The sequence below is a fragment of the Lentzea californiensis genome, assembly GCF_024648825.1.
Lineage (GTDB): Bacteria > Actinomycetota > Actinomycetes > Mycobacteriales > Pseudonocardiaceae > Lentzea > Lentzea californiensis.
This window is the reverse complement of sequence record NZ_JANBBE010000001.1, coordinates 619,570-844,724: the sequence shown is the minus strand read 5'-3', so window position 1 is coordinate 844,724 and position 225,155 is coordinate 619,570. Positions and strand designations below refer to the sequence as shown.

The following is a 225,155-nucleotide window of genomic DNA, read 5'->3' as shown; positions in this document are numbered from 1 at the left end:
GGCCGTGAAGTCCGACCCGCGCGAGAGCGTCGCGCCGCTCAGGGACAGCGTCGAGCTGATCCGCGCGTTGGCCAGGAACACCACGCCGTGCGAGGTGAACGCGCCGAGGAAGTTGCCGCCGACCTGCATGCCGTTGCCGTTCAACGTGTAGCCGTCGGCGTTCTCCAGCACAGCGCTGCCGAGGTTGACGTTGCCGCCGATGCGCGCGCCCGCGAGCCGCACCTCGCCCTCGGTGACGATGCCGAACCCGAGCAACGCGCCCGCGACCGTCAGCCGGTCACCGTGCAGGCACAGCCCGCCCGGCACGCTGAACCTGGTGTCCCGCAACAGGACTGAGCCCGCGATCTCGGCATCGGTGAAGTCGGTGAGCCCCGAGACGCGGCAGTCGAGCAGCGACACGTCGTTGCCACTGCTCAGGTTGCGCGCTTCGAGACCGGGCAGGTCGCAGTCGGTGAACGAGATGCCCGCCAGGTTCGCCTGCCGCAGGTCCGGCGCCGCCTCGAACTGGCAGCGCTCGAACTCCAGCACGTACGGCACCTCGACCGCGCGCAGGTCGAGGACGTCGGTGACCACCCGGTCCACCACGCGGATGACGGGTGGGGTGCTCGGCTTCCGCCGAGGCAACCTCCACCCGCCGCCACCAGAGTTGTCGTTCTCCCCCAACAGCCCCCGCAGCACTTCCGCCGCGGCGACTTTCCCCCTCGCCACCAGACCAGGCTAGCCCGTACGGGACACGCCCCTAGGCCGGATCGCTCGGGCCGTGGTGCGTCGGGTCGAGCACGCGTGCCAGGAACTCCTGGGTGCGCGCCTCCTGCGGGTTGCCGATCACCTCGGCCGCCGGGCCCTCCTCGACGATGTAGCCGCCGTCCATGAAGATCACCTTGTCGGCGACCTCGCGGGCGAACTGCATCTCGTGCGTCACGACCAGCATCGTCATGCCCTCGTCGGCGAGCTGGCGCATCACGCCCAGCACGTCACCGACGAGCTCGGGGTCGAGCGCCGAGGTGGGCTCGTCGAACAGCATCACGTCGGGGTCCATCGACAGCGCGCGGGCGATCGCCACGCGCTGCTGCTGGCCGCCGGAGAGCTGCGCGGGCATCGCGTTGGCCTTTTCCTTGAGGCCGACCCGGTCGAGGTTGCGCAGGGCGATCTCCTGCGCCTCCTTCTCGCCGCGCTTGAGCACCTTGCGCTGCGCGACGGTGAGGTTCGCGAGGACGTTCAGGTGCGAGAACAGGTTGAACGACTGGAAGACCATGCCGATCTTCGTGCGTTCCCGGTCGATGTCGACGTCGTGGTCGGTCAGCTCGACACCGTTGACGACGATCTTGCCGCCGTTCGGCTCCTCCAGCAGGTTCACGCAGCGCAGCAGCGTCGACTTGCCGGAACCCGACGGGCCGATGATGCAGACCACGTCACCGCGGTTGACCGTGACGTCGATGCCCTTGAGGACGTCCAACGAGCCGAACGACTTCTTCAGCCCGGTGATCTCAACGGAAATCTCGCTCACAGGACGGACACCTTCTTCCCGCCGGAGCGGCGCTCCAGGTACCTCGACAGGTACCCGAGAGGCAACGTGATGATCAGGTAGCACAGACCGACGACGAGGATCGGGGTGAGCGACGGGCTGCGGCTCAGCGTCTCCCGCCCGAACTTCGTCAGCTCGTACTGGTCGCGGGCCAGTCCGATGATGTAGATCAGCGAGGAGTCCTTGGTCAGCAGGATCAGCTCGTTGGTCAGCGGCGGCAGGATGATCCGGAAGGCCTGGGGGATCACGATGGTGATCATCGCGCGGCCCTGCGACATGCCCAGCGAGCGCGCGGCCTCGACCTGGCCCTTCGGCACGGCCTGGATGCCGGCGCGGATGGTCTCGGCCATGTAGGCGGCACCGACGATGCCGAGCGCCAGCATGACCGTGGAATAGATGTCGAACTGGATCTGGAACGCCAGCGGCACACCGAACGCGAGGCCGATGAACACCAGCAGAGCAGGGATGCCGCGGAAGAACTCGATGTAGATCGTCGCGATCCAGCGGTACGGCGCGATCGACGAGAGTTTCATCAACGCGAGGACGAGCCCGAGCGCGAGGCCGAACGCGAAGCCGAGTGCGGTGTAGATGAGGGTGTTCTTCAACGCGATGGTGATGACGTTGGGGAACATGTCCCCCATCGTCTTGAAGTTGAAGAACGCCGTGCGGATCTGCTCCCAGTCGGCGAGGAACGCGATCACCAGGGCGACGACGACGAGCAGCGTGTACTGCGAGTACCGGAAGTACTCGGCCCGCTTGCGCTTGGACAGCGCCATGTAACGACTCCTAGCGGATGTGGTTCGGACGCGAACGGGGCGGCGTCGTCCGCCGCCCCGTCAGCTCAGATCGCTACTTCTTCTCCGGCTTCTTGCCGAACCACTTCTGGTAGATCTCGTCGTACTTGCCGCTGTCCTTGGCCTTCTTCAGGACCTCGTTGACCTTGGCGGCCAGCGCGGTGTTGCCCTTCTTGATGCCGATGCCGTACTGCTCGTTCGTGTCGAACTCGGCGGAGACGGCGGTGTCCGGGAACTCCTTGACGTAGTCGAGGAGCACGCCGTTGTCGTTGATCGCGGCGTCGACGGCACCGGTGCGCACGGCGGTCTCCATCAGCGGGAGGTCCTCGAACTGGATGACCTCGTAGCCGTTGGCGGCCTTGTTGTCGTTCGCGTAGATCTCACCGGTGGTGTCCTGCTGGACGCCGATCTTCTTGCCCTTGAGGTCCGCCAGCGCCTTGATCGGCGAGTCCTTCTTGACCAGCAGCGCCTGCGAGGCCTCGAAGTACGGGTCGGAGAAGTCGATCGCCTGCTTGCGTTCTTCCTTGATCGTCATACCGGCGGCGGCGAGGTCGCACTGGTTCGCGTTGAAGCTCGCGCCGGACGTGATCGTCTCGAACTGGGTGTCGAAGATCTCCTGCTTAACCTTCAGTTCTTCGGCGATCAGGTCGACCAGGTCGACGTCGAAGCCGACGGTCTTGTCACCTTCGGTGTACTGGAACGGCTTGTAGGACAGGTGGGTGCAGGTGACGAGCTTGCCTTCCTTGACAAGCTTGATCCCACCGTCGGTGGTGCCACCGCCGCTGTTCGTGCTCGTCGCGCATCCGGCGAGCGCGGTCAGCGCAAGGGCCGCTGCGGGCAGTAGGGCGAGCACGTGCCTGGATCGACGAGCCACTGCGTCACTCCTCGTAACTGTCGCGGACGAGTGAACGGGATCCTGCCACTCGGTTGACGCGGTGGACAGCACGTGGGTGTTACAGGCCACTGCCTTGCAATGATTTTGCGTCAAATCGCTCTTCTGGGCACAGAATCTTGCGTGATTTGGGCCAGATCACACAACGTCTTCACGTATTGCGCACGAATGATAACCATCTGCGAGCGTGTCCTTGATCAGGATTTGATCACGACGGCGCTGGTCAGCGTGTTCTTTCGGTCAGCAGACCCGCCACCAGAGCGGTCCAGCCGGTCTGGTGGGTGGCCCCGAGACCTTCACCCGTGTCCCCGTCGAAGTACTCGCTGAAGGTGACGTGGCTGCGCCAAAGAGGTGACTCGGACGCCTCGACCCGCTTGCCGTCCGACGGCCGGCGCCCGTCGTGGTCGGGCAGGAAGAGCCCGACGAGCCGGTCGCTCAGCTCGTCCGCGACCTGGCCCGCGGTGACCCAGCGTCCGGAGTGCGTCGGCATCTCGACCTGGAACATGCCGTCGTGGAACGCGCAGACCGTGCGCAACGCCTCCACCAGTAGCGCGTTGGTGGGCAGCCAGACCGGGCCGCGCCAGTTCGAGTTGCCGCCGAACATCGGCGTGTGCGACTCGCCAGGCTCGTAGCCCATGCGGTGGTCCTGGCCCGCGACCTTGACCTCCAGGCCCTCGCGGTGGGCGGCGGAGAGGCTGCGGATGCCGTGCGGCGACAGGAACTCCTGCTCGTCGAGCATCCGGTGCAGCACACGCTTGAGCTTGTGCTCGTCGAGCAACGACACGAACGCCCCGCGCTCGTAGTGGAAGTCGATGAACTGCCGCAGCTCGGGCCGTCTCTTGAGCAGGTGCTCCAGCCGGCTCGTGAACCCGTGCAGGTCGCTGAGCACCCACGGTTCGAGGACAGCGCTGGCCAGCAACGGGATCAGGCCGACCATCGACCGCACGCGCACCGGCTCGGACTCGACCTCACCGTCCGGGCGGCGCCGCGAGACGCGGTCGTAGCAAAATCCGTCCTCGTCGTGCCAGATGCCGCCGCCGTGCGACCCGAAGTGCGTGAACGCCTCCGCGATCGACAGGAAGTGCTCGACGAACTTCGTCGCGACGTCCTCGTAGGACTCGTCGTCGCGCGCCAGCTCCAGCGCGATCTGCATGAGGTGCAGGCTGTACGCGGCCATCCACGACGTGGCGTCGGACTGCTCCAGCCGCCACTCGCCCAGCATCGGCTCGGACCGGTTGACCGGCCCGATGTTGTCCATGCCGAGGAACCCGCCCTCGAACAGGTAGCTGCCGCCGGCGTCCTTGCGGTTGACCCACCAGGAGAAGTTGAGCAGCAGCTTGTGGAAGATCTTGGCGAGGAACCCGCGGTCCCTGCTGCCGTCCGCGCGGTAGACCTGCAACGCCGCCCACGCGTGGACCGGCGGGTTGACGTCGCCGAACTCCCACTCGTAGGCGGGGATCTGGCCGTTCGGGTGCATCATCCACTCACGGCAGAACAGCAGCAGCTGCTCCTTCGCGAACGCTGGGTCGACCAGCGTGAACGGGATGGTGTGGAACGCGAGGTCCCACGCCGCGAACCACGGGTACTCCCACTCGTCCGGCATCGAGATGACGTCGGCGACGTCGAGGTGTCGCCAGTGCACGTTGCGCGCCTCGGGCGTACGTCTGGAACTGGGCGCCTCGGGCTTCGTCGGGTCGCCGTCGAGCCAGTCGCGGGTGCGGAACCGGTAGTGCTGCTTCGTCCACATGAGACCCGCGAGCGCGCGCCGCAGCACGTGCTTCTCCTCGGGCCTGGCCTGCGGCGCGATGGCGTCGTGGAACTCGTCGGCCTCGATCTTCCGCCGCTGCACGGTCTCTTCGAAGCTCGGCCCGAACGGGTCCAGGTGCCCGTCGCCGCCGATGAGCCGCAGCCGGACCGTCACCGTCTCGCCGGGCTCCACGGGGTCGAACGAGTACCAGGCCGCGAACTTGGTGCCCGCGACCCCGGCGTCGTCCGGCCCCACGACCTGACAGCTGCTCGTGCTGCCGCGCACCACGTAGTCGCAGATGCCGTCCTTGGTCCACGGCGACGGGTTGTGCTCGGCCCCGAAGAGCGACACCTCGTTGGTCTCGTTGTCCGTCATGAGCATCGACGGCGAGTCGTCCAGGTGCAGCGTGTACCGGCCCAGGTTGCCGTGGTCAGCCGTGACCTTGCGTCCGGCCGTGGTGCTCGCAACGAGCTGGCACGGCCGTTGGTCCCGGCCCCACGCCCACGTGTTGCGGAACCACAGCTGCGGCAGGAGGTGCAACGGCGCGTCCTCGGGCCCGTGGTTCGTCGCGCTGATCTCGATGCAGATGTCGTCCGTCTCGGCCTTCGCGTAGGTGACCTGGACGTCGAAGAACCGGTTCTCCTCGAGCACCCCGGTGTCGCTGAGCTCGGGCTCGCGGTTCTCCCGGCCGGCGTGGCGCGCCATCTCGCGCAGCTGGTCGTACGGGAACTCGCGCTGCGGATACCGGTAGACGACCTGCATCCAGGAGTGGGTGGGCGTCCCGTCGGTCACCCACCAGTGCTCCTTGGCGTCCTCACCGTGGTTGCCCTCTTCGTTGGTGAGGCCGAAGTACCGCTCCTTGAGGATCGGGTCCTTGCCGTTCCACAGGGCGACGGCGAAGTTCATGAACCCGTGCACGTCGCAGATGCCGGCGATGCCGTCCTCGCCCCACCGGTAGGCGCGCGCACGGGCGTGGTCGAACGGGAACGACGCCCACGCATCACCCTCGGGCGAGTAGTCCTCGCGGACCGTGCCCCACTGGCGACCGGAGAGGTACGGCCCCCACAGCCGCCACGGCGAAGTCGGTGTCTCCGACTCCGCGAGACGCGCCCGTTCCGCTTGTTCGCCCATCGCCCCAGTGTGGGACACCAGGGAGGACAGGCGGTCGGACCCGGGTGTGGTCTGAGTCCTACCTCACTAAACATCGGCTGGAACGGAGACCGGGTGTGACCTGATCGGCGCATTTCGATCGCGTCCGAACGAGCGCACCATGCGTGGGTGACCGAGGACGAGGTCTTCGAGCAGGCCGTCGAGGCGGCGCTGCGTCCGGGCGGGCACGGGGAACCGCCTGGTGATCCCGAGGCGCTGCGGGCCGTGCTGCGGGATGCCAAGGCGTGGATCGCCGCTTCGGCGCGTGCTCACCACGACCGCTACGCGGAGCTCAGGGTCGGAACCACGCGCGCTCTGGCCCGTGCCGCGGTGAAGCACCCGTTCCTGTGGCGGTGTCTGCTGCTCGTCGTGATTCCGGTGACCGAGTGCCTGCTTGCGGCGCTGTTGTTCAAGTACGGGGTCAACGGCAACCCCGCGCTGCCCGTCGTCCGCAACACGGTGATCGCCGCCGAAATCGCCGTGTTGGTGCTCGGGGTGTCGTACCTGACCGTGATCGGAAGGACGGTCGCGTGGTTCTGGGGAGTCCTGGGGCTGGGCTGCATCACCCTCGCCGTGGTCAGCGCGAACCTCGTCGCGCTGATCGTGGGCCCCTGGTTCGCGCTGTTCGCCACCGTGCCGCTCGGCATCCTGACCGTCTGGGGCGTGGGCCACCTGACCGAAGCCCTCAACGCACTCCTGCCACCGGCGATGCTCGCCGCCAGGTCCGCAGCGGCGGAGCAGGCGCTCGAAGAATGGCGGTCGGCGATGCTGAACGACGGCGTGCTGCCCGCACTGCGCGCCGAGCTGGGCGGCACTCGGATCGTGCCCGGCACCGAGCTCATGTTCGGCGACGCGCGGAACCTGCACCGGGGTGGGTCGCTGATCAGCCACCAACCGGTGCCGGCGGGCAGGGAGCTGGCCGAGCTGGTCGACACCCTCGACGGCGGCAGCTTCGCGCTCGCCGGCCCGCGCGGTTCCGGCAAGACCAACCTGCTGAGGGCGTTCTGCCGGGGCGCCTACCGCCGGCAGGGCCAGGCCGCCGACCTGAGCGTGCTGGTCGCGGCACCGGTCGACTACGTCCCGCGCGAGTTCGTGCTGCACCTCTACGCGCAGGCCTGCCACGCGGTGCTCGCCCATCTCCGCGAGGCCGCTCCCAAGGTCGTCCCGCGTCACCGGCGGGTCCGGCACGACGAACGGCGCCGGCTGGCCAGGTCGGCGCAGCGGGGTCTCCGCGACATCGCGTACGTCCAGACCCTCACCGGTGAGACCAGCGGGAAGTTCGGCTTCCGCGGTGCGGAGCTCGCCTACAAGCGCGGGACCAGCCTGACCGGCCGTCCGCCGACGTATCCCGAGGTGGTGGACGACTTCCGCGGGTTCGTCGGCGCCGTGGCCCGCACGCTGGACCCGGTGCGCGTGGTGATCGCCATCGACGAGATCGACCGCATCGGTGCGGGCGAGCCCGCCCGCAGGTTCCTCAACGAGATCAAGGCCGTGTTCGACGTGCCCGGCTGCTACTACCTGATGTCGGTGTCCACCGAGGCCCAGCACGACTTCGAGCTCGCGGGCATGGGGCTGCGCAGCGTCTTCGACAGCTCGTTCGACGAGGTCGTCAGGGTCGACTACCTGGACTTCCAGCTCGCCCGCGGCCTGATCAGCAGGTCGGTCGACGGGCTGCCCGAGGTGTTCGTGGCGCTCGCCTTCGCGTTCTCCGGGGGACTCGCCCGCCAGCTCACCCGCTCGGCCCGCGCGATCGTCCGGCAGGTGCGGGGCACGTCGCTGGCGGCCGTGGCCGAGAAGCTGGTCGCCGACGAACTGGACCGGGTGTGCAAGACGACGAGTGACGCGCTGACGGCGCTGGACGACCGCGACGGCGTGACGAAACTGCTGCGAGTGCTCGCCGATCCGGACGCGGACCTGCACGTCCTGCGCGAACGGGTGCAGGCCTCCTACACCTCGGAGCACACCGCGATCGGTGATCTCGCGGACAGGGCGGCGGCACGGATCGCGTTCCTCGCCGTCGTCCGCGACTACTTCGCCGACGACCTGACCGAGGTCGTCCCCGCGCAGGTCGACGCACTCGCGAGAGCGCGCCGCTACGCGGGGAGCAACCCGGCCACAGGCCTGGCCCTGCTCGAGGAGTTCAGCTCTGCTTCGACTGCGCGTCGAGGACCAGGGCCACGGCCTCGGTGACCCGAGCCGCGTGCGCCAGGTGCAGCCACTCGTCGGGCACGTGGCAGTTGGAGTCCGGCCCGATCGCCCCGGTCACCACGAACTGCGCGTCCGGGTAGGCCTCGTGCAGCAGCCCCATGAACGGGATCGAGCCGCCCAGCGACACGGTCCGCCAAGGCGCGCCGAACACGTCCTTGCCGGCGTCGTCCAGCACGGCGGACAACCAAGGTGCCAGCTCAGGGGCGTTCCAGCCGTCGGCGAACTCGACCCGTGAGAGCTCCACGGTCGCGCCGTAGGGCACGTCGGTGGTGAGCTTCTGCTTGACCGCTTCCAGCGCGACGGCGGCGTCGGCCGTCGGCGGCAGGCGGAACGACAGCACCAGCGTCGTGAACGGCCGCAGCACGTTGCCCGCGTCGTCCGGCAGGGGCAGGCCCTCGGCACCGGTCACGGACAAGGTCGGCCGCCACCCGGAGTTGAGCGCCAGCTCCACCTCGTCGTCGGACATCGGCCGCAGGTCACCGACGCGCGGAACCGCACCCCACAGGGCGCCCGGCGCGGCCTCGACGGCCTCGCGGACCTCGGCCAGCCGGGCCGCCGGGATCTCGACGTGCATCTCCGGCACGAGGACCTCGCCGGTCTCCGAGTCCTCCAGCCGGTCCAGCAGCACCCGCGCGATCCGGAACGACGACGGCACGATGCCGGACGCCATGCCGGAGTGCAGGCCGCCGTCGAGCACCCGCACGGTGGCCGTGACCTGCACCAGGCCGCGCAGCGACGTCGTCAGCCACATGCGGTCGTAGTCGGAGCCGCCCGAGTCCAGGCAGACCACCAGGGACACCCGGCCCAGCCGTGAGGACAGGTGCTCCAGGTAGGCGGGCAGGTCGGGCGAACCCGACTCCTCGCCGGTCTCCAGCAGCACGACGCAACGGGCGTGCGAACCGCCGGCGGCGCGCACGGCCTCGATAGCGGCGATTGCGGCATATCCGGAGTAACCGTCATCGGCCGCGCCACGGCCGTAGAGACGTCCGTCACGCAGAACCGGGGTCCACGGACCGAGGCCCTCACTCCAACCGCCCACCGGTGGCTGCTTGTCGAGATGGCCGTAGAGCAACACCGTGTCGTCGGACGAGTTACCGGACGCGGGCACGTCGACCATCAGGAGCGGCGTACGTCCCGCCAGTTGGACGACTTCCAGCACCGCTCCCGGAATCGCACGTGACTCGATCCAGAGGCGTACGTGCTCGATCGCGGCGGCCAGTTCGCCGTGCTCTTCCCAGGCGGGGTCGAACGCGGGCGAGATCGCCGGCACGGCGACGAGCTGAGACAGGCTCGGGACGATGTCGTCGTCCCAGAGCGTCCTGACGGTGCTGGTCACAAGTGAGCGGTCCACCTCTCGATCCTGTCACGACTCCGCCTCCGCTCGCGTCCGTAGCCTCTACTCAGAGACCCGCAGCTAAGTTAACGATCGGTAACCGGGACATCGGCGTCCGGTAGTCGGACGGCCTAGTCGGAGGACAAAAGGTCGAACCTCCGACTGTTGTCGCTGATCAGAACGTTGACTCATGTGTTACGAAGTGGGACGGGTCTCACCAACTCGGGTGAGGCCGTGTCAGGATGTGGTCGTAAGCCACCGTCACCGTCGACGGCTGCCTCCGGCCCCACAGGGTTGGCGGCGACCGCCGACGTCGCCGCACGAGGTCGTCACGAGCGATCAGGCGGTCGGAGAAGACAGAGGAGAAGGCGCATGTCGTCCCCTGAGCAATGGACGCACCCTGAGCCGGATGCAGCGCCGGCCGCCACTGCCGCAAAACCGACAGCGGAACAGGTGATCGCAGGCTTGCGAGCGACAGACGAGGGCGGTGCCGACCTGGTGCAGCTGCTCACCCCGGAGGGTGAGCGGGTCCAGCACCCGGACTTCGACATCGACATCACGCCGGAGGAGCTGCGCGGTCTGTACCGCGACATGGTCCTGATCCGCCGGGTCGACCGCGAGGCGAACGCCCTGCAGCGCAAGGGCCAGCTCGGCATCTGGGTGCCGCTGCTCGGCCAGGAGGCCGCGCAGATCGGCGCCGGCCGTGCGATGCGCCAGACCGACATGGCGTTCCCGAGCTACCGCGAGCACGGCATCGCGTGGACGCGCGGGATCAACCCGACGGAGCTGCTCGGCATCTTCCGCGGCACCGACCAGGGCACCTGGGACCCGGTCGAGAAGCGCTTCCACCCGTACACGATCGTCATCGGCAACCAGGTCCTCAACGCGGCCGGCTACGCGATGGGCCAGAAGTTCGACGGCAAGGTCGGCGACGACGAGGGAGAAGCCACCATGTGCTTCTTCGGCGACGGCGCGACCAGCCAGGGTGACGTGCACGAGGGCTTCGTGTGGGCCGCGGTCTACGACGCGCCTCTCGTCTTCTTCTGCCAGAACAACCAGTGGGCCATCTCCGAGCCCACCGAGCGCCAGTCGCGCCTGCCGCTGTACCAGCGCGCCCGCGGCTACGGCTTCCCCGGCATCCGCGTCGACGGCAACGACGTCCTCGCGACGCTCGCCGTCACGAAGTGGGCGCTGGACGAGTGCCGCCACGGCAACGGCCCGATCCTGATCGAGGCGTTCACCTACCGGATGGACGCGCACACCACCTCCGACGACCCGACGCGCTACCGGCTGTCGGACGAGCTCGAGATGTGGAAGCTCAAGGACCCGATCGAGCGCGTGAAGGTCTACCTGGTCCGCCAGCAGTGGGCCGACCACGAGTTCTTCGAGGGTGTCGAGGCCGACGCCGACAAGCTGGGCGAGGAGCTGCGGGAGTTCTGCACGAACATGCCCGACCCGCCCGCTGAACGGATCTTCAGCAACGTCTACGCCGAGGGCAACCACAACCTCGAAGCGCAGCGCGACGAATTCCTCGACTACGTCTCGGGTTTTGCTGGAGGTGAGCACTGATGGCTGCTCCGACCATGGACCGTTCCTCGGCTGCTGCTCCGGCGTCCCCGGTGCAGACGCTCACGATCTCCAAGGCGCTCAACATGGGCTTGCGGGCGGCCATGGAGGCCAACCCCAAGGTCATCATGATGGGCGAGGACATCGGCAAGCTCGGTGGCGTCTTCCGCATCACCGACGGCCTGCAGAAGGACTTCGGTGAGCAGCGCGTGCTCGACACGCCGCTCGCGGAGTCCGGCATCATCGGCACCGCCGTGGGCCTCGCGATCCGCGGTTACCGCCCGGTGTGCGAGATCCAGTTCGACGGCTTCATCTTCCCGGGCTTCGACCAGATCGTGTCGCAGGTCGCGAAGCTGCACTACCGCACCCAGGGCAAGATCAAGCTGCCCATCGTGATCCGCGTGCCGTTCGGTGGCGGCATCGGTGCGGTCGAGCACCACTCGGAGTCCCCGGAGTCGTACTTCGCGCACACCGCCGGCCTCAAGGTCGTCTCGTGCTCGAACCCGGCCGACGCGTACTGGATGATCCAGCAGGCGATCGACAGCGACGACCCGGTGCTGTTCTTCGAGCCCAAGCGCCGTTACTACGAGAAGGGCGAGGTCGACACCACGGCCCAGCCCGGCAAGCTGTTCGAGTCGCGCGTGCTGCGGTCCGGCACGGACGCGACGCTGGTCGCGTACGGCCCGATGGTCAGGACGTCGCTCGACGCGGCCAACGCGGCAGCGGAGGACGGCACCTCCCTGGAGGTCATCGACCTGCGCACGCTGTCGCCGCTGGACCTCGCGCCGGTCTACGACTCGGTGCGCCGCACCGGCCGCCTGATCGTCGTGTCCGAGGCGCCGTCCGAGTCCTCGATCAGCAGCGAGATTGCAGCGAAGGTCCAGCAGGAGTGCTTCTACTCCCTGCAGGCACCGGTGCTGCGGGTGACCGGTTTCGACACCCCGTACCCGCCCTCGAAGCTCGAGGAGGAGTTCCTCCCCGACCTCGACCGGGTGCTGCACGCCGTCGACCGCTCTCTCGCCTGGTAAGGGGACAACCGGAAATGCCGCAGTACAAGCAATTCCCCTTGCCCGACACGGCAGAGGGGCTGACCGAGGCCGAGATCCTCACCTGGCACGTGAAGCCGGGTGACACCGTCAAGGTCAACCAGATCATCGTCGAGATCGAGACGGCCAAGGCCGCCGTCGAGCTGCCGTGCCCGTGGGCCGGCGTCGTGACCGAGCTCCTCGCGGAGCCCGGTCAGACCGTCGAGGTCGGCGTCCCGATCATCACGATCGACACCGACCCCGGTGGCGCGGCCGCACCTGCCCCGGCTCCCGTCGCGGCGGAGGCGAACGGCACCTCGTCCGGCAAGATCGGCGAGGAGATGCCGGGCGGGCGCATCGCGACGCTCGTCGGCTACGGCCCGAAGTCCGGCACGGCCAAGCGTCGCGCCCGCAAGGACGCGCCCGCCGCCGCACCGGCCGCAGCCGTCGTCGCCCCGCCCGCTCCTGCTCCGGCTCCGGCTCCGGTCGCGGCACCCCCGGCTCCGGTCGTGGTCGCCGCTCCGGTGCAGACCCCGGGCGGGTACGTGCCGCTGGCCAAGCCGCCGGTGCGCAAGCTGGCCAAGGACCTCGGCGTCGACCTGCACGCGCTCACGGGCTCCGGCCCCGGCGGCGTGATCACGCGTGAGGACGTCGAAACCGCCGTCTCCGCACCGGCTGCCGCTCCCGCGCAGTCCGTTGTGGACAACGGCTCGCGCGAACGCCGGGTGCCCATCAAGGGCGTCCGCAAGGCGACCGCGCAGGCGATGGTCGACAGCGCGTTCACCGCACCGCACGTCACCGAGTTCCTGACGGTCGACGTGACGCCGATGATGGAACTGCGCGCACGCCTGAAGAACGCGCCGGAGTTCCGCGGCGTGAAGCTGACGCCCCTCGCGTTCTGCGCGAAGGCGATCATCCTCGCGGCCCGCCGCACGCCGGACGTCAACGCGACGTGGGACGCGGCGGCGAACGAGATCGTCTACAAGGACTACGTCCACCTGGGCATCGCGGCGGCAACGCCACGCGGCCTGGTGGTGCCGAAGGTCCGCGACGCCGACCGGATGTCGTTGAAGGAACTGGCGATCGCGCTCGACGAGCTCGCCACGGTCGCCCGCGAGGGCAAGACGTCGCCGGCCGACATGATGAACGGCACCATCACGATCACCAACGTCGGCGTCTTCGGCGTCGACACCGGCACGCCGATCCTCAACCCCGGCGAGTCCGCGATCCTCGCGCTGGGCGCGATCCGCGACATGCCGTGGGTGGTCGACGGCGAGATCAAGATCCGCAAGATCTGCCAGCTCGCGCTCTCCTTCGACCACCGCGTGGTCGACGGGCAGCAGGGCTCGCAGTTCCTGGCCGACGTCGGCGCGCTGCTGGCCGAGCCGGGCATCGCGATGACCTACTGAGGTTCGTTCGAAACGGCGGCGGGGAGTCCTTCGGGCTCCCCGCCGCTGTTCTCCGTCGTGTTGTCCGTGAACCGCAGGGCCTCAGAGCCGGACTCGAACGTCCGGACGTCGATGGTGCTGTCGACGAGCGTGCAGCGTTGGACCCGAACCGCCAGCGACAGGGTCATGTCGTGACCGACGACGCTGCTGCCGGTGAAGGTGCTGCGGTAGAAGTCGATTCCGCGGCCGAGCGCGGTCATCCTGCGCATGTTCAAGATCGCGTGGTCGAACGTGCAGCCGACGAACTCGACTGCCCCGAAGTCGAGGTGCACGTCCTGGAAGTTCACCTCGGTGTTCGTGAACGTCGTGCCGTGGCAGCTCAACGTGGTGTACCTGAACGCGGTGCGTTCGAACGAGGTGTTGGCGCCGGTGAACTCGGCGCCGTCGAAGACGACCGCACGGGCGAACGTGCGTTCGCTGAAATCCGCGTCCACGAACCGAATACCGGTGAAGTCGAAGTTCAGCGCCGACCACGGCCCGGCTTCGCGGTGTGACCCGAGCCGGTCGCGAAGAGCGCGGAAGATCTTGTTCGCCATCTGGCCGTCGTCCTCGTGCAGCCGCAGTTGGTCGATCAGCGCGTCCACACACATCTGCCGCTGGGCCTCCCAGTCGTCGGCGAGACCGGCCATGGCGGAGACCCCGGCGACCCGCAGACCCGGCTGCTCGCCGGAGAGCAGCTCGGCGGCGACCTTGAAGCGTTCGTTGAACAGCTTGGTGCGCTCGCGTTCCTCCTGGTGGAGGGCGTGCGTGTGTGCGGCCTCGGTGACCCGCTGCTTGCGGTAGTTCACCGCCAGCGCGACCACACCGCCGAACCCCGCGACCACCGCGAGACCGATCTTCAGCAGGTCCAGCACCTCGGTGGTGGTGAACGCGGCCTGCTTCGGCACCGTCGGCCAGCCCAGCATCCACAGCAGCCCGCCACCCGCCGTCGCGGCCACGAGCAGCGCGATCAGCAGCCACCCGGCGATCGAGACCCAGACCGGGGACTGCGTCCGCCGCCGCCGGCGGAACCGCAGGCCAAGGCGCCGGTTGAGCAGCAACAGCCACACCACGGCGAGCGCCCCCAACGCCGCGTACTGCCAGGTGATCGACCCCACACAGGTGATCGTGCCTTATTCAGGTTGACCCTCCAGCAACTGGAGGGTTCACAGTAGGTCCCGTGACGCGCTACCAGATCGGCGAGCTCGCCAGGATGACCGGACTCACCGTCCGCACCATCAGGTTCTACTCCGACTCGGGCCTCATCCCGCCCACGGACAGGACCACCGGCGGCTACCGCACCTACGACACCGACGCGCTGGCGAGGCTGAAGCTCGTCCGCACGCTCAGGGACCTGGGCGTCGACCTGCCGACCGCGGGCCGCGTGCTGGCCCGCGAGGTGTCGGTGACCGACGTGGCGCGTGCACACGCAGACGCGATCGACGCGCAGATGAAGACGTTGCGGTTGCGCCGCGCCGTCCTGCGCGCCGTCGCCAAGGGAGGGGAGATGGAACTGATGAACGAGTTGGCACGCATGTCGGACGAGGAGCGGCAGCGCATCCTCGACGATTTCTTCGAGGAGGTGTTCGGGCCCTACGAGCTGGATCCGCAGTTCGAGCAGCACATGCGATCCGTGCGGATCGAGCTGCCGGACGACCCGTCGACCGAGCAGCTGGAGGCGTGGGTCGAGCTCGCGAAGCTCGTGCAGGACCCGGACTTCCGCGCGACGGTCAAGCGGATGTCCCAGCAGCACGAGGAACAGCGCCGGGCAGGGGCGGACATGAGCCCGCCGGGGGACGGTCAGATGGAGGCGTTCAACTTCGCGATCGCCCAGGCGCGCGAGGCCCTCGACGCGGACATCGCGCCGCAGTCCACCGAGGCCCGTGCAGTAGTGGAGCGCGTGAACGCCAACTGGGCGGAGGCGCTGGGCCTGCCGAACGACGACAGTCTCGTCGAACGGCTGCGCGAGCTCTCCGACTTCGCGGACCCGCGTGCCGAGCGGTACTGGGTCCTGATCGCGAGGATCAACGGCTGGCCCGCCATGCCGGACCACTCGCGCGAGCGCGCCTGGCTGCGCGAAGCCGGCCAGCCGTTCGGCTAGACCTCTGAGATCCTGCGGGAACCAGCTGGGCGCCCAGCTCGTTTCCGTGGCAACGAAGGGGGAACGCCATGTCTGCTTTGTTCGAAATTCTCGGGGGCGTGCTCGGCGAGGCGTTCGGCCCGTCCGGCGACGACAACACGCGCGGCGACGGCGACGTCTTCCTGGACGGTGAATGGCAGGAGGGCGAACTGTTCTTCGGCCCCACCAAGATCATCTGGGACGAGCGGATCGTCTTCAGCAACGACGAGGGCCGCGTCGAGCAGATCGTCGACAAGGACCCGCCGCACCCGAACTTCGTGGTGCTGCACTTCCGCCGCCCGCAGGACACGGTGCTGCTGGCCGTCCACAGCCGCGAACTCAAGCGCGTGGGCGCGGTCCTGACGCTCCCGCTCTAGTCGTTCTGCGGCAAGAGCTTCACGAGCCGGAACGACGCGTCGAACCGGTCGCGCGCTCGCCGTCAGTCGTCCGTCCAGCTGATCAACGCTTCGAGCACGGGTGCCACACCTTGCCGCCCGGCTCGTAGCAACGAGGGCCGTTGTAACCCGGATACGGGTTCGAAGGCTGTTGCGTCGCGGTCTGCTGCGGAGGGCTTGGAGTCCGTTGCTGCTGTTGTTGTTGCTGTCGCTGTTGTTGTTGTACGGCAGCGGCGTCCCGACGGCGTTGCTCCTCGGCTGCGGCCGCGGCGGCGGCTTCCGCCTTGCGGCGTTCCTCGGCGACGGCCTCAGCGGCGCGTTTCTCGGCAGCCGCGGCTTCGCTGCGGAACGCCTTCTCGCGCTGTTCCAGCTTGGGCAGCGCGGCGGTGACGAGGCTTCGGAGCAGCGACTGGTCAGCAGCGGAGAGGACCGTCCACACGAGCCCGCTCGGGTTCGCCAGCGCCTCCGCCTGCGAGAACGCGGTCCTGGCGGCATCGGCCGCCTGCGTCCATTCGGCAGGGGCGGCTGTGGCCACCGGCGCCGGGACCTCCGCGGCAGTCGTGACGACCTTGACCTGTGCGGGCAGCGTGCAGGCGATCTCGCGGGAGTGCAATCCCCGTCCGGCCGCGACCGCTTCCGACAGCGCCGAACTCACCTGCGGGTAGAACCGGGCGTTCTGCCCGATGGTGATCGCGGCGGCGAGGCCCGACCTGGCGACCTCGGCGTTCACCAGGGTGCCGTCGAGCTTGACCACCCCGGCGAGCAGCCGGCCGTACCGGTCGGTCCGCTCGACGTCGTACTCCAGGGTGACCTGGGAGCCGTTGGGGAGCAAAGACTTCAGGCGGTCGGTCGCCTCGGCGTGGAGACAATCGGTCGTCTCGGGGGCGTCGATGTTGAGCAGCCGAACCTTCTCGAGCCGCCCGCCCGTGAGCACCTCGACGGTGTCGCCGTCGATCACGCGCTCGACGCTGGTCGTCGGTGCGGGCGATGGGTCAGGTTCGTCCGTCACCGCGACCAGGACGACACCGCCGACGGCCGCGGTCACCAGCGCGGCACCGATCAGGTTGGCCACCAAGAAGAACTCCTTTGCTCCGACGACAGCCCAATCGGAGCAAAGGAGGTGTCTGTTACTACCTGATCTGCATCCCGGAGATCGCGCGAGAGACCACCAAGCGCTGAATCTCCGAGGTTCCCTCGAAGATGGTGAAGATCTTCGAGTCCCGGTGCATCCGCTCCACCGGGTGCTCCCGCGTGTACCCGGCCCCACCGAGGATGTGGATCGCCCGCTCGGTAGCCCACACCGACACCTCGGAGGCCTTGAGCTTCGACATCGACCCCTCACCGGCGGTGAACGGCACGTTGTTGCGGCCCATCCAGGCCGCGCGCCACACGAGCAGCCGGGCGGCGTCGATCTCCATCCGCATGTTCGCGAGGTCGAACGCGATCGACTGGTTCTCGATGATCTTGCGCCCGAACGCCTCGCGGTCCTTCGCGTAGTCGAGGGAGTACTCGTAGGCGGCACGGGCGACGCCCACGGCCATCGCGCCGACGGTCGGGCGCGTGGTCTCGAACGTTGCCATTGCGGCCTGGCCGCCGGACTTCTGGCCTTCGCGGGCACGGGCGAGGCGTGCTTCGACTCGTTCGCGGCCGCCGAGGACGCAGCGGCCGGGGACGCGGACGTCGTCGAAGAACACGTCGGCCGTGTGGGAGGCGCGCATGCCGTGCTTCTTGATCTTGCCGGGGGACGACAGGCCCGGGGTGCCCGGCGGGATGATGAAACCGGCCTGGCCGCGGGAGCCCAGGGACGGGTCCAGCACGGCTGTGACGACGTGGACGTTCGCGATGCCGCCGTTGGTGGCCCAGGCCTTCTGGCCGTTGATCACCCACTCGTCGGTGGCCTCGTCGTAACGCGCGCGGGTGCGGTAGCCGGCCACGTCGGAGCCCGCCTGGGGTTCGGAGGCGCAGAACGCGGCGAGTTTCGGGTCGCTCTCGTCGCCGAAGCACTCCGGCACCCACTCGGCCAGCTGTTCCGGCTCACCGGACGCGAAGATGCCCGCCACGGCCAGGCCGGTGCCCATCAGGGCCAGTGCGATTCCGGCGTCGCCCCAGAAGAGTTCCTCGGTCGCGATCGGCAGCGACAGGCCGATCGGGTCGGCGAACCAGGTCGCGAGGGACTCGAAGCCGTAGAGGCCGATCTTCGCCGCCTCCTGGATCACCGGCCACGGCGTCTCCTCGCGCTCGTCCCACTCGGAGGCCGCCGGCCTGATCACGTCGCGGGCGAAGCCGTGCACCCAGTCGCGCAGGTCGGTCTGGTCTTCGTTCAGCTCGAGCGAGAAGCCACCCACAAGAAGTCTCCTAAGCCTTCGGAATGTTGAACAGGCTCATGAACCCGGCCGCGAACCCCAGGTCGCCCTTGACCTTCAGCTTGCCCGTCATGAACAGCACGGGAGCCGAGGCGTTGCCGGTCGCCAGCTTCAGGAAGTCGGCGGGCGTCAGCGTCACGATGGCGCGGGCCTCGCGCGTCACGCCCTTGTTGATGGTGCACTCGGCGTTCTCGATGATGGCCTCGTAGACGTCTTCCAGCACGTGGAAGTGCACGACGGCCTTGGTCGCACCGGCCCGGTCCGAGCGGAAGTGGACCTCCATGCGGCGGAACACCTCGTCCAGCACGCGCACGCGCAGCGCCGGGTCGGCGACTACGGCCTCGATCTGGTCCTTCGAGGCGCGCGAGATGATGCGGGCGAAGTTGGACGGGTCCATCTTCGCCAGGTCGAGGTCGGCGCCGCCGTCGGCGAGCGCGCCCAGGGCGTTCAGCAACGCCGCGAAGTCGTCCTTGCCGAGCTTCTTGGGGTCGATGCCGCGGGCGATGACGTCGATGTCCACCTCGGCCAGCGCCGGGTCGTCCGGCGAGATCTGCTGCAACGTGCTGATCAGCTCGGCCGGGCTGAGCTTCGCGATCGCCTCGGTGCTGAGGTCGAGCGTCATGGACAAACACCTCCTGGTACCTACTCACGAGTAAGACTACTGGTGAGTAGATAGAGCGGCAAGCCGATCCGATAATCTTGCCGCTTCGAACCGAGGGGTGAAGATGCGCACAGAAGGTCGAGCCAAGCGCTTGCCACGCGCCGTGCGTGAGCGGCAGATCATGGATGCCGCCGTCGACGTGTTCTCGCGGCTCGGCTTCCACTCGGCTTCCATGGACGAGATCTCCGAGGTCGCGGGCATTTCCAAGCCGATGCTCTACGCCTACCTCGGCTCGAAGGAGGAGCTGTTCGCGACGTGCATCCGGCGCGAGGCCACCCGCATGATGGAGGCCATCGCGACGGGCGTCGAGCCCGACCAGGAACCGGACGTGCAGCTGTGGAGCGGCCTGCGGGCGTTCTTCGGGTTCGTCGGCGAGAACCGGGCGAGCTGGATGGTGCTGCACCGGCAGGCGTCCAGCCAGGGCGGGCCGTTCGCGGTCGAGCTCATGGACATGCGCGCCCGCGCGGTGTCACTGGTCGCGGCGCTGCTCACCCAGTCCACGAAGGCGCCCGCGACGAAGCTGGAGGCCGAGTCGCTGGCCGCCGCGCTGGTCGGGGCCGGCGAGTCGCTCGCGGACTGGTGGCTCGACCACCCGGAGGAACCCGCCGGCGTCGTCGCGGCCCGCCTCATGAACCTCGTGTGGATGGGCTTCGGCGACCTGGTCGACGGCAACGTGTGGCATCCGCCGTCACGTCGTTGAGCCGACCAGGTGGGGCCCCTTGCCCCACACGGCGAACTCCCAGCCACTGGCACCCTCGCTGGCCGAGAACTCGACGCGGCCGGGGATGAGCAGCGGCTTCTTGAACCGGACGTCCACCGTCACGGCCTCGGGAAGCCGCCCCTCCAGCGCGGCCACACAACGAGCCTTCGTCCACATCCCGTGGGCGATCGCGCGCGGGAACCCGAACAGCTTGGCGCTCAACGGGTGCAGGTGGATCGGGTTGCGGTCGCCCGACGCCGCGCCGTAGCGCCGTCCGACGTCCGCGGGCACCCGCCACACGGCCGACCCGACCGGCCGCTGCAGTTCGTCGCCCTGTCCCGACGAGCCGCCGGTGCGCCGCAGGTAGGTCGACACCCCTTGCCAGACACCGGAAACCGACGTCACCACGTCGACCTGGGTGCCCTGCGGGTGAGGACGCAGATCGCGCGCGGACACCGTGATCTCCAACGGCTCGTCCAGCGTCAGCGGACGCGACTGCGTGATCCGGTTCGCGACGTGCACGAGGCCCGGCAACGGGAAGGGGAACCCGGCACCGGACATCAGCCTCATCTGCAACGGAAAGCCCAGCACGTGCGGGTAGGTCAGCGGCAGCGCGTCGCGCAACCCGAACCCGCACACCGCGTTGTACGCCGCCAGGTGCTTCAGCGACACGTCGACCGTGGCAGAGACCGGTTGGGCGGCAAGCGTTTCCCCGCGCCGGAACGACGTCAGGGCGGCACGCAACAACATCAGGCCCCCAGGAGCATCTGGCCGCACACCCGCACGACGTTCCCGTTCACGCCACCGGATCCCGGCGACGCGAACCACGCCACGGTCTCCGCGACGTCGGCGGGCAGCCCGCCCTGCGACAGGCTGTTCATCCGCCGTCCGACCTCGCGCGTCGCGAACGGCACCGCCGCGGTCATCTTCGTCTCGATGAAACCAGGCGCGACGGCGTTGATCGTGGCCCCGCGAGCGGCCAGCACGGGCGCGAGCGTCCGCACCATCCCGATCACGCCGGCCTTCGAGGTGGCGTAGTTGGTCTGGCCGACGTTGCCCGCGATGCCGGCGATCGACGACACCCCGACGATCCGCCCGCCGGTGCGCAGCACGTCGCCGTCCAGCAGCGCGTCGTTGATCCGCTCCTGGCAGGCGAGGTTGACCTCCAGCACCGAGTCCCACAACGAGGAGTCCATGCGCGCCAGCGTCTTGTCGCGCGTGATGCCCGCGTTGTGCACGACGACGTCTACGCCGCCATGCCGTTCCAGCAGGTACGAGGTCAACCGAGCGGGATCGCCGGTGATGTCGAGCTGCAACGCCGACCCGCCGACGGCGTTCGCGACCTTCGACAGCTCGTCCCCGGCAGTGGGCACGTCGAGGCAGACCACGTGCGCGCCATCGCGTCCCAGAGTCGTGGCGATCGCCGCGCCGATGCCCCGCGACGCGCCCGTGACCAGCGCGACCTTGCCGTTCAGGGTGCCGATCGGCGAGTTCCCGGACACGTGGACGACCTGCCCGGACACGTACGCGGACCGGCCGGACAGCAGGAACCGCAGCGTCGACTCGACACCGTCCTCCGCGCCGTCGGCCACGTAGACCAGATTCGCCGTACCGCCGCGGCGCAGCTCCTTGCCGACCGATCGCACGAACCCCTCGAGGGCCCGTTGCGCCACGGAGTCCGGCGACCGCCCGATGACGACCACCCGCCCGCACGGCCCGAGCTGAGTGATCGCCGGGTGGAAGAAGTCGTGCAGCTGCCGCAGGTCCGTGACGGACGCGATCTCCGATGCGTCGAACACCAGCGCGCCGTACGGGGTCAGGCCTGTTTCCAGCTGCTTCAGAAAGGGCAGCCGGAACGCGCCACCGACCAGCACCGGTGTGGCGACCGCGGCGTCGCGGCGAAGTGGATACGGGTTCGGCAGGCCGAGCCTGCGCACGAGCTGGCGCCCCAGCCCCGACGATGCGAACTTCTGGTACCTGTCCACGTCACACAACCTACTCGCTAGTAAGTCTACCCGCTAGTAGGTAGTATGGCGGTATGCGAGTAGCGATCATCGGCGGCAACCGCATCCCGTTCGCCCGCTCGAACGGCCCGTACGCCACCGCGTCGAACCAGGACATGTTCACGGCGGTGCTGGACGGCCTGGTCAGCCGCTTCGGCCTGCAGGGCGAGCGGCTCGGCGAGGTGGTCGCGGGAGCGGTGCTCAAGCACTCGCGCGACTTCAACCTCGTCCGCGAGTCGGTGCTGGGCAGCAGGCTCAGCCCGGAAACCCCCGCGTACGACCTGCAGCAGGCGTGCGGCACCGGTCTGCAGGCGATCATCGCCGTGGCCAACAAGATCGCGCTCGGCCAGATCGACGCGGGCATCGCGGGCGGCGTCGACACCACCAGCGACGCCCCGATCGGCGTGAACGAGAACTTCCGCAAGCTCCTGCTGGAGTTCAACCGCACCCGCAAGGTCAGCCTGTTGACGAAGCTGCGTCCCGGCCACGTCGTGCCGCACCTGCCGCGCAACGGCGAACCGCGCACCGGCATGTCGATGGGCGAACACGCGGCCATCACCGCCGCGCAGTACGAGATCACGCGCGAGGACCAGGACGAACTGACCGCGCTCAGCCACCGCAACCTCGCCCGCGCCTACGACGAGGGCTTCTTCGACGACCTCGTCACCCCGTACCTCGGCCTGACCCGCGACCAGAACCTCCGCCCGGACAGCAGCGCCGAGAAGCTCGCGAAGCTCAAGCCCGTCTTCGGCGACACGATGACCGCCGGCAACTCGACTCCGCTCTCCGACGGCGCCTCCGCGGTCCTGCTCGCCACCGAGGAGTGGGCCGCCGAACGCAAGCTTCCCGTCCTCGCCTACCTGACGTTCGCCGAGACCGCCGCCGTCGACTACGTCCACGGCGACGAGGGCCTGCTCATGGCACCCGTGCACGCCGCACCGCGCATGCTCGACAAGGCCGGCCTCACGCTGCAGGACTTCGACTTCTACGAGGTGCACGAGGCGTTCGCGTCACAGGTGCTCGCCACGCTCAAGGCCTGGGAGAAGGAGCTCGGCGAGGTCGACAGGTCCAAGCTGAACGTCAACGGCTCGTCGCTCGCGGCAGGCCACCCGTTCGCCGCGACCGGCGCCCGCATCGTGGCGACGCTGGCGAAGCTGTTGCACCAGCGGGGAAGTGGACGCGGTTTCGTGTCCATCTGCGCCGCCGGAGGTCAAGGGATCACGGCGATTCTGGAACGGTGACGCACTTAGGCTTGCCGAAGTCGACAGTCCCTCATGCACACTCACGGTGTCGCAGCGTTGCGACACTGGGGGTGGGGGAATGTGTGATTTGCAGGTCGATCCCGAGAAAGATCCGGTGCTGGCGCGCGCACTCGTCGGCACTCTTCGCGACGAGTGGCGGCCGGCCGCCGACGCGATGCGGTCGGCGCACGAGTGGGAGCGCCGCGCCTACATCACGCTGACGCTGGCAACGGCGGCCAGGCGCCGCGTCGAGTGGCTCACGAACTGGCTCAAGGCGCATCCGGACGACCGCGATGCCGTTGCGGTGCACCACGCGATGGAGTCGCTCGACGAGAACTAGTCCAGTAGCGACCAGGCCGCCGTGCACGACGCCGACACGGTGATCTGCTGCGCCTTCAGGTTGAGCTGGTCGACCATTCCCGCGGGTCCGGCCATCTCGAACGACGCGGCGCCGCTCATCATGCGCGGCTGGTAGTGCGCGCCTCCCTCGGTGTCGCCGATCCGCAGCAACGGCCCGAGCCGCCGCCCCAGCGCCGTCGCGTAGCCCTCGGCGCGTCGCAGCGCGTCCGCGACGGCTTCCCGTTGCGCCTCACGGATCGCCTCGGTGTCGTCGACGAGCGTCCACGACGGGCCGTTGATCCAGGACGGCTCGGCCTGCACGAGTTCGGCCAGCAGCGCGTCGAGGCGGTCCAGGTTCTTCACCCAGATCATGTACTGCTGGGACGCGCGGCTGCCGACGCGCTGGTTGTTGTCCCAGTTGTCGTGCACGGACAGCTGCCGCGACCGCACCTCGAACTCCTCGAGCAGCGGCTCGACGGCGGAGATGCGCTGGTTGAGCGTGCTCACCGCCTCGGAGCGCTCGGCGCCGAGAGCCTCGAACGTCACGTCCACCTGTGCGCGGTCGGCAGTGCGCTCGACCTCGCCCGTCCCCTTCGTCACGACTTCAGCCACGTGGACCAGCCAACCGGCACGGTGGTTCATCCGCAACTATTGGGCTCTATTGCTCAATCACTAGATAAACGAATACAACGGCATCCGGCCTCACTTCGAGGTTCGTCTGCGCGTCTCTAGAGGCGTCGCTAGAAACGCGGATACGGTGCGAGCCATGGACCCGGTGCGCAACCCGTTCGCTCCCGGTGCAGGCCAGCGGCCTCCTGAGCTCGCTGGCCGGGAGAAAGAGGTCGGCGCGTTCGAGGTGGTGCTCGAACGCGTGGCGCGCGGCCGTCCCGAACGCAGCCTCGTGCTGACGGGGTTGCGCGGTGTCGGCAAGACCGTCCTGCTCGGCGAGTTGCGGTCGATGGCCGTCAAACGCGGTTGGGGTGCGGGCAAGGTAGAGGCCAGGCCCGACGCCGATCTCAGGAGGCCCCTGTCGGCCGCGCTGCACCGGGCGATCCGGGATCTCGCCCTCCGCCACCGCGCGCCGGACCGGGTCGAGGCGATCCTGGGCGTCCTGAAGGCCTTCGCGCTCAGGGCCGCTCCCGACGGCGCCAAGCTGCGCGACCGCTGGCAGCCCGGCATCGACGTGCCCGCGGCGTCCGGAAGGGCCGACTCCGGTGACATCGAGATCGACCTGGTCGAGCTGTTCACCGACGTCGCCGAGCTGGCGCAGGACGTCGGCACGGGCGTCGCGCTGCTCATCGACGAGATGCAGGACCTCAAGCCGGACGACATCAGCGCGTTGTGCGCGGCTTGCCACGAGCTGTCGCAGATCGGCGCGCCACTGGTGGTCGTCGGCGCCGGCCTGCCGCACCTGCCCGCGGTGCTGAGCGCGAGCAAGTCGTACTCGGAGCGCCTCTTCCGCTACGTCCGCATCGACCGGCTCAGCCGCGAGGACGCCGACCGCGCCGTGCTCGCCCCCGTCGAACGCGAAGACGCGGGGATCACCGACGAGGCGCTCGACGCGTTGTTCGACGCGTCCGGCGGCTACCCGTACTTCATCCAGGCGTACGGCAAGGCCGCCTGGGACGCCGCGCCGGCCGATCCGATCACTGCCGTGGACGTCTCCGTGGCCGCTCCGGAGGCCGACGCGGAGCTCGCGGTGGGCTTCTTCGGCTCCCGATACGAGCGTGCGACGCCCGCCGAACGCGAGTATCTCCGGTCGATGGCCGAGTTGACCGACGGAAAGGATGCGGGGGTCAACACCGCCCAGGTGGCCGACCACCTGGGGCGCAAGCCCTCGTCGCTGTCACCCGCGCGGGACTCGCTCATCAAGAAAGGCCTGGTCTACAGCGCGGAACGGGGTCAGATCGCCTTCACCGTGCCGCACTTCGGACGGTTCCTGCTCGGTCGCGAGGAGTGACCTGGGGCACCCCGCCGTTGTCCGGTCGTTCACGTTGCCAGCCGATGATTCATCGGCATGTGCCCCAACTCACCGGACAATCGCGTGCTTTCGCGCCTGCGTAGGTGCATACTTGGGTTACCAACCGAACAGACCTCACAGAGGGAAGTGCAGACCCAGATGAACTTCGCAGCGAAGCTCCGCGCCCGCCGTGCCGAGGCGCGTAACCGGAAGGCCGTGGCTCGCGCGATCGACATGGCGACCACCCCGTCCATGCGTCACGAGCTGATGGCCATCGCCCAGGCTCAGGTCACCACCCTCCGCTGAACAAGACCCGGCACTCGCGCGGCGCCCCGTCGCGAGTGCCTCCCCAAACGGGAACCCCTGGAGCACCTCCCGCGCTCCAGGGGTTTCATTCATCCTGTTAAACGTGATCCACGCCACAGTATGATGGCGTTGTAACAGCGCACGTCGGTCCGCCGATGTCACTGTTGACCTCGCGGTGCTGTCGGACCCCCGACCTGGCAGCACCGCGAGGTTTCTTGTTTGCTGGGTCCATGGAGATCGCCGTGCTCGGCACCGGCCTCATGGGTGCCCCCATCGCAACCAACCTCGCCGCGGCCGGACACACCGTCCGGGTCTGGAACCGCACGCGCGCCAAGGCCGAACCACTCGCCGCGAAGGGCGCCACCGTCACCGGCAGCCCCGCTGAGGCCGTCGAGGGTGCCGAGGTCGTGCTGACGGTCCTGAACGACGGCGCCACGGTCACCGCGGCCATGCAGGACGCCGCGTCCTCCTTGTCGCACAACGCCGTGTGGATCCAGGCGTCCACGGTCGGCGTCGCGTACACCGAGGACCACATCGCCTTGGCGCGGTCGCTCGGCCTGGAGTTCGTCGACGCGCCCGTGCTCGGCAGCACCAAGCCCGCCGCCGAGGGCAAGCTCGTCGTGCTCGCGTCCGGTGCCGATGAACTGCGCGAGCGCGTGCAGCCCGTGTTCGACGTGATCGGCGCACGCACGATGTGGGTCGGCGAGGCCGGGGCGTCGTCGAAGCTGAAGCTCGTCGCGAACAGCTGGGTGCTCGCGCTGACCGCCGCCGTCGGCGAGGCCGTGTCGCTCGCGGAGGCGTCCGGGATCGACCCGAAGCTGTTCCTCGACGCCGTGTCCGGTGGCGCGATGGACTGCGCGTACCTGCAGACCAAGGGCAACGCGATCATCGAGCGGTCCTTCCCGCCCGCCTTCACCGTGCAGAACGCGCTGAAGGACGCCTTGCTGGTGAACGAGGCCTCGGTGCGCGCCAACGTGCACCTCGACGTCGCGCAGGCGGCGAGCGCGCGGCTCAACCGCGCTGTCACCAAGGGGCACGGCGACGAGGACATGGCCGCGTCTTACTACGCGAGCTACGAATAAGCCCGACGATCGGCCGGTCCGGCGGGCGTGCGGGCTCAATAGCTTGGTTCGGTGAACAGACTCGCACGCTCCCTGCTGGCGTTCGGCCTGGCATCGGCGCAGGTCGTGGCCACCGCCGCAGTCGTGTCCGCCGCTCCCGACATCAAGGACCGCATCGCCGGCATCCCCGGCGTGCGGATCATCAGCGAAGGGACGTCCGGCACCGCGCGGACGTTCGTCCTCGGCATCCAGCAGCCCGCGGACCACCGCAGACCGCGCGGCCTGAAGTTCGAGCAACGCTTCTCGTTGCTGCACAAGGCGGAATCGAAGCCGATGGTGCTGCACACCAGCGGCTACAACCTGTCCGGCACGATCAGCCCGTCCGAGCCCGCCCGGCTCGTCGACGGCAACCAGATCAGCGTCGAGCAGCGGTTCTTCACGCCGTCGCGGCCCGCCCCGGCCGACTGGGACGACCTGAACATCTGGCAGGCGGCCAGTGACCACCACCGGATCGTCGGCGCCTTCAAGAAGATCTACGGCGCGAAGTGGCTGTCGACGGGTGCCAGCAAGGGCGGCATGACGTCGATCTACCACCGCAGGTTCTTCCCGCGCGACGTCGACGCGACCATCGCGTACGTGGCGCCGAACGACGTGGTCAACGACCGCGACGTCTACGGCGAGTTCATCCGCGAGGTCGGCGACGACCCGGCGTGCAACCGCAGCCTGGAAGGCGTGCAGCGGCAGGTCCTGCAGCACCGCGACGAGTTCGTCTCGCGGCTGGAGGCCAGGGGCTACACGTACAAGCAGTTCGGCGGCGCGCACAAGGCGCTGGAGATCCTCGTGCTCGACACGCCGTTCACGTTCTGGCAGTACGGCACGCAGGCGCAGTGCGCACTGGTCCCCGGTGCGGGCGCCTCGGTCGACGACCTCTGGAAGTTCATCGACACGACCGTGGGCTGGGACTTCTACACCGACGCCGGCGTCGCGCCCTACACGGCGTACTACTACCAGGCGGGCACGCAGCTCGGCTGGCCCGAAGCGGACGAGTCGGCCGTGCGCGACCTGCTGCGCCACCCCGGTTCCTCGATGCCGCGCTCGATGGTCTCGCCGGACATCAGGTTCCCGCGGTTCGACCGGTCGGCGATGCGGGACGTGGACTCGTGGGTGCGCCACCAGGGTTCGCGGCTGCTGTTCGTGAACGGCCAGAACGACCCGTGGAGCGCGGAACCGTTCCGCCTCGGCCGGGGCACGCGCGACTCGTTGTCGTTCACGGTGCCCGGTGGCAACCACGGCGCGAACATCGCGAAGCTGCCCGAACAGGAACGCGCCGCCGCGACGGCCGCCGTCCTGCGCTGGGCCGGCGTTTCGTCCGCTCCTGTTGCGGCACTTGCCGTGGACGAGGGCCCGGACTCGCTGGACGCGCTGCGGGCTCGCCGGGGCTGAGGCACGCTGGAGGCGTGAAGCCGTTGCTCGTGGTTGACGCAGCCAACGTCGTGGGATCGGTCCCCGACGGGTGGTGGCGCGACCGGGCGGGCGCGGCCGAACGCCTCCGCGACGCCCTGCGCGGCCGTGACGAGGAGGTCGTCCTGGTCGTGGAAGGCAAGGCGCGCAACGTTTCCTCCGTCGACGACGTCCGCGTGGTCTCGGCCCCCGGCGACGGTGACGACACGATCGTCGAGGTCGTGCGCGCCGAGGGCACCGGTCGTGCGGTGACGGTGGTGACCGCCGACCGCGAGTTGCGGCAGCGGGTGGTGGCGCTGGGGGCCGAGGTGGCAGGTCCCACCTCGGTGCCGCGCAGCTAGTGCCTGTATCGAAGTCTGATCCGCGATAGCCGGGCCCGAGGCGGCCCCTGGCGGCACGGCCGGAGGGCCCACATACAACACCGGTATGCGGGCCCTCCGGCCGCACCACCAGGAACCACCTCAAGCGCAGCTCTCATCGAACCAGACTTCGATACAGGCACTAAAGCCTGAAGAGGCTTTCGAGGACCTGCGCCACGCCGTCCTCGGTGTTCGGCGGCGCGTGGTTGGTGCAGGCCTGCTTCACGAGCGGGTGCGCGTTGCCCATCGCGTACGCCGTGCCGGCCCACCCGAGCACCGACAGGTCGTTCGGCATGTCACCGAACGCGACGACCTCGTGCTTGCCGATTCCCCTGGTGTTGCACAGGGATTCGAGCGTGGCGGCCTTCGAGACGCCCGGCGGGCTGATCTCCAGCAGGCCGAGCCCGCCGGAGTGCGTGACCGAGACGTGCTGCCCGACGGCCTCCCTGGCGATCTCCATCATGTGGTCGACCTCGGCGTCCGGTGCCCACGCGAGCATCTGCACGACCTGGTGCGCCTCCTCGAAGACATGGTCGAGCAGCTCGAGCGTCCTGTGTGGATTCTTCGGTCCAAAGCCCTGGAAACCTGGCTCCGACAACACTTCCAGGCCGGTCTCGACCGCGATGCCGACGTTCGGGATCACCTCGGCCAACGCCTCGGACACCTTCCGCACGACGTCGAGCGGCACCGTCTGCGCGTGCGTGACCTCGCGGTTCGTCAGGTCGTAGATCATCGCGCCGTTGGAGCAGATCGCCGTGCCGGTCAGCTTTAGGTCCTGCACGAACCGCGGCGGCCGCGCCGTGACGACCACGACGTCCGCGTCGACGGCGTGAAGAGTGGCGCGGGTGCGATCGCTCAGCACGCCGCCCGGTTGCAGCAGCGTGCCGTCGAGGTCGGTCGCGATCAACCTGATCATCGGCTGATTATCGGGCAGGGACTACCGGCCGCGGGCGAGAAGCCCGGAAGCCGTCACCTCGACGGCGCGGCGCACGACGTCGGTGAAGTCGACGCACATCACGGCCAGGGCCGGATCGGCGGCGTAGGCGTCGAGGACCGCCCGCGGGGGGCGGCTGGCCGGCCAGGCGGCGACCGCGACCAGCATGACCGTCCGCATCAGGGCGGCGGCGTCCTCGTCGCCCAGTTCGGGGAGGTGCGTTCCGGCGAACCGGACGAGCGCCTCGAGGTACCCGTGGACGGCGCGCTTGTGCTGGAGCGCGGTCTCGGCGGAGATGTTGTGCTCCAGCACGGTGGACTGGGCGCTGATCAGGTCGCACAGCGCGGGGCGGCGCACCAGCGAGGTGGCCAGGAGGTCTGCCAGCCGGTCTCCGCGTTCCCGTGCGGTGCCATCGCCGGCGAACGCCGCGGACTCCAGTTCCGCGATCCAGTCCGCGATCTCCGCCTCCAGCAACGCCAGCAGCACCGCCTCCCGCGACTCGAAGTAGCGCAGGACGTTGGCCTTGGCCAGGCAGACCCGGCGGCTGAGCGCGGTGAGGGTCAGTTCGGCGACCGGCATCTCGGTGAGCATCGCGGCGGCGGCGGCGAGGATCTGCCGCCGCCGTTCGCTGCGCTGCTCGTCCGTGCGCGCCCGCTGGAAGCTCATGTCACGCATGTTACAGACCAGCGGTACTTTACTAAGATACCGACGGTCCGTTATGTTGGAGGAATAAGAGACCGTCAGTCCTCAAGGAGGGGTTGCGATGTACCAGGTTCCTGACCAGCACGGAAAGCGCATCGTCGTCACCGGCGCGAACAGCGGCACCGGCAAGGAAGCGGCCAAACGGCTGGCGGGAGCCGGGGCCCATGTCGTCCTCGCGGTGCGCACCGAGGCCAAAGGCCGGCAAGCCGAGACGGAGATCCTCGCCGCGCATCCCGGAGCCAGGCTGGAGGTACGGCGGCTCGACCTGGCCGACCAGGCATCGGTGCGGACGTTCGCCGAGGAGCTGATCGCCGGGGGCGAGCCGTTGGACGTCCTGGTCAACAACGCCGGCGTGATGAACGTGCCCGCGCGGACCGAGACCGTCGACGGCTTCGAGCTCCAGCTCGCCAGCAACTTCCTCGGCCCGTTCGCCCTGACCGTCCGCCTGCTGCCGTTGTTGCTGGCGGCGCCCGCGCCGAGGGTCGTGACGATGAGCAGCGGTGCCGCGTACCGCGGGCGGATCGACTTCGACGACCTGCAGTCACGCCGCCGGTACAGCCCCACGCTGGCCTACGCGCACTCCAAGCTGGCCGACCTGCTGATGATGGTGCGCCTGGCGGACCTCGCGGCCGAGAACGACTGGCCGCTGCTCTCGGTCGGCGCGCACCCCGGCTACACCCGCACCAACCTGATGACCTCGGGCCCTCGCCTCAACGGCGGCAAGCCCGGTCTCCTCGAGTCGGTGGGGTACCGGGTCGTGCCCTCGCAGGGCGTCGAGCAGGGCACCGAACCGCTCCTGCACGCGGCGGCCGACCCCTCGGTGGTCGCCGGTGGCTACTTCGGACCGCGCTGGGCGCTCGTCGGCCCGACCAGGCCCGCCTCGATGCCGCGGGCTGCGAGGGACAAGGCAGTGGCCGCCCGGCTGTGGGCCGAGGCCGAACGCCTCACCGGCACGTCGGTGGAGGTCGTGGGCCGGTGACCGGGGGAACTCGGGCAAGATCGGGTGCATGACCCATCGAGTTGACGACATGCCGTTGCCGGTTTGGCTCCCGGAGTCCGGTTCCGGCCCCGGCATCGTGCTGATCCAGGAGATCTTCGGCCTGGACGGGTACCTGCGCGGCATCGCGGAGAAGCTCGCCGCGCTCGGCTACGTCGTGGCCGTGCCCGAGCTCTTCCACCGCTTCCAGCCGGGCTGGGTCGGCGAGCACGACGAGGCGGGCATCGCGAAGTCGATGGAGGTCGTCGGCAACCTCGACTTCCCGCTCGCCGTGCAGGACGTCGTCAAGTCCGTGCAGTACCTGCGCGGCCTGCCCGAGGTGACCGGCGGCGTCGGCGTGCTCGGCTTCTGCCTCGGCGGCACCCTGGCCTACGCCGCGGCCACCGCCTCCGACCCGGACACCGCCGTCTCGTTCTACGGCTCTGGCGTGCCGGACCAGATCGGCACGCTCGACCAGGTGTCGTGCCCGATCCAGTTCGTCTTCGGCACCGAGGACGCGTTCATCACCGGCTACCAGAAGGTCGTGGACGCGGTGCCGTCGCACGAGGGCGCCGAGATCCACCTGGAGGCCGCGGGCCACGCGTTCCTCAACCACCTGGGCCCCTGGTACGACAAGGACGCCGCGGACCGCGCGTGGGACGTCTCCACGAAGTTCCTCGCGCGCACGCTTCCCGTCTAGGAAATGCACGGCACCGCGAGCTGCTGCGAGAAGAACCTCTCCAGCGGCTTGCGGTGCAACCGGCGCTCGACCGCGATCAGCTCGTTGCGCCGGTAGTGCCTCACCTGCGTGCTCGTGACGACGAACCCGTTCCGTTCGGTGGTGGGCATCTCGTCGTAGAGCAGCGCGTGCTGCCCTTGCGTCACAACGACGTCCGCCAGGCCGTCCGGGATCTCGCTCGCCCGCGTGGCGATCGTGGCCGCCAGCGCGTCCGGCCGGCTGCGCAACCGGCGGTGCGGCCACGGCACCCCGTGGTGCTCGGCCTCCAGCGACCGGTGCAACGCCCTGGCGGCGTGCCGGATCGCTTTGATCGAGTCGCCGCCGAGCACGTGCACGCCGGGACCGTCCAGCGCGGTGTCCCTGCGGAACCCGGCGCACACGACGACCTTGTCGTACCGCAGCTCCCCGGTGCCGTCGATCGTCGCGACGAACTCGTTGCCCTCCTTGCTGATCCGCTGCACGGACCGCCCGACCGTGTGCGTGAGCCGTGCTGTGGACGCGATGTTGTCGGCCGTCTCGAACGCGCTGGGCCCCCGCCCGACGATCAGCACGCGCCTGCCCGCGTACTCGGTCGGGTCGGTGCTCGCGCTCGCGTACGTCTCGGCGTGCTCGAAGCCGGGAACCCCTGGCACGTGGGGCTTCTTGCCGGTCGCGACGATGACGTGCCGCGCCTCGTACCGCCCCAGATCGCTGACCGGCGTGCCGTAGCGGACGTTCAACGGCCGCGCGAAGTCCTCCAGGTACCGCACCAGGTCGTCCGCGTCGGGAAAGGACCGCTTGCTGTAGCGCGCGAACGGCACACCCTCGAACAGCCAGTTGTCGTCCGTCGAGAGCACGCGGTGCCGCGGAAACGTCCGGAAGAAGCTCGCCGGCTCCGGTTCCTGCTCGACGATCAGGTAGTCGCGGCCTGCACGGTGTAGAAATCGCCCCATCTGCAAGCCCGCCGGACCTGCACCGACCACCAGGTACTCCACCATCACGCACCTCCCGGCGTCCTCTACGCCGACCACGGCGAAAAGGTTCAGGCGGGCGGTCCGCGTCCCATGATGAGGGCTACCGGCGGGTTCGCGTCAACCAACGTCCACCCCGTGGATTCCGGCCTGCTCTGGTCGATCAAGAGGCACATCGGCCTGGTCGTGCTGATCGGCCTAGCGGTCTTTGCGTCGTGGCGCTCGTCGTCGCCTACCGGAAACAACGCATCAGCGAGTCCGCCGAGACCCGCGAACTGACGAAGCTGCGCAACGAACGCTTCGGCGCCGCCTGCAACCAGATCGGCAACGAGTCGCCGACTGTCCGCCTCGCCGGCGTCTACGCCCTCGCCGCCCTGGCCGACGAGTGGACCGCGCAACGCCAGGTCTGCATCGACGTGCTCTGCGCCTACCTGCGCATCCCCTACGAGCCGGCGCTGGAGTCGGAGTGGTACCTCGACGCCGAGTCCGAGGTGCGCCTGGCGATCACCAGCGTGATCTCCCGCCACCTGTGCGAAGACGCGCCGTTCAGCTGGCAGGGCCACGACTTCGACCTGGTCCGCGCAGTCCTGCGCTCAGCCGACTTCGACGGCGCACGGGTGACGTTCGACGGCGCCGAGTTCCGCGCCGGCCGCGTGCGCTTCGAGGGAGCGGGAGTTCAACGGCGGCGAGGTGGACCTGTCCGAGGCGGTCATCTCCGTGGCGCCGGTGTTCGACGAGGGGGAGAAGCCGGGCCTGAAGCTGCCGTGAGCGTTTTTGTCGGTGCTCGCTGCCATGATCACCGGCATGGGAACCTGGGACATCGGACACTTCGACAACGACACGGCCGCGGACTTCTCCGGCAAGCTGGACAAAGCGCTCGAGAGCGAGCGCGAGAACATCGTCCGCACCGCGCTGATCAGCACGATCGAGAGCGAGGGCTACCTCGACAGCGACGAAGCGTGCGCGGCCGTGGCCTCGGCGGCCTTGATCGCCGCGCAGTGCCCAGGCGGTAAGCCGGTCACGGCCTACGGCCCGCACGAGCCGCTGCCGGTGTTCTCGACTGATCTGCGGCCTCTCGCCGTTCAGGCGCTGGACCGCGTGCTGGCACCGGAGTCGGAGCTCACCGAGCTGTGGGACGACGCCGGCCACGGCCCGCTGTTCCGGAAGGGCGTCACCGACCTCAAGGCCGTCCTTCTCACGTGATGGACGCCGGAACAGCGCGACCGTCCACAGTGTTGGATACGGCCGTGACGACTGTGAAGCGCCGTGCCCGTGTCCGAGCCCCTGAGCTGGTCGGACGCGGCTGGCTGAACACCGGGGGCACCGCGGTCAGCCTCAAGGACCTGCGCGGCAAGATCGTGCTGCTCGACTTCTGGACGTTCTGCTGCATCAACTGCCTGCACGTCCTCGACGAGCTGCGCCCGCTGGAGGAGGAGTTCGAGGACGTCCTGGTCACGATCGGCGTGCACTCGCCGAAGTTCGTGCACGAGGCCGACCCCGAGGCGCTCAAGGCCGCCGTCGAGCGGTACGGGGTGCACCACCCGGTCCTGGACGACCCGGAGCTCACGACGTGGCAGAACTACGCCGTGAAGGCGTGGCCGACGCTGACCCTGGTCGACCCCGAGGGCTACGTCGTGCACGTCGCCGCCGGTGAGGGCCATGTCGAGGCGCTGAGGACCATCATCGGGGAACTGGTCGAGGAGCACGACGAGAAGGGCACGCTGCACCGCGGCCGAGGTCCGTACCAGGCGCCGGAGCCGGAGGACACCACGCTCCGCTTCCCCGCCAAGGCCCTCGTGACGCCGAGCGGCACGATCCTCGTCAGCGACTCGGCGCACCACAGCATCGTGGAGCTCGAAGCGGACGGTGAGACCGTCCTCCGCCGCATCGGCACCGGCGAGCGCGGCCGGCGGGACGGCCTGAACCCCACCTTCTCCGAGCCCGCGGGTCTCGCCCTCGTTCCTGGCACCGACCAGGTCGTCGTCGCCGACACGGTCAACCACCTCCTGCGCGGCCTCGACCTCGAAACCGGTGAGGTCACGACGCTCGCGGGCACCGGTGAGCAGTGGCGCGACGGCGAGACCGACGGGCCGGCCGACAAGATCGATCTGACGAGCCCGTGGGACGTGGCGTGGTGGAACGGCGGTGTCGCGATCGCGATGGCCGGCAACCACACGCTGAGCTTCTTCGACCCCGAGACCAACTCCGTCAGGCGGCTGGCCGGCACCACCGTCGAGGGCATCAACGACGGTCCGGCCGAAGGGGCCTTCTTCGCGCAGACGTCCGGGCTGGCGGCGGACGGCGACCGGCTGTGGATGGTCGACTCCGAGACGAGCGCGTTGCGCTACCTCGAGAACGGCGAGGTCCACACCGTCGTCGGCAAGGGGTTGTTCGCGTTCGGGCACAAGGACGGCGACGCGGACGAGGCGCTGCTGCAGCACCCGCTGGGCGTCACGGTTCTCGCCGACCACTCGGTCGTCATCAGCGACACCTACAACAACGCGATCAGGCGTTTCGACCCCGCGACGAACACCCTGACCACCATCGCCACGGACATCGCCGAGCCGTCGGACGCGCTCCTCGTCGACGGAGAGCTCGTCGTCGTCGCGAGCGCCGCCCACCGGCTCGAACGGTTCGCGGCGTCCGCCACGAAGATCGACGGCGCGGCCCACGAGGTGAAGCGGCCCTCCACGGACATCGGGCCGGGCGAGTTCGAGCTCGCGGTCGTCTTCACGCCGTCGACCGGGACGAAACTGGACGAAAGGTACGGACCGTCCACCCGTTTGGAGATCACCAGTTCACCCCCTGAGCTGATCCTGGAGGGCGCCGGCGCCGGCACCGAACTGGTACGGGCGTTGCGGATCAACGATCAGGTCACGAACGGCGTTCTGCACGTCGTAGCGCAGGCGGCCAGTTGCAGTGACGATCCTGCCGACGAACACCCGGTGTGCCGTCTGACCAGGCAGGACTGGGGGGTCCCAGTTCGAGTTGTTGCCGATGCACCTACCCGGCTGCCGCTGCTGATGGGCGGCATGGACGAGGACGGTCCACAAGGCACGTAGACTCTGCTGGTGCCTGATGTCAAGCTCGAGATCCAGATGCTGTACGACCGTGTGATGGTCCGCATCTCGCCCGAGGACGGCGAGCGGCGTTCCAGCGGAGGCATCGTGATCCCCGCTACGGCCCAGATGGCGAAGCGGTTGGCGTGGGGTGATGTGTTCGGAGTCGGTACCAGCGTGCGCCACGTGAAGGTCGGGGACCGGGTGATGTTCAACCCGGAAGATCAGCTTGAGGTCGAGGTGCACGGCACCACGTATCTCGTGATGAGGGAACGCGATCTGCACGCGGTTGCGACGGAGCTCACCGAGCACGGTACTGGTCTGTACCTATGAGCCGCCGGTTCGTGATCGACGCCTGATAGCTGCACACATATGCCACCTCAGGAGAGACAGGGCAACGGGGAGAGCTGTGCCGTACGACGCTGACAAGACGAGAGCGATGCCTCCGGTGGGTCCCGGCGGCACGTCCTCGGAGCAGACGACCAAGATCGCACCGGTCCAGGTGGACGCCTCGACCGAGGCTTGGCCGTCTGAGGAGCCGGACTCGAACGAGCCGACCGTCACCGCGGCTGTGCCCGGTGTCGGGTTCCCGGCCGGCGAGGACGCCACGGAGTACATGAAGCCGGTGGCGCCGCCCGAGCCGCAGCCGGAGGACTCCGGCGTCTACGGGCCCGTGATGATCGAGCCCGGCGAGGACGAGGTCCCGCCCAAGAACACGAAGAAGAAGGCGTTGATCGTGGCCGCGGCCGTGGTCGGCGCCTTCGGTCTGCTCTACGGCCTCGACATGCTCGTCTCCAGCGGCAACGTGCCACGCGGCGTGACGGTCGCGGGCGTCGATGTCGGTGGCATGAGCCACGACGAGGCCGAGAAGAAGCTGCGCGACGAGATCGGCCCGCGCCTGGACAAGCCCGTCGCGCTCAAGGCCGGCGACGTCACGTCCGAGCTCGACCCGAAGGCCGCGGGCCTGGAACTCGACTGGAACAGCACGATCGAGCGTGCCGGCAGCCAGCCGCTCAGCCCGTTCACGCGCGTCACCTCGTTCTTCACCAGCCGCGAGGTCGGTGTCGCGACGAAGGCCGACGACGCGAAGGTGTCCGGCGCGCTGGAGGCCCTGCGCCCCAAGCTCGACCACGAGCCGATCGAGGGCACCATCAAGTTCGAGGGCGCGAATCCCGTCGCCGTCGAGCCGCACGACGGCCAGAAGCTCAAGGCCGAGGACGCCGTGGGCGCGGTCGTCGCGAACTGGGCGTCCGGCGGCCCGGTCGAGGTCCCGATGGACTTCACCCCGGTCAAGACGACCAAGGAGGGCGTCGAGAAGGCGCTCAACGAGGTCGTGAAGACCGCGGTGTCCGGTCCGGTCGTCATCAAGGGCGAGGGCAAGGACGCGACGCTCACGCCGGAGCAGATCGGCACCACGCTGGCCTTCGCCCCCGGTGAGGGTGGCGCGCTGAACGTCACGCCGAACAAGGACAAGCTCGCCGAGGTCACCACGCCTCAGCTCAAGGACACGGTCAAGCAGGGCAAGGACGCCGAGATCGTCTTCGAGGGCGGCAGGCCGACGGTCAAGCCGTCGGTGGACGGCCTCGACCTCGACTGGGACAAGAACCTCCAGCCCTACTTCGACACGCTGAAGAAGACGGACGCGCGCGAGGTCAAGTTCGAGTACAAGCACACGCCCGCGAAGGTCACCACCGAGCAGGCGAACAAGATGGGCATCAAGGAGGTCATCGGCGAGTTCTCGACCGGTGGCTTCGCCCCGGCGTCGGGCGTCAACATCCGGGTCGTGGCCGAGAAGGTCAACGGCGCGATCGTGAAGCCCAAGGAGACGTTCAGCCTCAACAAGTACACCGGTCCGCGCGGCACCGCGCAGGGCTACGTCGAGGCGGGCATCATCGAGAACGGCATCCCCGGGATGGCGGTCGGTGGCGGTATCTCGCAGTTCGCGACCACGCTCTACAACGCGTACTACTACGCGGGCATGAAGGACGCGGGCCACAAGGAGCACAGCTACTGGATCACGCGGTACCCGAAGGGCCGCGAGGCCACCGTGTTCATGGACGGCGCGGGCAACAGCCTGATCGACATCGCCTTCACGAACCCGGACGACACGGGCGTCGCCATCCAGACGATCTGGACGGGCTCCTCGATCACGATCAAGCTCTGGGGCACCAAGAACTACGACGTCACCGGCTCGACCAGCGGCGACTTCAACCCCACCCAGCCGCAGGAGAAGAAGGTCAACAAGACCCCGTGCTCCGCGAGCAACGGCTCCCCCGGCTTCTCGGTGACGGACACCCGCACGATCACGGACCGCCGCACGGGCCAGTCGCGCAACGAGTCGCGCACGGTCCGCTACGACCCGCAGTTCAAGATCATCTGCGAGCCGCCACCCGGCGGCTGAGCGAACTTTCAGGTTGACAGTGGCCACGCGCGGGTAGTCACCCGTTCGTGGCCACTGTTGCGCAAGAGGCGCGAAGACACCCCGTCGTCCAGACGCTCGGACGGGCGGGAATGGTGCTGTACGGGGTCGTGCACGTCCTTGTGGCGTGGCTCGCGATCCAGGTCGCGTTCGGTGACTCCGAACAGGCCGACTCGAAAGGCGCGGTGAGTGACATCGCGCAGGGTGGCGAGTGGTTGCTGTGGACACTCGGCATCGGGCTTGTCTTCTTCGCCTTGTGGCAGCTGCTTCTCGCGTTCGTGGGTTACACGTACATCGGGAAGAAGCGGAAGCGGATCTCCAAGCGCATCGGGTCCGCGGCCCGCGCCGTCACGGCGACCGGTATCGCGCTGGGTGCGTTCAAGTACGCGACTGGCGGTGGCTCCGGCGACCAGAACCAGCAGCAGCAAGAGCTCACCGCTCAGGTGCTCGCGTTGCCCGCCGGCCAGTTCCTCGTCGGCGCCGTGGCGATCGGCATCCTCTGCATCGCCGGCGTGATCATCTACAAGGGCATCAAGAAGTCCTTCGAGAAGGACCTCGACATGAGCCGTGCGCCGTCGTGGATCGAACCCGTCGGCCGGATCGGCTGGATCGGCAAGGGCACCGCGTACGGCGTGATCGGCGTCCTCGTCGGACTCGCCGCGATCAACGCCGACCCCCAGCAGTCCGGCGGCATGGACAAGGCCCTGAAAACGTTGGCGGCACAGCCTTACGGCATGTTCCTGCTGTCCGCGGTGGCGATCGGCATCGCCGCGTTCGGCGTCTACTGCTTCGCCGCCGCGCGAGCGCTCAAGGAGTGACGCCGGTGGCCGCGCGCCTGTGCCGATGCCGGGCCGCGGCCGCCTGCGCCTCCACCGTCATCGACGACAGCACCTGTCCCGGCGCCACGTAGAAGACGTTGGGACTCGCGGAGTCCGGCCCCCAGCCGGCGCTGCCGCGCAGCAGCAGGAGGTCACCGGGACTCGGGTTCGCCCCCTCGAACCACGAGTCCTGCTCGACCCCCGTGCGCTCCCACGCGATCACGGCCTTGGTGCCGCTCTTCGCCCGTTGGTACACCTGCGCGACCCGCGCCATCTCCGCTTCCGGCGACGCCTCGCGCAGCTCGTTCATGTGCTGCTCGTACCCGAACCACAGCGCGTCCTGGCGCACCTGCCGGTTCTTGAGGCGTCGCAGGACGATCGTCGCGAGCGCCACGACGCCGACGATCGCGAGCGACAGCAGCAGGTTCAGGAACACCGGCCAATCTTTGATTCCGAACGAGGGCGTGTCAACTGACAACGAAGTCAAGCTGCATCACGTGAGGTGATCGCGCTGGCGTGCGGGCCATGCCGAGTCCTGACGCATCCAGGGTCGGGTCTGCGGTCGGCGCGGTGGCCGGTCCGCTCCTCCTGGCGTAGCAATGAAAAACGGGTCCTCGCACCCCGGGCAGGAGGTGTGAGGACCCGTAGTCCCTTGAAAGCGCTTAGAAAACGCTCTCGTCGATGTCCATCAGCGCGTTGTCCGTGGACTCCGCGATCTTGCGACGGGCGGTGAGCTCCGGCAGCACGGTCTTCGCGAAGAACGACGCCACCGCGATCTTGCCCTCGTAGAACGCCTTGTCCTTGGCGGACGGCGTGCCACCGAGCTTCTCCAGCGCGACCTCGGCCTGGCGCAGCAGCAGCCAGCCGACGAGGACGTCACCCGCGGTCATCAGCAGGCGGACCGAGTTCTGGCCGACCTTGTAGAGGTTGCGGACGTCCTCCTGCGAGGTGGTCAGGAAGCCGACCAGCGCGCCGAGCATGCCCTGCAGGTCTTCGAGACCCTGCTTGAGCAGCGCCCGCTCCTCCTTCAGGCGGCCGTTGCCGCCCTCGTTGTCGAGGAACTTCTGGATCTCGCCGTTGATGAACGTGAGCGCCTGGCCCTTGTCGCGGATGATCTTCCGGAAGAAGAAGTCCAGCGACTGGATGGCCGTGGTGCCCTCGTACAGCGAGTCGATCTTCGCGTCGCGGATGTACTGCTCGATCGGGTACTCCTGCAGGAAGCCCGAGCCGCCCAGCGTCTGCAGCGACTGCGCCAGCTGCTCGTACGCGCGCTCCGAGCCGACGCCCTTGACGATCGGCAGCAGCAGGTCGTTGACCTGGGCCGCCAGCTTGGCGTCGTCGCCGCCGAGCATCACCTTGTCCTGCTGCGTCGCGGTGTACAGGTACACGGCGCGCAGGCCCTCGGCGTACGCCTTCTGCAGCATCAGGCTGCGGCGGACGTCGGGGTGGTTGGTGATGGTGACGCGGGGCGCGGTCTTGTCCGTCATGCGCGTCAGGTCGGCGCTCTGCACGCGCTCCTTGGCGTAGGACAGCGCGTTCAGGTAACCGGTCGACAGCGTCGCGATGGCCTTCGTGCCGACCATCATGCGGGCGTACTCGATGACGTCGAACATCTGCGCGATGCCGTCGTGCACCTCGCCCAGCAGCCAGCCCTTGGCGGGCACGCCGTGCTGGCCGAACGTCAGCTCGCACGTGGTGGACGCCTTGAGGCCCATCTTGTGCTCGACGTTGGTGACGAAGGCGCCGTTGCGCTCGCCAAGCTCACCGGTCTCCGGGTCGAAGTGGAACTTCGGCACCAGGAAGAGCGACAGGCCCTTGGTACCGGGCCGCGCCTCGACGCCTTCGCCCTCGGGACGCGCGAGCACCATGTGCATGATGTTCTCGGTCAGGTCCTGGTCGGCGGACGTGATGAAGCGCTTCACGCCGTCGATGTGCCAGGAACCGTCAGCCTGCTTGAAGGCCTTGGTGCGGCCGGCGCCGACGTCGGAACCGGCGTCCGGCTCGGTCAGCACCATCGTGGCGCCCCAGCCGCGGTCGATCATCAGCTGAGCCCAATGCTTGTCGCGCTCAGTGCCGTTGTTGTAGACGACCGTCGCGAAGCTCGGACCCGCCAGGTACATGTAGACGGCCGGGTTCGCACCGAGCAGCAGCTCGGACGCGGCCCACGTGACCGACGGCGGGGTGCCGAAGCCGCCCAGCTCGTTCGGCAGGAACAGGCGGTACCACTCGCCGTCCCACACCGCCTGGTACGACTTCTTCAGCGACTCCGGCAGGGTGGCCGAGTGCGTCGCCGGGTCGAACACCGGCGGGTTGCGGTCGGCGTCGACGAAGGAGTCCCCGAGGACACCCTCCGCGAGGTTCTTCACCTCGGCCAGCACGCTGCGCGCAGTGTCCTCGTCGGACTGCTCGAACGGCCCCGTGCCGAGGTGGTCCTGCACGTTGAAGACCTCGAACAGGTTGAACTCGAGATCCCGGACGTTGCTCTTGTAGTGGCCCATCTCGTCAGCTCACTCCTCAGGGTCGCGGCGGGGTCGCCTACTGACCGGTAACAACAGAGTATTACTCGACAGTAACCCCGGCAAGGCCGACCACCCACTGGTGGCGAACCAGACAGTCCTCCGAGTGACCTGAATCGGGCATGAGGGCCGGTCAGACGCGTGCCGGACGCAGAGGGGCCATTTCGGGAAGTGCGGCGCCGGCTACTCGAGCACGGCCGGACGGCCGATCAGCAGCCCCGACCGGTAGGCGAGCGACACGGCGTGCGTCCGATCGCGTGCGCTGAGCTTGCGCAGGATGCCCTTGACGTGGGTCCGCACGGTCTCGACGGACACGATCAGCTCGTTCGCGACCTGCTGGTTCTCCAGGCCGTCCGCGATGAGCGTGAGCACCTCGTACTCGCGCTTGGACAGCGTCGGCCGGTCCTTCGGCCGCAGGTCGGGGTGCACGTAACCGCGCGAGCGGATCGTCTCCGCGATCACGCGCACTATCTGCTCGGGCTGGGCGCTGCGCGGCACGACGCCGCGGACTCCCGCCTCCAACGCGGTCGTCACGTAGTTCGCGTGCGAGTGCGCGTCCCGAACCAGTCCGATGACCAGCAGTGCCGGGTCGCGCTCGGCCAGCAGCCGGGCCAGGTGGCCGACCGGGTCGAGCACGGAGTCGATGAGCAGCACGTCGGGACGCAGTCGTTCACGCAGGCGAACGGCGGCGTGCAGGTCGCCGGTCGAACCGAGCCAGCGCAGGCCGGGAGTCCGTCGGATCAGGGCGGACAGGCCTTCGCGGTAGAGCGGCACGGGATCGATCAGCGCGACGCCGGGGGCAGGCCGGCCGGGCGGGAGCATCAGCACCTCCGTTCGTGCATTCGGAGGAGAGACGTCGTTCCCTCGGACGTGTGACGCGGAATAATAGGTTCACGTGGATGAACAAGGATCACGAATGTGATTCAAGACGGCCGAAGGTCTTCCGTCCCCCCGCAACAATCTCGTAAGACCTACGTCACATATCCCGTGCGGATGTGCCAGGTTCCGCCGCCATGAGGCCTGGTGCTCTCGCGGGCACACGTGTGTGCACGCAAGGAGGTCACATGGGCACCCTCGATTGGATCGTGGTTGTCGGCTATTTCTTCGTGATGGTCGGGATCGGACTCTGGTCGCGCGGGCGAGTCCACAACATCGCCGACTTCTTCACGGCAGGCGGCAAGATGCCGTGGTGGTTGTCCGGCATCTCGCACCACATGTCGGGCTACAGCGCGGTCATGTTCGTCGCGTTCGCCTCTGAGGCGTACCGGCTCGGACTCACCGTCTACGTGTGGTGGTCGCTGACGATCGGCATCGGCGTCGGCATCGGTGCCTTCCTGTTCGCGCCGCGCTGGAACCGGCTGCGCTCGAAGCACGACGTCAAGTCGCCGCTCGAGTACCTGGCGAAGCGCTACAACGTGCCCACCCAGCAGGTCATGGCCTACGCGGGTGCTCTGCTCAAGGTCGTCGACATCGCCGCCAAGTGGGCGGCCGTCTCGATCCTGCTGCGCGGCTTCGCGGGTGTCCCGATCACCTGGGGCATCATCATCATCGGCCTGGTCACGATGATCTACTCCGTGCTCGGCGGCCTCTGGGCCGACGCGCTCACCGACTTCGGCCAGTTCATCATCCAGGCCGCCGCGGGCTTCGCGATGCTGTTCGCCGTCGCCAGCACCCTCGGCTGGGACTTCCCCGTGACGATCTGGGACAAGCTCCCGGAGAGCCACAGCGACCCGCTGGCGGGCCCGTACACGTCGACGTTCCTCATGGCGCTCTTCCTGATCAAGACGCTCGAGTACAACGGCGGCATGTGGAACCTGGCGCAGCGCTACATGGCCGCGCCGTCCGGCTTCGCGGCCAAGCGGTCCGCGCTGCTCTCGTCCGCGCTGTGGCTCGTGTGGCCGCTCGTGCTGTTCCTCCCGATGTGGGCGGCGCCGCTGATCGTGCCGGGCCTCGAGGGAGCGCAGGCGGAGAACGCGTACATCGAGATGGGCAAGCAGATGCTGCCCGCGGGCATGATCGGCCTGGTCCTGGCCGGCTTCTTCTCGCACACCATGGCCATGGTGTCGTCGGACGCGAACGTCATCGCCGCGGTCATCAACCGAGACATGCTGCCCCACCTCTGGAAGAAGGTGAAGACGTTCTCCGCGGACAACCAGCTGAAGCTGGCCCGGATAACGACCTTCTCCTTCATCGGCGTCAGCATGATCATCGCGATCGCGTCCGGAGGCCAGGGCTTCGTGCTCAAGGTGGTCGTCGACCTGGTCGCCGCCACGATGGGCCCGATCGCGATCCCGTTGATGCTCGGTCTGCTGCCGTGGTTCCGCAAGGTCGGCTCGACGGCGGCGATCGCCTCCGTCGTCGGCGGCCTGAGCATGTGGGCGTTCCTCTACATCGAGCAGCTGAGCAAGGCCGCCTGGGTCACCAAGGGCGTGCTCGTGTCCTGGCCGCTGCTGCTCTCGCTGGTGCTCTACCTGTCCATCGGCTTCCTGAAGAAGGAGCCCTCCACCGAGCGCGACGTCCTGCTCGACTCGCTCAACTCCGACGAGCCGGAACCGGAGCGGGTGAAGGCGTAAGCCGTTCGTTCCTCATGATCCTCGCGGCGGCGCACCCGAACAGGGTCGCCGCCGCGAGCCACACGTAGGGCATCGGCGTACCGGTGTAGGTCTGCGCCGTGCCCGCCAGCACCACCGTCGCACCGGCGACCAGCCCGGTCGTGTGCGTGACCGGGTACTCGCTCCGCAGCACCGTCACGACCGCGAAGGGCACGAGCAGGAAGCCGTAGGCCAGCACGCGCGTCAGCAGGTTGGCGTGGTCGGCGATCTCGTACCTGAGCGCGGGGAGGGCGAGCATCGTGAGGACCACGCCCAGAGCGAGCCCTCGTGCGAGGCTCTTCACGCTTTGCCCTTGCCAGGAACGCGTCATGCGCTACAAGACGTACGTGTGGCGCATCGGTTGCCGTGGCGTGCGTCATCGTCACGAGACTCTTTCCGCTCGCGCATGCACAGTGGATGCATGGGTAAGTGGTCTCCCGCAGACGACGCGGAACTCGCCACGGGCTGGCGGCTCTGGCTGGAGCTGAGCGACCGCGTGTGGCCGGACCCGTCGTGGGACGGCACACCGGCTGACGCCATCCGCCAGGTGCGGTCGCTGCTGGCGGTGTGCGAGGAGATCCGCCTCTCCTACCTCTCAGAGACCGCACGGCCTTCCATCGCCCTGCTGCAGCTCTTGCAGTCGATGTCGTTCGTCGCCTCGTTCGCGGTCGACCTGTGGCACGACGACACACACCCGTTGGACGTCGAGCGCGCCGAACTGCTGCACGGGGACCTGGCGTCGTTCGCTGACCACGTGGCCGGTGTGCGCGCTGCGCTCGCGCGCGGTGGCGGCTGGGCGGAGCTCGACCGCCGGCCGTGGGGCCTGCCGGTCGACTGACTTTCCCAGACGATTGACCCGGAAATGCCGAAAGCCCTCTCCTGTGGAGGGCTTTCGGCATTTCCGCGGCGTTGGCCGAACCTAGACGATCAGGTCGGTTTCGATGCGCTTGAGTTGGTGCCGGGCCAGCGCGAGGTTCGCGTTGTCCCTTTCCAGCACCAGGTACAGGAAGAGCGAACCCCTGTTCTTCACGCCGCCCATCAACCGGATCAGGTGGTACTGCCGGTGCAGCGTGATCAGGATGTCCTCGATGCTGTCGCTGAGCCCGAGCGACTGCATCACCCGGAGTTTCGAGCGAATGACCTCGGTGTTCCCGGCCGCCGCGATCTCCAGGTTCAGCCAGTCACCTCCGCCGCTCGTGCCGAGTGACATCCCGCTGTCGTAGTCGACCAGTGCGACACCGACAGCGCCGGAGATGGACATGGCTTCCTTCAGCGCGGTATCGATGTTCATCAAACTCCACTTCCCTATGTCTACTGGTGATCGAGACGGCGCATCCGAATTGCCGAGACTCGGTCGTGTGCGGAAATGTCTCCAGAAAGAAGACATCATTGACGAGAGCCGTGAACCGAGCGTGGACATGGGCTGCGACCCTTTTTCGCGCTGGTGCTGCTACGAGGAAAGGATCACGCCGACTCGCTCGATCACGGGCCGGGTCTCGTGCAGAAGACGGCCGAGGTTCAACCCTTTGTCCCCGAGCACGACCATCAGGGACAGCCGGCCGATGGCGTACACGGCCATGTAGCCCTCGCTGCCGAACACGACGGTCTGGCTGAGCGTGCCCAGTCCGATCACCTCCGCCGCCTGACGTGCGATCCCGAGGTCGGCGGCGGCCAGCGCGGAGATGTGGGCGGGGTCGATGTTCTTCGCCACGTCGGCGACGATGGGGATCCCGTCGGACGCGGCGATGACCGTGTCGGTCACTCCGGCGACGTTTTCTCGAAGCTTTCGCAGTTCGGCGCTCAAAGCGTCGTAGTCCAATTCACTCCCTTTCAGGATCGGAAATGTCGAACCGCTCAGGACAAACATCACACCTCCGACGACCTCAGGGAGATTTCGAAATCAGGTCCGGCCTGCGTCCGTGGACGCAGTGCAGCCAGCCCCCAGTGCGAACATCGGAACGACGTCGCCGGCGGGGCGATTTCCAGCAGTCCGTCCGCGATCATCCGGGCGATCTCGACGGTGACCGGGTGCAGACCCCGGCCGAGCGCGAACGCCATGTCCCGCGCGGTGCGCCGCCCGGTGGCGTGCGCGACGATCTCCCGTCGTTCCGCCGTCAGACCGGCCGGCTCCGCCTCGTGGGCGGGCACCACGCAGTCCCGGTACGGCGACAGGGAGAACGCGGCGATCGCGTCCAACCGGCGAGCGGTCCAGTCCAGCAGCAGATCCGGCGCGACGCCTCGCGCCGCAGGTAGCAGCGGCGGATCGATGCACTCGTCGACGACGTATCGCTCGATCTCACCAACGGCCGTGGCGAACGCCCCGTCCCGCATGGCGGCCATCACCAGGCCCTGGAGCTCGGTGACGCCGATCCCGCGAGCGACGAGAGCCGCCTGCAGGGACCGCGTCTCGACACTCTCCACCAGAGCCGCGGTCCAGTCCCCTTCCTCGATCCGGCCCGAACTCAGCAGCAACATCTCCGCTCCGGGTGAGCCGGGACTTTCCACCGAGATCACCACGCCGTCGCGGAAATGGAACAGTCCGCCCGCATTGCCCACAATGCGCAACGTGCCGGTGACTCGATCCGCGTGACACCGCGCCAGCGCCTGCGCGAGGACGTCGAATGCGGCTCGATTGTCGCGTCTCAGGGGTTACTCCGGGTTAATTCGGACTTACAGAGCGGGACTGTCTGGCGAACTGATCATCCGATCGAGTGCGGTACTCGAATCGAAAGAGCGACCGCCAGGGCTACTTCTTACCTTCCGACACCGCAAACCCCTGCCAAGCGTCACCTGATCGAGTGAAGCATTCCAATTGAGACGGCAAGCGTTTCATTCCCGATAGATGAATCGGCGGGAAAATGCGTGTCGCTGCGGCGTCGCCGGACGTACCTGGGGGATCAAAAGCGAAGGCCCCGGCGAGTCGGAGTGACTCGCCGGGGCCTTCGGCGTGGAGCGGGTGACGGGAATCGAACCCGCCTCTACAGCTTGGGAACCCGTTGCGGCAGAACAGTTACGGCCTCTGACCAGGGCGCCCGGTGGGTCATGAGTGACCGTGGTTGTCCTCTGTTGACCAGGGCTTACAGCACGCGGACAGCACGAGGGCGTTCATGTCTCGGCTAGCGTCCAACTTCGTTGATGTCGTTGAGCCGATACCGGCCGTGGCTATCCCGAACAAGATCGGGATAGCGCACAGCGTGGTTTGAAGGCGCGTTGGCGCACATCCGCGAGATCATGTGAGTGCGGATGGTGCTGTCCTTGTACGAGCTGCCCATACGCCGGAGGAGCTGGATCACTTCCTCTGGCGAGAAGGTGCCGTCGATGCTCGCTGTGGCGAGTCGACGCGCAGCCTCCAGCACCTCGTCCCGGCAAGTTCTCTCAGCCACCGATGCAGAGTACGTAGGACGTCTAGGCCTGCCTAGCCATCGACGCCAGACCTGCAAGACCTGAGCCGCACAACCAAGATCTCACCGATTGTGGATCTTGCAGTCATGTCCTTTGTGGATGCTTCGCCGGAGATGCCCTGATCAGCATCGGCGCAAGTGTCACCTAGCCGCGGACCTCTTAGTTCCGGCGGGTCGGGCGGATCACAGCCTGTCCAAGCGCTGACCCTCCACTAGGATCGGGGAACTACATGCATGTAATTTGTCAGACGCGGGTGATAGAACAAGCAGGTAGCGACAACCAGTCAGACTCTAGGAAGGCAAGGTCAGTGAAGCGGATCGGCCGGGCCCACCCTACCGTTGTCTCCCTGTTCTCTGGTGCCGGTGGCACAGACATCGGGCTCGAGCGCGCTGGTTGGCGCACCGTGTTCGCTACTGACATCGACTCTGACTGTGTGAAGACGATGACTGCAAGTCAGGCTGCCGGCATACCGGTACCTGGCCGAGAACCGACGACCTACTTTGAGGGCACTCGGATTGTCCAAGCGGACGTACACGACTTGACAGCCGCTGACGTACGACCTCCAGGTGCTTCGCGTAGCTGGCGACCGTCGCTGCTCGCTGGCGGGCCACCATGTCAGCCGTGGTCCTCGGCAGGACTTCAACTTGGTCGAAATGACCCCCGAGGGCTGCTGCTGGACCAGATGGTTCGGATGACCGACGAGCTTCGGCCTCGTTACGTTCTATTCGAGAACGTTCAAGGGATTGTTACGGCCATCGGCCCTAGTGGCCGGCCTGGCGAGGTCCTTGATTTTCTTAAGTCCGAGTTTGAGAACCTTGGATATGCAACAAGCTTTGCGATTCTTAATTCTGCTGATTACGGCGCGGCAGAGCGTCGTGTGCGCCTGTACATGATTGCAACTGAGAAGTGCAGCTTGCCCGATTACCCTGAAGCGACTCATACCCGTAGCGCAGAAAACAGCCTTTTCGACCAGAAAAAGCCATGGGTAAGCTTGGGTGAGTTCCTTGAGGGTATGCCCGAGCCTGAGGCGATTGATGTTGTCCGCCCTTCTGGAGCTCGGGCGGAAGAACTAGCAAAGCTGACGCCAGGTACAGGCCTGCGCACTGGTGGCGTGGTTGAGGCGAATCGCCCGAGTGGTCACTGGGGATACCGGCAAGACAGTTTCCTTGCTGATCCGAGCCTGCCTTCTAGGACTATCAGGGCTGCGTCAACGCCTGACTGGATTCGCCTTGAGGACGGCTCGATGCGCCGTCTGACGTGGCGAGAATGTGCTGCCATCCAGGGATTTCCACGTGAGTGGCAGTTCACGGGCACCGTCGCTTCTCGCTTCCGGCAGATCGGTAACGCCGTTCAAGCCGACATAGCTTGCGCGCTCGGCGAGCAAATCATGTCCTATCTTGCACGCGGTACAGTCAGGACTCCGTCAGAATCTGCCCCATTTCCTCCTGAGTTTAGGCGGCGCGTGCGGTACACCACCGCAGAGCATCGGACCAATGCGGCGCACAGGAAACGCGTAATAGCGAAAAGCGTAGGATAAAATGCCTCATAGCTTCCCAGACGTCCCTCGTCGATCTCCGCAGGAACTGCAGCGTCAGCGCGACATAGCGCTAGAGCTATTTCGTGAGCGAAGGCGTGAAGAGGGTCCGCGCGCCTTCGCTGCTGCTTGTGCGGAAATCGAACCCAAAGTCCTTAACGTCTTGGAAGTAACGAATAACCTGCTCGACCTCAACGGCGATGTGTTCGTGCAGGACCCCACGTTATGGCAGACGATGCGGTACTTCTGTGCGCCTCCCGTATCTGAGGAAGATTTGTGGACACTCGTTGGCGATTCAAAGTTCAAACGAGTTCCACCTGAGCTAGCTGAAGAAACGGCTCGCGCGATATCAGACGTCTTGGATCCCGTTCGCTTTCCGTGGGTCGGCGTAGGTGCGCAACCAACCGTTGTGCAAAAAAGCTCTGCTGTCCTTGCTACTACAACGCTGTTGGCTCAGCGCTTCGTCGGTACCAGTCGACGAGGTGAGGCTTCATTCAGGCAAGAGGGTGCTGTCGCCAACGCGCTAGAGCGTGCGGGATTCGGTTTCGACGCTAGCCGTACCGCCATCGACTTTATCGACGTGATGGTCCGGGGGACGTATAGCCGGGAAAGGAAGGTGGGAGACTCCAAGTGTGACGTTCCCACTCGACTTCTTGACGGTCGATTGCTCGCTATCGAATGTAAGGTGTCGAACGGGCCAAAGAATGGCTGGAAAAGGGTGAATCGGGAGGTTGGAGGGAAATCCAGCAGTTGGAAAGGCAATTTCGGCAGTCAAATAGTTACTGCTGTCGTTCTTGCTGGTGTCTTCGACGTTTCCTGCCTGGTGTCGGTACAGAATGAGCATGTTGCCCTCTTCTGGGAGCATGATCTAGATGAGCTTTCATCCTTTGTGGAATCAACCTCGTAAATGTAATGTCGAAATCCTTCGCGTCCAGCCCGTCTGTCCGTGCGCGCATGCAGCGCCAGCAACAGAAGAACACGTCGCTGGAGTTGAACTTACGTCGTGCCTTACATCGGCATGGACTGCGCTATAGGGTTCAGGTCCCTGTGCTGCATCGAAGAACGGCTGACATTGCTTTTACAAAGGCGTGTGGTTGTAGACGTTCGTTCGTGTTTCTGGCATTGGTGTCCAGAGCATGGAAGCAATAGTTCTTGGTGGACAGAGAAGTTTGAGCGCACTGTTGCGAGAGATATGCGCACGGCTCAGGAATTAACTAAAGCGGGATGGGAAGTCGTTGTTGTGTGGGAGCATGACGACATCGAGCAATCTGCAGAGTTTATCGAACATCTTGTGCGTAGTCGGTAACTTATGGGCGGCGTACCTCTTTGCGTATGGATCCTCTTTAGTTTAGGGCGAGTCGAGCAGCTGATAGCCAAAGTTGAGCCGTGCACTCTTGTTCGACCAAGTCATAGTCGTTTCTTATCCCATCTACGCATAGCATCAGAAGGCCGACGTCAAGAGCGGCCGTAGGCCATCGTGCAGCGGCGCGAAGTGCTTTGATGTCAGCGCCCTGGCGTTAAACGATGTTTAGATTGGCCACAGTCGTTGACGGCAGCCTTCGAAGCGGGTCCGCATGAGTGACCTGCGACTGAGATCCCGCCGACTGTTCCGCGGGGCGCACTCTGTTCCGTGCATGTTCCGTGGGCAAGCCTGTGGGCTGGTCGACGCCGTCAAGGCGGCGAGCTGTCCACAGGCGCGGCAGCCGAGCGCCGTGCCCAGCTCGATCACGCCGACTACTCGGCGCTCGTCCCAACGTACCCACACGGTTTCCTGCCAGCGTGCGCCATCTCAATAGTGCTTGCCTGCCAGGAAGTTCGGCCGCTGATGAGCGGGTTGCCCACACTCGCCTGAACCGGTGTGACTACTGTCTCCTCCGTGCAGATCCGCAGCGAAGAGCAGCTGAGTCCTGTCGCCGATGAGGTTTCAGCCATTACCGCCGTTGTCAGGCCGATCCTGACCGGCATCCTTTACTCGCTCAAGGCTGATGTCGCGGCTGAGGTCGGCGGCAGGGAGGGCGTGAAGCTCAAGATGCTTCCTCGCCTTCGGCGGCCAGGTGATGGTGACACCGGTATCTGCTTCGAGTACGCGGTACACGACGCGGTCAGTCGGGGTGACGCGGCTGTAGCTGAACGAGTAGGGGAAGCCCTAGATCTTTGCAAGGTCCCCGGTGATGATGTTGGTTCGATCTTGTTTGGCGCCGAGAAGCTCGGCTCACAACAGCTCATCGACACAGCAGCCGATCTCTTGACCAACGACTCGTCCTTGTTGTCCGGCTCCCGTGGCCGCCCAGTCAAGTTGAAGCGGCACCTGACGTCAGCCGCAGCGGCATTCAGGAAAAAGGGGGCTGGCGGCGGACTACCGCAGAGCATTAGCGGCCTGTGGCGAGCCGATCTGTTTCTTGGCTCGACCCAGACAGACTACTGGGTCGGCACGACTGTGAAGATCAATCCGACCGCTCTACAAGGGGACCGTGGGCTACGTGTGGGCATCGTGCCTGCTACGCAAGGCAAGTCTGACTTGATCACCAAAGATGACCGGCGGAACCTGGTGGTCTGCCCACTTCCCTATGACGGCAGCTTCGTCGAAACCTTCTACATGGCGTGGGAGGTTGTGACTGCGTTCCTTGCCGCTGACGCACTGGTACCCAAGGAGGTGTCGTTGCCTCGGCCAGCCGCCCGCACGGTGGCTCGATACCTTGCTGACCGGCGCGAGTTCCCTGTCGTCGATGTGATCGAAGCGTTGGCTTCGCTTTCACAACCCGAGTTGCTGCGAACGCAGACGGAGGCGGCCGGCATCGTGCTCGCTGGTGGCACGTCCCAAGTAGTCGAGACAAACGCAGTGCTAGCACCTGTCGCTCGCTTGCTCTGACCGCTGCCATGTGACCATGTCTGTCTAGTTCTCGTAGCCTGCCATGAATGAGTAGAACGCATTGGACCGCCTCGTTGCTCTCGCGGTCCCTGCGGGGCCGCTCGGCCGCTGTCCCGTCCGGTCGGGGTAGGCCCGCCTTCCGTCGCCGGGCGCGGGTGGGTGGCCGAAGGCCGGGCCCCGCCCGCTTGCCCGAGCGACACAGACACGGGGCCGTTAAGCGCCTGCCGGACGGGATAGGCACAGTGCGGCCGAGCGGCCCCGCAGGGGCCGCCTTGATGAAGAAAAGAAACTCTGAACGCGGCTGCTCTAAGCCTTGATCAACTGCAACAAGTGGGTGGTGTTCGTCAGATCTGCCAGCACCTTTCGAGCCCCGGCGGCCTGTAGTTCCTCCACGCTGCTCTTTCCGCTTGCCACGGCGATGACGTGTACGCCTGCGGTCAGGGCCGCGGCCACGTCCCGGGGAGTGTCGCCGATGAGTACCGTGTCGTCCGGCCCGAACTGCGTATCGAGTTGCTGAGCCGCGCGCTCCCTGGCGATTGCCACCAGTTCCGCGCGGTCGGCGTGGTCGTCGCCGTACGAACTCGTCTCCAGATCGAGGAACTGTTCCAGACCGAGCGCGACCAGCTTGATACGCGCTACTACCCGAAGGTTTCCGGTCAACACCCCTTGGTGGACAGTCGGTTCAGACTCCAACGCCGCCAGTGCTTCTCGCGCTCCCGGCAGCACTCGGGCTCGTGACGCGAACTCATCGCGGCCGGCCTCGTAGCTGTCGATCAATGCGTTCACCAGCTTGTCCATCGCCGCATCGGTCGGCTCGACCCCGTGCAGCTTCAGGGTCTCGGCGATGATGTCCAGCTCAGTCCTACCGCTCACGTCGGCAAGCTGCTGAAAGGGTTGGCCGAACGCCCTCGGGATCGCTCGCTCGTACATCTCCCGTCCCATGCCGCGAGACTGAAGCAACGTGTGGTCGATGTCCCAGAGCACGAGCCGTCGCAGCTCGTTCGGCGCGATCATGCTTCGAGTCTGTCACTCGGTCGGGGCCTCGCGCTGGGGCGTAGCATCAGTGCAGGTCAACGCTTCGCAGGGGTGAGGATGGACGAACAGCTCGCAGCCACGATCGGCGAACGAGTGCGCGTGCGTTGCCTCGCGTCGCGCTTGCCCAAGACAGTGATTGCAGGACTGGCGGGTATCACACCTGACTACCTCTATCAGATCGAACGCGGGCTCAAGCTGCCCACAGTCACGGTGCTGAAGCAACTGGCCCAGGTGCTGAACGTGTCGGCTGACGAGTTGTTGAGCTCCACTTCAACGCGGGAGACATCGACTAGACCGGAGCCAGCGGGCGATGCGTTGTATCGCGCGTTTACCAGGCCAGTGAAGCCCGATGCGGTAGCCGTCGATGTGAAGGCCTTGCGCCGCAACGTTTTGGACGCCTGGCAAACCTGGCAGACGTCGGCCGCGCGATACAGCCAACTCGCCCCAAAGCTTCCAGCACTCGTGATCAAGGCCGAGCAAGCCTTGCGTGATCGCGCGAGCGGATCAACGGCTGATCAGCGAGAGGCTCAATGCTGTGCGGCCGATCTGTACGCGTTGCTGCGCAGCGTTGCGAAGAGGCTGGGCAGGGCAGACGTCTCGCTGCTTGCGGCGGATCGTGCGATCCGTGCCGGCAAGAACACAGACGACCCGCTGCGGTTGGCGGTGGCCCAATGGAACCTGGCTCAGGTCTTGCTTGCTGATGGCGAAGCTGAGGGCGCCGAAGACGTCGCGGTGCAGGCGGCTGAGGTCCTGTCCGCCTGCACGGACAACGACCTCGATGCCGTCGCGCTCCGCGGTGCACTCCTGCTCGTCGGCTCCATTGCGGCCGCACGCCGAGGAGACGTCTGGCGGGCACGGGAGCGCGTGCAGGCGGTTGAGCCGCTAGCGAAGCAGACCGGCGAACGCAACACGTTGTGGACGGTCTTCGGTCCAACGAACGTCGCGATGCACGCGGTCAGCGTTGAGGTCGAAGCGGGCTCGGCTGCGGACGGGCTGCGGCTGGCCGAACGGATCGACCACGACCGCTCCCCCTCGATCGAACGTCGTGTGGCGTTCCTCCTCGATCAGGCAAAGGGTCAGGTGCAGCGCCGCGACTACGGCAGTGCGTTGGTCATGCTGTCCGCCACTGAACGCGAAGCACCCGAGGACCTGAGGCATCGGCCGGCCGCGCACAAGCTGCTGGGAACGCTCGTGCAGCGGGCTCGGCGTTCGGTCGCGACGGAAGCCGCGCGGCTGGCCACGCGTGTTGGCGCACCTCTCTGAGCAGCAGCGCTCTCGGCCAGGCCTAGCCGACGGCTCGGGTTACTGATCGGTAGTCGACCTAGCGTCGCTGCTGTCAGGCCGTCCTACAGCTGTCGCGTCGAGGAGTACTCACCGTGTTGTCGCCCGAGGATGTCGATTTGGTCGCGGGACTCCGCAAGGTCTCGGAGCTGATGCCCGGCATCGCGTTCGACATCGTCATGGAGACTCTGCCGCGCGAAAACGAGCGTGAGTTCGGCCGAATCCTCATCGAGCTCGGCGAGACCCTGTTCAACCGCGCCGAAAGACGAGGTCCACCTGAGCAGGCGATAAGCGATCACGGGACCACTGACTGCTTGGGGCCGCAGTGACGACGAACTTCCATCCGTCGATGGCCGAGAGGGCGATCGGCCGCGAGCTGCGACGGTGGCGGAACGACGCTGGTTTGAGTCTCACTGTCGCCTGCAAGCGGGCGGGGTTCTCGGCTGCGACGCTCAGCCTGACCGAGAACGCCCTTAAGCCGTTCGACCCGCTGGACATCATGCTTCTCGGACGCGTCTACGAGCTTCCGAACCATGTCTGGAAGCAGACGGTCAAGCACGCCGAGACTGCCGCGAGCGAACGTACCCAGAACGCGAACGTGCCGCACAATTCGGTTGAGCTAAACGCAGCCAGAGATGTGGATGACGCTTATCTAGAGGCTGTGACGATCTGCGCTTTCGGTGTGGACCTGATCCCGCGCTTCCTCCAGACCCCTGAATACAGGATCTCTGCCACTGCTCTGGGATGCCCTACCTATCCGGCTGACTGCCCGGAACGCACGGCAGCGCAGCAGGCTCGCTGGACAGACAGCCTGACTGCAACGGCAGGCCGCGGCCCTACCGTGAAGGCCTTGATCAGCAGGGATGCGATTCGCCGAGTAGTCGGCAACCCGGCAATCACGAACGCCGCTCTCCTCCAGCTGATACGGCTCTCTGAAATCGAGACCTTCACAGTCCAGGTGACCGAAGGCAAGCCTCTGCCGGAAAGCTCGTACCTCCATCTCTCCTTCCCGCACCGACAACACAGTGACGCGGTGTACGTGGAGGGCGGCGGCAACGCGAGGTACATCGAGGACCCGACCGTGTGCCAACTGGTCGGCCAGAGCTTCAGAGCGCTGCAACATGCCGCCCTCAGTCCGGCGCAGTCCATAGAGGTGATCGCCGAGACGGCCAGCACCATGACAGACGGAGGCGACTGAGCGCATGGATCGGGCATCACTTACGCCGCGGAGCCGCGAGCTCGGCGACGAACTTCGAACCCTGCGGGAGCGGTTCGCCAGAGGGTCCGAGTTCGCCAAGTCACTCGACTGGGACCCGAGCAAGGTGTCCAATATCGAACGCGGGAAGGTACACCCGACCGACATCGACCTCGCTCAGTTCCTGACCGCGTGCGGCAAAGATCGGCGCTGGATCACCGAGTTCATCGGCCACTACCGGCAGGCCTTCGAACCGTACTTCGCCCAGCAGCCAACGAACTCCACGACGATCCTGTTCGCGGAACGCACGGCAACCACCATCACCGGCTATGGCGGGACGATGATCCCGGACCTGGTTCGGACTGACGCCTACACGGAGCACACGCTCCAGCAGTGCGGGGCGACCCCGGAGCAGATCCGGTCTGCCGTCCAGTCCCAACAGGAGCGCTGTTGCATTCTGCGAGCGTCCAGGCGGCCGGCGTGCTTGTTCTACGTGAACGAAACGGCAGTCAGAGCGCAGCTCGATGACGACCGCACGCGGATGGATCAACTGGAGCTGCTCAAGCGCATGTCGTGGGCACTTCGCGTCGTTCCTGCGGGCAAGGAGCTGCCTTCCTCATCCGGCTTCACGCTCTACGAATACGAGAAGATGCCTGCCACGGCCGTCGTCGATTGCGATGTTGCGAGAGTTTTCGCACAGGACGATGCGGCCACGTCTCGATGCCGGAGGGTCCTGGCGAGCCTGGACCACATGGCCTTGAGTCACTCCGAGTCGAGAGACCTCTTCAGTCAGTTGCTCACGGAGGAGTACGTGGCTGCTATCGCGGCTGCGTCGGGTGAGCGCCCAGACGTGTCGTGACGCTGAGCTGGGCTTTGGGGGTGCCCGAGATTCAACCTCGATCTCTTCGGGCACCTAGGAGAGCTGGCAGGCCAAATACCGAACCTCTAGCGTGGGCAAGGTGCACAACGTGCTTGAAGCGGACATCCCGGATGGGCCTTTCAGCTCTGATCTTGTGTCTGCTGTGCTTAAGGCGGCTTCCGCCCACACGGGGATCGACTCGACTGATGCGCGCTTGATGCGACTCGGCGAGAACGCGCTGTTTCATCTCCCGGATTCGTCCGCCGTTGTGCGCATCGCCCGGAGTCGCGATCACTGGGACGACGCAGTCAAGGAAGTGGCGGTTGCAAGCTGGCTCCACGAGAGCGGCTTGCCCGCCGCGCGGCTATACGACCTCGATCAGCCGATCTCGGTCTCCGGGTACCCGGTGACGTTCTGGCGCTACATCGACGGTCGCAACGGCGGTCGCGGTGATGTCGGCGCCTTGGGCCGCCTGCTGCTGAAGCTGCACCAAACACCTCGCCCGGCGACGTTCGAGCTGCCGGAGCAAGACATCCTCGCGCGCGTGCAGCCTCGGATCGAATCCGCCGACGTGCCAAATTCTGACAAGCGCTTCCTGCTGAACAGGGTCGCTGAACTTCGGGACGAGATCAACGCGCTCGAGTTCCCGCTTGAACCGACGGCGACTCATGGGGACGCACATGTCCAGAACCTGATGATCAGCGACGGCGCAGCAATCCTGATCGACTTCGAGCGCTTCTCATGGGGTCAGCCTGAGTGGGACTTGGCCATGACGGCGACCGAGTACCTGTCTGCCGGCTGGTGGACGGCCGAGGAGTACCGCGAGTTCTGCGAGGCCTACGGCAACGATGTGACGCAGTGGGACGGCTTCAAGATCCTGCAAGCCACGCACGAGATCAAGATGACTACGTGGATCATGCAGAACATCGACGAGTCCGAAGAGATCGCTGCCGAGTACGCCACGCGGATCGAGACCATGCGGACCGGGCGTGCCACCGAGCCGTGGCGGCCCTTCTAAGCGATCCGAGTCAGCAGTGCGGCGGTTCCCAGGTCGAGGCCTGGATAGTGCCGAATGACCCGCTCGACGAACAGGCGCGTGCGGTGATCGTTCGTGTGGAGCGCCGCAAGCTGCGCATGGAAGTCGGTCAGGTAGCGCACATACCTGCTGGATTGCAGCGGACCAGCGAGGTCTACCGCGTCGATCGCCAGGTCCACGGCTTCCTCCAAGTCGCCGTTCGTGAGTGCTCCGGCGGCCGAGACCATGCCGATGAAGGCTCGCGTGCGTGGCGGAGTGTCGTCCGGGGCGATAGCTCGCGCGGCGTAGAGCCGGGCCTTCTCCGACTGCTTGAGGTCGCGGAAGCCGTGGGCGGCTTCCCCCGCGAGTTCCTCGGCGTTGAAGTAGCTGATCCACGGCGGCTCGTCGTCAGGGACGTGCTGGCTGAAGAATCGCTCCGCCTCGTGCATCACGCGGGCGAACTCGCGAGCCTGGCCGCTGCTCGCCAACGCCCTGGCCTCCATCGCGAGGAACATCGCCGTAACCGCTGGCGTGGCCTTGGCGATGGTCGAACCCTGCGCCGCACGTGCGAACTGGACGGCGTCGTTGAAGCGCCCGAGGTAGTTCGCCTGGTGGCTGAGGTTCGCCAACAACCGTCCGCCTAGGACAGGATCTTGAGCCTCACGGGCAAGACGAAGTCCCTGCACGAAGTACCGCTGCGCTGCTCCGTGGCGGCCCGCGTCGTAGGCGCTCCACCCGAGCAACTGCGCCACCTCCGCGGCTGCGCTGAACAGGTCGCGACGCTCCGGTTCGCTGTGAGTGCCCTGCAGAAGCGGGGTGATCTCGGTCTTGAAGTAGAAGAGCAGCATCTTCCGGACGTGCCCGCCCCCGTACCGGAAGTCCAGGTCCATCAGGTTGGCCGCCGTCGCGCGGATCGCCGATGCCGCCGCTCCCCCGCCTCGGCGCAGTTCGTCGGCATCCGCCACGTGCAGCGAGTCGCCGAACATGTAGCCGGTGATGATGCTCGGCGTCGCCTCCTGCGCCCACTGGGAACGCACAAGGGCGGGCTGATCTTCGAGGTCAGCCGCGGTGAGCTGGCTCATCAGGTCAACGGCGGCGTCTGCGCTCGGCGGGTACTCCGCACCGTGCTCAGTCGCGTCGGGGCCAACAGGCTGAAGACCGCCGTTGAAGCCGATCTCCGCGAGGTCGACGCGCCGGCCGAGCTTCGATCCGAGCGCAAGAGCGATGTAGTTCTGAGTCGCTGCTTTTGGCCTCGTCCCGTCAAGCCAACGACGAACAGAAACGTGATCGGCCGAGATCGTCTGACCGTCTCGTTGGGCGAGTTCACGTACTCGTGCGGCAAGCCCCTTGTTGCTCATGTCGGCTTCCGACATCACCGCAGCTAGGAGCTTGTTCGGTTCGTTGTTTCCGGTCAATTGATCACCGCGTGGGCACGCCGTGCACCTCCCGTGCACCCCTTCCGTGCATCAATGCACCCCCTTGAGCACACTGCAATGCACCCCCTCACCTGCCGTTCTATGTGTACATGAACGAAACACCGGATGAGTTGGAATTCATCAGCCTCAAGCTGCGTCAGTTGCAGTTCGCCATAACGAGGGTCACTGAGAAGGTGGAACAGATCGAGCGTCGTCGGCGGCTTCGAGCTGCTCGACACGCTCAGTCAGATGCAAGACCGCCGCCTGCAACTGATCGAGCTGGCGAATGACCGTCTCGATCGTGACCGGGTTTCGATCCTCGGCCGGCGGCTCCTGAACGAAGACGCCTACGGCGGGTTGGGAGACCACCCAGCCCTCGGTCTCGAGGATCTGCACAGCCTTCTGCGCAGTCCCGAGTGCGACGCCGTGTTGCTCGGCGAGTTTGCGGTGACCGGGTAGACGGGCGCCCACTTCCAGGGCTCCGGACCGGATGTCCTTCTTCACCGCTTCGACAACCCGCTGGTACGCGGCAAGTCCTGGCTGGTCGCTCACGGCATCAGCCTAACTTCACTGACCCACACTGCTACAGATCACCCGATTGGACTATGCCATCCGATCCATACTGCTCTATATTGGTATGTATCAGTTGCTCATCACCGGAGGTACGACATGGCTCTGAACGACATCCCCGTGATCCTGTCCCACTACAAGCTCCTGATCACCGAAGCGCCTTGCGTGAAGATGCGCGAACTCGACGGCGGACAGCTGGTCCCGGTGGTCGACCGCAACACGAACGAAGAGCAGTTCGTCGTGGTGCTGTTCGCCAAGGCTCGCCCCACGGAGGGACGGCGCAAGTCCAAGGGCGAAGAGATCAAGGTCAACCTGCCCCGTGACCCCGGTGAGGGTTTCGAGGAAGGCGACTACGTCGAGCTGATCAACCCCGTGATCAACACCTACGAGATGCGCGGGGAGGACGGGAAGATCACCGCCTCCGGCCTGTGGTTCAAGGCGGACGGCCTCACCCCTGCGGCGCGCATCGTGTCCGCTCCCGCGGCTTAGTCCCGGAAGCCCTGCCCGGTAGGCCGGTAGCCCGCTTCGAGTCGGGCCAGGGCACTCAATTTGTTCTTTGAGAATTACACAGTGAGTCGAACCATGCCTAGATCCGGAGCATTTCACATGCGCCGGGAGATTCGGTGAATCCAGGTGCGACCTTCGTTCCTGGGTTTGCCGTGCCTCCCGAAAGCAGTTTCAGCATGGATGAGCGCTCGTACCCGATCGAACTTGCTGATCCGGACGGCGATGACCCGCGCTTCACGTTCGGCCTTGTTCATGAGGTCGGCGAAGTCCTTACGAAGCACGGCTTTCCGTGCGTCGGCGAGAGCTGGCGTGACCACCTGGAGTTGCAGCAAGCGTTGTACCGATTCATCTACGTGGGCGACTTGAGGACTGAGAGGTTGGCCAGTTGATCCAAGAAATGTTGAACGAGCGAGCACAGCAGCGGTACGGCTCGTTCGTCGGCGCGATGGACTTCGTTGAGGAGTTGTTGGTGCCGCTGGAAAAGCTCATCAACAGGATGAGCGAGAAGCCCGGCAAGGCCGGTGGCTGGCGGGTCGCGACACCCGACGAACTCAAGGGCTACTTGCGGACCGCGCGGAACGACCTCAGTGCACTCCGGGAACAAGCCAAGCGGCACGAGATCAATTTGAAGGCCAAAGAGTGGGGAGCCTGATCGATGTCTCGCCAGCTCGACAACGCCGTGTCCAACCTGGACCAGGCGATGAAGCAGCTCCGCAGCGCAATGGACGGCATCCCCGTTCGCCGTGAGGGCTTCACGGATCTGCGACGCCGGTTCGTCCGCTCGGTCAGCGTCCTGACCACGGAGGCGTCCTACGCCCGCGGGCAACTGCCCAACAACTGAATCCGCACTGATCAACGCGGCGGCCGATCTTCGACACGTTCGAGGGTCGGCCGCTGCGCTTCCCTGAGGAGAACTGCAATGGGTTGGAAGTGGAACGCAAGCAAGCGCGTTGTGGCCGCCGAGTTCCGCGCGGCGCGGTGGCTGGCCAGGAACCCGGAATGGATGCTCGCCCCATCTGCCGTCGCGGCCGGTGCCTGCACGCTCGGACCGACCGTCACGGGCTACGTCCTCGGCGGCGCAGCTGGTGCGACGGGTCTTTGGTACCGGGGTCACCCGGACTCCTTCGACACCTTGGCCGCTCCGACGCTGCGAGCCTGGCAACGGCGGTGGTTCGGGGCCTACGTCGGTGGGCGCTGGCGGGACCTGATGGACGTGCACAAGCTGACAACCGAACACCGCCGGAAGAAGATCACCAACTACCCGCGCGTGGTCCGCGTCCGGTCGTACTCCCCCTCGATCGACACCGTGTTGGTGAAGCTCGCCAAGGGCCAGTCACCGATGCACTTCGCCCGCCAGGCCGAAGAGCTGGCGCACGCGATGGAGGCTGAGCGCGTTGCGATCGAGCTGGTGAAGCCCGGTTACGTGGCGCTCGTGGTCCAGCGTGACGAACCGTTCACGGAGATCATTCCGGCTCCGGACATGCCTGAGCACTCCGAGGACGTGGACCTGCGTGCGGTGCTGCTGGGTGAGGACGAGTACGGCGGCGACTGGACCGAGCCCGTCCAGGGCACGCACACCCTGACGGCTGGCGGGACCGGGTCGGGCAAGAACTCGCTGGCGTTCGCCAAGCTGCGCTCGATGGCCCCGCTGATCAGGGACGGCATCGTCCGCCTGTGGGTCTGCGACCCGAAGTACCTGGAGTTCGCCGCTATCAAGCCGATCACGGAGAACCGCTACGCCGATGACGCGAGCGAGTGTCTGGAGCTGATCGAGATGTGGGTGGACGACATGGAGCGCACCCAGAAGCGGATGCAGCGGGCGGGTCTGCGGTCGGTCCAGCCGTCGCGTGAGTACCCGCTCAACCTGCTGATCGTGGACGAGATCGGCTCGTTGGTCGCCTACCGGCCCGAGTACGCCCGGCAGATCACGGCCCTGCTGGCTCGCGGTACCTCGATGGGCCGCGCAACGCTGCACGTCGCGGATGCCTACATCCAGGAACCGGACAAGGACACGCTGTCGATCCGGGACCTGTTCCCCAACCGCGTGTGCCTGCGCACCACGTCACCGACGCACCCGGACATGGTGCTGGGTGAGGGCGCACGCGAACGAGGTGCGATCGCCGACCAGATTCCCGCGATTCCCGAAACGGCCGGCATCGGCTACCGCACTGACGAACGCTCACGCGTCCCCCGCCGAGTCCGCGCGGCGTACACGACGGACGAGAACATCCGCGAACTCGTGGAGTTCGTCCGCGACGGACAGACCGGCTCTCTTCGCTCGATCGCCTGACTTCCTCTCACCCCAACACTTTTCGCCACTAATCGTGGAGGCCTTGCCATGCCCGAAAACAACGCTCCCCGCCGCCTGGACGGCCTGCTCCGCTCGGTCCGTGGCCACATCCGCACGCTTGGTCTGCCCCGGCCGGACCGCCTGGTCATCTCCACGCCGTCCGGCTCGGTGCACGCCGAGTTCACCTCCGGCACCGCACCCGATCGGTTGGCCTGCCTGCTGGTCTGGGCAGCCTCGCTACACGGGGTCGAGCTGACCTGGACCCTGCAAGCCGCAGGAACCCTCTCGGTCGCGGCGACCGGCCGCACTGCCTCTGGGATCACGCTCGGTCTCGCTGCCTCGGCCTCGGTGGTCGAACTGGGTGGCAAGGTCAAGTCCGGCTCCGGGGCGGTGCTCGCCAAGGCCTTCCGGTTGTCGGTGTGCACGCCGGAACAGGTCACCTTCGATGAGGTGGCCCAAGTCGTTCAGGCCGCGCGGGTGTCCACTGCCCGGCTGGCGGTGGCGGCATGAGCACCAACGATGCTGAGACCTTCGGCTACCGGGTGTTGATGCGGGTCCTGTTCGGCCCGACTGACGGCCCTCCCGCCTGGCGTGAACGGGCCGCGTGCGCGGGCTCCGATCCGAGCCTGTTCGACACCGCCGGCCGAATCGCCGCCGCGAAGAAGGTGTGCGCGTCCTGCCCGGTCCTCGCCGAGTGCCGCCAGGACCAACTGGACTGGGAAGCCACCAGTCCACGGTTCCGTGCCAACGCCTCCGGCGTCGTCGGCGGCCTTACCGGTGCTGATCGTCGCCGCATCCACTACCCCGCCAGGAACGCAAAGGACGTGGCCTGATGAAGCTCGTGCTCGCTGTCCCGATCAACCTCCGCGGCTTCGTTCGCATCGCGCACATGGCAACCGCCGTGGTGACCTCCCTGATCTGCATGTACCTGCTGTTCGGCTTCGTCGGGTGCCTGGTGCTCGCCGTCGAGCTGCTGTGGCTGGGGTGCCTGCTCCTCAAGGCAGCACACGGGGAGTAGGTGGCCTGGTGTCCGAGAAGTCCGATCACAGCAACGAAATCGGGCCTGAAGAACCGCGCGAGACTCGCACCGTTCGACGGCTGCGGGCACAGCTCGATGAGGCGCAGGACATCCACAAGCTCACCGCTAACCCGTTGCTGGCGGCCGTGCAGGCGGACCGGTTCAGGGTCTCGGTGACGCGCTCCATGTGGTGCTTCCTGACCTGCGGCCTCGGCTTCACCGCAACCGGCGTGCAAGCGTTCCTCGCCGGACACCTCGGGCCTTCTGATCCGATGTGGTGGGGTGCGTGGCTCGTGGAACCGGCCTTCGCCGGAATCCTGATCACGCTCCTACGGTGGGAAGCGCAGATGCTCGCTCACGGCCTGGCGGTCGATGACCGGCCGGTCAAGTGGCTCAAGCGGGTGCTGCTCGGTGCAACGCTCATTACCAACGTGTGGTCGTCACTGCGGCCACCGGACGGACAGATCAACGCCGGGATGGTGTTCCTGCACCTCGTGATCCCGCTCGTGGTCTTCCTGCTCGCCGAAGTCATGCCGGTGATCCAGGCACGCTGCAACACCGCGCGTGACAAGGCCGCCGAGATCGTTCCTGCGCCAACGTCCACACCTTCGAACGCTGTGACCCAACCAGCACCCGCTCGAACCGCTCTGAGGCTTCCCGGACACCTGCAAGGTGCGCTGGACGCCAAGGCGAACGAGGTGCACGCGGAGGGGCGAGCGCTCACCGCGCAAGACATCCAAGACGCGCTCAACGTGCCTGAGGAGTACGCCGCGCGGCTCGCTGCGCAACTCGCTGCCTGACCCATCTCAACCACGCGGGGCATGACCAGAACACCGGTCGTGCCCCGCTTTTTCGTTTTCCCGCAACGAAAGGAGGGCATCCGTGCTCACCCTGGAAGACCGCATCACCGCGCGAGTAAAGGCGGTCGACTTCCGGGCATGGCGAGATCGGGTGACCGCGATCGGCGGATGCGCCGCACCCATCCGGTTGTCCGGCGCCTTCCAACTCCAGGACCTCAACGGCGGGCTGATCGAGCACATCGGCGGGGACGTCATGGTCCCGTGTGGCAACCGCCGCGAGTCGGTCTGCCCGGCATGCTCCGACCGGTACTCGGCCGACGCCTACCACCTGATGCACGCCGGTCTGGCCGGTGGCTCCAAGGGCGTTCCCGAGACGGTGTCTGAGAAGCCTCGCGTGTTCGCGACGCTCACCGCCCCGTCGTTCGGACCGGTCCACAACCGCCCGATCGCCACGACTGGCAAGGTCCGGCCCTGCACGGGCTGCGGCGAATGGCACCACGGCGACGATCCCCGCATCGGCGGTGCCGTCGACCCCGGTACCTACGACTACACCGGCGCGGTGCTCTGGCAGGCACACGCGGGCAAGCTGTGGCACCGGTTCACGATCGCCCTGCGCCGCAAGCTCGCTGGCGCGGCCGGCCTGAAGGTCTCCGAGTTCAAGGACCACGCGCGGCTCTCCTACGCCAAGGTCGCCGAATACCAGCGGCGGGGGCTGGTCCACTTCCACGCCGTCGTTCGCATCGACGGTCCCGACGGGCCTCACGACCCCGCTCCGGCCTGGGCCACGGCCGAACTGCTCGGCGACTGCATCAAGGCGGCGGCTCGGGCGGTGCGGATCGACACCACGCGGCCGGATGGCTCGGCGCTGCGCCTGCTGTGGGGCGAACAGGTCGACACCAAGGGAATCCGAGGCTCCCAGGTCGAGGACGAGTCCGGCGAGATCAGTGAGGCCCGGCTGGCGGGCTACGTCGCCAAGTACGCCACCAAGGGCACCGGAGCGAAGGACACGGCGGACCGGCCGATCCGCTCCCAGCTAGACATCGACATCCTCCAGATCTCAGAGCACCACCGGCGGATGGTGCAGACCGCGTGGGACCTCGGCGGTCTGGCCGACTTCGAGGAACTGAACCTCCGTAAGTGGGCGCACATGCTCGGGTTCCGCGGCCACTTCCTCACCAAGTCCAAGCACTACTCCACGACGTTCCGCGCCATCCGCGAAGAACGCCGCACGTTCCGGACGCTCGAAATGTTCGAGCGCCTCGAACTCGATCCGGCGGCCGTGGTCATTGTCAACGACTGGCAGTACGTCGGGTCCGGCTATGACAACGACGCGGAACGCGAACTCGCCGCCGGCATCGCCGAACGGGTCCGAGCTCAACGCCAACGCAAGTACGAACAGGAGGAAGCGGCATGACATCCGCACGAATGGACGAGCACTACTCAGTGGAGGAGTCAGCCGACTACCTCGGCACCTCAGTGCGCTTCATTCGGCGCCTGATCGCTGATCGGCGCATCACCTTCTACAAGCTCGGCCGGCATGTCCGGCTCAAGCGTGTGGACCTAGAGGCGTTCGTCCAGGCGGGCAAGGTCGAGCCGATCACCGCCGAGTCCGTTCGTCGCGACCTGAGGAGGGCGGGCTGATGGCGCGCAGGAAGGGACGTCGCCGTTTCGGCTGGGTGCGGAAGTTGCCATCAGGGCGCTTTCAGGCGAGCTATCTCGGGCCGGACGAGAAGCGGCACAACGCACCGGAGACGTTCGCGACGGAGAAGGATGCGGACCGCTGGCTCGTGCACGTCGAGGGCGCGATTCTGCGGAGCGAGTGGATGGACCCGGAACAAGCCAAGATCAGGCTGCGGGACTACGCAGAGAGCTGGGTCAACGAACGTCCTGGTCTGCGTCCGCGCACGGTGCATCTCTACAACTGGCTGCTCACCAAGTACGTGACTCCACACCTCGGTGACACGCCGTTGGGGAAGCTCGACACCCCGATGATCCGAACGTGGAGAGCCAAGCTTCTTCGTGAGGGCGTGTCGGCGTCAATGACAGCCAAGGCCTACCGCTTGCTGCGAGCCGTGCTCATGACGGCAGCGAACGAAGACCGGATCATCCCGCGCAACCCTTGCCAGGTGCGCGGCGCTGGATCCGAGAATCCGGATGAGCGGCCGGTGCTGACCGTGGCCCAGGTGTTCGATCTGGCCTCTCGGATGGCAGAGAAGCGGTACCGGGCGTTCGTGCTCCTCGCCGCGTTCGCAACGCTGCGATGGGGCGAGATCACCGCTCTTCGACGGCAGGACATCGCGCCGGACGCAAGCTTGGTGCGGGTTCGTGGTGCCTTCGTCGAACTGCCCGGTCGTGGGCTGATCTACGGGCCGCCGAAGTCTCGTGCAGGCCTGCGTACGGTCGCCGTTCCTGAGGCGATTCGTGCAGACCTGCTCGCCCACCTGGACGAGTTCACCGGCTCCAAGCCGGATGCCTGGGTGTTCACAGGGAAGCGCGGCAACCCGCTTCGGCGGGGCGACTTCAACCCGCGTACCGGCTGGAAAGCGGCAGTGAAAGCGGTGGGTGTTCCTCACCTGCACTTTCACGACCTGCGGCACACCGGGAACACGCTCGCCGCTCGCACCAAGGCCAGCACCAAGGACCTGATGGCGCGAATGGGCCATGACAGTCCACGCGCGGCGATGATCTACCAGCACGCGACCAGCGAGGCCGATCAGGAGATCGCTCGTGGACTGAGCGGCCTGGTCGATCGGGAGCGTGGGATGAAGGCCACCGATGAGGACGACGACGGACAGGCCGGCGTGCTCGCTCAGATCGGCTGAAGTGGATGTGGGCAGCACAAGATGCTTGTGCTGCCCACATCCACTTAGGACGCTCGTGCGCTGCTGGTCAGATGCCCGTGCTAGGTAACCACGCTGCAATTTCACAGAATTATGGCTAGAATTCTGTCTATGATCAGGATTCCGCTCGCTAGTGCCCGTAATCAACTGTCTGACCTTGTAGCTCAGGTTGAGAGCAACCATGAACGCATCACCTTGACCAAGCATGGTGTGGATGCGGCCGTCCTCATCGCTCCTGCGGAACTGGAGGGGCTGGAGGAGACCATTGAGATCCTCTCCAGGGGTGACAACCAGAGTGAGGTTCTAAACGCAATCCGCCAAGCGGAGGAAGATCTGGCCCAGGGCAAGATCGCCAACATCGATGAGCTGATTGAGTCGCTGAAGCGGCGAGCGTGAGGTTCTGCACGGATGTATGTACACAAGTAACGTGTGCGTCCTGGTGCTAGACAAGGCTTGTTCTTTGGCGCTATGGTGGTTGCATCATGACGAAGCTCACCAACGATGGGTCTCGCTCTCCTTACGAAGTGCGCATGAGCCTGCAGGCCGAAAAGAGTCTTCAAGAGTTGCGTCCACGGCATCTCGCTGAGACTGCTATGAGTTTCATCTACAACGAGTTGAGGTTCGACCCGACAGAGTTTGGCGAATATGGCCGCAAACTCTCCGGCAAGCTGAAGGGAAATCACTCGGCGAGGCGAAGGAAGTTTCGGGTAATTTACCGAATCGGCAAGGATGTTATTGAGATCCTTGAGTTTCAGCCAACGCCTTATCCGGGTGTAAATTGACCATCAAGGAGCGCGCGCGGTGAATTACCAGGTGCGGATTGCTCCAGAGGCCATGGCGAGGCTTAGTCGGTTGCCTGCGCGAGTTGCTACTCCTGTGGTGAACTTCATCAGGGAAAAGCTTGCCAAGCAGCCGGAAACTCTTGGTGTACCGTTGAGTGGAAAGCTTCAAGGTCGCCTGGTAGTTAAGCGGGAGCAGTACAGAATCATCTATAGTGTTGATCCTTATGGTGGCACGGTTGATATTCTGGAAATCGTCTAATGCTACGACTCTTCTTGATAGGTGCTCAAGAAGAGTCGTAGCATGCCGCCTTCTCTGCAAGAGGTCTCGCGGTGTCCTGGAGAGTGTCCCCACTGTGTTCCGGTACTCCGCGAGCCTTGGCGGGACTTGTGAGCGACCGGTGCGGCTGATCAGGAGATCGCTCGTGGCTTGAGTGTCCTGGTCGATTGGGAGCGTGGGAGGACCACCGAAGAGGACGACGGACACGCTGGCGTGCTCGCTACAGTTGGCTAACCGCACGTAAACAGCACGGTGACGTACCCACGAGATCAAACAGCGAAGGCCCTGGCGAGTCGGATGTGACTCTGACCAGGGCCTTCGCTGTTGGAGCGGGTGACGGGAATCGAACCCGCCTCTACAGCTTGGGAAGCTGTCGTTCTACCAATGAACTACACCCGCGTGAGCAAGCTCGCCGCCGATCATACACAGCGCGGGAGCCGGCGGTGCGCCCGCTTCGGTTAGCCTGTCCGGGTGCTGCTGAGTGACCAGGATCTGCGCAAAGAGGTCGAGTCAGGCCGTCTCGTCCTCGACCCCTTCGACGCCGAGATGCTCCAGCCGTCGAGCTTCGACGTGCGGCTGGACCGGTTCTTCCGGGTCTTCAACAACACCAAGTACACCCACATCGACCCCGCGCAGCAGCAGGACGAGCTGACGAGCCTGGTCGAGACGCCGGAGGGTGAGCGGTTCGTGCTGCACCCCGGCGAGTTCGTGCTCGGGTCGACCTACGAGATGGTGACGCTGCCGGACGACCTCGCCGGCCGGCTCGAGGGCAAGTCCAGCCTGGGCAGGCTCGGTCTGCTCACGCACTCCACCGCGGGCTTCATCGACCCCGGCTTCTCCGGCCACATCACGCTGGAGTTGTCGAACGTCGCGAACCTGCCCATCACGCTGCACCCCGGGATGAAGATCGGGCAGCTGTGCCTGTTCAAGCTGTCGAGCCCGGCGGAGCACCCGTACGGCTCGAAGCAGGCCGGCAGCCGGTACCAGGGCCAGCGCGGGCCGACGCCGAGCCGCGCCTACCTGAACTTCCACCAGACCGACACGCGCCGCTAACTCAGGTCGCCGTACCGCTCCAGCACCCGCCGGCGCAGTTCGGGATCGGTGCGCGGGACGGGTTCGAGGAAGATCTCGTCCAGGTCGGTGAACTGCGTGCGCAGCTCCGCGGAGATGCGCACGCACGCGTCTTCCAGCTGGTGCGCCGTCAGCGCGTCGTCGAAGTCGAGTCGCGCGCACAGCAGCACGCGGTCGGTGCCGATCGACATGGTCAGGACGTCCACGACGGCGTCGACCTCGGGCAGTTCGCTCAGCCGGCGCCAGATCGCCTTGACCACCACCGGGTCGGCCTGTTGCCCGATCAGCAGGCCGCGGTTGGTGCGCGCCAGCACATAGGCCACCGTCGCGAGCAGCAGGCCGATCGCCAGCGACGCGAGGCCGTCCCACAGCGACGAGCCGGTCAGCTGGTGCAGGCCGAGGCCCGCGAACGCCAGCACCAGTCCGATCAGTGCGGCCGAGTCCTCCAGGAAGACGGTCTTCACGGTCGGGTCGTCGGAGACGCGCAGGAAGTCCCAGAACCCGCGGCCGTGCGCGGCGGACTCGGAACGGACCTGCCGGAACGCCTGCGTCCACGAGATGGACTCCAGGACGAACGCCAGGCCCAGCACGACGTAGCCGACCAGTGGCCGGGTCTGTTCTTCCGGCTCACCGAAAACCGTGCGAAAACCCTCGTAGAACGCGAACATCGCGCCCGAGGCGAAGATCGAGACCGCGGCGAGCAACGACCAGAAGTAGCGCTCCTTGCCGTAGCCGAACGGGTGGCGGCGGTCAGCCGGCCGGTCCGAACGGCGCAGGGCCGTCAGCAGGAGCGCCTCGGTGAACGTGTCGGCCACCGAGTGAGCGGCTTCGGAGAGGATCGCGGCCGATCCGGTCAAAACGCCCGCGACGGCCTTCATGACCGCGATGGCCAGGTTGACCAGCAGTGCGAGGACGACGGTCAGCGTGCTTTCGCCCGAGCCCTGTGGCTTCTCGCTCATGTCGATCAGCCTAAGCCGCACGGCACGGGGCAACCGTTCACTACTGCATTCGAGTGACATTCGGCGGCGGGGGCAACATCGAGCGCGTCTGAGGTGTCTTACAGGCGGGATCCGCACCGGGGGGACGCTGATCACCAGGGGGTAAGACGGAACGGCCCGCGTCCGGGAGAGACGCGGGCCGTTCTGCGTTCGGGCGCAACTACCATCGCGGAATGGGCGAGCGTGGTGCGGACGACACCGATGCCGAGGTCGAGTCGTGGAGGGCCATGGTTCCGGCGATCGATCCGGTGGTCGAAGGCGTGGTCGACCGGGTGCACCAGATCAGCAAGTACCTCGACTTCCTCGCCACGGAGATCGCCGCGCCGCACGGGCTGAACCGCGCGGACTACGAGATCCTCGCCCGGCTCTTCTGGATCGGGCCGCCGCACCGGCTCACGCCCAAGCAGCTCGCGAACGGCACCCTGAGCCCGGCCACCACGATCACGAGCCGCCTCGACCGGCTGGAGAAGGCCGGTCTGGTGGTCCGCGCGCTCGACCCGAGCGACCGCCGCTCGTTGCCCGCGACGCTGACCGACGCGGGTCGCGAGATCTTCCTGCGGATCGTCGCTGGCCAGGCGGAACGGGAGCGCGACCTCTTCACCGTGCTGCCCGGTGCCGACCTGGAGCACCTGCGCGACCTGTTGCGCCAGGTGATGGAGGTGCTGTCCGGCGAACTCGGCCCGGCTCACCGCCGCACGAGGCTCGCGCTCGACGGCAAGGAATAATTGCTACGAACTCGTACTATCCGATATCGTGCTAACTAGCGCGAGAGGGAGGGTGCGAGATGGGTGGCTATCCGCTGTCGGAGTGACGCAGAACACGCAACGCTGACCTCCGGTGCTCCGATGTCCTAAATGGATCAATTCGGACACTGGGGGAATCAGTGCGCAAGACCTTCGCAGTCGCGACGACGGCTGCCCTCGTGCTGACCGCGACGGGCGCTCCCGCCCTCGCGCAGGACGAGACGATCAGCATCACCGGCCGGGTCTTCCTCGACCACAACGGCAACGGCACCTTCGACGCGGGCGACGGCGTGCAGATCGGTGGGCCCGGCGTCCGGATCACCGACGCGGACGGGCGCACGACCGACCTCCCGGTCGGCCCCAGCGGCCGGTACAGGGTCCAGAAGCTGCTCAAGGCCGCGTACGAGGTCGAGACGCTCAACGTCGTCAACTACACGACCACCAAGAGCTCGTTCACGACCTCGGAGACGGTGACCGACGGCGACTTCGCGCTCGTCGGTCAGGTCGCGAAGGGCGTCGCGTACGTCGATGCCAACGGCGACGGGACCAAGCAGGCGGACGAGAAGCCCGTCACCGAGGGGCTCAGGGTCACGGGCAACGCGAAGGACGGTTCCCCGGTCGACGTGACCAGGACCGCGGGTGCGGACGGCGCATACCGATTCGACCTGCCGCTCGGCGGCTACACGCTCACGGCGCCGCTGCTCAACAGCGAAGGGCTCGTCCTCGGCAAGCCCAATGCCGTCACCGACATCGACTGGGCGACTGGCGCCCGCGAGCTCACCGGGCAGACCGAGCAGGTCGACCTGCGCTACATCACCGCGGCGGCGAACCTCACCGTCAAGGGCGCGCTCTCGCCGGCCAAGGCCACCTACGTGGTCGGTGAGGAGATCACCGCGAAGGTGCAGCTGATCAACACCGGCAACGCGCCGGTCCTGCCGATGATCGGGCTGGGCGGGTTCCACGCGAAGCTGATCCGGTACAGCGACAGCCTCGCAGCTGAGACCGACACCCAGTTCGAGCTCAAGCGCAAGATCGTTCCCGGTGAGACGCTGGAGATCGAGCTGACGTTCACGCCCACCGGGACCGACTTCGCCGGCCTGCACTTGGTCGTGTTCGACACGATGCGCGGCCTGAAGGACGTCGACAGCAGCGACAACATGCTGCAGATCGCCACGAAGGTCGTCGAAAAGGGTGCGGAGACCACCACCCCGGTCACCTCGACCACCACCGCCGCGCCGGCCACGACCACGACCACTCCGGCCGTGGCCCAGGCGGGCAACAAGGCAGGCCTCGCCTCGACCGGTGCGTCGCCGCTGGGCTTCCTGGCCATCGGCGCCCTGCTGCTCGCGGCAGGCACGAGCGCGTTCTTCCTCGCGCGCCGCCGCCGGTCCTGACCACTTAGGACCCGCCACGGCTAGTCTGCGCGGCATGGGCATCTTGGTGCATGTGCTGCTGACTGCCGTGGCGGTGTGGGTGTCGACCGCCCTGCCCGGCATCGACCTGGGCGAGGGTTCCACCGGGGCGAGGATCCTCACGCTGATCGGCGTCGCGGTGATCTTCGGCCTGGTGAACGCGATCGTGAAGCCGCTCGTGAAGTTCTTCGGCTGCCTGTTCTACCTGCTGACGCTCGGTCTCATCGGGCTCGTGGTGAACGCGCTGCTGTTCATGCTCACCGGGTGGCTTGCCGAGCAGTTCGACCTGCCGTTCCGCGTCGACGGCTTCTGGCCCGCCTTCTGGGGCGCGATCATCGTCGCCCTGACCGGGTGGGTGCTGAACGTGGTCTACGACAAGATCACCGACAAGGACTGACACCGCGGCGAAGAAGGCCCTCGGTCCACAACGGACCGAGGGCCTTTCGCTTGCCTGGAACAGCCTTGACTAGGCCTTCGCCTTGTCCTCGTCCGGCAACGGCGTGCCGGTCGGGACCTCGTCGGTCGGCGTGTCCGGCTTCTCCGTACCGCGCTTCACGGACTCGAGCAGCATCTGCGCCACGTCCACGACCTCGACGTGCGCCCCCGCCAGGCCGTCGGACTGACGCGCGGTCACGCCGTCGGTCAGCATCACGCGGCAGAACGGGCAGCCCGTCGCGATCTTCGACGGCGCGGTGGACAGGGCCTCGTCCACGCGGTCGACGTTGATGCGCTTGCCGATCCGCTCCTCCATCCACATGCGGGCGCCACCGGCACCGCAGCACATGGACCGTTCCTCGTGCCGCGGCATCTCGCGCAGCTTCGCGCCCGACGCCCCGATGAGCTCACGCGGTGCTTCGTAGACCTTGTTGTGGCGGCCCAGGTAGCACGGGTCGTGGTACGTGACGTCCTCGGTGACCGGCGCGACCGGCACCAGGCGGCGTTCGCGCACCAGCTTGTTCAGCAGCTGCGTGTGGTGCACGACCTCGTACGTGCCACCGACCTGCGGGTACTCGTTCGCGAGCGTGTTGAAGCAGTGCGCGCACGTCACGACGATCTTGCGCTGGCCCACCGGCCGGTCCTCGAACACCGCGTTGAGGACCTCGACGTTCTGCTGCGCGAGCATCTGGAACAGGAACTCGTTGCCGGCGCGGCGGGCCGGGTCACCGGTGCAGGTCTCCTCCGGGCCGAGCACCGTGTACTTCACGCCCGCCGTGTGCAGCAGCTCGGCGACGGCACGCGTGGTCTTCTTCGCGCGGTCCTCGAACGCACCGGCGCAGCCGACCCAGAACAGGTACTCCGCGTCGCCCAGCTCGCCCTCGAACACCGGGACCTCGAACTCGAGGCCCTCGGTCCACGACAGGCGGTCCTTGGCGTTCTGGCCCCACGGGTTGCCCTTGTTCTCCAGGTTCTTGAACATGCCGCCGAGCTCGGACGGGAAGTTCGACTCGATCAGCACCTGGTAGCGGCGCATGTCGACGATGTGGTCGACGTGCTCGATGTCCACGGGGCACTGCTCGACGCACGCGCCGCAGGTCGTGCAGGACCACAGCACCTCGGGGTCGATGACACCCAGCTCGTCCGGGCCGCCGATCAGCGGTCGGTCGGCCTCGGCCATCGCCAACACGTCGATGGACTCGAGGCGCTTCTTGTAGTCCTCGTACTTGTCCTCGGTCAGGCCGACCTCGTCGCCCGCCATGTCCCGCGAGCCACCGGCGAGCAGGTACGGCGCCTTGGCGTACATGTGGTCGCGCAGCTGCGTGATGACCAGCTTGGGGGACAACGGCTTGCCGGTGTTCCAGGCGGGGCACTGCGACTGGCAGCGGCCGCACTCGGTGCAGGTGGAGAAGTCGAGGACGCCCTTCCAGGTGAAGTCCTCGACCTTGCCGACGCCGAACACGTCCTTGTCCGGGTCGGCCTCCTCGAGGTCGAGGACCTTGCCGCCGGACATCATCGGCTTCAGCGCGCCCAGGGCGACGCCACCGTCGTCCTCGCGCTTGAAGTAGATGTTGAAGAACGCCGAGAACCGGTGCCAGGCGACGCCCATCGTGAGGTTCCGGCCGACCACGACCAGCCAGATCATGCCGCTCAGCAGCTTGACCAGCGCCATCACCGACACCCAGATGGGCGCGGCGGGCAGGATCTGCGCGAGCGGCTGCGTCACGAACGACGTCCACAGCGGGGCGACCTCCAGGCCGCTCGACTGCTTGAACGCCTTGACCATCAGGATGCCGACACCCTCGATGACCACGACGGCCTCGACGAAGTACGCGGACTTGAAGTCGGAGCCCAGGAACCGCGAGACCCGGTCGGCGCGGCGCGGGTGGTTGAGCTGGCGGATGATCGCCAGGGCCACACCGCCGACGACCGTGCCGAGGCCGAGCAGTTCGACCAGCAGCAGCCAGATCGACCACGTGCCGATGATCGGCCAGTGGAAGTGCGGGTCGAACACCTCGCCGTACGCCTCGAACAGCACGGCGGAGCCGATGAGGAAGCCCCACATCACCATCCAGTGCCACGGGGCGACCGAGCGGAACTTCGCCATTCTGGTGTGCGCGACGAACTCGACGATCATCGTCTTCATGCGCGGGACGAACGGGCCCATGCGGGTGCCGTCCGGCTGGCCGAGCCGAATGATCTTGATCTGCTTCAGCACACCGGCGACGAACACGCCCCAGGCGACGACGCTCACCGCCACGGCGACGAGTCCGAGAACCAGCTGGAGGGTCATGGCGGGATTCTAGGACACGTTACCGGTGAGTAACCACTTGGACGTGGCCGGGGTCTCCTCACGTACCGGTCAAGAATCCGGAAATCGATCAGAAACTTGTGGAACACTTGTTCAGATAGTTGTCCTGAGCAGCCGGAGGCCGCCGTGTTGTACCTGTACCTCGCCGCGGCGATCGTGGCGGAAGTCGCCGCCACCGTCTCGTTGAAACTGTCCGAGGGCTTCACCCGGCTGTGGCCGTCCGTGGTCGTCGTCGTCGGATACGCCATCGCCTTCACCGTGCTTTCGCGCGCGTTGAAGTTGGGTATGCCCGTGGGCGTCGCCTACGCCGTATGGTCCGCTATCGGCGTTGCCTCGGTCGCGATCATCGGCTGGAAGTTCCTCGGCGAAACCCTCAACCCCACGATGGTCATCGGGCTGGTCCTGATCATCGGAGGCGTGGTGACGCTCGAACTCGGGAGGACGCACTGACCGCGACGGTGGAGTTGCAGAAGGTCGACGGCCGCAAGGCGCGCGGCGAGAAGAAACGGCGCGCCATCGTCGAGGCCACCCTGCGCGTGATCGAACGTGAAGGAGTCGCAGGCGTGACGCATCGCAGCGTCGCCCGCGAGGCGGGTGTGCCGACGACGGCGCCCACCTACTACTTCGCGACGCTCGACGACCTGCTGATCGCGACGCTGCTGTGGTCGGCGGAAGAGCTGTGCGACGACATGCTGAAGATCGTCGCGAGCGGCGGCAGCGCCCGCGAGATCGCGCGGAGCCTGGCGCAGGCGGTCAACGAGAACCGCGGCCGCACGCTCGCCGAGTACGAGCTGTACCTGCTGGCCGGCCGGCGTCCTGAGCTCAAGCCCGCCGCGCGCCGGTGGCTGGACCGGGCGGTGGAGGTGGTGCGGCCGGCGGACCCCCTCGCGTTCCGGGCGTTCCTCGCGGCCATCGACGGACTGCTGCTGCAGGGCCTGATCGCCGACGTTGCTCCGAACGAGGACGAGCTGGAGCCAATCGTGTCCTTCTTGATCCGCGGCCGCGACGATTTCACGGCCGCCCCGAAGGAAGAATGAAGCCATGAGGTTCGCGCGAGAGGTGTCCGGCATCAGCCACGGGGTGAGCCTGGGGCTGCTCGCCGCGCTGTACGTGCGCGACTCGCTGGCGTTGTCGGTCGACGTCGAGCCGCACGTTCCGGGCCTGGACCCGTCGTTGCCGGTGCAGGTGCCGCTGGGCACCGACCGCGCCGCGGTGACCGCCGAATGGCCGGGCTGGTGGAACGACGCGCTGGACGCGTGCCGCCGCGGAGCCGAACCCACGACCCCCGAGGACGCCGAGGCGCTGCTGACCCGTCCGGCCAGCCGTGCGGTGGTGCTCGCGCTGAAGCCGGGCATCGAGCGGCTGCACCAGGTGCAGAGCCCTGCCGCGTTGCCGATGGGCGACGTGCTGCGCGGCATCGAGTCGCGCATCGGCCGGTGGGCGCAGAGCGTCGAGCTGCACATCGCGGAGGTGCCGGTCGACGGCCTGCTGTGGGAGCGGATCGCGCCCGCGCACGTGCTGGCGTCGACGCGGTTCCTCAACGACCCGGCGCGCACCGCTCCGGCGTTGCGCGCGGTGCTCGAAGACCTGGTCTGAGAGCGGTAGGGCCAGCCCCACCCCTGCTTCGGGGGCTTGCTGCCGTGTAGCCGCGTGTCGCCACCTCTAGTTTTGTGCTCATGATGAGGACGGCGCTGGTGGCGTTGGTGGTGGGGGCGGTGCTCACGGTGTCGGGCGGCTGTGGCATTCGCATCAAGATGTACGAGTTCTCCGACGACCACGCCGTCGCGGAGAAGATCACGTCGGTGAAGGTCCGCAGCGACCAGGACTCCGGGGACGTGACGATCCGGTACCAGCAGGGCCTGAGCGAGGTCAAGGTCCACCGCAGGGTCGAGCACGAGCGGGACAACAAGCCGTCGGGCGTCGCGCACCGCGTCGAGGGCAGCACGCTGGTGCTGGACGGCTGCGGCAGGGACTGCGAGATCAACTACGAGGTCCTGGTGCCGTCCGCGGACACGACGGTGGTCGGTGACATCGGCTCGGGGGACGTGATCGTCGAAGGGCTGGCCTCCGTCGAGTTCATGACCGGCTCCGGCAGGATCACCACCCGCGACATCGCGGGAGACGTCAAGGTGAAGACAGGGTCCGGTGGCTTCGAAGGCACCAGGATCGGCGGCGCCGTCACCGCCGACATGGGGTCCGGCCGGATTGTGCTGACCGCGGTCAAGGGCAAGGCGCTGCTCGACACCGGCTCCGGGGACATCGAGGGCACCTCGCTGGAGAACGAGGTGATCGCCAAAGCCGACTCCGGGGACATCGCCCTGACGTTGTCGGCGGCGAAGTCGGTGCGGGCCAACAGCGGGTCCGGCGGCGTCACCGTCCGGGTGCCGGGGGGCCCGTTCAAGATCACAGGATCGTCGGGCAGCGGTGAGCGTGCGATCCACGTCCCGACCGATCCCGGCGCATCGCTCGAGCTCAGCCTCACCGCGGACTCCGGGGACGTCCAGGTGTTCGCCGCTTGAGCTGGACCGGGGGATGTGTCGAGGGCCACTCCACATGGAGTGGCCCTCGGTGCGTTGTGAGGGAACAAGCAGACCTTGTCAGCCGTTGGGACAGTCAGAAAGTTTGAGTCGGGTAGGCTCAAGGTTGGGCGAGATGGCAAACTTGAGCCAGCAACGCTCAACAAGTACTAGCGGAAGGAACTCCAATGGCGCGTGCAGTCGGCATCGACCTCGGGACGACCAACTCGGTCGTCGCAGTCCTCGAAGGCGGTGAGCCGACGGTCATCGCCAACTCGGAGGGCTCCAGGACGACCCCGTCCATCGTCGCTTTCGCCAAGAACGGCGAGGTCCTCGTGGGCCAGCCCGCGAAGAACCAGGCCGTCACCAACGTCGACCGCACCATCCGGTCGGTCAAGCGCCACGTCGGCACGAACTGGCAGACCGACGAGATCGACGGCAAGAAGTACACCTCGCAGGAGATCAGCGCGCGCGTGCTGATGAAGCTCAAGCGCGACGCAGAGGCGTACCTGGGCGAAGAGATCACCGACGCGGTCATCACCGTCCCCGCCTACTTCGAGGACGCGCAGCGCCAGGCCACCAAGGAGGCCGGCCAGATCGCGGGCCTCAACGTGCTCCGCATCGTCAACGAGCCGACGTCGGCCGCTCTGGCCTACGGCCTCGACAAGGGCGAGAAGGAGCAGACCATCCTGGTCTTCGACCTCGGTGGCGGCACGTTCGACGTCTCGTTGCTCGAGCTCGGCGACGGCGTGGTCGAGGTCCGGGCGACCTCCGGTGACAACCACCTCGGTGGCGACGACTGGGACCAGCGCGTCGTCGACTGGCTGGTCGAGCGCTTCAAGCAGGCCAACGGCATCGACCTGACCAAGGACAAGATGGCCCTCCAGCGCATCCGCGAGGCTGCGGAGAAGGCCAAGATCGAGCTGTCCAGCTCCAACAACGCCTCGATCAACCTGCCGTACATCACGGTCGACGGCGACAAGAACCCGCTGTTCCTCGACGAGACGCTGTCCCGCGCCGAGTTCCAGCGGATCACGAACGACCTGCTCGAGCGCACCCGCGCGCCGTTCAACAACGTGATCAAGGACGCCGGCGTCTCCGTCGGCGACATCGACCACGTCGTGCTCGTCGGTGGCTCGACCCGCATGCCCGCCGTCGCGGAGCTCGTCAAGGAGCTGACCGGCGGCCGCGAGCCCAACAAGGGCGTGAACCCGGACGAGGTCGTCGCCGTCGGCGCCGCCCTGCAGGCCGGTGTCCTCAAGGGTGAGGTCAAGGACGTCCTGCTGCTCGACGTCACCCCGCTGTCCCTCGGCATCGAGACCAAGGGCGGCATCATGACCAAGCTGATCGAGCGCAACACCACGATCCCGACGAAGCGCTCCGAGACCTTCACGACGGCCGACGACAGCCAGCCGTCCGTGCAGATCCAGGTCTTCCAGGGCGAGCGCGAGATCGCGGCGCACAACAAGAAGCTCGGCATGTTCGAGCTGACCGGCCTGCCGCCCGCCCCGCGTGGCGTGCCGCAGATCGAGGTCACCTTCGACATCGACGCGAACGGCATCGTCCACGTGTCGGCGAAGGACCTGGGCACCGGCAAGGAGCAGTCGATGACGATCACCGGTGGCTCCGCGCTGCCGAAGGACGACATCGAGCGCATGGTGAAGGACGCCGAGGCCCACGCGGAGGAGGACAAGCGCCGCCGCGAGGAGGCCGAGGTCCGCAACCAGGCCGAGACGCTCGTCTACCAGACGGAGAAGGTCGTCAAGGAGAACGACGACAAGCTCCCGGCCGAGATCAAGGACAAGGTCAACGCGGCGATCGCCGAGGCGACCGAGGCGCTCAAGGGCACCGACATCAACGCCATCAAGACGGCGGTCGAGAAGCTCGCGACCGAGTCCCAGGCCATCGGCCAGGCGATCTACGCCAACGCTCCGGGTGCCCCCGGTGCCGAGGCCCCCGGTGCCGACGCGCCGGGTGCCGCTGGTGCGGGCGCCGGTGCCAAGGCCGGCCAGGACGACGTCGTCGACGCCGAGATCGTGGACGAGGACGAGAAGAAGTGACCGAACCGAGGCACGCCGCCCCTGACGAGGAGCAGCCTCAGGTAGTCGTGAACGACCGGCGCCGGATCGACCCCGAAACGGGTGAGGTCCGGCCGCCGGCCCACGTCGCCGAGGACGGTGCTCCGGTAGAAGAGCCCCTGGTCGCCGAGGTCGTGGACGAGGTGGCCGCCGAGCTGAAGACCCAGCTCGACGAGCGCACCGCCGACCTGCAGCGGCTCACCGCCGAGTACGCGAACTACCGCAAGCGGGTGGAACGCGACCGGGAAGCGGTGATCAACAACGCGAAGGCGTCCGTCGCCTCCGAACTGCTCTCGGTGCTGGACGACATCGAGCGGGCCGCCGCGCACGGCGACCTGACCGGTGCCTTCAAGGCGGTGGCGGACAAGCTCGTGTCCACGCTGGCCAAGACGGGCCTGGAGCCGTTCGCGCACGACGGCGAGGCGTTCGACCCGTCGGTGCACGAGGCCGTGCAGCACAGCACGTCCCCGGACGTCGACGGCCCGACCGTCACGGCCGTTCTGCGTCGTGGCTACACGTTCGGCGACAAGCTCGTCCGGCCCGCGCTCGTCGCGGTGACCGACCACGAGCCCGCCGCACCGTCCGAAGAAGCCTAGGGAGGAGGAGCCGTCCGGTGAGTCAGAGGGACTGGATCGAGAAGGACTTCTACCGCGAGCTGGGCGTCTCCTCCGAGGCGACCGCGGACGAGATCAAGAAGTCGTACCGCAAGCTCGCGCGCGAGCTGCACCCCGACGCGAACCCCGGTGACGCCAAGGCCGAGGCCCGCTTCAAGGCGGTCTCCGAGGCCTACGGCGTGCTGTCGGACGCGGCCAAGCGCAAGCAGTACGACGAGGCCCGCCGCCTATTCGCGGGCGGCGGCGGTTTCCCGGGCTCCGGTGGCTTCGGCTCCGGCGGGTTCGACGTCAACGACCTGTTCGGCCGTGCCGCGCAGGGCACCGGTGGCGGTGGCCTCGGCGACCTGTTCGGCGGGCTGTTCAACCGGCGCGGCGGCGCGGCGGGTTCGCCCACGCGGCCGCGTCGTGGTGAGGACGTCGAGACCGACGTCCGCATCGACTTCACCGAGGCGGTGAAGGGCGCGACGGTGCCGCTGCGCCTGTCGTCCCCCGCCGCCTGCACGACGTGCAACGGCTCCGGTGCCAAGCCCGGCACCACGCCGCACACCTGCGCGACGTGTTCGGGTTCCGGCCTCGTCACGCGGTCGCAGGGCGCGTTCGCGTTCAGCGAGCCGTGCCGCGACTGCCGCGGCACCGGCCGGATCATCGACGACCCGTGCCTCGAGTGCGGCGGCGACGGAATCAGCACCCGCACCCGCACGCTGACCGTCCGGATTCCCTCGGGAGTCGCCGACGGCCAGCGGATCCGCCTTGCGGGACAGGGCGAACCGGGGCGCAACGGTGGCCCGAACGGTGATCTGTTCGTGCGCGTGCACGTCAACCCGCACGGCATCTTCGGCCGTCAGGGCAACGACCTGACGCTGACGGCGCCGATGACGTTCTCCGAGCTCGCGCTCGGAACCACGTTGACCGTGCCCACGCTGGACGGCAAGGTTTCCTTGAAGGTGCCTGCCGGTACCGCCTCCGGGCGGGTGCTGCGGGCACGGGGCAAGGGGATCACGAAGCGGGACGGCACCGCGGGCGATCTCCTGATCACCCTGGAGGTCGCGGTGCCGAACAACCTGTCGTCCGAGGCCCGCAAGGCACTCGAGGCGTACGCCGATGTGACCCAGGACCACGACCCGCGCGGCGATCTGAACGCACTCCTCGAAGGGCGGTGAGTTCGGTGGGTTTTCCGTTCCCGCCGGGAACTGATGAGGACACGCCGTTCTTCGTGATCTCGGTGGCGGCCCAGCTGTCGGGCCTGCACGCCCAGACCCTCCGGTCCTACGACCGGATGGGCCTGGTCTCGCCGGGCCGCACGTCCGGTGGTGGCCGCCGCTACTCGATGCGGGACATCGTGCTGCTGCGGGAGGTCCAGCGCCTCTCGCAGGACGAGGGCGTGAACCTCGCCGGCATCAAGCGGATCATCGACCTGGAGAACCAGGTCGACGCGCTGCGGTCGCGGGTCGCCGAGCTCCAGCAGGAGCTCGCACAGGCCATGGCGGCAGCCGACTCCACGGCCGCCGCCGTGCACGCCTCCTACCGCCGGGACCTGGTCCCGATCCGGCAGGAGACCGCGCTCGTCGTGTGGAAACCCAAGCCGCGCAAGTGATCGAGCGTCTTTACGACGTCTTCGCGGCGCCGCGTCCGCGCGTGGTCGACTACTGCGACCACTGCGTCAAGCCGGAGGACGTGGCGCCGTTCACGACCGTCCCGCTGCGCGACCTGACGGCTGACCAGGTCGAGACGTACTGGCTGCGTTCCGGGACGATCGGCGACGAGGACTTCGCGCGCTACCTGCTCCCGCGCGTGCTGGACCTGATCGCGGCCGGCGAGCTCGACGCGGACTTCTACTGGCTGCGCATCGCGAACACGGCCCACGAAAAGGGCGATGCGCGCGAGCGGCAGGCGATCGAGGAGTACTACGACGCCACGCCGCACGCTTTCACAGCCCTCGTCGAGGAGTGCACGGGCCAGAACGCTCCCGGCGAACGCCTCGCGAAGTGGGTGGCCGGGCGAGAAGCCCGCTGACTCACCGCTGCTCGAAGTAGAACCCGGCCTCCAGGTCCTCCAGGATGCCGGGTTCTTTCGTTTCCCAGCCCAGCAACGACTTCGTGCGCGCACCGGACGTGGGTGCGTCCCGCGAGACCATGAACGCGAGCGGGCCGAAGTGCTCCTGGCCGCGTTCCGCCGGGATGCTATCGACGGGCACGCCCAGTTTCCGGCCGATGACCTCGGCGATCTCCCGCATCGTCACGGCCTCCTCCGCGACCGCGTGCAGCACCGAGCCCGCGGGGGCCTTCTCCGCGGCCAGCCGGTAGAGCCTCGCCGCGTCCAGCGTGTGCGTGGCGGACCAGCGGTTCGTGCCGTCGCCGGGGTAGCCGGAAACCCCGGTGGCACGGGCGGTCCTGATCAGGACCGGGATGAAACCCGCCGTGTCCAGTGCACTGTGGACGGTCGGCGGCAGCACGACGACCGAGCCCCGGACGTCTGCGGCGTCGATGATCGCGTTGCGCGCGGCGCCGCGCGGGCCCTCGCTGGAGACCCGCTCCTCCTCGGTGGCGGTACGACCGAGGCCCGAGTACGACAGCGTGCCGGCGGTGCCGATCAGCGCCTTGCCCGTGCCGGCGAGCTCGTCGAGGAACGCCTGGACGACGGCGAGGTCGGCGTCGGAGGCGCCCTGGTAGTCGCCCGCGTACATCTCGTCGTGCTTGAACGCCAGGTGGATCACGGCGTCCGCCTCGGCCGCGCCCTTGCGCAACCCGTCGAGGTCGTCCAGGTCGCCGAGCCGGACCGTGGCGCCCTGGGCGTCGAGCTTGGCTGCGGAGGCGTCGGACCGGGCCAGGCCGACGACCTGGTGGCCCGCGTTCAGCAGTTCTGGGACCAGTGCCGAGCCGACGTGGCCGCTGGCGCCCGTGACGAAGACCTTCATGGCACTTCCTTCAAAGTGATGGGACTTGGTCTCATCACCGTAGCAGAGTGATGGGACTGAGTCGCATCACTTAGGATGTGAGCCATGGGTCGATGGGAGCCGGACGCGCGGGAGCGGTTGGTGCGCGCCGCACTCGACCTGTTCAGCGAGCAGGGGTACGAGAACACCGCGGTCGCGCAGATCGCCGAGCGCGCGGGCCTCACGAAGAGCACGTTCTTCCGGCACTTCCGGGACAAGCGCGAAGTGCTCTTCGGCGGCCAGGACGTGCTGGCCGGCCTGATGACCGGCGCGATCTCCGGTGCGCCCGCGGAGGCGGGGCCGCTGGAGGCGGTCGAGGCGGCGCTGGTGGCGACGGTCGGGACGTTCACCGACGAGCGGCGGGCGCACGGACCGCAGCGGCTCGCGGTGATCGCGGGCAACGACGAGCTGCGCGAGCGGTCCGCGTTGAAGATGGTCGGGTTCGCGGTCTCGATGACGGACGCGCTGAAGCGGCGCGGGGTGCCGGAGCTGGAGGCCGCCGTGGCCGCGGAACTGGGCGTGCTGGCGTTCAACCACGGCTACGAGCGCTGGCTGGAGACCGGCGGGGACTTCGCGGAAGTCGCCCGCCGGACGTTCAGCGACGTGCGTGCGGCCGTCGGCTCACTAGAGCGAGCTGAGTAGTTCCTCGACCTCGGCGGCGATGCGGTCCAGCGCCTGGTCGTTGTCGTGCGCGGCGATCGCGCGGTCCATCCAGTCCGCGATCAACGGCATCTGCTCGGGCCGGAGGCCGCGCGTCGTGATGCCGGGCGTGCCGAGCCGGATGCCGGACGGGTCGAACGGCTTGCGGCTGTCGAACGGGACGGCGTTGTAGTTCAGCTCGATGCCCGCGCGGTCGAGCGCCTGCGCGGCCGGCTTGCCGCCGATCAGCTTGGACGTCAGGTCGATCAGCACCAGGTGGTTGTCCGTGCCACCGGACACCAGGTCGAACCCGCGTTCCAGCAACGCCTCCGCGAGCGCCTGCGCGTTCTTCACGATCATGTGCGCGTAGTCGCGGAACTCCGGCTTCGCGGCCTCGTGCAGCGCCACGGCGATGGCGGCCGTCGTGTGGTTGTGCGGGCCGCCCTGCAGGCCGGGGAAGACCGCGCGGTCGATCGCCTTCGCGTGCGCGGCGTCGGTGAGGATCATGGCGCCACGAGGGCCCCTGAGCGTCTTGTGCGTGGTCGTGGTGATCACCGGCGCGTGTCCCACCGGCGACGGGTGCGCGCCGCCGGCGACGAGTCCCGCGATGTGCGCGATGTCGGCGACGAGCAGTGCGCCGACCTCCCTGGCGATGTCGGCGAACGCCGGGAAGTCGATGGTGCGCGGGATCGCCGTGCCACCGCAGAAGATCACCTTGGGGCGTTCGGCGAGCGCGAGCGAGCGGACCTCGTCCATGTCGACGCGGCCGGTGTCCTTGCGGACCTCGTACTGGACGCTGCGGAACCACTTGCCGGTGGCCGAGACGCTCCAGCCGTGCGTGAGGTGGCCGCCCATCGGCAGGGACATGCCCATCACGGTGTCGCCCGGCTGCAGGAACGCCAGGTACACGGCGAGGTTCGCCGGGGAACCCGAGTACGGCTGGACGTTCGCGTGGTCGACGCCGAAGAGCGCCTTCGCGCGGTCCTGAGCCAGCAGCTCGACCTGGTCGATGACCTGCTGGCCCTCGTAGTAGCGCTTGCCGGGGTAGCCCTCGGAGTACTTGTTCGTCAGCACCGAGCCTGTTGCCTCAAGCACGGCCGCCGACACGTCGTTCTCGGACGCGATCATGCGCAGTTTGCGGGCCTGGCGGTGTTCCTCGGCCTGGATCAGGGTGGCGATCTCGGGATCGACTTCGCGCAGCACGGCATCACTCCGTGCCGGGCACCCAGGCGTTCGGTGCGCTCGGCCGTCGCTTCCCGGTGGTCACTTCCACCCTCGGCACGCCAGTCGCTTTCGACGTGCCGAGTTTAGTCCAGGGTGAACGGGTCGTACTTGATCCGGTCGAGCGGAGTTCCGGCGACCAGCATGCGGGACACCGTCGATCTGATCATGGCGGGGCTGCCGCAGACCAGGACGTCACGGTCCTCCCACGCGCCGTAACGGGTGACCACGTCGGCGAGGCTGCCCTGCTCGACACCCCGGACGCCGGGGTCGGACTCCAGCACCGGCACGACCGTGAGCCACGGGTTCGTGGTCGCGATGCGCTGCAGGTTGTCCAGGTCGTAGAGGTCCTCGCGGGTGCGGCCGCCGTAGAACAGGTGCACGCGCGGGTTCTCGCCGTACTGCGCCATCTCGTCGATGATCGCGTGCATCGGCGCGACACCCGTGCCACCGGCCACCATCAGGATGTCCGTGCCGGTCGTGCGGTCGACCGAGAGACGTCCCATTGGCGGTCCGATGCGCCACGTGTCACCGGCCTGCGTGTGGCCGACCACCGAGCGGGACACCCAGCCGCCGTCGACGGACCGGATGTGGAACTCGATGACGCCGTCCTCGCGCGGTGCGTTCGCCGGCGAGTAGTACCGCCACAGGCGCTTGCGCTGCGGCGTCTCCACGCTGACGTACTGACCGGCCTTGTAGCTGACGGGGTGGTCCGGTTGCAGCCGGACGACGGCCAGGTCCCACGAGACGCGCTGGTGCTCCAGCACCGTCGCGTGCCAGTAGGCGGGCCCGTTGTCGGCGTCGGCCGCCTCCTGCATCGCCCTGGCCATGAGGGTGTAGGCCTCGGCCCACGCCATTTCGACCTTGGGCGTCCAGGCGGCGCCGGCGAACTTCTTCACCGCGGACAGCAGTGCCGTCCCGACCGCCTCGTAGTGGACGTTGATGACACCGAACTTCCGGTGGTCACGACCCAGCTGACGCAGGAAGGGGATGAGGTCGTCCGGGCGGTCGACCATCTGCACCACGTGCACGAGGGCGCGCAGCAGACGGCTGCGTTGCACCTCCATGTTCGCGGGGAACATCTCGCGTGTGGCAGGCGAGAGCGAGAAGAGCATCCCGTAGAAGAACTTCGCCACTTCTTCGGAATGCGGCTCCACCACCGCGAAGCTCTCCCGGATCATGCGCACCATCGCGGTGACACCGGGAGGGGGTTCTCGGTGGGGCGGGGTAGGGATGGGGCTCAGCACAGCGTTCGCAGTCATGGTCCGCGCGCAGTCTCCACGTTCTTCATCGTCGTTCTCAGTGGTACCCGGCAAGGCACCGTTCGTCCTCGTCAAGCATCCGTCCCCCGACAGGGGTGGACAGTAACCCCTGATCGGGCTGTTTGACTCCTTGATGCCACCTTCGAGCGAAGCATGGTCACTCTAGGTGAGTAGTTGTTACCGCAACAGTGTGAATGTGAGGGTCCGTCTGTACCGGGTTGCGCGCTTGCGTGCTTGGGTTGGGCGCGTGTCCCTGCCTGAGCTGACTGAAACCACCTCACCCGACCGTGTCGAGCTCCCCGGCTCACGCGGAGAGCACTTCCTCCAATGTGCCCTGGAGACGTCCGACCGCGCCACACGCTTCTACTCGGACCAGGTCCTCGATCATCTCAACCCCGCGATGGCCGAGTTCGTGGGCCGGATGGAGATGGCCTTCATCTCGACCGCTGATGCGGACGGGGAGTGCGACTCCTCGCTGCGTGCGGGGCCTGCCGGGTTCTTGCGTGTTGTCGACTCCCGGACCCTTGTGTATCCCGAGTACCGGGGGAACGGGGTCATGGCTTCCCTGGGGAACATCATGGAGAACCCCCATGTGGGGATGTTGATGGTCGACTTCGCCGAGGACCTGATCGGGCTGCATGTGAACGGGCGGGCCCGGATCGCTCCGTTTGAGGACTTCGCCGAGTTCGCCGGGGAGGACCGCCGGATCGAGCAGTGGGTGGTGGTCGAGGTTCAGGAGGCCTACGTCCACTGTCGCAAGCACATCCCTCGGATGGTGCCTGTGGATCGGGTTCGGCATTGGGGGACTGATGATGTCAAGCGGAAGGGTGGGGACTTCTTCGGGGTCAAGGCCGACAAGATGAGTGATGCCGGCGGGTGACGCCTGGTCCGTGGGTGGTTGTGTTGCGGGCGGCGACCTTGCGGTTGCGTGCGTTTTCCTGGGGGCGCTGCCCCCAAGCCCCCGGCAATCTGATCGGGGGTGGCGCCGCGGGCGGGTTGATGGCACGCCTGTTGAGTTGGGCGGCCGCCGGTTGCGTTGAGGGTGCGTTGTGACCGCCCTGACCCGCCCTGACCGCGCGGTAAGGACAGCTCGCCTTCGGCATCGCGTTCGAGGGGCGGCTCGCCTTCGGCTTCGCTTGCGACCTGGGCTCCAGTGGACTGGGTGACCCTGGGTGTGATGCATCAGCCACTGAATTAGTTGGCCTAGCTAACTATCTCCAGATATAGTTGTATGACATCAACTAATTACTGGAGGTGTGCCGGTTTGACTCGGCCCTCGTCGCATCGGGAGATCCTCGAAGCACTGTCCGGCATCTGGGTGGCGTTGCTGGTCGCGATCCTCAGCTCCACCATCGTTTCGAACGCTCTCCCGACGATCCTCGCCGAGCTCAAGGGCACGCAGACCCAGTACACGTGGGTCATCACCGCGATGTTGCTGGCATCTACTGCCAGTACGCCGTTGTGGGGGAAGCTCGCGGATCTTTTTGACAAGAAGACGTTGTTGCAGGCGGCGATCGTGTTGTTCGTCGTCGGTTCTGTGCTGGCCGGGTTCAGTCAGAACATGGAGCAGCTCATCTCGTTCCGGGTCGTGCAGGGGCTCGGGATGGGTGGTGTGCAGGCGTTGGGGCAGGTTGTCGTCGGTGCGCTGCTCAGTCCGCGCGAGCGTGGGCGGTACAGCGGGTACACCGGGATGGTGATCTCCGCCGGGACCGTTGGCGGGCCGTTGGTCGGTGGGTTCCTCGTCGACTGGCCCGGGTGGCGGTGGTGTTTCTTCGTCTGCGTGCCGTTGGCGCTGGTGGCGTTGGGCGTGTTGCACAAGACGCTGCACCTGCCGGTCAAGAAGCAGCGGGTGAAGATCGATTATCTCGGGGCCACGCTGATCACCGGTGGGGTGAGCCTGGTGCTGATGTGGGTGTCGTTCGCCGGTAAGGACTTCGCCTGGGTCAGTCGGGAGAGTGCGCTGTTCGTCGGTGGGGCGTTGCTGGCGCTGGGTGGGGCCTATTTCGTGGAGCGGCGGGCTTCGGCTCCGGTCATTCCGTTGCACCTGTTCAAGAACCGGACCGTGGTGCTGGCGATGCTCGGGGGCGTGGCCGTGGGTACGGCGATGTTCGGGGCCTCGGTGTTCATGGGGCAGTACTTCCAGATCGCGCGTGGGTTCTCGCCCACCAAGGCCGGGCTGTTGACGGTGCCGCTGGTGCTCGGGCTGAGCATCTCGTCCACGGTCAGCGGGCAGTTGATCGCCAAGAGCGGGAAGTGGAAGAGCTACCTGGTGTGGGGGTCGTTCTCGCTGGTCGCCGGGCTGGCGTTGCTCGGGACGATCGACCACCGGACCAACCTGGTGCTGATGGGCGCCTATCTCGCGCTGGTCGGTGTCGGGGTGGGGCTGACCATGCAGAACCTCGTGCTGGCCGTGCAGAACGGAGTCGGGATGGCCGATCTCGGGGCGGCCAGTTCCACGGCCACGTTCCTGCGGTCGCTGGGCGGGACGGCCGGCGTCTCGGTGCTCGGGGCCGTGCTGGCTGCCTCCGTGAGCACCAAGACGCTCGACCCCGGGTCCCTCTCCCCCGTGGTGCGGGACTCCTACGGTGACGCGATGGGTGAGCTGTTCCTGATCGCCGCCGGGCTCGCCGTGTTCACGGTCATCGCGGTGTTGATGATCAAAGAGCAGCCGCTGCGGGACTCGATGGACGACGAGGTTGTCACCCCAACGGGTTCTGGTGCACTGGGGGTCGCCACTGAAACCGGTTCACCTGTGGATACTGACCTGCGGATTGTGGACAAGTTGGCACCCGGTGTGGACAAGCGGCTAGTGCTTTCGAGTGACAGCGATCAGGAGGTCGCGGCGCGGTCTGCCGGTCCGCGTTCCACGCAGAACTCGTTGCCCTCCGGGTCGCGCATGGTGACCCAGCCGGTGCCGTCCGGCCTGCGCTGATCGTCGAAGATCGTCGCGCCGATGCCGACGAGGCGCTCCACCTCCTCGTCGCGGGTGTGGGCGACGGGCTGCAGGTCCAGGTGCAGGCGGTTCTTGAGCTCCTTGTTCTCCGGGACGTTGATGAACAGGTAGTGGATGCCGCTCGGCAGTTCGATCATGCATTCGGGGTCGCCGGGATTGTCGTCGGGGTGGATCGGCAGGTCCAGGACCTTGCTCCACCACGAGGCGATCTCGTAGGAGTCGCGGGCATCGATCGTGATGCTGTGGATGATGGACGTCATGGGCTGATCATCGCTCTGTCGGCGTGTGATCTGTACCGAATTCAAGGTTGAGCGGAACACACTCAACTTTTCTGACGTTGTGCGGGATGATGGTCCATGCTTGAGGCTGACCACGAGGTGGAGGAATGGACGCTTTCAACCCGACGACCAAGACGCAGCAGGCCGTTTCCGCGGCGGTGCAGGCCGCGACGCTGAACGGGAACCCGGACGTGGGTTCCGTGCACCTGCTCAGCGCACTGCTGGCGCAGACGGACGGGTTGACCGCGCCGTTGCTGTCGGCGGTGGGTGCCGACCCGGCGCAGGTGCGCAAGGAGCTGGAGCAGCTCTCCCGCTCGTTGCCCAGCGCGTCCGGTTCCACCGTGTCCGCTCCGCAGTTCTCGCGCGACGCCGTGCGGGTGATCGGCAAGGCGCAGGAGCTCGCCACCGAGATGGGTGACGAGTACGTGTCCACCGAGCACCTGCTCGTCGGGCTGGCGCAGCACGGTGGCCAGGTGGCCGACCTGCTGCGGCGGCACGGTGCGACGCCCGACGCGCTGACCGAGGCCTTCGCGAAGGTGCGCGGGTCCGCGCGGGTGACGTCGGCCGATCCCGAGGGCACCTACAAGGCGCTGGAGAAGTACGGCGTCGACCTGACCGAACGTGCGCGCAAGGGCGAGCTCGACCCCGTGATCGGCCGTGACGCCGAGATCCGCCGGGTCGTGCAGGTGCTGTCGCGGCGCACCAAGAACAACCCCGTGCTGATCGGCGAGCCCGGTGTCGGCAAGACGGCGATCGTCGAGGGCCTGGCGCAGCGCGTCGTGGCCGGCGACGTGCCGGAGTCGTTGCGCGGCAAGAAGGTGGTCGCCCTGGACCTCGGCTCGATGGTCGCGGGTGCCAAGTACCGCGGTGAGTTCGAGGAGCGGCTCAAGGCCGTGCTGAAGGAGATCACCGACTCGGCCGGGCAGGTCATCACGTTCATCGACGAGCTGCACACGATCGTCGGTGCCGGCGCGACCGGTGAGTCGGCGATGGACGCCGGCAACATGATCAAGCCGATGCTCGCCCGCGGTGAGCTGCGCATGGTCGGTGCCACGACCCTGGACGAGTACCGCCAGCACATCGAGAAGGACGCCGCCCTGGAACGCCGCTTCCAGCAGGTGCTGGTCGGCGAACCCTCGGTCGAGGACACGGTCGGCATCCTGCGCGGCCTCAAGGAGCGCTACGAGGTGCACCACGGCGTGCGCATCACGGACGCCGCCCTCGTCGCCGCCTCGACGCTGTCCGACCGCTACATCACCGCGCGCTTCCTGCCGGACAAGGCCATCGACCTCGTCGACGAGGCCGCGTCCCGGCTGCGCATGGAGATCGACTCGCGGCCCGTCGAGATCGACACCGTCGAACGTGCCGTGCGGCGCCTCGAGATCGAGGAGATGGCGCTCGCCAAGGAGTCCGATCCGGCGTCGATCGAACGGCTGCACGCCCTGCGCGCCGAGCTCGCGGAGAAGCGGGAGGCACTGTCGGCGCTGACGGCCAGGTGGCAGAACGAGAAGGGCTCCATCGACCGCGTGCGCGGCCTGAAGGAGCAGCTCGAGTCGTTGCGCGGCGAGTCCGAGCGGGCCGAGCGCGACGGCGACCTCGGTCGCGCCGCCGAGCTCCGCTACGGCCGCATCCCCCAGCTGGAGAAGGAACTCTCCGTCGCCGCGGAGTCCACACAGGACGCCGCGATGCTGAAGGAGGAGGTCGGCCCCGACGACGTCGCTGACGTGGTGGCGGCGTGGACCGGCATCCCGGCGGGACGGCTCCTGGAGGGCGAGACCGCCAAGCTGCTGCGCATGGAGGACGAGCTCGGCCGCAGGGTCGTCGGCCAGGCCGAGGCCGTGCGCGTCGTGTCGGACGCGGTGCGCAGGACGCGCGCCGGAGTGGCCGACCCGGACCGCCCGACCGGCTCGTTCCTGTTCCTCGGCCCCACCGGCGTCGGCAAGACCGAGCTGGCGAAGGCGCTGGCGGCGTTCCTGTTCGACGACGAACGGGCGATGATCCGCATCGACATGAGCGAGTACTCCGAGAAGCACTCGGTGGCCCGCCTGGTCGGCGCGCCTCCCGGCTACGTCGGCTACGACCAGGGCGGCCAGCTCACCGAGTCGGTCCGCCGCCGCCCGTACTCGGTCGTGCTGCTCGACGAGGTCGAGAAGGCGCACCCGGACGTGTTCGACGTGCTGCTGCAGGTCCTGGACGACGGCCGCCTGACCGACGGCCAGGGCCGCACGGTCGACTTCCGCAACACGATCCTCGTGCTCACCTCGAACCTGGGCTCGCAGACCATCGTGAACCCGTCGCTGACGGAGCTGGAACGCAAGGACGCCGTGATGGCCGTGGTGCAACGGCACTTCAAGCCGGAGTTCCTGAACCGGCTGGACGACGTGGTGGTGTTCCACGCCCTCGCCACCGAGGAACTGACGTCCATCGTGGACATCCAGATCGCTCGCCTGGCGGACCGCCTCGCGGCCCGTCGCCTGACGCTGGACGTCACGGCGTCGGCGCGCGACTGGCTGGCGCTGAACGGCTTCGACGCCATCTACGGCGCCCGGCCGCTGCGGCGGCTGGTGCAGTCGGCGATCGGTGACCAGCTCGCGAAGGAACTGCTGGCCGGCGAGGTGCGGGACGGCGACACGGTGCGGGTCGACGTGCTGGACGACAACTCGGGGCTGATCGTGGGCCGCACCGCGTGATGTTCGTGAGGTACCAGGCGGCGCAGGCCAACGCCAACGGGAACTTCCCCGGGGTCTTCGGATTGGTGAACGGCCTGCGCCGGCGCGGAGAGCTCACCGAGGAGCAGGAAGAGTTCGTGCGCGTCAACAACACCTGGTACGACGCCGCCTACACCGATCCGTCGACGGTCGACCCGACGGTCTACGACCGGGAGGTCAACCCCGGCGCCCGCGCGTGGTTCAAGGCGGAGGCGACACACCTGATGGCACGTCTGCCGGGTTATCTCGTCCTCCTCGACGCGCACGGGGTGCCGTGGGAGCGACTGACCAGCGACGACCCCGGCCGGATCCTGTACGAGGACGCCGACCAGGTCGTCGTGGTCCCGCACCCGTCAGCGGCTTTCGATCGTCAACCCACCTGACATCACCGCGCGGATGTGGTCACCCGTGAGCAGGTCGTGCGGGTAGCCCAGGTCGATCGCACTCACGTCGTCGAGCCTCGCTGTCTGCTCGCCGGTCAGCTCGACCTCCAGGGCGGCGAGGTTGCCCAGCAGCTGTTCCGGCGTGCGGGCGCCGACGACGGGTGCCGTCACACCGGGCCTGCGCAGGTTCCACGCCAGCGCGACCTGGGCCGGCGTGCGATCCAGTTCGGAGGCCACCTCCCGCACGACGTCCGCGATGCCGAGCGTGCGGGAGGTGACCATGCCCAGGCCCTCGTTGAAGCTCCTGCGGTTGCTGCCGGGCTCGGAGTCGGGGGCGGAGTACTTGCCGGACAGCACGCCGCCGCCCAGCGGTGAGTAGGGCGACACGCCCAGCCCCAGGTTCCGTGCCATCGGGATCAGGTCGCGTTCGGCGCCGCGGTTGATGAGGCTGTACTCGATCTGCAGTGCGACCAGCGGTGACCAGCCGCGCAGGTCGGCGACCGCCTGCATGCGGGAGATCTCCCAGGCCGGGGTGTTGGACATCCCCACGTACAGGACCTTGCCCTGCCGGACCAGGTCGTCCAGGCCGCGCAGGACTTCCTCGAACGGTGTCAGCACGTCCCAGACGTGCACGTACAGCAGGTCCACGTGGTCCGTGCCCAACCGGCGCAGGCTGTTCTCCACGGACGCGAACAGGTTCTTGCGGTGGGAGCCCCCGGAGTTCGGGTCGCCCGGCGTGCGCAGGGTCGAGTACTTCGTCGCCAGCACGAGGCTCTCGCGGCGGTCGCGGACGAGCTCGCCCAGCAGCTCTTCGGAGCCGCCGTAGGAGGCGGCGGTGTCGATGAAGTTGCCGCCGCGCTCGACGTAGATCTCGAACAACCTGCGGGCGTCGTCCTGTGCGGAGCCCCAGCCCCACTCGTTGCCGAAGGTCGCCGTGCCCAGGGCCAGCGGTGAGATCCGCAGCCCGGAGCGGCCCAGCAGCCGGTAGGTGTCGAGCGACATGGTGTTTCTCCCGTGATCGTGGTGTGGCACCAGCCTGTGCGCACCGGGAGCGGGGATTAAGGGACGAGATTTCCTGGGAACACGAGTCCTACCCGGACTGTTGAACGGGCCATGCTCACCAGCGCCGTGGACGTGACGCAGGAGTTGGCCGCGTTCCTGAGGAGCAGGAGGGAACGGCTGGATCCGCAGGACTTCGGCCTGCCGTCGCGCAGGCGGCGGACTCCGGGGCTGCGCCGTGAAGAGGTCGCCGAACTGGCCGGGGTCAGCGTCGACTACGTCGTGCGGCTGGAGCAGGCTCGCGGGCTGCGGCCCTCGGCGGACGTGGTGGAGGCACTGGCCGGTGCGCTGCGCCTGACCCGCGACGAACGCGCCTACCTCTTCGGACTCGCCCGGCGGCGGCCCCGTGCCGAGGACCGGGCCGCCACCGAGGCGGCGCCGTCACTGGTTCAGTTGGTCGCCGACCTGTCGCCGAAGCCGGCCATGGTGATGAACCACCGCTTCGACCTCCTCGCGTGGAACAGCGAGATGACGAAGGTGCTCCTGGACTTCGGCACGCTGCCGCCGTCCCGGCGAAACGCGATCTGGTTGTGCCTGCTGCACCCGGAGATCCGTGAGCTCTACGCCGACCGCGACCGCGTCGTGCGGGACGGCGTCGCCCACCTGCGCGCCGCGTGGGCCGCGCATCCGGAGGACGGGGTGCTGGCCGGCCTCATCGCCGAGTGCGCCACCGGCGACGAGCAGTTCGCCCGGTTGTGGGACTCGCAGGACGTCAGGCTCAACGGCCGCGGGGAGAAGGTCGTGCGGCATCCGCGGGCCGGTGAGATCGTCCTGCGGTTCGAGACGCTCACACCACTGGAGAATCCGGACCAACTGCTGGTGATCTACCGCGCGGCGGACGACGCGAGCCAGGTGGCGATGGACGGGTTGCGGTAGCTCCTCGACCGGTGGAAAGGCACGCCCAGGTCACGACGCGCGGAAGTGATCTTCGTTCCTCGCCTCCGACCCACTAGGCTCTGGCTGTGGGCATACCGGCGTGGGTCTGGTTCACCGTCGCCGCGGTGGCGGGCGTGGCGGGGTTCGCCCTGCTCGCGACCGACCGGGCGCAACGAACCGCGCGTAATCGTGAACGGCGCCGTTGGGCTGCTCTGAGGGGCTGGCAGTTCGAGGAGACAGACCACGTGCTGCCGACCCGGTGGGAAGCCGGGGCCATCGCGTACTACGGCACGGGCCTCGCCCGTGACGTCGTCGCCGGCTCCACCTTCACCGCGGACGGGCGCAGGCAGGTCTACGTGCTCGACCACGAGACCGGCGGCAAGGTCAACTCGGTGCTGGTCGGCGTGCGCTGCCGCAGAGCGTTGTCGGTGGTGATCGAACTGTGGTTGTCGACGGTCCCGTTCCAGCGCGACAACGACAAGGTGCCGATGCCCGACCTGCTCGGGCCGGTGGGGTCGCGGTACGCGTTCGTCACGGACGTGCCGGCGGCCCGCAAGATCATCACGCCGGACCTGATCGACGCCGCCGAGGAGATCGGGGGCGACGTCACGGTCGTCTGGATGGAGAACGACTGGGTGCTGGCCGCCGCGCCGCCGAACTCGTCGCCCGCGCGCCTCGAACGGCTGCTGCGCGACGTCGGTGAGCTCGCGGACGTCATCGACCCGTTCGACCCTGACCCGTCCGAGCGCGAGGAGCTGGCGGCCGAAGAGGACGAGGGCGGCGAGGTCTACCGCCCGTCGTTCGGCCGCAAGCAGCCCTGACGAAACCTTCACCGAAGCCGCTGCCGGACACTCGGCAGCGGCTTTTTCATGGCTGAAGCACGCCTGGATCATGTGACGTTCGGTGATCAACAGTTTCCGCGTACCGCTTGTCGTGCCGCCTCGACCAGGGCTATTCCATACCGAATCCAAAGTAGTGTGAGCTACATCACACTTCGCTCCGTGTAAAACATCGGCGCGCGATTCAGATACTCCGTGCAGCAAGTCCGTCGTGTCCCGAACCCCCCGGAGGGAAGCACGATGTACGGAGGAAAGATTGTCCCGCCCGTAGCCGTGGCAGGTACGGCGTCCGTCGTGACGCTGGCCAACACGGGTGCGTCTGTCGGTTGGTTGCTGTTCGGCGGTGTGGCGATGGTCGTTTCCGGCCTCGCCCTGCGCCTGTTCGTGCTCCGTCGTCCGGCGAAGCACGAAGCGTGATCATCGGCGGCCTTCGGCCCCGGCGACTTTCCGACTACCGTTCGGTGGCATGCCAACCGCACTGGTGACCGGATCGACCGTCGGGATCGGGGCCGCCTTCGCCCGCAGGCTCGCGGCCGAGGGATACGACCTCGTGCTGGTCGCGCGCACCGCGTCCGCACTCGAAGAACTCGCGAAGAAGCTGCACGACCGCCACGGCGTGAACGTGGAAGTCCTGCCGGCCGACCTCAGCGACCACGACGACCGCCTGAAGGTCGAGCAGCGGCTGGCCGAGTCGGCCGTCGACCTGCTGGTCAACAACGCGGGCTTCGCGAACACCGGCGAGTTCTTCGCCGCGGACGTCGACAAGCTCCAGGCCCAGCTCGACGTCAACGTCGCCACGGTGCTGCGGCTGTCCAGGGCCGCCATCCCGGCGATGATCGCCCGCGGCAAGGGCGACGTGATCAACGTGTCCAGCGTCGCCGGCTTCCTGCCCGGCCGCGGCACCAGCTACAGCGCCGACAAGGCGTGGGTGACGACGTTCTCCGAGGGCATGTCGCTCGCGGCGGAGGGCACCGGCGTGCGGATCATGGCGCTGGCCCCCGGTTTCGTGCGGACCGAGTTCCACAAGCGCGCGAAGATCGACATGTCGAAGACGCCGAGCTGGCTCTACGTCGACGCCGACAAGCTCGTCCACGAGGCGCTGCGCGACCTGCGCCGGGGCAAGCCGCTGTCGATCCCCGGCCTGCAGTACAAGGCGATCGTGACCATCTCGAGGCTGCTGCCGCGGCCCCTCGTGCGCAAGATGGCGTCGCGGTTCGCGGGCGGCCGCGGTCGCACCTGAGTGGAACCGTTCGGCCTAACGGTGCGTCGGAGCCGTCGTGAGCGAACAGTTCAAGGTCGAACCGGACGAGCTGCGCGGGTACAGCGAGCTGCTGGACCGCAACGCCCAGCACTTCCTGACCATCAAAGACCACGCCATCTCCAAGGGCGGTGACACCAGCGGGTTCACCGGCCTGCTGACCTTGCTGCATCCCGTCGTGACCGGCGTCGCGCGCCTCTACGGCGAGACGCTGGACTTCGCGAACAAGACGATGCTCAAGGACGCCGACGCGCTGCGGAAGTCGGCCGACTCCTACGAGAAGGTCGACCTCCACGGCATGCAGCTGATCAACCGGGCCGGGGGTGGCCGATGACCACGGCGTACGCGGACGTCCAGGACCCGTCGGTGGCGCTGAACGCCGCCGCGGAGAACCGCCCTGGCCGGCAGACCACCAAGGAGCTGATCGAGGCCGCCGGGTGGAAGCTGCAGGGCGTCAACTGGATCTACGAGAAGGTCACCGGCGAGAACCTGATCGAGTCGCTGATCAGCCCGCTGGTCGGCGACTTCGAGAAGATCGACGCCAACGCCAACGCGTGGGACCAGGTCGCCAAGGCGCTGGACGCCGTGCGGCACAACGTCGGCGACAGCGTCGGTCAGCTCAACCCGCACTGGAACGGTAGCGCGGCGCAGGCGTTCGAACGCCGCATGGACACCATGTGGGTCATCGCGATCGAGGCGGACTCCCAGGTCGCCCGGATCATCGGCAACAAGTTCCAGTCGATGGCGTCCGCGTGCCGGTCGGCCACGAAGATCGCCCTGTTCCTGCTCGACAAGCTCTGCACCATGCTGCTCGAAGCGGCGATGACCGCGGTGATCCCGGTCGTCGGCTGGGGCCGCGCGGTGTGGATGGTCTACGACGCGATCCAGATCGTCGACGCGATCCGCAAGATCATCCAGTCGATCATGACGCTGATCGAGGGCGTCCAGGGCATGGTCGACGGCATCGTGGCGATGGGCACGGCGCTGATGAAGCTCAAGGACGTCAGGGACGTGAACGACGCGCTGGACGTCGTCGACGGCGTGCAGGACGGCAAGCAGAAGTACGACAACGGCGTGGCCGCCGCGAAGTCCGGTGCGATCGGCGTCGGTCTCGGTGCCTACGGCCTCGGCAAGGCCGGTTCCGCGGCCTCCGGCCGGGGCGCCAGCGCGCCCGCACCCGCTCCGGCACCCGCCCCGGCGCCCACCGGCGGTGGTCAGCAGTGACGTTCCCCTATGACCAGGCACGGCTGCAGGCGCTGTTCTCCGAGGTGGACTCCCGGGTCGACGACCTGGGCAAGGTCGCGACCGCCGCGTCGCAGGTGCAGCGCAGGTCGCGCGGGCTCTCCGAGCAGGACCTCCGCGAGATCGAACGGTTCGCGAAGTCGCCGGGCGCGCCGAAGGAGCTCAAGGACCTCCAGCGGCGCGTGGACGCGGGCGAGATGACGTGGGCCGACGTCGCCTCCGGCCGTGCGGTCCACGACGAGGGCGTGCAGAAGGCGCTCGCGGTCGGCGTTCCCGACCTCCAGCGCGCCTACCAGGCGATCGAGGAGGGTCAGGACATCGACGACATCATCACCTCGGGCAACCCGGCCGCCCACCAGTCGCCGCCCCGCCCGCGCCGTGATGACGACGACGAGGACGACGGCCCGAGCCACTTCCGCAAGGACGCCTGGTAGCCGGCACCACTAGACGGGCCAGTCCACGCCGCCACTGCTGGTGTGGCTGGTCCCGGTACCGCGAACGACGTCGAAGGCGATCGCGCACGCGGTCGCCAGCGACCGCACCGGTTCGGTCACCGCCGGGTTGATCTGCACGACGTCCCGGCGCACTCGCGAGCCGTTGCGCTTGGCCCGCGCGCCGGTCTGGATCCGCGCGACGTCTCCGAAGAAGCAGAGCTGCTGACCGTTCGCGTCGTGCAGTGACTGCTGCCACGCGCCGTGCGTCTTGATCGTCCCGATCAGCCGGCCCTGGGGCGTGGTCACGCGCACGTGCGGCCTGCGCCCGAAACCCTTGCTGATGTGCATGATCGACTGGCCGTGCGGCCCGACGACGTCGAGGTCGAACGCGGTCCAGCCGGAGAACCCCGTGTGCCGCAACGGTCGCTGGAGGCCGGGCCCGGTCCGTTCACGGACGACGGCGACCGGTGCGTCCCGTTCGTCGAACACCTCGACGCGGTAGTGCGGCCGGGCCAGCAGGCTCATGAACGTCCACGGCTGTTCCACGTACAAGGTGCTCACGGTGATGCAGCGTACGAGGCGTCGAACGCGCGGGTGTGCGAAGCTGACGACCCGTGCGAACTGAAGTGGTCTTGGACGCGAACGCTAAGTCAGAACTCGCTCGTCTCGTGAGCGAATTGGCCGTGGTGCACGGCAAGGTGACTCTCTCCAGCGGCAAGGAAGCCGACTACTACGTCGACCTGCGGCGGGCGACGCTGCACCACGCGGCGGCCCCGTTGATCGGCAAGCTGCTGCGGCAGCTCACGTCGGACTGGGACTTCGTCGCGGTCGGCGGTCTGACCCTCGGCGCGGATCCCGTCGCCTACGCGATGATGCACTCCGCCGGCGCCGACGGTGACGTGCTCGACGCGTTCGTCGTGCGCAAGGCGAACAAGGCCCACGGCATGCAGCGCCAGATCGAGGGCATCGACGTGCGCGGCCAGCGGGTGCTCGCGGTCGAGGACACCTCCACCACGGGTGGTTCGGTGCTCACGGCCGTCAACGCGCTGCGCGAGCACGGGGCCGACGTGATCGGCGTCGCCACGGTCGTCGACCGCGGCACGGGCGCCAAGGAGGCCATCGAGGCCGAGGGCCTGCAGTACCGCTACCTGCTCGACCTGAACGACCTCGGGCTCGCCTGAGGTTTTATCGAGAGCGCTTCGAGCCACCCCGTCTTAGTCTGGAGGACGGGGTGGTGCGAAATGGCGGGGTTCTTAGCCGAGGCTGTCATGCTGCTGCACTTCGCCGTGCTGGCGTTCCTGCTCGTGGGCGGGTTCTTCGCATGGCGGTGGCGCGGTGTGATCTATCCGCACCTGGCGATCGGTGCGTGGGCGATCTTGAGCCTGCTGGTGCCGGTGACGTGTCCGCTGACGTCGGCGGAGGAGTTCTTCCGCGCGGAGGCGGGCCTTCCGCCGCTGGGCACGGGGTTCATCGACCACTACATCGACGGCGTCTGGTACCCGGAGAGCGCGTCGACGCTGGTCCAACTGGTGCTGGGGTCGATCGTGATCATTTCGTGGGTCGGCTTCTATGCTGGCCACCGTGCTGCTCGAAGGCTTTCACGCTGTTAAGCACGCGTTGCGCTTCGGCGCCGGCGTGCATCCGCTGATCACGACGGATCTGGCCGCCGCGATCAGCCTCGCCGAGACGCACGCACCTGATCTGCGCGAGCGGTTCGCCGCCGCCACCGAGGTCGACCAGAACCACTTCAAGCTCAGGGCCGGCCGCACGCACCCGACGGGCGTGGCCGGGTTCGCGGAGAGGCCTGACCTGCCGTTCGACCGGGGCGCCCCGATCGTTCTGCTCGACAACCCGCGCAACCTCGGCAACTTCGGCGCCGCGATCCGGGTGGCCGCCGGCCTCGACGCGGGCGGCGTGATCTCCACCGGCGACGTCGACCCGTGGCACCCCAACGTGCTGCGTGGATCCGCCGGGCTGCATTTCGCGCTGCCGGTGGCCAAGGTCGAGAACCTCGACTTCGCCGGTGAGCTGATCGCGTTCGACGCGGATGGTGACCTGCTGAAAGGCCCGATTCCCGCCGACGCCGTGCTGGCGTTCGGCTCGGAACGCCACGGGCTCTCGGCAGAGGTCCGGGAGAAGGCCACGAGGATCGTCCGGCTGCCCATGCGCGAGAAGGTCAGCAGTTACAACCTCACAACTTCTGTGGCCATGGGCCTGTACCACTGGGTGATTCACCGCGCTTCTTGACCGGTCAAGCACGCACGATGGCCAGGTGGTGATCGCGAAACTGCTGGCGGCACGCGCGGGTGTCGCGGAGCGCGCGGTGTACTCCAGGCACCTTCGGCGGGTCTGGGGTGTGCCGGGCACGCTCCTCGGGGCGCGGGCGTGGCCCCCGCTCTTCAGGGACAAGATCCACACCAGTTTCAACTACTGGTGGCAGGCGCACCTGCTCGACTGCATGATCGACGGCTACCTGCGCGCGCCCAGCGAGTTGCGCAAGACGGCCATCGCGAAGGTCGTGCGCGGCATCAGGGTGCGCAACATCCTCGGCTGGACCAACGACTTCTACGACGACATCGCGTGGCTCGGCCTCGCCCTGCAACGCGCCGAGCACGAGGTCGGCATCGCGAAGCCCAAGGCCCTGGACGCGATCGCCGTGCGGCTGCGCGACGGCTGGACCGACCACGCCGGTGGCGGCATCTGGTGGAAGCGCAACGACGACTTCAAGAACGTCCCCGCGAACGGTCCGGCCGCGATCTTCCTGGCCCGCCAGAACGAACGCACCGACCTCGCCCGCGCACGGTCCATCGTGGACTGGGTCGAGGAGCACCTCGTCGATCCGGGCAACGGCCTCGCCTGGGACGGTCTGCACGTCCACCCCAACGGCGAGATCCGCGAGTACGAGAAGAACATCTACACGTACTGCCAAGGAGTTCTCATCGGCGCGTGCGTCGAGCTCGCCCAGCACGGCCAGCAGGACAAGTGGCTCGACAAGGCCGCACGCACGATCACCGCCGTGCACGACGACCTCGCCACGAACGGCGTGATCCGGGGGCAGGGCGGTGGTGACGGCGGCCTGTTCGCGGGCATCCTCGTCCGCTACCTGGCCCAGGCCGCGCTGATAATCCCCGACCTCGACCCCGAACGGCACGAGACCGCGGACCTGGCCAGGGAACTCGTGGTGCAGTCGGCGGAAGCGGCGTGGAACAACCGCGTGGCGGCGGTGAGCGGACCGCTGTTCGGTCCGGAGTGGACCGTCCTGGCCAACGAGGACGAGGGCCGCGACCTGTCCGTCCAGCTCGGTGGCTGGATGTGCCTGGAGGCGGCCGCCCTGCTCGAACGGAACGGTCTGGACGTCGCTACTGCTTGAGCCAGCCGAGCAACGTCTTCGCGTCCTCGCGGAACTGCTCCGGCGAGTCGTCCCGCACGAACTCCAGCAGCGCGTTGCGCTCGAGGCCGTCGCGCGCCAGTTCGGTCAGCACCGGCTTCCACAGGTCACGGCGCTCGGCGAGCGGGAACCGCTCCTGGAAGCCACCGGGACCCCACGAGAAGACGTGCGCCGTCACCGGTTCCAGCGTCCGCACCTCGTGCATGGCCGAGAACACGTCCTGGCCTCCACTGGGCTGCCAGTACGGCACCACGCCGTCGACCTCGTCGAGCAGCTGCACCGTCGAGTCGAGCGTGTCCGTCAGCGTGTTCCGGTGGTACTCCAGCGCGATCTTCGTGCCCATCGCCTCGGCGTGTTCCACGGCGTGTTGCAACGCCTCGACCACCGGCGCCCGGTCAGGGCACTCCTCCGAGCCGGACGTGCCCGCCCAGACCCGCACGAACGGCGCGTCCAGTTCGGCCGCGGTCTCCAGGACCGGCGCCAGGTCGGCCCGGTCCGAGACGCCCGCGCGGTAGTACGACCCGTACGCGGCCACCTTCAGGCCGGTGTCCAGCGCCCGCCGCGCCGCCGCGAAGTCGCCGGGCGGTACGTGCACGTCGCCGCCCCACTCGACGGCCTGCAGCCCGCACTCCGTCGCCAGCGCGCCGATCTCTTCGATCGTGAGCTGCCGGAACGTCACCGAGACCAGTCCAGGGATCAGCATCCGCAGGACTGCCTGTGCCGGAGCGAGGGCGCGAGCCGGATGGTCTCCGGCGGCCTCTGCGGTTCGGCGATGCGGGAGAGCAGCAGTTTCACCGCGGTGCGCCCGATCTCCTCGACCGGCTGGGCCAGCGTCGTGAGCGGCGGTTCGATCAGGGTGGCCCACTCGACCTCGTCGTAGGCGACGACGGCCAGGTCGGTGCCGAGCTTCAGACCGCGGGCCCGTGCCTCGTGCAGCATGCCCACCGTCACGAGGTGGTCCGCCGCGACGACGGCCGTGGCCGGGTCCTCCTGGTCGAGCAGCGGCGCGAGCCAGCCGCTCTGCGAGACCAGCGCCTCGTCCCACTTCAGGCCCGCGCGGCCGAGGCCGAGGCGGTAGCCGAGGATGCGTTCCTCGGTCGTCGCCACGCCCACCTGGCCGCAGACGATGCCGATCCGGCGGTGCCCCAGCTCCGCGAGGTGCTTGACCAGGCCGGAGGTGGCCTGCACGTTCTCCGGCCCGACCTGGTCGATGTCCTTGGCCACGGTCAGCCGGTCTACCAGCACCGTGGGGATGTTCAGCCTCTTGAGCTCCGGCAGCACGAGGCTTCCCCCGGCGCCGGCCGATGGTGTGAGCAGCAGCCCGTCGACTCTTCGCGAGCGCAGTGTTCTGACCGCGGTCTGCTCGGATTCGGGGGTGTCCCTCGTGTCGATCAGCACGAGCGAATAGCCGTTGCGAGTCGCCTCCGACTCGATGGCGGCGATCAGCTCGGCGAAGTACGGGTGGGAGACCAGTGACACGGCCAGGCCCAGCGACTTCGTGCCGCCCATGACCAGCGATCGCGCGATGGCGTCGCCCGTGTACCCGGTCTCGTCGATCGCCTTCTGGACGCGCTCGCGCGTGTCCCCGGCGACCGGCCTCGTCTCGTTGATCACGTGTGACACCGTGGTGATGGAGACCCCCGCGAGAGCCGCGACATCCCGCATGGTGACCATGACCTGGGACCTTACCCGTTTGGAGGAAGCCCAGATGGCAGCCGTGCTGTGTGTCGGCCTCACAACTCTCGACGTGACCCAAAGGGTGGACGAGTTCCCGGATGCCGGGCAGAAGATCCGCTCGCTCGGCGCGGTGCTGTCGCCCGGAGGTCCGGCCGCCAACGCGGCCCGCGCGGTCGCGGCACTGGGCGGGAGGTCCGCGTTGCTCACCTCACTGGGTGCCGACGCATTGGGTGAATTCGTCAGGGCCACCTTGGACCCGGTCCAAGTGACCGCGGTGCCGGGCATGACGCCCGTGAGCATGGTCGTCGTCAGAGACGCTGATGGGGAGCGCACGGTCGTTTCCCGGAACGCGTCGGTGCCGGTGACGGCGCCGGATTTGACCGATCTCCTGGCTGCCGCGGACGTGGTGCTCTTGGACGGACACCACGAAGGCCTAGTGGTCCCAGTGGCCAGACAGGCGAAAGCCGCGGGATTGCCTGTGGTGCTCGACGCCGGGAGCTGGAAACCTGTCCTCGATCACCTGTTGCCGCTGGTGGACGTGGCCGCCTGCTCTGCCGGGTTCGAGCGGTCCGAGGCCGAGGTGCACTCCTACGGGGTGCCGCTGGTCATTCGCACGCACGGTGCGAAGCCGGTCACCTGGTCGCGGAACGGCTCGGCCGGAGAGCTGCCCGTCCCCGCGGTGGAGGTGAAGGACACGAACGGTGCCGGCGACGTCTGGCACGGCGCGTACGCCTACGCGCTGGCGTCAGGCGCGGACCCGGTGGACGCCATCGGCTTCGCGTCGGAGGCGGCCGCCGTTCGCGTCGGTGCGGTCGGGGACTGGGTTGAGGAGCTGGCACGGTGGCAGGACAGCAGGTCAGGTTCGACGAGCTGCTAGAACGGGCTCGGGTGCTCACCGATCAGGGTGAGCGCAAGATTCTCGGCATCGGCGGCGCACCCGGTTCCGGCAAGTCGACACTCGCGCGGAGGCTCGTCGAGGCACTCGACGGCCAGGCCGTGCTCGTCGAGATGGACGGCTTCCACCTCGCGCAGAGCGAGCTCGAACGGCTGCGGCTGGTCGAACGCAAGGGCGCGCCCGACACGTTCGACATCCCCGGCTACGTGGACCTGCTGGGCCGGATCAAGGCCTGCGGCCCGGACATGATCTACGCGCCGGAGTTCCGCCGGGAGATCGAGGAACCCATCGCCTGCGCGGTGCCGGTGCACCCGGACGTCCCGCTCGTCGTCACCGAGGGCAACTACCTGCTGCTCAACTACGACAAGTGGAAGCGCGTCCGGATCATCCTGGACGAGGCGTGGTTCCTGTTCATCGACGAGGACGTGCGCGTGCAGCGCCTGATCGACCGGCACCTGCGGTACGGGCGCACCTTGTCGGAGGCGGAGGAACGGGTGCTGCACGGCACGGACCACGTCAACGCGCTGATGGTGAACTCGTCGAAGGGAGCGGCGGACCTGCTGATCACCGAGGTGCTCTAGGCAACCGGATCGGCGGCGCGTGCGTGGTTCCCGCGGGGGTGTGAGACATGGACTCAGCGCTGGGAAACCTGTTGCGCCATCACCGGATCGCCGCCGGACTCACTCAGGAGGCGCTGGCCGAGAAGGCGGGCCTGAGCGGTCAGGCCGTCGGCTCCCTGGAACGGGGCGACCGCCGGCATCCCCATCGCGCCACGGTGCTCCGGCTCGCCGACGCGCTCGGCCTGTGCGCGGACGAGCGGGCCGAGTTCGCCGCGGCCGCCGCCCGCACGCCCAGACCTCGCCGCACGCCGTGCGCACCGGTCCGGCAGCTGCCCGCCGCGCCGGTGCGGTTCTCCGGGCGGGAGGCCGAGGTCACCGCGCTGACCGGCCTGGTCGAACGGTCGGGCGTGGTGGTCGTCGCGGGCATGGCGGGGGTCGGCAAGACATCGCTGGCTTTGCACGTCGCCCATCGCGTCGGTGAGCTCTTCCCCGACGGCCAGCTCTACCTGGACTTGCGTGCAAGCCTGCCGCCGCAGGACGCGCTGGGCCAGCTGTTGCGCGCGCTCGGCCGGCCCGACCACGGCGGGACGCTGGCCGAGACCGCCGCGCGGTTCCGGTCCGCACTGGCCGGGAAGCGGGTGCTGCTCGTGCTCGACGACGCGGCGACGGCCGGCCAGATCCAGCCGCTGCTGCCCGGCACCGCGGGCTGTGCGACGGTCGTGACCAGCCGTCGGGCCATGGACACCCTGCCGCAGGCCCGGCACCTGAGGCTGGACGTGCTGCCCGAACGGGAGGCGCTCGACCTGCTCGCGGCCTACGCGGGACCGGAACGGACCGGCGCCGACCCCGAGGCCGCGGCGCGGGTGGTCGAGCAGTGCGGACGGCTGCCGCTCGCCGTTCACCTCGCCGGTGCCCGGCTCGCGTCCCGCCCGGCCTGGCCGCTCGCCCACCTCGCGCGCCGCCTGGCCGTGCGCAGCCTCGACGAACTGGACCGCGACGACGCGGGGATCCGGGCGAGCTTCGCCGTGTCCGTCGACCAGCTGGACCCGGCGGACCAGTGCGCGTTCACGCTGTTCGGCGTCTTCGAGGACGTGTCGCTGCCGGTCGCCGCCCGGTTGCTCGACGTGGACGGGCTCGCCGCCGAACTGGTGCTGGAACGGCTGGCCGACCTGCACCTGCTGCAGGCCACGACGCCCGGCCGCTACCGGATGCACGACCTCGTCCGGACCTACGCGCGCGAACAGCCCGCGGACCCCGAGGCGCTCGGCAGGGTCGCCGGCCTGTTCGTCGCGGTGGCGTGGCGGTCGGTGGCGCTGGCCGTGCCGCACAGCTTCCGCGGGACCTGGGCCGATCCGGCGTGGGCGGAGGGCGCACCGGACTTCACCACGGCCGCGGCGGCCTTCGCGTGGCTCGACGAGCACCGCCCGCACCTGGTCGGCCTCTGCCGGACGCCCGGTGTGCCGGCCTGGGCGCTGGTCCGGCTCGCGACCGGCCTGTTCCCGTACTACCTGAGCCGCGGCCATCGCGAGGACTGGGCCGAGATGTGCGGGCTGGCGTTGCCCGCGGCGAGCGACCCGCTGGTGCACGCGATCGTCGAGATGGACCTGGGCGTCGCGCTAAGCGACGCCGGCCACCTGCGCCGCGCCCTGGCGGGGTTCCGGGACCTGGGTGACACCAACGGCGTGGCGGTCTGCCTCACCAACCTCAGCGAGGTGGTGGAGACCGTCGAGACCGGTGAGGAGAGCCTCGCTCTGGCGCGTGAGCTGGGACTCAAGTGCGTCGAGGCCGCTGTCCTGGAACACCTGGGAAGTGCCTACGGCAAGAGGGGAGATCACGCGCGTGAGCTCCGTTGCTACCAGGACAGCCTGCGGCTCAGTTCTCTTGAAGGCGACGAGCGCGGGTGCGCGGGCGTGCTGCACCGGATCGGCGCGCTGCACCGCCGGTCCGGCCGGGCCGAGGAAGCCGCGACGGCGCTGGCGCGGAGCCTGCACCTGTTCCGCGAGGGTGCTGACGCCGCGGGCGAGGCGGCGAGCCTGGAGGAGCTGGGGCTGGTGCACCTGTTGCGCCGGGACCGGGCGAGGGCGGCCGAGACGTTGCGCCTCGGCCTCGGCATCGCCGAGCGGCACGGCGACCTGAGACGGCAGGCGAGCCTGCGGCAGCACCTCTTGAAATGTGGAGGTGGATCGTAGAGGTTGTCGCTGTTGAGGTCCTTGCGTTCTCGCAACCATCAACGACATGAACAACTTCTCGAGGAAACTCGCCAGGACGGTCGTCGCCGGCGCACTCGCCGCCGTGGCCGTGGCCGTCGCCACGCCCGCCGCCTCGGCCGCGGCGCGCGACGGCAGGTGCGACAACAACGAGTTCTGCCTGTACTGGGGCGGCGGCAGCAGCGTTACCTCACTGTCGGACTTCGCGGCGTCGCTCGACAACTACGGCAAGACGCAGCCGACGTGCTACGAGTTCAAAACGCCGGGCTTGCCCGGCTATGGCGAGTGCATCAAGAACAACGCGGTGAAGGCGTGCAACCTCAGGTCACGCGCTGTGCGCGTGTACTTCAACAGCTACCATGAAGGGCCGTACGACACGATTCCCGCAGAGTCCTGCCACGGCCTCAGCATCACCTTCTTGAACAACGCGTCACACCTGTTCCTCTGACGGATCAGCGCGTTCGCGGGTGGCTGATGTGCTCCAGGTCGTCACTGGATTCGTCGATCGGCTTCGCCATCTCCTGGCGGTAGCGCCAGATGCCCCAGCCGGTGCCGCCCAGGAAGAACGCGACGCTGACGACGATCGCCGCGGTCTCGAGCCACGGGAGCTGCTGCAGGATGCCCGCACCGTAGTAGCCGGCCAGCACCAGCGTCGGCACCCAGGCGATGGCACCGATGGTCGTGGCCAGTGTGAACCGCTTGAGGTCCATCCTGGCCGCGCCCGCGATCATCGGTGCCAGCGTGCGGATCCACGGGATCCAGCGCGCGAGGACGACGGCCCAGAACCCGCGGCGGTCGAGGAAGTCGCCCGCGCGTTTCAGGTTCTGCCGGTTCAGCACCTTGCCGCCCTTGCGGGCGAGCACGCGCGTGCCGGTGCCGCGGCCGATGAAGTACCCGACCTGGTTGCCGACGACGGCGACGATGAGAGCCGCGAGGGACAGCAGCCACGCCGACAACTCGCTGTTGTGCGTCGCCAGCACCACGCCGGCCGCGAACAGCAGCGAGTCACCGGGCAGGAAGAGTCCGAAGATGAAAGCGCACTCGACGAAGATGAAGCTCAGCACGATGATCCAGACGGCCACCGGACCCGCGGTCTCCAGCGAGGCGAATGCATGCGCCACGGTGAGCCAGCCTACGTCGTGCCGTGGCGGCGTCGCGGCGACTTCGAGCCGACGGATCGGCGAAGTCTGGGTTGAGCACGCTGGGTCACTGCGTGAACTCCGTTCCGTTGGAATCACCTTCGAGTGAACCAGGCGAATCGGGCTAGCGTGGGCGTATGGAGAGCTTGCTCGCTGAACTCCGCGCCGCGGTGGGTGGTTCCGGAGTCTTGACCGACGCCGACGTCACCGCGAGCTACCAGCGCGACATGATGCCGCTGGCGCCACACGGCAGTCCGCTGGCGGTGGTGTTCCCGCTGAACACCGAGCAGGTCCAGGCCGTGGTGAGGGCCTGCGCGAGCCACCGGGTCCCGATCGTTCCCCGTGGCGCGGGCAGCGGTCTGTCCGGTGCCGCGAACGCCGTCGAGGGCTGCGTCGTGCTGGTCATGACCAAGATGGACGCGATCGTCGAGATCGACACCGACAACCGCCTCGCCGTCGTCGAGCCCGGCGTCATCAACCTCGATCTACGTGGCGCCGTGGAGAAGCACGGCCTGTTCTACCCGCCGGACCCGAGCAGCTACGACTGGTGCACGATCGGCGGCAACCTCTCCACCAACGCCGGCGGCCTGTGCTGCGTGAAGTACGGCGTGACCACCGACTCCGTGCTCGGCCTGGAGGTCGTGCTGGCCGACGGCGAGGTGTTGCGAACGGGCCGCCGCACGGTCAAGGGCGTGGCGGGCTACGACCTCACCAAGCTCTTCGTCGGTTCCGAGGGCACGCTCGGCGTGATCACCAAGGCCACACTGGCGCTGAAGCCCCTGCCGCAGGCCCCGGCCACGCTGGTGGCCGCGTTCGGCAGTACCGCCACGGCGGGTGCCGCGGTCAGCCGGATCGTCCGCGAGGGCTTGGTGCCGTCACTGATGGAGATCATGGACCGCACCTCGATCGAGGCCGTCGAGCAGTACCTGAAGACCGAACTGGGCGCCGGTCCGGGCTGTGCGGCGTTGCTGATCTGCCAGACCGACGCGGGCGGCGAGCAGGCGCGGCACGAACTGCGGAAGATCGAGGAGATCTGCTTGGAGGCCGATCTCGTCTACGCGACCCACGACGTCAACGAGGGCCGCGACCTGCTGACCGCGCGCCGTGCCGTGCTGACCGCTCTGGAGATCTACGGCTCGTGGCTGACGGACGACGTGTGCGTGCCCCGCACCCGCATCGCCGAGCTCATCCAGGGCTGTGAGGACATCTCCAGGGAGGTCGACCTCAAGATCGCCGTCGTCGGCCACGCGGGCGACGGCAACATGCACCCGACGATCGTCTACGACCCTGCCGACGCCGACCAGTTCGCCCGCGCCCAGAAGGCTTTCGACGACATCCTCGCGGTGGGGCTCGCACTGGGCGGCACGGTGACCGGCGAACACGGCATCGGCAAGATCAAGCGCGAGTGGCTGGCGAAGGAGATCGGGCCGGTCGGCCTCCGGGTCCACCGCGAGATCAAACGCGCGCTGGACCCGGACAACCTGTTCAACCCCGGCTCGATGTTCTAGCAGCACGTCCGCTGAACAGTGGGAAACGGCTCCTGAGCTGCCTTCTCCACCTCGGCGAGCATCTGCCGCCGGGCGTCCGGACCGAGCACCCGGCCCCGCGTCAGCACGGTGTGGATCCGTTGCGTGTTGCGGATGTCCTCGACCGGATTGCCGTCGAGCACCACGAGGTTCGCCTCCGAGCCGGGCTTGATCGCGGCGCCCCGCGTGCCGGCCTTCAACGCCGCCTTCGGTGACAGGCCCGCCTCGACCAGCAGCTCCAGTTCGTCGTGCACGGAGAAGCCGGAGAACGAGTACGGGTTGCCCGCGTCCGTGCCGAGCAGGATCTCGACGCCGTGCGCGTGCATCTCGGCGACCAGCTCCTGGCGGCGCCGGAAGAACTCGGCCTGCTGCCGGATCTCCTGCGGTGTCACCGGAACCCAGCGCGTCAGGCTGTCGCGCCACAGGTCCCGGTAGAACGCCGGCATGTACTTCATCCGCGGGTCGTTCGCGAACCGGTCCGCGGGGCTCGCGTACACCCGCATCGCGACCATCGTCGGGCACAACGCGGAGTTGTTGCGCTGCAAGCGCTTCGCCAGCCGCAGGGCCTTGCTGCGGCTGTGCGAGAGAGTTGCCTGCCGTTCGAACTCCAGCACCTGCTTGAACCACGCGAACGGGTCCGCCGGGTCGAGCGGCAGGTCCGCGATCGCCTGGCGCAGCTGGGTTTCCCGCGTGCTGGTGGCGAGCGGCAGGCCGTACATGTGCTCGAAAGTGCGCTGCCCCAGGTCACTCGCGTCGCCCAGCGGCACGTGGTTCGAGCAGTGCCCGGCGAACGTGGTGGACTGCCGGGAACACTCGTCGGCGATGGCCTCGAGCGTCGGGCGGTCCAGGTACGAGTAGACCTTCACGAAGTCCGCGCCCTTGGCGTCCCGCACGGCCTGCCGGCCCTCCTCCGGCGTGCTGACGATCAACGCGCCGGGCAGCGTCGAGTGCGGTCCGTCGATGATCGTGCTGCCGACGACCAGCCGGGGGCCGAACACCTCGCCGCGCTCGATCCGTTCGCGCAGCTCGTAGATCGGCGGGAAGCCCCACATCTCACGGATCCCCGTCACGCCGTTGACCAGGCACAGCGGCAACGTGATCCGGTCCAGGAACGCGCCGTGCACGTGCATGTCCCACAGACCGGGGATGACGAACTTGCCGGCGAGGCCGAGCACCGTGGCACCACGCGGCAACGGCAGGTCGCACGAGCCGACGGCGAGAACCTCGTTGTCCGCCAGCACGATGGTCGCGCCACGCCGGACGCCGGACGAGTCGATGAGCGTCACGTCGCGCAACGCCGTGATGCCCACCGATGCCTGTGCCCGGCCCGGCAGCAGGCCCGCACCCGCTGCCGCGCCGAGCCCGGCCAGCCATCCCAGCACTTCACGTCGAGTGGTGTCAGTCATGCCGTTCAACCAACACCTTGACGTTGCGTGAGACTCAAATCGTTTCAGTGGTGTGGCCCGGAACGTTGCCGGGGGAATTCGCGGTCAGACGGGTGCATCGTGGTGCCCTGCTGAGCGTGGATCACCTCGCCAACGTTCCGGGTCGCGCCACGAGCAAGCAAAAGGCCCGCCTGTCGGAACAGGCGGGCCTCGCGGTGTCCGGTCTTCCGGCGGGTCAGCGCTCCACGCGGGGGATGATCTGCGTCGAGTCGTCCTGCAGCGTTGCCTGCATGACCTGGGTGATGTCGTCCGCCTCTTCCTGCAGGAGCGACTTCTTCTCCTTGCGCGCCTTGATCACCTCGATGATGATCGGCACGATCGACAGGAAGACGATGGCGAGCAGCGTGACCGAGAGGTTCTCCTTGATGAAGGAGACCTGGCCGAGGAAGTAGCCCAGGACCGTCAGGCCCGCGGCCCACGCGACGCCGCCGATCGCGGAGTACGTGAAGTACTTCTTCGGGTCCATCTTGCCGACGCCGGCCATGGCCGTGATGAACGTGCGGACGATCGGCACGAACCTGGCCATGACGATGGCGCGAGCGCCGTACTTGTCGAAGAACTCCTGCGTCTTGTCGACGTACTCCTTCTTGAAGATCTTCGACTCGGGCTTGCTGAACAGCGCGGGACCGGCCTTCTGGCCGATGTAGTAGCCGACGACGTTGCCGACGAACGCGCACACCGTCAGCAGCACGCAGACGAGCCAGAGCGGGGTGTCGATGGTGCCCGCCGCGACGAAGAGACCCGCTGTGAACAGCAGCGAGTCGCCGGGCAGGAAGAAACCGACGAGGAGCCCGCACTCCGCGAAGATGATGAGGCACAACCCGATGAGCATGTACGGGCCGAAGCCGCTCAGCAGGTTTACCGGGTCCAGCCAGTCAGGGCCCAATGCAATCGTCACGGCGACAACGGTACAGGTCAGCTCAGGGTGATCACTGCGGCCACCGCGCCCGCTGCCAGGCCCAACAACAACGCGAGACCCAGGATCCACCACACCGGCATCGGCGAGCGGGGTTCGTCAGTGATTGGGGCATGCGCGACAAATCCGGCATTCGTGCTGGTCGCCTGCGCTCGCAACGCGTCGGTCACCAGTCGTTCCGGATCGTCCGCCATGCACCTAGTCCTTGACCCACTCGCCCCTGACCATCACGTCCCTCGGCTTCAATTCTGCATCCAGGACGACGATGTCCGCCGCACAACCCGGCTGAAGCTTTCCTGTGTCGAGGCCGAGGAGCTCGGCGCCACGGGTCGACGTCGCGTACACGGCCTCCATGAGCGTCAGCCCGCACGAGTTGACGGCGTTGCGGAACGCCACGTCCATGGTGAGCGTGCTGCCGGCCAGCGCGGCGCCGCCGGCCAGCGTCGGCACCCCGTCGACGACGCGCACCTCGAGGCCGCCGACGTCGTACACGCCGTCACCGACACCGGCGGCCGCGATGGCGTCGGTGATCAGGATCGTGCGCTTGCGGCCCGCGTGCCGTGCGGCGAGGCGGACCGCGGTCGGGTGCAGGTGCACCAGGTCGCAGATGAGCTCGACGGTCACGCGGTCGTCGTCCAGCAGCGCGCCGATCGGGCCGGGCTCGCGGTGGTGCAGCGGGCGCATGCCGTTGAACAGGTGCGTCGCCACCGAGGCGCCGGCGTCGACGGCGGGCCTGACCTGCGCCTCGGTCGCGTCGGTATGGCCGATGGCGGCGAGGACGTTGTTGTCCACGAGCTGGCGCACGGCCTGGACCGCGCCCTCCAGCTCGGGCGCGATCGTGATCATGCGGACGGTGCCCTTGCCCGCGTCGAGCAGCTTCGTCACCGAGGTCTGCTCCGGCGGGCACAGGATCGCCGGGTCGTGCGCGCCGCAGCGGGCGGCGGACAGGAACGGGCCCTCCAGGTGGATGCCCGCGACCACGCCCTCCTGGGTCAGCTCGGCCAGCGCGGACACCTGGTCGGCCAGTTCCGGCACCGGACGTGAGACCAGCGAGGCCAGCAACGTCGTGGTGCCGTGCTTGCGATGCGCCGACGCGGCCCTGCGGACCTTCGCCGGATCGGGGCTGGTGAACGCGTCACCGCCACCGCCGTGGCAGTGGATGTCCACGAACCCGGGCACGATCGTGCAACCGCTGACGTCGTTCACCGGGCCGTCGGGTGCCACACCCTCACCGACCGCGGCGATCCTGCCGTCTCGGACGCTCACCCACCCGTTCTCGAGCACTCCACCAGGCGTGACGACCCGACCACCGGTCAGGATCACGTCAACTGGTCCACCCCACGTGCTCATCACGCCTCCAGCGTGTCGATGGCCAGCAGCGCCGCGCCGAGGAAGCCTGCCTCGTCGCCGAGCGCCGCGAGCCGAAGCTCCGGTCGGCGCTGGAAGGCGATCAGGCCGTCCAGCCTTTCCCGCAAGGGATCCACCAGCAGGTCTCCTGCCAGTGCGAGCCCACCGCCGAGCACAACGGCCTCCGGACCGAGCAGCGTCGCCAGCACCAGGATCCCCCTGGCGAGCGCGTCCACGGCCTCGTGCCACACGGCGACGGCGTCCTGTTCCCCGTCCCTCACCCTGAGTGCGACCTCAGCGGCTCCCTTGACGGGGGTGCCGGTACGTGCGGTGTACCGGCGGGCGATCGCCGCGGAGGACGCCACCGTCTCCACGCAGCCGATCTGGCCACAGGCGCACGGCACGCCATGGCCGACGTCGACATGTCCGATCTCACCGGCGAAGCCCTCGCCGCTGTAGATCCTGCCGTCGAGCAGCAGCGCGCCGGCGATCCCGGTGCCGATCGGCATGATCACCGCGTTGCGCAGGTCCCTGGCGGCACCCATGCGGCATTCGGCCAGGCCCGCGGCGCGCACGTCGTGGCCGAACGCGACGGGGACGCCGAGCCGTTCGGTCATGACCGCGCTGAACGGGAACTGGCTCCACGGCAGGTTCGTCGTGTACACGCCGATGCCGTTGGCCTCGTCCACGATGCCCGGCGCCACGATCCCCACGGCGTCGATCTCGTGCTCGGAGGCGTTGCCGAGCTCGTCGACGAGTTCGGCGATGACGTCGAGGAGGGGCGCCAGCTCACCGGGAGTCGCCCGGCGCGCGTGCTTCTCCGCCGCCACCGACTCGGACGTACCGGCGACGAGCGCCGCCTTGGTTTCGGTGCCACCGATGTCAACGGCGACCACGTGTCTGCGTGCCACGGGAACTGATCCTGCGGCATGGAAGGCCTATTGGTCTATACCAAGTACCGATTTGGGCGCGTGGTCTTACTGGCTGAAACCGCCCACATCGGGCAAAGCGGTCTCAGCTGGGGAAACGGTGAAGTTTGTTGCCTGGTGGGCTCAGCCCGCCATGATCTTCTGGAGGGCGTCCAGCGCACGGGAAGCCGTCGACTTCACGGTGCCCTTCGAGATGCCCGTGGCTTCGGCGATCTCCGCCTCGGACAGGTCGCCGTAGTACCGCAGCACGAGCACCTCGCGCTGGCGCGGCGGGAGCTGCTGCAACGCCTTGACCACGGCCTGGTGCTCCGCGGTCAGCATCGCGAGCGACTCGGCCGAACGTGCGTTCGCCACGTGCGGCGGCGTGTAGTCGCGGGCCGTCTTGCGCCGGCGCAGCACGCTGCGGGAGCCGTTGACCACGGCCGTGCGGAGGTATCCGACCGCCGCCTGGGAGTCGCGCAGACCCTTCCAGTTGCGGTGCAGGCCGGTGAAGGCCTCCTGGACCACGTCCTCGGCCGTCGACGGCTCGTCGACCAGCAGCAGCGCGAGCCTGACCAGGCGCATGCGGTGCTGCTTGTACAGGTCTTCGAGCGTGAGGGGCCCTGTGGGAGGTCCTGCGACGCCGTCCTTGATTCGCAGGTTGGTCAGGGTGTCCTGCACGGTGCGCGGTGTTTCTTCGCCAACCACAAGGTAGGACGGTACCGGTCAGCTTCACTACGGTGGAGGCATGGCCCGCTTTGCAGTCGAATTGGTGTTCGGTCCCGATCGCGAGAAGCGCCTCGCGGTGCGCCCCGAGCACCGCGAGTACATCGCCTCCCTCGCCGAGAAGGGCGTGATCCTCGCGTCAGGTCCATACGCGGACGACGCCGGCGCGTTGATCATCTACGAGGCCGCGGACGAAGCCTCGCTGAAGGAGATCATCGCCGCCGACCCGTACACGCCCGCGAACGTCGCGGAGTGGACGATCCGCGAGTGGAACCCGCTGATGGGCCCCTGGATCGCGTGACATGGCGAGTTCGTGCCGGTCGTCCGGCCGGCACGAACTCGCGATCAACGACTGGCAGCCTGCCCACCCGGCCCGACCAGGCCTGACGTGTCGCTCGCGGCCATCTGCCGGTCGGCGTCGGCCACCTCCGCGACCGCCTGGCGGTCCACGACCACCGGCGTGAACGCGCGGAAGTACTTCAGAGCGCCGACCCAGCCAGGGACGTGGACCGCCTTCGACCGCTTTTCGATGCCCTTGACCACGGCCCTGCCGACGTTGCGCACGGGGTACTTCTTGCTCGCGAGCCCCGGCATGCCCTGGCGCAGCTTGCCGAAGACCGGGTGCTCGTCGGCGCTGTTGACCATGTCCGTGGAGATCCACGAGAAGTACGCGGTGCCGACGTCCACGCCCAGGTGCCTGACCTCGGCCCGCAGGCTGTCCGCGAACGCCTCGCAGCCCGCCTTCGCCGCCGAGTAGGCCGCGTTGCCGGGGATGTGGACGATCGCGGCGAGCGACGAGACGACCAGGCAGTAGCCGCGGCTCTTGATCAGGTGCGGCAGCGCCGTGCGGACCGTGCGCCAGACACCGAGCAGGTTGACCTCGATGACGCGCTCGAACGCCTTCGGGTCCATCGAGCGCACGAACCCGGTGGCCGCGATGCCCGCGTTCGCCACCACGACGTCGATGCCGCCGAAGTGAGCCGCGACCTCGTTCATGACGCGGTCGAGCACGTCCCAGTCGGTGACATCGGCTTCCCACGCCTTGCCGCCGGTCTCCCGCGCGACCTCTTCGAGCTGGGCTTTCTCCAGCCCGACGAGCGCGAGACGTGCTCCGCGCCCGGCCAGTTGCCTCGCCACCTCGGCGCCGATGCCCCTGGCCGCGCCGGTGATCAGTACCACCTTGCCCGTGACGTCCATGCTCGTCACGGTAACTCAACCTACTCCCGGTAAGCTACTGGCAAGTTAAATTGCGCGGAGGCGATCGACCTCGGCCTGGGTGAGCTCCAGGGTCAGCACCGGGAGCAGGTCGCTGAGCTGCTCCAACGTGCGGGCGGACGCGAGCGGCGCGGCCACCGTCGGCTGCTGGGCGAGCCACGCCAGGGCGACCGCCGCGACCGTCGTCGCGTGCGTCTCGGCCAGCTCGTCGAGCACTTCGAGCACCTGCAGACCGTGCTCGTCGAGGTACTTCGAGGCCGCGCCCGCCCGTGCGCTCTCGACCTCGACGCCCGGCCGGTACTTGCCGGTCAGGAAGCCCTTGGCGAGCGACCAGTACGGCACGGTCGCCAGGCCGTGCTTCGCGACGGTGTCCTGCAGGTCGCCCTCGAACTCGTCGCGGCTCACCAGGTTGTACTCGGGCTGCAGCGCCACGAACTTCGCGAAGCCCTCGCGCTCCTGGACCTCCAGCGCCAGCGCCAGCCGTTCGGCGGAGAAGTTGGACGCCGCGAGGTAGCGGACCTTGCCGTCGCGGACGAGCTGGTCGTAGGCGGCCAGCGTCTCCTCCAGCGGCGTGTTCGGGTCGTCGAGGTGGTTGTAGTAGAGGTCGATGTGGTCGACGCCGAGCCGCTTCAACGAGCGTTCGGCGGCGGTCAGCACGGTGTCGCGCTTCTGGTTGCCGAACCCGGCGAGCATGCCGACCTTGGTGGCCACCACGACCTGGTCGCGGTCGCCGCGCCCGGCCAGCCACCGGCCGATGATCGTCTCCGACTCGCCGCCGGAGTTGCCGTCGGCCCAGGCCGAGTACACGTCGGCGGTGTCGAGGAAGTTCCCGCCCGCCGCCGTGTAGGCGTCGAGCACTGCGAACGACTGGTCCTCGTCAGCGGTCCAGCCGAACACGTTGCCGCCCAGGCAGAGGCGGGACACGTCCAGGTCTGTGGTGCTCAAGATCGGCATACTGCGAAGGTAGTCCGCCACGAGGATTGGGGTTCGGATGCTGGGAACGTTCGGGGTCTGGGGTTCGCACTACGAGTGGTCCGGGAAGATCGGCGAGATCGCGGAGCTCGAAGCACTCGGCTACGGCGCCTTCTGGATCGGCGCCTCACCGGACATCGCCCTGGTGGAGCAGGCGCTGGCCGCCACCACGTCGATGACGATCGCCACCGGCATCACCAACGTCTGGCAGACCGAGCCCGAGGCGATCTCCGCCGAGTTCCACCGGCTCGCGAGCGACCGGTTCCTGCTCGGCGTCGGCGCGGGCCACCGGCAGCTCGACCAGGCCTACGACAAGCCCTACGACAAGCTCGTGTCCTACCTCGACCGGCTCGACGTGCCGGCCGACCGGCTGGTGCTCGCCGCGCTCGGCCCGAAGGTGCTGAAGCTCGCCGCCGACCGGACCGCGGGCGCCCACCCGTACCTCGTGCCGGTCGAGCACACGGCGGAAGCGCGGAAGGCGGTCGGCGACAAGCTCCTCGCGCCGGAGGTGACCGTGGTCGTGGAGGAGGACCCGGTGGCCGCGCGGGCCATCGCGCGGGAGCAGCTGGCGGTCTACTTCACGCTCACCAACTACGTGAAGAACTGGCGGCGGTACGGGTTCTCCGAGGAGGACGTCCAGGGATCGGACCGCCTGCTGGACGCCCTGGTGGCGCACGGCAGCCCGGACCAGGTGGCCGCGAAGCTGCAGGCGCACGTCGACGCGGGCGCCGACCACGTGGCCGTCCAGTCGCTGAACGGCCACTACGCGGAACTGGCCGGGGCCCTCGGGCTCAGGCGCTGATCTCGACGCCCTTCCAGAACGCCACGTGGCCCTTGATCTGCTTCGCCGCTTCCTTCGGCTCGGCGTAGTACCAGGCCGCGTTGGTGTTCTCGGCGCCGTCCACCTGCAACGAGTAGTAGTTCGCGTCGCCCTTCCACGGGCAGTGGGAGGTGTGGCCGGTCGGCTTCAACACGGCCGGATCGACGGACTCCAGCGGGAAGTAGTGGTTGCCTTCGACCACGACGGTGTCGTCGCTCGAAGCGATGATCTTGCCGTTCCACTGTGCGGTTGCCATGTCATCCACTATCCCCCTACCGGCGGGTAGCGCGGAGCGGCTGGTCAGCTGCTACTTGATCGATCACTCTGTGATGGCGGCCACCGCGCCGGCCCCGTGACACTGCCTCGTAGGATGCGAGCTGACACCCGTTCAGGGCGCCTGAGGAGGACCACCGATGCCCATCGCAACTCCCGAGGTCTACGCGGAGATGCTGGACCGGGCCAAGGCGAACGAGTTCGCCTACCCCGCCATCAACGTCACGTCGTCGGAGACGCTCAACGCGGCTCTGCGCGGCTTCGCCGAGGCTGAGAGCGACGGCATCATCCAGTTCTCGACCGGTGGAGCCGAGTTCGCCTCGGGTACCAAGGTCAAGGACATGGTGACCGGCGCCGTGGCGCTCGCGGAGTTCGCGCACGTGGTCGCCGCCAAGTACCCGGTGAACATCGCGCTGCACACCGACCACTGCCCGAAGGACAAGCTCGACGGGTACGTGCGTCCGCTGATCGCGATCAGCCAGGAGCGGGTGGACAAGGGCGGCAACCCGCTCTTCCAGTCGCACATGTGGGACGGCTCCGCCGTCGCGCTGGACGAGAACCTCCAGATCGCGAGCGAGCTGCTCGACCTCTCCGCCAAGGCGAAGCTCGTCCTCGAGATCGAGGTCGGCGTCGTCGGTGGCGAGGAGGACGGCGTCGACAACGAGATCAACGACAAGCTCTACACGACGGCCGAGGACTACCTGAAGACCGTCGAGGCGCTCGGCGCCGGTGAGAAGGGTCGCTACCTGCTCGCCGCGACCTTCGGCAACGTGCACGGCGTCTACAAGCCGGGCAACGTGAAGCTGCGCCCGGAGATCCTCAAGCAGGGCCAGGACGTCGTGGCGGAGAAGCTCGGCCTCGCGGCCGGCTCGAAGCCGTTCGACCTGGTCTTCCACGGCGGCTCCGGCTCGCTGCTCGAGGAGATCCACGAGGCCGTGTCGTACGGCGTCATCAAGATGAACATCGACACGGACACGCAGTACGCGTTCACCCGTCCGATCGCGGCGCACATGTTCGCGAACTACGACGGCGTGCTGAAGATCGACGGCGAGGTCGGCAACAAGAAGGCCTACGACCCGCGCAGCTACCTCAAGGCCGCTGAGCAGGCCATGGCCGCCCGCATCGCCTCGGCGTGCGAGCACCTCAAGTCGTCGGGCCGCATGATCGCGGGCTGACTCTGACCGCACGCGGGGACCTTTCGTACTCTCGGAGAGTACGAAAGGTCCCCGCGTGCGTTTCGCGGCCTAGCGGAACGCGTCGACGTTGCGCGCGGCCCAGTCGGCGAACGACCGCGGGGCGCGTCCCAGGACCGCCTGGACGTCCGGGCTGACGCTCAGCTCGTCCGGGGTCGGCGAGCTGAGGATGTCCAGGGTGTCGTCGGCGAGCTCGCCCGGCATCAGCTGTTCCATGCCGGCCTTGGCCTCGGCGCGGGTGAGCTCGTGGAACCGCACCGGTTCGCCCAGTGCCGCCGCGATGGCCGCGGCCTGCTCGCGAGGCGTGATCACCTCAGGGCCGGTCAGTTCGTAGACGCCGCCGTTGTGCCGGTCGTCCGTGAGACAGGCGGCCGCGACCTCCGCGATGTCGGCGGGGTCCAGGATCGGCACCCCGGTGTCGCCGAACGGCGCGGCGACCACCCGGTTCGCCCGCACGGACTCGGCCCACCACAGGGCGTTGGACGCGAAACCGCCCGGCCGCAGGATCGACCAGTCCGCCCCGGACTCCCGCACCACGTCCTCCAGCGCGCTCATCGCGATGCGCGTGGCGCCGAACGGCCTGGTCTTCACCCCGAGCGTGGACAGCAGCACGACGCGTCGAACCCCTGCCGCGACCGCCTGCCCGACGACGTCCGCCGGGTCGGCCCCGGCGGCGTGCAGGTCGCCGGAGAGCAGCAGGAACAACGCCTTCGCGCCGGCCAGCGGGAGGGTGTCGGGACGGGCGAGGTCCGCCACCACGTGCCGCGCGCCGTCCGGCACCTCCGCCGCGTGCCGCGACACCGCCGTCACCTGCTCGCCCGCCTCGGCCAGCGCCCGAGTCAACGGCTTGCCGATGTTTCCGGTCGCCCCGGTCACCACGATCATTTCCAGCTCCTTCGTCGATGTGGGCACGACGTTAGGAACCGGGCTTACATTTCGTAAGGACGTACCTGGAGGTAAGCTCCGGACATGGTGGTCGGAACTCAGTTCACGCGGTCCGGGGCGACGGAGCGGTATGAGGTGTTTCACACCGACTGCCCCGCGCGCGAGATGGTCGGCCACGTGACCAGCCGGTGGGGAATCTGGGTGCTGATCTCCCTGCAGACCAACGACCTCAGGTTCTTCGAGCTGCGCGAGAGCATCCGCGGCATCAGCGAGAAGATGCTGTCCCAGACCCTGCGCGGGCTCGTCGAGGACGGCCTGATCTGGCGCAGGGTGGAGCCGACGACCCCGCCCCAGGTCACCTACGGGTTGACCGAGTTCGGGCGGGACGTCGGCGAGCCGCTGGCCGACCTGTTCGGCCGGATCACCAGCCGGCTGTCAGCGGAGCTGGCCGAGCTTCGCCCCTGACGCGAACAGCTGCGTCCTCGGCCGGTGGGCCACCATGTCCCCGACCGTCCACAACACCGCCAGCAGCACGGCCGTGACCGCCGCCGACGAGAACGAGATGGGCGGCCCCCACAGGTACTCCTGCTGGAACCAGATGCCGACGTAGCCGACCGTCGTGACGGCCGCCGAGCCGAGCACCGCGGCAGCCGGGGTCGGCATCTCCACCGCGTGCGCCGCGTCGATGGCCAGCGCGACCAGGATCAGGAACAGCGGCACCGCGGACTTCGGGAAGTCGATGCCCGCGAGCAACGGCCAGATCAGGCACCGGTACGCGACGTACCCGGCCGCGACCGCCGTGGCGGCCCACCGCCGTCCGATCGTCCTGCGGGCGATGACCAGCACGAGCGCCGCGGCGACCAGGCCCCACACCGGGTAGACCCAGTCCGCGATCGGCAGCGCGAAGTGCACGACCGCCTCCCTGCCGACCGGCACGCCGAGCTGGTCCGCGGCGAACTGCAGCAGGATCGGCTCGGCCTCGGCCTTGCCGTCGTCGTAGGCCTGCAACGCGCGCACGCCGTACTCCTGGTGCTGGTTGGGGAACCAGACGTTCTCCAGGAAGAAGAACCACAGCGCCACGAGCCCGAACGTCCTGTACTTGCCTTCGGGGTAGAACTTGATCCACCCGCGGATCGCGCCGGCCAGCATCACCGCCGTACCCAGGTACAACAGCGCGTGCGACCCGCTCCAGCTCGTGATGTCGAGCCCGTTGACCCGGTGGTTGATGATGTCGATCGGCAGGGCGATGAGGAAGATCCCCGACCCGGCCTGCATCAACCGGATGGTCGGCTTGTCGCCGCCGTACCCGGTGAACGTGTGGAACAACGTCAGCCCGACCACGATGACCGTGCCGACCGTGTTGATCAGGTGCGGCGGCGCGAGGTCGTCACGCAGCCACTTGAAGTGCCACGAGACGTCCCACGACGACCCGATCAACTTGAGCAGGAGACCGACGAGCCACAGCTGGTAGAGCTGCTTCGTGAGCGCCGCCGGTGTCTCCCTGCCGGGCGCGCCCCGCTCCCAGTACTGGTCCCTGAACTGTCTTGCCCCCTGCATCATCCGAACATCATGAGCTGACCGGTGGTGTCCAGGTAGGTCGAACGGCCCTGGTTTTACCCTGATGTTTCCAATTCGTGTGCTCGATGGGGTGAACGAAGTTGAACTCTTGTGGACTGGCTCGGCAAGGTGCACGGCCATGAGCTCTGACTCGACTGACAGTTACAAGGCGACCACCAAGCAGCGGATCATCGCCGGTGTGCTCGTCACCGTGCTGCTGCTGGCCGTCGTGGCCACTGTGATGAGGATGTTCGTCTGAGGGTGTTCGTCTAGCCCGGTTCCGGGGATGGGGCACGATGGGGCGCATGGTTGAGAACCTCCTCGGGCCCGAGCCGACTCGTCTTCCCGAACGTCCTGAGGCGCAGGCTGCTGCTGATGGCGGTACTGATCCTGGCAAGATCGTCCGGGCGTACCCGGACTTCTCCGAGGCGTGGGCGCTGCTGGCCGAGCGCGCTTTGCACGCCGGGGATCCCGTTGCCGCTTACGCCTATGCCCGTACCGGGTACCACCGTGGGCTTGACCAGCTGCGGCGGTCTGGGTGGAAGGGGTTCGGGCCTGTGCCTTGGTCGCATCGGCCGAACCAGGGCTTCCTCCGGGCGCTTGCTGCGCTCGCGTTGGCCGCTCGGGAGATCGGGGAGGACGAGGAGTGGGACCGTTGCTCCAAGTTCCTCGCTGACTCGGATCCTGAGGCTCCGGCTGCGCTTGGGCTGGTCTGACGGGTTCCCGGCGTTGCGGGCGGTCTTGCGGTTGCGTGCGTTTTCCTGGGGGCTCTGCCCCCAGACCCCCGGCAATCTGATCGGGGGGCGCCGCCTGTGGGCTGATGGCACGCCTGTTGCGTTGGGCGGCCGCCGGTTGCGTTGAGAGTGCGTTTGGCGGTGGGTCCCGTCACGAGTCGCACCAAGAGCGGGCCACACCTGAGGGGTGAGGTCAAGTCGACGAAAAGCGTGTCGACTTGACCTCACCCCTCAGGTGCAGCAAGAGCTGTGGCGCGACTCGTGACGGAACCCGCCGCCGGGCGCGCTTGGTAAAGACGGCTCGCCTTCGGCATCGCGTGCGGGAGGACGGCTCGCCTTCGGCTTCGCTTGCGATGAGACTGGTGCAGTTAGGTGGGTGAGTTGTGGGCGCGGTTCGGGAAGCAGTCAGGCGTGGGTTTGGCCGGTGGCGTGGGGCCGCTTTGCCGATCGTCCAATGTGCTCTGTCCGCTGGCCTTGCCTGGTTGGTCGCGACGATGGTCATCGGGCACGCGCATCCGTTCTTCGCGCCGATTGCCGCTGTTGTCTGCCTTGGGGTTTCGCTGGGGCAGCGGTTGCGGCGGGTTGGTGAGCTGGTTGTCGGTGTTTCCGTCGGCGTTGGGGTTGGCGACGCGCTGATCAGCTGGATCGGTAGTGGGCCCTGGCAGATCGCGCTGGTCGTGGCGTTGGCGATGTCTGCTGCCGTGTTGCTGGACGGTGGTTCTGTCATCGCGTTGCAGGCTGGGTCGTCTGCGGTGCTGGTGGCCACCTTGTTGCCGCCCAGTGCTGGTGGCGGGTTCGATCGGATGATCGACGCGTTGACCGGTGGGCTGGTCGGGCTGGCTGTGGCCGCGCTCATTCCGGCCAATCCTGTGACGGTGGCTCAGCGGCAGTTGAAGGTGCTCACCAACACGCTCAGTGGGGCGTTGCGGGATCTCGCCGGGGCGCTCGACTCGAAGGATTCGGTCAAGGCTGCTGGGGTGCTGGCCGAGTTGCGGACCAGTCAGACGACGATCGACGACTACAAGGCCGCGCTGCAGACCGGTAGTGAGATCGCTCGGATCGCGCCGATTCGGTGGCGGTCCAAGGACGAGCTCAAGAGGTATCAGACTGCTGGTGGGCCGGTGGACTACGCGATTCGGAACACTCGGGTGCTTGCTCGGCGGGCCATGGCTGCGTTGAAGGCCGACGAACCCATTCCCGACGGGGTGCCGGACGTGCTCAGGGACTACGCGGACGCCGTGGACTGCTTGAAGGGCGAGTTGGAGAAGGGTGCCGAGCCCAAGTTGACTCGGGAGGCCGTGCGGGACGCCGCGCGGGTGCTCACCGCGCGGCGTCTCGGTGGGGACGGGTTCTCGTCCAAGGTCGTGCTGGCGCAGATCCGCAGTGTCGCGGTGGACCTGCTGCAGGCCACGGGGCTCAGTCGGAGTGAGGCGATGGAGGCGTTGCCGCCTCTCAGCCCTCCGGCCGATGCAAAAGCCCGTGCAGAAGGGAGTGCACCTGTTCATGATCGCGAGGATCCGTCAGAACGCACGAAGCGCCCGTGATCGCATACCACTCTTCCGCGCCCTCGTAGCGGACCAACGCACGGAGTTTTCCGTCGTCGGAGAGTTCCGTGCTCAGTTCCAGGTCACCCGTGACCACGCCGACCTCGTCGGTCATCACGCCGCCGGGACCCGCTACGAAAAGCGAGGAGAGTGGCGTCATCAGCACCTTCCGAGCATGCTCGTCAATTCTGTCTTCTCGGCCGAGTTCACGCTGAGGCTGTACTTCGCTTTCACGTGTACCCACATCTTGGCGTAAGTGCACCAGTAGGACGTCACCGGTGGCTTCCAGGTGGCCGGGGTCTGGTCGCCCTTGGCCTGGTTCACGTTGTCGGTCACCGCGATCAGCTGCGGGTAGTCGGTGTCGTTCGCGAACTGCTGGCGCCGGGTCGTGGTCCAGGACGCCGCTCCGGACCTCCAGGCGGCCGCCAGGGGGACGACGTGGTCGATGTCCACGTCGGAGGCCGCGGTCCACGTCGCGCCGTCGTACGGTGAGAACCAGCGGCCCGACGTCGCGGCGCAGCTCGAGTCGGTCACCACGCTCGTGCCGTCGCGCTTGAGCACGAACTCGCGGGTGTTGCAGGTGCCTTCCTTGGTGATCCAGTGGGGGAACTTGTCGCGCGAATAGCCCGTCATCGAGCCGTCCGCGCGCACGGTGAGGCCGGCCAGTTCGGACTTGGCGACCGTTGCGGTGGGGATGTTCAGCGGTGTCGCAAGTGCAGGGGAAACAAAACCGAAGGTGAGAGCTGCTGTGGCAACTAAAACACCAATGGTTCGGTTAACTTTTGACATCGTCCCGACTTTCCTTGTTGGGAAGTGATCGGGACCCACCCTCAGTCACGTTATGAAATTAGGCAATGCCTTCGAGTGACACTCAAGTGAATGACAGGCGCAGGGCTAGAGGCCTCGTACGAGCCTCAAGTCCTCGGTGTGGCGGTACCAGGTCCACTTGTCGACCGGGCGCGGGTGCTTGTGGCCGTCCAGGACCGCCGTCGTGGGGAGGCAGCCGAGCTGGAACGCGCGCGGGCGGCTCACCCGGACCTTGGAGCCGAAGAAGCGCTTGTTGACGATCCGGATCTGCAGGCCGGCGCCGCCGTCGGGGTCCGGTGTGCACTCGATCCGGGAGGCCTGGCCGCGCAGCACGTTGTCCGCGTCGCTGTAGCCGACGCCCCGAACGGGTGCCAACACGCCGAGACCCATCAGGACTCCGCCGACGTCGTCGCGGACGAACGGGACGGGATCTACGTCACCGTTCAGGGCGATGTCGAGGGCGCGGGCCGGGTCGGTCGAAAGCCCCCAAAGCGCGGCCACGGACGAATCGGCGAGGGGTACGTAACCCAGTGCCACCGAACCCAGCTTTTCCTTGCGCAGCAACCGCAGCGCCACCGCAGCGAGGTCGGCGTCGGTGCCCGCCACGACCAGCCGATCGGCGTCCAGATGTGGATCTACGTGGTCCTTGCCGGGCCTCGCCGGGACGACGTGGACGTCGTCACGTTGAGCGATCATTGGCAACTGCGTGTTTCCGCAGGCCAACACGATTCCGCGCACGGTCATCTCCTGGTCTACCCTCACTTACCGGCATTCGCTCGAACCAGTCCAAGTGCTTGGAGTTTCACATGCCGGCCGTCGTGCTGATCGGTGCCCAGTGGGGCGATGAGGGCAAGGGCAAGGCCACCGACATCCTCGGTGAGCGTGTCCAGTGGATCGTTCGTTACCAGGGCGGCAACAACGCGGGACACACCGTCGTCCTCCCGGACGGCCAGAAGTTCGCCCTGCACCTCATCCCGTCCGGCATCCTCACGCCCGGCGTGAAGAACGTGATCGGCAACGGTGTCGTGGTCGACCCCGGCGTGCTGCTCACGGAGCTCGCGGGCCTGGAGGAGAAGGGCGTCGACACCAGCGGTCTGCTGATCTCGTCGGACGCGCACTTGATCATGCCGTACCACGTGGCCATCGACAAGGTGACCGAGCGCTACCTGGGCAAGGCCAAGATCGGGACGACCGGTCGCGGCATCGGCCCGGCCTACCAGGACAAGCTGGCCCGCGTCGGCGTCCGCGTGCAGGACCTGCTGGACGAGAAGATCCTCCGGCAGAAGGTCGAGGCCGCCCTGGACTTCAAGAACCAGGTGCTGGTCAAGGTCTACAACCGCAAGGCGCTCGACCCCGAGCAGGTCGTCGACCAGGTGCTGGAGCACGGTCAGCACTTCGTGCACCGCATCGCCGACACCCGCCTGCTGCTCAACCAGGCGCTCGACCGCGACGAGATCGTCGTGCTGGAGGGCTCGCAGGGCACCCTGCTCGACGTCGACCACGGCACCTACCCGTTCGTCACGTCGTCGAACCCGACGTCGGGTGGCGCGACCGTCGGTTCCGGTGTCGGCCCGACCCGCATCAGCACCGTGATCGGCATCCTGAAGGCGTACACGACCCGCGTCGGCTCCGGTCCGTTCCCGACCGAGCTCAACGACGACCAGGGCGAGTACCTGCGCAAGCAGGGCGGCGAGTTCGGTGTCACCACCGGGCGCTCGCGCCGCACCGGCTGGTTCGACGCCGTGATCGCCCGCTACGCCTCGCGGGTCAACGGCATCACCGACTACTTCCTCACCAAGCTCGACGTGCTGTCCGGCCTCGAGAAGGTGCCGGTCTGCGTCGCGTACGAAGTGGACGGTCGCCGCACCGACGAGATGCCGATGTCGCAGACCGACGTGCACCACGCCGTCCCGGTCTACGAGGAGCTGCCGGGCTGGTTCGAGGACATCTCGCACTGCCGCTCGTTCGACGAGCTGCCGGCGAACGCGAAGGCGTACGTCGAGTACCTGGAGAGCATCATCGGCGCCCGCGTCTCGGCGATCGGTGTCGGCCCCGGCCGCGACCAGACGATCGTGCGCCACGACGTGCTCAGCTGACAGCTCGCTCCTGGGCCTCGGCCAGCTTGGTCCGCGTGACCTCCAGCTGGTCGAGGCCCTTCAGGAAATCGCCCGTTGTCGGGACCATTGTCCCGGAACACGACGAGGCACGACATCGTGCCGTGCTCCGGCGCCCGCAACTGTCCTGTGTGGACTCAGCGATGTCTTGGGTGAGGTAGAAGCCTGACCACCGTCACTGAGCCGTTGGCGGGAAATATGTCCGTGCGGGGAACATCTCGATGTACGACGCGTTTTCACGATCTGGGCGTCGTTGACTCATTCCTTGGGCTCGCCTGTACTTCCGCCCATGACCTTGTCCATAGCAGGAGTGGCCGCGCGGCCGAAAACCGCGACGCCCGTGCAGACGCGGAAGTTCAGGCTGCCGCTGCGGTGGATCAGCCCTGTCGCGCTGGTCCTGCTGTGGCAACTGGCCAGCTCAACGGGTGTGCTGTCGCCCGACAAACTCGCTTCTCCGCTGACGGTCGCGGAATCCGCCGGTGAGCTGATCGCGGACGGCCAATTGGGCGAGGCGTTCGCGGTGTCCATCACGCGCGTTCTGTTCGGATTTCTCATCGGCGGCTTTGCCGGCGTCGTTCTGGGGCTCGCGTCCGGCCTTTCCCGCTGGGGCGAGACATTGCTGGACCCGCCCGTGCAGATGTTGCGGACGCTGCCGCACCTCGGCCTGATCCCGTTGTTCATCCTCTGGTTCGGCATCGGCGAGGAACCCAAGCTCGCGCTGGTCGCGGCCGGGGTGGCGTTCCCGCTCTACCTCAACCTGCACGCGGGCATCCGGCAGACCGATCCCGGCCTGGTCGAGGCCGCTCGCGTGCTCGGCTACAACCGGTTCGAACGGATCGTGCACGTCGTGCTGCCGTCCGCCGTACCGCAGACCCTGGTGGGACTGCGGATCGCGTTCGGCACCGCCTGGCTGTCGCTGATCGTCGCCGAGCAGATCAACGCCGACGCCGGCCTCGGCTTCCTGATCAACAACGCCCGTGAGTTCCTCCGCACCGACGTCGTGGTCGTCGGCCTCGTGGTCTACGCGCTGCTCGGCCTGACGACGGACGCCCTGGTGCGGTTGCTGGAGAGGAGGATCTTGCGATGGCGAGCCCGGTGAAGCCGGCGGTGAGCGTTCGTGGTCTGCACAAGGCTTTCGGCGCGCGGACGGTGCTGGACGGCATCGACCTGGAGGTCGAGCCCGGCGAGTTCGTGGCACTGCTCGGGCGAAGCGGGTGCGGCAAGTCGACGTTGCTGCGCATCCTCGCGGGCCTGGACCGCGAGGTCGGAGGCGAGGTCGAAGTCCCCGGCACGGTGTCGATCGCGTTCCAGCAGCCGCGGCTGCTGCCGTGGCGCAAGGTCTGGCGCAACATCTCGCTGGGCCTGCACAAGCCGGACGGTCGCGCCGTCGCCCTGAAAGCGCTGGAAGAGGTGCGGCTGACCGATCACGCCGACGCGTGGCCGCTGACGTTGTCCGGCGGTGAGGCGCAACGGGTCTCGCTCGCGCGGGCGTTGGTGCGCGAACCGGACCTGCTGCTGCTCGACGAACCGTTCGGCGCGCTGGACGCGCTGACCAGGCTCGCCATGCACCACCTGGTGGAAGACCTGTGGACCAGGCACAAGCCCGCCGTGCTGCTCGTGACGCACGACGTCGACGAGGCGTTGCTGCTGGCCGACCGGATCCTCGTGCTCGACGAGGGCCGGGTCGTCGCGACCCACCACGTCGGCCTGCCCCGCCCGCGCCGCCGGGCATCCGTTGTGGAGCAACGCACTCGCGTACTCGCTGACCTGGGAGTGGACGTTGAAGAAGCTGCGTGACAGAAGCCTGCTCGGCCTGCTGGCCGCGATCCTCCTCACCACCGGGTGCTCGGCGGGCACGCAGTCCGCGGACACCCCCGCCGCCGACGTCGTCCTCAAGGTCGGCGACCAGAAGGGCGGCGCCAAGTCGGTGCTGACCGCGGCCGGCCTGCTGAACGACTTCCCGTACAAGATCGAGTGGTCGACGTTCACCTCCGGCCCGCCCCTGCTCGAGGCGGCCTCCGCGGGTGCGATCGACGTCGGCGCGGTCGGCAACACACCGCCGATCTTCGCCGCGGCCGCGAAGGCCAAGATCGCCGCGGTCGGCGTCTCCAAGGGCCAGGTCGAGGCGGACGCGATCCTCGTGCCGGAGAACTCGCCGTTGCGCGGCGTCGCCGAGCTGAGGGGCAAGAACATCGCTGTGGCCAAGGGAAGTTCGGCGCACGGCCAGATCCTGCTGACACTGCGCTCGGCCGGTCTCACGACCAAGGACGTCACGCTGAACTTCCTGCAGCCCGCCGACGCGTACGGCGCGTTCACGCAGGGCAGGGTCGACGCCTGGGCGGTCTGGGACCCCTACACCGCGCAGGCGCAGCAGGAGGCCAAGGCGCGCGTGCTGACCACCGGCGAGGGCAAGTCGAACGGGTACGGCTTCCAGGTCGCCGGCAAGAAGGCCTTGGAGGACAAGGGGAAGAACCCGGCGCTGAAGGAGTACCTGATCCGCTACTACAAGGCCCAGAAGTGGGCCGACACGCACCGCGAGGAGTGGGCGAAGGCGTGGGCGGCGGAGACGGGTTTGAAGTACGACGTCGCCCTGGCCGCGGTGAACCGCAACGGCGACGCGGTGGTGAGGCTGGACGACACGGTGATCAGGTCGGAGCAGGAGCTCGCGGACGCGTTCACCGAGGACAAGACGTTGCCGGGCAAGGTCGACTTCGCGAAGTTCGTCGACACGAGGTTCCAGGGAGATCTGGCATGAGCATCACGCTGCACTGGTTCCTGCCGACGTCCGGTGACGGCCGCACGGTCGTGGAGCACTTCCACGCCAACCGGGCGCCCGCTGCCGGGGCACGCCGTGAGCCGGACATCGACTACCTGGCGCAGATCGCGCGCACGGCCGAGCAGGTCGGGTTCACCGGCGTGCTCACGCCGACCGGCACGTGGTGCGAGGACGCCTGGCTGACCACGTCCGCGTTGATCGCGCAGACCACGAAGCTGAAGTTCCTGGTCGCGTTCCGGCCCGGCGTGCTGTCGCCGACGCTGGCCGCGCAGATGGCCTCGACGTACCAGCGGATCTCGCGCGGCCGGTTGCTGCTCAACGTGGTGACCGGCGGCGATTCCGTGGAGCAGCAGCGGTTCGGCGACTGGCTCGACAAGGACCAGCGGTACGCGCGCACCGACGAGTTCCTCCAGGTCGTGCGCGGGATCTGGACCGGCAAGCCGTACACGTTCCAGGGCGAGCACTACCAGGTGCAGGACGCGACGGTGCTGGCCGCGCCGGACCCGGTGCCGCCGATCTACTTCGGCGGTTCGTCCGACGCCGCCCTGCCGGTCGCGGCCGCCCGCGCCGACGTCTACCTGACCTGGGGCGAGCCGCCGGAGGACGTGGCGGCGAAGATCGCGCGGGTGCGGGCGCTGACCGATCGCCCGATCCGGTTCGGCATCCGGCTGCACACGATCAGCCGGGACACGTCGGCGGAGGCGTGGGCCTCGGCCGCGAAGCTCCTCGACGCGCTGGACCCGGCCGCGGTCGCGAAGGCGCAGCAGCAGCTCGGTGCGTCGGAATCCGTTGGCCAGCAACGGATGCTGGCACTGCACGGTGGCGACCTCAGTCGCGGTGTGCGCGGGCTGGAGATCTACCCGAACCTGTGGGCCGGCGTCGGACTAGTGCGCGGTGGCGCGGGAACGGCGCTGGTGGGCTCGCACTCCGAGGTCGCGGACCTCATCGAGGAGTACCACTCCATCGGGATCGACGAGTTCGTGCTGTCCGGCTACCCGCACCTGGAAGAGGCCTACTGGTTCGGCGAGGGCGTGCGGCCCCTGCTGAAGCAACGGGGATTGCTCGACGGGGACCGCACGCTCGCACTGGCTAGCGCTTGACCTTGGCCTCCACGGCCGTGTCGGGGTTGTCCGCGAACACGCCGTCAATGCCCTGCTTGAAGAACAGGTCGTACTCCTCGAAGGCCCGGCCGTACGCGGCCGGGTCGGTCGAGGACCGGAAGTCCGCCGGCAGGAACGAGTTCTCGTTGCGGAACGTCCAGGAGTGCACGACCAGACCGACCTTGTGGGCGTCCTTGACGACGGTCGTCGGCGCCTTCAGGAAGCCGTTGGCGTCACGCGGGATGATGATGTCCTTGGTTAGGCCGACGCCGTCCGCGTAGGAACGGACCTCGCGCAGGCCCGCCGGGGTGACCAGGTCGGCGTAGGTGCGCTTGTCGCCGGCCGCGACGAAGTCGTACGGCGCACCGGAACCGTTGACCAGCTGCACGATCGGCACGCGCAGCGACCTGTTGAGCTCCTTGAGGTTCGCGACCTCGAACGACTGCACGTAGACCTTGGCGCCGCGGCGGTTCAGGCCGTTGCGGTTGAGGACGTCGACCAGCTTCGGCTCCAGCGCGAGACCGATCGACTGGAAGTACGTCGGGTGCTTGGTCTCGGGGTAGATGCCGATCTCACGGCGCAGTTCGCGGGACAGGCGCTTCGAGAGGTCGATGACCTCCTGCAGCGTCGGCACCTCGAAGCGGCCGTCGTAGAGCGTGTTGCGCGGGCGGATCGCCGGGATGCGTTCCTTGGCGCGCAACGTCTTCAGCTCGGCGAGCGTGAAGTCCTCGGTGAACCAGCCGGTGACCGCGACACCGTCGATGGTCTTGGTCTTCTTGCGGTCGGCGAACTGCGGCCTGGCCGAGACGTCGGTCGTGCCGCCGATCTCGTTCTCGTGCCGGGCGACCAGCTTGCCGTCCCTGGTGGGCACCAGGTCCGGCTCGATGAAGTCGGCACCCATGCGCGCGGCGAGCTCGTACGCCGCGAGCGTGTGCTCGGGCCGGTACGCCGAAGCGCCCCGGTGCCCGATGACGATCGGACCCTTGTCGTCGTGTGCCGACGCGGAGGGCAGCGACGCCACCACCGCACCCGCGAACACGAGGACTACGGCGGCTAGACCACGGGCCCGGATCCCTCTGGGATACATCGTTCGACCTCCCGTTGTGTTGAGAGCGCACTCAAGCATCGCAACACGAAAAGCAGGTGAACGGTTACTCACGTGACAGTGCGGCTTCTTCCAGGTCCAGCTCGCGCAGCACGCGGAAGAGCACCTCGTCGTCGATCTCGCCCTTGTCCCTGGCCTTGACGAACTCGTCACGTTCGGCGCTCAGCATCACCCGCCGCAGCCTGCGGTACGCGGCCGCCGGGCTCTCCTCCTCCTGCCGCCCGAGTCGTTCCCACGCGGCGTTGCCCCGGTGCTCGGCGAGCGATCGGAGCTGGTCGCGGACGTGGTCGGGGACGTCTTCGGTCTCCTGGTCGAGCCGGGTGACCGCGGCCTGCGCGGCCCGGTGCTGCACCTGCGCCTCGGCCAGCGCGTCCTCGCGGGCGTCGTCGCCCTCGAAGCCGATCTTGTTGATCAGCCACGGCAACGTCGTGCCCTGCAACAGCAGCGTCGCGACCGTGACCACGAACGCGCAGAACAGGATGATGTCGCGGCCCGGGACGTCCTGCGGGATCGCGGCCGCCGCGGCCAGCGTCACCACACCCCGCATGCCGGCCCACGAGATCACCGTCACCTGGCCCAGGTGCGGCACGCCCTCGCGTTCCCTGATCCGTTTGTTGAGGTACACCGGCAGGTAGGAGGCCGGGTACATCCACACGAACCGGGCGAGGATCGCGGCCAGCAGCACCGCGCCCGCACCGAGCAGCAGGCGCGGGCCGAGCTCGACGTCGCTGATGATCGACGACACCTGCAGCCCGATGAGCGCGAACACGAACGACTCCATCAGCGCGTCCACCGAACGCCACACCGCCCCGTCCTGCAGACGGGTCGTGTAGCTGCCGCGCGGGGCGTTGTGCCCGATGTACAGGCCGGCGACGACGACCGCGAGCACGCCGGAGACGTGGAAGCCCTCTTCCGCGAGCAGGTAGGCGCCGAACGGCACGAGCAGGCCGAGCGCGCTCTCCAGCACGCCCTCGCAGAGCCGTTTGCGCAGGAAGCGGACCACGACGCCGACGACCAGGCCGATCGCGATGCCGCCGATCGTCACCTTCACGAACATCCACACCCCGTCGAGCGGGTGCATCGCCGCGCCCGCCGCGGCCGCCACCGCGACCTTGAACGCCGTCAGCGCCGTCGCGTCGTTGATCAGGCTCTCGCCCACCAGCAACGTCATCGCGCGGCGCTGCAACCCGAGCTTGCGCCCGATCGCGACGGCCGCCACGGCGTCCGGCGGCGCCACGACCGCGCCCAGCACGAGCGCGGCGGCGAACGGCAGGTCCGGGAAGACCAGCTTCGCCGTCACGCCCACCACGAACGTCGTGAACAGGACGAGCCCCACCGCGAGGAACCCGATCGGCCGCAGGTTCGCGCGGATGTTGAGGTACGAGCTGTCCAGCGCCGCGCTGTAGAGCAGCGGCGGCAGCACCACCAGCAGGATCAGGTGCGGATCGAGCTCGAACTCCGGCACGCCCGGGATGAACGAGACGACCAGGCCGACGGCCACGAGGACCAGCGGCGCCGACCAGTTCAACCGGCGTGCGACGGCCGTGACGATCAACGCCCCGAGAAGCAGCAGCAGTAGCTCAGGCCCGTACATGCCGCTCATTCTGCGTAATGGGGGAAGTGACGGCCCGATCGCACGTGGGAGCGCTGCTCCAGTCTTTGCAGTTCCTTTGGAATGATCCTCTGCTGCTGTGATCGCCCCCACAGTACGGTCGGTCCGTGGCCAACCCGGACCTCGCCCGCATCGTCGCGGAGCACGACGAGGAGATGCCGTCGCGTTCGCTCTCACCCAGGTGGGAGCAGGCGCTGTGGATCGCCGGCCTGCTGATCGCCCTCCTGGTGCTCAAGCAGGTCTTCTTCCCGTTCGCCAAGGGAAGCCAGTACTACCTGATCATGTTCCTGGCGGTGACGCTGCCGCTGGTGTTCCTCGCGTACGGACGCGGGCACACGCCGCCCTGGTGGGACTGGGTGCTGGCCGCGCTGGCGTTCGTGGTCGCCGCCTACCCGCTGGTCGGGGGCTACGACGAGTTCCTCAACAGGCAGGGCCAGCTCTCGACGCTCGACGTCATCGCGGGCTCGGTGCTGCTGGTGCTGATCCTGGAGGCCTGCCGGCGCACGACCGGCTGGGTGCTTCCAGTGGTCTGCCTCGCGTTCATCGCCTACGCCTACTACGGCGGGTTCCTGCCGCCGGCGTGGTCGATCTCGCACTCCGGCGTCGACTTCCCGCAGATCATCAACGGCTTCTTCAACGACGCCAGCGGGTTCTACGGCACGCCGCTGGACGTCGCGGCGACCTACATCGTGCTGTTCACCATCTACGGCGCCGTGCTGAACGCCTCCGGCGCGGGCAAGTTCTTCGTGGACGTCAGCTTCGCCGCGTTCCGCAAGTCGCGGACCGCGCCGGGGCGCACGGCGGCGACCGCGGGCTTCCTGCTGGGCACCGTGTCCGGTTCCGGCACGGCGACCACGGTGTCGCTGGGTGCCGTCACGTGGCCGATGCTGCAGAAGGCCGGATATCCCAAGGAGAACGCCGGCGGGCTGCTCGCGGCGTCCGGCATCGGCGCGATCCTGTCGCCGCCCACGCTGGGCGCCGCGGCGTTCATCATCGCCGAGTACCTGGAGGTCTCGTACCTCGAGGTGCTGGTCTGGGCGATCATCCCGACGCTGCTCTACTACCTGGGCATCGCGCTGGCCGTGGAGGCAGACGCGCGGCGGTTCGGGGCGCGGCCGGTCGACGTGGACGCGCCCCGGTTCTGGGACGTGCTCAAGCTCGGCTGGTACCACTTCCTGTCGCTCGGGATCATCATCGTGTTCCTCGCGATGGACATCCCGGTCTACAAGGCCGTCGTGTACGCGACGGGCGTGGCCGCGCTGTTCGCGTTGATCAACCACCGGCAAGGCTGGCCGCGGTTGATCGCGGACGCGCTGTCGGTCGGCGTGCGCTCGGCGTTCCCGGTGATCGCGGTGTGCGCGGCGGCCGGTGTCGTGACCTCGACGATCACCAAGACCGGGCTGGGGCAAGCGCTTGCGGGGTCGTTGGTGGACCTCGCGTCCCTTGTCAGTTCGGAACCTGTCGTGGTGCTGATGCTGACGGCGGTGCTCGCGGCCGTGGCGGTGTCGGTGCTCGGCCTGGCCGTGCCGGTGACGGCGTCGTTCATCATCTCGTGGGTCGTCATCGGACCGGCGTTGATCACGCTCGGCGTCGAGCCGGCCGAGACCGCGATGTTCATCTTCTACTACGCGGTGCTGTCCGAAGTGACACCGCCGACCGCTCTTGCCGCCGTCGCGGCGGCGGCGCTGACCGGCGGCGACGTGATGAAGACGATGTGGCAGACGTGGAAGTACACGCTGCCCGCGTTCCTCGTGCCGCTGGCGTTCGTGCTGACCGACGCCGGCGCCGCCCTGCTGCTGCGCGGGCCGTTGCTGGACTCGGTGTGGGCGTTCGGAGCGTCCGCGCTCGGGGTGGCCGCGCTCGCCGTGCTGACGGGCGGCTGGCTGTTCGGTCCCGCGCGCTGGCCGGAACGCATCCTGTGCGTGCCGGCCGCGTTGTTCCTGCTCTACCTGCAGCCGTTGACGATCGCCATCGGGGCCGGATTCCTCGTGGTGGCCGTGGCGGTACACCTGGTGACCCGTGGGAGGGTTCGTGATGCTGCGTAAGTACGCGATCGGTGCGATCGCTTTGGCGCTCGTGGTTTCCGGGTGTGGCGGCAAACGCACACCCACCACGCCGGACGCTTCCGGTGGCGGTGCGTCCTGCGAGGCGTCCGACGGCCGGATCACGATCGCGACCGGCAACTCCGGTGGCGTGTACTTCGTGGTCGGCGGCGGCCTGGCGAAGCTGATCTCCGACAACTCGAAGCTGAAGGCGTCGTCCGCCGAGACCGGTGCGTCGGTGCAGAACATCCAGCAGCTCGTCGCCGGCACCTACGACATCGCGTTCTCGCTGGCCGACACCGCCGCGGACGCCGTCAACGGCGCCGGGGCGTTCAACGGCAAGAAGGAGAAGATCGCGGCGCTGACGCGGATCTACCCGAACTACACGCAGGTGCTCGTCCGGGCGGACGCCGGGATCAACTCGATCGCGGACATGAAGGGCAAGCGGATCTCGACCGGTTCGCCGAAGTCCGGCACCGAGGTGATCGCGGGCCGTCTGCTGAAGTCGGCGGGTCTCAACATCGACTCGGACGTCCAGGCCCAGCGGCTCGACCTGACCAAGACCGCGGACGGCATGAAGGACGGCAGCATCGACGGCCTGATCTGGTCGGGCGGGCTGCCGACGCCGCAGATCACGGACATCACGACGTCTCTCAAGGACAAGGTGAAGTTCGTCGACATCACCCCGCTGCTGCCGGAGATGAAGAAGATCAGCCCGGTGTACGACACCGCGCCGATCCCGGCGGCGACCTACGGGGTGGCCGAGGTTTCCACGATCGTGGTGCCCAACCTGCTGCTCGTCCGCGAGGACTTCGCGGCCAACAACGCGTGCGCCGTCACCAAGCTGATCTTCGACAAGAAGGCTGACCTGGAGAAGGTCCACCCGGCCGTGAAGGACATCGCCCGGGACAAGGCCGCGGCCTCCGACCCCGTTCCGCTGCACCCTGGGGCGAAGCAAGCGCTGGGCTGAACTACTCTCAGACCTCGTGCGCGTCCTGGTCATCGGGTCTGGAGCCCGTGAGCATGCCCTTGTCCTCGCGTTGTCGCGCGACCCGCAGCTGACTGCCTTGGCGTGCGCGCCGGGCAACGCAGGCATAGGCGGGCACGCCGAGATCTACGGCGTCGACGTCGCCGATGCCTCGGCCGTCGCCGGCCTCGCGAAGGAGTGGAAGGCCGATCTCGTCGTCATCGGCCCCGAACAACCTCTGGTGGTCGGGGCCGCGGACGCTGTCCGAGCGCTCGGCATCCCGTGCTTCGGTCCGTCGAAGGCCGCTGCTTGCATCGAGGGGTCCAAGGCGTTCGCCAAGGACGTCATGAACGCCGCGGGGGTGCCGACCGCGCACAGCGAGGTCGTGGACAACCCGGCCCGCCTGGACGCCGCTCTCGGGCGTTTCGGGCCGACGTGGGTCGTGAAGGACGACGGTCTCGCCGCCGGCAAGGGCGTCGTCGTCACCTCCGACCTGGCCGCGGCCCGTGCGCACGCCATGACGTTGCTCGACGGCGGCCACCCGGTGCTGCTGGAGTCGTTCCTGGACGGTCCGGAGGTGTCGCTGTTCTGCGTCACCGACGGCGAGACCGTGGTGCCGCTGATCCCCGCGCAGGACTTCAAGCGCGTGGGCGACGGCGACGCCGGCCCGAACACCGGCGGCATGGGTGCCTACGCGCCCCTGCCGTGGGCGCCGGAGGGCCTGGTGTCCGAGATCGTGTCGCGGTGCGTGCAGCCCGTGGTCGACGAGCTGCGCGCTCGCGAGACGCCGTTCGTCGGCCTGCTGTACGCGGGCCTGGCGCTGACGTCGTCCGGCGTGCAGGTGATCGAGTTCAACTGCCGCTTCGGAGACCCGGAGACGCAGTCGGTGCTCGCCCTGCTGAAGTCGCCGATCTCGGCCCTGTTCCTGGCGGCGGCCGAAGGTTCGCTGGCGTCACTGCCCGCTCTGGAGTGGGAGAACGGCTACGCCGTGACAGTCGTGCTCGCGGCAGAGGGCTACCCGAACATCCCGCGCACCGGCGACGTGATCACCGGCTCCGAGGCCGACGGCGTCCTGCACGCGGGCACGCGCCGCCGTGAGGACGGCGCCGTGGTCTCCGCGGGCGGCCGCGTGCTGTCCGTCGTCGGCACCGGCAAGTCGCTGGCGAAGGCCCGCGACCGCGCCTACAAGCGCATCGCGGACATCCACCTCACCGGCTCGCACCACCGTTCGGACATCGCGTCGAAGGCCATCGACGGGAAGATCACCTTGCCGTGACCCTTCTCGGGTGTGTGCTGGGCGGGGCCGTGGGAGATGGCCTGGGCGCGCCGGTCGAGTTCTCGTCGATCGACACGATCCGCCACCTCCACGGCCCGTCGGGTGTCGTCGACCTGCCGTCGCTGGAGATCACCGACGACACCCAGATGGTGCTCTTCACCCTCGAAGGCCTCCTCCTGGCCCGGCAACACGGCGTGGACCCGCGCCTGACCGTGCGCGCCGCCTACGGGCGCTGGCTGCACACGCAGGGCGGCCCGCCGGTCGCCCCCGACGGCTGGCTGATGGCGGACCGGCGCCTGCACTCACGGCGGGCGCCGGGCCACACGTGCATCACCGCGTTGAAGCACAACGAGAAGAACAACTCGAAGGGCTGCGGAGGCGTCATGCGCGCCGCCCCCGTCGCAGTCTGGTCATCCGACGTGCGCGAGGTCTTCACACTGGCCGCGGACACCGCCCGCATGACCCACCACCACCCGAGCGGCTACCTGTCCGCAGGCGCGCTGGCAGTGATCGTCCAAGCCCTGCTGGCAGGATCGGACCTGGTCTCGGCGGTGGCCGTGGCACGCGCCGAACTAGTCCGCTGGGAAGGCCACGAGGAACAGACCTCGTTGCTGGACAAGGTGATGGGCCTCGGCCCGCTGACCCCGGAAGAGATCGAGTCCGAACTGGGCGGCGGCTGGGTGGGCGAAGAAGCCCTGGCCATCGGCCTGCACGCCGCACTGGTCGGCACGGACTTCGCCGACGCCGTCCGGCTAGCCGTGAACCACTCGGGCGACAGCGACTCGACGGGCTCGATCTGCGGCAACATCCTCGGCGCCCGCGACGGCGTGAACGTGATCCCCGCCGCCTGGCTGGCCGTCCTGGAACTACGAGACGAGATGGAACGCCTCGTCCTCAGCTGGTGACGGGAATCCACAACTCGGCAGTGGCCTGGTCACCGTCGATCTGCGTGCGCAACATCGACGGCCCCTCGACACTCTCGTAGCTGTTGGACGGGAACCACTGCGTGTACACGTCCCGCCACATGTACTGGATCGTCTCGGGATACGGCCCAGTAGCCGTGAACACCGCCCACGTGTTCTCAGACACCTCAAGGGTTTCCATGTCCTCCGGCGCCTCCCGGCTGGTCACCACCCCCTGGAAGTAGTCGAGCATGGCACCCTCCTCGACCCCTTCCTGGTTGAAGGTGAGCGCCAGCATCCCAGCGGGCTCCCCGTCACTGAGCTCCTTCATCCTGTCGAGCGCCGGCATCCCGATGCCCTTCACGAACTCGACGATCGCGGGGTTCATCCCCAGGTGCACCAACGGCACCCGCGTCCCCCGTCCGACAACCCGGAACGCGTCCTTCTCGACAACCCGGTACTCCATGCTCGTACTCCCCTCCACAACCAGTCTGAACGTGAGAATCTGCTGCGACTGCAACGCCTTCTTGCTGGCCCGGGCCTCCTGAGGCCCAACCTTGTGCATGGCCTTGAAGGCCCGCGCAAAGGCTTCGTTGGACCCGTAGCCCCACTTGACGGCGATGTCGAGCAACGACTTCTGTCCACTGAGGACTTCGTTCGCCGCCTTGGTGAGCCGCCGGCGCCGGACGTACTCGCTCAGCGGAATCCCCGCCAGCGCACTGAACATCCGGCGTAGGTGGTACTCACTGGTACCCGCGACCCGCGCTAGCACCTTGACGTCGACCTCGCCTTCGAGGTTCTCCTCGATGCGGGCCATGGCTTCGTTGAGTCGCTCTAGCACGTGCTCAACGCTATTGGGCTCGTCGCGTTCTCACCCGACTTGCTGTGCCCTGTCCGATCGCCTTGCGCGCCTCGTCGGCCGTCTTCTGCGTGACCGGCGTGAACTCGTCGACTTTGATCAACACTGGCCGCCGTGATGATCAAACGACGCGTTTCTTCATCGGCGGCTGCCGGAATGGATGTTGAGGATTCACGTGTGCCCCAGGATCGACACCGACCGTGATGTGGAACCAACGAGGGGTGGTCTTCGTCCAACCACAGGTGCGTCTTACGCAGGCGTTGGTAACCTGCGAAGCGGGACCGAACCGTTACCAACCGTACGGGGGTAGGACGTCGTGACACAGGAGAACGCGGGGGCGGATGCCGTTCTCGGTGCCGCTGCGGGATTGGCCGGTGGCGCGGTGGCTGGCGCGGTCAGCGCCTTCAGGGCCGCAAACTCGATCATGGATCGGGTCTCGGAGGGCATGGCGGGCGGAGGGACCCAGAAGTTCCACGTCGACAAGGACACCGTCCTGCAGGCCGGCAAGGTCGTCCACGACCAGTGGGTGCTCCTGAGCGAGGTGTATGACGACACCGTCGCCAAACTGCGCATCAAGTCGATGGACGGACAGGTCACGTCGGACGTCGTGAATGCCTGGAACGATCGGCTGGTCCTCAGTCCGGACTCGTACGCCAATCGAATCACCGATTACATGAAGGTCCTGCAGAGCCTTTCCGACCAGTTGAAGGCGTCGGCGGAGCAGTACGGGTTCACCGACGAAGAGATTAAAACGACGTTCAGGCCGAAATCGTGAAGATGAGCATTTCAAAGCTGGTCGCAGTGGTTGCCTTCTCGGCGGCGCTCGCGACCTTGTCGGCCTGTACCAGTGGGGGTGAGAAGGGGAATCCCACTCCTGCCCCGACCTCGGACGGTTCGTCTGGCAACGACTCTTCCGCGAGCAAGCTGCCTGAGCGGCCGACGAGCCTTGCGGTGAGTTCGGTCGACCCGTGCAAGTTGTTGACCGAAGCTCAGATGAAGCAGGTCGACACCATTTCCACTCGGCCGGTCAATCTTGAACTGGTCGACGGTGCTGAATCGCCCAGTTGTCACTACTCCAACGAGGGTCGGTTCACCTACACGGTCGGCATGGTCACCCACAAAGGCGTTGACTACTGGTTCCAAGGCGGCGGAAACGTCACCGTCAACGTGATCAAGATTGCTGATTACGGTGCGGCGAAGATCGAGCTGTCCGGTGGCAGTGGCTTTGACTGCTCGATCGCGATCGACGTTGCGGATGGTCAGCAACTGATGGTCAGTTACATCCCGAAGACGACTGACGAGAAAGATCAGGCGGTCTTGTGCGGGAAGGCCGAGAAGGCCGCTGGTTTGGCGCTTGCGACGCTCAAGACATTGAAGTGAGGGGGAGCCATGTCGGGATATCGGCAGCTCACTGACTGGAACTTCGAAGGTTGGTCCAACGCGGATCTCGCGAGCGAGGTCCAGAAGCTCTCGGGCACCTCGGTCGCTTCGAAGTTCGGTGAAGCGTCTGCGGCGCTGCGCAGCCTTGCCAACACCCTGGAGTCGGTCGACCAGACGATCCGGGACCAGCTGAAGACGCTCAAGATCGAGTGGGGCGGCGCCACCGCCGAGAAGAGCCACGCGAAGACCGACGTGGTCGCCGCAGGTCTGGACGACAGCAGTCAAGCGTCCAACGAAAGCTCTCAGGCGATGACGCAGCAGAGCGAGAGCACCAGTCAGGCCCGTCACAGCACGCCCCCGTCGCAGGACCTGCGTGGCGACACGGAGCAGAACCTCGGGGACAAGGTCGGAGGCTTTTTCGGCATCGAGACGGACCACGCCAAGGAGGTCGAGGCGACCAACCGGGCTCGGCAGCAGGCCATCGACGGCCTCAACGGTTACGTCTCGAACAGCCAGAACTCGCTCGACGGCTTCCGCACTCCCAACCCGCCGCCTGACATCGTCGTGGCCAGCGGCGCCGTAGCCACGCCCGTCGGCCCTCCGGTCGGCACGCCCACGGCCGGCACTCCAGGCTTCAGCGGCGGCCCCGGCTTCACCGGCTCACCCGGCTCACCCGGCAGCCCCGGTTCCCCGGGCGTCCCGGTCGGCCCCATCCCGAGCACGCCCGGCAACGCCACCGGCGTCATGCCCGGCACCGGCACGCCCAACCCGCTCGCCGCGGGTCCCGGCCTGCCCAAGCCGATCGGTGTTCCGCCGATCGGCGTCGCCGCCGCGGCGGCCGCGGCTGCCGGTCTCGCGGGCGGCACGACCGCCGCGCGTGGAGCACAGGTCGTCGGTGGCGGACGTGGTCCTAGCCAGGCTCCCAAGACGCCCATCGCGCCCGCCGGGCCGAAGGGTGCGCCCAGCACGATCGGCGGCACCAAGGCCGGTGGCGGTGCAGGTGCTGGTGGTGCTGGTGCTGGTGCCGGCGGTACCGGTGCGGCCGGCAAGGGTCCCGGTGGCGCCATGACGCCCGGTGGTGCCAGTGGTGTAGGGCCTGACGCCAATCGCGGAGGTGCCGCGGCCGCCGGTAAGGGTGGCGGTGTGGCCGGCAAGGGTGCTGGTTCGCTCATGTCGCCCGCTGCCGGCGGGGCCCGCGGCGAAGGCGAGGAGGACGGCGAGCACGTGCGCAAGTACGGCGTCGACTCCGACGAGATGTTCGGTGATGACCGAATGGTGGTTCAGTCCGTCATCGGCGAAGACCCGAAGGACAAGTAGATCTCTTGAGCTCACCAGGTTCTGTGGTTCTGTCCACAGTGGAGTTCGCCGTGGTCTGGGAGGCGCAACGCCTCCCGGCCGCGCACGTCGCGCTCGAGACGCGGATTCCCTCCATCACCCACACCGAGAAGTCCGAGGTGGTGAAGCGGGCCTGGGAGTCGCTGGAGGCGCGCGGTCTCGCCCGCAACGGGCGGGTCGTGCCCGAGCTCGCCGACGGGTTCGCGTTGCTGGCGAACCACCAGGTGTCGGTCGACCTGTGGATCTGGGCCGACCGGCAGATCAGCGGCCTTGCGGCGGCGATCGGGGACGAGGCGATCCTGGCGGTGCAGGATCGCGACGAGATGTGGTTGATCGAGGCCCGCGGCACGGCGCTCGCCGAGGCCGCGGTGTCGGTCGCCGGCGAGATGCCTGCCGGGTTCGGGCGGTCGACCAGCATGCCCTACGACGAACTGGTGGCGGCCGCCAAGAACGTCGGGCTCGACGCTCAGGCGATGATCACCTCGCTGGAGCGGCGGGGAATGCGGCTCGGTGACGCGCAGGAGCTCGCCGGCATGCTCGACGGCATCTCCACTCGCGGGCAGTTCGGCGTGCAGCGCAACGGACGGCGTGCGAACCGTGTCGTTTCGTTCCACGACACGCACAACGGGCGTTATCTCCGTCAGCTCAAGCCGAGCAGTGACGGTCGCCAGTGGTGCACCATCACGCCGGTCGACAACCATCGGCTCGCCGGGGCGGTCTGGGAGCTCTTGCAAGAAGTCTGATCACGGAACCCTCGAACGTGCCCGCCCGTCGAACTCGACGGGCGGGCATCGTCGTCTCGAAAGAGCGAATCGGCGCACCGCCTGGCGCAATTCGTTCTAAAGTCGATGAGCAGACGTTGAGGGGGTAGTGCGCGCATGGCTGCGACGAAGTTCAACACTGAAGCCATGGAACAGTGCCGAACAACCGTGAGCAGTCAAGCCGGACAATTCGGTGCGATCGGCGACGGCTTTTCCGGGCAGTACGGCAATTCGGACATCTTCGGGAAACTCGGCTCGTCCGGCGCCATCTCCGCCGCGGTGTCCGCAATGGACCAGACGGGCACGCGGGAGTTCGAGGCGGCCGAAAAGGTGCTGCGCAAGGCAGAGGGCGCGCTGGACACGATCCAGACCAACGTCGCGGACGTCGAGGAAGCCAACAAGAACTCCTTGAGGGCGGTCTGACATGAGCGCGATGGACGAAGTCGCGGCGCTGCCCGGCGGCGCGGAACTGGCCGCGCTCGCGGACAAGGTCGAGACCGCACAACCCCAGGCAGTGCGCGACATCGCGAACCGCTGGAAGCAGGCCGCGGGCAAGTGCGGCGACCAGACGAACGTCCTGCAGCGGTCCGTCACGCAGCTCGACGGCGCCTGGGAAGGCAAGTCCGCCGACGGTTTCGTCGCCTACATGGCCAACGTCACGAAGTGCGGCACCTCGATGGCCGAAGCGCTCACCAACGCCGCGACCGACCTGGAGGCGGCCGCGAACGCGTTGGAAACCGCGAAGACCTCGATGAGCCGAATCTGCGAGAACCTCCTGAGCCGCGCCCGCCAAACGCGCCAGCAGCTCCACAACCAGCCGCAGGAAGACGTCGACAGCATCATCCGCGGCTACTGCGCCGAAGCCGCCAGCGACGCCCAACCCGTTGTCTCCCAAGCGGAAAGCGCGGTGAACGCCGCGGCCGGCACCCTGAAGTCCCGGTCCGGCGCGCTGACCCCGAAGTTCTCGTCGCTCGAGGATCCGAACACCCAGGCGTTCACCCCGGCTCCCGGCAAGCCCGTCGAGTGGGCCCCGACGCCACCGCCGGACGAGTCGACCAAGGCTTCGTCCACATCGGACCCGCGGCCCGCGCCCGCCACCCCGTCGAACAACGGCGGTGGAGGTGGAGGCGGCGGTGCTTCCGGTGGTGGAGGGGGCGGAGGTGAGGGCGGCGGCGCGGGCGGCCTCGGCTCCAGCGGCGGCCCGCCCTCGGGCAGCCCGCCTCCCGGCAACGTCGAGGAGTGGATCCGCGAGGCCATCAAGATCCTCCAAGCTGCCGGGATCCCGGTCACCGAGGAGAACATCGACGAGATCTGGAAGATCATCGAAAAGGAGTCGAGCGGCAACCCGCACGCGATCAACCTCTGGGATTCCAACGCCCAGGCGGGAACGCCCTCCAAGGGCCTCATGCAGTGCATCGACTCGACGTTCAACGCGCACAAGCTGCCCGGCCACGGCGACATCTGGAATCCGGTGGACAACATCGTCGCCGGCGTCCGCTACACGTTCTCGCGCTACGGCGGCTTCGAAGGCCACCCAGGCCTGAAGGCGATGTCCCAGGGTGGCGGTTACCAAGGGTATTAGCCCGCTCGATCGGGTGAGCTTTGTCCGGAATCCGGCACTTCTTCGTCAGGTATCTCGTGACGGAGATGTGCTGAATTCGAGTTATCCACACCCACGCGGGTAGCGAATGTCCTGAAACACTGTTATCTGCGCCCGCATATTGCGGAAGCGCGGGGGTTGCGACCGAAGGTGCTGCGCCGAGAGACGCCGAGAGCCGACGTTGTGGAAGCTGACCGTGGGTGCTGAGGCAGCGAGCGCGAACCTGGCAGGCGTGAGGTGCGAAACGGGCAGAGGTGAGGCGGGGTAGCGGCCGGTTAGCCTGGCGGCATGCTGACCGTGGCTGCCCGCGCCGACGTCCCGCCCTTCCACGTCATGGACGTGCTGTCCGCCGCCGCGCAGAGGCAGCGAACGCACGGCGACGTGATCTCCCTGGCCGCCGGTCAGCCGTCGAGTCCCGCGCCGCGGCCGGTGCGGGAGGCCGCCGCGCGGGCTCTGGACGAGCACGCGCTGGGCTACACCGAGCAGCTCGGCATTCCGGAGCTGCGCACGGCCATCGCCGGGCACTACAAGCGGCAGTACGACCTCGACGTGTCGGCGGACGACGTGGTGGTGACCACGGGGTCGTCGGGGGCTTTCACGCTGGCGTTCCTGGCGGCCTTCGACGCGGGTGACCGGGTGGCGCTGGCGCGGCCGGGGTATCCGGCCTACCGGAACATCCTCAAGGCGCTGGGGTGTGAGGTCGTCGAGTTGCCGTGCGGGCCGGAGACGCGGTTCCAGCCCACGGTCGAGATGCTCGATCCCGGGCTCAAGGGCGTGATCGTGGCCAGCCCCGCCAACCCGACCGGGACCGTGGCCGACGTCGAGCCGATCGCGGCCTGGTGCGCGGCCAACGGGGTTCAGCTGATCAGCGACGAGATCTACCACGGGATCAGCTACGGCGAGCCGTTGAAGTGCGCCTGGGAGACGTCGCGGGACGCGATCGTCGTCAACTCGTTCTCCAAGGCGTTCGCGATGACCGGGTGGCGGCTCGGGTGGATGTTGCTGCCCGAGCGGTTGCGGAGGGCCGTGGACTGCCTGACCGGCAACTTCACGCTTTGTCCCCCCGCGTTGGCGCAGTACGCGGCGGTCGAGGCCTTTCACGAGGACGCGTACGCGGAGACGGCCGAGCACCTCAAGCGGTACAAGGCGAACCGGGACCTGCTGCTCGAAGGACTCACCGACCTCGGCATCGACAAGCTCGCGCCGGCTGACGGGGCGTTCTACGTGTACGCGGACGTCCGGCATCTGACGGACGACTCGATGGGGTTCTGCAAGAAGCTGCTCGACGAGACCGGGGTCGCGATCGTGCCCGGGATCGACTTCGACCCCGTGGACGGGCACCACTTCGTGCGGATGTCGTTCGCGGGCGCCACGCAGGACGTCGAGGAGGCCCTGCGACGGCTGAAGGCCTGGCTCTGATCCGGGAGACCTACGAGGTCCAAGAGCAACAAATCCGGGCGGACGGACGTTCACAGGGAGAGGAACGGGAGGTCCTATGTGGGCGATCATCGGGTGGCTGGTGGCGATCTGGATCGTGCTGGCCGTCGTCGGGGCCGTGGTGAAAGGCCTTTTCTGGCTCGCTGTGATTGGGGGACTACTCCTCGCAGGCACCGCGGCATACGGTGCGATCAAATCCAAGCGCTGAACACTGGATTAATGTGAACGCACCGCTCACCATGAGGCGGTGTTGTTAGCCAACGAGGCCCGCCTCGAGCGGTGGGAGCGAAAGGTCGAGTGGCCGTTGACGGCACTCGCCGTGGTGTTCCTCGCCGCCTACGCGTGGCAGGTTCTCGATGATCACGGGACGATGCACTTCGTCCTGGAGATCGTGTTGTGGCTGGTCTGGGGCGTGTTCGCGGCCGATTTCGTCACCAGGATCACGCTGGCGCAGAACAAGCTGAAGTTCTTGAAAACGCACATATTCGATCTTCTGGCAGTGGTTCTGCCGATGGTGCGGCAGCTCAGGGTGTTGCGGCTGATCACGGTGATCACGCTGTTGAACAAGAAGTTCCAGCACAAGATCAGGCAACGCGTCGGCATTTACGTCGCGGGCGTGACGGTGATCGTCGTGTTCTGTGCGAGCCTCGCCGTGCTGGACGCGGAAAGGCACGCGGAGAACGCCAGCATCACCACGTTCGGTGACGCGCTGTGGTGGACGCTGACCACCATGTCGACGGTCGGGTACGGCGACCACTACCCCGTCACGGGTGAGGGGCGGCTCGTCGCCGGGTTGTTGATGGTCGGCGGCATCGCGTTGCTCGGTGTCATCACCGGCACGATCGCCAGCTGGCTGGTGGAGAAACTGCGCGGTGTCGAGGAAGCTGAGCTCGAGACCGCGCAGGAACTCCGGAACCTAAGGGCGGAGATCGCCGAACTCCGCAAGGAGCTCAACGCGCGCAGCGGAGGCTGACGTCCACAGCCGCGCGTCCCAGCCTGCCGCCAACGCACCGTCCACATTGGATTGACGGTCGTCGAAGAAGATCACGTCCGACGAACCGAGCACGGACGACGTGTGCTCCCAGATCGCCGCGTCCGGCTTCGCGCAGCCGATGTCACCGGAGAAGACCATGTGCCGGAAGTGCTTGGCCCACGACACCTTCTCGGCCAGCCGTCCCAACGTCGACGGCGCGTTCGACAGCAACGCGAGCGGCACACCGAGTGCTGCCAGGTCCTCGATCAGCGCGACGGTCTCCAGCACCGGGTCGTCGAGCCAGCCCGCGTTGTCCATGGCGGTCAGTTCGCGGACCAGGGCGTCGTCGAGGCCTGCTCCGAGCGAGGAAGCGACCCGCCCCCAGTAGTCGGAGTCCGATCCGCCGCGGTCGTAGGCGTCGCGGTCCCAGTACGCGGTCTCGAAAACCTCCAGCGTCACCCCGAGCTTCGCCGCCATGGCGGGCCGAGCCGGGTTCCGCTGGCTGATCACCTCGCCGAAGTCGAACACGATCCAGCGCATCTCAGATGTCCTCTCGCAGCCGGCGCAGCACCTCGGCGACGTCGGACGAGTCCACGTCGCCGTGCGTCACGAACCGGACCTTGCCCGACATGGGGCTGGCGAAGACCCCGACGTCACGCAAGGACAACAGTGTCTTCTCCAGGTCGGGCACCGACGCCAGCACGATGTTCGTGGAGGGCTCCTCCACCTCCCAGCCCAGCGCCCTCAACCCGGAAGCCAATCCATTGGCATTGGAATGATCGGTCGCCAGGCGGTCGATCCGGTCGAGAGCCACTAGACCCGCGGCTGCGAGCACACCGCCCTGCCGGACGCCGCCGCCCAGCATCTTCCGGACGCGACGGGCCTCCACGACGAACGACGCGGAGCCGGCCACGACCGATCCGACCGGCGCGCCGAGCCCCTTCGACAGGCACACCTGAACGGTGTCGACCCCGGCCGTCAGCGAGGTCAGCGGCACCCCGAGGGCGACGGACGCGTTCCACAGCCGCGCGCCGTCGAGGTGCACGGCCAGGCCGATCGAGCGGGCGGCGGCGACCAGAGCGGCGTGCTCGTCGGCGGAGGTCACCGTGCCGCCCGAAGCGTTGTGCGTGTTCTCCAGGCACAACAGCGTGGTGCGCAGCCCGTAGTAAGGAGACTCACCACCGCCGGCGGCGATCACGGCCTCTGGAGTCACGACCGGCAACGCGTGCGGCATCCCGCCGGCCAGCCACGCGGCGGTGCCGAGTTCGGCGTCCAGCACGTGCGCGCCCAGCGGGGCCAGGAACCGGTCACCGCGCTGGAGGTGCACGAACAGGGCGATCAGGTTGCCCATGGAACCGGAGGGGACCCAGAGCGCGGCTTCGACACCGAGCAACCCGGCGACCCGTTCCTCCAGGGCGGCCATGGTCGGGTCGTGGTCCAGCACGTCGTCGCCGACCTCGGCCGCCGCCATGGCGCGGCGCATGGCCTCATCGGGCTGGGTGACGGTGTCCGAGCGCAGGTCAATGGGGGTCACAGGCTCGATCACATCACATCAGGTGAACGACCGAGGGGGTGATGTAGCTCTCGCCGGTGGTTCGTGCAACCGTTGGTGCCTCAGTTTCCGTCCAGTCAGTGCAACTCGAGGAACGAGCGGAGAGCGTCCGCGTGGATCAGCGCGACGAGCAGGAGTTCGCGGAGTACTTCGTGGCTCGCCGTGAGGCTGTGCGCCGAACGGCATACCTGCTGTGCGGTGACTGGCACCGCGCTGACGACTTCGCGCAGACGGCCTTCGTGGCGGTGCACAGGAGGTGGCGGAAGATCCGGGACAAGCAGGCCCTCGACGCCTACGTCCGACGTACCGTCGTGCGTGCGGTGATCGACGAGTCACGCCGTCCGTGGCGACGCGAGAAGTTCACCGACGAGATGCCGGAGTCACCGACGACGGACAACGAGATCGGTGAAACCGTCGCGACGCGCGAAGCGTTGATGAAGGGTCTGCGCAGAGTTCCGCCCAGGCAACGGGCGGTGCTCGTGCTGAGGTTCCTCGAGGGCCTCGACGTCACGGCCACGGCCGAGGCGCTGAAGTGCTCGGAAGGAACTGTGAAGAGTCAGACCGCCCGAGGGCTCGCCGCACTGCGGGAAGCTCTGGGCGACGCCATCGACGACCTGCGACCGGCGTCGTGACCAGCGAGAGGAGGACGTAGATGGACGAGCAGAAGCTCGCGGACCTGTTCCGCGACGCGGCACACGACGCACCACCGGCGTCCTTCGACGCGGGCGACGTCCGGCAGGCCTCGCGCCGCGCCACGCTGAAGCGGCGCAACTCGATCGCGGCCGGCACCACCCTCGTCGTCGTGCTCGGCTTCGGCGGGGTTTTCGCCGCCAACGGCTGGGTAGGCCAGGACACGAAGACTTCGAACAGCGCGGGTTCTGGGCAGAAGCAGGACAACGCGGCAGAATCTCCGATGACTCCCCTGGAGGCGCAACCGCCCACGAACTTCGCCGGTGAAAGCAAGTCCACGCAGGGGGACGCGCAGACGCCGGGAAGCACCGGTCTCACGACCGGTGAAAGCGCAGTGCAGGGCTGTGCAGGTGTGGACCGAGAGCTCGCCGACGCCCTCGCCGTCGAGCTTTCGGTTCCACCGGACGACGCGGTGCCACCATCGCTGACCTGCTCGCCCGACTCGCGCTCGGCCGCGTTCAAGATCGGCGGGCTGACCGTCACCGCGATCGTCACGCCGCAGTCGTTCGAGGCGCCCGCTGGTGCGGAGAAGCTGAGAACCGCCAAGGGGCAGGACCTCTACGTGTTCACCCAGGGCGACGGCGAGCTGAAAGGGCAGGCCAAGCGGTTCGCGGACGCACTGGCCCCCAAGTTCTGATCGTTCGCCCAGTACCCTGGCTCGACTATGACGGCAGCAACTCCCAAGGGTGAGCGCAGGCGGCAGGCGCTCGTGGAGGCCGCGTCCGGCCTGTTCTCGGAGGGCGGGTTCGACGCGGTCAGGCACCGCGCGGTCGCCGAACGCGCAGGTCTGCCGCTCGCGTCGACCACGTACTACTTCGACTCGCTGGACGAGCTGATCACCGCGGCCGTCGAGTTCCACGGCCGCAGCGAACTCTCGAGCTTCCGGCAACGGCTCTCGTCGCTCCCGGAGCAGATGACCGACGACGTGCTCGTCGAGTTCATGCTCGACCTGCTCGTCGGCGAGGACGCGACCGACATGGAGGCCGTCCTGCTGCGCTACGAACGCCTCGTCGCGACCGGCCGCCGCCCCTACCTGCGGCCGTTGATGCGCGCGCTGTCGACCGAACTGCGCGAGCTGATCGCCGACGTGTTCGCCCGCTCAGGTCGTGACATCGACAGCGACCGGGTCGAGGAGCTGATCGCGCTGGTCGACGGTTCCGTGGTCAACTCGTTCATCGAGCTCAAGTCGGATCCGCGCGGGGTGGCGGCCAGGATGCTCCGTTCGGCCCTTTCGCGTCACGCGTGATGCAACCCCGCGTTCCTCCGATGCGTTCCCCTGGTTGAGGACGCGAGAGGGGAACGCATGCGCAAGGCCGACGAACAGGGCTTTCGCGAATTCGCGGCAGCCAATGCCGCGTCTTTGCGACGTACTGCGTACCTCTTCTGTGGCGACTGGCACACAGCGGAAGACCTGATGCAGTCGAGCCTCATGAAGATGTACCTGGCGTGGAAGCGCATCAAGGACCTGGACAACCTGATCGCCTACGCCCGCAAGGTCCTGCTGCGCACCTGGCTGGACGAGAAGCGCAGGCCGTGGCGCAGAGCCGAGCAACGCGACGGGGAACTGCCCGACGCCGCGGACGCCACCGTGGACCCGGACACGACCAGCGCCAAGCTGTGGGCACGTGAGCTGGTGCACACCGCTCTGCTGCAGGTGCCGCCGCGTCAACGGGCGGCGCTCGTGCTGCGTTATTTCGAAGACCTTTCGGTGGCCGAAGTGGCAGTGGCCATGGGGTGCACCGAAGGAACGGTCAAGAGCCAGACGGCGCGTGGTCTCGCGACGCTGCGCACCATCGTGGAGAAGCTCGACAGCAGTTCGGGGAGGGTCGCGTCGTGAGTGAGCAGGAGATCCGCGAGGGAATGCTGCTGGCCGTCTGGGACGAGCCGCCGCTCGACTTCGACCCCGACACCCTGATCAAGCGGGTCGAGCAGAAAAAAAGTCGCCGACGAGCGCTGGTCGCTGTGGGCGTGGCTACGGCGGTGATCGCCGTGGCGTCGTTCTCGCTGCCCGGCCTGCTGCCCCGCGACAGGGACACCCAGCTGGGCGCCGACACCAGGACGAACACGTCCGCGCCACCGAGCGAGTCCGCCGAGAAGAGGGCCCAGCGCATCGGCGACAAGCTCGTGGAGTCGCTCGGCGTCCGGATGACGAACTTCAAGGAGCTCTACGCGTCGTTCTCCCCCGGCCGGAACCCCGCCTACCCGCCGTACCAGACGAAGGCGCCGGAGTGGAAGCAGGACGAGACGGACTACGCGGGCTACCTGTACCTGACCGACGCCATCGGGCCGACCGCGTTGCAGGTGAGGGTCTCCAAGAAGGCGTTCTCCAAGAACGGCTTCTGCGGCGGGTCGGCGGCGTGCCAGGAGGTCGAGCAGAAGGACGGGTCCGTCGTCCACACGGTCGAGCAGCTGTGGGACTCCCCCCAGGTCCAGCAGGCCGCTGTCGCGCGCGAGTTCGACAGCGGGCTCGTCGTGGAGATCACCGCCTACGCGTACAACCCCTCGAACGGCAACGGGCAGCGCGAGACCGTCCCGGTACGCGTGGGGGTGCTCACAGAGCTGGTCACGGAGCCCGGCATCAACTGGGAGTGAGTCCCGTGTGCACTAATCTGAGGGCGTGACGAAGCCCCGCATCGCCAACGTCCTCGCAGGTCGGTACGCCTCCACGTCGCTCGCGACGCTCTGGTCGGCCGAGCACAAGATCGTGCTGGAGCGCCAGCTGTGGCTCGCGGTCCTGCGGGCACAGGCCGCCGCGGGCATCGACGTTCCGGCCACGGCGGTCGCGGACTACGAGCGCGTGCTGGAGCAGGTCGACCTGGAGTCGATCGCGGCGCGCGAGCGCGTCACCCGGCACGACGTGAAGGCGCGCATCGAGGAGTTCAACGCGCTCGCGGGCCACGAGCAGGTCCACAAGGGAATGACCTCGCGCGACCTGACCGAGAACGTCGAGCAGCTGCAGGTGCTGCGGTCGCTGGAGCTGATCCGTTCCAAGGTCGCCGCCGTCCTCGGCCGGCTCGCACGCCTCGCGGCCGAGCACTCCGACCTCGTCATGGCGGGCCGTTCGCACAACGTGGCCGCGCAGGCCACGACGCTGGGCAAGCGCTTCGCGACGGGCGCGGACGAGCTGCTGGTGGCGTTCAGCAGGCTCGGCGAACTGATCGCGCGCTACCCGTTGCGCGGCATCAAGGGCCCCGTCGGCACGGCCCAGGACATGCTCGACCTGCTCGGCACCCCCGAGAAGCTGCAGGAACTGGAGCAGACGGTCGCGGGCCACCTCGGCTTCGAGCGCGTGCTCACGAGCGTCGGCCAGGTCTACCCGCGCTCGCTGGACTTCGACGTCGTCTCGACGCTCGTGCAGCTCGCCGCGGCTCCGTCGTCGGTGGCGAAGACGATCAGGCTCATGGCGGGCCACGAGCTGGTCACCGAGGGCTTCAAGCCCGGCCAGGTCGGATCCAGCGCCATGCCGCACAAGATGAACACCCGCTCGTGCGAGCGCGTGAACGGCTTCGCGGTGATCCTGCGCGGCTACCTGTCGATGGTCGGCGAGCTCGCCGGCGACCAGTGGAACGAGGGCGACGTGTCGTGCTCGGTCGTCCGCCGGGTCGCGCTGCCGGACGCGTTCTTCGCGTTCGACGGGCTGCTGGAGACGTTCCTGACGGTGCTCGACGAGTTCGGCGCCTACCCGGCCGTCGTCGCCCGTGAGCTGGACCGCTACCTGCCGTTCCTCGGCACCACGAAGGTGCTGATGGCGGCCGTGCGCGCCGGTGTCGGCCGCGAGACCGCGCACGAGGCCATCAAGGAGAACGCGGTGGCCGTCGCGCTGGCGATGCGCGAGCAGGGCCTGGCGCAGAACGACCTGCTGGACCGGCTCGCCGCCGACTCCCGCCTGCCGCTCGACCGCGCCGCCCTGGACGCGCTGCTGGCCGACCGCCTGTCGTTCACCGGGGTGGCGTCGGCGCAGGTCGCGTCCATCGTGGAGCAGGTCGCCGCGGTCGTCGACAAGTACCCGGTCTACGAGCCGGAGCCGATCCTGTGATCGTGTCCGACCTGGTCGTCTACCCCGTCAAGGGATGCGCCGGGTACTCCGTCGCGTCCTCGGCCGTGGAGCCGACGGGGCTGCGCGACGACCGGATGATGATGCTGGTCGACGACGACGGCTTGTTCCTGTCGCAGCGCAAGGTCCCGGAGATGGCCGCGCTGCGTCCGTCCATCGAGGACTCGGTGCTGTCGATCGGCGGCGAATCGTTCCCGGTCGTCGCTGACGGGCCGCGGGTGCCGGTGGTCGTGCACGTCTGGCACGGCACCGGGATCGACCAGGGTGACGCGGCCGCCGCGTACTTCTCCGACGCGCTCGGCAGGTCCGTGCGCCTCGTGCGGACGCCGCCGGAGATCCACCGGGAGACGACGGGCGAGACCACCGGGGTCATCGGATATGCCGACGGCAACGCGTTGCTGGTGCTCTCGCTGTCCTCATTGGACGGGTTGAACGAACGCATCCTGGAGCGTGGCGGCGATCCGGTGCCGATGAACCGCTTCCGCCCCAACGTGGTGGTGTCCGGCTGGCCGGAACCGCACACGGAGGACCGGGTGCGGCGTGCGGCGATCGGTGACGTGGAACTGGCCTACGCCAAGGACTGCGTGCGTTGTGCGGTACCGATGGTCGACCAGGGGACCGGGCTGAAGAACGGTCCGGAGCCGATTCGTTCGCTGGCGACCTACCGCCGTGACCCCGACGGCGGCGTCACGTTCGGGATGAAGGCGCAGGTCGTGCGCACCGGCACGATCAGTGTCGGTGACAAGATCGACGTGCTGGAGTGGCGCGCCTAGGCCTTCTGCCAGCGCAACCTGTCGCCGCGCTGGGGATCCTTGCGGCACACCAGTTTCTCGCCGATCAGACCGATACCGCTGGCACCTTCGGGATCGCATCGCGCGCCCTCGTTGACCAGGAGTCCCTGCTGCGGGGGCTCGGTGGTCGTCGGCTGCTGTGCGGGCGGAGGCTGCTGGGCCGGTGGCGGTTTCGGTTGCGTCGTCCTCGTCGTCGTGGTGGTGGTCGTCGCCTCGGAGGACGACCCCTTCACCGTGATGTCGGCGACGTCCGGAGTCGGCACGATGGTCACCGGCTGGGGCGTGCTCGCGTTGAGCGAACCTCCTGAGGCAGGAGACGAAATGGGGCTGGAGTCGAAGCTCCACCCGGCCACGCCCAGCACGATGAGCAGTCCCAAGCTTGCCAAAGCCGGGATCCACAGGGCCTTTCTAGGGAGCACGGGTGCACCTTAAGCTTCTTTTCCCTTGATCTGTAGTGGTGGCGGGGTGTACGTCGGTTTCAGGACAAGGCCACGTAGGCTCACCGGCGTGCCTACGCTCGCTGACTACCAGCACGTCGCCCGCGGCAAGGTTCGCGATCTGTACGACGTGGACGACGAGCTGTTGTTGTTCGTCGCGTCCGACCGCATCTCGGCGTACGACCACATCCTGAGCTCGGAGATCCCCGACAAGGGACGCGTGCTCACCGCGATGAGCGTGTTCTGGTTCGAGCGGCTCACCCCGAACCACCTGGTCGCGTTCGACGACCCGCGCATCCCCGCCGAGGTCCGCGGCCGCGCGTTGCTGGTGCGCAAGCTGCAGATGGTCGACGTCGAGTGCGTGGCGCGCGGGTACCTGACGGGCTCCGGCATGGCCGACTACACCGCGACCGGTGCGGTGTGCGGGATCGAGCTGCCGGCCGGGCTGGTCGAGGCGTCCGAACTGGAGCCGCCGATCTTCACGCCCGCGTCGAAGGCCGAGATCGGTGCGCACGACGAGAACGTGTCGTTCGAGGTCATCGCCGAGAAGCACGGTGTCGAGCTGGCGTCGAAGCTGCGCGACCGCACGATCGAGCTCTACAGCGAGGCGCGCGCGTACGCGTTGACGCGTGGCCTGATCCTGGCGGACACGAAGTTCGAGTTCGGGCTGGACGCCTCGGGTGAGCTGATCCTCGCGGACGAGGTGTTCACGCCGGACTCCTCGCGCTACTGGCCGGCCGAGGGCTACGAGCCCGGCCGCGTGCAGCCGTCGTTCGACAAGCAGTTCGTGCGCGACTGGCTGACGTCCTCCGCGTCCGGCTGGGACCGGAAGTCGGACGTTCCGCCGCCCGCACTGCCTGCCGACGTCATCGAGGCGACCCGTCAGCGGTACGTCGAGGCGTACGAACGGCTCACTGGCCGGTCCTTCGCTGACTGGCTCGCGTGAGTTAGCTCCGCTTTCACGCGGATGTCACCACGGCGTGGGGCACTCATACCGTGCACTCACAGCTCGTGGTCTCCCTGTCCGGCATCGGTCCGCAGACACTCGACCGATGCGCTGATCTCGCCGCGGCCCTTGATCCGCGGCAGGTGCCGTTGTCGCTGCTCGTAGCACCTCGCGAGCTCGGCAAGGCACAGGAATGGGTGCGGCACCGCACCTCGCTCGGCGATGCCGTCGTGCTGCACGGCCTCGGCCAACGGCGGCTACCGGCCTATGAAGCCGGGTTGTTGTTGATGGGCGCGCGTCTGCAGATGGACGCCATCGGGCTCAGCGCCGACACGTTCGCGCCACGGCGTTGCGTGGCGTCGTCCGGCACGTTGATCGCGCTGGCCAAGCACCGGTTCCTCCGCTGCGCCGACGCGCACGCCGTGCGCGAGGTCGGCAGCGGACTGGCGACCCTCGGTCGCCTGCACGCGTTGACCGAACGCACCAGCTTCGGTGAGCTGCGGTCGCTGGCGCTGGTCTACGCGGCGGCCAGGTCCGCACGCCGCGGCGGGCTGACCCGGATCACCGTCGATGCCCGTGACCTGCACCGTCCTGGTGCGCGACAGGCCGTGCTCGACGCCGTGGACATCGCACTCGCCCACGACGCCGCGCCGACCACGTACGTCAGACTGCCGTCTCCTCGCCTGGCGTCAGCGGCCTGACCTCGGTGCCCTCCGGCTTGAGCATCTCGAAGAGCCGGTGGGCCATCTGCGGGCTCGCGAGCGTCTTCTCGTGGATCGGCACGGCGACACGCGGCTTCACGGCGCGCATGAAGTCGACCGCCTCGCCGGTGCGCATCCACGGCGCGCCGGCGGGCAGGCCGAGCACGTCGACGTCCTCGTCCGGCACGAACAGCGAGTCGCCGGGGTGGTAGAACGCGCCGTCACCGACCACGTAGCCGGCGTTCGGCACGATCGGGATGTCCTCGTGGATCATCGCGTGCTGCCCGCCGACGACCCGGACAGTCGTGTCGCCGATCTTGAACGTGTCACCCGGCCGGGCGACTGTCGCGTTCTCGACGCTGGGCGCGGTGCCCTCGTCGACGACGAGCTGCGCCCGCGGGTTGGCCTTGAGCAGGGCGGGCAGCCTCTCGGCGTCGACGTGGTCGAAGTGCTGGTGCGTGACCAGCACCGCGTCCAGGTCCTCCAGACCCTCGAACCCGGCGGAGAACGTGCCGGGATCGATCAGGATCCGCGTCGACCCGGTGTCCAGCAGCGCGCAGGCATGACCGAAATGGACAAGTTGCACGGAATCCTCCATTAACCGACGTTCGGCGGGCTGACACGGTCAGGTGACGTCGGAAGTATCAAATGGCATGAGGAAAACCCTGCAACTCCTCACGGCACTGGCGCTTGCCCTGCCGATGACGTCCATCGTCCCTGCTACCACCACCTCTACACCCGCCGAGGCCGCGTCGCCGCAGACGCAGCAGATCGGAACTGAGGAATCGGTCTCAGTCCGCGTGGGTGGCGCGAATCGTTCGACGGTGATCGAACGACCGGGGTCCGGATACGTGAAGCTGCATTTCACGGACCTGCGGATCCTGCCAGGTGACGTGCTCACGGTGTCGAGCCCTGACGGCACCGAGAAGTACACGTACACGAGAGACCTGAAGGCCTCGCTGACCGCCACGCCCGACGCGTCGGGCTTCTGGGCCATGTCGATCACGGGCGACCGTGCCGTGGTGTCGGTGACGAACCCGCTGTCGCGCGTCCGGGTCGACAAGCTCACGCGTGGCTACACCGAGGCCGAGATGTCCTCGCAGCCGTCCGTGCAGAGCATCTGCGGCACGAACGACTACAAGGACGCGGTCTGCTACCAGTCCAGCAACCCGACCGAGTGGGGCAAGACCGCGTCCGTGGCGAAGCTGCTGCGCAACGGCAGTTCGCTGTGCACGGCGTGGCGGGTCGGCCCCAACAACCGCATGCTGACCAACGAACACTGCTTCACCAGCACCAGCGGCATCGAGGTGTGGTTCAACTACCAGTGCCCGACCTGCGGCGGCACCGCTACCGCCACGGTCACGAAGGTGCTGGCAGCACAGGTCCTGAAGTACAGCGCTGCGCTGGACTACACCCTCTTCACCGTGAACAACTTCGCGGCCATCAGCTCGTTCGGTTACCTCGAACTGGACGCGCGCGTTCCGGCCGTGGGTGAGGAGATGTACATCGTCGGCCACCCGGCCGGGAAGCTGAAGAAGTTGTCGTTGCGCGACAACAACAACGGCGGCGGCTACTGCGTCGTGCGTGCGGTGCGCGTGAACGGCAGCTCGTCGCAGTCCGACATCAGCTACATGTGCGACACCGAAGGCGGCTCGTCCGGCTCACCCGTGCTGTCGAGGCGCACGCACAAGGTGATCGGGCTCCACCACTTCGGCGGCTGCCCGAACCAGGGCGTGCGCATCGACCTCGTCGCCGCGCAGATCAACTCACTGCTGTGAGGATTTCCTGCTCTTCCTGCTGAGTGAGTCCGGCCTTGCGGGGCCGGTCCAGCCCGAGGCCGCGCTCGTACTCCAGCGAGTCGAGCGCGGTCTCGGCCAGCGGCCTGACCCGCAGCCCGTTCGCCAGCGCGTTGCTGACGTCGCGGCCGACCATCTTGGCCCACTCCTGCGGCAGCCACAGCGGCAGCGACCGGGGCCCGGCCCACGGGTTGACCCCGAGCTCCTTGAGCACGCTCTCCTTGACCGGAACGAGCTGCGTTCCGGGCTGCGCCGTCGCGCCGGCGATCTCGCCGATGGCCATCTGGAACGGCATGACCGGCCCGGTCGAGTCGTACGTGCCGGTGACCCGCTCCTCGGCCGCGAACACGATCCACTGCGCCAGGTCCCGTGCGTCGATGTGCTGGAACCCCAGGTCAGGGCTGTCCGGCACGACCACCCGTCCGCCCTGCGCCATCCGCGCGGGCCAGTACCCGAACCTGTCGCTGGGGTCGTCGGGCCCGGTGATGAGCCCGGCCCTGACGATGAACTCCCGGCTCGCCACGGCCTCGCGCACCGCGATCTCACTGGCCACCTTGACGCTGCCGTACCGCTCGGCCGTGAACTCCTCGGCCGGGTCGTCCTCCAGCGGCGGCAACAGCTCGTCACTGCCCGTCGAGTGGTCCGCGTAGACCGAGATGCTGGACACGAACGTCCAGTGCGGCGTCGTCGACCCGAACGCCTCCAGCGCGTCCCGAACCCAGTTCACCGAGTACTTCGACACGTCGACCACCGAGTCGAACTGCTCACCGGCCAACGCGTCGAACGCACCGGGTTTGTTCCTGTCGACCGGGATCAGACGCGCGCCGTCCGGCACGCCACCCGAGGCGCCGCGGGCCGCGCACACCACTTCGTGGCCCCGCCGGACCGCCTCTGCCGTGATGGCCTTGCTGAGGAACACGGTTCCGCCGAGCACGAGGATCTTCATGATCTCCAGCATCCGTCCGATCGGGCTCGGCTGCCAGTGGTCTCGCTTTGGGCGAAATAGCTTGGTGGAATAGGTCCAATATGCGATCGTTCGGTCCCGATCGGTTGCAGTTGCTGAACTGCTGGCCGCAGCTGGCCGATGAACGTTTCGTGAGTGTGCACGCCCTCGTTGACGAGTCTCGGCGCAACGACACGTACCTGCTGGCGGTGGCCCTGGTGTCGCCCGGCCAGTTGACCAAGCTGCGCAAGATGTTGATGAGGCTGCGCATGCCGAACCAACGCGAGTTGCACTTCAAGAAGGAGACCCCTGCTCGGCGCAAGCAGATCCTGTCCGCTTTGGCGCCGGCCGTGGTCCACGTCGACATCTACCTCGCCTGCTGTCGCAAAGGCGAGGAGCGGGCAAGGCAGACCTGCGTTGCCCGGCTGACACGACGTCCTGAAGGTCGGCGTCACGCGGCTGGTGTTCGACAGCCGGGAGGTTCGCGACGACCACGACCTGCTGACCATCCGCACGACCCTCGGCAAGTCCTCGTGGGGCACGGGCTTGTTCTACGAGCACCTGCCCAGCGAGAACGATCCGTTGTTATGGATCCCGGACATCGTCGCTTGGTGCTACGGCGCTGGCGGCGACTGGCTGCGCCGGGTTCAACCGCTGATGGGCAACGTCATCGACACGAGGTTGCCCTAAAAAGCGCGAAGCACGGCGGCCGACCGTCCGGACGGGCACCGTGCTCACTTCTCCGGCTTACGGGCCGAAGCTGACACCAGATTACCAAACGGTCCCGCCGAGGCAAGCTCGTTCACCCGAAGGTGGACCGCCGACGATGTGCCCCCGAACACGTGTCGGGAGGATGAACGCACAGGTCAGATAGGCTCTCGAGGTACCGCCAGCCCCTCTGAACACGGGAGCAGTCTGTCGTGGCCCGAGTCGTCGTCGACGTCATGCCGAAGCCCGAAATTCTCGACCCCCAAGGCCAGGCGGTGGCGAACGCGCTGCCCCGTCTCGGCTTCGACGGCGTCACCGCCGTCCGTCAGGGCAAGCACTTCGAGCTGGAGGTCGCCGACGACGTCGACGACGCCACGCTCGCCAAGATCGCCGAGACCTTCCTCGCGAACCCCGTGATCGAGGACTGGACCGTGCGCAGGGTCGAGGCATGAGGGTCGGTGTCATCACCTTCCCCGGCACCCTCGACGACGTCGACGCGCAGCGGGCCGTCAGGTACGCGGACGGCGAGGCTGTGCCGTTGTGGCACGGGGATCACGACCTCAAGGGCGTTGACGCGGTCATCGTGCCCGGCGGGTTCTCGTACGGCGACTATCTGCGGTGCGGTGCCATCGCGCGGTTCGCGCCCGTCATGCAGGAAGTGATCGAGGCCGCGAACAAGGGGATGCCGGTTCTCGGGATCTGCAACGGTTTCCAGGTCCTCGCCGAGGCGCATCTGCTGCCCGGCGCGCTCACCCGCAACCACAAGCTGCACTTCGTGTGCCGCGACCAGTGGCTGAAGGTCGAGAACACCAGCACCGCGTGGACGACCCGTTACGACGAGGGCGCCGAGATCCTCGTGCCGTTGAAGTCGGGCGAGGGCGGTTACCAGGCCGACGAGGACACCCTCAAAGAGCTCGAAGACAACGGCAGGGTCGTCTTCCGGTACGTCGGCGACAACCCCAACGGCAGCCGCAACAACATCGCGGGCATCACCAACGCCAGGGGCAACGTCGTTGGCCTCATGCCGCACCCCGAGCACGCCATCGACGCGCTCACCGGCCCCACGGACGACGGACTGGGCATGTTCCTGTCCCTGCTCGACACGGTGGTGAAGGCATGATCGACACCGTCGAGAACGCCGAGGCGACGCCCGGCCAGGAGCAGCCCTACCGGGAACTGGGCCTCAAGGACGACGAGTACGCGCGCATCAAGGAGATCCTGAAGCGCCGCCCGACCGACGCCGAGCTGGCCATGTACTCGGTCATGTGGAGCGAGCACTGCTCCTACAAGTCGTCCAAGGTGCACCTGAAGTACTTCGGTGACACCACGACCGACGAGATGCGCAGCAAGATGCTCGCGGGCATCGGCGAGAACGCCGGCGTCGTGGACGTCGGCGACGGCTGGGCCGTCACGTTCAAGGTCGAGAGCCACAACCACCCGTCGTACGTCGAGCCCTACCAGGGCGCCGCGACGGGGGTCGGCGGCATCGTGCGCGACATCCTCGCGATGGGCGCGCGGCCGCTCGCCGTCATGGACCCGCTGCGGTTCGGCAGGCCCGACGCCGAGGACACGAAGCGCGTCCTGCCCGGCATCGTCGCGGGTGTCGGCGGCTACGGGAACTGCCTCGGCCTGCCGAACATCGGCGGCGAGGTCGTGTTCGACGAGTCCTACCAGGGCAACCCGCTGGTCAACGCTCTGTGCGTGGGTGCGATGCGCGTCGAGGACCTGCATCTCGCGCACGCGAGCGGCACCGGCAACAAGGTCATCCTCTACGGCGCGCGCACCGGCCTCGACGGCATCGGTGGCGTTTCGGTGCTCGCCAGTGAGACGTTCGACGACACCGCCGGCAAGCGCAAGAAGCTGCCGAGCGTGCAGGTCGGCGACCCGTTCACGGAGAAGGTGCTGATCGAGTGCTCGCTCGAGCTCTTCGAGAAGGGCATCGTCGCCGGCATCCAGGACCTGGGCGGTGCGGGCCTGTCCTGCGCGACGTCCGAGCTGGCGTCCGCTGGCGACGGCGGCATGCACGTCCGGCTCGACCGGGTGCCGTTGCGGGCCACCGGCATGACCCCGGCCGAGATCCTCTCCAGCGAGTCCCAGGAACGCATGTGCGCGGTGGTCGAGCCGGCCAACGTCGAGGCGTTCCTGGAGGTCTGCGCGAAGTGGGACGTCATCGCCACCGAGATCGGTGAGGTGACGGAAGGCGACCGCCTGGTCATCACCTACCACGACGAGGTCGTCGTCGACGTGCCCCCGCGCACGGTCGCGCACGAAGGTCCGGTCTACCACCGGCCGATCCAGCGGCCCGCCGACCAGGACGAACTGCAGGCGAACACGCCGGACAGCCTTCCGCGGCCGGCGAAGGACGAGCTGCTCGCGTTGATCAAGACCATGGCGGCCAGCCCCAACCTGGCCTCCAAGAAGTGGGTCACGCAGCAGTACGACCGCTACGTCCGCGGCGGCACGGTCCTCGCGCAGCCGAGCGACAGCGGCATGATCCGGATCGACGAGGAGACGGGCCGCGGCGTGGCCCTCTCAACGGACTGCAACGGCCGCTACACGAAACTCGACCCGTACGAGGGCGCGAGGCTGGCGCTGGCCGAGGCCTACCGCAACGTCGCGGCCACGGGTGCCACCCCGGTCGCCGTCACCAACTGCCTCAACTTCGGCTCGCCGGAGGACCCGGCGGTCATGTGGCAGTTCGAGCAGGCCGTGAAGGGCCTCGCGGACGGCTGCGCCGAACTCGGCATCCCGGTGACCGGCGGCAACGTCAGCTTCTACAACCAGACCGGCTCCACGGCGATCCTGCCGACGCCGGTCGTGGGCGTGCTGGGCGTCATCGACGACGTGCGGCGCCGCATCCCGACCGGGATCGGGGCCGAGGCCGGCGAGACGCTGCTGCTGCTCGGCGAGACGCACGAGGAGTTCGGCGGGTCGGAGTGGGCGCACCACGTCCACGGTCACCTGGGCGGACTGCCGCCGAAGGCCGACCTCAAGCGCGAGAAGCTGCTCGGCGAGATCCTCGTCGCGGGCTCACGCGACGGCATGATCTCCGCCGCGCACGACCTCTCCGAGGGCGGCCTGGCACAGGCCCTGGTCGAGACGTGCCTGATCGGCGAGGTGGGCGCACGGGTCTTCCCCGAGGGCGACCTGTTCACCGCGCTGTTCAGCGAGTCCGCGGGCCGAGTGCTGGTCGCCGTGCCGCGCACCGAGGAACAGCGCTTCGTCGACATGTGCACCGCGCGCCGCCTGCCGTGGCGCAAGGTCGGCGTCGTGGATCCGGAGTCGAACGCCCTGGAGGTCCAGGGCCTCGGCGAACTCCCGCTGGACGAGCTCCGCGAAGCCTGGGAGGGCACCCTCCCGGCACTGTTCGGCTAGCTGTTCGAAGCCACGCGGGGCGCTTTCGTACTGCATGTCGGTACGAAAGGGCCCCGCGTGGCGGCAAGTGGGGGTCAGCTCGACGCGATCCGCTGCAACTGCAGGAACGTGCCGTTGAACAGGTTCTGGTCACCGGGGAAGAGCCCGGCCGCCTGCCACTGCCAGATCGTGTGGAAGTCGAACCCGACCGGCAATGGGCCGAGTTTCGAGTTGTAGTGCGCGATCCACAGCGGGTTGTCGTCGCCGAACTTCACCGAGCCGCCGACGCACTTGTTCCACCAGTTCGTGGACGTGTAGATCGCCGGATGACGCTTGGTGCGCGCGTAGACCGTGTCGCTGAACTCCTTGACCCACGCCGTCATGGCGGTCTGGTTCATGTTGTAGCAAGTGTCGCCGTACGGGTTGTACTCCATGTCGAGCGCGGGCGGCAGCGTCTTGCCGTCGGGTGACCAGCCGCCGCCGTTGTCCACGAAGAAGTTCGCCTGCTGCACGCCGTTGGCGCGGTCGGGCAGTGCGAAGTGGTAGGCCCCGCGGATCATGCCGATGTTCAGGGAACCGTTGTACTGCTGGGTGAACTTCGGGTTCAGGTAGTGGGTGCCCTCGGTCGCCTTGACGTAGGCGAACCGGGCGCCTTTGTCCCAGGAGGACTTCCAGTCGACGTCGCCCTGGTGGCTGCTCACGTCCATGCCGGGCACCTTGCCCTCGGTGGGCGGGGACTCCGAGGCCGAACGGAGGTCGCCCGCGCCTTCGTGTTTGAGGATCTGGGAACCGGCGGTGTGGTCCGCGGAGCCCTCGGGCAAGGGCGCCGCGGACGCGGGTGCCGGCGTCATGCCGGCGACGATCGCCACGATGCTGATCAAGGTCCGCATGGACTAGATCGTGCGACCATTTGTCGCAATTAGCTACCGGGGTCACCCGTCCAGGCGGGACAACTCCTCGGCGGACAACTCCAGGTGGGTGGCGGAGGCCGAATCCTGGATGCTCGCCGGTCGAGAAGCACCCGGAATGGGGACTACCACTTCGGACTTCGCGAGCATCCACGCGAGACAGACCTGGTGGGCGCTCACGCCGTGGGCGTCACCGACCTCCTTGAACGGCCCACTCAGCTCGCCCGCCTTGCCGATCCCCCCGAACGGGCTCCACGGCAGGAACGCGATGCCGAGCTTGGCGCACAGCTCCAGCTCGGGTTCGCTCGACCGGAACACCGGCGAGAACTGGTTCTGCACGGCCGCGAGCCGCCCGCCGAGGATCTCGTTGGCGAGCACGATCTCGTCCGGGTTGAAGTTCGAGACGCCGGCGTAGCGGATCTTGCCGTTGTCCAGCAGTTCCTTCAGCACACCGACGGACTCCGCGATCGGCGTCTTCGGGTCCGGCCGGTGGAACTGGTAGAGGAAGATCTGGTCCACGCCGAGTCGTTGCAACGACCCGTCCACGGCTTTGCGCAGGTATTCGGGCCGGCCGTCGAGTTCCCAGCCGCCACCCGGCACGCGCGTGTGCCCGCCCTTGGTCGCCACGAACACCTCTTCGGAACGGCCGCGCAGCCCTTCGGCGATGAGCGACTCGTTGTGGCCGAAGTCTGTGTCGTCGAGCGAGTAGGCGTCGGCGGTGTCGATGAACGTCACGCCCGCGTCCAGTGCGGCGTGGATGGTCTCGATCGCCTGCGCGCGCTCCGGCCTCCCCTGCACGGAGATGGGCATGCCGCCCAGGCCGATGGCGCTGACTTCCACTTCTCCGATACGACGCTTCTGCATGCACTCCACTCTGGACCCTGACGATTAAGCTGTCCAACGCAGAGAACTGATCTCATTGAGCACTGGGCGTGATGAATCGTGGAACTCAGGCAGCTCGAACACTTCCTCGCGGTCGCCGAGGAGTGCCATTTCACCCGCGCCGCGCACCGGCTGCACATCGCCCAGTCAGGTCTCTCGGCGTCGATCCGCGCGCTGGAGGTCGAGCTGGGCGCGCCGTTGTTCCTGCGCACCACCCGCCAGGTCGAGCTGACCCAGGCCGGGCGGGCGCTGCTGCCCGAGGCGCGCCGGGCGTTGAGCAGCGTCGAGTCGGCCAGGGACGCGGTCGCCGCCGTCCAGGGGCTGCTGCGCGGCACGTTGTCCGTCGGCAGCCTGCAGTGCCTGCACGTGGTGCACCTGCCCGCCGTGCTGGCGCGGTTCCACGAGCTGCACCCCGGTGTGGAGATCAGGATGCGCCAGTCCGGCAACGCCGAACTGGTCGAGGAGGTGCGCGCGGGCCGCCTCGACCTCGCGTTCGTCACGCGGCAGCCGAAGATCGCCGACGACCTGCGGGTGTCCACTTTGGCCAGTGAACCGCTCGTGCTCGCGTGTGCGCCGGAAAGCCCTTTCGCCACAAGGGAGTCCGTCGAGCTGTCAGAGCTGGCCGGTCAGCCGTTCGTCGACTTCAACGCCGACTGGGGCACGCGCGACGAGGCCGACCGCGCGCTGGCCGCCGCCGGGGTCGAACGCAGGGTCGCCGTCGAGGTCAACGACGTGCACTCGCTGCTCGACTTCGTCGTCTTCGGCCTCGGTGTCGCGTTAGTCCCGCAGTCCTTCACCCTCAAGACCGACCGCGCGCACTTCGTCGGCCTTCGAGGGACCGCGCCCGTTGCCGAGACCGTCGTCGTCACGGCGAATACCGTCGGAGCCGCCGCGAGCGCCCTTCTCGACGTGGTTCTGGAGGCCAGGTCGGGCCGCCTCCGCGTCGCCGGTTAGGTGCCAGCCGGTCGCCGGCTCGCGGAACTCGGTTCCCTCCAGGACCTTCATCTCGCCGTCCTGGGCGGCGGGTGGCTGCGGGGAGGGGTGGAAGAACCTGCCCACCTCCGCGAACCCCATCTTCTCGTTGCCCAGGTTGACCACACCGGCGAAGGTCGTCTCCTGGAAGGAGATCCCGCCCGTGAACGAGGCGTTCTCCAGCTGCAGCCTGCCGTGGAACTTGCCACCGGAGAACAGCGTCACGCTCTTGACGTGGACGTTGCGCAGGTTCGTGATGCCGTAGAACCGCGCTCGCCGGGCGACGAACCGGTTGACGTACCGGCCGTCCAGCGAGAAGTACTCCAGGACCGCGCCGGTCAGGTCCAGGTCGCAGGACTCGTGCCTGCGCTTCTTCCCCCACGACAGGGTGTCCTTGATCAGCCGTTGTGCGGTCAGCCGGACCTGGTGCTCCAGCTGGATCTCCGGCGGCACCTCGCCGAAGTGCTGGTCCGGGTCTTCCGGCCGCGCCTCGTGCGCGGGGTGCTCGAAGGGCCGCCGCAGGTACGCGCACAGCACGTCGAGCACGGTCTGCTGGTAGCGGGGCGTCGTCCTGGCGAGTGACACCAGCGCGTGCATCGCGCCCACCCGCACCTGGTCGGCCTCGTTGCCGAGCAGCTCCACCGCCCGCGCGAACCGCTCGTCGGCGGCCTTCTCGCTTTCCAGCACGTGCTTGCGGTCGTTGAGCCACAACGCGTACAGCGCGACGATGGCACCGCCCGCGACGCCGGCGGTCTTCACGATCTCCACGGCCGGCGCCTTGACCACCCAGAGCAGGACCGCGGTCGCCCCGGTCACCACGGCCGCGGACAGAACCGCCAAGAACCAGCGCACGTCAGTTCCTCCACGCTTCGGGGAGGTCGGCCTTCGCCGCGAACGCGCAGCCGTCCGCCTTCACGTCGGTCCACTCCGAGCCGGAGAACTTGGTCTCCCCGCCGAACTTCGTCTCCGTGAAGATCGCGAGCCCGCGCGCCTTGACCCTGCTGAACCACGCCTTGCGACGGAATTCGTTGTGGTGCATGTACAACCGGCCGGTCACCTCGGCGTCGGTGAGGTACATGTCGCCGTGGACGACCATGTGGTGGAAGGCGTTGGACTCGTTGAGACGCGCGACCCGCATGATCAGGTCACCGACCTGCCGGTACGAGAGGTCCATGTACTCGAGGTGGGCCTTGGTGAGGTTGAGGTCGTAGCGGGCGGCGTCCTTCTCCTCCAGGCGCGGCAGCAGGTCCTCGACGAGCCGCTGCGAGGTGAGCCGGACCTCCAGTTCGATCTCACTGGCGTCCGCGTCGTCCGGCGACCGCTTGTACGGCTGGCGCAGGTACGCGCAGAGGATGTCGAGCACGGTCTGCGTGTACTCGGTCCTGGACTTCGCGAGGCCGGCCAGCGCGTGCATCGCGCCCACCCGCACCTGTGCGGTCTCGTGGCCCAGCAGTTCGACGGCGCGCGCGAACCGTTCGTCGGCCACGCGGGACCTGTCGTGGTCGATGCGCTGGCTCTCGAGCTCCTGGCGCGCCTCCTCGACCTTGCGGCGCCGGTCGTTCAGCCACAACGCGTAGAGGGCGATGATCGCACCGCCCGCGAGACCGCCGGTCTTGATCGCCTCGTGCTTGGGCGCGCCGGGGTCCACGAGCAGCAACGCGCCGCCGACCAGCAGGAACACGCCGATGGACGCGAGCACGGTCGACAGGAGCAAACTTTTCCTCACGAGGTCGGCATTCTGCCAAGGACCGGGTGCATGATGGGTCGGAACGGTCCGAACGCGGGTGGGGTGAGCGAGTGGAGCGGCCGAACTGGGCGCCGGGGGACATCGACCTGGAGCGGCCCAGCGTCGCGCGGGTGTACGACTACTGGCTCGGCGGCGCGCACAACTTCGCCGCGGACAGGGTCGTCGCCCAGAAGACCCTGGAGACCATGCCCGAGTTACGTGGGGTGGTCCTCAACCACCGCGCGTTCCTGCGCAGGGCCGTCCGCTACCTGCTCGGCCGCGGCGTCCGGCAGTTCCTCGACCTCGGCTCCGGCATCCCGACCGTCGGCAACGTGCACGAGATCGCGCAGGCCGCCGACCCCGGGGCCAGGGTCGTCTACGTGGACGTCGACCCGGTCGCCGTCGCGCACAGCCGGTCGTTGCTGGGTGGCAACGACCACGTCAGCGTGCTGCAGGCCGACGTCCGCGACTGGGCGGGCGTGCTGGCGTCGGACGAGGTGGACAAGCAGCTCGACTTCGACGAGCCGGTCGCCGTGCTGATGATCGCGCTGCTGCACTTCGTGCCGGACGAAGAAGACCCGTGGGGCATCATCGGCGGCTACCGCGACCGCCTGTCGCCCGGCAGTTTCCTCGCGCTCTCGCATCCCGGCTACGAGTCGGACGAGGAGACGGAGGCCTCCCGGCAGGCCCGCAAGATCTACGACCGGGACGTCGTGCGGACGACGTTCCGCGACCCGACCGAGATCAGCCGCTTCTTCGGCGGGTTCTCGCTGGTCGAGCCCGGTGTCGTTCGGGTGCCCGCGTGGCATCCCGAGTCGCCGGCCGACGTGGAGGTGGCCGGGAGGAGCTTCCCGGGGTTCGCCGCGATAGGCCGGAAGGCGTAGAGATGACTCCGGACGGCGACCGGCCGTATGCTGCGCGTTCGTGGCGTTAGGTCCGAGAAGATGACCGATCGGGTTGACCAGCGGGTGCGCGAGGATCGCTCTCCTTTGAGCCCGGCCGTACTGGCCGGTGCCGAGGCGTTCGCGCGCGGCTGGGCCACAGCCGTCATCGGGTCGAGCTACGTGCCGATGACCAGGGCCGAGGTCGCCCAGCACCTCCAGGACCTCACCGAGCGCCTGGTCGAGGCGCTGTTCGCGAGCCCGTTCCGCACGGCACCCGGCCACGAGATCGGCTCACGGCTGGTCGACGCGCACTTCACCGGCACCGACACGCTCGGCCGCACCGTCCAGCTGCTCGGCGACGACCTGCTGGTCGAGCTCGGCTTCCCCGGCGACGCCAGGCTGACGTCCCGCCTGAGCGCCCTGCAGGGCGCGCTGGCCGCCGGGTACGCCCGCGCGCTGCGGGAACGCACGCTCGCCGAGCAGGAGGCCATCAGGGCGGCCGTGCTGGACGCCCGCGACCAGGCCGAGTCGATGCTGCGGGCCTCGGAGGCCCGGTTCCGCGCCATGTTCACCGAGGCCGCGATCGGCATCGGCATCGCCGCCATCGACGGCCGGATCCTGGACGTCAACCAGGCCCTGCAGGACATGCTCGGGTTCAGCGTCGAGGAGATGCGCCAGTACAACGTGCGCGACCTCATGCACCCCGAGGACGCGGGCAGCGTGTGGCGGCTCTACGACCAGCTCATCGCCGGCGAGTGCGACCACTACCGGGCCGAGAAGCGCTTCCACCGCGCCGACGGCGAGCAGGTGTGGACGCACCTGACGCTGTCGCTGGTCCGCGACGACCACGGCGAGCCGCAGTACCAGGTCGCCATGATCGAGGACGTCACCGACCGGCACCTGCTGCAGAACCGGTTGCGCTACCAGGCGTTGCACGACCCGCTCACCGGGCTGCCGAACCGCGCGCTGTTCCTCGAACGCCTCGGGCGCGTGTTCAACAACCGGGCCAAGCACGTGCGGGCCGGTCTCTGCTACCTGGACCTGGACGGCTTCAAGGTCATCAACGACTCGCTGGGCCACGACACGGGGGACCAGTTGCTGGTCGAGGTCGGCCGCCGGCTCGACCACTCGGTGTCCGGCGAGGGCAAGCTGGTCGCGCGCATGGGCGGCGACGAGTTCGTGATCCTGGTGGAGGGCTCGTCCGGCGAGCAGGACATCGTGGACGTCGCGGACCGGGTGCTGACCGAGCTGGAGGCACCGATCCGCATCGCGGGCCACGAGCTGTCCGTGTCGGCGTCGATCGGCATCGTGGAACGGCAGCTGTCCGGCACGACCTCGGCCGACATGATGCGCGACGCGGACATCACGCTGTACTGGGCGAAGGCGGACGGCAAGGCGCGCTGGGCGTTGTACGACCCGGAGCGCAACGCCCGCGAGGTCGCCAGGTTCACGCTGTCCGCGACCATGCCGCGTGCCTTGGAACGCGGCGAGTTCTACGTCGAGTACCAGCCGCTGGTCCGTCTGGAGGACTCGACGGTCACCGGTGTCGAGGCGTTGGTGCGCTGGCAGCACCCGGAGTTCGGGCGGCTGGCGCCGGACCGGTTCATCGAACTGGCGGAGGAGACCGGCCTGATCGTCCCCTTGGGACGGTGGGTGCTGCGCAAGGCCTGCGAGGAGGCGCGGCGCTGGCTGGAGGAGTTCGGTGACGCGGCGCCGTTCGTGTCGGTGAACCTGGCTGTGCGGCAGTCCCGCGACCCTGAACTCGTGCGCGACGTCAAGCAGATCCTCGACGAGTGCGCGCTGCCGCCGCACCACCTGCAGCTGGAGCTCACGGAGTCGGCGATCATGGGCACCGCCGACGAACCCCTGGAAGCGCTGCGGGCGTTGTGCGACATGGGTGTGCGCATCGCCATCGACGACTTCGGCACCGGCTACTCGAACCTGGCCTACCTCAAGCACCTGCCCGTGCACGAGCTGAAGATCGCCGGCTCGTTCATGGAGGGGCTGCGGGCCGAGAACGAGGAAGACCCGGTCGACGCGCAGATCGTCGCGACGCTGGTGCAACTGGCGCACGCACTTTCGCTGGGCGTCACGGCGGAGGGCGTGGAGACGCCTGCTCAGGCCGCCCGGTTGCTGCGCCTGGGGTGCGACACGGGCCAGGGCTGGTTCTTCGCGCGGCCGGGGCCGCCGGAGAACATCGACAGCCTGTTGCGTGGTGATCTCTAGCTCGGGGAACACCCCAGGGCATGAAGTCATTGGCCCTGGTCGTCCTCCTGCTGGTCATGTCAGCCCCGGTCGCCCGTGCGGCCGAAGTGGTCCCCCTGCCCGCGGACAAACAGGCGTTCGGCACGGCCAGATCCGCTGCCAGCCCGGTGTGGTTCACCCTCGGCCACCAGGGTCTGTCCGAGATCTTCTTCCCCGACCTCAGCACTCCCGCGACCCACGAGACGCGGCTGCTGGTCGACGGAAAGCCCGGTCAGGCGCACACCGAGCCCGCCGACGACAGGTCGCTCACCTTCCGGCAGCACCTGCGCGGTGACGGCTGGCGTGCCGAGATCACCTACGTCACGGACCCGCAGCGCGCGGCCGTGCTCGCGGACGTGACGGTCACGGCGCAGCGCCCGGTCCGGCTCTCGGTCGAGCACGTGCCGATGAAGGGTTCCAGCGAGGTCAGGACCACCCTGCCCACCGAGCCGGTGCGCCGCGCCCACGGCACGTTCGCGGTCGGCCTCGGAGAGGGTGTCGCCCAGGCCGCGCTGGACCGGGGATTCCGTGCCAGCGCGAAGGAGTACGCGCGGGGCTGGCACACCTACCTCGACGGGTTGAAGCGCCCGAAGTCCGCGGACCGGCGGCTCTACGACATGTCCGTCATGATGCTGGCGGCGACCGAGGACAAGACCCACCCCGGCGCGTCGATCGCGTCGCCGAGCTTCCCGTGGGCCTTCGGGTTCGACCGGGAACTGGCACCGGAACTCGGTCCGTACGCACTGGTCTGGCCGCGCGACCTCTACCACGTGTCCACGGCCATGGTCGCCGCCGGCGACCGCGGGTTCGCCGAACGTTCGCTGGACTTCATGCTGCGCGAACAGCAGGAACCGGACGGCCACCTGCCGCAGAACACGCGCGTCGACGGCACCCCGGTGTGGACCAAGGTCCAGCTCGACCAGACCGCGGCACCGCTCCTGCTCGCCTGGCACCTGAGCCGCGCTGACAAGTCCACAATGGACGCGCTGCGCCGCTCGGCCGACTACCTGCTGAGCTACCCGAACTCGCCGTTCAGCGAGCAGGAGCGGTGGGAGAACCAGGACGGCTACTCGCCCGCCACCATCGCCTCGGTCGTCGCCGGCCTGGTGTGCTTCGCGGACCTGCTGCAGCGCAACGGGGAGAACGCCGACCGGTACCTGAAGGCCGCCGACGAGTGGCAGCGGAAGGTGGAGGGCTGGACCGCGACGAGCACCGGCCCGTACTCGCCGAAGCCCTACTACCTGCGACTGACGAAGGACGGGCAGCCGGACCAGGGCACGAAGTACAACCTCGGCGACAACAACCCCACCGACATCGACCAGCGCGCCGTCGTCGACCCGAGCTTCCTCGAACTGGTGCGGCTCGGCGTGAAGCGCGCGGACGACCCGGTCATCCGCAACACCGTGCGAGTGGTCGACCAGCAGCTGAAGGAGCAGGGCTACTGGCACCGGTTCACGCAGGACGGCTACGGCGAGACCGCGGACGGCAGGCCGTGGGGCATCAACTGGCCGACGCCGACGCGCACCTACGGCAGGCTTTGGCCGTTGCTCAGCGGCGAACGCGGTGAGTACGAACTGCTCGCCGGCGACAAGGCCGCTGCCGCCCAGCGTCTGCGCGAGATCGCCGCGACCGCCAACAGCGGCCTGATGCTGCCCGAACAGGTGTGGAACGGCCGGGGAACCGGCTCGGCCACCCCACTCGCCTGGACGCACGCGCAGTACGTGCGGCTGGCGTGGTCACTCGACGCGGGCCGTCCCGTGGAACGACCCGCCGTCGTCGTGAACCGCTACAAGAGCTAGCGCCTGCTCACGTTGTGCCCGGAGAGCTGGACGACCGGCTGAGCGCCACCCAGGTCGGACGTCCGGTACTCGCCCCGGATCGTCTGGCTCTCACCGGGGAACAGCGTGATGTAGTTGTCGCTCCAGTCGACCGGCAGCACCTCGGCGCCGCCCTGACCCTTGCGCAGCGACGCCCGCATGAAGAACGCCACGGAAGTACCGGTGTTCTTCACGGTCACGCTCGTGGACTGCCTGCCGCCCGTGCCCGGCGTCGTCGTGGAAGTCACCGACACCTGACCGGCCTTCAGCGAGCTCAATGACTTCAGGTCCGTGTACTGGGCCTGCGGCGTGTACCACCAGTCGCCGGCGTTGTAGTTCAGCGTGTCCGCCTTGGTGGACAGCCAGTAGACGTTGCGGTCGACCTCCTTGCCGGTGGAGTCCTTCAGCAGCAGCCGCACGAAGTACGCGGGCGTCAGGCCGGACGGCTGCGGCAGGGTGCCGACGCGCACGGAACCGTTGGCCTTGGCCGGAACCGGACGCGTCTCGTTGGCCTTCTGCGTGCCGTCGGAGTTGAAGACCGTCACCTGCAGGCTCAGGCCCTGCTTGGCTTCGAGGCCCATGTTCACCACGGCGAGCGACTTGTCGTCGTAGGAGTACTGCGCGTGCAACGCCTTGTTGGCCGTCTTGGCGCCGAAGTACGACCCCGCGGTCGCGAGGTTGTAGTTGTAGAGGTGCCAGAAGAGCTTGGGCCACGGGTCGTTCTGCATCCAGTAGATGAGGCCCTGCGCCTGGTTCGCGCCGGTGTCGGAGAAGTCGCGGCCGAACGCCTCGAACTGCGCGCGGTTCGTCTCGTACTGCTGCAGCTGCGCCTTCTTGACGAAGTCGTCGACGGTGGACGGCTTGCCGTAGCGGTTGTCGAGCGCCGTGCCCCAGAAGCCGATCTTGCTGAAGTTGGCCGACGGGGACAGGTGGTACTGCGTCGCGTTGTAGTCCGTCAGCTTGTTGATCTCGGCCTGGCTCATGAACTTCTTGAGCTCGTCCATCTCCGGGATGGCGAGTCCAGGGCCGATCTCGGACGCGAAGCCAGCGCTACCGCCCTTTTGGTTGTTGTACCAATAGACCGGCGGCTCCCACCAGTACGGGCCGTCCATCTTCATGCCCGAGTCACCGAGCTGCGGGGAGCTGCGGCGTGCGGCCGCGGTGACGATCGGCGTCTGCCAGTCGGCGCGCTTCAGAGCGTCCAGGTAGATCTTCTCGACGTCGGCCACGGGGGCCTCGTCCGAGCCGATCAGGAACGTGAACACGCTGGGGTGGTTGCGGATCCGCTTGGCCTCGCCCTCGGCGGACGCACCGGCGACCCTCTTGTCCTCCGCGCTGAACCCGCCGGTGTTCTGCCACTTCGAGCAGCACTCCCAGCCGGTCATCAGCAGGATGCCCATGCGGTCGGCCATGTCGTAGATCTCGTCGTTCTCGGGCTTGCCTTCAAGGCGGATCGTGTTGAGGCCCATGGACTTCGTCAGCAGCATCTCGTCGGCGATCTTCTGCACGTTCGTGCGCAGGAAGAGGTCCGACGCCCAGCCGCCGCCGCGGATCAGGATCGGCTTGCCGTTGATCTGGTACTGGAGGTTGCCGCTGACCATCTTCGAGGTGACCTCGCGGATGCCGAACGTCGTCCTCTGCTCGTCCGACTTCGCGCCCGCCACGGTCGCGGTCGCCGTCGCGTCGTGCAGCGGCTGCGCGCCCATCTGGTACGGCCACCAGATCTGCGGGCCGGTGACGGTGAGCGTGAACGTGACGGTCTTGGTCTCGTTCGCGGCCAGGCTGACGTTCTGGCTGTAGTTCTGGCCGGCGGCGCTGCCGGAGACGGTCGTGGTGACCGCGTTGCCGGTGTTGTTGCGCACGTCGGCCTTCACCGTGACCGTGGCGGTGTTCAGGTCCGGCAACGGCAGGTCGGACAGGACGTGCAGGCCGCGCACCGAGACCGCGCCGCTCTGCGCGATGTCGACGTCGCGGAACAGGCCCTGGTTGCGGTCGGGCGGGAGCTGCGCCCAGTCGATGAAGTGGATCACCAGGTCCTTGGCGGGATCGGACGGCGACGCCTTGACGGCGAGCGCGTTGCCGCCCTTGCGCAGCAGGCTGGTGACGTTGAACTCGAACGTCGGGTAGGCGCCGACCACGGTGTCCGTGCCGGCGACCTTCGTGCCGTTCAGCCACACCTCGCCGCGGGAGATCACGCCGCCGTTGAGCTTGAGGAACGTGTTCACGCCCGGCTGCGGGTCGGCCTGGAAGACCTTGCGGTACCACCACGGCACCTTGAAGTCACCGGGGTCGGCCTTCTTCAGGTTCTCCGAGTAGTTGACGTCCCCGTACCTGCCGTTCGCGATCAGGCCGGCCATCACCGTCGACCGCGCGGGCACGGTCAGCCACCCCGCGTCGGAGTAGCCGGTCCCGGAGATCACGCTGCCGGCCTGCGTGGCGGTGGTGCTGGTCTGCATGCGCCAGTCGGGGATCGTGGAGGTCTGTCCGGGGGCGGCGGCCACGGTGAGCGCCGTTCCCGTGCCGGGCACGGGGCCCGCGTTGGCTGAGGTGCCTGGCACGAGCAAAGCCAGACCCACCGCCGCCACGACCAGGGCCGGTAGTGGTCGGTTGCGCAGCATGTCGCTCCTCGACGCATCGGGGCGGCGGCGCTTCGGGGTATCGTAAAGAAGGTTTCCTTTTTGTGGGATGTCCGGCAATGCGCTCAACGGGTGACGCGGACCACGCCGTACGCCACCCTGCGTGCCCGGTGATCCGATACGTTGGCCGCCATGCGTCGACTCGCCATCCCGTTCTTGCTGGCAGTGGTCCTGGCCGGGTGTTCAACGACCGAGCCGGGCAAGCCCTCCGCGAGTGATGAGACGGGCTCCGCTCCGACGACCGGAACTTCGACCGGTACCGCGGCCCCGGTGAACAGGCCCAAAGCCGTCGATCTGAAGACCGTCGAGCCCTGCTCGCTGATCACGCCGGAGCAGAAGAGCGCTCTGGGTTTGAAGACTCTCAACACGGGTACCCCGCTGCCCGATTACGGGGAGGGGAGCAAGCGGTGCACCGAGACCTTTGAGGACCGCAAGTACCTCGGCAACATCCACACCCTGGTCAACGGCGGTGTGGATCGGCTGAAGAGGACGGTCGGTGAGTCCAAGCTCACCTCCCTGCAGGTAGCGGGCTATCCCGCCTACCTCACCCAGAGGGAGTCACCTGGGTCGGTCGGCGCCTGCGAGATCTACATCGATGCCAACGACGGCCAGTTGTTGCTGGTAGACGCCTTCGGAGGGCTCGGAGAAGAGAGCGCGACCCTGGACGGTGCGTGTGAGCGCGCCAAGGCGGTCGCAGCGGCTGCCGGTGCCGTGCTGGCGACCAAGTGACAGTTGAGTAGAACTACCCGCCTTGTGCCGGGAACCGGTCACTCGCGTAATGCATCAGAGCTAAAGTCGTCCCAAATGCACACATGGCCCGTTACCCGAGGGCCGTACTGAGGAGGGTGTGCCGTGTTTCTCGCGGATGGTGGAGGTGGAGGCGTCTCGTCGCCCCCGGAGTTCGGGCAGCGCAAGCTGAAGGTGGACCCGTCCGCCATTCCACAGGCGAGGAAGGCCTTCGAGAAGGCTCTGGCGGAGTTCGACGAGAAGATCGAGCAGGCCGTGTACGCACTGCCCACCAAACCGTGGGCGCAGGACCCGATCTCCAGTGAGACCTCGAAGGCGTTCAACGAGCAGACCTCCGACAAGGCGCTCGCTGCGCTGAAGTCCTACAAGAAGCAGCTCATCGGCGTCATCGACCAGCTCAGGATGATCGAGGAGCAGTACCGCATGACCGAGGGCGACAACGCCGCCATGTGGGGCACGCGCCTTCGAGACCAGGGCTGAGAGGGGGACTGACCGATGACCGACCACCGCTACCAGGGGTACGCACACCCCGAGCTGTACAAGATGATCAACTCCGGTCCCGGCGTCGCCGCCTCCATCCCGGTCGAACAGGGCTGGAAGCAGATCGCCGCGACGCTCGCCCAGATCGACGCCGACCTGCACACCGGTCTGACCAAGATGGGTGCGGGCTGGGAGTCCGACGCCGCCGACACCGCCCAGGGCGCGCTGTCGCCGCTGGCCCAGTGGGCCGGGTTCGCCGAGACCGGCGCGACGACCATGGAGAGCTCCGCGCGCCTGCAGGGCGAGTACATCGCCGAGGCGCGCAAGAAGATGCCCGAGGTCGTCCCCGTCACGACCGAGAAGCCCGGCTTCCTCGACTACGCCGGTGGCGCGCTGACCGGTCCGCTCGGCATGGCGCACGTCATCGGCCAGCAGCAGGACCACGAGCGGCAGGAAGCCGCGGCGGACAACGCCGCCGCCCAGGCCGTCAAGGTCATGGAGGACTACCAGGCGGACAGCCGCTGGAACTCCTCGACGCTCGGTGAGTTCCCGACGCCGCCGCAGGTCGTGATCGACACGCCGCCTCCCGGCGACACGGGCACCGGCAACACGCGCGTCGGCTTCACGTCGTCCAGCACCGGCATGCCGACCGGCCACAACACGACCACCCCGTCGTGGACCGGCACGCCGACGCAGACCTCGACGCAGCAGGTCTCGACCGGCTGGACGCCGCCGCCCACCGACACCACGCACACGTCGTGGACGCAGCCTCCGACGACGACGCCGCCTCCCACCTACACCCCGCCTCCCACCAGCCTGCCGCAGCCGACGCCGACCCCCACGCCGACGCCGGTCCCCGGTGGTCCGGTGTTCACGCGGCCCGGCACGGGCGGTCCCGGTGGCCCCGGCGGCACCAAGGGTCCCGGTGGGCCCGGTGGTTCCGGCGGTACTCGCGCTGGTCAGCTCGGTTCCGGCCCTGGATCCGGCCCTGGAGCCGGCAAGGCCTTCGGGTCGATGTCCGGTTCGCTCGGCTCGTCCGGCCAGCAGGCCGGCGCGATGAAGCCCGGCGGGATGCCCGGTGGCATGTCCGGCATGGGCTCCGGTCCCGACGCGCTGCGCGGCGGTGCCGCGGGCGCTGGAGCCGGCGCGGGCAAGGCCGGTGCGGCCGGCGCCGGTGCCGGTGGCGGCGCGCACGGCCAGCGGGGCGAAGGCGAAGAGGACATCGAGCACAAGGCGGCCGACTACCTGGTCGAGACCGACGACGTGTTCGGCGACGAGCGCATGGTCGCGCCACCGGTCATCGGTGGCCTGTCGGAGTGAGTCTGTTCGGCGCTCCGGCGGAGAGAGAACCGATCACTCTCTCCGCCGAGGAGTTCGACGTGCTGTGGGAACGCATGAACGTCGGCCCCATGCCGCTCATTCTGAAAGTTCCCACGCCAGGTAAGACGCGCGACGAGCGCTTGCAGCTCGAGAACCGCGTCTACCAGCAGTTGGACCACCGGCGCCTGGGCAACTCACGCGCGCTCTCGTCCGAACTGGACGGGCTCCTGCGCATGTTCGTGAAGCCCGAGCGGGAGGCGGACGGCCGCCTCTGGCTCGGGCACAGCCTGCGCGTCCTCGCCGTCGCGAACGGCGACTGGGGCGCGCTGGCGACGTTGCGCGACGACCAGCTGACGTTCCAGCCGTGGGAGGGCTCCGGGCTCGCCTCGGCGGTGCTGTCGGTGCTGCCCGCACACCCCGCCGGCACGGGTCTCTCGGTGACGCTGCCGAGCGAGGACATCGAGAAGGCGATCGCGCGGACCGACGGCTCGCCGAAGTCGATGGAGGCCGAGTTCCGCGGCATCGGGCTGCGCGAGGACGACGCGAAGGCGCTGGTGAAGATGTTCACCGGGCTCGTGCACACCGGGAACTTCGGCGCGGCCGCCCGGGACAAGTACGGCAAGCGCTGGCGTCCCGAGCGCGTGGTGGCGTTCTTCGACACCGAAGAGGGTCGCTACCTGCAGCAACGCCGTGCGTCGAACGGTCAGCCGCCGTGGAGCACGTTCACGCCGACCGACGCGCGCCGGATGATGCACCAGGTCGACGAGCTGATCTCCGAGGCGGTCCGTTCCGCGGGCGTCTGATCTCTGGTTTGATCTGACCACCGCCGCCGTGGCCAAGACCCCTTGGAGACGGCGAAATGAGCATCGACAGAAGGCTGTTCCTGCTGGCTACAGGGGCTGCACTGGTCGGGACGTCAACGATGACGGGGACTGCCGCCGCGCAGTCCTCCGCCTCGTTGTGGCAAGAGTTCGTTGCCAACCCGTACAACCACCCGCAGATCCCCAACATCGCCTACGCCGGCTACCGGACGGGCGAGAAGCCCGCCCGCCGTCCGGTGCTCGCGAACGTCCTCTTCTTCGGCGCCCGGCGTGACGGCTCGGCCGACGCCTCCGCCGCCATCAACAGGGCCGTCGAGTTCGTCGGCAGGCTGGGCGGCGGCACCGTGTACGTGCCGCCGGGCCGCTACCGCATCGACGACATCATCCGCATCGGCTACGACAACGTGGTGCTGCGCGGCGCGGGCAGCGCGAAGACGACCTTCTACGCACCCCGGTCGCTGGAGGAGATCGTCGGCATCAACCGCAGCCGTTACGGCTCGGAGAACTCGGCGTGGAGCTGGTCCGGCGGTCTGGTGTGGGTCTGCCACCGCGACCGCTACCAGCCACTGGTGGACGCGATCAAGGCGAAGAAGTGGCCGTTCGAGGGCTGGACGGGCAACGAGCTGGAGCAGGGCTCGACGCTGACGGCCGTGACCGGTTCCGCCGCAAGGGGTTCGTTCGTCGTGACCGTCGAGAACGGACGTTCGCTGCGGGCGGGCCAGCGCGTGCTGCTGCGCCTCGACGACTCGAACTACTCGCTGCCCAGGCACATGTGCGGCGACGTTCCCGGTACCGCCTCGTACAAGTGGGACGACAAGGACAAGCTACTGTCGTACTTCCCGTTCCTGTGGCCGGTGCGGGTGGAGTGGGTGCGCGGCGACAGGGTGAAGCTCGCGCAGCCGTTGCCGCTGGAGATCCGTCCGGAGTGGAAGGCCCGCCTGACCACGATGGCGCCGGTCGTCACCGGTGCCGGAGTCGAGGGAATCAAGATCGAGATGTTCAAGGTGCCGACCCCGAAGCACCTGCTGGACAAGGGGTACAACGGTGTCGCGTTCCAGTGCGCGTGGGACTGCTGGGCCGACGACGTGCACGTCCAGGACGTCGACAACGGCTTCCTCCTGGTGTCCTCCAAGGGAATCTCGCTGCTGAACACGCGCGTGTCCGGCCGCGGCCACCACCACGCGTACGCGGTGCGCGAGCAGTCCCACGACAATTTGACTGATGGCTTCGTGATCGAGGCACCGTCCGAACCGTCGCAGGCGGGCGCGGGCAACCACGGCCTGAACGTCGAAGGCCTGTCCTGCGGCAACGTCTGGACCCGCGGCCGCATGGACCACGACGTCTTCGACACCCACCGCGGCCTGCCGTTCGCCAACGTCCGCACCGAGATCACCATCAACAACGTCGGCGCGCACGGCGGCAGCGCGAACGCGGGCCCGTTGTACGGCGCCCGTTTCGCGCACTGGAACGTCACCGTCACCAACCAGCGCGCCGGCAACGTCCGCATCGACCAGGTCGCGCCCTGCAGCGCCACGGTGGCGATCTCCGAGGTCCGCGACTTCGGCCAGATCGACAAGCCGGACTTCACCGGCGAGCTGAACTCCCGCCTGGAGCTCTACGGCACGACCGACGTGACCCCGCGCAACCTCTATGACGCACAACGGAAGTTGCGCCGCTCATGAGCTAACCATCTGGATCGGCAACGACCACACGACGTCGTTGAGGCCGGTGGGGAGCACGAGCCTCTCCACCGACCTCCCGATGCGCCGCGTCCAACCCCGTTCGGTGAGCTCCAGCCGGTACGACGAGTGCTCGCTCGGTGTCGTGTCGGACAGCAGCAGGTGCTGGCCGTAGGTGCGACCGGCCGTCGCCAAGGTCTGCAGGACCTCCCCGAACTCCGGCCGTTCCTCCAGGAGCCCGTGCACGCCGTCGACACAGATGAGCAGCTCGGGCAGCGCGAGTCCCGACGCGCGGTAGTCCCAGATGTTCCGCTGACGGCTCTCCGCCAGCGTTCTGGTGCGCTGTTCGTGGTCCTCCAGCAGGTCCACGATGCCGTGCCGCACGTGCGGTGCGCCGTCCAGGCCTGCGAAAACGCCGTTGCCGTGGAAGTCGATGAGGACGACCTGCAGCTCGTCCGGTGAGTGCCGCAGCATCTGGCCGAGAACCAGCGCACGGATGCCTTCCGCCCGCCGTTCCTCCGGCGCGACCACGTCACCGTGCGGGCCCATCCCGTCCTGGAGGTGCTGGGACTTCAGGTCGATCTCGACGCGCTGCCCGTACTCGTCCACACCGACGGCGACCCGGTACTGCAGCTTGACCGGCCGCGGCTTCCACACGTGCTTGTTCGGCATCTCGTGCAGGGTGAAGAAGTCCGGCACCGGCTCGTCCTGGAGCATCAAACCCGGCAACGACTTCGCCACCTCGTCGAGGTTCGCGGGAGCCTCGCAGTCGTCGATCCGCACGTCCGCCACCTCGTGCGGGCTGTCGAGCAACAGCTGCACGCCGGACTTCCCGACGTCTTGTGCGATGGCCAGTAGCGCCGCACCGAGCTCGGTCGCTTCGAGTTCGGCGAAACCGTTGACGCAGACGAGGAGTTGCGGCAGCACCTGGTCGAAACCGCGGTGGTCGAAGACCGTCCAGGTGTTGCCGACGACCTCGAGCCGGCGTTCCGACTCGGCCAGCAGTTCCTCCGCGATCCGTGCGGGATCCCTTGCCGCGTCACGATGATGTGCCAGCACGTGCGGAGCCTGGTCGAGCCCGGCGAACACGTCCGTGTCGTGCGCGTCGACGAGGACCGCCTGGAACAGCTTGGGCGAGTGCGTGGTCATCAGCCCCAGCACCAGACTCCGGAACGCCTCCGGTGCGGTGACGCTCAGGTGCGACCCCGTCCGCCACTTCCCGTCGGCGAAGTGCGTGAGCTCCGCGACCACCGGCCTGCCGCCGCCGCTGACCCCGACCGGGACCTTCCACCACCGCCCCTTCCACGCGAGCGCTTTGGTGAACCTCGCCAACCCGTGCAGCGAGAGGAAGTCCAGGACCTCGACCCGCAACGGCAGCCGCTCCGGCAGCTCGTCCACGGCGCGCGCGGTGATGATCACCCGCACGTTCCAGGCCGCCGCCGCGATCCACCGGACGGAGTCAGCGAGCCCTGGATCGGTGTCACCGCAGTACTTCCAGTCGTCGACCAGCAGCGTCGCACCGGGCTCTGCCCCGCGCTCGAACCAGGCCAGCAGGTTCTGCCGCCGCCGCTCGTCGGAAGGTTCGAAGCTCACCGCGACCCCGGCCGCCTCACCCCGCCCGATGCGGTAGATCCCTTGCAGCGCGGCGATTCGGCGCGTGACGAGGTCAGGCGGCCCGATGAGGGCGAGGTGGTTCACGGGAGTGCGATCTGTGCGGGGAGGCGGTGCGGCAGGGAGAGGCCGAAGCCCGGCCGGTCCGGCACGCGGGCGGCCTGAGCGGGGTCGACGAGCGAGGTGGCCGGGTCGTCCAGGCGGAACTCGACGGCGAACGCCAGGCTGTTCCTGATGAACGGCGGCACCTGGTCCCACGTGCGGGCGGTCACCACGATGTGGCGTTGCGGGTCGAGCGGCTCGCCGGGGCCGTCGAGGAGCTGGTAGCGGCCCGGATCACCGAGCACGCCGGCGAGGGTGCGCAGTGTGGTGCTCTTGCCGGTGCCCGGTTTGCCGACGATGGCGCCGTGGCGGAGTTCCTCGGTGAACGCCGGCACCAGCACGTCACGCCGTTGTGCGAACGGGGCGTTCACCAGGCCGATGGCACCGGGCGGCAGCATCTGCAGCGTGAGGTCCGGCTGGCTCTGGCGCTGTGGCGGCACCATCTTCAGCGTCACGTCCGCGTGGCTCTGGCGTTGTGGCGGCAGCGCGAGCACGTGGGCGGGCGGAGCGGACCCGATCAGCATGTCCGGCAGCAGTTCCGCCCACTCCTCCAGGTCGTACGGCGGCGTCGCGGCCGGCCAGGCGGGGACCTCGGACGGCAGGGAGACCACGTCGCCGGAGTAGAGCAGGTACACGCCGAGTTCACGGTCGGCACGGGCGAAAGCGTCCAGGACGCGCTCGTAACCAGGGACCCGGTCGACGAGCACCTCGGCGCTGTCGGCGCAGATCACCAGGGCCGGAAACGAATCGCCTGACCGGGCGAGCCGCTGCCGGCGGTCGAGTTCGCCGGCGAGGCCGACGCAGAACCGCTCGAGCGTCTCGTCGTCGGTTTCACCGGTGAGCGTGAACGCCACGTGCGGCGCCGCGTCCAGGCCGTCGAACACACCGACGTTCTTCATGTCGAACAGACCGAAGTTCAGATCCTTCGACGAGTGCGTGATCATGAGGCCCAGCAACGCGCTCAGGAGCTTCTGCTCGCGTTCCGCGGCCGGACCCGCGCAGACGCTGACGGGGCTGTCGACGTCGAGGTAGACGGGCCACCCACGTGCGCTGGAACCGACGGCGGCCTTCAGGTCGTCGCGCTGGTACTTGTTGCTCAGGTCGGGCTCGATCTCGTGCAGGCCGAGGAAGTCCGCGGCCTCACCGTGCAGGTGCCGCCGCAGCCGGCCGGGCACGTCCGCCCAGTTCCGCGCCGTGACGACGACCTGCACACCCCGGCCGGGCCCGAAGGCGGCGATCCACTCGACGGAGCCGGCCATTTCCGGGTCGTACCCGGCGCACAGCGCCCAGTCGTCCACCAGCAGCACCGCACCGGACGGCGCACCGCGTTCGAACCAGTCCAGCAGGGTCCGGCAGCCGGGCTGGTCGGAGGGGTCGAAGGTGGCCGAGACGGGCAACGGGTCCGCGCCCCGCCCGATCCGGTAGGTCGAGATGTTCGGTGCCGCCGCCAGCGCCGCCGTCAGCCGCTCCCTGGTCGACTGCCCGGGACCGACGACGGCGAAGTTCCTGATCACAGCCCAGAGGTATACCAACAGCCTGGGGAGCGCCACTGCCCCTTCGCTAATGTGGGCGGCGTGCCAGCCAAAGCCGTCGACCCAGCCGAGATGCGAGCCGCGGTGCAGGCCGTGCTCCCGTGGCTGCGAGGTGAGGCTGACCAGCCAGAACGTCCCGCGCTCGCCGCCGCCGTCCGGCTGAGCCTGCGCACGCTCGAACAGATCGCGCCCGGCCGCAGCGTCGAGGTGCGCGTTCCCCCGTTCGCGGCCGTGCAGTGCGTCGAAGGTCCGCGCCACACCCGTGGCACGCCCCCGAACGTGGTGGAGACGGACGCCCGCACGTGGCTCGAACTGGCCACCGGCGCGCTCGCCTGGACCGACGCGCTGGACGGTGCCCGGGTCACCGCCTCCGGGACCCGGGCCGACCTCTCACCCCTGCTGCCGGTCGTCAGGTTCTAGAACCAAGACCCGATCGTCTTCACCGCGCCGCCGACGCCGTCGACGACGTCGCGCCCGAGCTCCACCGCGTTGCCGATCGTGTCGACCACGACGTCACCGGCGTCGCTCGCGACCTCGCCGACGGTGTCCACCGCGTGCCCGGCCGCGTCGCCCCAGCGGCCGTTCGAGATGTCGTCCACGACCTGACCGCCACCGCGCCAGACGTCCTCGCCCATGTCGACGACCTCCTTGCCGGTGTTGACGCCCCAGTCGATGACCGGCCCGAAACCGGGGATGTCCGAACCGGGCACCTCACGCGGCGTGGGTGCGTCCTGCCAGCGCTGCTCGGTGACGCTGCCGCCGTCGCCATTGGCGATCCTGGCCAGGTTGCCGAGCGACTCGGAGTCCTTGTCGTAGTAAGAAGAGTGGGCGTGTCCGATCCAGGCCTCGCCGGAGGTGCCGAACGTCTTCGCGCCGAACGAGGAGTCGTAGGGACCGGTCGACGACCCGTCCTTGGTGAACCAGTCGCCGCTCGTCGCCTGGATGACCGGGTCGTGTTCCGTGCCACCGACGTAGACGTGCCCGCTCCCCGCTGACAGCTGGTCGACGTTGGACGCGCCGACACCCGGCGAGCCGACGAACACGATGTCGTCCGCCTTCAGGCCGTTGTCCATGGCGGAGTAGCCGACGACCGTGCTGCCGTAGCTGTGGCCGATCACCGTGACGTGGGCGTTCGGGTTGGTGGTGCGGTAGCCCTCGACGTCCTTCGCCAGGATCTGACCGCCCTCGATCGCCTGCTGCGGGTCGTTCACCTGGCCTGGCAGGAACTCCGGCGCGTCGTAGCCGAGCCACTGGATCGCGGCGCCGTCCGGACCCATCTTCTCGCTGAGAGCCGAGGCCTGGTCGAGGCCGAAGCTGCTGAGCGTGGACGTGGTGCCGGGCACGCAGACCGCGACGTTCTTGGCGGTGTCCGGGTTGCCGAACGCGACCGCGATCGCGCCCTCCTTGGCGCCGGCGCCGTCAGGGCTCCACGCGAGGACGTACGCCTGCTTGCCGCTCTCCATGGCCAGGTTGTCGGCCTCCCGTAGCGAGCCGTTCGCATCCTCCGAGTTCTTCGCGCGTCGTGCCGCTTCGTCGTACTGCGACATCAGCTGCGAGCCCTGGGCATCGTTGCGCAGAGCGCGCTGGCCCTCTGAGGAGTTCGGATCGACACCGAGTTCGCGAGCACGGTCGGCGAGCTGCTGCTTGAGCTGGTCCTTCTCCGCGTTGTACCTGGCCACATCCTCAGGGATCCGCTTGCGGTTCGCGGCGTCCAGCACGTCGGCGGGCAGTCCGCGGAGCTGGCCGAGCTCCTGGTACTTGGTGTTCTTGAGCGCGTCCTGCTGTTCCTTGCTGAGCGACTTCCACCAGTCGGCGACGGCCTTCGGATCGGAACCCGGCGGCGGCACCGGCGGCAGCGCGCCGCCCGCTCCTCCACCCTGGGCGGCACGGCTCCAGCCGCCGTCGGTGCGCGCGGACTCCTCGAAGCCTGGCGGGATCTTGGTGAGCGCACTCGCGTAGGAGCGCAGAACGTTGTTGTAGCCCGACTTCACCTTGTCCAGGTGCTCGTTGACCTGGTTGGCGAGCTGACGGGTCTGCGCCTCGTCCATGCCCGGCGGACGGCCGCGCCACACGCCGATCGCCTGGTCTGCGGCGCCACGCATCTGGCCATAGGCACGCGAAGCGGCCTGGACGATGTCGACGCCCGCGCCGAGCCGTTCGGCAGCGGCCTTGGCGGCGGTGGCGGACAACTGGGCGCGCGCGGTGAACTTCGTCGCGGCGTCACCGGTCCAGTCGCTGACGGCGGTCTTGCCACCGTTCGTGACGAACTCGCCCGCCCGGCCGACCGCGCTGATCGCACCTGTGATCGGGTCTGCGGCGGCAGCGATCCGGCCGACATCACCGGACGCGAGCCTGCCGTACAGGCTCTCGGGATCCGTGTAGCTCACTGACCGCCCCCCAATCCCGCGATGAGCTTCTTCAGCGCGGACGCGTGGTCCTCGTCCGTGCGCTGGTAGGACTCGGCGTTCGACACGAGACCCTCTGCCGCGTCGGTGTACCAGGAGGACCCGCGCTGGAGGTCCTGGGAGTGCGTGCCGACGAACTCCGACAGCGCGTCCGCGAACTCCGCGGCGGCGTCGACCTCGCCGAACGCACCCGCGTCGAGCCTGAGCATCGAGATCATCTCCGCCGCCTCGCGCACCGCGTCGGAGCCGTTGCCGAACTCCTTGGACGCGTTGCGCAGCAGCTCTGGCTCAACGCCGAACATCGCCACCCCCTGTTGGTCACCGATCAATGCGACGCAGATACATGATGGCCGGTTCCACTCTCGTCGATGGACCGTTTCGGGCACGATGTCGTTCATGGTGCAGACAGGGTGGACGGCCCAACGGTGGACCGCTGTGTTCATCGAGCAGGCCGAGTTGTTCCGCAAGGCAGTGGTGGACGCGGACCCGGCGGCCGAGGTGCCGACCCGGCCCGGCTGGACCGTCCAGGACCTGGTGATCCACCTCGCGCGCTTCCTGGAAACCTCCACCGAGTACCTGCGCACCGGCAGCCGCACCGCGATGCGGCCGACGCCCCCGCCTGCCGGGCTGTCGCCGCTGCAGTACCTCGACCTGCAGCTGACCGCGGCTGCGGAGATCCTCACCGCCGTGCCGGGAAACCGCCCGGTGTGGACGTTCTCGCCGTCCGCGCCCGACCTGGCGTGGGTGTGGCACCGCCGGATCGCGCACGAGACGGTGCTGCGCCGGTTCGACGCGCAGACGGTCGTCCGCCAGGTCGTCGCCACGGACGCCGACCTCTGCGCCGACGGCATCGACGAGGTGCTGAGCACGATCGTCGCGGCCAATCTCGACGGCGACGTGCCGAGCACGGTGACCGGCACCGCGCTGGTGCGTCCCACGGACGTGCCGGAGTCGTGGCTGATCTCCCTGACGGTGGGTGAGGTGCCCGAACTCCGCGCCGCGGCCCCTGGTGAAGAGGGCGATGCGCAGGTGACCGGCGAGGCCGAGATCGTCTACTTCTGGCTCTGGAACCGCATGAACTTCAAGGAGATGACCGGCGACCGGCGCGTGCTGGACGTCCTCCAGGTCGGACGGGGGCACTGATGCGCAAGCTCGCTGCGGTGTTGCTCGGCTGCCTGCTGCTCACCGGATGTGCGGCGAACTGGCAACAGGACCTTCGATACAAGATCCTCTCGGTGAACAACAAAACCCCGACCGAGTACTTCGATCTCGAGTTGGTGGGCGACGCGCCCAAGGGTTCGCTGGAACCTGGGAAGTTGAAGAGCCAGCTCATGCAGACGAACCTGATCAAAGGTGCTGAGGTTGGCGATGAGGTCCTCTGCTCAGTCGAGCAGGAGAAGGGCAACGCGTTCGGGAACTCGAACGTCGTGACGCACCTCAAGAACTGCAAAAAGGCTTGATGCGCAAGATCATCTCGGCGCTCGCGGCCTGTCTGGTGCTGGCCGGCTGCGGGCTCGGCCGCTGGGAAGGCGAGATCCGTTTCGAGGTCACCAGCATCAACACCTGTTACGACGGCTACAGCGACGTCCTCTGCGCCACCCGCGTCTACCTCGACGTCGTGGGTGATCTGCCCGCCGGCGCACCCGGCAAGAACTCCTTCAAGGGTGCCTTCGTGGAGCCGGACGACTTCGAGGACGAGTCGAAGGTGCGCGACCAGGTGGCCGTCGGCGACGAGATCATCTGCGTGGGCAGGGAACAGTCCGAGGGCTTCGAGTACCTCAACGGCATCCCGCTGCAGCTCTCGAAGTGCCGGATGGCATGAGTTTCATCACCTCACCAGGGGTCTGGAGGGGGTAGTTGGCCCCCTGCTCCACTTACACTCGGGGTGAAGCCAGCCCCATCGTTAGGGAGCCAATTCGGTGGTCGAAGACCATTCCCAGTCCGAACAGGAACCCCGTGAGGAGTGCGGCGTCTTCGGCGTCTGGGCTCCGGGTGAAGACGTCTCCAAGATGACCTACTACGGGCTCTACGCCCTGCAGCACCGCGGCCAGGAGGCCGCGGGCATCTCGGTCGGAGACGGGGCGCAGGTCGTCGTCTTCAAGGACCTCGGGCTCGTCAGCCAGGTGTTCGACGAGCAGGTCCTGCAGAGCCTCAAGGGCCACGTGGCCGTCGGGCACTGCCGTTACTCCACCACCGGGTCCACGACCTGGGAGAACGCGCAGCCCACGTTCCGCACCACCGCCGCCGGTTCGGGGCTGAGCCTCGGCCACAACGGCAACCTGGTGAACACCGCCGAACTGCTGGAGAAGGCCAAGAGCCTCGGCATCAGCAGCCGCAACGGCGCCACGACCGACTCGGACATCCTCACCGGCCTGCTCGCCCACGCGGCGGCCGACAAGGGCATCGAGCAGGCCGCGCTGGAGCTGCTGCCGACGGTCAAGGGCGCGTACTGCCTCACGTTCTCCGACGAGTCCACCCTGTACGCGGCGCGTGACCCGCACGGCGTGCGCCCGCTGGTGCTCGGCCGGTTGGAACGCGGCTGGGTCGTGGCGAGCGAGACCGCGGCGCTCGACATCGTCGGCGCGAGCTTCGTGCGCGAGGTCGAGCCCGGTGAGCTGATCGCGATCGACGGCGACGGGCTGCGGTCCACCCGCTTCGCGACCCCCGAGCCCAAGGGCTGCATCTTCGAGTACGTCTACCTGGCCCGGCCGGACACGACGATCTCCGGGCGCGGCGTCCACGCGACGCGCGTCGAGATCGGCCGTCGGCTGGCCAAGGAGCACCCGGTCGAGGCCGACCTGGTGATCCCGGTGCCGGAGTCCGGCACCCCTGCCGCCATCGGCTACGCGCAGGCCAGCGGCATCCCGTACGGGTCGGGCCTGGTCAAGAACGCCTACGTCGGCCGGACGTTCATCCAGCCGTCGCAGACGATCCGCCAGCTCGGCATCCGGCTGAAGCTGAACCCGCTGCGCGACGTCATCCGCGGCAAGCGGCTGGTCGTCGTGGACGACTCGATCGTGCGCGGCAACACCCAGCGCGCGCTCGTGCGCATGCTGCGCGAGGCCGGTGCGCTCGAGGTGCACGTGCGGATCGCGTCGCCGCCCGTCAAGTGGCCGTGCTTCTACGGCATCGACTTCGCCTCACGGGCGGAGCTCATCGCGAACGGCCTGGACGACGACGGCATCCGCCGCTCGGTCGGCGCCGACTCGCTCGGGTACGTGTCGCTGGAGCAGCTCGTCGCGGCCACCGAACAGCCCAAGTCGCGGCTGTGCTCGGCCTGCTTCGACGGCGAGTACCCGATCGAACTGCCGCAGGACGCGCTCATCGGCAAGCACCTGCTCGAGGGCCTCAAGGGCGTGTCGGGCTCAGCCGCTCCCGTTCTGGCGAGCGGCTATGGTGCCGAAGACGCCCTGCGTCGCCCATAGGCATCTCAGATCCAAGTGGAAGAAGTTGACGTGACCGACAGCGCCAAGGCCACCTACGCCGCCGCCGGAGTCAGTATCGCCGCAGGTGACGAGGCGGTGGAGAAGCTCAAGCCGTGGGCGGCCAAGGCGCACCGGCCCGAGGTGCTCGGTGGCATCGGTGGCTTCGCCGGCCTGTTCCAGCTGAAGCTCGACCGCTGGAAGGAGCCGATCCTCGCGTCCTCCACGGACGGCGTCGGCACCAAGATCGCGATCGCGCAGGCGCTCGACAAGCACGACACCATCGGCATCGACCTGGTCGCCATGATCGTGGACGACCTGGTCGTCTGCGGTGCCGAGCCGCTGTTCGTGCAGGACTACATCGCGGTCGGCAAGGTCGTCCCCGACAAGATCGCGGCGCTGGTCAAGGGCATCGCCGAAGGCTGTGTCCAGGCCGGGTGCGCGCTGCTCGGCGGCGAGACGGCGGAGCACCCCGGTCTGATGGGCGACGACGACTACGACGTCTCCGGCACCGGCGTCGGCGTGGTCGAGCACTCCAAGCTGCTCGGCCCCGACCGCGTCCGCGACGGCGACGTCGTGATCGCGATGGGCTCGTCCGGCCTGCACTCCAACGGCTACTCGCTCGCCAGGCACGTGCTGCTGGAGATCGCGCGGATGCCGCTGGAGGGCCACGTCGAGGAGTTCGGCCGCACCCTCGGCGAGGAGATGCTGGAGCCGACCAAGATCTACGCCAAGGACTGCCTGGCGCTGATCGCCGAGACCGAGGTCCGCTGCTTCTCCCACGTCACCGGTGGTGGCCTGGCCGCGAACCTGGCCCGCGTGCTGCCGGAGGGCCTGCACGCGACGCTCGACCGCGGCACCTGGACGCCCGCGCCTGTGTTCCAGCTCATCGCCCAGCGCGGCCGCGTGGAGCGCGAGGAGATGGAGAAGGCGTTCAACATGGGCGTCGGCATGGTCGCCGTCGTCGCGCCCGAGGACGTCGACCGCGCGCTGGCCGTCCTCACCGCGCGCCACGTGCCGGCGTGGGTGCTCGGTGAGATCACCAAGTCCGAAGAGGGCGGCGCCAAGCTCGTCGGAGACCACCCGCGTTTCTGAGGCAACCTCCCGACGAGGTCGCCGCGTACTAAGCGGCGACCGAGGAGGGGGCACTTGGACCGCGACCGCGAGTTCGGGGAGTTCGTCGACGCCCGTGCGCTCGTCATGCGCCGCACGGCATATCTGCTGTGCGGCGACTGGCACCGCGCGGAGGACATCGTCCAGACCGCGCTGATCAAGATGTACGTGGCCTGGTCGCGCGTGCACAAGGACAGCGTCGACGCCTACGCCCGCAAGGTGCTCGTGCGCACCGCCATCGACGAGACGCGGCGCGGGTTCTTCCAGCGCGAACGCATCGTCGACGCCGTGCCGGAGAGCGCTGTCACGGACGCCGCCTCCGACCTGGACCTGCGCAGGGCGCTCGGCGCGTTGCCACCGGGGCAACGCGCCGTCGTCGTGCTGCGGTACTGGGAGGACCTGAGCGTCACCGAGACCGCCCGCATCCTCGGCAGGACGGAGGGCACGGTGAAGAGTCAGGCCGCCAAGGGCCTCGCCGCGTTGCGCGACCTGCTGGAGAACGAGCCGGTGTCGCGGATCTACACCTCTGAGGTGATCCGCAAGGGCAGGACGAAGCTGGTCCGCCGGCGCACGGCGATCGCGGGGGCCATGGCGTTCGTGCTGCTGGCCGGGTCCGGCCTGACCGGGTACCTGGCGAGGCCGCACGAGGCCTCGGCGCCGGCGACGTCCCAGTCGGACGCCGGTGCCGCGCTCGACCGCAACGCCGAGTTGACCGCCCTGCTGCGGAACTCGTACGAGTTGCCGCCGGGCGTCACGGCCGAGGACGTCCCGGAGATCAAGGCCAGTGCTCTCACGTTCTTCATCCGTGACACCAACACTCCTGACAACCTGCGGCGAGCGGTGGCGAGGTTGCGGGACTCCCAGGGCGTCGGCGGCCTGACGATCGCGATCGGCCGCACCACGAGTTCCGAGCTCGGCAGCTGCGACGACCCCTCGTGCCGCATCGAGGAGCGTGACGGCATCAGGATCCGCAGCATCCAGCTGCCGAGCACGAGCCCGGGCGTGCAGGTCGTGTACGTCAACGTCATCAGGCCCGACGGCACGAGCATCCGGATCAGCAGCGACAACATCGGCCGCTTCAGCGACGCGGTGTGGGGCGACCCCACCGGCGGTGGGACTCCGCAGCGGTTCGCGCCACTGCTTGACCGCGAGGAGCTGATAAAGATCGCGACACTTCCGGGTCTGACCTTCTAACCTGGAGGTATGAACGACGTGACTGTGACGAGGACGCTGGTGCTGCCGGCGTCCGAGTTGCGCGAACGTTTTTCCAGGTCAGGTGGGCCGGGCGGGCAGGGAGTGAACACGGCGGACAGCCGCGTGGAGCTCTCGTTCGACCTGGCTGCCTCGCCGTCGATCCCCGCTCACCTCAAGCAGCGGATGCTCGACCGGCTGGCCGGCAGGCTCGTCGACGGCGTGCTCACGATCGCCGCCTCCGAGCACCGCGCGCAGCTGCAGAACCGCGCCGCCGCCCGCGAGCGCCTCGCCGTGATCCTGCGCGAGGCCGCCGCGCCACCGCCTCCGGTGCGCAGGGCGACCAAGCCCACCAGGGGTTCGCAGGAACGCCGCATCGCCTCGAAGAAGCGCCGTGCGGACACCAAGAAAGGCCGCGGCCGTTCAGGCTCCTGGGACTGAGTGGGGTGACCGCAATCTTCACCACGTCTGCCGGCGCTCAGCAGGACGCCTCGCGGCACCGGCCCCGCGCCCCCATATGCCCGATATGAGGACGCGGGGCCGACACCACGATGCGCCCGTCTGAACGTCGACAGACGCGGCGAAGGTTGGCGGTCACCCCACCCACCCGTAGATCCGCTCGGGCCGCCCGGTTCCGCCGTAGCGCAACCGGACCTCGGCCCGTCCCATCGACACGAAGTGCTCCAGGTACCGGCGCGCGCTGACCCGTGCGACGCCCGTCGACGAAGCGCACTCCGATGCGGACAGCCCTTCCGGGTGTGAGCGCAGCGCGTTCTCGACAAGCCGTGCCGTCTCCGGCGTCAAACCCTTGGGCAGCAACGGTTTCGAGGTGGGCCGAGCGCCGAACACCTGGTCCACGTCCGCCTGCCCGGCCGAGTCCAGCCGGTGCAGCTTCTCCCGCAACGACGCGAAGTGCGCGAGCTGGTCGCGCAGGGCCGAGTAGTCGAACGGCTTGATCAGGTAGTGCAGCACCCCACCGCGCATCGCACTGCGCACGGTCTCGACGTCGGTCGCCGCCGTGATCACGATGACGTCCACGTCCTCGTTGGCGCGCAACGACTTCAGCACCTCGAGGCCGTTCACGTCCGGCAGGTAGACGTCGAGCAGCACGAGGTCGGGCTTCAGCTCCCGCACCAGCCGCAGCGCGTCCCCGCCGGTGTGCGCGACCCCGACGACCTCGAACCCGCCGGTGCGCGCGACGTAACCGCTGTGCACCTTGGCCACCATGAAGTCGTCGTCGACGACCAGCACCCGGATCACCAGGGCAGCCTTGCCGTGAAGACCGAACCGGACACGCTGACCGAACCGCCGCGCCGCAGGCACGCCCGCCTGATCAGCGCGAGCCCGATCCCGCGTTCGCCGTGCGATGCCGCCTTGGTCGTGAACCCGTGCCGGAACACCTCGTCGGCGAGTTCCGGCGCCACGCCGGGACCGGAGTCGCGCACCACGACCTGGACCTCTTCGTCCAACTGCGTCACACCTACCTCGATCCACTTCCCCGCGCCGTTCGTGTTCAGCGAACCCAGCGCGTCCAACGCGTTGTCGACGAGATTTCCCAGCACCATCACCAGGTCCGCAGACAGCGACTCGTCGACCCTGCCCAGCACGCTGTCCGGGCCCATCCGCAGCGCCGTGCCGCGTTCGGCCGCGAGCGACGCCTTGGCGATCAGCAGCGCGGCCACGGCGGGGTCGCCGATCGACTCGCCGACCTCGGCCCGCCACTGGTCCTGCGCCGAGCTGATCTGCTGAATGTAGTTGGTGACCTCGTCGTACTCCTTGAGCGCGATCAGCCCGGCGATGGTGTGCAGCCGGTTCGCGAACTCGTGCGCCTGTGCCCGCAGCGTGTCCGTCGCGTGCTGTGAGGCGTCGAGTTCGTGTTGCAGCGCAAGGAGTTCCGTGCGATCTCGCAACGTCACGACGGCGCCGTCACCGCCCTCGATCGGCATGCGGTTCAACGTCAGCACGACGCCCTGCCGCAGCACCAGCTGGTCGACACCGGTCGCACGGCCGGTCAGCACGTCGCGCAGCCGGGCGTTGAGCTCCAGCTGCTCCACCGAGCGGCCGACCGCGTCCTCCGGCAACGCCAGCAGGTCACTCGCGTGGTCGTTGACCAGCGTGATGCGGTGCTGCCCGTCGAGGCCGACGACGCCCTCGCGGATGCCGTGCAGCAACGCCTCGCGGTTCTCGACCAGCGCGGTGATCTCGTGCGGCTCCAGCCCGAGCGTCTGGTTCTTCACCCGGCGGGCCAGCAGCAACGAGCCGGTGACGCCGATGATCAGCGCGATCGCGAGGTAGCGCAGCACGTCGACGGGCTGTTCCAGCGCTCCGGCGAAGACCCCCGGGTTCTCCGCGCCCGCGATCACGATGCCGTTGACCCGGCGGCTCAGCGGGTCGAACACCGGCACGTGCGCCTCGATCGAGTCGCGGACCGTGCCCGTCCAGGACCTGCCCTCCAGCGCGGTGGTCCTGGTGTCCAGTGTGGACCCGATCTGGGACGGGTCCGGCGAGGCGATCACGAGCCGCTTGTCGTTGAGGATGAGCACGTAGGAGGCACCGGACAGGCTGCGGGCCGTCTCGGCGGGAGCGGACAGCTCGCGCCAGTTGCCCATCCGCTCCTGGACCAGCGAGTTCGCGGCGACGGTCTCGGCGACCGACAGCATCCGGCGTTCCTCGTTGGAGCGAAAGTTGTTGCCCGTCTGGACGACTGTCAGCGCGCCCACCGCGCCCAGTAGCAGCGTGACGACTACGAGTTGCCATGCGAGGAGCTGACTGGCCAGGGAACGGCGGCGACGCATGAGACCTCCCGTGACCAGAAAGACCGAAAGAAACCTTAGAAGCGCAAGAGCGACATCAAGGTTTACACCAGAGCAACATGTCCAACCACGCGGACGAGAGGCGGGGATCACAGTGTCGGTGAAGGTGTGGGTGGCGGTGGCGGCGGCGTTGCTCGCCGTCCTGCTCGTGCCACCGCTGCTGACGCCGGGTGCGGACAGCGGCGAAGGCAGTCAGGTGCGGGCGCTGAGGGTGCTGGTGCCGAACGCGCCGGGCGGCGGTTACGACATCACGGCGCGCACGGCGGCGAAGGCCATGGAGGACGCTGACCTGCTGCGCAACGCCGAGGTGTTCAACCTCCCCGGCGCCGGCGGCACGGTCGGACTCGGCCGCACGGTCGGTGAGCGCGGCAACGGCAAGCTGATCATGTCGATGGGCCTGGGCGTCGTGGGCGCGGTGTACACGAACAAGTCGCCGAACTCGCTGCTCGACACCACGCCGATCGCGAAGCTGATCGAGGAGCCGGACATCGTCGTGGTCGCGAAGGACTCGCCGTACACGTCGATGCAACAACTCGTCGACGCCTGGAAGGCCAACCCCGGCACCGTGACGGTCGGCGGCGGTTCGGCTCCCGGCGGCCCCGACCACCTGGCGCCGATGCTGATCGCCAAGGCCGTGGGCCTGCCGCCCAAGACCGTCAACTACATCCCGTTCGACGGCGGTGGCGAGCTGCTGGCGTCGGTGCTCGGCGGCAAGGTGGCGTTCGGCGTCTCCGGCGTCGGCGAGTACCGCGACCAGATCCAGGCCGGCACGCTGCGCGTCCTCGCGGTGACGAGCAAGAACCGCATCGAGGGCGTCGACGCGCCGACGTTGCAGCAGTCCGGTGTGGACGTCGAGTTCACCAACTGGCGCGGCATCGTCGCTCCTCCGGGCATCTCACCGACCGACAAGGCGAAGCTGGTCGAGGTGTTCCAGAACCTCCAGAAGACGCCGCAGTGGAAGGAAGCGCTGCAGCGCAACGGCTGGACGGACGCCTTCGCGCCGGGAGACGAGTTCAGGACCTTCCTGGAAAACGAGAACAAGCGGGTGGCAACGGTGCTGAAGGACTTGGGGCTGGCATGACGACCGTGACGAAACCGGAGCGCAGGAGCTGGCTCCGCGACCACTCCGAGCTGGGCATCTGCGCCCTGCTGGTCGTGCTCGGCGTGCTGGTGCTCACCGACGCGCTGCGCATCCCCACCGACTTCGCCCAGCGCGGCCCGGTCGGGCCCAAGGCCGTGCCGATCCTGGTCGGCTCGCTGCTGCTGCTCGTCGCCGCGCTGCTCGCCCGTGACGTGCTGCGCGGCGGCAAGGGTGAGGCGGAGGCCGGCGAGGACGTCGACCTGTCCGCACCCGCCGACTGGCGCACGGTCCTGCTGCTGTGCGGCGCTTTCCTCGCGAACGCCGTGCTGATCGGCGTTGTCGGGTTCCCGATCTCCGGCGCGATCCTGTTCTGGGGCGCGGCCTACGCCCTGGGCAGCCGCAACCTGGTGCGCGACCCGTTGCTCGCGGCCGGTCTGTCGATCTTCACCTTCGTGGTGTTCAACAACCTGCTCGGCGTCCCCCTGCCCGGTGGCCCGTTGATGGAGGTGTTCTAGGTGGAACAACTGCTCGACGGCTTCGCGACCGCGCTGACGCCGACACACCTGCTGCTCGCCGCGATCGGCGTGCTCCTGGGCACCGCGATCGGCGTCCTGCCGGGCATCGGCCCGGCCATGGCGGTGGCCCTGCTGCTGCCCGTCACCTACGGCATGGAGCCGACCGGCGCGTTCATCATGTTCGCGGGCATCTACTACGGCGGCATGTTCGGCGGTTCGACCACGTCGATCCTGCTGAACACGCCGGGTGAGAGCGCCGCGGTCGTGGCCGCCTTCGAAGGCAATCCCATGGCCCGCAAGGGACGGGGAGCGCAAGCGCTTGCCGCCGCTGCCATCGGCCACTTCACCGGCGGCATCATCGGCACGATCCTGATCGTCCTGCTCGCGCCGTTCGTCGCCAAGCACGCCGTCGACATCGGCGCGCCCGACCTGTTCGCCGTGATGGTGCTGGCGTTCATCGCCGTCACCTCGGTGCTCGGCGCGTCCCGCATCCGCGGGTTCGCCTCGCTGCTCATCGGCCTGACGCTCGGCCTGGTCGGCCTCGACGAGATGACCGGTCAGCAGCGCCTCACGTTCGGCTCGCTGCACCTGGCCGACGGCATCGACATCGTCGTGGTCGCGGTGGCCCTGTTCGCGGTCGGCGAGGCCCTGTGGGTAGCGGCCCACCTGCGCCGCAAGCCGTTCGAACCGATCCCGGTCGGCCGTCCGTGGCTGTCGAAGGCGGACCTGAAGCGCACCTGGAAGCCGTGGTTGCGCGGCCCGGTGATCGGGTTCCCGTTCGGCGCGATCCCGGCCGGTGGCGCGGAGATCCCGACGTTCCTGTCGTACGTGACGGAGAAGCGGCTCTCCAAGCACAAGGACGAGTTCGGCAAGGGCGCCATCGAGGGCGTGGCGGGCCCGGAGTCCACGGCTTCCGCCTCCGCGGCGGGCACCCTGGTCACGATGCTGACGCTGGGCCTGCCGACCACGGCGGTCGCGGCCGTCATGCTCGCGGCGTTCCAGCAGTACGGCATCCAGCCCGGCCCGTTGCTGTTCCAGCGCGAGTCCGGCCTGGTGTGGGCGCTGATCGCGTCGCTGTTCATCGGCCTGACGCTGCTGCTGGTGCTGAACCTGCCGCTCGCGCCGCTGTGGGCGAAGCTGCTGCGCATCCCGCGGCCGTACCTCTACGCGGGCATCCTGTTCTTCGCCTCGGTCGGTGCCTACGCGGTCAACGCGGACATCTTCGACCTGCTGCTGATGTTCGTGATCGGCCTGCTGGGCTTCGGCATGCGCCGCTACGGCCTGCCGGTGCTGCCCGCGATCATCGGCGTGATCCTCGGCCCGGCCGCGGAACAGCAGATGCGCCGCTCGTTGCAGCTCTCGGACGGCTCGCTGACGGGTCTGGTCAACAGCCCGATGGCGGTCGTCGTCTACGTGGTCATCGTCGTGATCCTGTTCTTCCCACTCATCCGCCGATTCCTCCCGAGCCCAACCCCTCCTGCGGCTCCACCTCCCGAGCGCGAGAAAATCGACGCCTAAGAACCGCACGCGGGGACCTTTCGTACTCTCTTGCAGTACGAAAGGTCCCCGCGTGCGGTCAAGCAGGGGTTAGCCGTGGGTGGGGAAGCCCAGGTTCACGCCGTGCTGCTGCGGCCACCGAGCGGTGACGGCCTTGGCCCGCGTGTAGAACTTCACGCCCTCAGCGCCGTGCACGTGCGTGTCACCGAACAGCGAGTCCTTCCAGCCACCGAACGAGTAGTAGGCCATCGGCACGGGGATCGGCACGTTGATGCCGACCATGCCGACGTGCACGCGCCGCTGGTACTCGCGGGCGGCAAGCCCGTCACCCGTGTAGATCGCCGTGCCGTTGCCGTACGGGTTGGCGTTCACCAGTTCCAGCGCGTCCTCGAACGTGTCGGCGCGCACGACCGTCAGCACCGGCCCGAAGATCTCGTCGGTGTAGATGGTCATGTCGCGGGTGACGTGGTCGAACAGCGTCGGCGCCAGCCAGAAACCATCCGGGTGTCCTTCGGGCGCGTAGCCCCGGCCGTCCACGACCAGCGAGGCACCGGCGGCCTCACCCGCGTCCACATAGGACCGGACGCGATCCCGGTGCACGCCGGTGACGAGCGGCCCCATCTGGGCGGCAGGATCGGTGCCCGGCAGCACGGACGGGTGCAGCTCGCGGGTCCGCGAGGCGATCTTCTCGACGAGAGCGTCGCCCGTCTCACCCACGGCCACGACGACCGAGATCGCCATGCAGCGTTCGCCCGCAGAGCCGTAGCCTGCGGAAACAGCGGCGTCAGCGGCCACGTCGAGGTCGGCGTCGGGCAGCACGACCATGTGGTTCTTGGCGCCGCCCAGGGCCTGCACGCGCTTGCCGGCCGCCGTGCCGCGCGAGTAGACGTGCCGCGCGATCGGGGTCGAGCCGACGAACGACGCGGCGGCGACGTCCGGGTGGTCCAGCAGCGCGTTGACCGCGAAGGCGTCGCCCTGCAGCACGTTCAGCACGCCGTCGGGCAGCCCGGCCTCGCCGAACAGCTCGGCCAGTCTGATGGACGCCGACGGATCGCGCTCGGAAGGCTTGAGCACGAACGTGTTGCCGGTCGCGATGGCGATGGGGAACATCCACATCGGCACCATCACGGGGAAGTTGAACGGCGTGATGCCCGCGACGACGCCCAGGGGCTGCCGGAACGAGTACGCGTCGACACCGCGCGAGACCTGCTCGGAGTGCTCGCCCTTCAGCAACTGAGGGATGCCGCAGGCGAACTCGACGACCTCGAGGCCGCGCTGCACCTCACCGGCCGCGTCCGAGAGCACCTTGCCGTGCTCGGACGTGATGATCGCGGCGAGCTCGTCGCGGTGGGTGTGCAGCAGGTGGCGGTACTCGAAGAGGATCCGCGACCGCGTGGACAGCGACGACTCCGACCAGGACTGCGCCGCCTTCAGCGAGGACGAGACCGCGAGGTCGACGTCGGCCTGCTCGGCCAGCACGACCTGGGCCGCGACCTCACCGGTGGCGGGGTTGAAGACGTCGGACTTGCGGGACGACACCCCCGTGGTGCGGGCGCCGTCGATCCAGTGGGGGATGGTGCTCAACGCGGTCCTCCTGGGGGAGCTGTCGTGCTGCGGACTACGAGCGAGGGGTTGAGGAGATGGCGCACGGGTTCGGTGCGCTCTTCACGGACGCGCTGCAGAAGCGCGTCGGCGGCCAACCGGCCGAACTCGGCACGGGGCTGGTCGATCGTGGTCAACGAGACGTGGCGCAAAGCCGCCAGCGAGGTGTTGTCGTACCCCACGACGGAAACGTCGGACGGCACGCGCAGCCCGGCGTCCTCCAAAGCGGAGATCGCGCCGACGGCGTTGAAGTCGTTGCAGGACAGGATGGCTGTGGGCAGAGCATCATCAGCGATCAACGAACGAATCGCCCGCGCGCCGGCCGCATCGGTGTACTCGGAGGACACGACCTGCGGCACGAGCCCGTGGGCTTCCATCGCGGCGACGTACCCACGCCGCCGAGGGCTGGCCTGAGTGCCCTCACCACCGTCTAAATGCGCAATGCGCTTGTGCCCCAGAGAAACCAGGTGCTCGACGGCCAGTCGTGCGCCCGTCTCGCCGTCGTCGTTCACGGTATCCACAGTGGACACACGCGAAGACCGGGCCACGAGCACGACCGGAAGTTGTTCGGCTGCCTTGCCGATCGCGGTCGCCGGCACGACGGGCGACAGCAGGACCAACCCGGCGGGGCGGAAGGACAGCAGCGATTGCAGGGCCCGGCGTTCGCGAGCGGGAGAGCGGCCGCCGGTGTTGATGATGATGTCGAACCCCTGCTCGCGCGCCACCTCGTCGATGCCGTCCACGACCTCCGCGAAGAACGCGTTGTGCAGGTCGGACACCATCACGCCGAGAACGGTCGACGTGCGCGAGGCCAGCGACCGCGCCATGGCGTGCGGGGAGTACCCCAACTCCTCGGCGGCCTTCAGAACAGCGGTGCGTCGCAGGTCGCTCACCTTGGGTGAACCGCGCATCACCAGTGACACCAGTGCGCGGGACACGCCCGCCCGCAGAGCGACGTCTTCCATCGTCGGCCTGACCACCTGGAACCACCTCCCCTCACGTCACGGGATGGAAACCCACCCTTGACACCCGTGTGACGGAAGCTACAGCATTAGAGCGCTCCAACCAATAGAGCGCTCTAACACTTCTCGGCGATGAACAGGGGAAACCTGCGATGCGGATCGGAGTAGCGGGTGTCGGCAGGATCGGCACCATGCATGCGACCAACCTCGCCGCACTGGATCGAGTCGACGAGGTGCTCCTCTTCGACCCGGTGCCGGGCAGGGCTTCGCAGGCGTCGGCGGAACTCGCCGGGACCAAGGCGGTCGACGACCTCGGCACGCTGCTGGACGACGTCGACGGCGTGCTGCTCGCCACCCCGACGAACACCCACCCGGAGATGCTCCGCGCGGCCATCGCGAAGGGCGTCCCCACGTTGTGCGAGAAGCCGATCGCGAGTGACGTCGCCGAGATGGCCGCGCTGATCGCGGACGTCGAGAAGTCCGGCGTCGAGGTGCTCGTGGGCTTCCAGCGCCGGTTCGACCCGGCCATCTACGAGCTCAACCGCCGCATCCGCGCGGGCGAGGTCGGCGACATCTACCTGGTCAGGGCCGTCGGCAACGACGCGAACCCGCCGGACTTCTCCTACCTGCCCGCCTCCGGTGGCATCTTCCGCGACCTGCTGATCCACGACCTGGACTGCGTGCCGTGGCTCGTCGGCGAGCCGGTCGTGGAGGTCTACGCGAGCGGGTCCGTGCTGGTGCACCAGGCGTTCGCGGACGCCGACGACGTGGACAACGCCGTCGTGATGCTGAAGTTCGCCGGCGGCGCGCACGCCACGCTGGCCGGCGGACGGCACGACCCGGTCGGGTACGACCACCGCATCGAGGTGCTCGGCAGCAAGGACTCGCTGGTCGCGGGCGTCGACCCGCGCACCCCGCTGAACTCGCTGGAGCCCGGCGGCCACGTCGCCGGACCGGACGCCTACCCCGGCTTCCCGGAGCGCTTCCACCGCGCGTACGTCAACGAGATGAACCTGTTCACGCAGGTCATCAAGGGCGAGGTCGCGAACCCGTCCCCGGCGCGAGAGAGTTTGATCAGCCTGCGCCTGGCCGAAGCCTGTGAGCAGTCGCGCCGCAGTGGCGCACCGGTGCGGATCGAGGGGAACTAGGCATGGCGAAGATCGCTGGGGCGCCGATCTCCTGGGGCGTGTGCGAGGTTCCCGGGTGGGGCGAGGTGCTGCCCTCGGACACCGTTCTCGCCGAGATGCACTCCCTGGGCCTCACCGCCACCGAACTCGGCCCGCCCGACTACCTGCCGGCCGACCCCGAACAGCTCAAGACCCTCCTGGGCAGCCACGACCTCACCCTGGTCGGCGGCTTCCTCGCGGTCACGCTGCACACCGGCGCCCAGTCCACCCTGGACGAGGCGGACCGCGTCGCCGCGATCCTGAAAGCCGGTGGCGCCGAGGTCCTGGTGCTCGCCGCCGCGACCGGGCTCGACGGCTACGACGAGACGCCGAAGCTCACCGACGACGAGTGGAACACCCTCGTCGACACCTGCGCGAAGATCCGTGAGATCGCCGCCGGGCACGGTCTGAGGACCGTGCTGCACCCGCACGTGGGCACCCACGTCGAGCGGGAGGCGGAGGTCGACAGGTTCCTCGCGGACTCCGATCTCCAGCTCTGCCTGGACACCGGCCACCTCCTCATCGGTGGCACGGACCCGGTCGAGCTGGCGCGCCGCTACCCGAACCGGATCGGTCACGTGCACCTCAAGGACGTGCGTGACGAGATCGCGGCGAAGGTGCGCAGCGGCGAGCTCAGTTACACCGATGCCGTGGAACAGGGCATCTACGTGCCGCTCGGGGACGGCGACGTGGACGTGCAAGCTCTGGTGGAGCTCGTCCGAGAGGCGGGCTACACCGGTTGGTTCGTTCTCGAGCAGGACACCCAGCTCAAGGACGGAAGTCCGGTGGACAAGCCACTTCAGGACACCGCGCGCAGTCTCGCGCACCTCAGCAAGATCCTCTGAAGGGACTGGAGACGATGAAGTCTCGTCTGGTCATCCGCGCGGGCGTCGCTCTCGCCGGTGTTGCTCTACTCGCCGCCTGCAGCGGTCCCACGGGAACCAACACCTCAAACACGCAGAACAACAGCGCACCGGCCTCCGGAGACCTCAAGGTCGCCGTCATCACGCACGGCACCGCGGGCGACGCGTTCTGGAGCGTCGTGAAAGTCGGCGCCGAGGACGCGGGCAAGCAGCTCGGCGTCGGCGTCACCTACAACTCCGACGGCGACCCCGGCGCCCAGGCCAAGCTGATCGACAACGCCGTGTCGCAGAAGGTCGGCGGCATCGTGGTGTCGATGGCGAACCCGGACGCGCTCAAGACGTCCATCGACAACGCGGTGAAGGCCGGCATCCCGGTCATCACGATCAACTCCGGCAGCGCGAAGAGCGCGGAGTTCGGTGCCATGGCGCACGTCGGCCAGGAGGAGTCGATCGCCGGTGAGGAAGCCGGCAAGAAGCTCAAGGCCGCCGGCAAGACGAAGCTCCTCTGCGTGATCCACGAGGCCGGCAACTCGGGCCTCAACCAGCGTTGCGACGGTGCCCGCAGCGGCTTCGGCGGTGCCGTGGAGAACCTCCAGGTCGACATCTCCAACCCGACCGACATCGAGGCCCGCATCAAGGCCAAGCTGCAGTCCGACACCGCCGTCGACGGCGTGCTGGCACTGAACCCGCAGGTCGCCGTGAACGCGGCCTCCGCGATCAAGGGCGCGAGCTCCAAGGCGCAGGTCGCGACGTTCGACCTGAACGCCGACGTGGTCAGCTCGATCAAGGCCGGCGAGGTGCTGTTCGCCGTCGACCAGCAGCAGTACCAGCAGGGCTACCTGCCGATCGTGATGCTGAAGCTCTTCAAGGACAACGCCAACACCCTCGGTGGCGGCAAGCCCGTCCTCACCGGTCCCGGCTTCGTCGACAAGTCCAACGTGGACAAGGTCGCGGAGTACGCCAAGAACGGCAAGAGGTAAGGAGGAGGCGGGGAGATGACCGTGACGGCCACAGCTCCACCGGCTGCCGACGAACGGCTGGGCAAGCCCAGGGCGATGGATCAGCTGATCAAACGCCCGGAGATCGGCGCCATGCTCGGCGCACTGCTGGTGTTCCTGTTCTTCTCCGTGGTCACCGAGCAGTTCCTGAGCGTGGGTGGTGCCGCCACCTGGCTGGACGACGCCTCCATGCTCGGCATCATGGCCGTCGCGGTGGCGATGCTCATGATCGGTGGCGAGTTCGACCTGTCCGCCGGTGTCATGACCGCGTCCACCGCGCTCGTCACGGCTCTCCTCGCCACCCAGCTGGGACTCAACGTCTGGCTGGCGTTGCTGGTGTCGCTCGCCTTCGCCCTGGCGGTGGGCGCGCTGAACGGCTGGCTCGTGATGCGCACGGGCCTGCCGAGCTTCATCGTGACGCTGGGCAGCTTCCTCGCGTTGCAGGGCCTCAACCTCGGCATCACGCGCCTGGTGACGGGCAGCGTGCAGGTGTCGGGCATGCGCGAGGCCGCCGGGTACGAGTCGGCGGGCTTCCTGTTCGCCTCGACGTTCCAGATCGGCGGCACGAGCTTCTACGTGTCGATCATCTGGTGGGTCCTGTTCACCGTCGTCGCGTCGACGGTGTTGATGCGCACCAAGTTCGGGAACTGGATCTTCGCGATCGGTGGTGCCGCGCAGAGTTCGCGCGCGGTCGGTGTGCCGGTCGTGCGGTCGAAGATCCTGCTGTTCATGACGACGGCGTTCGCCGCGTGGCTCGTCGGGTCGATCAACATCCTGCGGTACGCGAGCGTGCAGGCGAACCAGGGCATCGGCCTCGAGTTCCAGTACATCATCGCGGCGGTGATCGGCGGGTGCCTGCTCACCGGTGGCTTCGGTTCCGCGGTGGGTGCGGCGATCGGTGCGCTGATCTTCGGCATGGCCCGGCAGGGCATCGTCTACGCGGGCTGGAACAGCGACTGGTTCCAGCTGTTCCTCGGCGTGATGCTGCTGGCCGCCGTGCTGGTGAACAACATGCTGCGCCGCCGAGCGGAAAGGGTCCGGCGATGACGTCCCTCATCGAGACCGAGAACATCGGCAAGACCTACGGCAGCGTCATCGCCCTGAGCGATGTGTCCACCGTGGTCAACGCGGGTGAGGTCACCTGCGTGCTCGGCGACAACGGCGCCGGCAAGTCGACTCTGATCAAGATCCTGGCCGGCGTCCACCAGCACGACCAGGGCTCGTTCAAGGTCGAGGGCGAGGAGATCAAGTTCTCGTCGCCCCGCGAGGCCTTGGACCACGGCATCGCGACCGTGTACCAGGACCTCGCGGTGGTGCCGCTGATGTCGGTGTGGCGCAACTTCTTCCTGGGCTCGGAACCGACGACCCGCTTCGGCTTCCTGGACAGCAAGAAGGGCAAGGCGGTCACCAGGAAGGCGTTGTCCGACATGGGCATCGACCTCCGTGACGTCGAGCAGCCGGTCGGCACGCTGTCCGGTGGCGAACGGCAGTGCGTCGCCATCGCCCGCGCTGTGCACTTCGGCGCCAAGGTGCTGATCCTGGACGAGCCGACGGCCGCGCTGGGCGTGAAGCAGGCAGGAGTGGTGCTGAAGTACGTGGCCCAGGCACGTGATCGTGGCCTCGGCGTCGTGCTGATCACCCACAACCCGCACCACGCCTACCCGGTCGGCAACCGGTTCCTGCTGCTCAAGCGCGGCCGTGCGCTGGGCAGCTACGAGAAGTCCGAGATCGACATCAACGAGCTGACGCGCCAGATGGCCGGCGGTGCCGAACTGGAGGCGCTGGAGCACGAGCTGCGGGGTGTCGAGGCGTGACGTCGCTGGAAGTGCTGACCGTCGGCCGGGTCGGGGTCGACCTCTACCCGGAGCAGTCCGGGGTGCCGCTGGCCCAGGTCAGCACCTTCGCCAAGTCGCTCGGCGGGACCGCGACCAACGTCGCGGTCGCCGCCGCGCGGCTCGGCCGTCGCGCCGGTGTGCTGACGAAGGTCGGACCGGACGGCTTCGGCACCTACGTCCGCGAGGCGCTGGAAGGCTTCGGGGTGTCGTCGAAGTACGTCGGCACCTCGCCGGACCTCCTGACACCGGTGGTGTTCTGCGAGCTCAACCCGCCCGCGGACCCGCCGTTGCTGTTCTACCGGCTGCCGGTCGCGCCGGACCTGACCCTGAGCGAGGACGACGTGCCGTGGTCGCTCACGCGCGAGGTCCCGCTGTTGTGGGTCACCGGCACCGGGGTCTCCGCCGAGCCCGCTCGCACGTCGCAGCGCATGATGCTGGCGAACCGGGCCCGCAGCGGGCACACCGTGCTGGACCTGGACTACCGCCCGATGTTCTGGCCGGACGTCAAGACCGCGCGCACCGAGATCAGCTGGATGCTCGACCACGTGACAGTCGCCGTCGGCAACCGGACCGAGTGCGAGATCGCCGTCGGCACGTCCGACCCTGATGAGGCCGCTGATCGGCTGCTTGCGCACGGAATCTCGTTGGCACTGGTCAAGAAGGGCGCCGAGGGCGTTCTCGTGGCCACGCCCGAAGGACGCTGGGCAGTCGAGCCGAACCCCGTCGAGGTCGTCTGCGGGCTCGGTGCCGGTGACGCGTTCGGCGGCTCGGTGGTGCACGGCCTGCTGTCGGGCTGGGACCCGGTGAAGATCGCCCGCTACGCCAACGCCGCCGGCGCGATCGTCGCCTCCCGGCTGGCGTGCGCCGACGCGATGCCCGACCAGGAAGAGATCGAGGAACTGCTTTGATCACCGACGGCCAGTGGCGCGAACTGTTGTGGCGGCGGGCTGAGGACCCCGGCTCGATCAGACGGGCCTACCAGTCGCGCAAGCGGCGGAACTCGTTGCTGAACGGCAAGTCCACGCTGTTCCTGGTCGCGGCGGACCACCCGGCGCGCGGTGCTCTCGGCGTCGGCGGCGACCCGATGGCGATGGCCGACCGGCGCTCGTTGCTGGCCAGGTTGCTGACAGCGCTGGCGAATCCCGACGTAGACGGAGTGCTCGGCACGCCGGACGTGATCGAGGACCTGTTGCTGCTGGACGGCCTGGACGACCGGGTGGTCATCGGCTCGATGAACCGCGGTGGCCTGGCCGGCGCGGACTGGGAGATCGACGACAGGTTCACCGCGTACGACGCGTCGTCCATCGCGACGTTCGGGCTCGACGGCGGCAAGATGCTGCTGCGCCTGGTCGACTCGGACCCCGGCACGATCCCGACGCTGGAGGGCTGCGCGCGAGCCGTCACCGAACTCGCCGAGCACGGCCTGATGGCCATGGTCGAACCGCTGCCGTACAAGCGTGATCACAACGACAAACTGGTGCTGCAGAAGGATTCCGCGGCTCTCTCCCGTGCCTCGGCCGTCGCTGCCGGACTGGGGTCGACCTCCGCGTACACGTGGCTGAAGCTGCCCGCGCCGGAGGAACCGGAGATCGTGCTGGACACCACCGCGTTGCCCGCGCTGGTGCTCGGTGGTGTGCCGTCCGCGAACCCCCAGGACGACCTCGCGTCGTGGGGCCGATCGCTGGGCCACCCGACCGTGCGCGGCCTGGTCGTCGGCCGGGCGTTGCTCTACCCGCCGGACGGCGACGTCGCGGCCGCCGTTGCCGCCGCCGCCGAAATCCTGCGTACCGCGAAGGGGGTCATCGAATGACCTTGCACCGTCCACACGGGACTCTCTCGACCGCTTCCGACGTCATCTCGCTGACCCCGGAGGACGCGGGCTGGGCCTACACCGGCCTGCGTGTGCTGCGGATCGAGGCCGGCGGGTCGCGGACCGTCGAGACCGGCGAGTTCGAGGCTTTCGTGCTGCCGCTGGCCGGGTCGTTGTCGGTCGAGGTGGGCGACTCCAGGTTCGAACTGCAGGGTCGCGACTCCGTCTTCACCCGCGTCACGGACTTCGCCTACGTCCCGCGAGACGAGACGGTCCGTCTCGTCTCAGAGGAGGGCTGTGAGGTCGCTCTGCCGATGGCGCGATGCGAGAGGAAGCTGACCCCGAAGTACGGCCCGGCCGACGGCGTGCCCGTCGAGGTGCGCGGCTCCGGCAACGCGACCCGCCAGGTCACGAACTTCGGCGTGCCGGGCGTGTGGGACCACGCGGACAAGCTCAACGCGTGCGAGCTGATCACCCCGGACGGCAACTGGTCCTCGTACCCGCCGCACAAGCACGACGAGTCCGAGCCGTGCGAGGTGAACAACGAGGAGATCTACTACTTCCGCATCGCCGACCGGGACCAGGTCACCCCGTCGCGCACCGGCTTCGGCTTCCACCGCACGTACACCGACGACGGCACGATCGACGAGGACGTGACGGTGCGGGACGGCGACGTCTTCCTGATCCCGCGCGGCTACCACGGCCCGTGCGTCGCGGCGCCCGGATATCCCATGTACTACCTGAACGTCCTGGCCGGTCCTGGCGACGAGCGCTCGATGGCGTTCTGCGACGACCCGGCCCACACCTGGATCCGCGACAGCTGGGCGACGCAGGAGCTCGATCCCCGTTGCCCGGTCACGACCGCAGAGGGGCGGACCAAGTGAAGCTCACGACCGCGCAAGCACTGGTCCGCTGGATGCTGGCCCAGCGCACCGAACTCTTCGACGGCACGGTCGCGCCGCTGTTCCCCGGCGTGTTCGCGATCTTCGGCCACGGCAACGTCCTCGGTCTCGGCAACGCGCTGGAGGAGGTCCGTAACCGGATCCCGGTGTGGCGAGGCCACAACGAGCAGGGCATGGCCCTGGCCGCCGTCGGCATCGGCAAGGCGACCCACCGCCGCCAGGTCGGCGTCGCCACGTCGTCGATCGGCCCCGGCGCCCTGAACATGGTCACCGCGGCCGGCGTGGCCCACGCCAACCGCCTGCCGCTGCTGCTCCTGCCGGGCGACACCTTCACCGGCCGCGCCCCGGACCCCGTTCTCCAGCAGGTCGAGCACTTCCACGACCCGACCGCCACGGTCAACGACGCGTTCCGCGCGGTCAGCCGCTACTTCGACCGCATCACCCGCCCCGAACAGCTGCTCTCGACGTTGCCCCAGGTGGCCAGGGTCCTGACCGACCCGGCCGACTGCGGCCCGGTCACTCTGGCGCTGCCGCAGGACGTCCAAGCCGAGTCCTACGACTTCCCCGACGCGCTGTTCGCCCCCGTGATCCACCGCCCGCTGCGCCAGCGCCCGGACCTGATCGCTCTGGCCGAAGCCGCGTCGGCGATCCGCGACGCCTCCCGCCCTCTGCTCGTCCTGGGCGGTGGAGTCCGCTACTCGGGCGCCGCGGGCCGCGCTCTCCGCTTCGCCGAACAGCACGACATCCCGGTCGTCGAAACGACGGCGGGCCGGACGCTGGTTCCGCACGACCACCCGCTGCACGCGGGCCCGCTGGGCATCACCGGCTCGACGTCGGCGAACGTCCTGGCCGGTGAGGCGGACCTGGTCATCGCCGTGGGCACCCGCCTGCAGGACTTCACCACCGCGTCCTGGACCGTCTTCTCGCCGGACGCGCACCTGCTCTCCCTGAACGCGGCCCGCTTCGACGCCGTGAAGCACGGCTCGTTCGCCCTCGTGGCCGACGCCGACGAGGGCCTGCGCGAACTCACCGACGTCCTGGCCTCCTGGCAGGCCCCGGCGGACTGGGCCGGCCGTGCCCGGACCGAACGCGCGAAGTGGGACGCCCACATCACCTCGCTGCGCGCGCCGTCGACCGATCTGCCGACGTACGCCCAGGTGGTCGGCGTCGTGAACGACGTCAGCGAGCCCACCGACTACGTCATGACGGCGTCCGGCGGCCTCCCCGGCGAACTGATCGGCGGCTGGCGGGCGACCGGCGAGTCCACGATGGACGTCGAGTACGGCTTCTCCTGCATGGGCTACGAACTGGCCGGCGCCTGGGGAGCCGCGATCGCGCACACCCAGGGCGTCGTCACCACGCTGCTCGGCGACGGCTCGTACCTGATGCTCAACTCCGAGCTCTTCTCGGCGGCCTTCGCGGGCCACGGCTTCGTGGCCGTCGTCTGCGACAACGACGGCTACGCCGTGATCCACCGCCTGCAGACGGGCCAGGGCGGCGCGGGCTTCAACAACCTCTACGCCGACTGCACGACCGGCCACCCCGAACCGCCGCGCACCGACTTCGCCGCCCACGCCTCGGCGATGGGCTGCGCGGTCTTCCCGGTCGACTCGCTGGCCGACCTCGAAGGCGCCTACCGCAAGGCCCGGGAGGCCGCGGTCGCCGAGAGGCGTCCTGCCGTCGTCGTGATCCGCACGCACCCGTCGTCGTGGACCGAGGCAGGAGCCTGGTGGGAGGTCGGGGTGCCCGAGGTCTCACACCGGTCGGAGATCGCCCAGGCCCGCGAGGAAGTGCTGGAGGGCAAGGTCAAGCAGGTCCGCTATTTGAGCTGAACTCCAACAGCGGATACCGCCGGGCGGTGGTCGTCGCGAGGATGACTCTCCGTGAGCAAGCGGATGTTCAGGCTCGGGGCGGTCACCTCGTTCGTGCTCGGTGTCGTCCTGCTGGTGCCGCAGACCGCTCCGCGATCGACGCCGCTGCTGCTGTTGGGCGCGGTCCTGGTCGTCGTGGGTGGTGCGCTGGGCTGGCACCAGGTCAGGGACGGCCAGGTCATCGACCGGTACCGCCGCGCCGTCGAGGACCTCGGCAGTGACCAGGCCGAGGTCAGGCTCGGCGGGCTCCACTCGCTGGACGAGATCGCGAAGGACTCGGTGAGGAGCCGGCTGCTCGTGGACGACACCATCGGGGACTTCCTGCGGGAACGATCTCCGTGGACGGCCGCGGAGCAGTCGCCGGGCGTTGCCGGAAGTCCGGCGCCGGACGTCGAGACGGCTGTGGCGATGCTCACGCGCAGGCCTGGCGCGTCGATCGACCTGTCGCACGTCGACCTGCGCGGCGCCGACCTGGGAAAGCTGCAACTGGCGGGAGCGGTGTTCCGCCGGGCCAACCTCGCCGGTGCACGGCTGCTCGGAACCCGTCTGGACGAGGGCGTCCTCGACGCCGCGGACCTCCGCGACGCGGACCTGCGGGGAGCCTCCCTGCGCAAGGCCTCGCTGCGGGTCGCCTGTCTCGAAGGCGCCGACCTCCGCGCCGCCGACCTCACGGACGCGGACCTGCGCGGCGCCGACATGCGGGCCGTCAACCTGGACAAGGCGGTCCTGACCGGGGCCCGCGTCAACCGCGGGACGCTGTGGCCCCCGGACTTCACCCCCGCTCGTGTCTCTGCGTCGCTGTTCAGTGACTGAGATGCCTCACATACGGGAACAACACGCCGACACCCGACCCTTGAACGGTTCGTAGCCCAACGAACGTTCGAGGGAGCTTTTCGTGAGCCTGTTGTTCTCCCCGCTGACCCTGCGCTCGGTCACGTTGCCCAACCGCATCGCGGTCAGCCCGATGTGCCAGTACTCGGTGACGAAGGAGGACGGCGTGCCGACCGAGTGGCACCTCGTCCACCTGGGCTCCCGCGCCGTCGGAGGCGCCGGCCTCGTTATGGCCGAGGCGACGGCGGTCGAGCCGCGCGGCCGGATCTCGCCGCAGGACACCGGCATCTGGAACGACGAGCAGGTCGAGGCCTGGAAGCCGATCACGAGGTTCATCAAGGAGCACGGTTCGGTGCCCGCGATCCAGCTCGCGCACGCCGGGCGCAAGGCGATCGGTGACTGGGTGCCGGTGGCGCCCACGACCGAGCCGTTCCCCGGCGGCAACCAGCCGGAGAAGCTGACGAACACCACGCAGGTCGTGAAGGCGTTCGTCGACGGCGCGCTGCGGGCGATCGAGGCCGGGTTCGAGGTCCTGGAGGTCCACGCGGCCCACGGCTACCTGCTGCACGAGTTCTACTCGCCGCTCACGAACGAGGGCAGCATCGAGGAGCGCATCGCCCTGCCCGTCGAGGTCACCGCCGCCGTGAGGGCGGCGGTCGGCCCGGAGGTGCCCGTGATCGTGAGGATCAGCGGCACCGACTGGGTCGACAACGGCTGGACTGCCGACGACAGCGTTGTGCTGGCACAGGCGCTCAAGGCCGCGGGTGCGGACCTGATCGACGTGTCCAGCGGTGGCAACACCGCGCAGGCGGAAATCCCGATCGGGCCCGGCTACCAGGTGCCGCTGGCCGAAGCCGTACGACGCAAGGCAGACGTGCCCACGGGTGCGGTCGGCCTGATCACCGAGGCGACCCAGGCCGAACAGATCTTGACTGACGGTTCCGCCGACCTGGTCCTGCTCGCGCGCGAACTGCTCCGCGACCCGTACTGGCCACTGCACGCGGCACAGCAGCTGGGTGTGGAGATCCACGCGCCGAAGCAGTACGCCAGGGCGTTCTGAAAGAGCCCTCAGAGTTCAAGGGCTGGGCGCCGGTGAACCGGACGCCCAACCCTTGAACTCCGAAGGCTGAATTCAGCGACGGTAATCGTCGTAGTCGTCGTACGGGTCGTCGTGTGGCTCATCGCCACCACTACTCCCGTTCGCCGACCTTTCATCAGTCGACAGCTCGCGCTGCAACGCAGCGAAGTCGGTCTCATGAGAGCTGTATTTGAGCTCCCTGGCGACCTTCGTCTGCTTGGCCTTAGCTCGGCCGCGCCCCATGGCTCGACCCCCTCGCACAGGGACGGGGGCGGCCGGGGGAACGGCGGCCCCACTCGTCTCGACAACTGATTCCTGGTAACTACCGTACCGTGCCGATGGGGTTCCTCGCGACGCGGTAGGCGTGACACGTACCGCCAAATCTCGCGGCCCCCCTCGCGTGGAAGGATGCACACGTGCCAAGACCGTTCGTCGCCTACCTACGGGTGTACGAACCGTTATCGGTGTTGGACGCAAAGCTAGCTTCCAAGGTCGAAAAAGCCCTGGAAGCGGGCCCTGTCCCCCGGTCGGAGGTAGGAGACCGGGAAAGAGAGCTGTGGTTGCGATCACAGTTGGGACAAAAGCTCCTCCCGGGCGAGTCGTCCGACGTGATGACGATCAGTCCGGCCGAGGTTCCGACCTCTGAAGCCGCCCGTGTCGGTCCCGGGCCGCTCGTCTGCCCGCTCGACCTCAGGGCCCGCTCCGCCGCCGCCCTCGTGGGCTTCCTGGCCTCCGCGCCGCGGATCCTGCAGGACGAGGCCCTCAGCCTCTCGTCGGAAACGGTCCGGTCGCGCGCGTCCGCCGTGATGGCCGAACTCTCCGCGGGTGCGGTCCACGTGATCTCCACGACCTGGACGATTCCGCTGCCGTGGTTCGCCCTCGTCGACCCCGCCCAGCGCCGCGTGGTGCTGGCCAGCGCCCAGGACGACCCGGAGCGCCAGGTGTCGTGGCGCGTGGCCATGGCCGACGCCCGGCGGCGGATCGCGCGGGCCCTCAAGGTCGTGAAGCGTTCGCTGGGCGACGAAGGGCCGGCCAAGGTCCTCGCCGACACGGGCCGCTGGCTCGAGCACTTCCACCCGCACTCGGCCGTGGAGCTCGACTACGGCGGCCTGGTGCAGCTGCTGGAGGACAAGGACCTCCTGGAAGACACCTCGGCGGCCGACGTCAACGCCATCATCGACGCCCTCGAAGCGGACGACGCCGAAGAGGTTGCGCTGCGCTACGAGACGCTGCGCGAGTTCTGGGGTGAACTGGCCCGCAGGGAACGCCACGGCTGAAGCAGGATCCGCGCGGCCACGGCGGCCACCGCTGCCAGCACCATCGCCGCGGGCCACGCCACGTGCACCGCGACGAAGCTCGCGACGAACGGGGTCAGCGCCGCGCTCAGGTAGTTCGCCGAGTTCTGCATGGCGATGGCGGTGGCGCTGCGGCCCTCCGGCGCGAGCTCGCCGGCCTCGGTGACCGCCAGCCCGTTCCAGCACAGCGCGAAGAGGCTGGTCGGGACGAGGACGCCGATCAGCAGCGGCAGTGGCGCCTGGTCCAGTGCCGCGACCAGTACGAATCCGCCTGCGGTGAGCACAGAAACGATCTTCAGGGGCCCGACCCGGCTGCGGGCGCGGTCCGACCACACGCCGACCGCCAGTCGTCCGGCCCCGCCGAGCAGCTGCGCCACGGCGAAGACGGCCGCTGCCGCCGTCACGCTCATGCCGCGGTGTCCGTGCAGGAGAGGCACCAGCAGGGCCGTGGTGGTGAACTGGGGCACCACCAGCAGCCCGCTGGCGAGAGACAGCCGCAGCAACCGGGGGTCCTTGAGCACCAGCCCGTGGTCCGTGCCGGCCCGGATCGCGCCGGGCGGTTCCCGGACCAGCAGGGCCACCGCCAGTGCCACGAACGCCGTCACGCCGGCGAGCGCGACGAACGCCGTGGGGATCCCGGCCGAGATCGCGATCCCGGGCAGGACGGCCGCGGTGAGCGCGGCGCCGAGCGGGGTCGCCGTCTGCCGGACGCCCATGGCGAGGCCGCGCGACTCCCGGCTGAACCACGACATCACCGCACGGCCGCTGGCCGCGTTGACGCTGGCCCCGAACAGTCCGGTGCCGAGCAACGCGAGACCGGCGATCCAGGCGTTGCCCAACGCCACGGCGAGAAGGCAGCATGCGGCGCCCACGCCGCCGATGGTCATCACGAGCCGTTCGCCGCGTCGGTCCGCGACGACTCCCCACGGCACGAGAGCGATCATCGTGCCGAGGTTGACCGCACCGAGAAGCAGCCCGACCTGGGGCAACGTGAGGGAGAAGTGCTGCTGGAGCTGCGGGCTGATCGCGGGCAGGCCGAGGAAGACGGCCGCGTTCGTGCCCTGCGCCAACGCCCCGACGGACAGCACGACCCAGCGATACCCCATGGGGGCACGCTAGGTCGGCTGCTCAGGAAGTGGAAAGCTCGTCTTATCTCTTGGGACGGTGGTGCCCGCGCTCGGCGGCCAGCAGCTCGTCCACCGAAGCACTCCCGCGCTGGTAGCGCGCGGCGATCTCGGCGTTGAGCCGGTCCACGACCACCTGTACCTCGCGCCGCCGCACCGACACGGACGCCTCTTCCGAGATGAGCGTCTCCAACACGTCGCCGAGGCGATCGTCGGTCAACGAGCTCACGTCGGACAGGTCCACGTCGGAGATGAGCGCTTCGACGTGCCGGTGGTGCGCATCAGCACGTGACGGCTCATGGGTCTGGTACCGGCCGAGACCGGTCGCGGGTCCCACGGCGTTCGTGGAGAGGATGGTGGCCAGCTGGTCGACCACAGCTGAGCCGCCCGAGCTGCGGCGCTCTTGTTCCGCACGCACGATGTCGATCCGCGCGTGCAACAACCGCCGCAGGTAGGACAGATCTGTCTCTTCCTGCGCAGCTTCGTCGCGGAGTTCGCGCACCTCGACGAGCGGGCGCTGCTCGACGCCCTCCGTGTAGTCGGGGGCGAGCACCCTGTCGATTCGGCGGCGCCCGCCAGGACGCACCTCGATCACGTGTCCATCCTGCGGTAGATCCTCCCTACCCGCCAACACATCCCATGCACCAAACTTGTCTCAAATGTGCACGCCCAGCAGTTTTCTCGCCTCGTCCGGGGTCAAAGCGGGCCGCTGGGCGATCTTGGAGAGACCTGCGGCACGTGCCACGAGCTGTGCGTTGTCCCGCACCGGCACCCCCCGCGAGTAGCTGATCGTGTCTTCCATACCCACTCGGAGGTGCCCACCCGCACCCAAAGCGGTGAACATCACGGGAAGGGTCGTCCGGCCGATGCCGGTGGCGGAGAACGTTGCCCCGTCCGGCAGAGCGTTCACTGCGGCGACCAGCGTCGCGGCGTCACCGGGCATCCCGCCGGGCACGCCCATCACGAAGTCGACGTGCACGTGACCGCCCGCGGGCAGACCGTGCTGGTCCAGCAGGCGCTTCAGCGACGCGAGCTGCCCGATGTCGAAGATCTCGTACTCCGGGACGATCGAGCGCTCCTGCATGCCCTTGTGGAGGGAGACGATGAACTCCCAGCGGTTCATGAACACGTCGTCACCGAAGTTGACCGTGCCCATCGTGCAGGACGCCGAGTCTGGCATCGCCTCGAGCACGCGCAGCCGGTCCGACTCCGGGTCGTGCACCGACCCGCCCGTCGAGAGCTGCACGACGAGGCTCGTCTCGGAGCGCAACGCCTCAACGGTGGCCTTCAACCGGCCGAGGTCCAGCGACGGCTTCGCGTCCTCGCCACGGATGTGGACGTGGATCATCGCCGCGCCGACCTGCTCGCAGCTCTGCGCCGTCTTGACCAGCTCTTCCAGGGTCACCGGAAGCTGCGGGACGTCGGCTTTCGCGTGCTCCGCTCCGGTGGGAGCGACAGTGATCAACGTGCCCAGTGACATGTACCGGGACTTTAGGGGCTCATCCCCTCAAGTTGCGAACAGCTTCCCGGCCCAGACCGGGCGTGTCAGCAGGCACCGAGTCGGGGTCGATCCGTGCCGGAACCTCCCGTTCGGGAGCGCCCGCGATGAGTTCGGCCTCGATCGGTACGGATCGCTTGACCAGCGCCAACGCGACGGCGCCGAGTTCGTGGTGCTGGGCCACGGTGCCCACCCGGCCGACCACGCGCCCGTCCAGCGTCACCGGGTCACCGGTCTCCGGCTGGGCGTCGGCAGAACCATCCAGGTGGAGTAGGAGCATCCGCCTGGGCGGGCGTCCCACGTTGTGGACCTTCGCGACCGTCTCCTGGCCCCGGTAGCAGCCCTTGTTCAGGTGCACGGCCGGGTCGATCAGGCCGACCTCGTGCGGGATCGTGCGCTCGTCGGTGTCGATGCCCTGCCGTGCGCGCAGCGACTCGACCCGCAGCGCCTCGAACGCGTAGCTGCCCGCCGGACGTGCGCCCGCGTCGGTGATCCGCTGCCACCAGTCACCGAGCTCGGCGCGCGGGACCAGCAGGTCGACCGCGTCCCGGCCCGGCCACGACGCCCTGCGCACGAAGCCCTCGCCGAGCGCGTCGACGTTCGCCGGCATCGGGATGCCGAGCTTCTCCAGCAGCGCGGGCGTGTCCGGCCCGGTGATCGTCAGCAGCGCGAACTCCGCCGTGGCGTCGCGCGGCTCCACCTTGGACCAGAAGACCATCTTCTTCAGGTACGCGAGCAGGTCGTCGACCTTCTCGACGTCGAGGAACACCGTGCCGCCGACGTTCGCGACGACCATGTGGTGCTCCAGGCGGCCCTGGGCGTCGAGGATCAGCGCCTCGGTCGCCACGCCCTCACCGAGCTGCTCGAAGTGCTGGCTCGTGAGCTGGTGCAGCCACTTGAGCCTGTCCTCGCCGGGGATCGCGATGACACCGCGGTTCGAGCGGTCGACCACGACCACCGAACGGGCGGCGGAGCGCTGTTCGGCGAACGGGTCGCCGTAGTGCCAGGCGACGCCGGCATCCGTGGAATCGTCGGGCGGCGGGACGGCTCCTGGGAGGGTCACTCGATCTCCTGCTCCTGCTTCAAACAGTCGCGGCACGTGCCGGACAGCGCGAGATGGCTTGCATCAAGTTCGAACCCGTCGCGCTCCCGCAATGTTCCGACCAACGGGTCGAGAAGCTCACACGGGATTTCCTGGATCGAACCGCACACGTGGCACACGAGGTGCACGTGCTGGTGATCTTCGACCGAGTAGCTCGGCGCACCGTGGCCAAGGTGCGTGTGCCGAACCAGTCCGAGCCGGTCGAGGAGATCGAGCGTGCGGTAGATGGTGGTGATGTTGACCGTCGGCGCCGTCTCCTGGACGCGCTGACAGATCTGCTCGGGTGTCGCGTGTTCCAGCGACCTGACCGCGTCCAGCACGAGCTGACGCTGCGGCGTCATCCTCATACCGCGGTCGTGCAGCGTTTTGCGCAGGCCTCTTGCGGTCTCCACGTCAACCATGTTAGTTGCCGCTAGTAGGCTCGGCGCATGCGCGTGCTGGCACTGCTCGACGGAACCCTCGCTGACCCCGACTCGCCGCAGATCCGAGTCGAGGACCTCGGACTCATCCGCGGCGACGGTGTGTTCGAAACGATCCTCGTGGTCGGCGGGAAGCCCCGCGAACTCACGCCCCACCTCGACCGGCTCGACCGGTCCGCGGCCATGCTCGACATGCAGCCCCCTCCGCGTGCGGAGTTCGAGCGCGCGGTCGAGCTCGTCATCGGCAACTGGACGGGCGGCGAGGAGTTCGCGCTCAAGCTCGTCTACACCCGCGGCGTCGAGGGCGGCGACGGCACGCCCACCGGGTTCGCGCTCGGCATGGAGATCGGCGCGAAGGTGCTCAAGCAGCGCGTCGAGGGCCTGTCCGCGGTGACCCTGGACCGGGGCATCGACGCGGACCTGGCCGACCGCGCGCCGTGGCTGCTGCTGGGCGCGAAGTCGCTGTCGTACGCGGTCAACATGGCCGCGCTGCGCGAGGCCGAGCGCCGCGGTGCCGCCGAGGTCGTCTTCACGACGTCCGGCGGTTCGGTGCTCGAGGGCCCGACCTCGACGCTGATCCTGGTGCGCGGCAAGACCCTGGTCACGCCGCCGTCGAAGCTCGGCATCCTGCCCGGCACCACGCAGTACGCGTTGTTCCGCGCCGCCGAGCGCGCCGGCTGGACCGTGCTCGTGGAGCCGATCCAGACCGGCGAGCTCTACGACGCCGAGGGCGTCTTCCTCGCGTCCAGCGTCCGCAAGATCACGCGGGTGACCGTGCTGGACGGCAAGCAGCTGCCCGACTCGTCGGCCCTGCTCACCGAGCTGCAGGACCTGTACGAGTCGGAGTACTGATCCTCTAGCGGAGTCCGGCGTCGACCGCGGCCATCAACGGGCCGCGGTCACCCGACATCTCCCAGAACATCGCGCCGAGCAAGTTCTTCGACTTCAGCCACGCGGTCTTCTTCTGGATCGACCACACGTCGTCGAAGGTCCACCACTGGTTGCCGGTGTAGCAGGACGTCGCCACGGAGACCTCGTCGTGGAAGACGGTGCAGTTCGGCACGGACGCGACGAGGTTGGCGTACCCGCGCGTGCCCGACTCCTCCGGGAACTGCCCCGGTGCCGCGCCTCCCGCGGTCTGCCACTCGCCGTTCTTGCCGCCGTTGACCACGTTCTGCCAGCCACGGCCGTAGAACGCGAGACCGAGCGTGATCTTGCGTGACGGCACACCCGCGTCGAGGTAGGCCTGGACGGTGCTCTCGACGCTGAACTTGGTCGTGTACGGGTCGTCCGGGTCCGGGTAGAGGTTGCCCTGGTGGCCGGTCCGGTTGGGCTCCCACGAGTTGTCGCTGCCGGAGCCGTGGAAGTCGTAGCCCTGGACGTTGAAGATGTCCATCGACTGCGCGACCCGCCCGAGCTCCCAGCCCGCCTCGATCTTGGCGGGGTCGGCCGGGGTGAACGCGGTGAGCTGGTAGCGCTTGCCCGTGGTGGTGCTGTACGCGTCCATCTGCCGGCGGAACTCCTCGATCAACAGCGTGTTGTTGACCTTGTCCTGCGGGCCGAAGTGGTTGCCCGCGTGGCCTTCCGCGCCCGGCCACTCCCAGTCGAGGTCGAAGCCGTCGAAGATGTTCGCCGCGGAGCCGGGGCCGCCGGCGCCGTTGTAGACGGGCAGGTTGCCCTTGAGGTAGACGTCGATGCACGACGCCACGAACTTCTTGCGCGCCGCGTCCGTGGCCGCCACGTCCGAGAAGTACTTGGAGTACGTCCAACCGCCTAGCGAGATCAGCACCTTGAGGTTCGGGTGCTTCGCCTTGAGCTTCTTGAGCTGGTTGTAGTTGCCGCGCAACGGTTCCCAGCCGCTGTCCGCGACGCCGTCCACGGACTGCGCCGCGCTCATCGGCCTGCTGTAGTCGGCTTCCGCGTCGCCCGCGCCGTCACCCTGGTTCGGGTCCTGCGGGTTCGGGCTCGTGCCCTTCGTGACGCCGTGCAGGCACGTCAGGTTGACCGGGTCGATGTTGCCGAACGCGTAGTTGACGTGAGTCATCTTCGCGGCGTCCATGTCCTTCACGAAGTACTGGCGTCCGTAGATGCCCCACTGCACGAAGTACCCGACACGGGCGTAGCCGCCGACGATGTCACCAGTGCGCTCGTTCAGCGCGTTGCTCGCGGCGGACACGTTGTCGTAGAGGTCCCGTGCTTTGACGGTGAAGGTGTAGTTCGTGGACGGCGACAGGCCGGTGAGGACCGCTGTGGTGCCGGCGACCGTCGTCTTCACGGTCGTGCCCACGTAGACGTCGTAGTTCGCGACCCCGCTGTTGTCCGTGGAGGCGTTCCACGCCAGCGTGACGCTGCCCGCGTCCTTCGCCGTCGAACGCAGGTTGCCCGGCGCGGTCGGAGGCGTGGTGTCGTTGGCCGGGTTGTTGGTGGTGACGCTCAGCGCGGTGCTCGGGGCGCTTTGAGTTCCCTTGGTGTCCTTGGCCCGCACCGTGAACGAGTACGCGATGTTCGGGCTCAGGCCGCTGATGATCGCCGACGTCGTGGTGGAGCTGCCGGCGAGGCTGGAGCCGTTGTAGACGTCGTAGCCGGCGATCGGCAGCGAGCCCGGCGTGGAGGCGTTCCACTGCAGGCTCACCGTGCGCGTGGTCTTCGTCGGTGAGGCGAGACCCGTTGGCGTGCTTGGCGGAGTGTCCGCGCTGCCGTCGCAGTTGGCGTTGTTGATCCGGCACGTCACCGGGTCGGCGTTCTGGCTGATCGAGAACGCCGGGCTGTACGGCTCAGTGGTTCCGCCGGCGTTGATGGTCTTGTTGTAGTGCGCAGGGGTGATGGTGACCTGGTTGCCGTTCTGGGAGACCGTGCCGTTCTGGCCGTTGCCCACTGTCACACCGTTCGGCAGCGTGAAGGAGATCGACCAGTCGGAGACGGCCGCGGCGGAGTGGTTGCGGACGACGAACTTCGCCGCGCCCCCGGCCACCGAGTACTCGGCGGTCAGCCCGGTCGGCGCCGGCGGTGCGGTGCCGCTGCCGTCGCACGCCATGTTGTTGATCGTGCAGGCGGTCGGGTCGGCCGCGGCGCTCAGCGTGAACGCCGGGCTGTAGGGCTCGGTGTCGCGCCCCGGCGGGAGGTTGTTGATGTAGAAGGCCGGAGTGAGCGTCACTCGCGTGCCGTTCTGGGTGATCGTTGCGTTCTGCGGGGCGCTGGCCGTGACACCGGCCGGCAGGTCGAACTTGACCGACCACCCGTTGAGCGCGGTCGTGCTCGCGTTGGCGACGACGAACTTGGCACTCGTGCCGGTGCGGGAGAAGGTCGCGGTGATGCCCGTGGCGGCCTGTGCAGGGACCGCCAGGACTATCACCGCGAGGAGAACTGCCAGCAGAGCAGGGATCCGGCGCATGCGGAACTCCAGTTTGGTAGAGATTCCGCGGCGGCTGCCAGTCACGGTATTTGGTCTGGACCACTCCGTCAACGGCGTCCGCGCTCAGTCGACCGGCCGGAACCTGACCTCCGTGCCAGGCCGCGCCTGCCCGAGGAAACGCAGGTGATCGTTGTCCACCACACCGATCACGGGGTAACCGCCCGTCGTCGGATGGTCGTTCAGGAACACCACGGGCTGCCCGTCCGGCGGTACCTGCACCGCGCCGGTGATCATCCCCTCGCTGGGAATCTCCCCGTCACGACGATTCAGTTTCGTCCCGTCGAGCCGCGCGCCCACACGGTTGCTGCGATCCGACACCGTCCAGGATCCCTGGCGCAGCTGGGTTTCCGCGTCGTCGAACCAGTCGTCCCGCGGCCCGAGCCGAATCGGGATGACCAACGTTTGCAGCGCGTGGTGCGGAGGCACCACATCGGCACCTTCGGGCAGGTTCGGTGTCCCAAGATGCAGGACGTCGTTGTCCCGCAACGGGTCTGGACCGATTCCGGAGAGCAGGTCGGTCGAGCGGCTGCCGAGTTCCTCGTCGACCTCGATGCCGCCGGACAGCGCCAGGTAGGTGCGCAGGCCGGTCTGCGGCGTGCCGATCTCCAGGACCTCGTCCTGCTTCAGGTGGATCGGGTGGTGCGAGTCGGCGAGCCTGCCGTTCACGCGAACCTCGGTGGGCGGCCCGGTGACGGCGACCGTGCAGCTCGTGTTGGCTTTGAGTGTCAGACCGCCGAGCAGGAGTTCCAGTCCGGCCGCGTTCTCGGGGTTGCCGACGAGGCGGTTGGCGAGCTTGAGCGAGACCTGGTCCAGCGCGCCTGACGGAGGCACGCCCAGGTGCGCGTTGCCGGGCCGGCCGAGGTCCTCGACCAATGCCTGCGGACCGGTCCTGATGATCGTGACGCTGCGGTTCGCTTGGTTCGTGTGGTTCACGCGACCACGAACCTGACCTGGTCGCCCGGCTGCAGCAGCGCGGGGGTCTCGGCCTTCGGGTCGAACAGCGTCGTCTCGGTGCGGCCGATCAGTCGCCAGCCGCCCGGTGTCGGCCTGGGGTAGGCGGCGGTGAACTCGCCCGCTATGCCGACCGAGCCCTGCGGGACCTTGGTGCGCGGGGAGTCGAGCCTTGGCTGCCGGAGTGCTTGCGGGAGGCCCGTGAGGTAGCCGAAGCCCGGTGCGAAGCCGCAGAACGCGACCTCGTAGGTGGCGGTGGTGTGGAGTTCGACCACTTCGTCCGGGGTGACGCCGGCTGTTTCGGCGACTAGGGCCAGGTCCGGGCCGTCGTAGATGACCGGGATGGTGATCTCGCGTGAGTGCTTGGCGGGGGTCTTGGTCAGGTCGATGGTCTTCAGCGCGTCCCTGACCTGGGGCAACGCGCCCTTGACCAGGACTGTTCGCGCGGCCGGGACCAGCTCCTCGATGCCGTCGAGGTGTTCGAGGGCGGCGCGGACGGCCGCGACCTCGCTCAGTGAGTCGACCTCGACGAGGAGCGCGTCCGTTCCGCAGCGCCGCAGAAGCATGAGCCCATGTTACGGGGAATCGTGGGATTGTTGAACAATCCGACACGCGAATCGTTCAACAATCCAGCGATCCAACGAGCCGAGCTAGCCGACGACGCGCTTCAGGTGCGCCGACGCGTGCGGCTGCATCTCCTGGCCCATCATGGCGCGCTCCTCGACGTACGCGAGGTCGCCGTTCACCACGCCGTACAGGCGCTGCGAGGCCTTGACGTCCTTGGCCGTGGCGGAACGGATGACCGCGTCCGTCTCGAACTCCCAGGAAGTCTGCGTGCGCACCTTGCCGTAGTACAGCTCGACGATGCCCGTGTTGTGCGTCAGCAGGAACTCGATCGTGTCGTCTTCCTGCGGGCGCCAGAAGCCCTGTTCTCTCGCCGCCGGGCGGATGACCTCGCCGGCCTCGTTCAACAGCCACGACCTCGCCTCGTACACGAGGAACGGCCGGCCGTCGTGGGCGAACGTGATCTGCTGGCCGAAGCGGAACGGGCCGTCGATCGTCGGGTAGACGATCTCGCCCTCGCCTCGCCACACGCCCACCAGCGGAAGGACGCCCAGGAGGGCGTCGTGCAGGTTCGCGCCTTCTCGCAGGTTCGCCGTGTCGCCCGGGACGGGCATGTCGTCGAACTGGGGGAGGTTGCGCGCCCTCGTCGCGGCTGCCCGTTCCTCGGCCAGGCGGATGGCCTCGTCGCCGCTGCTCATCGCTGGTCGGAGTAGAGGCGGTAGACGACGTAGCCGGCGAACCACATTACGGCGATCGTCACTAGCACTAGGAGTCCGGTGAAGATGTGTTCCACGGTGTAGAGGATATCTCGCTGGTGGTGACGTGCTGGGTTGTGGTGGTGGAGGACACCGGCGGTTGTGATGCGACCGGGCGGGTGGTCGCCTTGCGGGCGGCGAGCTTGGGTTGCGTGCTTCCCCTGGGGCTCTGCCCCAGACCCCGGCAATCTGATCAGGGGGTCCACGCCACGAGTGGGTAGATGGCACGCCTGTTGCGTTGGGCGGCTGCCTGTTGCGTAGCTGGGTGGCGTCGGTGGTGTGTCCCATCACGTGCAGCACGAGCTGTGGCGCGACTCGTGATGGGACACACCACCCCTCGGTCTTGGCTCAAAGCGAAAAGCCAAGCCTCGGCTTCGCCGTCGGAACGGCTCGCCTTCGGCTTCGCCCGAGGCGCGGACGCGGAAGGCCCCGGCGGTGTTGCACCGCCGGGGCCCCCGGTCATACCTGCCAGGTCTTGCGACCTGCGGTCTCTAGGCGACCGCGATCTCCACCGCGTGCACGCCGGGGCCCGAGGCCGACACGTCGGCCTGGCCGTTGCCGGTGCGGTGCAGGGCGCGGACGGTCCAGCTGCCCGGTGCCGCGAAGAAGCGGAAGTCGCCCTCCGGGGAGGTGACGACCTCGGCGGTGAACTCGCCGGTCGAGTCGAGCAGGCGGACGAAGGCGCCGCCTACCGGGGTGCCGTCGGAGACGACCTTGCCCTCGAGCACGGTTTCGGTGGTGCCCGCGTCGATCGTGCCGCCCTGAGCGGGGGCGCCGCAGCCGTTGGACATGGTGATCAGGCCTCCTTGCCGGAACCGAGTTCGATCGGCACGCCGATGAGCGAGCCGTACTCCGTCCAAGAACCGTCGTAGTTCTTGACGTCTTCGTGGCCGAGCAGCTCGCGCAGGGCGAACCAGGTGTGCGAGGAGCGCTCGCCGATGCGGCAGTACGCGATGGTCTTGCGGCTGCCGTCGAAGCCCGCCTCGGCGTAGAGCTCGCGGAGCTCGTCGTCGGACTTGAAGGTGCCGTCCTCGTTGGCCGCCTTGGACCACGGGACGTTCACCGCGGACGGGATGTGGCCGCCGCGCTGGGCCTGCTCCTGCGGGAGGTGGGCCGGGGCGAGGAGCTTGCCGGAGAACTCGTCGGGGGAGCGCACGTCGACGAGGTTCTTGTTGCCGATCGAGTCGACGACCTCGTCGCGGAAGGCGCGGATCGAGAGGTCCTGCTCCTGGGCCTTGTAGGAGGTGGCGTCACGGACGACCTCCTCCTTGTCCAGGGGGCGGCCGTCGAGTTCCCACTTCTTGCGGCCGCCGTCGAGGAGCTTGACGTTGGTGTGGCCGTAGAGCTTGAAGTACCAGTACGCGTAGGCCGCGAACCAGTTGTTGTTGCCGCCGTAGAGGACGACCGTGTCGTCGTTGGAGATGCCCTTGGCCGAGAGCAGCTTCTCGAAGCCCTCGCGGTCGACGAAGTCGCGGCGGACCGGGTCCTGGAGGTCGTTCTTCCAGTCGATCTTCACGGCTCCGGGGATGTGGCCGCCGTCGTACGCGGTGGTGTCCTCGTCGACCTCCGCGAACACGACGCCGGGCGCCTGGAGGTTCTCTTCGGACCAGGCGGCCGAGACCAGCACGTTCTCACGGCTCATGGGAAGTTGCTCCTGTAGTAGTGCGTGTCGTCATTGCGGTCGAGCGAAGGCTGGTACGTACCTGCGCAGCACCAGGTACATCTCGCACCCGAGGCACAGGCCCAGCGCCGCGTTGAGCAGTGCTGCGACCAGGGCCATGCCGGTTGCCACCATGCCGAGCGTGGTGAGGCCGGTGGCGTAGCCGAGGGTGCCGATCAGTGCGAAGACGAAGCCGACTCCCTGGGCGAACCGCAGCGGGGCGGCTTCCTCGCGTTCGGAGGTCGGGGTCAGGCGCGGCTGGATCGCGTAGCGGTAGACGTGACCCCACGGGTTCAGCTTCAGCGAGATGAACGCGCACATCGCGAAGAGCACCGTCTGGGCGGCGAGGAGACGCCACCAGCCGGTGAGCAACACGATCGCGAGGATGGCGGTGGTCATCCAGGCGGAGAAGCGCGGTCCGCGCGGGTCTACAGGGGAGTCCTTGGGCACGACGACCTCCGGGCATGCGGACGGGGGAGTTCAGTCCGGCAGAGGTAGCTGAAGGGCGTCAAGCGGCCCGGTTCAGCTCGTCGTGCGACACAGGCTGCTGCGCGTGCGGCACAGGTCAACCGCGCGTCGCTTCGTGAGCAGCAAGGTCATGCCAGCGAGGGTAGCCCTCAATCCCTCGGTGCGGGAGGTATGTCCATCTAGTGGAACAACGCAGGTTCACCCGACCGGATTAGGGCAAGTGCGGCCGCAGCGCCGCCAGTAACGCGTCCCGTTTCGGCACTCCGCCGACTCGCAACACCTCTGTGCCGTCCGACGTCAGGGCAATTGTCGTGGGGGTGCGCATGACGCCGAGCTTCGTGGTGACGTCCGGGAGGT

The 225,155-nt window shown here is 68.2% G+C and carries 238 protein-coding genes, 1 tRNA gene, 2 pseudogenes and 1 riboswitch (2 of these 242 only partly in view); of the genes and pseudogenes, 151 read left to right on the top strand and 90 right to left on the bottom strand.

Annotated features, from left to right (window positions below; all coding sequences use genetic code 11):
- The 5 genes from LX88_RS04555 to LX88_RS04535 all read right to left on the bottom strand — a co-directional run.
- Positions 1–708, bottom strand: partial view of a hypothetical protein gene (locus tag LX88_RS04555; RefSeq protein WP_258946571.1) — the start only. Its footprint begins 1,401 nt before the window's first position; the window shows 708 of its 2,109 coding nt (coding positions 1–708); its start codon is at positions 706–708; the stop codon falls past the left edge of the window.
- A 31-nt stretch (positions 709–739) separates the two neighbouring features.
- Entirely contained in the window at positions 740–1,507 is a 768-nt protein-coding gene (locus tag LX88_RS04550) for an amino acid ABC transporter ATP-binding protein (protein WP_258946570.1), read from the bottom strand.
- Positions 1,504–2,301, bottom strand: coding sequence for an amino acid ABC transporter permease (locus tag LX88_RS04545; protein ID WP_090066256.1), 798 nt, complete (start codon positions 2,299–2,301; stop codon positions 1,504–1,506). Before LX88_RS04545 ends, LX88_RS04550 begins: the two co-directional genes overlap by 4 nt.
- Before the next feature lie 73 nt (positions 2,302–2,374).
- On the bottom strand, positions 2,375–3,193 hold the full coding sequence (locus tag LX88_RS04540; protein WP_258946569.1) for a transporter substrate-binding domain-containing protein: 819 nt from the start codon (positions 3,191–3,193) through the stop codon (positions 2,375–2,377).
- Between the two features lie 241 nt (positions 3,194–3,434).
- Positions 3,435–6,089: an MGH1-like glycoside hydrolase domain-containing protein gene (locus tag LX88_RS04535; protein ID WP_258946568.1), complete on the bottom strand. Its 2,655-nt coding sequence runs from the start codon at positions 6,087–6,089 to the stop codon at positions 3,435–3,437.
- Between the two features lie 147 nt (positions 6,090–6,236).
- On the opposite strand from LX88_RS04535, the gene LX88_RS04530 reads away from it, so the two are divergent.
- A complete protein-coding gene (locus tag LX88_RS04530) occupies positions 6,237–8,297 on the top strand; it encodes a P-loop NTPase fold protein (RefSeq protein WP_258946567.1) in 2,061 nt (686 codons plus the stop codon).
- On the opposite strand, the gene LX88_RS04525 is transcribed toward LX88_RS04530, so the two are convergent.
- Complete coding sequence (locus tag LX88_RS04525; protein WP_258946566.1) at positions 8,248–9,666, bottom strand: M20/M25/M40 family metallo-hydrolase; 1,419 nt, start codon at positions 9,664–9,666, stop codon at positions 8,248–8,250. The genes LX88_RS04530 and LX88_RS04525 overlap by 50 nt on opposite strands.
- Before the next feature lie 354 nt (positions 9,667–10,020).
- Between LX88_RS04525 and pdhA the strand changes: the two genes are divergently transcribed.
- The 3 genes from pdhA to LX88_RS04510 are packed head-to-tail and all read left to right on the top strand — an operon-like array spanning position 10,021 to position 13,648.
- Positions 10,021–11,217, top strand: a complete 1,197-nt coding sequence (pdhA, locus tag LX88_RS04520; protein WP_090066251.1) for a pyruvate dehydrogenase (acetyl-transferring) E1 component subunit alpha — start codon at positions 10,021–10,023, stop codon at positions 11,215–11,217.
- Complete coding sequence (locus LX88_RS04515; protein ID WP_090066250.1) at positions 11,217–12,242, top strand: alpha-ketoacid dehydrogenase subunit beta; 1,026 nt, start codon at positions 11,217–11,219, stop codon at positions 12,240–12,242. Before pdhA ends, LX88_RS04515 begins: the two co-directional genes overlap by 1 nt.
- A gap of 14 nt (positions 12,243–12,256) precedes the next feature.
- Entirely contained in the window at positions 12,257–13,648 is a 1,392-nt protein-coding gene (locus LX88_RS04510) for a dihydrolipoamide acetyltransferase family protein (RefSeq protein ID WP_258946565.1), read from the top strand.
- Here LX88_RS04510 and LX88_RS04505 read toward each other — a convergent pair.
- Positions 13,642–14,784: a pentapeptide repeat-containing protein gene (locus tag LX88_RS04505; RefSeq protein ID WP_258946564.1), complete on the bottom strand. Its 1,143-nt coding sequence runs from the start codon at positions 14,782–14,784 to the stop codon at positions 13,642–13,644. The genes LX88_RS04510 and LX88_RS04505 overlap by 7 nt on opposite strands.
- Positions 14,785–14,846: 62 nt before the next feature.
- Between LX88_RS04505 and LX88_RS04500 the strand changes: the two genes are divergently transcribed.
- On the top strand, positions 14,847–15,767 hold the full coding sequence (locus LX88_RS04500) for a helix-turn-helix domain-containing protein (RefSeq protein ID WP_258946563.1): 921 nt from the start codon (positions 14,847–14,849) through the stop codon (positions 15,765–15,767).
- A gap of 68 nt (positions 15,768–15,835) precedes the next feature.
- Complete coding sequence (locus LX88_RS04495; protein ID WP_258946562.1) at positions 15,836–16,162, top strand: hypothetical protein; 327 nt, start codon at positions 15,836–15,838, stop codon at positions 16,160–16,162.
- Between the two features lie 82 nt (positions 16,163–16,244).
- Here the strand turns inward: LX88_RS04495 and LX88_RS04490 are convergent, their stop codons facing one another.
- Genes LX88_RS04490 through LX88_RS04480 form a run of 3 tightly spaced genes read right to left on the bottom strand, consistent with a single transcriptional unit; the run spans position 16,245 to position 19,165 of the window.
- Positions 16,245–17,252, bottom strand: coding sequence for a thermonuclease family protein (locus LX88_RS04490; RefSeq protein WP_258946561.1), 1,008 nt, complete (start codon positions 17,250–17,252; stop codon positions 16,245–16,247).
- Positions 17,253–17,310: 58 nt separating this feature from the next.
- Complete coding sequence (locus tag LX88_RS04485) at positions 17,311–18,525, bottom strand: acyl-CoA dehydrogenase family protein (protein ID WP_258946560.1); 1,215 nt, start codon at positions 18,523–18,525, stop codon at positions 17,311–17,313.
- Between the two features lie 10 nt (positions 18,526–18,535).
- Positions 18,536–19,165, bottom strand: coding sequence for an SCP2 sterol-binding domain-containing protein (locus LX88_RS04480; RefSeq protein ID WP_258946559.1), 630 nt, complete (start codon positions 19,163–19,165; stop codon positions 18,536–18,538).
- Between the two features lie 103 nt (positions 19,166–19,268).
- Between LX88_RS04480 and LX88_RS04475 the strand changes: the two genes are divergently transcribed.
- The gene (locus LX88_RS04475; protein WP_090066358.1) at positions 19,269–19,904 is read left to right on the top strand and encodes a TetR/AcrR family transcriptional regulator; all 636 of its coding nucleotides are present in this window, start codon (positions 19,269–19,271) and stop codon (positions 19,902–19,904) included.
- Here LX88_RS04475 and LX88_RS04470 read toward each other — a convergent pair.
- Together LX88_RS04470 and LX88_RS04465 are read right to left on the bottom strand one after the other, a co-directional pair.
- A complete protein-coding gene (locus LX88_RS04470) occupies positions 19,893–20,654 on the bottom strand; it encodes a MaoC family dehydratase (RefSeq protein WP_258946558.1) in 762 nt (253 codons plus the stop codon). The genes LX88_RS04475 and LX88_RS04470 overlap by 12 nt on opposite strands.
- Positions 20,654–21,889 carry a 3-oxoacyl-ACP reductase gene (locus LX88_RS04465; protein ID WP_258946557.1) on the bottom strand — a complete coding sequence of 412 codons (1,236 nt, stop codon included), beginning with the start codon at positions 21,887–21,889 and terminating at the stop codon, positions 20,654–20,656. The genes LX88_RS04470 and LX88_RS04465 overlap by 1 nt, the downstream gene beginning before the upstream one ends.
- Before the next feature lie 53 nt (positions 21,890–21,942).
- On the opposite strand from LX88_RS04465, the gene LX88_RS04460 reads away from it, so the two are divergent.
- Positions 21,943–23,148: an acetyl-CoA C-acetyltransferase gene (locus tag LX88_RS04460; RefSeq protein WP_258946556.1), complete on the top strand. Its 1,206-nt coding sequence runs from the start codon at positions 21,943–21,945 to the stop codon at positions 23,146–23,148.
- Positions 23,149–23,227: 79 nt separating this feature from the next.
- A complete protein-coding gene (locus LX88_RS04455; RefSeq protein WP_258946555.1) occupies positions 23,228–23,488 on the top strand; it encodes a hypothetical protein in 261 nt (86 codons plus the stop codon).
- Here LX88_RS04455 and LX88_RS04450 read toward each other — a convergent pair.
- Entirely contained in the window at positions 23,485–24,099 is a 615-nt protein-coding gene (locus tag LX88_RS04450; protein ID WP_258946554.1) for an SIMPL domain-containing protein, read from the bottom strand. The two genes, LX88_RS04455 and LX88_RS04450, sit on opposite strands and share 4 nt — an antisense overlap.
- Before the next feature lie 154 nt (positions 24,100–24,253).
- Between LX88_RS04450 and LX88_RS04445 the strand changes: the two genes are divergently transcribed.
- From LX88_RS04445 to LX88_RS04425, 5 genes are all read left to right on the top strand, one after another.
- Positions 24,254–25,447 (top strand): ATP-binding protein, encoded by a 1,194-nt coding sequence (locus tag LX88_RS04445; protein WP_258946553.1) that lies wholly within the window; start codon positions 24,254–24,256, stop codon positions 25,445–25,447.
- Between the two features lie 159 nt (positions 25,448–25,606).
- Complete coding sequence (locus LX88_RS04440; RefSeq protein WP_169746017.1) at positions 25,607–25,753, top strand: hypothetical protein; 147 nt, start codon at positions 25,607–25,609, stop codon at positions 25,751–25,753.
- Between the two features lie 230 nt (positions 25,754–25,983).
- A complete protein-coding gene (locus LX88_RS04435) occupies positions 25,984–26,835 on the top strand; it encodes an NAD(P)-dependent oxidoreductase (RefSeq protein ID WP_258946552.1) in 852 nt (283 codons plus the stop codon).
- Between the two features lie 51 nt (positions 26,836–26,886).
- Positions 26,887–28,257: a S28 family serine protease gene (locus LX88_RS04430; protein WP_258946551.1), complete on the top strand. Its 1,371-nt coding sequence runs from the start codon at positions 26,887–26,889 to the stop codon at positions 28,255–28,257.
- Between the two features lie 14 nt (positions 28,258–28,271).
- Entirely contained in the window at positions 28,272–28,616 is a 345-nt protein-coding gene (locus tag LX88_RS04425) for an NTP pyrophosphohydrolase (RefSeq protein WP_308203420.1), read from the top strand.
- A 160-nt stretch (positions 28,617–28,776) separates the two neighbouring features.
- On the opposite strand, the gene LX88_RS04420 is transcribed toward LX88_RS04425, so the two are convergent.
- Together LX88_RS04420 and LX88_RS04415 are read right to left on the bottom strand one after the other, a co-directional pair.
- The gene (locus LX88_RS04420) at positions 28,777–29,550 is read right to left on the bottom strand and encodes an HAD family hydrolase (RefSeq protein ID WP_258946550.1); all 774 of its coding nucleotides are present in this window, start codon (positions 29,548–29,550) and stop codon (positions 28,777–28,779) included.
- Between the two features lie 21 nt (positions 29,551–29,571).
- Positions 29,572–30,234, bottom strand: coding sequence for a TetR/AcrR family transcriptional regulator (locus tag LX88_RS04415; protein WP_258946549.1), 663 nt, complete (start codon positions 30,232–30,234; stop codon positions 29,572–29,574).
- A gap of 97 nt (positions 30,235–30,331) precedes the next feature.
- Between LX88_RS04415 and LX88_RS04410 the strand changes: the two genes are divergently transcribed.
- Positions 30,332–31,249 carry an SDR family NAD(P)-dependent oxidoreductase gene (locus LX88_RS04410; protein ID WP_258946548.1) on the top strand — a complete coding sequence of 306 codons (918 nt, stop codon included), beginning with the start codon at positions 30,332–30,334 and terminating at the stop codon, positions 31,247–31,249.
- 28 nt (positions 31,250–31,277) lie between these two features.
- Positions 31,278–31,946, top strand: coding sequence for a dienelactone hydrolase family protein (locus LX88_RS04405; protein WP_258946547.1), 669 nt, complete (start codon positions 31,278–31,280; stop codon positions 31,944–31,946).
- On the opposite strand, the gene LX88_RS04400 is transcribed toward LX88_RS04405, so the two are convergent.
- Genes LX88_RS04400 through LX88_RS04390 form a run of 3 tightly spaced genes read right to left on the bottom strand, consistent with a single transcriptional unit; the run spans position 31,943 to position 33,729 of the window.
- Positions 31,943–32,995: an NAD(P)-binding domain-containing protein gene (locus tag LX88_RS04400; RefSeq protein ID WP_258946546.1), complete on the bottom strand. Its 1,053-nt coding sequence runs from the start codon at positions 32,993–32,995 to the stop codon at positions 31,943–31,945. The two genes, LX88_RS04405 and LX88_RS04400, sit on opposite strands and share 4 nt — an antisense overlap.
- A gap of 11 nt (positions 32,996–33,006) precedes the next feature.
- Complete coding sequence (locus tag LX88_RS04395) at positions 33,007–33,498, bottom strand: hypothetical protein (RefSeq protein ID WP_258946545.1); 492 nt, start codon at positions 33,496–33,498, stop codon at positions 33,007–33,009.
- Positions 33,499–33,528: 30 nt separating this feature from the next.
- Positions 33,529–33,729 carry a hypothetical protein gene (locus tag LX88_RS04390; protein ID WP_258946544.1) on the bottom strand — a complete coding sequence of 67 codons (201 nt, stop codon included), beginning with the start codon at positions 33,727–33,729 and terminating at the stop codon, positions 33,529–33,531.
- Between the two features lie 10 nt (positions 33,730–33,739).
- Here LX88_RS04390 and LX88_RS04385 point away from each other — a divergent pair, with 10 nt between their 5' ends.
- From LX88_RS04385 to LX88_RS04365, 5 genes are all read left to right on the top strand, one after another.
- Positions 33,740–34,138 carry a DUF4259 domain-containing protein gene (locus tag LX88_RS04385; RefSeq protein ID WP_258946543.1) on the top strand — a complete coding sequence of 133 codons (399 nt, stop codon included), beginning with the start codon at positions 33,740–33,742 and terminating at the stop codon, positions 34,136–34,138.
- Positions 34,138–35,997 carry an NHL domain-containing thioredoxin family protein gene (locus tag LX88_RS04380; RefSeq protein WP_258946542.1) on the top strand — a complete coding sequence of 620 codons (1,860 nt, stop codon included), beginning with the start codon at positions 34,138–34,140 and terminating at the stop codon, positions 35,995–35,997. Before LX88_RS04385 ends, LX88_RS04380 begins: the two co-directional genes overlap by 1 nt.
- Positions 35,998–36,033: 36 nt before the next feature.
- Positions 36,034–36,327, top strand: coding sequence for a GroES family chaperonin (locus tag LX88_RS04375; RefSeq protein WP_084401587.1), 294 nt, complete (start codon positions 36,034–36,036; stop codon positions 36,325–36,327).
- Positions 36,328–36,610: 283 nt separating this feature from the next.
- Positions 36,611–38,395: a VanW family protein gene (locus LX88_RS04370; protein ID WP_372511248.1), complete on the top strand. Its 1,785-nt coding sequence runs from the start codon at positions 36,611–36,613 to the stop codon at positions 38,393–38,395.
- A gap of 47 nt (positions 38,396–38,442) precedes the next feature.
- A complete protein-coding gene (locus tag LX88_RS04365) occupies positions 38,443–39,231 on the top strand; it encodes a DUF1206 domain-containing protein (RefSeq protein ID WP_258946540.1) in 789 nt (262 codons plus the stop codon).
- On the opposite strand, the gene LX88_RS04360 is transcribed toward LX88_RS04365, so the two are convergent.
- The 3 genes from LX88_RS04360 to LX88_RS04350 form a co-directional block, all read right to left on the bottom strand.
- Positions 39,221–39,667, bottom strand: coding sequence for a hypothetical protein (locus LX88_RS04360; protein WP_258946539.1), 447 nt, complete (start codon positions 39,665–39,667; stop codon positions 39,221–39,223). The genes LX88_RS04365 and LX88_RS04360 overlap by 11 nt on opposite strands.
- A gap of 226 nt (positions 39,668–39,893) precedes the next feature.
- Complete coding sequence (locus tag LX88_RS04355) at positions 39,894–41,729, bottom strand: acyl-CoA dehydrogenase (protein WP_258946538.1); 1,836 nt, start codon at positions 41,727–41,729, stop codon at positions 39,894–39,896.
- Between the two features lie 201 nt (positions 41,730–41,930).
- Complete coding sequence (locus tag LX88_RS04350; RefSeq protein WP_258946537.1) at positions 41,931–42,569, bottom strand: LuxR C-terminal-related transcriptional regulator; 639 nt, start codon at positions 42,567–42,569, stop codon at positions 41,931–41,933.
- Between the two features lie 242 nt (positions 42,570–42,811).
- On the opposite strand from LX88_RS04350, the gene LX88_RS04345 reads away from it, so the two are divergent.
- On the top strand, positions 42,812–44,320 hold the full coding sequence (locus LX88_RS04345; protein WP_258946536.1) for a sodium:solute symporter family protein: 1,509 nt from the start codon (positions 42,812–42,814) through the stop codon (positions 44,318–44,320).
- Here the strand turns inward: LX88_RS04345 and LX88_RS04340 are convergent.
- The gene (locus tag LX88_RS04340; protein ID WP_258946535.1) at positions 44,280–44,642 is read right to left on the bottom strand and encodes a hypothetical protein; all 363 of its coding nucleotides are present in this window, start codon (positions 44,640–44,642) and stop codon (positions 44,280–44,282) included. The two genes, LX88_RS04345 and LX88_RS04340, sit on opposite strands and share 41 nt — an antisense overlap.
- 117 nt (positions 44,643–44,759) lie before the next feature.
- Between LX88_RS04340 and LX88_RS04335 the strand changes: the two genes are divergently transcribed.
- The gene (locus tag LX88_RS04335) at positions 44,760–45,176 is read left to right on the top strand and encodes a hypothetical protein (protein WP_258946534.1); all 417 of its coding nucleotides are present in this window, start codon (positions 44,760–44,762) and stop codon (positions 45,174–45,176) included.
- Positions 45,177–45,257: 81 nt separating this feature from the next.
- Here LX88_RS04335 and LX88_RS04330 read toward each other — a convergent pair whose 3' ends face one another.
- The 4 genes from LX88_RS04330 to LX88_RS04315 form a co-directional block, all read right to left on the bottom strand.
- Positions 45,258–45,629, bottom strand: a complete 372-nt coding sequence (locus LX88_RS04330) for a hypothetical protein (RefSeq protein ID WP_258946533.1) — start codon at positions 45,627–45,629, stop codon at positions 45,258–45,260.
- A 159-nt stretch (positions 45,630–45,788) separates the two neighbouring features.
- The gene (locus tag LX88_RS04325) at positions 45,789–46,205 is read right to left on the bottom strand and encodes a roadblock/LC7 domain-containing protein (protein WP_245983082.1); all 417 of its coding nucleotides are present in this window, start codon (positions 46,203–46,205) and stop codon (positions 45,789–45,791) included.
- Positions 46,205–46,894 carry a hypothetical protein gene (locus LX88_RS04320; protein WP_258946532.1) on the bottom strand — a complete coding sequence of 230 codons (690 nt, stop codon included), beginning with the start codon at positions 46,892–46,894 and terminating at the stop codon, positions 46,205–46,207. The genes LX88_RS04325 and LX88_RS04320 overlap by 1 nt, the downstream gene beginning before the upstream one ends.
- 560 nt (positions 46,895–47,454) lie before the next feature.
- On the bottom strand, positions 47,455–47,721 hold the full coding sequence (locus LX88_RS04315; protein ID WP_258946531.1) for a DUF7669 domain-containing protein: 267 nt from the start codon (positions 47,719–47,721) through the stop codon (positions 47,455–47,457).
- A 248-nt stretch (positions 47,722–47,969) separates the two neighbouring features.
- On the opposite strand from LX88_RS04315, the pseudogene LX88_RS04310 reads away from it, so the two are divergent.
- The 3 genes and pseudogenes from LX88_RS04310 to LX88_RS04300 form a co-directional block, all read left to right on the top strand.
- Positions 47,970–49,118, top strand: a pseudogene (locus tag LX88_RS04310) (DNA cytosine methyltransferase); the annotation flags it as partial.
- Positions 49,119–49,278: 160 nt separating this feature from the next.
- Positions 49,279–50,181 carry a XamI family restriction endonuclease gene (locus LX88_RS04305; protein ID WP_258946529.1) on the top strand — a complete coding sequence of 301 codons (903 nt, stop codon included), beginning with the start codon at positions 49,279–49,281 and terminating at the stop codon, positions 50,179–50,181.
- Positions 50,182–51,150: 969 nt separating this feature from the next.
- Positions 51,151–52,143, top strand: coding sequence for a hypothetical protein (locus tag LX88_RS04300; RefSeq protein ID WP_258946528.1), 993 nt, complete (start codon positions 51,151–51,153; stop codon positions 52,141–52,143).
- 306 nt (positions 52,144–52,449) lie between these two features.
- Here LX88_RS04300 and LX88_RS04295 read toward each other — a convergent pair whose 3' ends face one another.
- On the bottom strand, positions 52,450–53,157 hold the full coding sequence (locus LX88_RS04295; RefSeq protein WP_258946527.1) for an HAD family hydrolase: 708 nt from the start codon (positions 53,155–53,157) through the stop codon (positions 52,450–52,452).
- A 78-nt stretch (positions 53,158–53,235) separates the two neighbouring features.
- Between LX88_RS04295 and LX88_RS04290 the strand changes: the two genes are divergently transcribed.
- The 5 genes from LX88_RS04290 to LX88_RS04270 all read left to right on the top strand — a co-directional run bounded on the left by LX88_RS04290 (position 53,236) and on the right by LX88_RS04270 (position 57,531).
- Complete coding sequence (locus LX88_RS04290) at positions 53,236–54,441, top strand: helix-turn-helix domain-containing protein (RefSeq protein ID WP_258946526.1); 1,206 nt, start codon at positions 53,236–53,238, stop codon at positions 54,439–54,441.
- Positions 54,442–54,554: 113 nt separating this feature from the next.
- The gene (locus tag LX88_RS04285; RefSeq protein ID WP_258946525.1) at positions 54,555–54,788 is read left to right on the top strand and encodes a hypothetical protein; all 234 of its coding nucleotides are present in this window, start codon (positions 54,555–54,557) and stop codon (positions 54,786–54,788) included.
- A complete protein-coding gene (locus tag LX88_RS04280; RefSeq protein WP_258946524.1) occupies positions 54,785–55,657 on the top strand; it encodes a Scr1 family TA system antitoxin-like transcriptional regulator in 873 nt (290 codons plus the stop codon). Before LX88_RS04285 ends, LX88_RS04280 begins: the two co-directional genes overlap by 4 nt.
- Before the next feature lie 4 nt (positions 55,658–55,661).
- The gene (locus LX88_RS04275; protein WP_258946523.1) at positions 55,662–56,513 is read left to right on the top strand and encodes a helix-turn-helix domain-containing protein; all 852 of its coding nucleotides are present in this window, start codon (positions 55,662–55,664) and stop codon (positions 56,511–56,513) included.
- Positions 56,514–56,613: 100 nt separating this feature from the next.
- Positions 56,614–57,531, top strand: a complete 918-nt coding sequence (locus LX88_RS04270) for an aminoglycoside phosphotransferase family protein (RefSeq protein ID WP_258946522.1) — start codon at positions 56,614–56,616, stop codon at positions 57,529–57,531.
- On the opposite strand, the gene LX88_RS04265 is transcribed toward LX88_RS04270, so the two are convergent.
- Both LX88_RS04265 and LX88_RS04260 read right to left on the bottom strand, forming a co-directional pair.
- A complete protein-coding gene (locus tag LX88_RS04265) occupies positions 57,528–58,904 on the bottom strand; it encodes an NsdA family TPR-like regulatory protein (protein WP_504928579.1) in 1,377 nt (458 codons plus the stop codon). The genes LX88_RS04270 and LX88_RS04265 overlap by 4 nt on opposite strands.
- 222 nt (positions 58,905–59,126) lie before the next feature.
- Positions 59,127–59,495 (bottom strand): GntR family transcriptional regulator, encoded by a 369-nt coding sequence (locus tag LX88_RS04260; protein WP_258946520.1) that lies wholly within the window; start codon positions 59,493–59,495, stop codon positions 59,127–59,129.
- 117 nt (positions 59,496–59,612) lie between these two features.
- Here LX88_RS04260 and LX88_RS04255 point away from each other — a divergent pair, with 117 nt between their 5' ends.
- The 15 genes from LX88_RS04255 (at position 59,613) to LX88_RS04185 (ending at position 68,009) form a co-directional block, all read left to right on the top strand.
- Entirely contained in the window at positions 59,613–60,002 is a 390-nt protein-coding gene (locus LX88_RS04255; RefSeq protein WP_258946519.1) for a hypothetical protein, read from the top strand.
- A gap of 194 nt (positions 60,003–60,196) precedes the next feature.
- Positions 60,197–60,409 carry a hypothetical protein gene (locus LX88_RS04250; protein ID WP_258946518.1) on the top strand — a complete coding sequence of 71 codons (213 nt, stop codon included), beginning with the start codon at positions 60,197–60,199 and terminating at the stop codon, positions 60,407–60,409.
- A gap of 8 nt (positions 60,410–60,417) precedes the next feature.
- On the top strand, positions 60,418–60,672 hold the full coding sequence (locus tag LX88_RS04245) for a hypothetical protein (protein WP_258946517.1): 255 nt from the start codon (positions 60,418–60,420) through the stop codon (positions 60,670–60,672).
- A 3-nt stretch (positions 60,673–60,675) separates the two neighbouring features.
- Positions 60,676–60,861, top strand: coding sequence for a hypothetical protein (locus tag LX88_RS04240; protein ID WP_258946516.1), 186 nt, complete (start codon positions 60,676–60,678; stop codon positions 60,859–60,861).
- 78 nt (positions 60,862–60,939) lie between these two features.
- Entirely contained in the window at positions 60,940–62,310 is a 1,371-nt protein-coding gene (locus LX88_RS04235; protein WP_258946515.1) for an FtsK/SpoIIIE domain-containing protein, read from the top strand.
- Between the two features lie 48 nt (positions 62,311–62,358).
- Positions 62,359–62,820 carry a hypothetical protein gene (locus tag LX88_RS04230; protein WP_258946514.1) on the top strand — a complete coding sequence of 154 codons (462 nt, stop codon included), beginning with the start codon at positions 62,359–62,361 and terminating at the stop codon, positions 62,818–62,820.
- Entirely contained in the window at positions 62,817–63,143 is a 327-nt protein-coding gene (locus tag LX88_RS04225; RefSeq protein WP_258946513.1) for a WhiB family transcriptional regulator, read from the top strand. Before LX88_RS04230 ends, LX88_RS04225 begins: the two co-directional genes overlap by 4 nt.
- Positions 63,143–63,328 (top strand): hypothetical protein, encoded by a 186-nt coding sequence (locus LX88_RS04220; RefSeq protein ID WP_258946512.1) that lies wholly within the window; start codon positions 63,143–63,145, stop codon positions 63,326–63,328. The genes LX88_RS04225 and LX88_RS04220 overlap by 1 nt, the downstream gene beginning before the upstream one ends.
- Positions 63,329–63,336: 8 nt before the next feature.
- The gene (locus tag LX88_RS04215) at positions 63,337–64,128 is read left to right on the top strand and encodes a hypothetical protein (protein ID WP_258946511.1); all 792 of its coding nucleotides are present in this window, start codon (positions 63,337–63,339) and stop codon (positions 64,126–64,128) included.
- 82 nt (positions 64,129–64,210) lie between these two features.
- A complete protein-coding gene (locus tag LX88_RS04210; protein WP_258946510.1) occupies positions 64,211–65,542 on the top strand; it encodes a replication initiator in 1,332 nt (443 codons plus the stop codon).
- Positions 65,539–65,769 carry an excisionase family DNA-binding protein gene (locus LX88_RS04205; protein WP_372511175.1) on the top strand — a complete coding sequence of 77 codons (231 nt, stop codon included), beginning with the start codon at positions 65,539–65,541 and terminating at the stop codon, positions 65,767–65,769. Before LX88_RS04210 ends, LX88_RS04205 begins: the two co-directional genes overlap by 4 nt.
- Positions 65,769–66,950 (top strand): tyrosine-type recombinase/integrase, encoded by a 1,182-nt coding sequence (locus tag LX88_RS04200; protein ID WP_258946509.1) that lies wholly within the window; start codon positions 65,769–65,771, stop codon positions 66,948–66,950. Before LX88_RS04205 ends, LX88_RS04200 begins: the two co-directional genes overlap by 1 nt.
- A gap of 129 nt (positions 66,951–67,079) precedes the next feature.
- Positions 67,080–67,364, top strand: a complete 285-nt coding sequence (locus LX88_RS04195; protein ID WP_258946508.1) for a type II toxin-antitoxin system Phd/YefM family antitoxin — start codon at positions 67,080–67,082, stop codon at positions 67,362–67,364.
- 86 nt (positions 67,365–67,450) lie between these two features.
- The gene (locus LX88_RS04190) at positions 67,451–67,750 is read left to right on the top strand and encodes a type II toxin-antitoxin system RelE family toxin (RefSeq protein WP_258946507.1); all 300 of its coding nucleotides are present in this window, start codon (positions 67,451–67,453) and stop codon (positions 67,748–67,750) included.
- A gap of 19 nt (positions 67,751–67,769) precedes the next feature.
- Entirely contained in the window at positions 67,770–68,009 is a 240-nt protein-coding gene (locus LX88_RS04185; RefSeq protein ID WP_258946506.1) for a type II toxin-antitoxin system RelE family toxin, read from the top strand.
- Positions 68,010–68,352: 343 nt separating this feature from the next.
- Here the strand turns inward: LX88_RS04185 and LX88_RS04180 are convergent.
- Positions 68,353–68,426 (bottom strand) — tRNA-Gly (locus LX88_RS04180).
- A gap of 72 nt (positions 68,427–68,498) precedes the next feature.
- Between LX88_RS04180 and dcd the strand changes: the two genes are divergently transcribed.
- The gene (gene dcd, locus LX88_RS04175; RefSeq protein WP_090066217.1) at positions 68,499–69,080 is read left to right on the top strand and encodes a dCTP deaminase; all 582 of its coding nucleotides are present in this window, start codon (positions 68,499–68,501) and stop codon (positions 69,078–69,080) included.
- Here dcd and LX88_RS04170 read toward each other — a convergent pair.
- Positions 69,077–70,057 (bottom strand): cation diffusion facilitator family transporter, encoded by a 981-nt coding sequence (locus LX88_RS04170; RefSeq protein ID WP_258946505.1) that lies wholly within the window; start codon positions 70,055–70,057, stop codon positions 69,077–69,079. The genes dcd and LX88_RS04170 overlap by 4 nt on opposite strands.
- Before the next feature lie 212 nt (positions 70,058–70,269).
- Here LX88_RS04170 and LX88_RS04165 point away from each other — a divergent pair, with 212 nt between their 5' ends.
- From LX88_RS04165 to LX88_RS04155, 3 genes are all read left to right on the top strand, one after another.
- Positions 70,270–70,821, top strand: a complete 552-nt coding sequence (locus tag LX88_RS04165) for a MarR family winged helix-turn-helix transcriptional regulator (RefSeq protein ID WP_258946504.1) — start codon at positions 70,270–70,272, stop codon at positions 70,819–70,821.
- Between the two features lie 158 nt (positions 70,822–70,979).
- Positions 70,980–72,233 (top strand): SdrD B-like domain-containing protein, encoded by a 1,254-nt coding sequence (locus LX88_RS04160; RefSeq protein ID WP_258946503.1) that lies wholly within the window; start codon positions 70,980–70,982, stop codon positions 72,231–72,233.
- A 34-nt stretch (positions 72,234–72,267) separates the two neighbouring features.
- Entirely contained in the window at positions 72,268–72,648 is a 381-nt protein-coding gene (locus LX88_RS04155; protein ID WP_258946502.1) for a phage holin family protein, read from the top strand.
- Positions 72,649–72,717: 69 nt separating this feature from the next.
- Here the strand turns inward: LX88_RS04155 and LX88_RS04150 are convergent, their stop codons facing one another.
- Positions 72,718–74,979 (bottom strand): (Fe-S)-binding protein, encoded by a 2,262-nt coding sequence (locus tag LX88_RS04150; protein ID WP_258946501.1) that lies wholly within the window; start codon positions 74,977–74,979, stop codon positions 72,718–72,720.
- Positions 74,980–75,123: 144 nt separating this feature from the next.
- Between LX88_RS04150 and LX88_RS04145 the strand changes: the two genes are divergently transcribed.
- The 9 genes from LX88_RS04145 (at position 75,124) to LX88_RS04105 (ending at position 82,218) form a co-directional block, all read left to right on the top strand.
- A complete protein-coding gene (locus tag LX88_RS04145) occupies positions 75,124–75,447 on the top strand; it encodes a DMT family transporter (protein WP_258946500.1) in 324 nt (107 codons plus the stop codon).
- Between the two features lie 8 nt (positions 75,448–75,455).
- Positions 75,456–76,034, top strand: a complete 579-nt coding sequence (locus LX88_RS04140) for a TetR/AcrR family transcriptional regulator (protein ID WP_258946499.1) — start codon at positions 75,456–75,458, stop codon at positions 76,032–76,034.
- Positions 76,035–76,038: 4 nt separating this feature from the next.
- Positions 76,039–76,593: a hypothetical protein gene (locus tag LX88_RS04135; RefSeq protein ID WP_258946498.1), complete on the top strand. Its 555-nt coding sequence runs from the start codon at positions 76,039–76,041 to the stop codon at positions 76,591–76,593.
- Between the two features lie 80 nt (positions 76,594–76,673).
- Positions 76,674–77,516, top strand: a complete 843-nt coding sequence (locus tag LX88_RS04130) for a DUF4097 family beta strand repeat-containing protein (protein WP_258946497.1) — start codon at positions 76,674–76,676, stop codon at positions 77,514–77,516.
- Positions 77,517–77,701: 185 nt separating this feature from the next.
- A complete protein-coding gene (gene dnaK, locus LX88_RS04125) occupies positions 77,702–79,573 on the top strand; it encodes a molecular chaperone DnaK (RefSeq protein WP_090066206.1) in 1,872 nt (623 codons plus the stop codon).
- Positions 79,570–80,187, top strand: a complete 618-nt coding sequence (gene grpE, locus LX88_RS04120; RefSeq protein WP_258946496.1) for a nucleotide exchange factor GrpE — start codon at positions 79,570–79,572, stop codon at positions 80,185–80,187. The genes dnaK and grpE overlap by 4 nt, the downstream gene beginning before the upstream one ends.
- Before the next feature lie 17 nt (positions 80,188–80,204).
- A complete protein-coding gene (gene dnaJ / locus LX88_RS04115) occupies positions 80,205–81,365 on the top strand; it encodes a molecular chaperone DnaJ (protein WP_258946495.1) in 1,161 nt (386 codons plus the stop codon).
- 5 nt (positions 81,366–81,370) lie between these two features.
- A complete protein-coding gene (locus tag LX88_RS04110; RefSeq protein WP_090066350.1) occupies positions 81,371–81,799 on the top strand; it encodes a heat shock protein transcriptional repressor HspR in 429 nt (142 codons plus the stop codon).
- Positions 81,796–82,218: a hypothetical protein gene (locus tag LX88_RS04105; protein ID WP_258946494.1), complete on the top strand. Its 423-nt coding sequence runs from the start codon at positions 81,796–81,798 to the stop codon at positions 82,216–82,218. The genes LX88_RS04110 and LX88_RS04105 overlap by 4 nt, the downstream gene beginning before the upstream one ends.
- Position 82,219: 1 nt before the next feature.
- On the opposite strand, the gene LX88_RS04100 is transcribed toward LX88_RS04105, so the two are convergent.
- Positions 82,220–83,119: an SDR family oxidoreductase gene (locus tag LX88_RS04100; protein WP_258946493.1), complete on the bottom strand. Its 900-nt coding sequence runs from the start codon at positions 83,117–83,119 to the stop codon at positions 82,220–82,222.
- Positions 83,120–83,203: 84 nt separating this feature from the next.
- Between LX88_RS04100 and LX88_RS04095 the strand changes: the two genes are divergently transcribed.
- Positions 83,204–83,779: a TetR/AcrR family transcriptional regulator gene (locus LX88_RS04095; protein WP_258946492.1), complete on the top strand. Its 576-nt coding sequence runs from the start codon at positions 83,204–83,206 to the stop codon at positions 83,777–83,779.
- On the opposite strand, the gene glyA is transcribed toward LX88_RS04095, so the two are convergent.
- Together glyA and LX88_RS04085 are read right to left on the bottom strand one after the other, a co-directional pair.
- Positions 83,762–84,979, bottom strand: a complete 1,218-nt coding sequence (gene glyA / locus LX88_RS04090) for a serine hydroxymethyltransferase (RefSeq protein ID WP_258946491.1) — start codon at positions 84,977–84,979, stop codon at positions 83,762–83,764. The two genes, LX88_RS04095 and glyA, sit on opposite strands and share 18 nt — an antisense overlap.
- 13 nt (positions 84,980–84,992) lie before the next feature.
- Positions 84,993–85,077, bottom strand: a riboswitch (ZMP/ZTP riboswitch).
- A 6-nt stretch (positions 85,078–85,083) separates the two neighbouring features.
- Positions 85,084–86,187 carry an FAD-binding oxidoreductase gene (locus LX88_RS04085; RefSeq protein WP_258946490.1) on the bottom strand — a complete coding sequence of 368 codons (1,104 nt, stop codon included), beginning with the start codon at positions 86,185–86,187 and terminating at the stop codon, positions 85,084–85,086.
- Between the two features lie 319 nt (positions 86,188–86,506).
- On the opposite strand from LX88_RS04085, the gene LX88_RS04080 reads away from it, so the two are divergent.
- Positions 86,507–87,139, top strand: coding sequence for a pyridoxamine 5'-phosphate oxidase family protein (locus LX88_RS04080; RefSeq protein ID WP_258946489.1), 633 nt, complete (start codon positions 86,507–86,509; stop codon positions 87,137–87,139).
- Between the two features lie 384 nt (positions 87,140–87,523).
- A complete protein-coding gene (locus LX88_RS04075) occupies positions 87,524–89,191 on the top strand; it encodes an MDR family MFS transporter (protein WP_258946488.1) in 1,668 nt (555 codons plus the stop codon).
- Here LX88_RS04075 and LX88_RS04070 read toward each other — a convergent pair.
- The gene (locus LX88_RS04070) at positions 89,089–89,472 is read right to left on the bottom strand and encodes a VOC family protein (protein ID WP_258946487.1); all 384 of its coding nucleotides are present in this window, start codon (positions 89,470–89,472) and stop codon (positions 89,089–89,091) included. The two genes, LX88_RS04075 and LX88_RS04070, sit on opposite strands and share 103 nt — an antisense overlap.
- Positions 89,473–89,597: 125 nt before the next feature.
- Between LX88_RS04070 and clpB the strand changes: the two genes are divergently transcribed.
- Entirely contained in the window at positions 89,598–92,180 is a 2,583-nt protein-coding gene (gene clpB / locus LX88_RS04065; protein ID WP_258946486.1) for an ATP-dependent chaperone ClpB, read from the top strand.
- Entirely contained in the window at positions 92,180–92,581 is a 402-nt protein-coding gene (locus LX88_RS04060; RefSeq protein WP_258947602.1) for a hypothetical protein, read from the top strand. The genes clpB and LX88_RS04060 overlap by 1 nt, the downstream gene beginning before the upstream one ends.
- Here the strand turns inward: LX88_RS04060 and LX88_RS04055 are convergent.
- Positions 92,552–93,583: an aldo/keto reductase gene (locus LX88_RS04055; RefSeq protein WP_258946485.1), complete on the bottom strand. Its 1,032-nt coding sequence runs from the start codon at positions 93,581–93,583 to the stop codon at positions 92,552–92,554. The genes LX88_RS04060 and LX88_RS04055 overlap by 30 nt on opposite strands.
- 111 nt (positions 93,584–93,694) lie before the next feature.
- Between LX88_RS04055 and LX88_RS04050 the strand changes: the two genes are divergently transcribed.
- The 7 genes from LX88_RS04050 (at position 93,695) to LX88_RS04020 (ending at position 98,289) form a co-directional block, all read left to right on the top strand.
- Positions 93,695–94,516, top strand: a complete 822-nt coding sequence (locus LX88_RS04050) for a helix-turn-helix transcriptional regulator (RefSeq protein ID WP_258946484.1) — start codon at positions 93,695–93,697, stop codon at positions 94,514–94,516.
- Between the two features lie 86 nt (positions 94,517–94,602).
- On the top strand, positions 94,603–95,337 hold the full coding sequence (locus LX88_RS04045; RefSeq protein ID WP_258946483.1) for a TtfA family protein: 735 nt from the start codon (positions 94,603–94,605) through the stop codon (positions 95,335–95,337).
- Positions 95,338–95,649: 312 nt separating this feature from the next.
- Positions 95,650–95,772: an LPXTG cell wall anchor domain-containing protein gene (locus tag LX88_RS04040; protein WP_143086722.1), complete on the top strand. Its 123-nt coding sequence runs from the start codon at positions 95,650–95,652 to the stop codon at positions 95,770–95,772.
- 49 nt (positions 95,773–95,821) lie between these two features.
- Entirely contained in the window at positions 95,822–96,595 is a 774-nt protein-coding gene (locus LX88_RS04035) for an SDR family NAD(P)-dependent oxidoreductase (protein WP_258946482.1), read from the top strand.
- A 37-nt stretch (positions 96,596–96,632) separates the two neighbouring features.
- Positions 96,633–96,947, top strand: coding sequence for a hypothetical protein (locus LX88_RS04030; RefSeq protein ID WP_258946481.1), 315 nt, complete (start codon positions 96,633–96,635; stop codon positions 96,945–96,947).
- On the top strand, positions 96,944–97,837 hold the full coding sequence (locus LX88_RS04025; RefSeq protein WP_258946480.1) for a WXG100 family type VII secretion target: 894 nt from the start codon (positions 96,944–96,946) through the stop codon (positions 97,835–97,837). Before LX88_RS04030 ends, LX88_RS04025 begins: the two co-directional genes overlap by 4 nt.
- Positions 97,834–98,289, top strand: coding sequence for a hypothetical protein (locus LX88_RS04020; protein WP_258946479.1), 456 nt, complete (start codon positions 97,834–97,836; stop codon positions 98,287–98,289). The genes LX88_RS04025 and LX88_RS04020 overlap by 4 nt, the downstream gene beginning before the upstream one ends.
- 9 nt (positions 98,290–98,298) lie before the next feature.
- Here the strand turns inward: LX88_RS04020 and LX88_RS04015 are convergent, their stop codons facing one another.
- The gene (locus tag LX88_RS04015) at positions 98,299–98,850 is read right to left on the bottom strand and encodes a hypothetical protein (RefSeq protein ID WP_258946478.1); all 552 of its coding nucleotides are present in this window, start codon (positions 98,848–98,850) and stop codon (positions 98,299–98,301) included.
- Positions 98,851–98,915: 65 nt separating this feature from the next.
- Between LX88_RS04015 and pyrE the strand changes: the two genes are divergently transcribed.
- The 4 genes from pyrE to LX88_RS03995 are packed head-to-tail and all read left to right on the top strand — an operon-like array spanning position 98,916 to position 101,659.
- Positions 98,916–99,470: an orotate phosphoribosyltransferase gene (pyrE, locus tag LX88_RS04010; RefSeq protein WP_090066190.1), complete on the top strand. Its 555-nt coding sequence runs from the start codon at positions 98,916–98,918 to the stop codon at positions 99,468–99,470.
- Positions 99,471–99,530: 60 nt separating this feature from the next.
- On the top strand, positions 99,531–99,899 hold the full coding sequence (locus tag LX88_RS04005) for a DUF2784 domain-containing protein (RefSeq protein ID WP_258946477.1): 369 nt from the start codon (positions 99,531–99,533) through the stop codon (positions 99,897–99,899).
- The gene (locus tag LX88_RS04000) at positions 99,871–100,536 is read left to right on the top strand and encodes a TrmH family RNA methyltransferase (RefSeq protein ID WP_258946476.1); all 666 of its coding nucleotides are present in this window, start codon (positions 99,871–99,873) and stop codon (positions 100,534–100,536) included. Before LX88_RS04005 ends, LX88_RS04000 begins: the two co-directional genes overlap by 29 nt.
- 25 nt (positions 100,537–100,561) lie before the next feature.
- A complete protein-coding gene (locus LX88_RS03995; protein ID WP_258946475.1) occupies positions 100,562–101,659 on the top strand; it encodes a glycoside hydrolase family 76 protein in 1,098 nt (365 codons plus the stop codon).
- Here the strand turns inward: LX88_RS03995 and LX88_RS03990 are convergent.
- Positions 101,649–102,380: a sugar phosphate isomerase/epimerase family protein gene (locus tag LX88_RS03990; protein ID WP_258946474.1), complete on the bottom strand. Its 732-nt coding sequence runs from the start codon at positions 102,378–102,380 to the stop codon at positions 101,649–101,651. The genes LX88_RS03995 and LX88_RS03990 overlap by 11 nt on opposite strands.
- Positions 102,374–103,351 carry a LacI family DNA-binding transcriptional regulator gene (locus tag LX88_RS03985; protein ID WP_258946473.1) on the bottom strand — a complete coding sequence of 326 codons (978 nt, stop codon included), beginning with the start codon at positions 103,349–103,351 and terminating at the stop codon, positions 102,374–102,376. The genes LX88_RS03990 and LX88_RS03985 overlap by 7 nt, the downstream gene beginning before the upstream one ends.
- 34 nt (positions 103,352–103,385) lie before the next feature.
- Here LX88_RS03985 and LX88_RS03980 point away from each other — a divergent pair, with 34 nt between their 5' ends.
- From LX88_RS03980 to LX88_RS03965, 4 genes are read left to right on the top strand one after another with little or no spacing between them, the layout of a single operon-like run.
- Entirely contained in the window at positions 103,386–104,231 is an 846-nt protein-coding gene (locus LX88_RS03980) for a PfkB family carbohydrate kinase (RefSeq protein ID WP_258946472.1), read from the top strand.
- Positions 104,195–104,830 carry a nucleoside/nucleotide kinase family protein gene (locus LX88_RS03975; protein WP_030477739.1) on the top strand — a complete coding sequence of 212 codons (636 nt, stop codon included), beginning with the start codon at positions 104,195–104,197 and terminating at the stop codon, positions 104,828–104,830. The genes LX88_RS03980 and LX88_RS03975 overlap by 37 nt, the downstream gene beginning before the upstream one ends.
- Before the next feature lie 47 nt (positions 104,831–104,877).
- Positions 104,878–106,998: an ATP-binding protein gene (locus tag LX88_RS03970; protein ID WP_258946471.1), complete on the top strand. Its 2,121-nt coding sequence runs from the start codon at positions 104,878–104,880 to the stop codon at positions 106,996–106,998.
- A gap of 46 nt (positions 106,999–107,044) precedes the next feature.
- The gene (locus tag LX88_RS03965) at positions 107,045–107,464 is read left to right on the top strand and encodes a peptidase inhibitor family I36 protein (RefSeq protein ID WP_258946470.1); all 420 of its coding nucleotides are present in this window, start codon (positions 107,045–107,047) and stop codon (positions 107,462–107,464) included.
- A gap of 4 nt (positions 107,465–107,468) precedes the next feature.
- Here the strand turns inward: LX88_RS03965 and LX88_RS03960 are convergent, their stop codons facing one another.
- A complete protein-coding gene (locus LX88_RS03960; RefSeq protein WP_258946469.1) occupies positions 107,469–108,137 on the bottom strand; it encodes a DedA family protein in 669 nt (222 codons plus the stop codon).
- 155 nt (positions 108,138–108,292) lie between these two features.
- Between LX88_RS03960 and LX88_RS03955 the strand changes: the two genes are divergently transcribed.
- Positions 108,293–109,663 (top strand): FAD-binding oxidoreductase, encoded by a 1,371-nt coding sequence (locus LX88_RS03955; protein WP_258946468.1) that lies wholly within the window; start codon positions 108,293–108,295, stop codon positions 109,661–109,663.
- On the opposite strand, the gene LX88_RS03950 is transcribed toward LX88_RS03955, so the two are convergent.
- From LX88_RS03950 to LX88_RS03925, 6 genes are all read right to left on the bottom strand, one after another.
- Positions 109,660–111,087, bottom strand: coding sequence for an amidohydrolase family protein (locus LX88_RS03950; RefSeq protein ID WP_258946467.1), 1,428 nt, complete (start codon positions 111,085–111,087; stop codon positions 109,660–109,662). The two genes, LX88_RS03955 and LX88_RS03950, sit on opposite strands and share 4 nt — an antisense overlap.
- A 214-nt stretch (positions 111,088–111,301) precedes the next feature.
- On the bottom strand, positions 111,302–112,024 hold the full coding sequence (locus LX88_RS03945; protein WP_258946466.1) for a DedA family protein: 723 nt from the start codon (positions 112,022–112,024) through the stop codon (positions 111,302–111,304).
- A gap of 17 nt (positions 112,025–112,041) precedes the next feature.
- On the bottom strand, positions 112,042–112,236 hold the full coding sequence (locus LX88_RS03940) for a hypothetical protein (protein ID WP_258946465.1): 195 nt from the start codon (positions 112,234–112,236) through the stop codon (positions 112,042–112,044).
- 4 nt (positions 112,237–112,240) lie between these two features.
- A complete protein-coding gene (nagA, locus tag LX88_RS03935; RefSeq protein ID WP_090066179.1) occupies positions 112,241–113,392 on the bottom strand; it encodes an N-acetylglucosamine-6-phosphate deacetylase in 1,152 nt (383 codons plus the stop codon).
- The gene (locus tag LX88_RS03930; protein ID WP_258946464.1) at positions 113,392–114,300 is read right to left on the bottom strand and encodes an ROK family protein; all 909 of its coding nucleotides are present in this window, start codon (positions 114,298–114,300) and stop codon (positions 113,392–113,394) included. The genes nagA and LX88_RS03930 overlap by 1 nt, the downstream gene beginning before the upstream one ends.
- Positions 114,301–114,441: 141 nt before the next feature.
- Complete coding sequence (locus LX88_RS03925; RefSeq protein WP_030477748.1) at positions 114,442–115,005, bottom strand: SigE family RNA polymerase sigma factor; 564 nt, start codon at positions 115,003–115,005, stop codon at positions 114,442–114,444.
- 40 nt (positions 115,006–115,045) lie between these two features.
- Here LX88_RS03925 and LX88_RS03920 point away from each other — a divergent pair, with 40 nt between their 5' ends.
- Positions 115,046–115,324, top strand: a complete 279-nt coding sequence (locus LX88_RS03920) for a YciI family protein (RefSeq protein WP_258946463.1) — start codon at positions 115,046–115,048, stop codon at positions 115,322–115,324.
- A 44-nt stretch (positions 115,325–115,368) separates the two neighbouring features.
- On the opposite strand, the gene LX88_RS03915 is transcribed toward LX88_RS03920, so the two are convergent.
- A complete protein-coding gene (locus LX88_RS03915; protein WP_090066176.1) occupies positions 115,369–116,220 on the bottom strand; it encodes an SDR family oxidoreductase in 852 nt (283 codons plus the stop codon).
- Between the two features lie 45 nt (positions 116,221–116,265).
- Positions 116,266–117,192 (bottom strand): aldo/keto reductase, encoded by a 927-nt coding sequence (locus tag LX88_RS03910; RefSeq protein WP_258946462.1) that lies wholly within the window; start codon positions 117,190–117,192, stop codon positions 116,266–116,268.
- A 37-nt stretch (positions 117,193–117,229) separates the two neighbouring features.
- On the opposite strand from LX88_RS03910, the gene LX88_RS03905 reads away from it, so the two are divergent.
- On the top strand, positions 117,230–118,012 hold the full coding sequence (locus tag LX88_RS03905; RefSeq protein ID WP_258946461.1) for a TIGR03620 family F420-dependent LLM class oxidoreductase: 783 nt from the start codon (positions 117,230–117,232) through the stop codon (positions 118,010–118,012).
- On the opposite strand, the gene LX88_RS03900 is transcribed toward LX88_RS03905, so the two are convergent.
- A complete protein-coding gene (locus LX88_RS03900) occupies positions 118,002–118,286 on the bottom strand; it encodes a DUF427 domain-containing protein (RefSeq protein WP_258946460.1) in 285 nt (94 codons plus the stop codon). The genes LX88_RS03905 and LX88_RS03900 overlap by 11 nt on opposite strands.
- Positions 118,287–118,443: 157 nt before the next feature.
- Here LX88_RS03900 and fbaA point away from each other — a divergent pair, with 157 nt between their 5' ends.
- Positions 118,444–119,478: a class II fructose-bisphosphate aldolase gene (fbaA, locus tag LX88_RS03895; protein ID WP_090066172.1), complete on the top strand. Its 1,035-nt coding sequence runs from the start codon at positions 118,444–118,446 to the stop codon at positions 119,476–119,478.
- Positions 119,479–119,547: 69 nt separating this feature from the next.
- Here fbaA and LX88_RS03890 read toward each other — a convergent pair whose 3' ends face one another.
- Entirely contained in the window at positions 119,548–120,381 is an 834-nt protein-coding gene (locus LX88_RS03890) for an SDR family oxidoreductase (RefSeq protein ID WP_258946459.1), read from the bottom strand.
- 84 nt (positions 120,382–120,465) lie between these two features.
- On the opposite strand from LX88_RS03890, the gene LX88_RS03885 reads away from it, so the two are divergent.
- A complete protein-coding gene (locus LX88_RS03885) occupies positions 120,466–120,846 on the top strand; it encodes a winged helix-turn-helix transcriptional regulator (RefSeq protein ID WP_258946458.1) in 381 nt (126 codons plus the stop codon).
- On the opposite strand, the gene LX88_RS03880 is transcribed toward LX88_RS03885, so the two are convergent.
- Positions 120,817–121,938, bottom strand: coding sequence for a hypothetical protein (locus tag LX88_RS03880; RefSeq protein WP_258946457.1), 1,122 nt, complete (start codon positions 121,936–121,938; stop codon positions 120,817–120,819). The two genes, LX88_RS03885 and LX88_RS03880, sit on opposite strands and share 30 nt — an antisense overlap.
- Before the next feature lie 305 nt (positions 121,939–122,243).
- On the opposite strand from LX88_RS03880, the gene LX88_RS03875 reads away from it, so the two are divergent.
- On the top strand, positions 122,244–122,654 hold the full coding sequence (locus LX88_RS03875) for a DUF3151 domain-containing protein (RefSeq protein ID WP_090015268.1): 411 nt from the start codon (positions 122,244–122,246) through the stop codon (positions 122,652–122,654).
- Positions 122,655–123,055: 401 nt separating this feature from the next.
- Entirely contained in the window at positions 123,056–124,216 is a 1,161-nt protein-coding gene (locus LX88_RS03870; RefSeq protein WP_258946456.1) for an FUSC family protein, read from the top strand.
- Positions 124,217–124,375: 159 nt separating this feature from the next.
- Here LX88_RS03870 and LX88_RS03865 read toward each other — a convergent pair whose 3' ends face one another.
- A complete protein-coding gene (locus LX88_RS03865; protein ID WP_258946455.1) occupies positions 124,376–125,005 on the bottom strand; it encodes an HNH endonuclease family protein in 630 nt (209 codons plus the stop codon).
- A 105-nt stretch (positions 125,006–125,110) separates the two neighbouring features.
- Positions 125,111–125,719 carry a hypothetical protein gene (locus tag LX88_RS03860; protein WP_258946454.1) on the bottom strand — a complete coding sequence of 203 codons (609 nt, stop codon included), beginning with the start codon at positions 125,717–125,719 and terminating at the stop codon, positions 125,111–125,113.
- 110 nt (positions 125,720–125,829) lie between these two features.
- Between LX88_RS03860 and LX88_RS03855 the strand changes: the two genes are divergently transcribed.
- The 5 genes from LX88_RS03855 (at position 125,830) to LX88_RS03835 (ending at position 131,013) form a co-directional block, all read left to right on the top strand.
- Entirely contained in the window at positions 125,830–127,119 is a 1,290-nt protein-coding gene (locus LX88_RS03855) for an adenylosuccinate synthase (protein WP_090066164.1), read from the top strand.
- Positions 127,120–127,426: 307 nt separating this feature from the next.
- Positions 127,427–128,236 carry an ABC transporter permease gene (locus LX88_RS03850; RefSeq protein ID WP_258946453.1) on the top strand — a complete coding sequence of 270 codons (810 nt, stop codon included), beginning with the start codon at positions 127,427–127,429 and terminating at the stop codon, positions 128,234–128,236.
- Entirely contained in the window at positions 128,221–128,934 is a 714-nt protein-coding gene (locus LX88_RS03845) for an ABC transporter ATP-binding protein (RefSeq protein ID WP_258946452.1), read from the top strand. Before LX88_RS03850 ends, LX88_RS03845 begins: the two co-directional genes overlap by 16 nt.
- The gene (locus LX88_RS03840; protein WP_372511168.1) at positions 128,918–129,892 is read left to right on the top strand and encodes an ABC transporter substrate-binding protein; all 975 of its coding nucleotides are present in this window, start codon (positions 128,918–128,920) and stop codon (positions 129,890–129,892) included. The genes LX88_RS03845 and LX88_RS03840 overlap by 17 nt, the downstream gene beginning before the upstream one ends.
- Positions 129,889–131,013 (top strand): LLM class flavin-dependent oxidoreductase, encoded by a 1,125-nt coding sequence (locus tag LX88_RS03835; RefSeq protein WP_258946451.1) that lies wholly within the window; start codon positions 129,889–129,891, stop codon positions 131,011–131,013. Before LX88_RS03840 ends, LX88_RS03835 begins: the two co-directional genes overlap by 4 nt.
- Here the strand turns inward: LX88_RS03835 and LX88_RS03830 are convergent.
- Together LX88_RS03830 and LX88_RS03825 are read right to left on the bottom strand one after the other, a co-directional pair.
- Positions 131,003–132,100 carry a glycerophosphodiester phosphodiesterase gene (locus LX88_RS03830; protein WP_258946450.1) on the bottom strand — a complete coding sequence of 366 codons (1,098 nt, stop codon included), beginning with the start codon at positions 132,098–132,100 and terminating at the stop codon, positions 131,003–131,005. The genes LX88_RS03835 and LX88_RS03830 overlap by 11 nt on opposite strands.
- 64 nt (positions 132,101–132,164) lie before the next feature.
- Positions 132,165–133,712: a Na+/H+ antiporter gene (locus LX88_RS03825; RefSeq protein WP_258946449.1), complete on the bottom strand. Its 1,548-nt coding sequence runs from the start codon at positions 133,710–133,712 to the stop codon at positions 132,165–132,167.
- A 173-nt stretch (positions 133,713–133,885) separates the two neighbouring features.
- On the opposite strand from LX88_RS03825, the gene LX88_RS03820 reads away from it, so the two are divergent.
- Genes LX88_RS03820 through LX88_RS03805 form a run of 4 tightly spaced genes read left to right on the top strand, consistent with a single transcriptional unit; the run spans position 133,886 to position 138,920 of the window.
- Entirely contained in the window at positions 133,886–135,775 is a 1,890-nt protein-coding gene (locus LX88_RS03820; RefSeq protein ID WP_258947600.1) for a TRAP transporter permease, read from the top strand.
- A complete protein-coding gene (locus tag LX88_RS03815; RefSeq protein ID WP_090066343.1) occupies positions 135,765–136,742 on the top strand; it encodes a TAXI family TRAP transporter solute-binding subunit in 978 nt (325 codons plus the stop codon). The genes LX88_RS03820 and LX88_RS03815 overlap by 11 nt, the downstream gene beginning before the upstream one ends.
- A gap of 16 nt (positions 136,743–136,758) precedes the next feature.
- Positions 136,759–138,015 carry a phosphoribosylamine--glycine ligase gene (purD, locus tag LX88_RS03810; RefSeq protein ID WP_258946448.1) on the top strand — a complete coding sequence of 419 codons (1,257 nt, stop codon included), beginning with the start codon at positions 136,759–136,761 and terminating at the stop codon, positions 138,013–138,015.
- Positions 138,012–138,920 carry an ADP-ribosylglycohydrolase family protein gene (locus LX88_RS03805; RefSeq protein ID WP_258946447.1) on the top strand — a complete coding sequence of 303 codons (909 nt, stop codon included), beginning with the start codon at positions 138,012–138,014 and terminating at the stop codon, positions 138,918–138,920. Before purD ends, LX88_RS03805 begins: the two co-directional genes overlap by 4 nt.
- On the opposite strand, the gene LX88_RS03800 is transcribed toward LX88_RS03805, so the two are convergent.
- Positions 138,910–139,758, bottom strand: coding sequence for an AraC family transcriptional regulator (locus LX88_RS03800; protein ID WP_258946446.1), 849 nt, complete (start codon positions 139,756–139,758; stop codon positions 138,910–138,912). The two genes, LX88_RS03805 and LX88_RS03800, sit on opposite strands and share 11 nt — an antisense overlap.
- Positions 139,759–140,092: 334 nt before the next feature.
- On the opposite strand from LX88_RS03800, the gene LX88_RS03795 reads away from it, so the two are divergent.
- The 9 genes from LX88_RS03795 to LX88_RS03755 all read left to right on the top strand — a co-directional run bounded on the left by LX88_RS03795 (position 140,093) and on the right by LX88_RS03755 (position 147,262).
- Complete coding sequence (locus LX88_RS03795; RefSeq protein ID WP_258946445.1) at positions 140,093–140,551, top strand: hypothetical protein; 459 nt, start codon at positions 140,093–140,095, stop codon at positions 140,549–140,551.
- 2 nt (positions 140,552–140,553) lie between these two features.
- A complete protein-coding gene (locus LX88_RS03790; RefSeq protein ID WP_258947599.1) occupies positions 140,554–141,156 on the top strand; it encodes a DUF3558 domain-containing protein in 603 nt (200 codons plus the stop codon).
- A gap of 9 nt (positions 141,157–141,165) precedes the next feature.
- A complete protein-coding gene (locus tag LX88_RS03785; RefSeq protein ID WP_258947670.1) occupies positions 141,166–142,473 on the top strand; it encodes a WXG100 family type VII secretion target in 1,308 nt (435 codons plus the stop codon).
- 5 nt (positions 142,474–142,478) lie between these two features.
- Positions 142,479–143,234, top strand: coding sequence for an ESX secretion-associated protein EspG (locus LX88_RS03780; RefSeq protein ID WP_258946444.1), 756 nt, complete (start codon positions 142,479–142,481; stop codon positions 143,232–143,234).
- Positions 143,235–143,369: 135 nt separating this feature from the next.
- The gene (locus tag LX88_RS03775) at positions 143,370–143,675 is read left to right on the top strand and encodes a hypothetical protein (RefSeq protein WP_258946443.1); all 306 of its coding nucleotides are present in this window, start codon (positions 143,370–143,372) and stop codon (positions 143,673–143,675) included.
- A gap of 1 nt (position 143,676) precedes the next feature.
- Entirely contained in the window at positions 143,677–144,834 is a 1,158-nt protein-coding gene (locus LX88_RS03770; RefSeq protein WP_372511167.1) for a transglycosylase SLT domain-containing protein, read from the top strand.
- A 306-nt stretch (positions 144,835–145,140) separates the two neighbouring features.
- On the top strand, positions 145,141–146,271 hold the full coding sequence (locus LX88_RS03765) for a pyridoxal phosphate-dependent aminotransferase (RefSeq protein WP_258946441.1): 1,131 nt from the start codon (positions 145,141–145,143) through the stop codon (positions 146,269–146,271).
- Positions 146,272–146,347: 76 nt separating this feature from the next.
- Positions 146,348–146,497, top strand: coding sequence for a hypothetical protein (locus tag LX88_RS03760; protein ID WP_166049133.1), 150 nt, complete (start codon positions 146,348–146,350; stop codon positions 146,495–146,497).
- A 39-nt stretch (positions 146,498–146,536) separates the two neighbouring features.
- Positions 146,537–147,262, top strand: coding sequence for a potassium channel family protein (locus LX88_RS03755; RefSeq protein ID WP_258946440.1), 726 nt, complete (start codon positions 146,537–146,539; stop codon positions 147,260–147,262).
- Here the strand turns inward: LX88_RS03755 and LX88_RS03750 are convergent.
- Together LX88_RS03750 and LX88_RS03745 are read right to left on the bottom strand one after the other, a co-directional pair.
- Positions 147,206–147,802, bottom strand: coding sequence for an HAD-IA family hydrolase (locus LX88_RS03750; protein WP_258946439.1), 597 nt, complete (start codon positions 147,800–147,802; stop codon positions 147,206–147,208). The two genes, LX88_RS03755 and LX88_RS03750, sit on opposite strands and share 57 nt — an antisense overlap.
- 1 nt (position 147,803) lies before the next feature.
- Positions 147,804–148,745 (bottom strand): threonine aldolase family protein, encoded by a 942-nt coding sequence (locus LX88_RS03745; RefSeq protein ID WP_372511247.1) that lies wholly within the window; start codon positions 148,743–148,745, stop codon positions 147,804–147,806.
- A gap of 182 nt (positions 148,746–148,927) precedes the next feature.
- On the opposite strand from LX88_RS03745, the gene LX88_RS03740 reads away from it, so the two are divergent.
- Genes LX88_RS03740 through LX88_RS03710 form a run of 7 tightly spaced genes read left to right on the top strand, consistent with a single transcriptional unit; the run spans position 148,928 to position 154,331 of the window.
- Complete coding sequence (locus LX88_RS03740; RefSeq protein WP_258947597.1) at positions 148,928–149,446, top strand: SigE family RNA polymerase sigma factor; 519 nt, start codon at positions 148,928–148,930, stop codon at positions 149,444–149,446.
- A 20-nt stretch (positions 149,447–149,466) separates the two neighbouring features.
- Positions 149,467–150,141, top strand: coding sequence for a hypothetical protein (locus LX88_RS03735; protein WP_258946438.1), 675 nt, complete (start codon positions 149,467–149,469; stop codon positions 150,139–150,141).
- A 27-nt stretch (positions 150,142–150,168) separates the two neighbouring features.
- Positions 150,169–150,750, top strand: coding sequence for a TetR/AcrR family transcriptional regulator (locus tag LX88_RS03730; RefSeq protein ID WP_258946437.1), 582 nt, complete (start codon positions 150,169–150,171; stop codon positions 150,748–150,750).
- 57 nt (positions 150,751–150,807) lie between these two features.
- Positions 150,808–151,341, top strand: a complete 534-nt coding sequence (locus LX88_RS03725; RefSeq protein WP_090066141.1) for a SigE family RNA polymerase sigma factor — start codon at positions 150,808–150,810, stop codon at positions 151,339–151,341.
- Positions 151,338–152,096, top strand: a complete 759-nt coding sequence (locus tag LX88_RS03720; protein ID WP_258946436.1) for a hypothetical protein — start codon at positions 151,338–151,340, stop codon at positions 152,094–152,096. Before LX88_RS03725 ends, LX88_RS03720 begins: the two co-directional genes overlap by 4 nt.
- A 25-nt stretch (positions 152,097–152,121) precedes the next feature.
- Positions 152,122–153,540, top strand: a complete 1,419-nt coding sequence (purB, locus tag LX88_RS03715; protein WP_258946435.1) for an adenylosuccinate lyase — start codon at positions 152,122–152,124, stop codon at positions 153,538–153,540.
- Between the two features lie 2 nt (positions 153,541–153,542).
- A complete protein-coding gene (locus LX88_RS03710; protein ID WP_258946434.1) occupies positions 153,543–154,331 on the top strand; it encodes an MOSC domain-containing protein in 789 nt (262 codons plus the stop codon).
- Here the strand turns inward: LX88_RS03710 and LX88_RS03705 are convergent.
- Positions 154,328–154,768 carry a hypothetical protein gene (locus LX88_RS03705; protein ID WP_258946433.1) on the bottom strand — a complete coding sequence of 147 codons (441 nt, stop codon included), beginning with the start codon at positions 154,766–154,768 and terminating at the stop codon, positions 154,328–154,330. The genes LX88_RS03710 and LX88_RS03705 overlap by 4 nt on opposite strands.
- Before the next feature lie 88 nt (positions 154,769–154,856).
- Here LX88_RS03705 and LX88_RS03700 point away from each other — a divergent pair, with 88 nt between their 5' ends.
- Positions 154,857–155,732, top strand: a complete 876-nt coding sequence (locus LX88_RS03700; RefSeq protein WP_258946432.1) for a phosphoribosylaminoimidazolesuccinocarboxamide synthase — start codon at positions 154,857–154,859, stop codon at positions 155,730–155,732.
- 50 nt (positions 155,733–155,782) lie between these two features.
- A complete protein-coding gene (locus tag LX88_RS03695) occupies positions 155,783–156,433 on the top strand; it encodes a DUF2334 domain-containing protein (protein WP_258946431.1) in 651 nt (216 codons plus the stop codon).
- Here LX88_RS03695 and LX88_RS03690 read toward each other — a convergent pair.
- A complete protein-coding gene (locus LX88_RS03690; protein ID WP_258946430.1) occupies positions 156,396–157,019 on the bottom strand; it encodes an MBL fold metallo-hydrolase in 624 nt (207 codons plus the stop codon). The two genes, LX88_RS03695 and LX88_RS03690, sit on opposite strands and share 38 nt — an antisense overlap.
- Positions 157,020–157,284: 265 nt before the next feature.
- Between LX88_RS03690 and LX88_RS03685 the strand changes: the two genes are divergently transcribed.
- Positions 157,285–158,211: a trypsin-like serine peptidase gene (locus LX88_RS03685; protein ID WP_258946429.1), complete on the top strand. Its 927-nt coding sequence runs from the start codon at positions 157,285–157,287 to the stop codon at positions 158,209–158,211.
- On the opposite strand, the gene LX88_RS03680 is transcribed toward LX88_RS03685, so the two are convergent.
- Positions 158,195–159,175 carry an NAD-dependent epimerase/dehydratase family protein gene (locus LX88_RS03680; RefSeq protein WP_258946428.1) on the bottom strand — a complete coding sequence of 327 codons (981 nt, stop codon included), beginning with the start codon at positions 159,173–159,175 and terminating at the stop codon, positions 158,195–158,197. The two genes, LX88_RS03685 and LX88_RS03680, sit on opposite strands and share 17 nt — an antisense overlap.
- Before the next feature lie 459 nt (positions 159,176–159,634).
- On the opposite strand from LX88_RS03680, the gene LX88_RS03675 reads away from it, so the two are divergent.
- The 4 genes from LX88_RS03675 to purL all read left to right on the top strand — a co-directional run bounded on the left by LX88_RS03675 (position 159,635) and on the right by purL (position 163,255).
- Entirely contained in the window at positions 159,635–159,862 is a 228-nt protein-coding gene (locus LX88_RS03675; RefSeq protein WP_258946427.1) for a hypothetical protein, read from the top strand.
- Between the two features lie 230 nt (positions 159,863–160,092).
- Positions 160,093–160,332 (top strand): phosphoribosylformylglycinamidine synthase subunit PurS, encoded by a 240-nt coding sequence (gene purS, locus LX88_RS03670; RefSeq protein ID WP_030477798.1) that lies wholly within the window; start codon positions 160,093–160,095, stop codon positions 160,330–160,332.
- Positions 160,329–161,000, top strand: coding sequence for a phosphoribosylformylglycinamidine synthase subunit PurQ (gene purQ / locus LX88_RS03665; protein WP_258946426.1), 672 nt, complete (start codon positions 160,329–160,331; stop codon positions 160,998–161,000). The genes purS and purQ overlap by 4 nt, the downstream gene beginning before the upstream one ends.
- The gene (purL, locus tag LX88_RS03660; protein WP_258946425.1) at positions 160,997–163,255 is read left to right on the top strand and encodes a phosphoribosylformylglycinamidine synthase subunit PurL; all 2,259 of its coding nucleotides are present in this window, start codon (positions 160,997–160,999) and stop codon (positions 163,253–163,255) included. Before purQ ends, purL begins: the two co-directional genes overlap by 4 nt.
- Positions 163,256–163,329: 74 nt before the next feature.
- Here purL and LX88_RS03655 read toward each other — a convergent pair whose 3' ends face one another.
- Both LX88_RS03655 and LX88_RS03650 read right to left on the bottom strand, forming a co-directional pair.
- Positions 163,330–164,124, bottom strand: coding sequence for a lysozyme (locus LX88_RS03655; RefSeq protein WP_258946424.1), 795 nt, complete (start codon positions 164,122–164,124; stop codon positions 163,330–163,332).
- 42 nt (positions 164,125–164,166) lie between these two features.
- Complete coding sequence (locus LX88_RS03650; protein ID WP_258946423.1) at positions 164,167–165,006, bottom strand: aldo/keto reductase; 840 nt, start codon at positions 165,004–165,006, stop codon at positions 164,167–164,169.
- A 78-nt stretch (positions 165,007–165,084) separates the two neighbouring features.
- Here LX88_RS03650 and LX88_RS43500 point away from each other — a divergent pair, with 78 nt between their 5' ends.
- Positions 165,085–165,978 carry a LysR family transcriptional regulator gene (locus LX88_RS43500; RefSeq protein WP_372511165.1) on the top strand — a complete coding sequence of 298 codons (894 nt, stop codon included), beginning with the start codon at positions 165,085–165,087 and terminating at the stop codon, positions 165,976–165,978.
- A 165-nt stretch (positions 165,979–166,143) separates the two neighbouring features.
- Here the strand turns inward: LX88_RS43500 and LX88_RS44535 are convergent.
- Positions 166,144–166,593 (bottom strand): annotated as a pseudogene (locus tag LX88_RS44535) (hypothetical protein); the annotation flags it as partial.
- 256 nt (positions 166,594–166,849) lie between these two features.
- Complete coding sequence (locus LX88_RS03630) at positions 166,850–167,722, bottom strand: pentapeptide repeat-containing protein (RefSeq protein WP_258946422.1); 873 nt, start codon at positions 167,720–167,722, stop codon at positions 166,850–166,852.
- A gap of 71 nt (positions 167,723–167,793) precedes the next feature.
- On the opposite strand from LX88_RS03630, the gene LX88_RS03625 reads away from it, so the two are divergent.
- Genes LX88_RS03625 through LX88_RS03615 form a run of 3 tightly spaced genes read left to right on the top strand, consistent with a single transcriptional unit; the run spans position 167,794 to position 172,649 of the window.
- Complete coding sequence (locus tag LX88_RS03625) at positions 167,794–168,606, top strand: SAM-dependent methyltransferase (protein ID WP_258946421.1); 813 nt, start codon at positions 167,794–167,796, stop codon at positions 168,604–168,606.
- 60 nt (positions 168,607–168,666) lie between these two features.
- The gene (locus LX88_RS03620) at positions 168,667–170,832 is read left to right on the top strand and encodes a putative bifunctional diguanylate cyclase/phosphodiesterase (RefSeq protein ID WP_177224554.1); all 2,166 of its coding nucleotides are present in this window, start codon (positions 168,667–168,669) and stop codon (positions 170,830–170,832) included.
- A gap of 20 nt (positions 170,833–170,852) precedes the next feature.
- Positions 170,853–172,649, top strand: a complete 1,797-nt coding sequence (locus tag LX88_RS03615) for a glycoside hydrolase family 15 protein (RefSeq protein ID WP_258946420.1) — start codon at positions 170,853–170,855, stop codon at positions 172,647–172,649.
- Here the strand turns inward: LX88_RS03615 and LX88_RS03610 are convergent.
- The gene (locus LX88_RS03610) at positions 172,646–175,285 is read right to left on the bottom strand and encodes a glycosyl hydrolase 2 galactose-binding domain-containing protein (protein WP_258946419.1); all 2,640 of its coding nucleotides are present in this window, start codon (positions 175,283–175,285) and stop codon (positions 172,646–172,648) included. The two genes, LX88_RS03615 and LX88_RS03610, sit on opposite strands and share 4 nt — an antisense overlap.
- A gap of 150 nt (positions 175,286–175,435) precedes the next feature.
- Between LX88_RS03610 and LX88_RS03605 the strand changes: the two genes are divergently transcribed.
- The 5 genes from LX88_RS03605 to LX88_RS03585 all read left to right on the top strand — a co-directional run bounded on the left by LX88_RS03605 (position 175,436) and on the right by LX88_RS03585 (position 180,353).
- Positions 175,436–176,032 carry a DUF3558 domain-containing protein gene (locus LX88_RS03605; RefSeq protein WP_258946418.1) on the top strand — a complete coding sequence of 199 codons (597 nt, stop codon included), beginning with the start codon at positions 175,436–175,438 and terminating at the stop codon, positions 176,030–176,032.
- 123 nt (positions 176,033–176,155) lie between these two features.
- Positions 176,156–176,530 (top strand): transcriptional regulator, encoded by a 375-nt coding sequence (locus LX88_RS03600; RefSeq protein ID WP_258946417.1) that lies wholly within the window; start codon positions 176,156–176,158, stop codon positions 176,528–176,530.
- A 15-nt stretch (positions 176,531–176,545) separates the two neighbouring features.
- Positions 176,546–177,850, top strand: coding sequence for a hypothetical protein (locus LX88_RS03595; protein WP_258946416.1), 1,305 nt, complete (start codon positions 176,546–176,548; stop codon positions 177,848–177,850).
- Positions 177,847–178,653: an ESX secretion-associated protein EspG gene (locus LX88_RS03590; RefSeq protein WP_258946415.1), complete on the top strand. Its 807-nt coding sequence runs from the start codon at positions 177,847–177,849 to the stop codon at positions 178,651–178,653. The genes LX88_RS03595 and LX88_RS03590 overlap by 4 nt, the downstream gene beginning before the upstream one ends.
- A gap of 56 nt (positions 178,654–178,709) precedes the next feature.
- Entirely contained in the window at positions 178,710–180,353 is a 1,644-nt protein-coding gene (locus tag LX88_RS03585) for a glycosyl hydrolase family 28-related protein (RefSeq protein WP_258946414.1), read from the top strand.
- Here LX88_RS03585 and LX88_RS03580 read toward each other — a convergent pair.
- Both LX88_RS03580 and LX88_RS03575 read right to left on the bottom strand, forming a co-directional pair.
- Positions 180,348–182,048: a hypothetical protein gene (locus LX88_RS03580; RefSeq protein ID WP_258946413.1), complete on the bottom strand. Its 1,701-nt coding sequence runs from the start codon at positions 182,046–182,048 to the stop codon at positions 180,348–180,350. The two genes, LX88_RS03585 and LX88_RS03580, sit on opposite strands and share 6 nt — an antisense overlap.
- Positions 182,045–183,577: a type VII secretion protein EccC gene (locus LX88_RS03575; protein ID WP_258946412.1), complete on the bottom strand. Its 1,533-nt coding sequence runs from the start codon at positions 183,575–183,577 to the stop codon at positions 182,045–182,047. The genes LX88_RS03580 and LX88_RS03575 overlap by 4 nt, the downstream gene beginning before the upstream one ends.
- Before the next feature lie 90 nt (positions 183,578–183,667).
- Between LX88_RS03575 and LX88_RS03570 the strand changes: the two genes are divergently transcribed.
- Positions 183,668–184,015: a sterol carrier family protein gene (locus LX88_RS03570; RefSeq protein ID WP_307789764.1), complete on the top strand. Its 348-nt coding sequence runs from the start codon at positions 183,668–183,670 to the stop codon at positions 184,013–184,015.
- Here the strand turns inward: LX88_RS03570 and LX88_RS03565 are convergent.
- A complete protein-coding gene (locus tag LX88_RS03565) occupies positions 184,012–185,982 on the bottom strand; it encodes an alpha/beta hydrolase (protein WP_258946410.1) in 1,971 nt (656 codons plus the stop codon). The genes LX88_RS03570 and LX88_RS03565 overlap by 4 nt on opposite strands.
- Positions 185,979–186,302 (bottom strand): DUF2563 family protein, encoded by a 324-nt coding sequence (locus LX88_RS03560; RefSeq protein ID WP_258946409.1) that lies wholly within the window; start codon positions 186,300–186,302, stop codon positions 185,979–185,981. Before LX88_RS03560 ends, LX88_RS03565 begins: the two co-directional genes overlap by 4 nt.
- A 94-nt stretch (positions 186,303–186,396) precedes the next feature.
- Here LX88_RS03560 and LX88_RS03555 point away from each other — a divergent pair, with 94 nt between their 5' ends.
- From LX88_RS03555 to arfB, 7 genes are all read left to right on the top strand, one after another.
- Positions 186,397–187,143, top strand: a complete 747-nt coding sequence (locus tag LX88_RS03555; protein ID WP_258946408.1) for a maleylpyruvate isomerase N-terminal domain-containing protein — start codon at positions 186,397–186,399, stop codon at positions 187,141–187,143.
- Positions 187,143–187,460 (top strand): hypothetical protein, encoded by a 318-nt coding sequence (locus tag LX88_RS03550; RefSeq protein ID WP_258946407.1) that lies wholly within the window; start codon positions 187,143–187,145, stop codon positions 187,458–187,460. Before LX88_RS03555 ends, LX88_RS03550 begins: the two co-directional genes overlap by 1 nt.
- On the top strand, positions 187,460–187,822 hold the full coding sequence (locus LX88_RS03545; protein WP_258946406.1) for a hypothetical protein: 363 nt from the start codon (positions 187,460–187,462) through the stop codon (positions 187,820–187,822). The genes LX88_RS03550 and LX88_RS03545 overlap by 1 nt, the downstream gene beginning before the upstream one ends.
- Positions 187,823–187,919: 97 nt before the next feature.
- Positions 187,920–189,425 carry an amidophosphoribosyltransferase gene (gene purF / locus LX88_RS03540; RefSeq protein WP_258946405.1) on the top strand — a complete coding sequence of 502 codons (1,506 nt, stop codon included), beginning with the start codon at positions 187,920–187,922 and terminating at the stop codon, positions 189,423–189,425.
- A 30-nt stretch (positions 189,426–189,455) separates the two neighbouring features.
- On the top strand, positions 189,456–190,517 hold the full coding sequence (purM, locus tag LX88_RS03535) for a phosphoribosylformylglycinamidine cyclo-ligase (RefSeq protein ID WP_258946404.1): 1,062 nt from the start codon (positions 189,456–189,458) through the stop codon (positions 190,515–190,517).
- A gap of 54 nt (positions 190,518–190,571) precedes the next feature.
- A complete protein-coding gene (locus LX88_RS43495; RefSeq protein WP_307789485.1) occupies positions 190,572–191,729 on the top strand; it encodes a SigE family RNA polymerase sigma factor in 1,158 nt (385 codons plus the stop codon).
- A gap of 9 nt (positions 191,730–191,738) precedes the next feature.
- Positions 191,739–192,167 (top strand): alternative ribosome rescue aminoacyl-tRNA hydrolase ArfB, encoded by a 429-nt coding sequence (gene arfB, locus LX88_RS03525; protein WP_258946403.1) that lies wholly within the window; start codon positions 191,739–191,741, stop codon positions 192,165–192,167.
- 153 nt (positions 192,168–192,320) lie between these two features.
- On the opposite strand, the gene LX88_RS03520 is transcribed toward arfB, so the two are convergent.
- Both LX88_RS03520 and LX88_RS03515 read right to left on the bottom strand, forming a co-directional pair.
- Positions 192,321–192,986, bottom strand: coding sequence for a response regulator (locus tag LX88_RS03520; RefSeq protein ID WP_258946402.1), 666 nt, complete (start codon positions 192,984–192,986; stop codon positions 192,321–192,323).
- Positions 192,983–194,521, bottom strand: a complete 1,539-nt coding sequence (locus tag LX88_RS03515; RefSeq protein ID WP_258946401.1) for a sensor histidine kinase — start codon at positions 194,519–194,521, stop codon at positions 192,983–192,985. Before LX88_RS03515 ends, LX88_RS03520 begins: the two co-directional genes overlap by 4 nt.
- A 130-nt stretch (positions 194,522–194,651) precedes the next feature.
- Between LX88_RS03515 and LX88_RS03510 the strand changes: the two genes are divergently transcribed.
- From LX88_RS03510 to LX88_RS03500, 3 genes are read left to right on the top strand one after another with little or no spacing between them, the layout of a single operon-like run.
- The gene (locus tag LX88_RS03510; protein WP_258947595.1) at positions 194,652–195,620 is read left to right on the top strand and encodes a Bug family tripartite tricarboxylate transporter substrate binding protein; all 969 of its coding nucleotides are present in this window, start codon (positions 194,652–194,654) and stop codon (positions 195,618–195,620) included.
- Complete coding sequence (locus LX88_RS03505) at positions 195,617–196,135, top strand: tripartite tricarboxylate transporter TctB family protein (protein ID WP_030477830.1); 519 nt, start codon at positions 195,617–195,619, stop codon at positions 196,133–196,135. Before LX88_RS03510 ends, LX88_RS03505 begins: the two co-directional genes overlap by 4 nt.
- Positions 196,136–197,653: a tripartite tricarboxylate transporter permease gene (locus LX88_RS03500; RefSeq protein WP_258946400.1), complete on the top strand. Its 1,518-nt coding sequence runs from the start codon at positions 196,136–196,138 to the stop codon at positions 197,651–197,653.
- A gap of 69 nt (positions 197,654–197,722) precedes the next feature.
- Here LX88_RS03500 and LX88_RS03495 read toward each other — a convergent pair whose 3' ends face one another.
- Positions 197,723–199,216, bottom strand: coding sequence for a CoA-acylating methylmalonate-semialdehyde dehydrogenase (locus LX88_RS03495; protein ID WP_258946399.1), 1,494 nt, complete (start codon positions 199,214–199,216; stop codon positions 197,723–197,725).
- Positions 199,213–200,214, bottom strand: coding sequence for a LacI family DNA-binding transcriptional regulator (locus LX88_RS03490; protein WP_258946398.1), 1,002 nt, complete (start codon positions 200,212–200,214; stop codon positions 199,213–199,215). Before LX88_RS03490 ends, LX88_RS03495 begins: the two co-directional genes overlap by 4 nt.
- A gap of 134 nt (positions 200,215–200,348) precedes the next feature.
- Between LX88_RS03490 and LX88_RS03485 the strand changes: the two genes are divergently transcribed.
- From LX88_RS03485 to LX88_RS03435, 11 genes are all read left to right on the top strand, one after another.
- The gene (locus tag LX88_RS03485; RefSeq protein WP_258946397.1) at positions 200,349–201,344 is read left to right on the top strand and encodes a Gfo/Idh/MocA family protein; all 996 of its coding nucleotides are present in this window, start codon (positions 200,349–200,351) and stop codon (positions 201,342–201,344) included.
- A 2-nt stretch (positions 201,345–201,346) separates the two neighbouring features.
- Entirely contained in the window at positions 201,347–202,207 is an 861-nt protein-coding gene (locus LX88_RS03480) for a TIM barrel protein (RefSeq protein WP_258946396.1), read from the top strand.
- 14 nt (positions 202,208–202,221) lie between these two features.
- Positions 202,222–203,205: a sugar ABC transporter substrate-binding protein gene (locus LX88_RS03475; RefSeq protein ID WP_258946395.1), complete on the top strand. Its 984-nt coding sequence runs from the start codon at positions 202,222–202,224 to the stop codon at positions 203,203–203,205.
- Between the two features lie 15 nt (positions 203,206–203,220).
- Positions 203,221–204,270 carry an ABC transporter permease gene (locus LX88_RS03470; RefSeq protein ID WP_090066100.1) on the top strand — a complete coding sequence of 350 codons (1,050 nt, stop codon included), beginning with the start codon at positions 203,221–203,223 and terminating at the stop codon, positions 204,268–204,270.
- Complete coding sequence (locus LX88_RS03465; RefSeq protein WP_258946394.1) at positions 204,267–205,037, top strand: ATP-binding cassette domain-containing protein; 771 nt, start codon at positions 204,267–204,269, stop codon at positions 205,035–205,037. Before LX88_RS03470 ends, LX88_RS03465 begins: the two co-directional genes overlap by 4 nt.
- Positions 205,034–205,966, top strand: a complete 933-nt coding sequence (gene iolC / locus LX88_RS03460; RefSeq protein WP_258946393.1) for a 5-dehydro-2-deoxygluconokinase — start codon at positions 205,034–205,036, stop codon at positions 205,964–205,966. Before LX88_RS03465 ends, iolC begins: the two co-directional genes overlap by 4 nt.
- On the top strand, positions 205,963–206,868 hold the full coding sequence (locus LX88_RS03455) for a Cgl0159 family (beta/alpha)8-fold protein (RefSeq protein ID WP_258946392.1): 906 nt from the start codon (positions 205,963–205,965) through the stop codon (positions 206,866–206,868). The genes iolC and LX88_RS03455 overlap by 4 nt, the downstream gene beginning before the upstream one ends.
- Positions 206,865–207,752, top strand: a complete 888-nt coding sequence (iolB, locus tag LX88_RS03450) for a 5-deoxy-glucuronate isomerase (RefSeq protein ID WP_258946391.1) — start codon at positions 206,865–206,867, stop codon at positions 207,750–207,752. The genes LX88_RS03455 and iolB overlap by 4 nt, the downstream gene beginning before the upstream one ends.
- Entirely contained in the window at positions 207,749–209,602 is a 1,854-nt protein-coding gene (gene iolD, locus LX88_RS03445; RefSeq protein WP_258946390.1) for a 3D-(3,5/4)-trihydroxycyclohexane-1,2-dione acylhydrolase (decyclizing), read from the top strand. The genes iolB and iolD overlap by 4 nt, the downstream gene beginning before the upstream one ends.
- 51 nt (positions 209,603–209,653) lie before the next feature.
- Entirely contained in the window at positions 209,654–210,454 is an 801-nt protein-coding gene (locus LX88_RS03440) for a pentapeptide repeat-containing protein (protein ID WP_258946389.1), read from the top strand.
- A gap of 82 nt (positions 210,455–210,536) precedes the next feature.
- Complete coding sequence (locus tag LX88_RS03435) at positions 210,537–211,532, top strand: NADH:flavin oxidoreductase/NADH oxidase (protein WP_258946388.1); 996 nt, start codon at positions 210,537–210,539, stop codon at positions 211,530–211,532.
- Between the two features lie 72 nt (positions 211,533–211,604).
- Here the strand turns inward: LX88_RS03435 and LX88_RS03430 are convergent, their stop codons facing one another.
- The gene (locus tag LX88_RS03430; protein WP_189157256.1) at positions 211,605–211,793 is read right to left on the bottom strand and encodes a DUF3073 domain-containing protein; all 189 of its coding nucleotides are present in this window, start codon (positions 211,791–211,793) and stop codon (positions 211,605–211,607) included.
- 173 nt (positions 211,794–211,966) lie between these two features.
- Here LX88_RS03430 and LX88_RS03425 point away from each other — a divergent pair, with 173 nt between their 5' ends.
- Positions 211,967–212,827 (top strand): DUF8083 family protein, encoded by an 861-nt coding sequence (locus tag LX88_RS03425; protein ID WP_258946387.1) that lies wholly within the window; start codon positions 211,967–211,969, stop codon positions 212,825–212,827.
- Here the strand turns inward: LX88_RS03425 and LX88_RS03420 are convergent.
- From LX88_RS03420 to LX88_RS03400, 5 genes are read right to left on the bottom strand one after another with little or no spacing between them, the layout of a single operon-like run.
- Positions 212,770–213,951 (bottom strand): MFS transporter, encoded by a 1,182-nt coding sequence (locus LX88_RS03420; protein ID WP_258946386.1) that lies wholly within the window; start codon positions 213,949–213,951, stop codon positions 212,770–212,772. The genes LX88_RS03425 and LX88_RS03420 overlap by 58 nt on opposite strands.
- 43 nt (positions 213,952–213,994) lie before the next feature.
- Positions 213,995–214,564 carry an RsiG family protein gene (locus LX88_RS03415; protein ID WP_090066090.1) on the bottom strand — a complete coding sequence of 190 codons (570 nt, stop codon included), beginning with the start codon at positions 214,562–214,564 and terminating at the stop codon, positions 213,995–213,997.
- Positions 214,565–214,624: 60 nt separating this feature from the next.
- Positions 214,625–215,449, bottom strand: a complete 825-nt coding sequence (locus LX88_RS03410; RefSeq protein WP_258946385.1) for a beta-keto acid cleavage family enzyme — start codon at positions 215,447–215,449, stop codon at positions 214,625–214,627.
- Positions 215,450–215,468: 19 nt separating this feature from the next.
- Positions 215,469–216,530 carry a CAF17-like 4Fe-4S cluster assembly/insertion protein YgfZ gene (ygfZ, locus tag LX88_RS03405; RefSeq protein ID WP_258946384.1) on the bottom strand — a complete coding sequence of 354 codons (1,062 nt, stop codon included), beginning with the start codon at positions 216,528–216,530 and terminating at the stop codon, positions 215,469–215,471.
- Positions 216,527–216,916 carry a Fur family transcriptional regulator gene (locus LX88_RS03400; RefSeq protein ID WP_051770146.1) on the bottom strand — a complete coding sequence of 130 codons (390 nt, stop codon included), beginning with the start codon at positions 216,914–216,916 and terminating at the stop codon, positions 216,527–216,529. Before LX88_RS03400 ends, ygfZ begins: the two co-directional genes overlap by 4 nt.
- 81 nt (positions 216,917–216,997) lie before the next feature.
- Between LX88_RS03400 and LX88_RS03395 the strand changes: the two genes are divergently transcribed.
- Positions 216,998–217,840 (top strand): aminodeoxychorismate lyase, encoded by an 843-nt coding sequence (locus LX88_RS03395; RefSeq protein WP_258946382.1) that lies wholly within the window; start codon positions 216,998–217,000, stop codon positions 217,838–217,840.
- A 4-nt stretch (positions 217,841–217,844) separates the two neighbouring features.
- Here the strand turns inward: LX88_RS03395 and LX88_RS03390 are convergent, their stop codons facing one another.
- The 9 genes from LX88_RS03390 to LX88_RS03355 form a co-directional block, all read right to left on the bottom strand.
- Positions 217,845–220,379 carry a glycosyl hydrolase family 18 protein gene (locus LX88_RS03390; RefSeq protein WP_258946381.1) on the bottom strand — a complete coding sequence of 845 codons (2,535 nt, stop codon included), beginning with the start codon at positions 220,377–220,379 and terminating at the stop codon, positions 217,845–217,847.
- An 84-nt stretch (positions 220,380–220,463) separates the two neighbouring features.
- Entirely contained in the window at positions 220,464–221,297 is an 834-nt protein-coding gene (locus LX88_RS03385; protein ID WP_372511246.1) for a 5-oxoprolinase subunit C family protein, read from the bottom strand.
- Positions 221,298–221,329: 32 nt separating this feature from the next.
- On the bottom strand, positions 221,330–221,917 hold the full coding sequence (pxpB, locus tag LX88_RS03380) for a 5-oxoprolinase subunit PxpB (RefSeq protein WP_258946379.1): 588 nt from the start codon (positions 221,915–221,917) through the stop codon (positions 221,330–221,332).
- 84 nt (positions 221,918–222,001) lie between these two features.
- The gene (locus LX88_RS03375) at positions 222,002–222,613 is read right to left on the bottom strand and encodes a heme-binding beta-barrel domain-containing protein (protein ID WP_090066082.1); all 612 of its coding nucleotides are present in this window, start codon (positions 222,611–222,613) and stop codon (positions 222,002–222,004) included.
- 548 nt (positions 222,614–223,161) lie between these two features.
- Positions 223,162–223,461: a DUF1416 domain-containing protein gene (locus tag LX88_RS03370; RefSeq protein WP_258946378.1), complete on the bottom strand. Its 300-nt coding sequence runs from the start codon at positions 223,459–223,461 to the stop codon at positions 223,162–223,164.
- A 5-nt stretch (positions 223,462–223,466) separates the two neighbouring features.
- Complete coding sequence (locus tag LX88_RS03365; RefSeq protein WP_090066079.1) at positions 223,467–224,312, bottom strand: sulfurtransferase; 846 nt, start codon at positions 224,310–224,312, stop codon at positions 223,467–223,469.
- Positions 224,313–224,342: 30 nt separating this feature from the next.
- Positions 224,343–224,780, bottom strand: a complete 438-nt coding sequence (locus tag LX88_RS03360; RefSeq protein ID WP_258946377.1) for a DUF4395 domain-containing protein — start codon at positions 224,778–224,780, stop codon at positions 224,343–224,345.
- Positions 224,781–224,852: 72 nt separating this feature from the next.
- Positions 224,853–224,930 (bottom strand): putative leader peptide, encoded by a 78-nt coding sequence (locus LX88_RS44530; RefSeq protein ID WP_360045477.1) that lies wholly within the window; start codon positions 224,928–224,930, stop codon positions 224,853–224,855.
- 79 nt (positions 224,931–225,009) lie between these two features.
- Positions 225,010–225,155, bottom strand: partial view of a thioredoxin family protein gene (locus LX88_RS03355; RefSeq protein WP_258946376.1) — the end only. Its footprint extends 262 nt past the window's final position; the window shows 146 of its 408 coding nt (coding positions 263–408); its start codon lies off the right edge, out of view; it ends in the stop codon at positions 225,010–225,012.

Excerpts from the sequence above, each read along its gene's own strand:
- LX88_RS04545 (WP_090066256.1), bottom strand. The coding sequence starts at position 2,301 with ATGGCGCTGTCCAAGCGCAAGCGGGCCGAGTACTTCCGGTACTCGCAG.
- LX88_RS04535 (WP_258946568.1), bottom strand. The coding sequence starts at position 6,089 with ATGGGCGAACAAGCGGAACGGGCGCGTCTCGCGGAGTCGGAGACACCG.
- pdhA (WP_090066251.1), top strand. The coding sequence starts at position 10,021 with ATGTCGTCCCCTGAGCAATGGACGCACCCTGAGCCGGATGCAGCGCCG.
- LX88_RS04515 (WP_090066250.1), top strand. The coding sequence starts at position 11,217 with ATGGCTGCTCCGACCATGGACCGTTCCTCGGCTGCTGCTCCGGCGTCC.
- LX88_RS04510 (WP_258946565.1), top strand. The coding sequence starts at position 12,257 with ATGCCGCAGTACAAGCAATTCCCCTTGCCCGACACGGCAGAGGGGCTG.
- LX88_RS04495 (WP_258946562.1), top strand. The coding sequence starts at position 15,836 with ATGTCTGCTTTGTTCGAAATTCTCGGGGGCGTGCTCGGCGAGGCGTTC.
- LX88_RS04480 (WP_258946559.1), bottom strand. The coding sequence starts at position 19,165 with ATGACGCTCGACCTCAGCACCGAGGCGATCGCGAAGCTCAGCCCGGCC.
- LX88_RS04475 (WP_090066358.1), top strand. The coding sequence starts at position 19,269 with ATGCGCACAGAAGGTCGAGCCAAGCGCTTGCCACGCGCCGTGCGTGAG.
- LX88_RS04470 (WP_258946558.1), bottom strand. The coding sequence starts at position 20,654 with ATGTTGTTGCGTGCCGCCCTGACGTCGTTCCGGCGCGGGGAAACGCTT.
- LX88_RS04460 (WP_258946556.1), top strand. The coding sequence starts at position 21,943 with ATGCGAGTAGCGATCATCGGCGGCAACCGCATCCCGTTCGCCCGCTCG.
- LX88_RS04455 (WP_258946555.1), top strand. The coding sequence starts at position 23,228 with ATGTGTGATTTGCAGGTCGATCCCGAGAAAGATCCGGTGCTGGCGCGC.
- LX88_RS04445 (WP_258946553.1), top strand. The coding sequence starts at position 24,254 with ATGGACCCGGTGCGCAACCCGTTCGCTCCCGGTGCAGGCCAGCGGCCT.
- LX88_RS04440 (WP_169746017.1), top strand. The coding sequence starts at position 25,607 with ATGAACTTCGCAGCGAAGCTCCGCGCCCGCCGTGCCGAGGCGCGTAAC.
- LX88_RS04435 (WP_258946552.1), top strand. The coding sequence starts at position 25,984 with ATGGAGATCGCCGTGCTCGGCACCGGCCTCATGGGTGCCCCCATCGCA.
- LX88_RS04420 (WP_258946550.1), bottom strand. The coding sequence starts at position 29,550 with ATGATCAGGTTGATCGCGACCGACCTCGACGGCACGCTGCTGCAACCG.
- LX88_RS04415 (WP_258946549.1), bottom strand. The coding sequence starts at position 30,234 with ATGAGCTTCCAGCGGGCGCGCACGGACGAGCAGCGCAGCGAACGGCGG.
- LX88_RS04410 (WP_258946548.1), top strand. The coding sequence starts at position 30,332 with ATGTACCAGGTTCCTGACCAGCACGGAAAGCGCATCGTCGTCACCGGC.
- LX88_RS04405 (WP_258946547.1), top strand. The coding sequence starts at position 31,278 with ATGACCCATCGAGTTGACGACATGCCGTTGCCGGTTTGGCTCCCGGAG.
- LX88_RS04390 (WP_258946544.1), bottom strand. The coding sequence starts at position 33,729 with ATGGCAGCGAGCACCGACAAAAACGCTCACGGCAGCTTCAGGCCCGGC.
- LX88_RS04385 (WP_258946543.1), top strand. The coding sequence starts at position 33,740 with ATGGGAACCTGGGACATCGGACACTTCGACAACGACACGGCCGCGGAC.
- LX88_RS04380 (WP_258946542.1), top strand. The coding sequence starts at position 34,138 with ATGGACGCCGGAACAGCGCGACCGTCCACAGTGTTGGATACGGCCGTG.
- LX88_RS04375 (WP_084401587.1), top strand. The coding sequence starts at position 36,034 with ATGCTGTACGACCGTGTGATGGTCCGCATCTCGCCCGAGGACGGCGAG.
- LX88_RS04370 (WP_372511248.1), top strand. The coding sequence starts at position 36,611 with ATGAAGCCGGTGGCGCCGCCCGAGCCGCAGCCGGAGGACTCCGGCGTC.
- LX88_RS04355 (WP_258946538.1), bottom strand. The coding sequence starts at position 41,729 with ATGGGCCACTACAAGAGCAACGTCCGGGATCTCGAGTTCAACCTGTTC.
- LX88_RS04350 (WP_258946537.1), bottom strand. The coding sequence starts at position 42,569 with ATGCTCCCGCCCGGCCGGCCTGCCCCCGGCGTCGCGCTGATCGATCCC.
- LX88_RS04345 (WP_258946536.1), top strand. The coding sequence starts at position 42,812 with ATGGGCACCCTCGATTGGATCGTGGTTGTCGGCTATTTCTTCGTGATG.
- LX88_RS04335 (WP_258946534.1), top strand. The coding sequence starts at position 44,760 with ATGGGTAAGTGGTCTCCCGCAGACGACGCGGAACTCGCCACGGGCTGG.
- LX88_RS04330 (WP_258946533.1), bottom strand. The coding sequence starts at position 45,629 with ATGAACATCGATACCGCGCTGAAGGAAGCCATGTCCATCTCCGGCGCT.
- LX88_RS04325 (WP_245983082.1), bottom strand. The coding sequence starts at position 46,205 with ATGTTTGTCCTGAGCGGTTCGACATTTCCGATCCTGAAAGGGAGTGAA.
- LX88_RS04305 (WP_258946529.1), top strand. The coding sequence starts at position 49,279 with ATGCCTCATAGCTTCCCAGACGTCCCTCGTCGATCTCCGCAGGAACTG.
- LX88_RS04295 (WP_258946527.1), bottom strand. The coding sequence starts at position 53,157 with ATGATCGCGCCGAACGAGCTGCGACGGCTCGTGCTCTGGGACATCGAC.
- LX88_RS04290 (WP_258946526.1), top strand. The coding sequence starts at position 53,236 with ATGGACGAACAGCTCGCAGCCACGATCGGCGAACGAGTGCGCGTGCGT.
- LX88_RS04275 (WP_258946523.1), top strand. The coding sequence starts at position 55,662 with ATGGATCGGGCATCACTTACGCCGCGGAGCCGCGAGCTCGGCGACGAA.
- LX88_RS04255 (WP_258946519.1), top strand. The coding sequence starts at position 59,613 with ATGGCTCTGAACGACATCCCCGTGATCCTGTCCCACTACAAGCTCCTG.
- LX88_RS04250 (WP_258946518.1), top strand. The coding sequence starts at position 60,197 with ATGGATGAGCGCTCGTACCCGATCGAACTTGCTGATCCGGACGGCGAT.
- LX88_RS04245 (WP_258946517.1), top strand. The coding sequence starts at position 60,418 with ATGTTGAACGAGCGAGCACAGCAGCGGTACGGCTCGTTCGTCGGCGCG.
- LX88_RS04240 (WP_258946516.1), top strand. The coding sequence starts at position 60,676 with ATGTCTCGCCAGCTCGACAACGCCGTGTCCAACCTGGACCAGGCGATG.
- LX88_RS04235 (WP_258946515.1), top strand. The coding sequence starts at position 60,940 with ATGGGTTGGAAGTGGAACGCAAGCAAGCGCGTTGTGGCCGCCGAGTTC.
- LX88_RS04230 (WP_258946514.1), top strand. The coding sequence starts at position 62,359 with ATGCCCGAAAACAACGCTCCCCGCCGCCTGGACGGCCTGCTCCGCTCG.
- LX88_RS04225 (WP_258946513.1), top strand. The coding sequence starts at position 62,817 with ATGAGCACCAACGATGCTGAGACCTTCGGCTACCGGGTGTTGATGCGG.
- LX88_RS04220 (WP_258946512.1), top strand. The coding sequence starts at position 63,143 with ATGAAGCTCGTGCTCGCTGTCCCGATCAACCTCCGCGGCTTCGTTCGC.
- LX88_RS04205 (WP_372511175.1), top strand. The coding sequence starts at position 65,539 with ATGACATCCGCACGAATGGACGAGCACTACTCAGTGGAGGAGTCAGCC.
- LX88_RS04200 (WP_258946509.1), top strand. The coding sequence starts at position 65,769 with ATGGCGCGCAGGAAGGGACGTCGCCGTTTCGGCTGGGTGCGGAAGTTG.
- LX88_RS04195 (WP_258946508.1), top strand. The coding sequence starts at position 67,080 with ATGATCAGGATTCCGCTCGCTAGTGCCCGTAATCAACTGTCTGACCTT.
- LX88_RS04190 (WP_258946507.1), top strand. The coding sequence starts at position 67,451 with ATGACGAAGCTCACCAACGATGGGTCTCGCTCTCCTTACGAAGTGCGC.
- LX88_RS04170 (WP_258946505.1), bottom strand. The coding sequence starts at position 70,057 with ATGAGCGAGAAGCCACAGGGCTCGGGCGAAAGCACGCTGACCGTCGTC.
- LX88_RS04165 (WP_258946504.1), top strand. The coding sequence starts at position 70,270 with ATGGGCGAGCGTGGTGCGGACGACACCGATGCCGAGGTCGAGTCGTGG.
- LX88_RS04155 (WP_258946502.1), top strand. The coding sequence starts at position 72,268 with ATGGGCATCTTGGTGCATGTGCTGCTGACTGCCGTGGCGGTGTGGGTG.
- LX88_RS04150 (WP_258946501.1), bottom strand. The coding sequence starts at position 74,979 with ATGACCCTCCAGCTGGTTCTCGGACTCGTCGCCGTGGCGGTGAGCGTC.
- LX88_RS04135 (WP_258946498.1), top strand. The coding sequence starts at position 76,039 with ATGAGGTTCGCGCGAGAGGTGTCCGGCATCAGCCACGGGGTGAGCCTG.
- LX88_RS04130 (WP_258946497.1), top strand. The coding sequence starts at position 76,674 with ATGATGAGGACGGCGCTGGTGGCGTTGGTGGTGGGGGCGGTGCTCACG.
- dnaK (WP_090066206.1), top strand. The coding sequence starts at position 77,702 with ATGGCGCGTGCAGTCGGCATCGACCTCGGGACGACCAACTCGGTCGTC.
- LX88_RS04100 (WP_258946493.1), bottom strand. The coding sequence starts at position 83,119 with ATGAAGGTCTTCGTCACGGGCGCCAGCGGCCACGTCGGCTCGGCACTG.
- LX88_RS04095 (WP_258946492.1), top strand. The coding sequence starts at position 83,204 with ATGGGTCGATGGGAGCCGGACGCGCGGGAGCGGTTGGTGCGCGCCGCA.
- LX88_RS04085 (WP_258946490.1), bottom strand. The coding sequence starts at position 86,187 with ATGGTGCGCATGATCCGGGAGAGCTTCGCGGTGGTGGAGCCGCATTCC.
- LX88_RS04070 (WP_258946487.1), bottom strand. The coding sequence starts at position 89,472 with ATGACGTCCATCATCCACAGCATCACGATCGATGCCCGCGACTCCTAC.
- clpB (WP_258946486.1), top strand. The coding sequence starts at position 89,598 with ATGGACGCTTTCAACCCGACGACCAAGACGCAGCAGGCCGTTTCCGCG.
- LX88_RS04060 (WP_258947602.1), top strand. The coding sequence starts at position 92,180 with ATGTTCGTGAGGTACCAGGCGGCGCAGGCCAACGCCAACGGGAACTTC.
- LX88_RS04055 (WP_258946485.1), bottom strand. The coding sequence starts at position 93,583 with ATGTCGCTCGACACCTACCGGCTGCTGGGCCGCTCCGGGCTGCGGATC.
- LX88_RS04050 (WP_258946484.1), top strand. The coding sequence starts at position 93,695 with ATGCTCACCAGCGCCGTGGACGTGACGCAGGAGTTGGCCGCGTTCCTG.
- LX88_RS04035 (WP_258946482.1), top strand. The coding sequence starts at position 95,822 with ATGCCAACCGCACTGGTGACCGGATCGACCGTCGGGATCGGGGCCGCC.
- LX88_RS04025 (WP_258946480.1), top strand. The coding sequence starts at position 96,944 with ATGACCACGGCGTACGCGGACGTCCAGGACCCGTCGGTGGCGCTGAAC.
- LX88_RS04005 (WP_258946477.1), top strand. The coding sequence starts at position 99,531 with ATGGCGGGGTTCTTAGCCGAGGCTGTCATGCTGCTGCACTTCGCCGTG.
- LX88_RS03990 (WP_258946474.1), bottom strand. The coding sequence starts at position 102,380 with ATGCTGATCCCTGGACTGGTCTCGGTGACGTTCCGGCAGCTCACGATC.
- LX88_RS03985 (WP_258946473.1), bottom strand. The coding sequence starts at position 103,351 with ATGGTCACCATGCGGGATGTCGCGGCTCTCGCGGGGGTCTCCATCACC.
- LX88_RS03980 (WP_258946472.1), top strand. The coding sequence starts at position 103,386 with ATGGCAGCCGTGCTGTGTGTCGGCCTCACAACTCTCGACGTGACCCAA.
- LX88_RS03970 (WP_258946471.1), top strand. The coding sequence starts at position 104,878 with ATGGACTCAGCGCTGGGAAACCTGTTGCGCCATCACCGGATCGCCGCC.
- LX88_RS03965 (WP_258946470.1), top strand. The coding sequence starts at position 107,045 with ATGAACAACTTCTCGAGGAAACTCGCCAGGACGGTCGTCGCCGGCGCA.
- LX88_RS03955 (WP_258946468.1), top strand. The coding sequence starts at position 108,293 with ATGGAGAGCTTGCTCGCTGAACTCCGCGCCGCGGTGGGTGGTTCCGGA.
- LX88_RS03950 (WP_258946467.1), bottom strand. The coding sequence starts at position 111,087 with ATGACTGACACCACTCGACGTGAAGTGCTGGGATGGCTGGCCGGGCTC.
- LX88_RS03940 (WP_258946465.1), bottom strand. The coding sequence starts at position 112,236 with ATGGCGGACGATCCGGAACGACTGGTGACCGACGCGTTGCGAGCGCAG.
- nagA (WP_090066179.1), bottom strand. The coding sequence starts at position 113,392 with ATGAGCACGTGGGGTGGACCAGTTGACGTGATCCTGACCGGTGGTCGG.
- LX88_RS03920 (WP_258946463.1), top strand. The coding sequence starts at position 115,046 with ATGGCCCGCTTTGCAGTCGAATTGGTGTTCGGTCCCGATCGCGAGAAG.
- LX88_RS03915 (WP_090066176.1), bottom strand. The coding sequence starts at position 116,220 with ATGGACGTCACGGGCAAGGTGGTACTGATCACCGGCGCGGCCAGGGGC.
- LX88_RS03910 (WP_258946462.1), bottom strand. The coding sequence starts at position 117,192 with ATGCCGATCTTGAGCACCACAGACCTGGACGTGTCCCGCCTCTGCCTG.
- LX88_RS03905 (WP_258946461.1), top strand. The coding sequence starts at position 117,230 with ATGCTGGGAACGTTCGGGGTCTGGGGTTCGCACTACGAGTGGTCCGGG.
- LX88_RS03900 (WP_258946460.1), bottom strand. The coding sequence starts at position 118,286 with ATGGCAACCGCACAGTGGAACGGCAAGATCATCGCTTCGAGCGACGAC.
- fbaA (WP_090066172.1), top strand. The coding sequence starts at position 118,444 with ATGCCCATCGCAACTCCCGAGGTCTACGCGGAGATGCTGGACCGGGCC.
- LX88_RS03890 (WP_258946459.1), bottom strand. The coding sequence starts at position 120,381 with ATGATCGTGGTGACCGGGGCGACCGGAAACATCGGCAAGCCGTTGACT.
- LX88_RS03885 (WP_258946458.1), top strand. The coding sequence starts at position 120,466 with ATGGTGGTCGGAACTCAGTTCACGCGGTCCGGGGCGACGGAGCGGTAT.
- LX88_RS03880 (WP_258946457.1), bottom strand. The coding sequence starts at position 121,938 with ATGCAGGGGGCAAGACAGTTCAGGGACCAGTACTGGGAGCGGGGCGCG.
- LX88_RS03875 (WP_090015268.1), top strand. The coding sequence starts at position 122,244 with ATGGTTGAGAACCTCCTCGGGCCCGAGCCGACTCGTCTTCCCGAACGT.
- LX88_RS03865 (WP_258946455.1), bottom strand. The coding sequence starts at position 125,005 with ATGTCAAAAGTTAACCGAACCATTGGTGTTTTAGTTGCCACAGCAGCT.
- LX88_RS03860 (WP_258946454.1), bottom strand. The coding sequence starts at position 125,719 with ATGATCGCTCAACGTGACGACGTCCACGTCGTCCCGGCGAGGCCCGGC.
- LX88_RS03855 (WP_090066164.1), top strand. The coding sequence starts at position 125,830 with ATGCCGGCCGTCGTGCTGATCGGTGCCCAGTGGGGCGATGAGGGCAAG.
- LX88_RS03850 (WP_258946453.1), top strand. The coding sequence starts at position 127,427 with ATGACCTTGTCCATAGCAGGAGTGGCCGCGCGGCCGAAAACCGCGACG.
- LX88_RS03845 (WP_258946452.1), top strand. The coding sequence starts at position 128,221 with ATGGCGAGCCCGGTGAAGCCGGCGGTGAGCGTTCGTGGTCTGCACAAG.
- LX88_RS03835 (WP_258946451.1), top strand. The coding sequence starts at position 129,889 with ATGAGCATCACGCTGCACTGGTTCCTGCCGACGTCCGGTGACGGCCGC.
- LX88_RS03830 (WP_258946450.1), bottom strand. The coding sequence starts at position 132,100 with ATGTATCCCAGAGGGATCCGGGCCCGTGGTCTAGCCGCCGTAGTCCTC.
- LX88_RS03825 (WP_258946449.1), bottom strand. The coding sequence starts at position 133,712 with ATGTACGGGCCTGAGCTACTGCTGCTGCTTCTCGGGGCGTTGATCGTC.
- LX88_RS03820 (WP_258947600.1), top strand. The coding sequence starts at position 133,886 with ATGCCGTCGCGTTCGCTCTCACCCAGGTGGGAGCAGGCGCTGTGGATC.
- LX88_RS03815 (WP_090066343.1), top strand. The coding sequence starts at position 135,765 with ATGCTGCGTAAGTACGCGATCGGTGCGATCGCTTTGGCGCTCGTGGTT.
- LX88_RS03790 (WP_258947599.1), top strand. The coding sequence starts at position 140,554 with ATGAGCATTTCAAAGCTGGTCGCAGTGGTTGCCTTCTCGGCGGCGCTC.
- LX88_RS03785 (WP_258947670.1), top strand. The coding sequence starts at position 141,166 with ATGTCGGGATATCGGCAGCTCACTGACTGGAACTTCGAAGGTTGGTCC.
- LX88_RS03775 (WP_258946443.1), top strand. The coding sequence starts at position 143,370 with ATGGCTGCGACGAAGTTCAACACTGAAGCCATGGAACAGTGCCGAACA.
- LX88_RS03770 (WP_372511167.1), top strand. The coding sequence starts at position 143,677 with ATGAGCGCGATGGACGAAGTCGCGGCGCTGCCCGGCGGCGCGGAACTG.
- LX88_RS03765 (WP_258946441.1), top strand. The coding sequence starts at position 145,141 with ATGCTGACCGTGGCTGCCCGCGCCGACGTCCCGCCCTTCCACGTCATG.
- LX88_RS03760 (WP_166049133.1), top strand. The coding sequence starts at position 146,348 with ATGTGGGCGATCATCGGGTGGCTGGTGGCGATCTGGATCGTGCTGGCC.
- LX88_RS03750 (WP_258946439.1), bottom strand. The coding sequence starts at position 147,802 with ATGCGCTGGATCGTGTTCGACTTCGGCGAGGTGATCAGCCAGCGGAAC.
- LX88_RS03745 (WP_372511247.1), bottom strand. The coding sequence starts at position 148,745 with ATGCGCCGCGCCATGGCGGCGGCCGAGGTCGGCGACGACGTGCTGGAC.
- LX88_RS03735 (WP_258946438.1), top strand. The coding sequence starts at position 149,467 with ATGGACGAGCAGAAGCTCGCGGACCTGTTCCGCGACGCGGCACACGAC.
- LX88_RS03730 (WP_258946437.1), top strand. The coding sequence starts at position 150,169 with ATGACGGCAGCAACTCCCAAGGGTGAGCGCAGGCGGCAGGCGCTCGTG.
- LX88_RS03725 (WP_090066141.1), top strand. The coding sequence starts at position 150,808 with ATGCGCAAGGCCGACGAACAGGGCTTTCGCGAATTCGCGGCAGCCAAT.
- LX88_RS03680 (WP_258946428.1), bottom strand. The coding sequence starts at position 159,175 with ATGAAGATCCTCGTGCTCGGCGGAACCGTGTTCCTCAGCAAGGCCATC.
- purQ (WP_258946426.1), top strand. The coding sequence starts at position 160,329 with ATGAGGGTCGGTGTCATCACCTTCCCCGGCACCCTCGACGACGTCGAC.
- purL (WP_258946425.1), top strand. The coding sequence starts at position 160,997 with ATGATCGACACCGTCGAGAACGCCGAGGCGACGCCCGGCCAGGAGCAG.
- LX88_RS03655 (WP_258946424.1), bottom strand. The coding sequence starts at position 164,124 with ATGCGGACCTTGATCAGCATCGTGGCGATCGTCGCCGGCATGACGCCG.
- LX88_RS03650 (WP_258946423.1), bottom strand. The coding sequence starts at position 165,006 with ATGCAGAAGCGTCGTATCGGAGAAGTGGAAGTCAGCGCCATCGGCCTG.
- LX88_RS03620 (WP_177224554.1), top strand. The coding sequence starts at position 168,667 with ATGACCGATCGGGTTGACCAGCGGGTGCGCGAGGATCGCTCTCCTTTG.
- LX88_RS03615 (WP_258946420.1), top strand. The coding sequence starts at position 170,853 with ATGAAGTCATTGGCCCTGGTCGTCCTCCTGCTGGTCATGTCAGCCCCG.
- LX88_RS03610 (WP_258946419.1), bottom strand. The coding sequence starts at position 175,285 with ATGCTGCGCAACCGACCACTACCGGCCCTGGTCGTGGCGGCGGTGGGT.
- LX88_RS03605 (WP_258946418.1), top strand. The coding sequence starts at position 175,436 with ATGCGTCGACTCGCCATCCCGTTCTTGCTGGCAGTGGTCCTGGCCGGG.
- LX88_RS03595 (WP_258946416.1), top strand. The coding sequence starts at position 176,546 with ATGACCGACCACCGCTACCAGGGGTACGCACACCCCGAGCTGTACAAG.
- LX88_RS03585 (WP_258946414.1), top strand. The coding sequence starts at position 178,710 with ATGAGCATCGACAGAAGGCTGTTCCTGCTGGCTACAGGGGCTGCACTG.
- LX88_RS03570 (WP_307789764.1), top strand. The coding sequence starts at position 183,668 with ATGCGAGCCGCGGTGCAGGCCGTGCTCCCGTGGCTGCGAGGTGAGGCT.
- LX88_RS03560 (WP_258946409.1), bottom strand. The coding sequence starts at position 186,302 with ATGTTCGGCGTTGAGCCAGAGCTGCTGCGCAACGCGTCCAAGGAGTTC.
- LX88_RS03555 (WP_258946408.1), top strand. The coding sequence starts at position 186,397 with ATGGTGCAGACAGGGTGGACGGCCCAACGGTGGACCGCTGTGTTCATC.
- LX88_RS03550 (WP_258946407.1), top strand. The coding sequence starts at position 187,143 with ATGCGCAAGCTCGCTGCGGTGTTGCTCGGCTGCCTGCTGCTCACCGGA.
- LX88_RS03545 (WP_258946406.1), top strand. The coding sequence starts at position 187,460 with ATGCGCAAGATCATCTCGGCGCTCGCGGCCTGTCTGGTGCTGGCCGGC.
- arfB (WP_258946403.1), top strand. The coding sequence starts at position 191,739 with ATGAACGACGTGACTGTGACGAGGACGCTGGTGCTGCCGGCGTCCGAG.
- LX88_RS03515 (WP_258946401.1), bottom strand. The coding sequence starts at position 194,521 with ATGCGTCGCCGCCGTTCCCTGGCCAGTCAGCTCCTCGCATGGCAACTC.
- LX88_RS03505 (WP_030477830.1), top strand. The coding sequence starts at position 195,617 with ATGACGACCGTGACGAAACCGGAGCGCAGGAGCTGGCTCCGCGACCAC.
- LX88_RS03485 (WP_258946397.1), top strand. The coding sequence starts at position 200,349 with ATGCGGATCGGAGTAGCGGGTGTCGGCAGGATCGGCACCATGCATGCG.
- LX88_RS03480 (WP_258946396.1), top strand. The coding sequence starts at position 201,347 with ATGGCGAAGATCGCTGGGGCGCCGATCTCCTGGGGCGTGTGCGAGGTT.
- LX88_RS03475 (WP_258946395.1), top strand. The coding sequence starts at position 202,222 with ATGAAGTCTCGTCTGGTCATCCGCGCGGGCGTCGCTCTCGCCGGTGTT.
- LX88_RS03470 (WP_090066100.1), top strand. The coding sequence starts at position 203,221 with ATGACCGTGACGGCCACAGCTCCACCGGCTGCCGACGAACGGCTGGGC.
- LX88_RS03465 (WP_258946394.1), top strand. The coding sequence starts at position 204,267 with ATGACGTCCCTCATCGAGACCGAGAACATCGGCAAGACCTACGGCAGC.
- iolB (WP_258946391.1), top strand. The coding sequence starts at position 206,865 with ATGACCTTGCACCGTCCACACGGGACTCTCTCGACCGCTTCCGACGTC.
- LX88_RS03430 (WP_189157256.1), bottom strand. The coding sequence starts at position 211,793 with ATGGGGCGCGGCCGAGCTAAGGCCAAGCAGACGAAGGTCGCCAGGGAG.
- LX88_RS03420 (WP_258946386.1), bottom strand. The coding sequence starts at position 213,951 with ATGGGGTATCGCTGGGTCGTGCTGTCCGTCGGGGCGTTGGCGCAGGGC.
- LX88_RS03410 (WP_258946385.1), bottom strand. The coding sequence starts at position 215,449 with ATGTCACTGGGCACGTTGATCACTGTCGCTCCCACCGGAGCGGAGCAC.
- LX88_RS03400 (WP_051770146.1), bottom strand. The coding sequence starts at position 216,916 with ATGAGGATGACGCCGCAGCGTCAGCTCGTGCTGGACGCGGTCAGGTCG.
- LX88_RS03395 (WP_258946382.1), top strand. The coding sequence starts at position 216,998 with ATGCGCGTGCTGGCACTGCTCGACGGAACCCTCGCTGACCCCGACTCG.
- LX88_RS03390 (WP_258946381.1), bottom strand. The coding sequence starts at position 220,379 with ATGCGCCGGATCCCTGCTCTGCTGGCAGTTCTCCTCGCGGTGATAGTC.
- pxpB (WP_258946379.1), bottom strand. The coding sequence starts at position 221,917 with ATGCTTCTGCGGCGCTGCGGAACGGACGCGCTCCTCGTCGAGGTCGAC.
- LX88_RS03375 (WP_090066082.1), bottom strand. The coding sequence starts at position 222,613 with ATGAGCAGCGGCGACGAGGCCATCCGCCTGGCCGAGGAACGGGCAGCC.
- LX88_RS03370 (WP_258946378.1), bottom strand. The coding sequence starts at position 223,461 with ATGTCCAACGGCTGCGGCGCCCCCGCTCAGGGCGGCACGATCGACGCG.
- LX88_RS03365 (WP_090066079.1), bottom strand. The coding sequence starts at position 224,312 with ATGAGCCGTGAGAACGTGCTGGTCTCGGCCGCCTGGTCCGAAGAGAAC.
- LX88_RS44530 (WP_360045477.1), bottom strand. The coding sequence starts at position 224,930 with ATGACCTTGCTGCTCACGAAGCGACGCGCGGTTGACCTGTGCCGCACG.